The sequence below is a fragment of the Rhizobium brockwellii genome (assembly GCF_000769405.2).
Lineage (GTDB): Bacteria > Pseudomonadota > Alphaproteobacteria > Rhizobiales > Rhizobiaceae > Rhizobium > Rhizobium brockwellii.
Map to the genome: position 1 here is coordinate 4,628,487 of NZ_CP053439.1, position 206,634 is coordinate 4,835,120.

The window sequence follows — 206,634 nt, forward strand, 5'->3', positions numbered from 1 at the left end:
CCTGGCGTATCGCGCACTGAGGCCGTAAAGCCGAGCGTCCCGAGATAGGCGACGAGCCATTCCGCAGCCTTTCGGCATTCGGCTTTGTAAGCGGGATCGGTGGATATCGACTGGATGCGCAGAAGCTCGAACAGCTTGTCGAGGCTCGATGGAAGGTTCTGGTCCGCGCGCGCAAGCACCTGGCTTACATCGGTCATTTTCGACTCCTTTTTGAAATTCGGCCGGACGATAGACCAAACCAGAAGGGCAGGCGAGGCGGAAAAACGAAAAATCGGCGCCGCGAAAGACCGGCAGGGCATAGACGAACATCAAGAAGATTTGCTGGATAATATAGAAGAGAATTCTAATTCAATTTACCGTTATTTAGCATAACCTAAATAACCTGACCGAATTCAGCTGTGGGAGGGGCAGATGTTTTCGGTCATTACATGTATTCGGGACAACCACGATTGGCGGCTGGTGCTTGCGGCGGCCGCGGTCTGCCTGGTCGGCGCTATGGCGGCCATGTTACTGCTGTCCCGCGCCCAGGAATGCGATGCCGGGCGGCGCAAGCTCTGGATCGGCGCCTCGGCATTTGCTTTCGGCACCGGCGTATGGGCAACGCACTTCATCGCGATGCTGGCCTATGACGGCGGCATGCCGATCGGCTACCAACTGGGCCTGACGGCGCTTTCTTTCCTCCTGTCGGTTGTCGGTTCGTGGGCGGCGATCCTCGTCGCTTCGGAAAGCCGCGGCAGGTTTTCTCGCATCCGCGGGGGCGTCCTGATGGCGCTCGGCATTGCCTCCATGCACCTGACCGGCATGCAGGCGATCGAAACGCAGGCGACAATCCTTTATGATCCCTTGATGACGCTGAGTGCGGTTCTCGCAGGAGCGCTGTTGTCGAGCGCCGCCTTCCACGCCTTTTTTCAATTGAAGGGACAGCGACGGCTCCTCGCCTCGTCAATTACTTTCGTCCTCGCGATCTGCGCTCTCCATTTCATCTCGATGGCCAGCATCACACTCCTGCCGGATCCCGGCAAGCAAGTTCCAGCAGCGGTGCTCGACGCCAGCCTGCTTGCTGCGATCGTCGTGGTGGCGGCGACCACGCTCATTCTGATTGCGCTCGCGGCGGTCTTTATCGAAAGCCATCTGACGGATCTGAGGGGGCTCGCGAATGCTTCGCAGGAAGGGCTCCTGATCCTGCGCCAAGGCCGGATCATCGATGCCAATGAACGCTTCCAGGGGCTTTCCGGCTGGAAGCTTGCCGGTCTCGCCGGCAAGTCGCCCTCGGCAGTTTTGACCACTATTCAGGGGGCTGGGCAGAACAAACCCAGCGAGACGCTGCTCAACACCAGGAACGGCAGGGAGATCGCCGTCGACGTGACCGCGAGCAGGATCGTCTATCGCGGGCACAATTGCGAGGTGCTGGCGGTGCGTGATCTCACCGAGCGCAGGCAGGCCGAAGAGATGATCGAGCATCTCGCTCACCACGACGTGCTCACCGATCTGCCGAACAGGTCGCTGTTCGATACCCGCATCCGCCAGGCGCTGCAGATGGCCGAACGAAAGAACAGCGAGGTTGCCCTCTTCTATCTCGACCTCGATCGCTTCAAGGCCGTCAACGATATCTTCGGCCATGCCGAAGGCGACCGCATTCTCCGCAAGGTCGCCTCGATCCTGCGCCGCGTGGCCGATGAAAGCGATACGGTCGCCCGCCTCGGCGGCGATGAATTCGCCATCATTCAGCTCGCCGGGCAGCAGCCGGCGGCGGCCCAAAAGCTTGCGGCTGACATCCTCGACGAATTCGCCGCCGAGATGGACACGGCGCGTGACCCGACCGCCGTCGGCGTCAGCGTCGGCATCGCACTCTATCCCGCGGATGGGGCTGCTGCTGAAGAACTCTGCAACAATGCCGATACTGCCCTCTACCGCGTCAAGCATAACGGTCGCGGCAAGGTCTGTTTCTTCGACGCGGAAATGGATAAGGCGGCACGGAACCGCCGCCAGATCGAAAGCGAACTGCGCCATGCGATCATCCGCAACCAGATCCATGTCAGCTATCAGCCGATCCTCGATGCGCAGAGCGGCGAGATCGGCGGCTATGAGGCCCTGATGCGCTGGAACCGACCAGGTCACGGCTTGACCGAGCCCGATATCTTCATCCCGATCGCCGAGGAAAGCGGCTCGATCGTCCAACTTGGCGAATGGGTGTTGCAGCAGGCCTGCAGCGAGGCTGTGCGCTGGCCGCTGCCGTTGATGATCGCCGTCAATCTCTCGCCTGTTCAATTCATGCTGCCGAACCTCTGCGAGCGGATCGAGGCGATCCTCGCTGAAACCGGGCTTGCGCCCAGCCGGCTGGAGCTCGAGATCACCGAGGCGGCCCTCATTCGCGATCGCGACCGGGTGATGACGACGCTGCTGCGGCTGCACAAGCTCGGCGTGCACATCGTCATGGATGATTTCGGCACCGGTTTTTCCTCGCTTTCCAACCTGCGTTCATTCCCTTTCGACAAGATCAAGGTTGACCGCAGTTTCACCGGCGTGCTGGAACATGATGCGGCGGCGCGCTCGATCGTGCGCGCCATCATCGGCCTTGGCCATAGCCTCGGCATGCCTGTTGTGACGGAGGGCGTGGAAACCGAGATTCAGCGCCGGATCGTCGTCGAGGAAGGCTGCGCGCAAGTGCAAGGCCTTTTACTCGGCAAGCCGGATATCGAGCCGAGCATCAAGCTTGCCGCTCGCGAAAACGTCCTGACCGCGCAGATCGAAACCGGCGTGTCCTCATTGCGACGCGCATATGGTGCGGGCGAGTGATCTTACAGCGCCGCGCGTCTTTTCAGACGCGCAAAGGACGCTGCAACACTTTTGGACTGCTGCGTAATTTTATCCTCAAATCGATTCCGATTTAAGGAATTACGCAGTGGTCAGAGCGCCTTGGCGTTTTCCAGAAGCCGGCGGATATATTCGAGTGTCAGCTCACGCTCGAAAACTCGAAAACCTTTAAACAGCGCCAGGTCGGCCTCACGCGCGGTCTCGATCGCTTCGGCCTCCATGGCGCGCGCTCTCGGCGTCAGGAAGAGCAGTTGCGCCCGCTTGTCGGACGGATGCGGCCGGCGTTCGATCAGCCCGTCGCGCACCATGCGCGAAAGCGTATTGGCCATGGTCGCCTGCTCGATATCGACCCGCACGAGAAGCTGTTTCTGGGTCAGTCCGTCCTCGGCCCAAAGTTCGAGCAGAATGGGGAACTGGCCCGGAGAAAAACCGAGCCCGACCGCGCGCTGGTGCAGCGAGCGGGCAAAACCCTTCGCCAGCTGGCTGGCAAGGTAAGCTCCCGAATCCATGCGGTTAAATCCCATGATTGCAAGTTAGGCTCAAAACCATGCCGGAGACAATGCAGCAAATCGCATACGATGCTCCTAAACATGCAAGCCGTGATGATAATTTCGAGTGCCTGGAAAAAACAAAAATCGCCATGGCCTGGAGGTTGGCCATGGCGACTTTAAAGTGGGGACAAAGGCCCGGAGAGGGGGATAAGGCCTTTGTCCAAGCCTGACGCGGCGGGGGACAAGCCGGTAATCAGACCCGCGACGCGATCAAGCGCCGGTGACATGGATTTGTGGCTCAGAATGTGGTTTTTCAAGGGAGGGCCATCGTTACAAATCGGTAACAGTTTGGTGAGCCGGAATCCCTGCCGCACAATTCCGGGGATCGGAATCGATGGAAGGATAAAATTATGCAGCAACGCCAAGTGCTCAGCGTCCTTTACACGTCCGAAAAGACGCGCGGCGCCGTGTGACGCTCCGAGCGGCATAATCCTTTTCGCGCGCCGAACTTTATGCCGAACTCCATATGGACCTCGTCCCATGCCCGCGCTATCCATGCACGCATGAAAAAAGGCGATCACCTCTTCCTAGTCGATGGTTCCGGATTCATCTTCCGGGCGTTTCATGCATTGCCGCCGCTGACCCGCAAGACCGACGGCCTGCCGATCGGTGCCGTGTCCGGTTTCTGCAACATGCTGTGGAAACTGCTGAGGGATGCGCGCAATACTGATGTCGGCGTCACGCCGACACATCTTGCCGTCATTTTCGACTATTCCGCCAAGACGTTTCGCAAGGATCTCTACGACGCCTACAAGGCGAACCGCTCCGCCCCGCCGGAAGAGCTCATCCCGCAATTCGGCCTTATAAGAGAGGCGACCCGCGCCTTTAATCTGCCCTGCATCGAGACCGAAGGCTTCGAGGCCGACGACATCATCGCCACTTATGCCCGCCAAGCCGAAGCGACCGGCGCCGATGTCACCGTCGTCTCCTCCGACAAGGATCTGATGCAGCTCGTCAGCCCCAATGTCCACATGTATGACAGCATGAAAGACAAGCAGATCGGCATTCCCGATGTCATCGAGAAATGGGGCGTGCCGCCGGAAAAGATGATCGACCTGCAGGCGATGACCGGTGATTCCGTCGACAATGTTCCCGGCATTCCTGGCATCGGCCCGAAAACCGCCGCCCAGCTGCTCGAGGAATACGGCGATCTCGACACCCTGCTCGAACGCGCCACCGAGATCAAGCAGGTCAAGCGCCGCGAGACGATCCTCGCCAATATCGACATGGCCAGGCTCTCGCGCGACCTCGTGCGGCTGCGCACCGATGTGCCGCTCGATCTTGATCTAGACGCGCTGGTGCTGGAACCGCAGAACGGCCCGAAGCTGATCGGCTTCCTGAAGACGATGGAATTCACCACGCTGACGCGCCGCGTCGCCGAGGCCTGCGATTGCGATGCGAGTGCCATCGAACCGGCGATCGTCCGCATCGAATGGGGTGAGGCTGCCCGCGGCCCGGATCTCGATGCGGCCGAGACCGAGCCTGTTGCCGGCGGCATCCCCGACGTCTCGGGCGAATCCGTGCCGGTGCCGCCGCGCACGAAGGCGAAGACCGCTGTCGAGGGCGCCTTTTCGCCCGCCGATCTTGCCAAGGCGCGGGCCGAGGCCTTTGCGGCGCTGCCCTTCGATCATTCGGCCTATGTGACGATCCGCGATCTGGCGACGCTCGACCGCTGGATTGCCGATGCGCGCGCCACCGGCCTCGTTGCTTTCGATACCGAGACCACCTCGCTGGATGCGATGCAGGCCGAGCTCGTCGGCTTCTCGCTGGCGATCGCCGACAATACCGCCGATCCCACCGGTACGAAGATCCGTGCCGCCTATGTGCCGCTCGTCCATAAGAACGGCGTAGGCGATCTGCTCGGCGGCGGCCTTGCCGAAAACCAGATCCCGATGGGCGATGCCCTGCCACGGCTGAAGGCATTGCTGGAGGACGAAGCGGTTCTCAAGGTCGCCCAGAACCTGAAATACGATTACCTGCTGATGAAGCGCTACGGCATCGAGACCAGGAGTTTCGACGACACGATGCTGATCTCCTACGTGCTCGACGCCGGCACCGGCGCGCATGGCATGGACCCGCTCTCGGAAAAATTCCTCGGCCATACGCCGATCCCCTACAAGGACGTGGCGGGCAGCGGCAAGGCGAACGTCACCTTCGATCTGGTCGATATCGACCGCGCCACCCACTATGCCGCTGAAGACGCCGACGTCACGCTGCGCCTCTGGCTGGTGCTGAAGCCACGGCTGGCGGCGGCAGGGCTGACCAGCGTCTATGAACGGCTGGAGCGGCCGCTATTGCCCGTACTGGCACGCATGGAAGCGCGCGGCATCACCGTTGACCGGCAGATCCTGTCGCGGCTTTCCGGTGAGCTGGCCCAGAGTGCAGCAAGGCTGGAGGATGAGATCTACGTGCTGGCCGGCGAACGTTTCAACATCGGCTCGCCGAAGCAGCTGGGCGATATCCTGTTCGGCAAGATGGGCCTTTCCGGCGGCAGCAAGACGAAGACGGGCCAATGGTCTACCTCCGCGCAGGTGCTCGAGGATCTGGCCGCCGCCGGTTTCGAATTGCCGCGCAAGATCGTCGACTGGCGCCAGGTCACCAAGCTGAAATCCACCTATACCGACGCGCTTCCGGGTTACGTTCACCCCGAGACGAAGCGGGTCCACACCTCCTACTCGCTGGCATCGACGACCACGGGGCGCCTGTCCTCGTCCGAGCCGAACCTGCAGAACATTCCGGTGCGCACCGCAGAAGGCCGCAAGATCCGCACCGCCTTCATCTCGACGCCCGGCCACAAGCTGATCTCCGCCGACTACAGCCAGATCGAACTGCGCGTGCTTGCCCATGTGGCCGAGATCCCGCAGCTGACCAAGGCCTTCGAAGATGGCGTCGACATCCACGCCATGACGGCGTCGGAAATGTTCGGCGTGCCGGTGGAAGGCATGCCGGGCGAGGTGCGCCGCCGCGCCAAGGCGATCAATTTCGGCATCATCTACGGCATCTCGGCCTTCGGCCTTGCCAATCAGCTTTCGATCGAGCGTTCGGAAGCCGGCGACTACATCAAGAAGTATTTCGAGCGTTTCCCCGGCATCCGCGATTATATGGAAAGCCGAAAGGCGATGGCGCGCGACAAGGGTTATGTCGAAACGATCTTCGGTCGCCGCATCAACTATCCCGAAATCCGCTCGTCCAACCCATCCGTGCGTGCCTTTAACGAGCGTGCGGCGATCAACGCGCCGATCCAGGGCTCGGCTGCTGACGTCATTCGCCGGGCAATGATCAAGATAGAGCCGGCGCTTGTTGAAGTCGGCCTTGCCGATCGCGTCCGCATGCTGCTGCAGGTGCACGACGAACTCATCTTCGAAGTCGAGGACGAGGATGTCGAAAAGGCGATGCCAACAATCGTCTCTGTCATGGAAAACGCCACCATGCCGGCGCTGGAAATGCGTGTGCCGCTGAGGGTCGATGCACGCGCCGCCACCAATTGGGACGAGGCGCACTAAAGCCTGTCGCGCAAAACTGTGCAGCGGTTTTGCGACAACGACATGCGTGGAAATAAAGCCTAAAGCGCCAGGAGCGATCTAAAAGATTGCGACGCGCTTTAGAGCGCTTCCCCAAAAATCGCAAAGATTTTTCTCGCCGTCAGAACTCATTGAAAGTGCAGCGATTTACCCAAAGGGGCCGCATCGGAACGATACGGCAGGAAGGAACTTATTAACCTTCCTTTTCTATCCCGGTAGGGTCGTAATTTGCAAAGCATGAGTGAGTAGCGGACGCATGCGTTTTCCCAGAACCAATTTGACGGATGCCGGAGATTTTTCCAGCGAGATTGAAACGGACCTTCCGGAGGAAAACCCAGGGGAGAAGCCGGCGGCACCCATCTGGCAGAGCAACTTTTCCCTCGCGCCGAATGTCCGCTTCACCCGCACGCCGGAAACGCTGATCAGCAGGCGGCGCGCGCCGAATGAGCCGGTTCGCGATGATTCGCAGATTGGACAGCAGGCGATACGGATAGAGCCGGTTGCCGTCGACGTGCCGTTCGATATTTATCTGCCGGAGCCGGACGAAATTTCCGCAGCACCGCAGAGGATTGAACTGCAGCAGTCACCTTTGCTTGATGAGGCAGGCGCGCCGGCTTTCCGCGCCAGCGCCGAGCTTTCCTCCATTTCGGATTTCGCCTTCTGGGAAGTCATGGCCTTCGAAGAGGCAGAGCCTGTTCGCGCGCCGCCGTTGATATCGTTCCCGAAGACTGAGACCTCACCCGAATCGATCACGTCGCTGTTCCGGATCATGGAATGGCGCCCCGGCCGGCCGGCCCCCGCTCCCGTCGTCTCCCGCCCGTCGCAGCCCGCCGCGGTCTCCACGAAGGTTGCCGCGCGCCCTGCGGCCGCCCCGTCCCTGGAAAAGCCCAGGCGCCTTATTGTCGAGGCACCGGTCATGCTGGCACCTCAGGCTGCGCCAGCCGCTCAGGTCACGCCAACCCCTCAAATTGCGTCAGCCCCTCAGACAGCACCAGCGCCGCAGCGCACGCCGCCCGTCGCCGCGGTTCTGCCTTCGCCGCGCCTGGCCGCGAGGCCTGAAAGGATCCACGCATCCGGCTATGAATTCCCGCCGCGCGCGCTGCTGCAGGAACCGCCGGAACGCCTCGGCGAGATCATGTCGCAGGAGACGCTGGAGCAGAATGCCGGGCTTCTGGAGAGCGTGCTTGAGGATTTCGGCATCAAGGGCGAGATCATCCATGTCCGTCCCGGTCCTGTCGTCACGCTCTACGAATTCGAGCCGGCGCCGGGCGTGAAATCGTCGCGCGTCATCGGCCTTGCCGATGATATCGCCCGCTCGATGTCGGCGCTTTCGGCCCGTGTTGCCGTGGTCCCCGGTCGCAACGTCATCGGCATCGAACTGCCGAATGTCACGCGTGAAACCGTTTATTTCCGTGAGATGATCGAGAGCCAGGATTTCGAGAAGAGCGGCTACAAGCTGGCGCTCGGCCTCGGCAAGACCATCGGCGGCGAGCCTGTCATCGCCGAGCTCGCCAAGATGCCGCATCTGCTCGTCGCCGGCACCACCGGTTCCGGCAAGTCGGTCGCCATCAATACGATGATCCTGTCGCTGCTCTATCGCATGACGCCGGAACAGTGCCGGCTGATCATGGTCGACCCGAAGATGCTCGAACTGTCCGTCTATGACGGCATTCCGCATCTGCTGACGCCCGTCGTCACCGATCCGAAGAAGGCGGTCATGGCGCTGAAATGGGCCGTGCGCGAAATGGAGGAGCGCTATCGCAAGATGTCGCGCCTTGGTGTCCGCAACATCGACGGCTACAACGACCGCGTCGCCCAGGCCCGCGAAAAGGGCGAGACCATCCATGTCATGGTCCAGGTCGGCTTCGACAAGGGCACCGGCACTCCGATCGAGGAAAGCCAGGCGCTGGACCTGACACCGATGCCTTATATCGTCGTCATCGTCGACGAGATGGCCGATCTGATGATGGTCGCCGGCAAGGACATCGAGGGGGCAATCCAACGCCTCGCCCAGATGGCGCGCGCCGCCGGCATCCATCTGATCATGGCGACACAGCGACCGTCGGTCGACGTCATCACCGGCACGATCAAGGCGAACTTCCCGACCCGCATCTCCTTCCAGGTGACCTCGAAGATCGACAGCCGCACCATTCTCGGTGAACAGGGCGCCGAACAGCTGCTCGGTCAGGGGGATATGCTGCATATGCAAGGTGGCGGGCGGATTTCCCGTGTCCACGGCCCCTTCGTCTCGGATGTCGAGGTCGAAAAGGTCGTTGCCCATCTGAAGACCCAGGGCCGCCCGGAATATCTCGATACCGTCACCGCCGACGAGGAGGAAGAGACGGAAGAGGAAGAGGCCGGCGCCGTCTTCGACAAGAGCGCTATGGCCTCCGAGGATGGCAATGAGCTTTACGAACAGGCGGTGAAGGTCGTCATGCGCGACAAGAAATGCTCGACCTCCTATATCCAGCGCCGCCTCGGCATCGGCTACAATCGCGCCGCCTCATTGGTGGAACGCATGGAAAAGGAAGGCCTCGTCGGCCCGGCCAATCATGTCGGCAAGCGCGAGATCGTCTCGGGACGGGGCGACGGCGAGTAATCGCCGCCGGCCAGGGCGTCTGACGGATTCCTGTTTTACGTCTTCAAGGCAGCCAGCCGAACCGTCTCGCTGACAAAATCGGTCTTTCCGCCGGTATAAAAATCCCAATCGCCGTCTGCCTCCGCAGCCAGCCGGCCCTTCAGATCGGCATAGGCCTTGGCCCTCTCGGGGTGATCCCTGATATAATCGCGAAACAGAATGCGGTCCCGATGCGCGCGATTATTAGGCCCGCAAAGATAGAGCCTGAACCCATAACCTTCATGATCTCGGGTGAAGGCCCATCGTTGCTCTCCGGTATCGCCGTGGAAGACGAAATCGGCAGCGCGCACGATCTCGATCGCCGCCGGCAGGAAGGCGTCGGATATCATCACGGCAGCAAGGTCGATCTTCGGCTTGGCCGGCAGGCCAGGCACCGATGTACTGCCGATATGATCGATGGAAAGCAGGCGGTCACCGAGCAGGATCGAGACCTCGGTGCTGATCTCGGCAAACAGCCGCGGCCAGCAAGGATCGTAGTCGACCACCTTGATGGCGCGCATGCCCTTCCTCTCGATCTGTTCAGTGCGTCTTGGGCAGTAATCCGTTGAGGATCCCGATCATCTTCTGCTCGGCCTCTTCGAGCGAGCCGCTATTGTCGAGCTCCACCACGTCATATTCGCCGCGCACCGTCAGCGGTCCGCGGGCGAGCCGGGCCATGATATCCTCATGCGTTTCGCGTCCGCGTGCCTCCAGCCGGCCGGCGAGCACCTCGGGGCGGGCGGTGACATTGATGACCTTCAGGTGCGGGAAGGCGGCCTGGAACCGGTGAAGCGCCGAGCGTGAACCGTTGGCGACGACAATGTGACCTCGCGACAGCGCCACCGAAACCTCGGCCGGAATGCCGTATTTCAGGCCGTGCGCTTCCCACCAGACGGCGAAGGAGCCTGATTGCTCCATGGCGGCAAAACCTTCGAGGGAGACGGAAAGATGGTCTTCGCCGCCGGCGTCACGGTGACGGGTGATGACGCGGCGGACGAAATGCACATCGTCGCGGCCCTTGAAACGCCGGGCCGCGAGGTTCATCAGCGTGTCCTTGCCAGCACCGCTCGGTCCGACGACGACGACCATGATGCCGCGCTCGGCTCCGGCTCCGGGGTGGGGTTCGTGCGGCATCATGCGACACGGCGTCCTTGGCGCCAAACCGAGCGTGTCACCGGCACGCCATGCGAACGGTGGACGCGCACGAGATCGGCGCGCAGCCCCGTCGCGATCCGGCCGCGATCATCGAGGCTGACGGTACGGGCGGGCGTCGACGTCACCATGGCGATCGCCTTCGGCAGGCTGATGCTCTCTACCTCATCGGCGAGGATGAAGGGCGCATGCAGCAGGCTGAGCGGCACGTAGTCGGAGGAAAGCACGTCGAGCACGCCCATTTCGGCAAGGTCGCGGGCGGCTATGTTGCCGGAGTGGGATTTGCCGCGCACGATGTTCGGCGCGCCCATCAGCACGCTCATGCCATGTCCGTGCGACGCCCGGGCGGCGTCGAAGCTGGTCGGGAATTCGGCCAGGCGCACACCGTTGTCGATCGCCTCGTCGACATGGGAGAGCGTCGCGTCGTCATGGCTTGCCACGGTGATGCCGCGCTCGGCGCAGACCTTGGCGATGGCGTTGCGGTGCGGCGTCGAATTGCGCGCCGATTCTGCCTGGCGCTTGGCGACGAAACGGGCGAAGGCCTCGTCGCTCAGGCCCCGCTTCTTCTGGTAGTAGAAAATGTATTGATCCATCGTCTGGAACTGACGCTGGCCAGGCGCATGATCCATCAGCGAGACGAGCCGCACATGCCGGTCGTTTTCGAAATCGGCGAAATGTTCGAGCACGTTGTCGGCCGACACCTCGCAGCGCAAATGAAGCAGGTGCTCGGCACGCAGCCTGCCTTCCGTCTCTGCCGACTGGATGGCATCGGCCATCTCGCGCATCTCGCCATGTTCGAAGCCGCCGTCCTCGTCTGCCCCCATGCGCAGGCAGTCGAACACCGTGGTGATGCCTGAGGTGACGATCTGGGCGTCATGCGCCTGGATGGCGGCGGTCTTGTTCCAGCGAATGCCGGGGCGCGGCTGATAATGGCCTTCGAGATGATCGGTGTGCAGCTCAACGAGGCCGGGAATGACGTAGTCGCCTTCGAAATCTTCGCCGGCTACCGAGTTGCCCCCGGAGATGTCGGCGATCTTCCCGTCGCGGATGAGGATCGAGCCCGAGAGGATGTCGTCCTCGAGAACGATGCGGGCGTTGGAAAACACGGTCTCTTTGCTCATGTCGTCAGGTCTTTCAGCTTTTGGCGCCGGCAAGCGGTAGCCAGGAATGAACTTTGAATGGCGCGCCGCGCGTCTCCTCGATGAAGACGGCAAGGCCGGAAATCAAAAGCGGCCGGCCGGTGAAATCGGCAAAATGCTCGGTCAGGATCGCTTTCATCACCGCGGCGCGTGTCTCGGGCACCTGGCCGCTCAGCGTCATGTGAAAGCCGAAATCCTCCATGACGTAAGGATAACCCCAGCGCAGCAGATGAGCGCGCTGGCTGTCGCTGAGCTTCTCCGGATTGCGCCGCTCCATATCGGCCTCGGAAAGCGCTGCGCGGAACGGTTCGAACGACCTTACCACCTTCGCGGCGAAATCCTGAAGAGGTTGATGCAGTGAACCGGGAACGAGGGCAAAAAAACGGCCGAGCTGGCCGAGCACAAGCTCAGGAATCTCGAAGGCTTGGGTGCGCTGGGCAAAATCCTCGGCAACGGTCATGAGATCCTTCTCGGTGACCGAGGAGGCGAGCGAAAAGGGCGCCTTGATCGTGGCGTGAAAGCCGTAGCGGCGCGGGTCGGCGGTCAGCTCGAACTGCTCTGCCGCACCCAGTTGCGCATATTCCGGTGCCGGATAGGTCTCGCCGGTGAAAGCATTGCGGCCGAGCCAGAGCGAGGCCGCGCCGGTCAGGGGATCATCCTTCGGCGGCGAGAAATAGAGAGCGTAGCGCAAGGCTTTTATCCTGGAGATCGTCCAAACGGGGAGAGCACTGTGCAGTGATTTGGCGGCGAACCGCAAGCAGGCTCCCGGCTAAAAGATTTCCGTGACAGAATGATGATGGCGGCCGGGCCGCCGCGGCTTTGAGGGATCGATCAGTGGGCTTTCGTGCCCATCAGCCGGTGGCGCAACGCGTTCGAGGCGGTGTCGAAAATGAAGACGACGATCAGAATCAGGATGACCATGTAGGCGACGTTTTCCCAGTTGGCGTTGGTGCGCATGGCCTCCCACAGTTTCAGGCCAATGCCGCCGGCGCCGACGGCGCCGATAATGGTCGCGCCGCGTACGTTTGATTCCCATTGGTAGAGCGTCTGGCTGACGAAGATGGGAACGATCTGCGGCATAATGCCGTAACGATGCACGAGCACGGTCTGAGCGCCGGTTGATTTGATGCCTTCGCGCGGCTTGTTGTCGATATTCTCGAGGCCTTCGGAATAGAGTTTGCCGAGCGTGCCGGTCTCGGTGAGGAAGATCGCGCCGCTGCCGGCAAGCGGGCCGGGACCGAAAGCGCGCGTCAGGAATAGTGCCCAGATCAGCATATCGACCGAGCGCAGGAAATCGAAGAAGCGCTTCAGGATCTGGTTCAGCAGGCGATTCGGCGTGATGTTGCGCGCTGCCAGGAAGGCGAGCGGGAAGGCGGTAAGCGAACCGAGCAGTGTTCCGAGGAACGCCATGACGATCGTCTGGAAAAGCTTGGTCCAGACGTCGCCGTGCTGCCATTCGCTGTTGTTCCAGATGTCGTCGAAGGCGAGCGACAGGTTGGACTGGTCGGGCTTGATGCGCGGTCCGGAGACGATGAGGCTGACAACCTCGCCGACCGGCTTGTCGAAGAAGGACGATTGCGTGTCGAAGATGAAATTCGCCCAGCCGATGAAACGCTTGCGGATCTTCACCCGGTCGACGGATATGCTGACATTGCCGGCAAAGCCAAGATCGGCCAGCACGTTGTCGTCATAAACAGTCATCCAGCCGGGCACCGGTCCGACGACTTTGGGCGCACCGCTCGAAACGTCTACCGGGACGCTGATGCCATGCGCGGTGACGATCGTCTCGCTCTTCGAGACGGTGACGTTGCGGCTGGTGCCGCTGATCGAAACGGTGATGCTGCCATCCGGGTTGTTGACCAGCCAGTCCGGATGCGGATTGTCGCCGAGCGGCGAGAAGCGCGGATAACGGATGTCGATCGAGCCGTCACCCTCGATGCGGAATTCCGGCTGAACGTCGTAGCTCACCCATTGGCTGAGATAGATGCCGACGCGCTCCCAATGGGCCTCAGTGAAAAGTTTGGGCAGGTCGAAGAACCAGACGGCATAGAGGCTGTAGAGCAGCGTTGCGATGAGGATCATCAGTCCGCCGAAACGCTGGCGGAACGACCGGTGGAAATATTCCGGATAGCGCGTTTCTATCTCGTGCATGCGGTTTGCGTCGATCACCGTCATGGCGGCCTCAATGTTGCAGGAGGAAGGCGTGCTCGCCGACAAGGCGGCGGCGCAGCCATGCGGAGAACTGGTCGACGGCGACGATGGTCACGAACAGCAGCAGAACGAGCGCCACCGTCTTGGCGCCGAAGCCGCGCGAAATCGAAAGCTTCAGCTCCTCGCCGATGCCGCCGCCGCCGACGGCGCCGATGATGGTCGAGGCGCGCACGTTGATCTCAAGGCGCAGCAGCGCATAGGAGGTGAAATTCGGCAGCACCTGCGGCAGGGCGGCAAAACGGATGCGCTCCCACCAGTTGGCGCCGACGGCTTTCATGCCCTCATGCGGCTTCATGTCGATATTTTCGGCCACTTCGTAGAAGAGTTTGCCGAGCGCGCCGATCGTGTGCAGGGTGATGGCGATGATGGCGGCGACCGGCCCGATCGACAGGATCGCCGAAAACAGACCGGCAATGACGATTTCAGGGAAGGCGCGCAGGAATTCCATCAGCCGCTTGGTGACGATGCGCAGCGACCATGAATTCGTCAGGTTGCGCGCGGCAAAGAAGCTCAAAGGGACGGCAAAAACGAAGGCGATGATCGTCGAAATCAGCGCCACGTTTATGGTGACGATCATCAGCTCGAAATATTCGGGAATGTAGAAGGCGCCCCAGACGTAGACGCGGCCCTTGTCGAAATTGAATTCCTCGCCGCCCTTGTCGTTGACGCTCGCTATGTCGAACAGTGCGCGCCAGACGTCGTTCCACTCCTTGGGGATGAGCCAGCTCAGGAAGTCGAAGAGATGCGGCAGGCGGTCGAAGAAATGGCCGGCATTGCTCTCGTCGGCGAAGCGGACGGAGCTGACGAAAGCCGCAATCAGGATAACCAGGCCGAGGACGGTATAGAGGCGGCGCTTGGCGACCATCCGGTCCCAGGCGGTGCCGATCTCCTTGGTGCTCTGCATATGCGGCTGTGTATCGGCAATAGTCATCAACGCCTCGCCTACTGCATCATTCAAAGTGCTTCAGCGTCCTTTGCGGCTCTCGAAAAGACGTGCACCATTGTCGTCGCAAGATAAAGGGCGGCCGTTGCCGGCCGCCCTGTATTCAAAAAACCGATCAGCCGCCGATGGCTGCCTTACGGACGTCGACAACGGCGTTGTAGAAGTCGTGCTTGACCGGGGCGTAACCCTTGTAGTCGCCGCCTTCGATAGCTGCGAAGCACTTGTGATCCTTTTCCGGCAGAGCCGTGAAGAAGGCTGCAAGCTTCGTCTGCCACTCTTCGCCGAGAGCGTTGCGAACGACGAGCGGGCCGTTCGGGATCAGCGGCGAACGCCATACTTCGACCAGCTTGTTCGGATCGACGGCGCCCTTGTCGACTTCCTTGCGGAAGGTGCCGGAGGTGTAACCGTCCTTGAAGTCGCCGATGCCCGAGCTATCGTCGACGGCGATATCCACCTTGCCGTCATAGGCAGCGAGAAGGTTGTTCTCGTGGCCGCCGTTGAACTGGGTCGAGGCGAAGAACTTGTCGTTCGGTGCGCCGGTGTCCTTCGGGATCTGCGTCAGCGGAACGAGGTAGCCCGAGGTGGAATCCGGATCGGCGTAGCCGAGCTTCTTGCCCTTGGCGTCCTTGATGTTCTTGATGCCGGAGGACTTCAGGGCGAGGCCGATCGAATAATAACCCGTCGAGCCGTCCTTCTGCTGCGTCGTCAGGATCGGCGTGACAGCCTTCGGCTCCTTGATGTAGACGGCGGCGTAGCCGGAGGCGCCGAGTTCGGCGAAGTCGAGCGTGCCACCGAGCAGACCCTGGATCACGCCGTCATAGTCGGCGGCTGGGAAGAGCGAAACCTTCTCGAAGCCGAATTCCTGCTTCAGGTGGTCGGCAAGGCAGGCATAGTTGCGCAGGCGGTCGGTTTCGTTTTCACCACCAAGGATGCCGATGCGGAATTCCTTGAGGTCTGCAGCATGGGCAGCGCCGGCGAGCGCGAAGAGCGCCGTTGCCGCAAAGAGTGCTTTCTTCAACATGTTCTCTCCTATTGACCGGTGTCCCCGGCCTTCCCGTTACGAAGAAGTGTGCCCTTGACGCGGGCGCTCGATCGCAGCCGTCTCTCTCAGAGACCGGCCAGCGCCAGCGGTTGGGTGCCGGCGGATTGATTGTCTGCCCGCTCGGGGGCGATATTGATCGCGGTCGACGTCACCGTTTCGTCGATGCCGGCGCCATCCTTGTCCGTCCCGTAGATTTCCTTCACTGCTTCGGCGGTCAGCTCCGAGGGCTTGCCGTCGAAGACGACGCGGCCGCCGGCCATGCCGACGATGCGCTCACAATAGTTGCGGGCGGTGTCGAGCGTGTGAAGGTTGGTGATGACGGTGATGCCCTCGCGCTCGTTGATATCGCGCAGCGCATCCATGACGATCTTGGCGTTCAGCGGATCGAGCGAGGCGATCGGCTCGTCGGCGAGAACCATCTTCGGGTTCTGCATCAGCGCGCGGGCGATCGCCACGCGCTGCTGCTGGCCGCCGGAAAGCGTGCCGGCTGCCTGCAGCGCCGTCTGCTCGATGCCGAGGCGTTCGAGTGCCGCGATGGCATGCACGCGTTCCTCGCGGGTGAAGATGTTGAGCAGGCTCATAAGCGTCGAGCGATGATTGAGGCGGCCGAGCATGACATTGGTGAGAACGTCGAGGCGCGGCACCAGGTTGAACTGCTGGAAGATCATCGCGCAGTCGCGCTGCCAGTTGCGCAACGCCTGGCCGCGAAGCCCGGAGACCTCGACGCCGGCGAAATGAACGGAGCCGGAGCTCGGCTCCTGAAGGCGGTTGATCATGCGCAGCAGCGTCGACTTGCCGGCGCCGGAGCGGCCGATGACGCCGACCATCTGGCCCTGGGGAATGGCGAGCGTGACGGAATCGACGGCGAGCTTTTTTCCGAAACGACGTGTGACATTCTTCAGCTCGAACATCATGCTCTTCCCTTGCGATCCAGGCCTTGGTCAGCATCGCATTAGTCCCGCTTGATGAACCTCGCATGTCATATTTGTGTAAGTCCTGTCACAATTCTCCGCCCCTATATCGGGGGTTTAACCCCCGTAACGGGACAGGAAATCTTCCGCGCTCAGGTTGCGGAAATCCTGGAGCGCCTGGCGCAGCCGGTCGTGCTCCCAGTCCCACCAGGAAAGCCTGTCCATCCGTTCGCCGACCTCTCTTGGAAAGCGCTCGCGGATGAGCTTGGCCGGTACGCCGCCGACGATCGCGTAAGGCGCGACGTCTTTCGAGACGACGGCTCCGGCTCCGATCACCGCGCCGTTGCCGACACTGACGCCTGGCAGGATCGTCGCCCCGTGGCCGATCCAGACATCGTTGCCGATCGTCACGCGGTTTGCCCGCCGCCAGGCGAAGAAGTCCGTCTCCATGTCGCCGTCCGGCCAGTAGTCGGCGGCGCGATAGGTGAAATGATGCAGTGTCGCGCGCCAGGTCGGATGGTTGGTGGCGTTGATACGCACGGCGGCGGCGATATTGACGAACTTGCCGATCGTCGCACACCAGACGGAACCGTCCTGCATGATGTAGGAATAGTCGCCGAACGTGGCCTCGCTGATGCGGCAGCGTTCCGAGACCTCGGTATAGCGCCCGAAGGTGGAATCGCTGACGGATGCCGTTTCATGAAAGTAGGGCTCGATACCCAGCTTGCGGCTCATGCAGCGATCTTTCTGGGTGAGAACTGCTGGACGTCGAGGATGCGGTCGGCGACGGCTTCGCGCACTTCCTCGTCGTGGAAGATGCCGAGAAGGGCCACACCCGCCTTCTTCTTTTCCGCGATCATGCCGACGACGACGGCACGGTTCCTGGCATCGAGCGAGGCTGTGGGTTCGTCGAGAAGCAGGATCGTATGCTCGGTGATGAAACCGCGCGCGATGTTGACGCGTTGCTGCTCGCCGCCGGAGAAGGTGGCGGGCGGAAGCTGCCAGAGCGTTTCCGGCAGATTGAGCCTGGCAAGCAGGGCGCCCGCCTTTTCCCGGGCCTTGGCGGTATCCTCGCCGCGTGCCACCAGCGGTTCGGCAACCACGTCGATCGCCGCGACCCGTGGCACGGTACGCAGGAACTGGCTGACATAACCGAGCGTACTGCGGCGGACGTTGAGCACGGTGCGCGGATCGGTGGAGGCGAGATCGACGATGCGTCCGTCGTGGCGAATGAGGATCTGGCCGGTGTCGACGGCATAATTGCCGTAGATCATCTTGAGTAGCGAGCTCTTGCCGATGCCCGATGGGCCACCGAGCACGACGCATTCGCCCGATGCGACGGAGAAGGCGACATCGGAGACGACGGGTAGCTTGATGCCGTCGCGCAGATGCATGGTGAAGCTCTTCGAGACTTCGGAAACGACGAGGGGCGTTGCCATGATTACTTCTTTCTAGAGCGATTCCAGGAAAAGTGTGAAGCGTTTTCCGTCCGGAATTTCGTAAAAACAAAAGGTTGGCGCGGTTCTGCGCTTCCCTCAGACCTGCAGGATCGAGGAGACGAGCAGCTGCGTATAGGGTTCGCGCGGGTCGTCGAGCACGCGGTCGGTGAGCCCGTGTTCGATGACGTAGCCGTCCTTCATCACCATCATCCGGTGCGAGAGCAGGCGGGCGACTGCGAGATCGTGGGTGACGATGATGGCCGAGAGGCCGAGATCGTTGACGAGGCCGCACACGAGATCGAGCAGGCGCGCCTGAACCGAGACGTCGAGGCCGCCGGTCGGCTCGTCCATGAAGACGAGGCGCGGGCCGGTGACGAGGTTGCGGGCGATCTGCAATCGCTGGCGCATGCCGCCGGAAAAGGCGCGCGGCTGGTCGTCGATGCGGTCGGCGTCGATCTCGACGCGTTCGAGCCAGTCGATCGCCGACGCGCGGATCTTGCCGTAGTGCCGGTCGCCGATCGCCATCAGCCGTTCGCCGACATTGGCGCCGGCCGACACCGTCATGCGCAGACCATCGGCCGGGTTCTGGTGCACGAAGCCCCAGTCGGTGCGCATCAGGAAGCGCCGCTCAGCCTCGTTCATGCGGTAGAGATCGCGGTAGCTGCCATCGCGCATATGATATTCAACGCTGCCGGTACTCGGCAGCAGCCGGGTGGAGAGGCAGTTGAGCAGCGTCGTCTTGCCGGAGCCGGACTCGCCGACGATGGCGAGCACCTCGCCGGGCCAGAGCTCGAAGGAGACGTCGCGGCAGCCGATGCGGTTGCCGTAGAATTTTGAAACGTCGTGAACCTTGAGAAGCGGGGTATCACTCATTCTGCAGCCTCCCGGGCCAGCATCTCGCCGGCATGTCCGTGCGCGCGGCGGTCTTCGCAATGATCGGTGTCGGAGCAGACGAACATCCGCCCGCCCTTGTCGTCGAGAACCACCTCGTCGAGATAGACTTCTTCCGCGCCGCAAAGGGCGCAGGGCTTGTCGAAGCGCTGGATATCGAAGGGGTAATCCTCGAAATCCAGGCTGACGACGTCGGTATAGGGCGGAACCGCATAAATGCGTTTCTCGCGCCCGGCTCCGAAGAGCTGCAGCGCGTCCGACATATGCATCTTCGGATTGTCGAATTTCGGCGTCGGCGACGGGTCCATGACATAGCGGCCGTGGACCTTCACCGGATAGGCGTAAGTCCGTGAGATGCGGCCGTTATGGGCGATATCCTCGTAGAGCTTCACATGCATGAGGCCGTATTCTTCGAGAGCGTGCATCTTGCGCGTCTCGGTTTCGCGCGGCTCGAGGAAGCGCAGCGGCTCGGGGATCGGCACCTGGTAGACGAGCACCTGCCCGACCCCGAGCTTTTCTTCGGGAATGCGGTGGCGTGTCTGGATGATCGTCGCATCCTTGGTGTGCGTCGTCACCGCGACATTGGCGACCTTCTGGAAGAAGGCGCGGATGGAAACGGCGTTGGTCGTGTCGTCGGCGCCCTGGTCGATGACCTTCAGCACGTCGTCCGGTCCGATGATCGAGGCCGTCACCTGCACGCCGCCGGTGCCCCAGCCATAGGGCATCGGCATTTCGCGCGAGGCGAAGGGCACCTGGTAACCCGGAATGGCGATCGCCTTCAGGATGGCGCGGCGGATCATCCGCTTGGTCTGTTCGTCGAGATAGGCGAAGTTGTAGCTGGCCAGATCGGTCATTCGGCGGCTTCCTTCATGTCTTCGCCACCGTTGCGGGCGGCTTCGAATTCGCGGCGCATGCGGCGGACGAGATCGAGTTCGGCCTGGAAATCCACATAATGCGGAAGCTTCAGGTGCTCGACGAAGCCCGTCGCCTGGACGTTGTCGGAATGCGAGATGACGAATTCCTCATCCTGTGCCGGTGCGGTAATATCCTCGCCGAGCTCTTCGGCGCGAAGCGCCCGGTCGACCAGCGACATCGCCATCGCCTTGCGCTCGCTCTGGCCGAAGACCAGGCCGTAGCCGCGTGTGAATTGCGGCGGCGCCTTGGCCGAACCCTTGAATTGGTTGACCATCTGGCATTCGGTGATCTGGATCGTGCCGAGCGAGACGGCGAAACCGAGTTCCGGCACGTCGAATTCTACCTCGACGTCGCCGATGCGGATTTCACCTGTGAAGGGGTGGTTGCGGCCGTAGCCGCGCTGGGTGGAATAACCGAGCGCCAGCAGGAAGCCCTCGTCGCCGCGGGCAAGCGCCTGCAGGCGCAGATCCCGGGTCATCGGGAATTCCATGGGCTCGCGGGTCAGGTCGCCGATCTCGTGATCTTCCGGCATGTCGCCGTCGGCCTCGATCAGGCCTTCCTCGCCGAGGATTTCCGAGACGCGCATGACGCGGCCGGTCTCGGCGGCGCGCTGAGCGGGCGTCTCGACCGCCTCGTCCGAAAGCAGCGAGGGATCGAGCAGGCGGTGGGTATAGTCGAAGGTGGGCCCAAGAAGCTGGCCGCCCGGCAGATCCTTGTAGGTCGCCGAGATGCGGCGTTCGATCGTCATATCAGCCGTGTCGAGCGGCTTCGAATAGCCGAAACGCGGCAGCGTCGTGCGGTAGGCGCGCAGCAGGAAGATCGCCTCGATCATGTCGCCGCGCGATTGGCGGATGGCGAGGGCTGCGAGCGTGCGGTCGAAAAGCGAGGCCTCGGCCATGACGCGGTCGACGGCGAGCGCCAGCTGCGCCACGATCTGTTCGATGCCGATCGCCGGCAGCGAACGGTCGCCGCGGCGGCGGTCGGCGAGCAGGCGGTGGGCATTGGCGATGGCAGTCTCGCCACCCTTGACGGCAACATACATGAGCTCAGATCTCCGTTGCTGTGATCTTGGTGGTGCGCGGCAGGCAGAGGAAACGTTTGCCCGCCGTCAGCGCGATGTCGACGCCGCGCGGAAAGAGCGCACGGTTCTCGGTCCAGAGCCGCATGAAGGTTTCCGGCAGGCCGATAGGCGCCATCTCCGTCACGCTCTGGATGCCTGGGCCCATCAGCGCCAGCCTGCGGCCGCCCTCGAGTTCGGCAAGTTCGATGATGAGCGTCGTCGAGCGGTCGGGATATTCCTGCGTGCCTGATGCAAAGAGGCCGAAGGAGGAAAGTGCGGTGCCGGCCTCGGTGAAGGCAAAACGCGCCTCGGCCTTTTCGCTGGTCAACGGCGCGCCGGTGTGGAAGCCGAGCCACTCCGGCACAGCGGATTTCGCCAGTCCCTGGGAAAGCCATACGGGTGTGTCGTGGTCGCAAAGCGTCAGCGCGATCGTGCCGGCGGCGATGCCAAGCGGTGCTGGCGGAGCGACATCGGGCTGAACGGTCTGGATCGTGCCGGGGCGGGCCATGCCGTCCATCAGCATCTTGAAGACGCTTTGGGCATGAAAGACGGGCTCGGCAAAACCGCCGGTCAGAGCTTCTGTCTTCAGGCCCATCAGTTGTCTCCCCGTACCATGGTGAAGAAATCGACGCGGGTTGCCGCCGTCTCGTCCGCTTTGCGGCGTTCGGCATCGGCGATCCGCTCAGCGATCGGTGAAAGCAGGGCCTGTTCGACGAAGTCCTTCGTCGCCTCCTCCTGCCAGAGCGCGTCGAAGATCGCCGCAAGCCTGGCCTTCTCGCGGTCGGTGCCGAGCGCCTGTGCATGGCCGACCGAGCCGGTGTCGAGCCGGACCGTCGCCCGCGTCACGGTCACTTCACCGAGATTGAAGGGAGCGCCGCCGCCGCCGATGCGTCCGCGCACCATCACCAGCCCGGTCTCCGGTCCGCGCACCTGATGGGCCACAGGCTTTTGCGGCAGCGCATCGAAGACTGCCGAGAGTTCGCTGCGCTCCGCACGCGCCAGCAGATCGGCGGCGCGTTTGCGCCCGGATGCCGTCTGTGACGCGGCGTCTTTGCTGTCCGCTGATATCATCGCCGCTTCCCTTTAAATGTCTATTGATATAGACAACCATACAAGATACACTTAGCTCTAAATCGATGTCGTGACAAGCGTGTGACATCCTACAGCGCCGCGCGTCTTTTCAGACGCGCAAAGGACGCTGTAGCACTTTGAATTGCTGCATAATTCGATCCATAAATCGGAATCGATTTATGGATCGAATTATGCAGAAGGCGTGAAATAGCGGGCAGGGGTGGAATGGCGGGATTGAAGCAGGTGCAAAGGCAAACCGGCGTGGCGCTCTGGCGCCAGATCGCTGATCGGATTCGCGAGGCGATCAGCAGCGGAACCTATGACGAAACGGGAATGGTACCACCGGAAACCGTGCTGGCGCTGCAATTCGGCGTCAACCGGCATACGGTGCGCAGTGCGCTGGCGGCGCTGGCGCAGGAGGGTATCGTCCGTGCGGTACAAGGTCGCGGCACGCTGATCGAGCGCAAGGAGCGGCTGAATTTCCCGATCACGCGGCGCACGCGATTCACCGCCGGCATTGGCGATCAGGCGCGTGAAATGCGCGGCCTTCTGCTCGATGAGGCGAGGGAGGAAGCGAGTGCCGAGATCGCCCGCTGGCTGGGTCTGAAGCCGGGAGAACACGTGATCCGCCTGGAAACATTGCGCCAGGCAGACAAGCGCCCGGTTTCAAGGGCGACGAGCTGGTTTCCCGCCAAGCGCTTTGCCGGTATCGGTGAGGCCTACCGGACGGCGGAATCGATCACCAAGGCTTTTGCCGAACTCGGCCTGTCGGATTATGTCCGCGCCACGACCGAGGTGACAGCCGCCCATGCGAGTGCTGCCGATATGGCCGACCTCGAACTCACCCCTGGCGCCATCCTTCTGATCGCCAAGGCGATGAATACCGATCTTGAGGGTGTGCCGGTGCAATATTCGATCAGCCGCTTCGCGGCCGACCGGGTGCAGTTCACCATCGAGAACTGAATGCCTTCCCCGCCGAAGCGGGGAAAGATCAGCTGAGATCAATGTGCGCTGGACATGTCGCCGAGCACTTCCTTGGAAGCGACGGTGGAATCCGCCTTCAGCGTGTAGACCATGGGCACGCCGGTGGCGAGATTGAGGGCGAGCACGCCTTCTTTGCTCAGCTTGTCGAGCACCATCACCAGCGAGCGCAGCGAATTGCCGTGTGCGGCAACCAGCACCTTTTCGCCTCTGAGCACGCGCGGCAGGATTTCGGTGAGGTAGTAGGGCCAGACGCGGGCGCCGGTGTCGCGCAGGCTTTCACCGCCGGGAGGCGGCACGTCATAGGAACGGCGCCAGATATGCACCTGTTCCTCGCCCCACTTGGCGCGTGCATCATCCTTGTTGAGGCCGGAGAGGTCGCCGTAGTCGCGCTCGTTCAGCGCCTGGTCTCGGATCGTCTGGAGATCGGGCTGGCCGACCTTGTCGAGGATGAGCTTCAGCGTGTGCTGCGCGCGCACCAGCACCGAGGTATAGGCGACGTCGAATTTAATCCCGTATTCGGCGAGCGCAGCCCCGCCTGCATTAGCTTCCTGGACGCCGAGCTCGGTCAGATCGGGATCCTTCCAGCCGGTGAAGAGATTCTTCAGGTTCCAGTCACTCTGGCCGTGGCGAACGAGGACGAGGGTACCGCTCATGAATATGCCTCCGTAGTATCGTTATGAGGAAGAAAGCCCGAGCACGTCGAGCATGGAATAGAGACCCGGCTTCTTGTCGCGTGCCCAAAGGGCCGCTTTGATGGCGCCGCGCGCGAAGATCGAGCGGTCGGCCGCACTGTGCGATAGGGTGACAATTTCACCTTCGCCGGCAAAAAGCACGGAATGCTCGCCGATGACGGAGCCGCCGCGCAGCGTCGCAAAGCCGATCGTGCCCGCTTCGCGGGCGCCGGTATGGCCGTCGCGCACCCGGACCGACTTCGAGGCCAGATCGATGCTGCGCCCCTTTGCCGCGGCCTCACCGAAGAGAAGGGCGGTGCCGGAAGGCGCATCTACCTTGTGCTTGTGGTGCATTTCCAGGATCTCGATATCCCAGTCATCAGGATCGAGCGCACGCGCTGCCTGCTCTGCGAGCACGCTGAGCAGATTGACCCCGAGGCTCATATTGCCCGACTTGACGATGCGGGCATGGCGGGCCGCCGCGGCGATCTTGGCATTGTCGTCGGGTAAACAGCCCGTCGTGCCGATGACATGGACGATGCGGGCCTGCGCGGCGAGGCCTGAGAATTCTACTGTTGCAGCGGGCGAGGTGAAGTCGAGCACGCCTTCGGCATCGAGAAAAGCGTTGAGCGGATCGTCGACGATAACGACACCGATCGGGCCGAGACCGGCGATCTCGCCGGCATCCTTGCCGACGAAGGGCGAGCCGGCACGCTCGACCGCGGCATGCAGCGTCACGCCATCGATCGAATGGATGAGCCGGATCAGCGTCTGCCCCATGCGTCCTGCTGCGCCAACCACCACCAGTTTCATCGCAGCATCGCTCATGTCAGTCTCGCCAGGTCAGTTTGAATCGGAGGCCGAAGGCCTCTGCAGGTTGTTGAGGCGAGCGTAAAGACCGTCGCTGACCTTCGCAAGCGTCTCGTGGTTGCCTTCCTCGACGACGCGACCCTGCTGCATGACGACGATCTTGTCGGCGCGCACCACGGTCGACAGCCGATGGGCGATGACGACGACGGTGCGTCCGCTCATCGCTTCGTCGAGCGCCTTCTGCACGGCTGCTTCGGATTCGGTGTCGAGGGCCGAGGTCGCCTCGTCGAGAAGCAGGATCGGCGCATTGCGCACCAGGGCGCGTGCGATCGACAGCCGCTGGCGCTGGCCGCCGGAAAGCGTCACGCCGTTTTCGCCGACCGCCGTCTCGTAACCCTGCGGCTGTGCTGAGATGAAGTCATGCGCGTAGGCAAGCCGCGCCGCTTCTTCCACCTCGGCATCGGTCGCTTCCGGCCGGCCATAGCGGATATTGTCGCGGATCGTGCCCTCGAACAGATAGGGCTGCTGCGATACATAGGCGAGCTGCTGGCGCAGCGACTTCTTGGTGATGTGGGCGATGTCCTGCCCGTCGATCAGGATTTCGCCTTCGCGCGGGTCGTAGAAGCGCGGAATGAGGCTGATGACGGTGGATTTGCCGGCGCCCGACGGGCCGACCAGCGCCGTCGTCGCGCCGCCCTCGGCGGTGAAACTGACGCCGCTGAGCACGCTCTCATTGCCGTAGGCGAAGGAAACATTGCGGAATTCGATCCTTGCCTGCGTCACCGTCAGCGGCCGGGCATCCGGCAGGTCCCGCTGGCGCGGTTCCATGTCGAGCAACTCGTAGATCATCCGCGCATTGACGACGGCACGCTCCATCTGCACCTGCAGGCGGGCAAGCCGTCGGGCCGGGTCATAGGCAAGCAGCAGCGCGGTGACGAAGGAGAAGAAGGCGCCGGGCGGCACATTGTAGTAGATCGAGCGGTAGGCGGCATAGGCAAGCACGCTGGCGACGGCAAAGCCCGCGAAACTCTCCGTCAGAGGAGAGGTGCGTTCGGAAAGCCGGGCAATCCGGTTCGCCCGGCTTTCGGCGCCCTTGATGAGCTTGTTGACCTTGCCTTCCAGTTCTTCTTCCATCGTGAAGGCTTTCACGATGGCGATACCCTGGATCGTTTCCTGCATGGCGCCGAGAACGTGGCTGTTCAGATGCACGGCCTCGCGCGTCGCCGAGCGCAGCCGCTTGGAAACATAACGCAGCGCATAAAGCAGCGGCGGGGCCATGATGAACACGGCAAGGCTGAGCAGCGGATCCTGGAGGATCATCACGGCGAGCAGAGAAACGAAGGTCAGCAGGTCGCGCACTGTCGAGGTGATCGTCAGGTTGAGCACGTCGCGGATGCCGCTGACATTCTGGCTCACCTGCGCGGCGATATGTGCAGAGCGCGCCTCGCTGAAGAAGCCGACCGAAAGCGTCATCAGATGCGCATAGAGCCGGCGCTGGTAGCGGGCGACGATATCGTTGCCGACCTTGGACAGCGCCACCGCCTGACCGTAGCTCGCAAAACCGCGCAGCACGAAGGCGATGAAGATCGAAAGACAGATGATCCAGACGACGTCGGCACGCCGATTGGCGAAGGCCTCGTCGATGATCGCTCGCATGATCCAGGCGGTGAACGCCGTCGAAAGCGCCACCACGATGAGGCAGGCGATCGCAAAGACATAGCCCCACAGATGGTCGCGGCCGTTTTCAGCGATGATGCGCTTCAGGATGCCGGTTACGGTATCGCTGCTGACGCTCTGCGTTCTGCTTTCCGCCGCTTCCAAAAATGAGGTTTCCTGTCTCGGACCAAGCGCCCCGCGAAGGCGACGCGCACATTTGCCGGGGTCTATAAAGAGTTGGGACCGGTTTGGCTAGAGCGCCGCGCGCCCGGATAGGACGCGCCAAGGACGCTCTATTTGCTTTGCGTGCCGGGCCTAACGGCGCCAGCGGCGGCCCTCGGTCGAGACGCCGAAATTCGCCGGCATGCGCGCATAGGAGGAAAGCCCAGCGAGCGCTGCCAGCGGATGCGTCACCACATAGGTCGGGATGGTGCGAAGCAGCGCCGTATGCGGTGCCTTGTCCTCGAAGGCGATGCGGAATTCCGGTCTCTTTAGCGCCGGGATGATCTTCTGCGAGATGCCGCCGGACAGATAGACGCCGCCGCGCGCCATGAACACCATCGCCATGTCGCCCGCCACGCGGCCGAGATAGGTGGCAAACAGCGAGACGGTCTCTACGGCCGCCTTGTCGCTGCCGGCAAGCGCGTGCGAGGTGATGTCGGCCGGATCCTTCATCGTCGGCGTGATGCCGTCGACAATGCAGATGGCATGGTAGAGGTTGACGAGGCCGCGCCCGCAGAGGATCTGCTCGGCCGAAACGCGGCCTTCGATCATCTCGATATGCGGGAAGATGTCATAATCGCGCTTGCTGCGCGGCCCGAGATCGATATGGCCGCCTTCGCCGGGAACCGGGATCCAGCTGTGCTGGGCATGCACGAGCCCGCCGACGCCGAGGCCGGTGCCCGGTCCGAGCACGACGCGGGAGGCGATCATGTCGCCGGTGGCGTCGCCGATGCGCTCGCGGTTTTCATCCGAAAGCGCGGCGATCGCCAGCGCCTGCGCCTCGAAATCGTTAACGACGAGCACATCCTCTATGCCGAGGCCCTCGATCATGGTCTTCGGCCGCACCACCCAGTCGCAATTGGTCAGCGGGATCTCGTCGTCGCTGATCGGGCCGGCGACGGCGAGGATCGCCGAGCGCGGCTGCACGGCGGTCTTGTCGAGAACGCCTTGCTGGATCGCTTCGTCGATCGTGGCGAAATCCGCCGTGCGCACGTTCGGAAACTGCTTCGGCTCGGCATAGGCATCGCTCAGGATGGAGAAGCGGGCATTTGTGCCGCCGATATCGCCGATCAGGATCGGGAAAGGCATCGGAGCGGTGCTGTTGTTCAGTTTTGGCATGGCCGGTTCCGTGCTGATCAGGCTTCGAGTGTGGGAAGAAGTTTTATAGCGGTCGCGTGGTTGAGCGCCATCGGAATATCATAGACGATCGCCAGCCGCATTAGCGCCTTCACGTCGACATCGTGCGGCATCGGCGTCAAAGGGTCGACGAAGAAGATCAGGGCGTCGACCTCGCCGGTCGAAATCAAGGCGCCGATCTGCTGGTCGCCGCCGAGCGGCCCGCTTTTCAGCCTGGTGACGTTGAGGTCGGGGGCAGCGTCGAGCACGCGCCCGCCGGTGGTGCCGGTGGCGACGATCTTCCAACGGGAGAGAACGTCCCTGTGGGCGCGGGCGAAATCCGCCATATCGTCTTTCTTCTGGTCATGCGCAATCAATGCAAGGCATTTGCCGCCGGCCATCAACCTCTCCGCCCGAACAATTCAATCGATTTGACCGCTTTATACCAAGAATTTGCGATTTGAAAGACAGCACACCCCGGGCCTCGGCCCCCGGGGTTCTGTCCCAAGGTTGGGTCTCAGGGTTCGGTCCCAGGACCTCGATCATTGTATCGCCGGCTTGTCGTTGGGAACCGGGCCGACATCGGGCAAAGCGCCGTCGGCGTCAGCGGCAGGCGCCGCGGCCGGAGCGGCGGTGAGCGCGCTTGCGGCGGAAGGGCCGCCATAGGTGGCGGCCTGCATCGAGGCGACGGAAGCAGCATCGAGCACGGCGGCGCAGGCCTTGGGCAGGTCGGAGACCATCATCTCGCGCGGCGGCTTCGGCGGCTTGGCGCCGGGCTTCGGCGGTTTCGGCGGCGCCCAGGGCGCCGGAGTGAACCACCAGGCGAGCGACTTGTCGCAGCCGTCGCCGGCAACGACGGGGGCCTGCGGCGTGCATCCCGCAGCACCTGGCGGGCACTTGATCCGGATGTGAAAATGCGAGTCATGGCCGTATTCCGGCCGGAGCTTGCCGAGATTGGTGCGGTCGCCCGTCCAGGTATCACACATCTTTTTCTTGATCGCCGGATTGACGAAGATGCGCTCCACCTCGGGATAGCTTGCCGCCAGCATCAGCAGCCGCGCGCGCGATTGCGTCCAGACCTTGGGGTCGACGGTCAGGAACTTGTCCTTTTGCAGCATGGTGGTGAAGGGCAGATCCTCGCGCTCCTGAGCCGTCATGCGGCGCGCGGGCATCGGCGTAAACCAGATGTCGGCATCGAGGCCGATCTGGTGCGAGGCATGGCCGTTCAGCATCGGCCCGCCGCGCGGCTGCGCAATGTCGCCGACGAGAATTCCAGGCCAGCCGGCATATTTGACCCCGTCCTCAGAAAGACGTTCGAGCAGCGCGATCATCGCCGGATTGCCCCAGCGGCGATTGCGCGAAAGCCGCATCGCCTCCCAGGTCGGCCCGTCGGTCGGCAGCGCCACCGCACCCGTCATGCAGCCCTTCGCGTAAAAGCCGATCGGTTGCGCCGGTCCCTGCGTCGGCAGGCCGACGGCGCCGAACTGCCCCTTGGCGCTACCCGGGCTCGGCGTCTTTTGTTGGGCGCCGACGTCGCCGGCGGCAAGGCTTGCACCGATTGCGCCGGCAAGCGTCAGTTTGCCGAATGTTCTGAAAGCCTGAGCGAAGCCGAAAGCCATACTGTTCCCTTGAACCGCTGCCGAAGTGATTTGCGATCGAATCTATCGTGAAAAGCGATTTTGGTGAATCAATGTTTTTGGCTGGCGATGCGGGCAAGCGGCGGTGACGGATCGCCGCAGCGGCTCAGGCGGCTCGAAGACGCCACGCCTTGACACAGGCCCGATGCCTCAAAATTTCGCGCGCCCGGCAAAAACCAAACTCTCTCCTGTTTTTCGCCGGTATTTTTCGTATTGTCGGACCCATCAATAATCAGGGGAAAGCGTGAATGGCGGCTCTGTGGTCGAAGATCGGTTTGTTTCTATCGCTTGCGGGTGCTCTGGCGCCAATGCCGGCAGCGGGTCAGGACCAGCCCTTTCAGATCGGAAGCTCGGTCATCAGCGAGATGAAGTACAAGCCGGGCTTTGCGCATTTCGACTACGTCAATCCCGATGCACCGAAAGGCGGAGACCTGCGCCTCTCCGCAAGCGGCGCTTTCGACACCTTCAACCCGCTGCTCGCCAAAGGCCAGGCGGCAGTGGGCCTGACGCTCGTTTACGACACGTTGATGAAGCCCGCCGACGACGAGCTGCTCGTCTCCTACGGTCTGCTTGCCGAGGGATTGTCTTTTCCCGCCGACGTCTCGAGCGCGACCTTCCGCCTGCGCAAGGAAGCGAAATGGGCGGATGGTCAGCCGGTCACGCCGGAAGACGTCATTTTCAGTCTGGACAAGACCAAGGAATTAAATCCCCTCGCCTCGAACTATTACCACCACGTTGTCAAAGCGGAAAAGACCGGCGAGCGTGACGTCACCTTCACCTTCGATGAGAAGAACAACCGCGAACTGCCGAACATTCTCGGTCAGTTGATGGTCGTGCCGAAGCATTGGTGGGAAGCGCCCGGACCGGATGGCAAGCCGCGCGACATTTCTAAAACGACGCTGGAGCCCGTGATGGGTTCGGGGCCGTACAAGATCGCTTCCTTCTCGCCCGGCGCAACGATCCGTTATGAATTGCGTGACGACTATTGGGGCAAGGACCTCAATGTAAATGTCGGCCAGAACAATTTCCGCAACGTCAACTACACCTATTTCGGCGATCGGGATGTCGAGTTCGAGGCCTTTCGCGCTGGCAACAGCGACTACTGGCAGGAAACCACGGCTGCCCGTTGGGCGACGGGATATGATTTTCCCGCGGTGAAGGAAGGACGTGTCAAAAAAGAGGAGGTTGCAAACCCGCTGCGCGCCACCGGCATCATGCAGGCTCTCGTGCCCAACATGCGACGTGACCTCTTCAAGGACATCAGGGTCCGCGAGGCGCTGAACTATGGTCTGGATTTTGAGGAGCTGAACCGCACTGTGGCCTTTAACAGTTACAAACGCATCGACAGCTATTTCTGGAACACCGAACTCGCCTCCTCCGGCCTGCCACAGGGCAGAGAGCTGGAAATTCTGCAGGGCATGAAGGATAAGGTGCCGGCAGAAATCTTCACCACCCCCTATATCAATCCCGTCGGCGGCGATCCGCAGAAAAGCCGCGATAACCTCCGCAAGGCGATTGCGCTTTTCAAAGAAGCCGGCTGGGAGCTGAAGGGCAATCGCATGGTCAATACCAAGACGGGCCAGCCGATGAGTTTCGAGATCCTGTTGTCGAGCCCCATGTTGGAGCGCTGGGCGGTGCCTTATGCCAACAATCTCAGGAAAATCGGCATCGATGCGCGGATCCGAACAGTCGATGCCTCGCAATCTGTCAACCGTGAACGCAGCTTCGACTACGATATGATCTGGAATGTCTGGGCGGAGACCATGAATCCGGGCAACGAACAAGCCGACTATTGGGGATCCGGTTCGGTCAACCAACAGGGTTCCCGCAATTATGCGGGCATTGCCAACCCCGCCGTTGATGAGCTCATTCGCATGATTATCTTCGCGCCGAACCGCGACGAGCAGATCGCAGCGATCAAGGCCATGGATCGGGTCTTGCTTGCAAATCACTACGTCATCCCGCTGTTCTACCGCGATACTTATAACATCGCCTATTGGAACACGCTCACGCATCCGGCCGAGTTTCCGGCCTACAGCCTTGGCTTCCCCGATGCTTGGTGGTCGACCTCGGTAAAATGAGCGGGCTTGCAATGCAGGGGCCCTCGGCTCCAAATGGCACGAGCGAATCACGACAAGCCGGCAGGGCCGGCAAGGGAAGGCTGGCGGATTGAGCGGCATGAGACTGGACGGCAGGCAGACAGGAAAAACATTCCCGGAGGCTGAAGGCTGATGGGCGCCTATATTCTTCGCCGCCTGCTTCTGATGATCCCGACCATCGTCGGCATCATGGCGATTTCCTTCATCGTCATCCAGTTCGCGCCCGGCGGCCCCGTCGAGCAGGTGATCGCCCAATTGACCGGTCAGGCCGATAGTGCCGACCAGCGCCTGTCCGGCGGTGGCGATCTTCTCAGCGGCGGCGGCAGCGATGAAGGCTCGAAATATCGCGGTGCCCAGGGGCTCGACCCGGAACTGATCGCCAAGCTCGAAAAGCAGTTCGGCTTCGACAAGCCGCCGCTGACCCGTTTTGGCGAGATGATGTGGAACTACATCCGCTTCGATTTCGGCGAGAGTTTCTTCCGCAACACCTCCGTGCTCGAACTCATCAAGGAGAAGCTGCCGGTGTCGATCTCGCTCGGCATCTGGATCCTGATCTTCTCCTATGCCATCTCCATCCCGCTCGGTATCCGCAAGGCGATCAAGGATGGATCGACCTTCGATGTCTGGACGTCGGGCGTCATCGTCGTCGGTTACGCGGTGCCGAGCTTCCTCTTCGGCATTCTCCTGATCGTGCTTTTTGCCGGTGGGTCCTTCTATGACTGGTTTCCGCTGCGCGGCCTGGTCTCCGATAATTTCGACCAACTGGCCTGGTGGCAGAAGCCGCTTGACTATTTCTGGCACCTCACCTTGCCGCTGATCTCGCTCTCCCTGTCGGCCTTCGCAACGACGACGCTTTTGACCAAGAATTCCTTCATCGAGGAGATCAAGAAGCAATATGTCGTCACCGCCCGCGCCAAGGGCCTGAACCAGCGGCAGGTGCTCTACGGTCATGTCTTTCGCAACGCCATGCTGATCATCATTGCCGGTTTTCCCGGCGCCTTCATTTCCGCTTTCTTCACCGGCTCGCTGTTGATCGAAAATATCTTCTCGCTGGATGGTCTCGGCCGTCTCGGCTATCTCTCGGTCGTCAACCGGGATTACCCGATCGTCTTCGCCACCCTCTACATCTTCTCGCTGCTCGGCCTCGTCGTCAGCCTGGTTTCCGACCTGATCTACACCTGGATCGATCCGCGTATCGATTTCGAGCGGAGGGATGTCTGATGGACGCCGCCGCAAATCCTGCAGTCACAACACCCGTCAAGCCGCCGCGCAAGGGCCTGCTGTCGCCGACCAACATCCGCCGCTGGCAGAATTTCAAGGCGAACGGTCGCGGTTACTGGTCGCTGTGGCTGTTCCTGGTGTTGTTCGTGCTCAGCCTGTTCGCCGAGTTCCTCGCCAACGACCGGCCGATCATCGCCTCCTACAAGGGCGAGATCCTCTTTCCTGTTCTCATCGACTATCCCGAGGAGAAGTTCGGCGGCTTTCTGGCCGAAACCGACTACCGTTCCTCGGTTATAACCGACGAGATCAATGCCAATGGCTGGATGATCTGGCCACCGATCCGCTATTCCTACCGCTCGGTCAATTCCAATATTCCGCATTCGGCCCCCACCGCCCCCTTCTGGCTGATGACGAAGGAGCAGCGTTGCGCCGGTTATCCGCAAGGGGCGAACGATCCGGACTGCACCCCCGGCAATCTCAACTGGCTCGGCACTGACGACCAGGCGCGCGACGTGTTGGCGCGCGTCATCTACGGCTTCCGCATATCGGTGCTCTTCGGCCTGGTGCTGACCATCTGCTCGGCGATCCTCGGCGTGACGGCGGGTGCGGTGCAGGGCTATTTCGGCGGCTGGACCGATCTGCTGTTGCAGCGCTTCATCGAGATCTGGTCGTCGATGCCGGTGCTCTACATCCTGCTGATCATCGCCGCACTCCTGCCGCCCGGCTTCTTCGTGCTGCTCGGCATCATGCTGCTCTTCTCCTGGGTCGGCTTCGTCGGCATCGTGCGCGCCGAATTCCTGCGCGCCCGCAATTTCGAATATGTCCGCGCCGCCCGCGCGCTCGGCGTCAACAATCGCACCATCATGTGGCGCCATCTGCTGCCGAACGCCATGGTCGCGACGCTGACCTTCCTGCCCTTCATCCTCTCCGGCTCGATCACGACGCTGACCTCGCTCGATTTCCTTGGCTTCGGCATGCCGCCGGGCTCCCCCTCGCTCGGCGAGATGATCGCGCAGGGCAAGACCAATCTGCAGGCGCCATGGCTCGGGCTGACGGCCTTCTTTGCCATGTCGATCATGCTTTCCCTGCTGATCTTCATCGGCGAAGCCGTGCGCGATGCCTTCGATCCGAGGAAGACGTTTCAATGAGTGACATGACAGAACCGCTGCTTTCCGTTCGCGATCTCTCGGTTGCCTTTCATCAGGGCGGAGAGACCTCGCTTGCCGTCGATCACATCTCCTTCGATATCGCCAAAGGCGAGGTCGTGGCGCTCGTCGGCGAATCCGGCTCCGGCAAATCGGTTTCGGCCAACTCGATCCTGCGGCTTTTGCCTTATCCTTCCGCAAGCCATCCCTCCGGCGAAATCCTCTTCAAGGGCAAGGACCTCTTGAAGGCGTCGGAGCGGGACCTGCGTGAAGTGCGCGGCAACGACATCACCATGATCTTCCAGGAGCCGATGACCTCGCTCAATCCGCTTCATTCGATCGAGAAGCAGATCGCCGAGATCCTCGCCCTCCACCAAGGCCTCACCGGTCAGTCGGCGCGTGGGCGCGTACTGGAATTGCTGAACCAGGTCGGCATCCGCGAACCCGAAAAACGGTTGAAAGCCTATCCACACGAACTGTCAGGTGGCCAGCGCCAGCGCGTCATGATCGCCATGGCGCTCGCCAACCGTCCGGAGCTGCTGATCGCCGACGAGCCGACCACCGCGCTCGACGTCACCGTACAGGCGCAGATCCTCGAATTGCTCCGGCAGTTAAAAGCCGTCCACGGCATGTCGATGCTGTTCATCACTCATGATCTCGGCATTGTGCGCAAATTCGCCGATCGCGTCTGCGTCATGACCAAGGGCAGGATCGTCGAAACCGGCACCGTCGAGGACGTCTTCGCCAATCCGAAGCATGAATATACCCGGCACCTTCTCGCCTCCGAACCGCGCGGCGAGCCGCCGCTGGCCGATCCGTCGAAACCGATGGTGATGGAAGGTTCGGATATCCGCGTCTGGTTCCCGATCAAGGCTGGGCTGATGCGTCGCGTCGTCGATCACGTCAAGGCGGTCGACGGCATCGATCTTTCGCTGCGCGCCGGCCAGACGCTCGGCGTCGTCGGCGAGTCCGGTTCCGGCAAGACCACGCTCGGCCTGGCGCTCACCCGGCTGATCTCCTCGCAAGGTCGGATTGCCTTTGTCGGCAGGGATATAGCCGGCTATTCGTTCAACGAGATGCGGCCGCTTCGCAACCAGCTGCAGGTCGTCTTCCAGGATCCTTACGGCTCGCTCAGCCCGCGCATGTCGGTCGGCGATATCGTCGCCGAGGGGCTGAAGGTGCATGAGCTCTCCCTGACCGCTGAAGAACGCGACCAGCGCGTCTGCTGGGCGCTGGAGGAGGTGGGCCTCGATCCGCTCACCCGCTGGCGTTATCCGCATGAATTCTCCGGCGGCCAGCGCCAGCGCATTGCCATTGCCCGGGCCATGGTGCTGAAGCCGCGCTTCGTCATGCTCGACGAGCCGACCTCCGCGCTCGACATGAGCGTGCAGGCGCAGGTCGTCGATCTGCTGCGCGATCTGCAGAAGAAGCATGATCTCGCCTATCTCTTCATCAGCCACGACCTGAAGGTGGTGAAGGCGCTCGCCAATGACGTCATCGTCATGCGGTTCGGCAAGGTGGTGGAGCAGGGCCCGTCAGCGGAAATCTTCCGCGCGCCGAAGGACGATTACACCCGGGCACTGATGGCCGCTGCTTTCAACATCGAGGCGGTGCCGACACCCGCCGTACAGCAATAAAGAAGATCATGTCCGCAACTCCTCCCGTTCTCGTCGACATCAAGTTCAATCCCGAAGGCGTCGCCCGCGTGCTGAAGACGGCGTTTGCCGACCGCGGCAGCATCAATCTCGCCAATCCGGCCGATCGGGCACGCGATCTCCGTGAGGTCGAATACGCGCTTCTCTGGAAACCGGATGCCGACCTTTTCGCGCGGGCGCCGAACCTGAAAGTGATCTTCTCCGGCGGCGCCGGCGTCGACCACATCATCGGCATGGCCGGCCTGCCCGAGATCCCGATCGTTCGCTTCGTCGACCGCAGCCTGACGACGCGCATGAGCGAATGGGTGGTCATGCAATGCCTGATGCATCTGCGCGGGCAATACGCCCATGACAACCACCAGCGGCAACGGGAATGGGCCAAACTGATCGCGCCGGAGGCGGCTGAGGTGACGGTCGGCGTCATGGGCCTCGGCATTCTCGGACAGGACGCGGTCGCCAAGCTGAGGGTGATGGGTTTTAACGTCATCGGCTGGTCGCGCACCCGCAAGCAGATCGACGGCGTCGAAACCTTTGACGCCAGCGAATTGGACAGCTTCCTCGCAAGCACCGACATCCTCGTCGGCCTGCTGCCGCTGACGCCTGAAACAGCAGGATTCTATGACGCCGGGCTGTTTGCGAAGCTGCGCCGCAACGGTGCGCTCGGGCAACCGGTCTTCATCAATGCCGGCCGCGGCAAGAGCCAGGTCGAGGGCGATATCCTTTCCGCCATCCGTGACGGCACCCTCGGCGGCGCTTCCCTCGATGTCTTCGAGGTGGAGCCGCTTGCATCAGACAACCCATTGTGGGACTTGCAGAACGTCTTCCTCACGCCGCACGACGCGGCCGTTTCCGAAGAAAACGCGCTGTTCCGTCATGTCGAGACACAGATCGCCCGTTTCGAGCGTGGCGAGCCGCTGCAATTCGTGGTCGACCGCGCCGCCGGCTATTGAGCTTTCGGAACCTTCCAGACGGCCACCCGTTTCTTCTGCGGAAATTCTTGCCGGCGAGGCCGGTTAAGACAGCGGAAGGAAACGATGATGGCGCATCAGACGGAAACACGCTGGGAAAAGTCCGATGGCAAGCTTCACAAGGAAGAGCTGATCCCGCCGGTGAAGGCAAGGCAGGGACGCACGGGTTATCGCATCCTGACGGTGCTGATCGTCGCGCTGGTGCTTGCCTTCGTGGTCTGGATACCGGTCGAGATTTGGGGCAACCGCGAGGCAAACGAGGTGGCGCCGCAGCAGCCAGGCCAGCAGCTTCAGTCACAGCAGCCTGCTCCGGCCGCCGCGCCGGCGCTACAGAACGGTACTGCCGTTCCAACCGAAACGCCGAACACCACGCCGGCCGCCCCGAATGTGGCGCCCGCAACGCCGCCCCAATAATCGTGAGTAAAACCATGTTCACGTCCCGTAGCCGTGCTGCTGCGGGACGTTTATTGTTTTGTCTGGACTTTAGCCGCCGATTTTTCGATAAGAAGGCGCACGAGCCGGTTCGTGCGCCGGCCCGGAACTTGGTAATACCCGGGAATTTGGCAGCACCTGACCGGAGTGGACAGGGGCGGGAGTTTCATGGCCAGGACCGATATCGCAAGACGCGTCTACAATCACGCCTGGAAACTCGATCCGATCATCCGCAGCCTGATCGATACCGACTTCTACAAGCTTTTGATGCTGCAGATGATCTGGAAGCTCTATCCTGATGTGAACGCGTCCTTTACCCTCATTAACCGCACCAAACGGGTGCGTCTGGCCGAGGAACTTGACGAAGGCGAATTGCGCGAGCAGCTCGATCATGCCCGCACGCTGAGGCTCTCCAAGAAGGAGATGATCTGGCTTGCGGGTAACAGCTTCTACGGCCGGGCCCAGATCTTCGAGCCGGAATTCCTCGCCTGGCTTTCCAATTTCCAGCTGCCCGAATACGAGCTGTCGAAGAAGGACGGGCAATATGTGCTGGATTTCCACGGATCGTGGAAGGAAACCACCATGTGGGAAATCCCGGCGCTTGCCATCGTCAATGAGCTGCGGTCGCGCTCGGCGATGAAGGCGCTCGGTCCCTTCACACTCGATGTGCTCTATGCCCGCGCCAAGGCGAAGATGTGGTCGAAGGTCGAACGGCTGAAGGAACTGCCGGGCTTGCGTATCTCCGATTTCGGCACCCGCCGCCGCCATAGTTTCCTCTGGCAGCGCTGGTGCGTCGAGGCACTGAAGGAAGGCATCGGCCCGGCCTTTGCCGGTACCAGCAATGTATTGCTGGCGATGGATTCCGATCTCGAGGCCGTCGGCACCAATGCCCACGAGCTGCCGATGGTGGCCGCCGCCCTTGCCGAAACCGATGAGCAGTTGCGCAACGCGCCCTACAAGATCCTGCGCGACTGGAACAAGCTCTATGGCGGCAACCTTCTGATCGTCCTGCCGGACGCCTTCGGCACCGCCGCTTTTCTGCGCGACGCGCCGGAATGGGTCGCCGACTGGACCGGCTTCCGCCCGGACAGTGCCCCGCCGATCGAAGGCGGCGAAAAGATTATCGACTGGTGGAAGAAGATGGGCCGCGATCCGCGCCAGAAGCTGCTGATCTTCTCCGACGGCCTCGATGTCGACGCCATCATCGATACCTACCGGCATTTCGAAGGCCGCGTGCGCATGAGCTTCGGCTGGGGCACCAACCTGACGAACGATTTTTCCGGCTGCGCGCCGATCGAGATCTCCGGCCTCAACCCGATCTCCGTTGTCTGCAAGGTCAGCGACGCCAACGGCCGTCCGGCGGTGAAGCTCTCCGACAACCCGCAGAAAGCGACCGGCGACCCGGCCGAGGTCGAACGCTACCTGAAATTCTTCGGCGCCGAGGACAGGGTCGATCAGACCGTTCTGGTGTAGGTCTGGGACAAGGCGCCGCCATCCCGGGGCATATTGATGTGCCCCGCCATTGCATCCTCGATCGACCAACCGAAGCGCCAGGCATCGAACATCGAGTACCATTCCTGGAAGTCGGTGATCGGCAGGATATCCGGCTTCGACATCGGATTGTCGGCTAGGCTGCGGCCACGGGCACGGTCCCGTGCGCCACGCTCCTGCATCTCAAGCAGATTCTCGAACATCATTACCCCCGTCTTTATCCCGATTTATGCAATCATCCTAATAAAGCGTTGTCGAGTCCGGATGCGGCAATTCGGGTTTTTCACAGGATTAGCCCCAATTCGCTAGTTGAGGGGATGATGAGGTCGCAGCCGCTCCGGGTCATTTCATCAGACAAGCAGAGCATGCCGGCGTCCGAGAGCCGCCCATGCCTTTCACCATCACGGTCCACTAGCACCCGTGACGGGGAGGCTCGGCTTCCTGGCTGGGGTCCGCCGCCGAGCCTCCCGGCTGGCCGACCTTGAACAGGCCGGCAGCGCCGACAAGTTGCCGCTTTCCGGCAGGGGCGATCCAACCCAGATGATATCGAGGGCTAACAACCGGTTAATATCCACCGGCCTCGTCCCGATCTCGTACAACGCTATGCGCTCGGGTTTTTCAGGCTGCCAGTCTGCGAAACCGGGTTCTGATCCGGTCGAGATAATAATGGCCGGGAGACGGCGCCGCCGTCATTGCATGGGCTTCCGAGGATGGAACGCCTTCGAACAGACGTTCCTCGCCATTCTTGAAACAAATCCTGAGCCGTCCGTCGTCCTGGCTGAAATAGACGGATTTGATGATCTTCGACTTCACCGAAAGTTCTTCCACCTGTTTTACCTCTGTTCTTGATTTTGGCAGACGGTAAACCCAAACGTGCAAAGACGCGGTGAAGCTGCATGGTAAAAAATCAGGAATCTTTCGACGCTTCAAACCTCGCCGCGCCGCCGGCGCGACGGGATTCGATCAGCCTCGACGCACGCTTGCGAACTGGGCATTTCGTTGCACCGTCTCGACGCGTCCAGCACAGGCAAAGACCTGTTTCGACCAATTGATCGTGAACTCGAAAACAGGATCAAGCCCGATCAGATTTTGCCAATCCGGCGGAGAACGCCGTCAGCAAATCTGTTCCCTGGGGCCAGTCCTCAAGGCCGCTTTGCCCATTGATATGGCCGAAAGGACCGATCGCAACAAGACCGCTGCCCCACAGATCCGCCCGCGCATGGGCATGGTCGAGCGTGCCGAAAGGATCATCGGCGCTTGCGATAATCAGAGTGGGGAAGCGCATCTTTTGCGATGGCGGATTTGCGAATCCGGCCGCCTCCTTTGGGAATGAAGCGGACTGTGGATCCGGGACCGCCACAAGAAACGCTCCGGCAACGGCAAGCGAAGAAACCTGCTGCCAATGAGCGACCAGCAGACAAGCAAGGCTGTGGGCGACCAGCAGGGGAGGGGTCGCCAATGCGCCGACGGCGCGCTCCAGGGCTGAAATCCAGTCCGCCAGGTCGGGGTTTTCCCAATCGGCTGGTTGAAAACGTCGCATTTCCGGGTTCGACCTTTCCCAGCGTGTTTGCCAATGAGCCTCGCCCGAACCGCCGATCCCCGGCAATATGATGATGTCCTTCATGTGTTTTCCTCTGATCATCCGCGCTGGTGAAAATGATGCATTTTCATTTGCTTCGGAATGAATGATCATCGGAAAACCGCGTCCCTCTCCGATGATTTCAAGGTGATCCCATGGCTTTTCAGGAAAACAATCGGGTGCTGCTCGATCCAACCGATATCTCAATCATCGAGGCAATGCAGGAAAATGGACGCATTGCGATTTCCGAACTCGGTCGACGGGTCGGGCTCTCCCAGCCGGCAGCATCAGAACGGGTCAAGCGGCTGGAAGACCGCGGCATCATTGTCGGTTACTCCGCCCGGATAGACCCCACCGCTTTGGGAATTGGAATGACGGCTGTGCTTCGCCTGCGCACGACGCATGAGCATATCAAGGCCTGTTTGAAACAGTTCGCGGAGATGCCGCAGGTCATGGAAGTACTGCGCCTCACCGGAGAGGACTGTTTTCTTTTGAAGGTGCTAGTTCCGTCGCCGGGAGAACTGGAAACGATCGTTGACACGATCGCGCGTTTTGGGGCCGTGACGACATCTCTGGTGTTGCGCAGCGAGAATCCGAAGCCGATTGGACGCGCCCTGCTTCAGCGCCCCTGAGAATATGCCTATCGAAGCGTGCCGCCAAAAATGCTTCCGCGTCCCGCTCTCGATAAGGTTTGAATCAATATTGAAAATCAGGGTATGGCGGACAGGGTGGGATTCGAACCCACGGTACGCTTTCACGTACACACGCGTTCCAGGCGTGCGCCTTAAACCACTCGGCCACCTGTCCTTTTTTGGCGTTCGCGCCCGGATAGGAGCAAATCGTCGGAACGGCGCGATATATACCGATGAATTTTTGCCGATCAACCGAAATCTAACAGTTTTTTGACTTCTTCAGATAAAACTCGCCTCGGCTACTCCATTGTGCTTCACCTCATCGACGACTATGTAATTCTTCAAGGTGGAGAATGGCGCGGCCGGCCGGAATTGTCCGGCATATCGAGCGTCGGAGGAATTGATGCGTTTCCTGTTGCGTCTGGCGAGTCTTGTCGCGCTTGCGGCGGCCGTTATTGCCGGGACCATCGATTCGATCCAATCGGTTGCGGCGTCCTCGGTGGTGATGACGCCGATCTCCGATGCCTGGCAGGATGTGAGCCCGACAACCCTGACGTCGCTGCAATCCTCCCTTTCCTATTATATCCACCCGCGTTTCTACACCGTCATCTTCCAGTGGCTGATGCTCCAGCCGGCCTTTGCCGTTTTCCTGGTGATCGCGCTGCTTCTGTGGATGATCGGCTATAAGAAGCCGCCGGTGGCCGGTCGCTTCACCGCATAAAAAACGCAGTTAATCCGGTTGGCTCTCACCCCTCTGCAGGGTCGGCATTTGCCGCCGGATTGGCTAGAAAATCCGCATTCTGATGGAGAGAATGTCCAAAAATCAGCTCCGAAGAGCTGATTTTCGGCAATCGCTGCAAATCTTTACCAGCTGAAAAATTTCTGGTGAATTTTTCCGTGAGCCATGCAAGGATGCGCGCAGCCAGGCCTCCGGGGGGAGGTCGGTGGTTCCGCAGACACGCCCGAAAAGGGCTTGCGGGAGGACCCCTAACGAATAGCAACAACAGGGCTGCACAATGAAAAAATCCCTTCTCACTCTCTTTGCCGTGGCTGCCATGTCGACGACGGCGCTTGCTGCCGATGTCAAGCCGGCGCTGGTTTACGGCACCGGCGGGAAGTTCGATAAGTCCTTCAACGAGGCGGCCTATAACGGCGCCGAGAAGTTCAAGGCCGAGACCGGCATTGCCTATCGCGACTTCGAGCCGACGGGCGACACCCAGGGCGAACAGGCCATCCGCAACTTCGCCAGCCGCGGTTTCAATCCGGTGGTTGCCGTTTCCTTCGCCTGGACTTCGGCCATCGAGAAGGTCGCAGCAGAATTCCCCGATACCAAGTTCATCATCGTTGACTCCGTCGTCGACAAGCCGAACGTCCGCTCGGTTGTCTACAAGGAAGAAGAAGGCTCCTACCTCGTCGGCGTTCTCGCCGGCATGGCGTCGAAGTCAGGCAAGGTCGGCTTCGTCGGCGGCATGGATATTCCGCTGATCCGCAAGTTCGAATGCGGCTACGAACAGGGCGCACGTTCCGTCAAGGCCGATATCGAAGTCTTTCAGAACATGACCGGCACGACGGGCGCTGCCTGGAATGACCCGGTCCGCGGCGGCGAGCTCACCAAGAACCAGATCGACCAGGGCGCTGACGTCGTTTATGCGGCAGCCGGTGCCACCGGTCTCGGCGTTCTGCAGACCGCTGCCGACAACAAGAAGCTGTCGATCGGCGTCGATTCCAACCAGAACTATCTGCATCCGGGCTCGGTCCTGACCTCGATGGTCAAGCGCGTCGACCTCGCCGTCTACAATGCCTACAACGACACCAAGAACGACAAGTTCACCGGTGGCGTCCAGGCGCTCGGCGTCAAGGAAGACGGTGTCGGCGCTGCGATCGATGAGCACAACAAGTCACTGATCACGCCGGAAATGCAGGCTGCCGTCGACAAGGCCAAGGCCGACATCATCGCGGGAACCATCAAGGTTCACGATTACACCTCGGACAACGCTTGCCCGAAGTGATCCGCGCCCGAATGTGATCGACGATTGAGATCGGGCGTATGGCGGAGGGGATTTTCGCCATACGCCCTTTTCTTATTTGGAGTCTGCAGTGACAGATAAGCCCGCTATCGAGCTTGTCGGCATCGACAAGAAATTCGGTGCCGTCCACGCCAACAAGGACATCAACCTTACCGTTGCCAAGGGGACGATCCACGGCATCATCGGCGAAAACGGCGCCGGCAAATCGACCCTGATGTCGATCATCTATGGTTTCTACCATGCCGACAGCGGCGAGATCCGCGTCAACGGCAATCCCGTCACCATCCGTGACAGCCAGGCGGCGATCGCCACCGGCATCGGCATGGTGCACCAGCATTTCATGCTGGTCGACAATTTCACGGTGCTTGAAAACATCATGCTTGGCGCCGAAGGCGGCATGCTGCTGGCCAGGGGCGTTGCATCGGCCCGCGCCGAGCTCAAGCGGCTGGAAACGGAATATGGTCTGGAGGTCGATCCCGACGCGCTAATTGAAGAGCTGCCGGTCGGCCTGCAGCAGCGTGTCGAGATCCTGAAAGCCATGTATCGCGGCGCCGAGATCCTGATCCTCGACGAGCCCACCGGCGTGCTGACGCCGGCAGAGGCCGATCACCTCTTCCGCATCCTCAAGGTGCTGCGCGACCAGGGCAAGACGATCATCCTCATCACCCACAAGCTGCGCGAGATCATGGCGATCACCGATACGGTCTCGGTCATGCGCCGCGGCGAGATGGTCGCGACCCGCAAGACGTCGGAAACGACGGTGGAGGAACTCGCCGAACTGATGGTCGGCCGCCGCGTGCTGCTGCGCGTGCAGAAGGGCGAGGCGAACCCTGGGGCCGCGATGCTGTCCGTCCGCAACCTCACGGTCAAGGACAATCGCGGCGTCACCATGGTCGACAATGTCTCCTTCGACGTGCGCGCCGGTGAGATCGTCGGCATCGCCGGTGTCGCCGGCAATGGCCAGTCCGAATTGCTGGAGGCGATTGCCGGCATCCGCAAGCCGACCTCCGGCGAAATCCTGCTCGACGGTCAGACGATCGACAAGGCTGATCCCGCCCGCCTGCGTGATCTCGGCCTCGCGCATATTCCCGAGGATCGCCACCATATGGGCTTGGTGCTGAAATTCGAGGAATATGAAAATTCGGTGCTCGGCTATCATCGCCGCCCGGCCTACAGCAAAGGCCCGCTGCTCGATCTCGAAGCGATCCGCAAGGATGCGATGGAGAAGATCGAGAAATACGATATCCGCCCGCCGAACCCGCGGCTGAAGACGGCGAATTTTTCCGGCGGCAACCAGCAGAAGATCGTCGTCGCCCGCGAGATCGAACGCGATCCGAAGATGCTGATCATCGGCCAGCCGACACGTGGCGTCGATATCGGCGCCATCGAATTCATCCACCGCCGGATCATCGAAATGCGTGACGCGGGCAAGGCAATCCTGCTCGTCTCCGTCGAACTCGATGAAATCCGCTCCCTTTCAGACCGTATCCTTGTCATGTTTGCCGGCCATATCGTCGGCGAGAAGACGCCCGATGCCGGTGAACAGACCCTCGGCCTGATGATGGCCGGCATTGCCGCGTGAGGCCTTTATGAGCACTGCTTCCGTTCCGCTACCAAATTGGATCAACTACGGCCTCATCCCGATTTTGAACCTCATCGTCGCCTTCCTGATCTCCGGCTTCGTCGTCTGGCTGATCGGCGAGAGCCCGCTCGATGCGCTGTCGCTGCTGATTCAGGGCGCGCTCGGCAATGGCGAAGGCATCGGCTTCACGCTGTATTATGCGACGAGTTTCATCTTCACCGGGCTCTCCGTCGCGGTGGCGATCCATGCCGGCCTGTTCAACATCGGCTCCGAAGGTCAGGCCTATGTCGGCGGCCTCGGCTGCGCGCTGGTGGCGCTGGCGCTCGATCGTTATGTGCCGTGGTATGTGACGATGCCGATCGCCGTCGCCGGCGCCGGCCTGTTCGGTGCAGCCTGGGCATTCATCCCGGCCTTCCTGCAGGCAAAACGCGGCAGCCACATCGTCATCACGACGATCATGTTCAATTATATCGGCGCAGCACTGATGGTGTACCTCCTGGTGCATGTGCTGATCGTGCCGGGCAAAATGGCGCCGGAAACCCGAACGTTCCTCGAAGGCGGCCAATTGCCGAAGCTCGGTTGGGTCATGCAGCTGTTCGGCGCCAAGCTGGGGGCTGCCCCGTTCAACGTCTCCTTCATCATTGCGCTCGTCGTCAGCTACCTCGTCTGGCTGCTCGTCTGGCGCACCAAGCTCGGTTTCGAGATGCGCACGCTGGGCGTCAGCCCGACGGCGGCGGCCTATGCCGGTATTCCCTATGCCCGCACCGTGATCATCGCCATGCTGCTCTCCGGCGCGCTCGCCGGCATGATGGCGCTGAACCCGGTCATGGGTTCGTCGGCCCGTCTGCAGGTGGAATTCGTCGGTGGTGCCGGCTTCGTCGGCATCGCCGTCTCGCTGATGGGCCGCAACCACCCGCTTGGCATCATCATGGCCGCGATCCTCTTCGGTATCCTCTACCAGGGCGGCGACTGGATTTCCTTCGAAATGCCGAACATCACCCGCGAGATGATCCTCGTCATCCAGGGTCTGGTAATCCTCTTTGCCGGTGCGCTGGAATACATGTTCCGACCGGCGATGGTGCGTCTCTACCAACAGTTCAAGCGCGGTTAAGGAGCGGGCGATGGATTATTATGACATCTTCATCAGCGTTCTGAGTTCGACCATCCGCTTGTCGATCCCGCTGATCTTCACCGCCCTTGCCGGTCTGTTTTCGGAACGCGCCGGTATCTTCGATATCGGCCTCGAGGGTAAGATGTTGGGCTCGGCCTTCGCCGCCGCCTGCGTTGCCTATCTCACCGATTCGGCCTGGCTCGGACTCGGTGCCGGCATCCTCTGCTCGGTGGCGCTGAGCCTGGTGCACGGTTTCGCCTCGATCACCAACCGCGGCAACCAGATTGTGTCCGGCGTCGCGATCAACTTCTTCATCGCCGGCATCACCATCGTGCTCGGTCAGGCCTGGTTCGGCCAGGGCGGACGCACGCCGCAGCTGGCGCCGGAGTCGCGCTTTGCGCCGATCATCCTGCCGGGCGCCGATGGCGCCCGCGACATACCGATCATCGGCCCGATCTATGCCAATGTCATATCGGGCAACAATGTCCTCACCTATCTCGCCTTTCTCGCCGTGCCATTTTCCTGGTGGGTGCTTTACCGCACACGTTTCGGCCTGCGGCTCCGCGCCGTCGGCGAAAACCCGGGCGCGGTCGATACGGCCGGCATCTCGGTCGCCTGGCTGCGTTACCGCGCCGTCATGTGTGCCGGCATTCTCTGCGGCTTTGCCGGCACCTATCTGGCAATTGCTCAGTCCGCCGCCTTCATCAAGGACATGTCGGCCGGCAAGGGCTACATCGCGCTTGCAGCTCTCGTCTTCGCCAAGTGGAAGCCGGTACCTGTCATGTTTGCCTGCCTGCTCTTCGGCTTCCTCGATGCGCTGGCAAATTTCATGCAGGGAAAGCAGGTGCCGCTGATCGGCGAAGTGCCGGTTCAGGTTTTCCAGGCGCTGCCCTATGTCCTGACCTGCGTCCTGCTTGCCGGCTTCATCGGCGTCGCGACCCCGCCGAAAGCCGGTGGCGTGCCCTATACGAAGGAGCGTTGATATGACTCACGATCTGTTCGAAGCCGCCCGCGGCGCCATGGCCTTTGCCCATGCGCCCTATTCGAAATTTCCGGTCGGCGCGGCGATCCGCGCCGAGGACGGCAAGGTCTATACCGGCGCCAACATCGAAAACCTCTCCTTTCCGCAAGGATGGTGCGCCGAGCCCACGGCGATCAGCGCCATGATCATGGGTGGCGCGAAGAAGATCGTCGAGATGGCCGTCATTGCCGAGAAGCTGCCGCTCTGCCCGCCCTGCGGCGGCTGCCGTCAGAAGATCTCCGAATTCGCCTCCAAGGAGACGAAGATCTACCTCTGCGATGAGGCGGGCGTGAAGAAGACCATGACGATGGAAGAGCTTCTTCCCTTCGGCTTCGAGACCGAACTCGGATGAAGGCGACGGTCAGCCTGCTCGCCGCATTGCTCGGGGGCATCAAGCCGCGCCACGGCATCGTGCTCGGCTCCGGCCTCGGCTCCCTCGTCGGTGAGCTGGACGGCGCCGTCCGTGTCCCCTATCGCGACCTGCCGGGCTTTCCCGTCAGCGCCGTATCTGGCCATGCAGGCGAAGTCGTCGCCGGCCGCCTCGGCGGCGTGCCTGTCGTCATGCTCTCCGGCCGTGTGCATTATTACGAAAAGGGCGATGCCAACGCCATGCGCCTGCCGATCGAGGTGCTGAAGGCGCTCGGCGTCGAAGCGCTGATCCTGACCAATTCGGCCGGATCGCTGCGCGATGACATGCCGCCCGGTTCGGTGATGCAGATCACCGATCACATCAACTATTCCGGCATGAACCCGCTGATCGGCGAGGAAAGCGATCACCGTTTCGTCGGCATGACCAATGCCTATGATGCGGGCCTTGCGGCGGCGATGCAAAGGGCAGCGACAAAGCTTGAAATCGAGCTGGCGCAAGGTGTCTATATGTGGTTCTCCGGTCCAAGCTTCGAAACGCCGGCGGAAATCCGCATGGCGCGCATCCTTGGCGCCGATGCCGTCGGCATGTCGACGGTGCCCGAGGTCATCATCGCAAGAATGCTGGGCCTGAGGGTTGCAGCCGCCTCCGTTATCACCAACTATGGGGCAGGTATGACCGGCAATGAGCTCAGCCATGAAGAAACCAAGGACATGGCGCCCATCGGCGGCGCCCGTCTCGCCGCCATATTGAAAGACATGATTTCGGCTGGAACAGGATGATTTTAGGCCGGGTCGGCCTAAAATCTGAATCCTGTTCTACATTAAGGAGTTAGAGCATGATGCCGAAAACCGCTCACACTTTTCGGCATCGTGCTCTAGAGGAAGCGAAGATGAATAGCCATTCCAACCGGGAAACGGCGGCTGTCGCCCTTTCTCTTCTCGATCTCACCAATTTGAAGGATGATTGCACCGAGGCGCAGATCGACGCGCTCTGCGCCCGCGCGCAGACGCCCTACGGCAACAGTGCTGCGATCTGCATCTGGCCGCGGTTCGTCGCTCAGGCCCGCAATAACCTTGGCACCGGGCATGCCGTGCGTATCGCGACCGTCGTCAATCTCCCCTCTGGCGAGTTGGAAGTGGCCGATGTCGCTGCCGAAGCACGCGAGGCGATTGCCGATGGCGCCGATGAGATCGATCTGGTCATCCCCTACCGCAAGCTGCTCGCCGGCAACGAGAAGGCGGTGATCGACATGGTCAAGGCCGTGCGCGCCGAATGCGCCGGCCCCGTTCTTCTCAAGGTCATCATCGAGACTGGCGAGCTGAAGGATGCGGCATTGATCCGCCATGCCTCCGAACTCGCCATCGAAGCCGGCGCCGATTTCATCAAGACCTCTACCGGCAAGGTCGCCGTCAACGCGACGCTCGAAGCCGCTGACATCATGATCCGCGCTATCCGCGAAAGCGGCCGCAAGGTCGGCTTCAAGCCGGCAGGCGGTATCGGCTCGGTGGCCGATGCCGCACTCTATCTGAGCCTTGCCGAAACCATCATGACACCGGACTGGGCGATGCCGTCGACGTTCCGCTTCGGCGCTTCCGACCTGCTCGACGATATCCTGGCGGTTCTAAGTGGAACACAGTCGGCACCGGCCGCAGCGTCGAGCTACTGAAATGATTCCGCAGGAGATCATTCGGCGTAAGCGCGATGGCGACGAACTTGCCGCCGCCGATATCCGATCCTTCATCGCGGCACTCGCTGCCGGTCGATTGTCGGAAGGCCAGATCGGCGCATTCGCCATGGCCGTCTGGTTCAAGGGCATGTCGCGAGCCGAAATCGTGGCCTTGACGCTGGCGATGGCCGATTCCGGTGACAGGCTGCAATGGGCCGATATCGATCGCCCGATCGCCGACAAACATTCGACCGGCGGCGTCGGCGACAATGTTTCGCTGATGCTGGCGCCGATCGCCGCCGCCTGCGGCCTCGCCGTTCCGATGATCTCCGGGCGTGGTCTCGGCCATACCGGCGGCACGCTGGATAAGCTCGAATCCATTCCCGGCTATCTGATCACCCCAGACGCGGACCTGTTCCACAAGGTCGTGAAGGAGGCGGGATGCGCCATCATCGGCCAGACCGGCACCTTGGCGCCCGCCGACGGCAGGCTGTATGCCGTGCGCGATGTGACCGCCACCGTCGATTCCATTCCCCTCATCACCGCCTCTATCCTCTCGAAGAAACTTGCGGCCGGGCTCGAGACGCTGGTGCTCGACGTCAAGGTCGGCAACGGCGCTTTCATGGCTGACCGCGGCCAGGCGGAGATCCTGGCGCAGTCGCTGGTCGAGGTGGCCAATGGCGCCGGCGTGAAGACCTCGGCCCTGATCACCGACATGAACCAGCCGCTCGCCGATAGTGCCGGCAATGCCGTCGAGATGCGCAACTGCCTGGATTTTCTCGCGGGCAGGAAAAGGGACACGCGGCTTGATATCGTCGTTTTCGCCTTCGCCGCCGAGATGCTGGTGAAATCGGGCGTCGCCGCTTCGCCTGATGAAGCTGAGGGAATGGCGCGCCAGGCCCTGTCGTCGGGAAAGGCGGCTGAAGTCTTCGCGCGTATGGTATCGATGCTCGGCGGCCCGGCCGATCTCATCGAAAATCCCGACCGATACCTGGCCAGGGCGCCTGTGGAAAAACCTGTCCCGGCCGCCCGGTCCGGCTGGCTCTCCGCTTGTGATGCGCGCGGTATCGGCGTCAGCGTCATCGATCTCGGCGGCGGAAGACGCCATCCGGCGGACAGGATCGACCATCGCGTCGGCTTTTCCGAACTCCTGCCGCTTGGCACCCGCGTAAACGCGGGCGAACCAATCGCGCTCGTTCATGCCGCTGACGAAGCCGCGGCGGAGCGGGCGGCTGCGGCACTTGCCCTGCATTATCGCATCACCGAGGACAGGCCGGGGCTGACACCGGTGATTGCGGGCCTGATCTGACGCAGTTTATTGCTTGAGGCTGAGCGAACCGTCGGCGACGGAATAGGAGGCGAGCTTCTGCAGGAAACTCATGCCGACCAGCGTCGTCGTCAGCGCATTGTCCCTCAGGACGAAGGCTTCGACATCGCGCACGCGAATGCCGCCGATTTCGACCCGGCCGAGTGTCACATGCGCGGCCTTCGTCTGGCCGTTCGCGGTGTTCACCCCGTAACGGAAATCCAGTTGGTTGGCGGTGAAGCCCAGCCGGTGGGCGAGCGTCTCGTTGAGCGCCACATAGGTGGCGCCGGTATCGATCAGGCCCTGCACCGGCTTGCCGTTGATCTTGAAGCTGCCGGTATAGTGGCCCTGCGCATCGGCCTGCAGACGGATCGCATTGCTACCGGAGACGGGCGCGGGTACAGTGGGCTCATCGCTTTCGGTCGATACGTAATTGGCGGAGAGGGTGTCAGCAGGCTGCTGGCTGGTGCTTCCGAAGAAGGAAGGCACCTGTGTGGCGAGCACCGCGGCGATGCTGGCGAATAGGACGGTACGCACGAGCATGAAACAGAAATCCTTCCTGTATAAACCCCGCTTCATGCAGGGCCTCATGCTTCAGGCTTCCTAAACCTCAAGTGCTGATAAGTTGCTAAGATCGACAACAAAAGGCCCGGATTGAACCACCGGGCCGTAAAGTCTTTCGATTTGGTAAAGGAAGGCTGAAATTACTTGGTGCCGTACATGCGGTCGCCGGCATCGCCGAGGCCGGGCATGATGTAGCCCTTCTCGTTGAGATGGCTGTCGATCGATGCGGTGAAAACCGGAACATCGGGATGCGCGGCGCGGAAATTGCGGATGCCTTCCGGGGCGGCGAGCAGGCAGAGGAAGCGGATATTGTGAGCGCCGCGTTCCTTGAGCTTGTCGATCGCCGCGATCGAGGAATTGCCGGTCGCAAGCATCGGGTCGACGACGATGATCAGCCGTTCGGCCACGTCCTCCGGCGCCTTGAAGTAATATTCGACCGGCTGCAGCGTCTCGTGGTCGCGGTAGACGCCGATATGCGAGACGCGGGCGGACGGCACAAGATCGAGCATGCCTTCGAGCAGCCCGTTGCCGGCGCGCAGGATCGAGGCGAAGACCAGCTTCTTGCCCTCTAGGATCGGCGATTCCATCGTTTGCAGCGGCGTCTCGATCGTTTCCATCGTCAGTTCGAGATCGCGGGTCACCTCGTAGCAGAGCAGCGTCGAGATTTCGCGCAGCAAGCGCCGGAAACTTCCCGTCGATGTCTCCTTGCGCCGCATGATGGTGAGCTTGTGCTGCACAAGCGGATGATCGATGACTGTGACGCCGTCCATGGGGAAGCCTTTCATTCTTTCTATCGAATGTTTCTTTCACGGAAATCGGCCCGACCGCAAGAGTGGCGGTCAATTTGTGCCGATCATCCCCAATCTCCGGAGTCTTTTAAAGCCGGGCGAGCAAAGTCTTTCGTGTCTCATCGTCGACGAAGGCGGCCTCGATCGCAGTGCGTGTCATGGCATTAATCTCGGCGTCGCCGAAGCCGAAGGTCCCGGCCGCAAGTTCGTATTCCCGCTTGAGCGAAGTCTGAAAGAAAGGCGGATCGTCCGAGCTGATCGTCACCCTGACACCTGCCTCCTTCAGCCGGCGCAGCGGATGGGACGCGAAATCGGGAAAGACCCCGAGCGCGATATTGGAGCCCGGGCAAATCTCGAGCACGGTGCCGAGATCGGCAAGCCGCTTCACCAGATCGGGATCCTCGACGGCGCGCACGCCATGGCCGATGCGCGAGGGACGCACCGCATCGAGCGCGTCGGCGACGCTGAAGGCGCCGCAGACCTCGCCGGCATGGATGGTGAGCCCGAGGCCGGCATCGCGGGCGATATCGAAGGCGCGGGCATAGTCGGCCACACGGCCCATGCGCTCTTCGCCGGCAAGGTTGAACCCGGTAATCAGAGGATTGCCGGCCTTTGCTGCATATTCGGCAGCACCAATCACGCTCTCCGGACCGAAATGCCGCTCGCCGGTGACGATCAGCCGGGCCTCGATGCCGCTCTTTTCCTTGGCCCGCCGGATGCCTTCGCAGATACCCGATATATAGGCATCGGCGCCTAGCCCGATGCGCTTGCCGTGGTCGGGCGAAACGATGAGCTCGCTGTAGATAGTATCGATGCCGGCGAGTTCGTCGAGGTAGGTTTCGGTCAGAAGTGCATAGTCCTCCTCGGTTTTGTAGACTTCGGAAACCTTGTCGTAACATTCGAGGAAGCTTGCGAAATCATGCCAGACATAGGCGCCGTCGCGAAGCTGTGCGCTGATGTCGACGCCGTATTTCCGTGCCTGCGCCTCGGTCAGCGCCGGCGGTGCCGCACCCTCCAGATGGCAGTGAAGTTCGATCTTCTTCAAATGCGATGTCACAGAAAACTCCTTCCGTGCGGTCCAACAGGGATGCCGAGATGCCGGGCGATGCTCTCGCCGATATCGGCATAGCTGCGGCGCACGCCGATCGAACGCGACCGGATGCCGGGGCCATAGGCGATGACAGGCACGCGCTCGCGCGTATGGTCCGTGCCGCGCCAGGTCGGATCGCAGCCATGATCGGCGGTGAGCACGACGAGATCGCCGGGCTTCAGTTTCTTGTGGACTTCGGGCAAGCGCGCATCGAAGGCTTCGAGTGCCGCGGCATAACCCGGCACGTCGCGGCGGTGGCCATAGATCATGTCGAAATCGACGAAATTGGTGAAGACGAGATCGCCGTCCTCAGCCTCATCGATCGCCGCGAGCGACGCATCCATCAGCGCCTCGTTGCCGTTCGCCTTGACGACCCTGGAAATGCCCTGATGCGCGAATATATCGCCGATCTTTCCCACAGCATGCACATGTCGGCCGTGCTCGATCAGCCGGTCGAGCAGCGTCGGCTCCGGCGGCAGCACGGAGAAGTCACGCCGGTTTCCGGTGCGCTGGAAAGTAGAGGCGGACTGGCCAATAAAGGGCCGGGCGATGACACGGCCGATATTGTAGGGATCGAGCAGCCCCCGGGCCAAACGGCAGAAGGCGAGTAGACGATCGAGGCCGAAATGTACCTCGTGCGCCGCGACCTGGAAGACGGAATCCGAGGAGGTGTAGCAGATCGGCTTGCCGGTGCGGATATGGTCTTCGCCGAGCCGGGCGATGATCTCCGTTCCCGAAGCATGGCAGTTGCCGAGGATGCCGGGCACGTCAGCCTCCCTGCATAGCGCCTCGATGAATTCGGCAGGAAAGGCGTCGCCCTCTATCGGGAAATAACCCCAATCGAAACTGACCGGTGTTCCCGCGATTTCCCAATGGCCTGATGGCGTATCCTTGCCGCGGGAGATTTCGGTGGCGGCGCCATAAATGCCGTAGACCTTCTCTGGGACGAGCATGCCGGCCGGAAACCGACCGGAGGCGGACCGCGCGATCTGCATCAGCCCGAGTTCCGACATGTTGGGCAGGGAAAGCGGCCCTTCGCGCAACTCGGCGCGGTCTCCGGCTCCGGCTGCGCAGAACTCGGCGATATGGCCAAGCGTATCGGCGCCCTCGTCGCCATAGGCCGCCGCATCCGGCGCTCCGCCAACGCCGAAGGAATCCAGAACGAAAAGAAAGGCACGCGCCATTTTACACCCGAGAGAACCGATCGCGGCCTCTGCAATATCGGAGGCGGCTGAGATCCAGCCATATAATGCTGCGGCCGGCTTGGCAAATTGCAGCGCCGCGCGTCTTTTTCAGACGCGCAAAGGACACTGTAACACTTTGAATTGCTGCATAGCTCCCAATCGATTTCGATTAGGGAGCTATGCAGCAGAGAGGAGCAGGAGGCGGTCGTCAGCAGTCGCCGCAGGGGATCGAGTCGCCTTGCCGCTGGCGGTAGAAATAACTGCGGCTGATAGTGATCGTACGCATGCCATCCGGCATGAAGTTTGGGGCGAACAGGAACATCCTATAGGGGATGCTGAGCTCAGTCCGGACCAGGAAACTGTTCGCCGTCTTCATATCGGACGGCACGTTGCTCACCGTGGCGTACTTGGCATAGGGCACCGTCCCGTCTTGCGCCCAGGACCAGAGCACCTTCGCATTGGCGCCGGCATCGATGCTAATGCCGGTGATCTTCAGCGTCAGCGATGTGGAGTTGTAGGGCACGAAGATCGCGGTTGCGACCGACGGCATCTGCGCGAGCGCGCTCTTCGTGACGGATTGCTGCTGGGTGACGAGGTCGGCCACCGTTGCTGCGGCGCGTGTCACGCGCTTGCTGACGCTGAGGCCGACCGTGATCTCGAAAGCGCCGATATAGAGCATGATCAGCACGGGAAAGAGGATCGCGAATTCGATCGCGCCGGCGCCCTTGCGGTCGCGGGCCAGCCGCCGCATCGTCAGGACCAGTCTGGTGAACGGGTTGCGCAACGCCATTACGGATACTGCTCGTTCTGGAAAGCCGCGGTTGCGACGATCAGATATTGACTCGGCATCGAACCGTCGGAGGGACGTATCGTGGTGATATAGGGCCGAACCAGATCCGTGATGATTTCCCAGCGGTAATAGGCGCGGACCATGTTGATCGTGCCGGCGCCGCCCGGCGCATATTTGAAGGCCGCCGTGTTGATATCGGCATATTTGTCGGTAGAAAGCTTGGGGATCGTCGTCGGAATGGCCGAAAACGTGCTGAACGTCTGCACATCCACGTAGAGCTTGCTCGGCGTGGCGACTTCGCTCGCCGAGCAGCGGACCAGGATCGAGATCTCATCGCAGAAAGCCTGGCGGAATTGCGCCTGGTTCATATCGGTCGTGCGGCCGAGATTATAGGTGATCTGCCCGGTTCGCATCCGGCGGCTCATCGTATCGACGGCATTGGAGACGAGTTCTTCGGCGGCGAAGGCGACGAAAGTTTCGAGGATTGCGAAAATCACCAGGAAATAGGGAATGGCGAGCAAGGCGAATTCGATCGCCGCTGCGCCGTCGCGCGAGCGGGCGAGAGCGCGAAACCGTAAGAAACGGAACGGCGCAAAAGCGCACCCCTTATCCGTCTGCTGATCGATTGTCATCATTGCCTGGACCCGAGCGACATTCTCAGTCGTCAGACTAAGGTCCGTTCGTTGATTTTCCGTTTCAACCTGACACGACGATTTTAACGAATCGACGAACAAGCTGAAGGAAAGTCACTCAGGGGGAGGCGGTCGCGGTGGCCGCTTGCTGCGCATGCTGCTCGCAGTTCGGCGTGCAGGACAGCACGGAGCGCTGGGTCTGACGGTAGACACGCACCGTATTGCCCTCGTCGATCGACACCAGGATGCGTTCGTCGAGGATCGCGTTGCCGTCGGCATCGAGAAGGACCAGATTGGTGGTGCCGAAGCTACGTCCCGTCAGAACGATGGTCTTGGCGTCGGCGACCGTCGCATCGGCGACTGCGGCATTGCCGACAATCACCTTGCTGACGGGGCGGTCGAGCTTCAATACGCGCGCGTGATCCATGTAGACGCGCAGCATGTCATCGTCTGCGGCCGCGGACACTCCCGAAACACCGAAAACGGCGATCATGCCGGCAAAGAAAATGGTTTTGCCGCTCGATGACATTGGGTCCTCTTTCATGATCACAGCACAAGATGCACATAGAATGGAAAAAAATGGTAAACGAAGCCTTAAGTCTACCGCTCTGTTCCAGGATGAAGCGTAATGCTCCGATTTGGGACGGCCTCATGGCGGCGCACGCCTCGGTTGGAAGCGGAATTTGTGCTATTTCCGGATGAATGCAGCAGTTATTTCAGGAATATTGTTAAATATTGAGGTAAGTGCGTAAGAAAATACTGACTATACAAAGGCCTGTTGTCTCGTTCACATGTCGTTAACTCTTTTCCTTAAGCCGATGGAAACGGCCATTCGCTAGGTTGCAGTCATCCGATCAACGGCAAACAGTTGGCGGACGTGCTGAACATCAACTGGAGTTAGGAGTTACCATGACCAAGCTTTTTAGCCGTTTTCTGAAGGACGAATCCGGCGCGACCGCAATCGAATACGGCCTGATCGCCGCCCTCATTTCCGTAGCGCTCATCACTGGCGCAACGAGCCTCGGCGGCAAGATCGGCAACACGTTCAACGGCTTGAGCACCAAGATGGACACCTCTGTCACCGCAAGCGGCGGCTGAGCTGGCTGCCGCCTTGCGGCGTCCGCGCAATACCGGCCGGATTTGCTCCGGCCGAACTATCCGAGCGGGCTCACAGGCTGAACGGCCGTGAGCCTTTTCGCATCTCGTTACGATCGGGTATACGCATGATCGCAGCTTCAGTCTTCGTGATACTGCCACTCTGCCTCGCCATGGCTGCTTTCTCGGATCTGTTCACCATGACGATCCCGAACCGCATTTCCGTGATCCTGATCGCCTCTTTCCTCGTTCTTGCGCCGTTCTCCGGCTTGGGACTGGAAGTGATCGGCATGCATCTTGCCGGCGCCGCCATCGTATTCAGCGCCTGCTTTGCTCTCTTTGCATTCAATGTGATGGGCGGCGGAGATGCCAAGCTGTTGAGCGCTACCGCGCTCTGGTTCGGTCTGAATGAATCGCTGCTTTTCCTGATGACCGATGTGGCCGCGATCGGCGGTCTCATCACCTTGCTCATCCTGCTGGTGAGAACGCAGTCCAATACCATCCTCGCCATGGGCCTGCCGGTGCCAAGCTCGGTTCTGCTGGCCAAGAAGATCCCCTATGGCATCGCGATCGCGATCGGCGGCTTCATGGCCTTTCCTTCTTCGCCGCTGTTCCTCACCGCGCTGGAAAGCCTGAAATAACGGCATTTTAAATGCCCGTTAACTTAAAATGTAAGCGTTCCATTAACCATAATTATACCAATTGCAGAGCATTCTACAGGGCGAACATGTCGTGCCCTGAGGAATGATCGATGAAACCGGCTCGCCTTATAATCCTAGCTGTCGCCGTGGTGGCAGCCGGCCTCGCCGGCCTCCTGGCAATGCAAATGGCCGGCAGTGGCGGTGTCGTTACCCAGGTCCGCTCGGTCGTCGAGAAGGAACCGACCGTCAACATCCTCGTCTCGAGCGGCAATCTGGCGGTCGGCGCAAGGCTGGACGATCAGTCGGTGCATTGGATGGCCTGGCCGCAGGGCGGCGTCGTTCCCGGCCTCATCACCGAAGCCGACAAGCCGGATGCGATCAAGGATCTGCAAGGCGCCGTCGTGCGTCTGCCGATCTTCGAAGGCGAACCGATCCGGCCGGAAAAGATCGCCGATTCCAGCAGCCGTATCCTCTCCTCGCTGTTGCCGGCCGGCAAGCGCGCCGTCGCGACCGAGATATCGGTGGCAACGGGCGCCGGCGGTTTCATCCTGCCGAATGATCGCGTCGACGTCATCATGGTCCGCAAGGGCGCGGAGGCCGACAAGCTCATCACCGAAACCGTGCTGAGCAATGTCCGCGTCCTCGCCATCGACCAGCAGATCCAGGAAAAGGACGACGGCTCGAAATCGGTGGTCGGCACGACCGCGACGCTCGAGCTCACGCCCGATCAAACGAAGGTTCTTGCCGTCGCCCAGCAGATGGCGGACCGGCTGTCGCTCGCGCTGCGCTCGGTCGCCGATGCGCAGGAGCAGGATACCAGCGCCGCCGACTATCTGCTGAGCGGCGACAACGGCAGTGCGATCATCCAGGTCATCAAATCGGGCGCCATCGTCACGGATGCCAGCGCAGCACCGAAGGCGGAGTAAGGGACGTGCAAATGGGCAATTCAACGCGGCGCGCCGGACCTCTCCTGACAGGTTGCCTTTCGCTGGCAATCGGCGTCTCCGGTATGGTGCCGGCTTCTTTCTCCCCGCTTTTCGGTGCAAGCGAGGCGCATGCCGATTCCGATAGCCTGGTCCGGATCTCGCAGACCGGCTCCAACGCTCATCGCCGGCTGAAGCTCGGGCTCAACAAGGCCGTCGTCGTCGATCTGCCGGAGGATGCGCATGATATCCTCGTCTCCGATCCGACCATGGCCGATGCCGTGACCCGCACCTCGCGGCGCATCTACCTGTTCGGCAAGAAGGTCGGCCAGACGAATATCTTCGTCTTCGGCGCCGGTGGACAGGAGATCGTCAATCTCGACATCGAGATCGAGCGCGACGTCTCCGGCCTCGAAGTCAATCTCCGCCGCTTCATTCCTGACTCCAACATCAACGTCGAAATCGTCTCCGACAACATCGTGCTGACCGGCACCGTGCGCACGCCGCAGGATGCCACACAGGCGGCCGATCTGGCGCAGGTCTTCCTGAAGGGCGGCGAGGCGACGACCAGAACCGAAACGGCATCCGGCACCGGTGGCGACAGCTCGGTGGCGCTCTTTGCCGAAGGTCGCCAGAGCTCGCAGGTCGTCAACCTTCTGCAGATCGAGGGCGAGGATCAGGTCACCCTCAAGGTGACGATCGCCGAGGTCCGCCGCGAGGTGCTGAAGCAGCTCGGCTTCGATAATCTGGTTTCCAATTCTTCCGGCATGACGGTCGCCCAGCTCGGCAGCCCAAGCGCCGACAGCGCCACATCGACAGTCGGTGGCGGCCTGGCGGCTCTTTTCAAGAGCTCGATCGGCAAATACGACATTTCGACCTACCTCAACGCACTGGAACAGGCCAAGGTCGTCAAGACGCTCGCAGAACCGACGCTGACGGCGATATCGGGCCAGGCCGCGACCTTCAATTCCGGTGGCCAGCAGCTTTATTCGACGACCGACAGCGACGGCAACGTCACCGTCACGCCGTTTAACTACGGTATCAGCCTCGCCTTCAAACCGGTCGTGCTGTCATCGGGCCGCATCAGCCTGCAGATCAAGACCAACGTCTCCGAACCGGTGGCCGGAAGCGGCAACGCCACCTATCAGCGCCGCTCGGCGGAAACCTCGGTGGAGCTGCCTTCGGGCGGCTCGATCGCGCTCGCCGGCCTTATCCGCGACAATGTTTCCCAGACGATGGGCGGCACGCCCGGTGTCTCGAAGATCCCGCTACTCGGGACGCTCTTCCGCCAGAAGGGTTTCGAGCGTCAGGAAACCGAGCTCGTCATCATCGCCACGCCCTATCTGGTGCGCCCGGTGGCGCGCAACCAGCTCAACCGGCCGGACGACAATTTCAGCCCTGAGAATGACGGTGCGACCTTCTTCCTCAACCGTGTCAACAAGGTCTATGGCCGCCGCGAGGCGCCCGTTGCAGACGCGCAGTTCCACGGCTCGATCGGGTTCATCTACAAATGAGCGGGGCACGATCGGCAGCAATGGCAGAAAACAGAGATCAGGCGATGGCCCATATGATTGCGACGACACCCCGCTTCGGAATCTCGAAGGCGTTTTTTGCGATGGCCGCCATGTCGATGGCGATCCTTTCCGGATGCGCTGGCCCGCATGACCAACTGACGACCGGTGGCATTCCGGACGATTACCGCGCCCGCCACCCGATCATCGTCACGGAGGCGGAGCAGACGGTGGATATACCCGTCGCCTCCACCGATCGCCGCCTGACCATCGCCCAGCGCGACCTCATCCGCGGCTTTGCCGCAAACTACATCTCGCGCGCCTCGGGGCCGGTTTACGTGCTGTCGCCGCAAGGCTCGCCGAATTCGGCGGCAGCCTATCAGCTGCGCAATCAGGTCCGTGCCGAGCTGACATCGAGGGGGATCGCAAGCTCGAAAATCGTCAACACCTCCTATGCCGCCGCCGGTCCCGGCGATGCGGCGCCGATCCGGCTGAGCTTTACCGGCACCACCGCGGTCACCACGCAATGCGGTCAGTGGCCGAAGGACATCTCAAACGATTTGACCAACCAGAATTATTATAATTTCGGCTGCGCCTCACAGAACAACCTTGCCGCCCAGATTGCCAATCCGGAGGATCTGGTGGCACCCCGCGGCATGACCCCGATCGACGCACAGCGGCGTAACAATGCCATCCAGGAATACCGTACGACGACATCGACGATCGAAGATGTCGGCAGCGACAGCAGCTTCTGAGGCGGAACGGGACGATGAGCGCGATCGAATACGAAATTAAAAACCCCAGCGAGCTTCGTAACGCCGAGGAGGCGGTGCGCATGGCGGATCTGGAAAACATGCGGCCGTTGCCGCGCATCTCCGTCCACGCCTTCTGCGAGAGCGAGGCCCTGCAGCATGTCATGGAACGCTGCGCCAATGATCGGCGCGTCGCGAAAGTCAGCATGCGCATCACCAGCGGCGGCATCGCCGCTGCCGCCAATATGTTTTCCGGCGCCCCGACGCCGAACCTCATCATCCTCGAGACCAAGGCGAATGCCGCGAACCTGCTCGGCGAGCTCGCGCCTCTCGCCGCCGTCTGCGATCCGACGACCAAGGTCGTCATTATCGGCTATTACAACGATATCGGGCTCTATCGCGAACTCATCCGCAACGGCATTTCCGAATATATGGTCCAGCCCGTCGCCATGCCCGATATCCTTGCGGCGATGGCCTCGATCTTCGTCGATCCGGAAGCTGAGCCGCTCGGCCGCAGCATCGCCTTCATCGGCTCGAAGGGCGGCACCGGCGCTTCGACCATCGCGCATAATTGCGCCTTCGGCATTTCCAATCTCTTCTCCACCGAGACGATCCTCGCCGATCTCGACCTGCCCTATGGCACGGCGAACATCGACTTCGATCAGGATCCGGCCCAGGGCATCGCCGAAGCGGTCTTCGCACCCGATCGTCTCGACGAGGTCTTCCTCGACCGCCTGCTGACGAAATGCTCGGAGCATCTGTCGCTGCTTGCCGCACCCTCGCTGCTCGACCGTGCCTATGATTTCGACGGCCAGGCCTTCCAGCCGGTGCTCGACGTCCTGCAGCGCAGCGCGCCCGTCACCGTGCTCGATGTTCCCCATGCTTGGTCGGAATGGACACGCTCGGTGCTGTCGAGCGTCGACGAGGTGGTCATCGCAGCGGTTCCCGATCTCGCCAATCTGCGCAACGCCAAGAATATGCTGGACGCGCTGCGCAAGATGCGGCCGAACGACCGGCCGCCGCACCTCATCCTCAATCAGGTCGGCATGCCGAAACGGCCGGAAATTTCGCCGTCGGATTTTTGTGAGCCGCTGGAGATCGATCCGATCGCGATCATCCCCTTCGACATTAATCTCTTCGGTAATGCCGCCAACAGTGGCCGGATGATTTCCGAAGTCGACCCGAAGTCGCCGACGGCGGAAACCTTTTCGCAGATATCGCACATCGTCACCGGCCGTGTCGCGATCAGGAAGGCGAAGAAGGGCGGCCTGCTGGGCCTCCTGAAGCGCAAGTAGACGATGAGCAATTCCAGCAAAAGCGGGCAGCGGTTTTGCATCCGGAATTGCGTGAAAACAAAAAGATAGAGCATTTCCGTGACTCGGAGAGATCGGGAAATGCTTTAGAACGAGCAGATTGGATCGAGTGGCATGTTTGGAAAACGCGGAAACGAAGGTTCCGGAAAGGTCGGGGGGGCGATTGCTCCTCCGCCGCCGGCTCCGGCCGCCGCCCCTGCGGCCTCTTCCCCCTCCATTCTGGTCGAACCCTCGCGCGAGTCCGCACGCCAGCAGGTGACGCCACCGCCGATGCAGACGCCGCAGCGCAAGCGCCCGGCCCGTACCGATGAATATTACGACACCAAGGCGCAGGTCTTTTCCGCGCTGATCGACACGATCGATCTCTCGCAGCTTTCCAAGCTCGACGGCGAAAGCGCCCGCGAGGAAATCCGCGACATCGTCAACGACATTATCACCATCAAGAACTTTGCGATGTCGATCTCCGAGCAGGAAGAACTGCTCGAGGATATCTGCAACGACGTCCTCGGCTACGGCCCGCTGGAGCCGTTGCTGGCGCGCGACGACATCGCCGACATCATGGTCAACGGCGCCGGCCAGACTTTCATCGAAGTCGGCGGCAAGACGATCGAATCCGAGATTCGCTTCCGCGACAATGCGCAGCTTCTCTCGATCTGCCAGCGCATCGTCAGCCAGGTCGGCCGCCGCGTCGACGAATCGAGCCCGATCTGCGACGCCCGCCTGCCGGACGGTTCGCGCGTCAACGTCATCGCGCCGCCGCTGTCGATCGACGGGCCGGCCCTCACCATCCGCAAGTTCAAGAAGGACAAGCTGACGCTCGATCAGCTCGTCCGTTTCGGCGCGATCACGCCGGAAGGCGCAACCGTGCTGCAGATCATCGGGCGCGTGCGCTGCAATGTCGTCATTTCAGGCGGCACCGGCTCGGGTAAAACCACGCTTCTGAACTGCCTCACCAACTATATCGACAGGGACGAACGCGTCATCACCTGCGAGGATACGGCCGAACTGCAGCTGCAGCAGCCGCATGTTGTCCGTCTCGAAACGCGCCCGCCGAATATCGAAGGCGAGGGCGAGATCACCATGCGCGATCTGGTCAAGAACTGCCTGCGTATGCGTCCCGAGCGCATCATCGTCGGCGAAGTGCGCGGGCCTGAAGTTTTCGACCTGCTGCAGGCGATGAACACCGGTCACGACGGCTCGATGGGCACCATCCACGCCAACACGCCGCGCGAATGCCTGAGCCGTATCGAATCGATGATCGCCATGGGTGGCTTCACCCTGCCGGCAAAGACGGTGCGCGAGATCATTTCCAGCTCGGTTGACGTCGTCATTCAGGCGGCGCGCCTTCGCGACGGTTCGCGCCGCATCACCCAGATCACCGAGGTGATCGGCATGGAAGGCGACGTCATCATCACCCAGGACCTGATGCGCTACGAGATCGAAGGCGAGGATGCGAACGGTCGCCTGGTCGGCCGGCACATGTCGACCGGCGTCGGCAAGCCGCATTTCTGGGATCGCGCCCGCTACTTCAACGAGGAAAAGCGCCTTGCCGCTGCCCTCGACGCGATGGAAGCGAAAACCAAGGAATAGGCGAGATGTTCGGGTTCGACCCCATAGTGCTGGCAATCGTCGTCCTCGCCGCCGTCTCCGCGGCGGCGGTCGCCTATGCCCTGTTGTTTTCGAAGATCGAGGCCGACAAGAAATCGGCAAGCCGCATCAATCGCGTCAAATCGGCCGAAAGCGACCGGGTCAAGGTCAAGGCTGCCCGTGACCGGGTGCAAGAACTGTCGAAGCGCCGCAAATCCGTGCAGGACAATCTGAAGGATCTGGAAAAACGCCAGCACGAAAAGACCAAGAAGACTTTGTCGATGAAATCCCGGCTGGTGCAGGCCGGCCTGACGATCACGGTGGCGAAATTCTATCTCATCAGCGCCGTCTTCGCCTCTGTGCTGTTGCTCGTGGCCTTGGTCGTCGGCGCGTCGTGGATGGTCATGGTCGGTATCGCCGTCGTCGCCGGTCTCGGCCTGCCGCGTTGGATCGTCGGCTTCCTGATCAAGCGCCGCCAGACCAAGTTTTTGAACGAACTCCCCAACGCGCTTGACGTCATCACGCGCTCGATCAAATCAGGCCTGCCGCTCAACGATGCGATCCGCCTTATCGCCACCGAAGGCACCGAGCCCGTCAAGAGCGAGTTCCTGCGGGTGATCGAGGCGCAGCAGGTGGGCCTCAGTATCCCCGACGCCTGCGCCCGCATGACGATCCACATGCCGCTCCAGGAAGTCAACTTCTTCGCCATCGTCATCGCCATCCAGTCACAGGCCGGCGGCAATCTGTCGGAAGCGATCGGCAACCTCTCCAAGGTGCTGCGCGAGCGCAGGAAGATGAAGGCCAAGGTCCAGGCGCTCTCGATGGAAGCCAAGGCGTCGGCCGTCATCATCGGGGCTCTGCCCTTCATCGTCGCGACCCTCGTCTACATGACGTCGCCGAACTACATGATGATCCTTTTCACCGATCCACGCGGCCATTTCATTATGGGTGTCTCGGCGATCTGGATGTCGATCGGCATCTTCGTCATGCGCAACATGGTCAATTTTGACATCTAGCCGGAAGGACGCACCATGTCGCAGGATCTTGCCGCAACGCTGACCAATCCGAGCATGCTGATCGCCCTCTTCGTCGCGATCGCCGTCTTCGCCACTTTTTACACGATCGCCATCCCGTTCTTCGAGCGCGGCGATCTGAACAAGCGCATGAAGGCTGTTTCCACGGAGCGCGAGCAGATTCGTGCCCGCGAACGCGCCCGCATGAACACGGAAACCGGTGCCGGCAAGGCCTCGCTCAGAAACCAGAACAACCGCTCGGTCCGTCAGATCGTCGAGCGCTTCAACCTGCGCAAGGCGCTGGTCGACGAAAACACGGTCAACAAGCTGCGTGCCGCCGGCTTCCGATCGGAGAATGCGCTGAATACCTTCCTGGTGGCGCGTTTCCTGCTGCCTTTCCTGTTCCTGGCGCTTGCTGCCTTCTGGGTCTTCGGCCTCGGCAATCTCGCCGAAAGGGGCACGCCGATCCGCCTCTTCGCCGTCATCGGCGTTGGTTATCTCGGCTTCTACGCGCCGAATATCTTCATCTCGAACCGCATGGGCAAGCGACAACACTCGATCAAGCGCGCCTGGCCGGATGCGCTGGACCTGATGCTGATCTGCGTTGAATCCGGCATCTCGATCGAGGCCGCGATGCGCCGTGTGTCGGAAGAGCTCGGCGAGCAGTCGCCGGCGCTTGCCGAGGAGATGGTGCTGACCACGGCCGAGCTTTCCTTCCTGCCGGATCGCCGCGCGGCGCTCGAAAATCTTGCCACGCGCACCCAGATCGAGCTGGTGCGTTCGGTGACTCAGGCGCTGATCCAGGCCGATCGCTACGGCACGCCGGTTGCACAGGCGCTGCGCGTTCTCGCCCAGGAAGGACGCGACGAGCGCATGAACGAGGCGGAAAAAAAGGCTGCCGCACTGCCGCCGAAGCTGACGGTGCCGATGATCCTGTTCTTCCTGCCGGTGCTGATCGCCGTCATTCTCGGTCCGGCCGGCATTCAGGTGGCAGACAAGTTCTGACGGTTGCGCCGGCGCCGGAAAGCGGGTGCGGCTTTCGGCAGAAGACGATGTTGCCTCAAAGACCGTCGGCCGATCTGCGGCCTTCAACCACGCGTGACCGCCACCGGCATAGCTGGTAAACGGGACGGACGACCATCGGCAAGCGCGGATGCAGCCGCAGTGCCCCTGGCGCACGTTCAAATCCAAAAGAGAGGTCTCCGATGTCTTCTGCCGGCGTTTTCATCAGTATCATGGCAGCTTTGGCGGTCGGCGCGATGAGCCCTGGGCCGAGCTTCGTCGTCGTCTCCAGGATCGCCATCTCGCGTTCCAGGCTGGATGGTCTTGCGGCCGCACTCGGCATGGGCGCCGGCGGTGTCGTTTTTGCCATGCTGGCGCTTGCCGGGCTGACGGCGCTGCTGTCTCAGTTCGAATGGCTCTATGTCCTGCTAAAGGTCGCAGGCGGCGCCTATCTCGTCTATATCGCCGTCAATATCTGGAGGAGTGCCGGTCAGCCGCTCGAAGTCTCTGACGCCGTCAACGGCAACCGCGCGCTGAGATTGAGCTTCACGACTGCGCTGCTGACCCAGCTCAGCAATCCGAAGACCATCATTGTCTATGCCAGCCTCTTTGCGGCACTTCTGCCGAGGACGGTGCCGCTCGATCTCATTGTCGCGCTGCCGCTCGGCGTCTTTGCCGTGGAGGCGGGGTGGTATTCGATCGTGGCCTTTGCCTTTTCGGCCCGCCATCCGCGGCGCCTCTATCTTGCAGCCAAGGGCTGGATCGACCGGGCCGCCGGTGCCGTCATGGGCGGCCTTGGTTTGCGTCTCATTCTTTCGGGCCTGAGCGCCCGCTAGAGCATGATGCCGAAAAGTGCGCGGTTTTCGGACGACATCATGCTCTAACTCTTTAGATACATCATGATCTGTCTGAAGGCGTAAGCCTTTCGACGACATGATTCGGTCAGTTGGTGTTGCTGTCGCCTGCTGCTTGCGGCGTCTTGTCCTTGGCGGCGAGTTTCTGCCAGGAATTCTGCTGCGAGAGCATGCCTCTGAGATAGGCGACATTGGCATCGGCCTGCTGCGGCGAAAGTTCGCGCCGGGCGATCTGCTCGGCTTCCGGGAAACGCCCCTGCAGACCGACGACCAGGGCAAGGTTCTGCCTGACGCGGCTGTCGGCGGTCGGCTGGCTGGCGGCGGACCGCAGGTAGGTTTCGGCCGTGCGCAGATCGCCGGTCAGCACGTAGGACATGCCGAGGTTGGAAAGGATGGACGGCTCGTTCGGCTGGATGTCGAGCGCGTCGCGGTAGCGCTGCCGGGCATCGCTTGCCCGGCCCATCTGGTCGAGGATCGCGCCTTGGGCGGAGATCAGCTTCCAGTCGGGACGGTCGGGCGTCTGGGCGCGGCCGATCGTGTCGAGCGCCTGTTGAAACTGGCCGGCCGCCGCCTGCGCCTTGCCGTAGGCGGCCAGCACGTTGCGGTCGGCGGGATTGGCGATCGCCACCTGCTGCATGACGGCGAGCGCCTGCGTGTCGCGACCGTTCATGCGCAGCAGATTGGCGTAGTTGACGCCGGTGACGGGATCGCGCGGGTTCTTTTCATAGGCCTGGCCGAGCCGGTCTGTCGCCGAGCGCAGCTCGGTCGCGTCCATCTCTTCGACCGGCTTGGTGAGTTTCGGTACCGAGCCCGTTGTCATCCGGTCCTTGGTCGTCGAGCAACCGGCAAGTGCCAGGACGAGCAGCGATGCCGCAGCGCCCTGCAGGATACGATTCGTGAATGTGGTGGTGAGCGAGGCAGGCATGGCGCGTTCCTGAATTCCGAAATCGGCGCCTGACCTCGAAGCGGAACAGGGAAAGGTTTGACGCGTAATCTTCGCTCCAGCAATAGTCTGTTAACCCTAACAGACCGTTAAGGAACGATTCCTTGCGACCGCCGAAGGACAATCATGGCCCCCTATCAGTTTATCGAGAGACCGACTCCTTTCAACACGAAGGGCGGTTCGACGCTGCCGATCTTTGCCGTCACGCCTGCCCATATCGAAACCGGTACGATCGATCCGATCGCGCTCAATTGGGCGCGCAGGGCAGGCTACAAGGCCGAAAGCGGGTCGCTGCTGCTGATCCCCACGGCCGAAGGCCATCTCGGCGGGGCGCTTTACGGCCTCGGTACCAATCCATCCGAGCAGCCTTACATCACCGGCAGGCTCGCCCGTGCGCTGCCGGCCGGCGACTGGCACATCGAGACCGCGCCGCTGACGGCAAATCGCCTGGCCCTCGGCTTTGGGCTCGGCAGCTACCGTTTCGACCGTTACAAATCCGAAAAATCGCCGGCGGCGACGCTGATGATCCCCCGCGATGCCGACGCCGCCGACATCAAGCGCCAGCTTGCTGGCGTCTTTCTCGCTCGCGACCTGATCAATACACCGACGAACGACATGGGGCCGAACCAGCTCGAGGCCGTTTTCCGTGGCCTGGCCGAACATTACAAGGCAGAGATATCGGTTATATCGGGCGACGACCTGCTCACGCAGAACTTTCCGCTCGTCCATACCGTCGGCCGCGCCAGCGCCGATGCGCCGCGTCTTCTTGAGCTGCGCTGGGGCAAGAAGGGTCATCGCAAAGTGACGCTCGTCGGCAAGGGTGTCTGCTTCGATACCGGCGGTCTCGACATCAAGCCTGCCGCCTCGATGCTGCTGATGAAGAAAGACATGGGCGGGGCGGCGAATGTCATGGGGCTTGCCTTGATGATCATGGACGCCAAGCTGAAGGTCGACCTGCGCGTTATCTTGCCCGTCGTCGAAAACGCGATCTCGTCCAATGCCTTCCGGCCCGGCGACATCTACCGGAGCCGCAAGGGCCTGACCGTCCAGATCGACAATACCGACGCCGAAGGCCGGCTGATCCTTGCCGATGCGCTCGCCTATGCCGACGAGGAAGAGCCCGAGCTCTTGATCGACATGGCGACGCTGACCGGTGCCGCCCGCGTTGCCCTCGGTCCGGATCTCCCGCCCTTCTTCACCGATGACGCTAATCTGGCGCATGACCTGACCGAAGCGAGCCTGGAAACGGACGATCCGCTGTGGCGCCTGCCGCTCTATTCCGGCTACGAAAAGGATATCCGCACCAAATTCGCCGATCTCACCAACGCGCCGGCCGGCGGCATGGCGGGTGCGATCACTGCGGCCCTCTTCCTCAAGCGTTTCGTCAGCAAGGCGAAGAGCTGGGTGCATTTCGACATTTACGGCTGGGCTCCGTCCGAACGGCCACATTCGCCGGGCGGCGGCGAGGCACAGGCGATCCGCGCACTCTTTCACCATATCCGCGAGAGCCTGCGCTGAGTCCATCCGAAAAAAAGCGTTGAGGCGCGCCGCGTGTTCACGCGTTGCGCCCCGCCGTCGATCGTTAAAATTTTATTCACCTTGCCGGGCAGCAATTTCCGGCGCCTCTTGCATGTGTATGGCAACTACCGGAAAATGGAACGTTAGCGTAACGATCTTCCGGAGGGGCCGTGCCGATCGAACTGACCGCCTCGCAGGCGCTGGGGCTCTGGCATGGCGCGGCGCTCGATCAGGTCCGCCACGACGACCGTGATTTGACGTTGCGCCAGATGGCGATCCTGCTGCATATTTATCTGGTGCCGCCGCCGCACACGGTGCGCGGGCTTGCCGCCACGCTTGATGTCACCAAGCCGGTCATTACCCGTGCCCTGGATACGATGGGCGAGATGGGCCTGGTCGACCGCGTGCGCGACGATGCCGACCGGCGCAACGTGATCATCAAGCGCACCGTCGGCGGTGCGCTCTACCTGGAAAAGCTCGGCGATCTCATCCGAGATCAGGCCCGCCGGCTGCCGATCTGAAAGGAATGCGAATGACGATGCTCGACCGCCGCCTGCATGCCTACCGGCCCGATCTCGCGGAAGCCGGCCTCGAAGGCAAGGTCGAGGCGTCGCGCTTTGTGAAAGGCGCGCCGGCGCGTGTCGCCGTTCCAGTCCTGGCCGTGCGCCCTGAACCGGACCTTGCCCGCGGCATCGATACGGAACTGCTTCTCGGCGAGGATGTGACGGTTTTCGATCGCGCCGGCGGCTGGTGCTGGGTGAAAGCCGCCGCGGACGGCTATGTCGGTTATGTCGCGGCGGACGCGCTCTTGGAAGGCCGGCCGGCGCCGACCCATATCGTCACCGTGCAGCGCACCTTCGTCTATCCCGAACCGGAACTGCGCAAGCCCCACCAGGCCATCCTGTCGATGGGAAGCCGCGTCTACGTCGCCGGCGAGGCGGAAGCGCGGGGCAATCGCTACGTCGTGCTCGAGGACGGAACGGCGATCTTTGGCAAGCATGTCCAACCGATCGGCGCGCTCGATGGCGCCGATTACGTGGAGATCGTCGGCCGTTTCCTGGAGACGCCCTATCTCTGGGGCGGACGTTCCGGCCTCGGCATCGATTGCTCCGGCCTCGTCCAGCTGGCGATGCTGATGACGGGCAGAGCTGCGCCACGCGATACCGATATGCAGGCGGCCGGCCTCGGCCAGCCGATCGACCGATCCGAAATCCGCCGTGGCGACCTGGTATTCTGGAAGGGTCATGTCGCCGTCTTCGAAGATCCGGAAACCATTCTGCACGCCAACGGTCATAGCATGACGGTGGCGCGCGAGAATTTCGAGGCCGCGGTCGAGCGCATCGGCTGGCTCTACCAGCAACCGACCGGCTATCGCCGCCCGATCAGCTGATCAGCCGATCGGAGGCTGCGGCCAGGATCTCACTCCGCCCGTCCAGTCCTCGAAGGCTTTCGACAGTCTCAGCACCCGCATGTCGTCGAAGCGCGGTCCGACGATCTGCAAGCCGATCGGTATGCCCGAGCGGGAGAAACCGCAATTGATCGAGGCGGCCGGCTGCTCCGACATGTTCCACGGCACCGTGAAACCGATATGTTCGAACGGCAGGGCCGGATCATTGGTCGGAGATGCCCATTCGGCCGGATAGGAGATGATCGGATTGGTCGGCGAAAGCAGGGCGTCGACCGCGGTGAACAGCCGTCCGCAACTCTTGCGCATCTCGATCGTCTGATTGAAGCCCTTGACCGCATCGACACCGCTGATGTCGGCGCCACCCATCGCCCAATCCCTGATATAGGGCAGGATGCTGTCGCGCCTGTTGTCGTCGAGATCGGCGATATCGCCCCAGAACCGGGACCGCCAGAAATTGTCGAGGCCATCCAGCATCGCGCGCGTCAGCACCGGCTGGACTGATACAATGGTCGCGCCGGCCGCCTCGAATTGTTTCGCCGCCGCTTCGACCGCGGCCCTGATCTCGTCCTCCACCGCAAGCCCGCAGCCGGCATCGAGCATCAGCCCGATCTTCATGCTCGACAGGTCGATGTCGAGATCCATCCAGTTGAAATCGTTTGGCGGCAGGCTGGTGCCGTCGCGCCAGTCAGGGCGCGACAGCGTCGCCATCGAAAAGGCCGCATCTTCGACGGTGCGCGCCATCGGCCCGACGCAGCGCCCGACATAATAGGGATCGGCCGGAATGCGCCCATGGCTCGGCTTGAAGCCGAAGATGCCGGTCCAGCCGGCGGGAAGGCGCACCGAACCGCCGATGTCGGTGCCGATATGCAGCGGTCCGTAGCCGGCCGCAGCCGCTGCGGAAGCCCCGGCACTCGATCCGCCGGGATTCTGCGTGGTGTTCCAGGGATTGCGGCTGAGAGGATGGAAGCTCGAAAGCCCGGAGGAAAGCATGCCGTAATCGGGGCAGGTGGTCTTGGCGAAGATCACCGCGCCATCCTCCCGCAGCCGGGCGGCGGCCGGTGCATCGGCGTCTGCGGGTTTTAGTTCCACTGCCCTCGTGCCTGATGGCACCGGCTGGCCCTTCGTGGCGATCAGCTCTTTCAGCGTCACCGGGATGCCGTCGAGCATGCCCAGCATTTCTCCCTTCGCCCAGCGTTCCGTCGACGCTTTCGCTTGCGCGCGCGCCGATTCCGAATCGTAGAGGTAGAGTGCCGAAATCGACGGCTCCCAGGCTGCTATATGATCCTCGAGAGACAGCCAGTATTCGAGAGGGGAGAGGCTCTTATCGGCGAAGCGCCGCCTGAGTTCGCGAATGGTAAGGTCGGTTTCGGTCATGGCATGGTCTTTCGGGCTTTTCGTCTTGGGAGGACATCAGCGGCTCGCCTCGCGTGGGTCGAGCAGATCGCGCAAACCGTCGCCGAGCATGTTGAAGCCGAAGACGGTGAGCGCGATGGCAAGGCCGGGCAGGATCGCCAGCCAGGGGGCGAGCGCCAGGTAGGTTTGCGCGTCGGCAAGCATCCGGCCCCAGGTCGGCGCCGGCGGCGCCATGCCAAGCCCGAGGAAGCTGAGTCCCGCTTCGGTGAGGATCGCCAGCCCCAGCTGGATCGCACCATGCACGATGATCTGGCTCATGATATTCGGCAGCACGTGGCGCAGCGAAATGGTCAAGCGCGTATTGCCGATGGCGCGCGCCGCCGTCACATAGTCGCGGCTCCAGGCCTGCAGCGAGGTCGCGAGTGTGACGCGGGCAAAGACCGGGATCATGAAGACGGCAATGGCGGTGATTGCGGTGAACCGCCCTGGCCCGAGAAAGGCGCCGAGCACCATAGCGGACAGGATCGGCGGAAGCGCGAAGATGACGTCGCAGATGCGCATCAACAGCGCCTCGAAAGGGCCGCGGATCGCCGCCCCCGAAATGCCCGCGATCGAGCCGAGCGTCCCGCCGATTGTTACCGCGGTAATGGCGATCGACAGTGAATTCCAGCAGCCCGCCATCAGCATCGAAAGCACATCGCGGCCGAACTGGTCCGTGCCGAGCAGGCCGAAGGCAAGCGGTGGCTGTAATTTGTGGATGATCTGCATTTTCGCCGGCGGCAGCGGCGTCCAAACGAGCGACAGCAGCGCAACGGCGGTGAGCAGCCCGATGATCACGGCCCCTGTAATCAGGTTCATTCGCCGGCTAAGTCTAAAGGCCCGGCGGCGGCTGATGATGGCGGTGGATGCGATCGGTGCCATGCGTCAAGCCGCCTTTCTCATCCTGGGATCGATCGCCAGATAGGAGAGATCGACAATGAAATTCATCACGATGACCAGGCCCGCGAAGAACAGCACGACATCCTGCATGACGATGATGTCGCGCTGGGAGAGCGCCTGAAGGGCGAGCCGTCCGAGGCCGGGCAGGTTGAAGACGTTTTCCACCAGCACCGCGCCGGCGACGAGAAAGGTGAATTGCAGCCCGATCATGGTGAGGATCGGGATCAGTGCATTCGGCAGGATATGGCGCCACAGCACCGCACTGCGTGACAGCCCCTTGGCAACGGCGGTGCGGGCAAAATCCTCATGCATCATGTCGAGCACTGCCGAGCGCGCCACGCGCGTCAACACGCCCGCCTGCGGCATCGCCAGCGCGACGGCGGGCATAACCAGCGCCTGCAATGCCGGCAGCAGGCCGGCGCCCCAGCCTGGGAAACCGCCGGCTGGCATCAGTCCGAGCACCGTCGAAAACAGGATGATCAACAGCAGCGCCACCCAGAAGGCGGGAACGGCGATGCTGATCTGCGAAAACAGCGTCGCGATGACGTCGAAGACACCGCCGCGGCGCGAGGCGGCCAGCACGCCGAGCGGCAGGGCGATCGCCACCGAAAGCACGATCGCCATCAGCGCCAGCGGCAGTGTTACCGCCAGCCGCTCGACGATCAACCCCGCGACCGGTACGCCATAGGTCAGGGAATTGCCGAGATCGCCGGAGAGCACGCCGGTCAACCATTGCCCGTAACGCAGCAGCAGCGGCTGATCGAGCCCGAGATTGTGACGGAGCGCTGCAAGTGTTTCCGGTGTTGCCGAGGTGCCGAGCATGATCGAGGCTGGATCGCCGGGCAGAAGGTCCATCACGGCGAAGATCAGCAGCGAGACGACGACGAGCGTGACGATGAGACCGGCGAAGCGGCGAGCGAGGAGTGGGATCATATGATACGTCCGCTCGCCGTTCTGGCGGCGAGTTTAGCTAGAACGCCATTTCCACTCTCCGTCATCCCAGGCCTTGAGCCTGGGATCCATGCCACTGCTGCTGATGGATGCGGTGTGGATGCTCGGCTCAAGGCCGAGGATGACGGAGGGTGGGGCGGGCGGAAGGAGCTATTCATGACGCAGGCGCCCGCACCATGAATGCCATCCGCAGTGAAACCAAACAATGTCGGTCCGAGCTGAACTGACCTGTGAGGAAGGGAGAGGGCTGTGCGTCATATCGGCCAAATGCATGTCGGATTTCTCCAATGCCATCACCACATCGCGTTCTGCCCCGGTCCGCCACCCTCACTCGTCCCAGGAAACACCGGACAGCACGTTGGAAGGGATCGGCTCGTTCTCCCACAGCCCTTTCAGCTTTTTGTCCCAGACGCCGAGTTTCGGCATGACGAAAAGGTAGAGCGCCGGCACGTCGTCGGCGAGGATCTTCTGCGCTTCGCCATAGATCGCATTCTGCGCGGCGGGGTCGGCCGTCTCCTGGACCTTCTTCATCAGCGCGTTGAAAGCAGGGTTCTTGTAATTGAAATAATAGGGATCGCGGGCATAGATGTCGATGTCGAGCGGTTCGGCATGGGCAACGATCGTCATGTCGAAGTTGCGGTCCTTCATGATGTCCTGGACCCATTTCGCCGGAAATTCCGTCGGCTCGATAGTCATCGTCACGCCGATCTCGGCAAACATCGCCTGCATCACCTGGGCACTGCGCGGCGCATAGGCCATTTGCGGCGATTTGATCGTGAAGGTGAAACCGTTGGGGTAGCCGGCTTCGGCAAGCAGCGCCTTCGCCTTCTCGACGTCATAGGGCAGCACATTGGTCATGTCCTGATAGCCCGGATCGTTCGGCGTATAGTGGCTGCCGATCGGTGTGCCGAGGCCGGACCATGCGCCGTCGATTATCGTCTTGCGGTCGATCGCCATCATCAGCGCCTGGCGGACGCGTTTGTCGTCGAACGGCTTCTTGGCAGTGTTCATGCCGGCAACGACCTTGAGCTCGGTATTGCCGATCCTGGTGACGAGCCTCGCATCGCCGTCGAAAGAACTCATCAGCTCAGGTGCGGCAAATTCCGGAAAGGCATCGAGATCGCCGGATTTCAGCGCTGCCGCCTGCGCCTGCGGATCGGCGATAAAGCGGAAGGTCACCGTGTCGAGCCTAGCGGCAGCATCCTTGTTCCAATAATCGGCATTCCTGGTGAGTTCGACCTTGTCGCCCTTCGCCCAGCTGGCGAATTTGAACGGACCGGTGCCCACTGGCGTCGTCTTGTCGTCGGCAGCCGTCTTCGGTGCGACCATCACCGAGGCTGGCCAGCCGAGCCAGTAGATCAGGCTGCCGGTCGGTGCCGAGAGATGCAGCACCAGCGTTTCGGCATCGGGCGTATCGATCGAGGCGATCGAGGCGAAGAAGCGCTTCTGCGGATTAACGGAATCGGCACCGCGGGCGCGGTCGAGCGAAAACTTGGCGGCAGTGGCATCGAAGGCCTCGCCGTCATGGAATTTGACGCCGGTCTGCAGCTTGAACGTATAGGTCAGGCCATCGGGAGAGATCTCCCAGCTTTTTGCCAGCTGCGGCTGGATCTTGCCGGCCTGGTCGATCGTCACCAGCCCCTCGAACACGTTCTGCCAGGTCACCTGGCCGATTGCGACCGGTGCCGCGATCGTCGGGTCGAGACCGGTCGGCTCGACGCTCATGCCGAGATTGAGCGTGGTCTTCGCCGCCTCGGCCGGCGTCATCGCCGTCATCACCAGGCCGGCCGAGAGCGCGGCACCGAGCGAAAGCCGCCGGGCGAAACGCGCTGAAGGCGCAAACGAAAGCTTGATCATCATGTTCCCTTGTCTGGCCGCGCGTCGCTGACGAAGACCTTTTGCGAGGAGAGTGACACTATGCCGGTGCACACACAATGACGATTTTGTGTGCTCAGTGTAGCCGAAAAAGCTACACCTGATATCCGCGGGCAATGCAAGCTCGAAGCGTCAGTCTTTCGTCCCGGCCGGGCGGTTGGTGCGCTCGCGCATGAACCTCTCGATGAAGTCGAGCAGCTTCGTCGCGGCAAAGGACAGCTGCCGGTCTGGCGCGACGCAGAGATCGACATGGGTGCGGATGCCGGTCTTGCCGGCCAGCGGAATGGCAAGGAGCTGACCCGCCTCGATCTCGCGGCGGACGGTGAGCGCCGGCAGCAGCGTGACCGCAGCCCCGCTGAGCACGAGTTCCTTCAGCATTTCGAGCGAGCTGGTGACAAAGACGGGATCGAGGCTCAACCCCTCTTTCTCAAACAGCGCGTCGAAGGCCTGGCGGAAGCCGAAGGATTGATCGGGCAGCGCCAATGCGTAGTCGGCAAGCGTCCTCAGCGGGATCTCGGCATGCGCGGCGGCCGGGTGCTGCGGCGTGGCGATCAGATCATAGGCGATCTCGGAGCGCAGCCGCACCTTGGTGCCGGACATCGGTGGCGCAAACAGCGTCACCGCAATATCCGCCTCGGCGCTGTTGACGGCGTCGACCGCCTGACGCGCGCTGGTGATCGTCACGGTAAAACGCAGCTTCGGATATTTCAGGCTGAATTCGGCAAGCGCCGGCGCTAGCAGATTGGCGACGGTCGCCCCATTGGCATAGATGCTGACGCGGCCGCGCTGCAGGCCCTTGAGGTCTTCGATCAGCTGCTGCACGTGATCGAGCTCGCGCAGCGTCCGGCCGGCGCGGGCGGCAAGCAGTTCGCCGGCAGCCGTCAGCTTGACACCGCGGGCGCTGCGTTCGACCAGCGGTGCGCCGAAATGATATTCGAGGTTCTCGATCTGCCGGCTGATCGCCGTCGGCGCGACATTGAGGTTCTCGGCCGCCTGGCGCATCGAATTGGTCCTGACCAGTTCGTCGAAATACATCAGCGCCCGGATCTGCATTCACGTCTCTCCGCCATTCGGCACGTTATGGGTTCCGGTTCCGACCCTAATGCATGTCGCCCAAAAGTGCGCAGCGGTTTTGGGACAACGACATGCATAAAAACAAAGATCTAAAATCAACGACCATTCGGGTAGCAGTCGCGCCAGGCCTTTTGCGCGCCCTCGACCGGAAGGGCGGTCGCGGCATAGACGCCACGGGCGATCGCCCGCGCCATGACAATGGTGGCGAGGTGGCACAGCTCCATCAGGCTCGCCATGTCGTCTCTTCGATGCTTGCCCGTCGAAGCGGCAAAGACGGTGTCGCCGTCGAGCGGCAGGTGCGCCGGCAGCAGTGCCCGGGCAAGGCCGTCATGGCCGGCAAGCGATAGCCGGTGCGCCTCGGCCTTCGTCAGCTGCGCGTCGGTCACGACAGCGCCGATCGTCGTTGCCGGCGTGTTCATGCCCTTGAGCCGCATCCGGTGGTCGGCCACATCAGGCATGCCGAGCCCACCGAATTCCGCATCTTTTTCAAAAGGCGCCGCCCAGAAATGCGGCCCGTCGCCGATCGTTGCCGAACCGAGCGCATTGACGGCGACGATCGCCGCGACGCGATGCCCGGTGCTGCTGACGGCGCTGGCCGAGCCGAGCCCGCCCTTGACGGTGGCCGTCGTCGCCCCCGTGCCGGCACCTGTCGTGCCGAGCGCGAATGTGCCCTTGGCCGCAGCCTTCAATGCCGTATAGCCCATGTCGCGGTAGGGCGAGTGAAGGCCCCAATCCTTGTCGCCGCCGTTCAGCAGGTCCATCAGGATCGCCTGCGGCACGATCGGGATGCGCACCGGCCCGACCACAAAGCCGCGGCCGAGTTCGCGCAGGCCCGCCTGCACGCCGCCGGCGGCATCCAGCCCGAAGGCCGAGCCGCCGGAGAGCACGAAGGCATCCACGGCATGGACGGTCATCGACGGATCGAGCAGGCCGGTGTCGCGCCCGCCCGGCGCGCCGCCGAGCACCGTGCCGGATGCGACGGCCGGTTCGTCGAAGACGATCACCGTGACACCGGAACCGAGCGCAAGGTCGGTTGCATGGCCGACGGAAACGCCTTCGATGTCGGTGATGAGGTTGAGAAGATCGGGCAAGGGCGGATCCTTAGAGCAATTCCAGCAAAAGTGTGCAGCGGTTTGCGTTCGGAATTGCGTGAAAACAAAGAGATAGAGCGTTTTCGTGATTCGAGGAAAAACGGAAATACTCTAGACGGAAAGGCCGCCGATAGGACTGCAATTGCCCTCAAAAAACAAGACCGGCCCCATGTGACGGGACCGGTCGGATATCGGGAAAAGCCGCGAATGCTAATCGCGTCCTCATGCCCTCAGGCATGAAGCGGCTTCGGATGACGGCGGGTCATCAGGTCATGGATGGCCAGGCGCACCTCGTCGGGCGAGCCGAAACGCTGCTCGTCGAGGTCGTGAACATGAAATTTCACGGCGATGAACTTCAGCCGGTCTTCATCGGGAATGACGATCCCGACGGGAACGCCTGCATATTCGATAACTTGCTTCTTCATAGATAGAACTCCTGCCGCGCGAGATGCGCAGCCATGGCGAATTGACTTGTCTGGTACCGTTGAAAGGAGGACGAACGTCACATTCGACAGTTCGGGCGGGAGAGGGCGCCCGGACGGTCATTGCCAAGCACAGATCGCCCAAGGAGATCGGCGAGAATATCGATGTCTATCATGCTCGTTCCTTGTGTTGGCGTTGCACTTGAGGGGTCCCGGTAGAGCCCGGGGCCGGTGATGGCTGTCTTCAATAATCTACTATCTTGGTAGAGATTACCCGATAGCCTATCGGAAACATATTCCGAAACATGTCAAAATATCGACGATCTGAAAAAATTCATTCCGTCGTAGCCCGAACTTGCAGAAAGAAACATATCAGCTCTTCGTTAAATTCGCATGACAGAATCGGAAGGTCGATCGATCACCGCGGCAGACATAGGAAGCCTTGTTGTATCAGGCAATGGCCCGTTTCATTAAAAGTCGACATGCCTCGAAATGACCGATTTGGTTAATGCCCGAACCCTCTGGGTCACCAGCCTTCTTCGAGCACCTTCTCCAGCATGTCCGCGAAAAAATCCGCGCTGTCGATGCTGAGGCAGAGCGGCGGCTTGATCTTCAGCACATTTTGGTGATCGCCGGTCGGCTGCATGATGACGCCGAGTTCGAGAAGCCGGTCGCAGATTGCAGCCGTCTCTTCCGTCGCCGGCTCCAGCGTCGTTCTGTCGCGGACGAATTCGAGGCCGAGATAGAGGCCCATGCCGTGCACGGCGCCTGCAATCGGATGGCGGTCGATCAGCGCGGCGAGCCGCGCCTTCAGATGATCGCCGACTATCCGGGCATTTTCCTGCAGCTTTTCCTCGGCCATGATGTCGAGCACCGTCATGCCGGCGATGCAACTGACCGGGCTGCCGCCGGTGGAGGAAAAGAAGGTGCCCTCCTTCTCCAGCGATTGCGCAATCTCCCGCGTGGTGATGACGGCGCCGAGCGGATGGCCGTTGCCCATGCTCTTGGCGACGGTGATGATATCAGGCACGACCCCTTGCTGCTCGAAGCCCCAGAAATAGTGCCCGAGCCTGGCATAGCCGACCTGCACTTCGTCGGCGATGCAGAGGCCGCCGCGAGCGCGTACCTGCGCATAGAGCTCTTTGAGATAGCCTTCCGGCAATGGAATGCCGCCGGCATTGCCGTAGACCGACTCGGCGATGAAGCCCGCAAGGCCTTCGCCCGCAGCATCAATTGCCTCCAGCACCGGCGTCGCCATGCCGAGATAATCCGCTGCCGTATCGGGACCACGGAAGTCGCCGCGATAGGTGTTCGGCGACACGACGGTATGCACCCAGTCCGGCCGGGTTGTCAGCGCCTGTGGATTGTCGGCGATCGAGGTGGAGACGGCATCGCTGGCCGCCGACCAGCCATGATAGGCTTCGAGCAGGCAGAGCATGTTGCGCGCGCCGCTATGGGCCTGCGCCAGCCGAAGCGCCAGATCATTCGCCTCCGAGCCGCTGTTGACCAGGAAGACCGCGTCGAGCCCGTCCGGCGACAGGGCGGCGAGGCGTTCGGAAAATTCCGTGATCGCCGCATAGTGGAAGCGCGAATTCGTGTTGAGCCGCAGCCATTGGGCGTGGATCGCTGCGGCAAACCTGGGATGGCCGTGGCCGAGAATGGTGACGTTGTTGACCATGTCGAGATAGGCGCGGCCCTCGACATCGAACAGATGCTCCCGCCAGCCGCGCTCGATCTGCGGCGCCGCCGCGTAATAGTTCTTCTGCGGCCTTGCGAGATGCGCCCGCCGCCTGGCGAGCAGTTCGGCGGTATCAGATTTCGGCGCATCGGCTTCCGGGCTGAGAAGCAGCGAGGGTGAGGGGCAGAGCGCCGACCAGGCCGCGGCCGTGCGCGGCGTGGCAAAAAGCGGCGGTTCGAGACCTGCGACGCTGCAAAGCTGGACGCGCAGCCCGCCAAGCGACGCAGCCTCTCCGAAAACCGTCCCGAGCGGATCGCCGGCGGCCACCTCGGCTCCATCCTCGACCGAGAGATCGAGCCCATCGAGATGCAGGGTCATGCTGTCGCTGGCAAGCGTCAGATGCTGGTCCTTCCAGCCAATGCGGCCGGCAAAGGGTGCAGCAATCGCGTTGCCTGCCGCGAGGCATATGTCGATATGCAGGGCGCAGGTCGCCTGTCCTGTCGCATTTCCCAAGCTCGCGCGGGAAAGCCGATATTCGCCATAGCGCGTCGCTGCGATGCCGTTTTCGGTTGCCACGCGGGCAAGCAGCCGCCAGTCCATGTCGGTATTCAGCCAGTTGCCGGCGGAAAAATGCGGGCTCCGCACACCAAGATCGACATAGGCGATCCCGGCGGGATCGATGTCGGGCAGCAATGGCAGCCATCCTGATGCTTCCGGGGCGGCGACATTTGCGCCGGCCGCCTTGAGGATCGCGGCTTCCATGAGTTCGAAGGGAACGGACATCGCCGTATCGAAGATCGCCCGCTCGTGCTCGAGATTGCCGCGGACATAGTCATTATCGGGATCGACCGAAATCTGCTGCTCGCTGCTGGCAACGAGAATGACCGCGCGCGCGACGGTCAACGGCCAGAGCGCCTTCAGCTCCTCCCTGGTCAGTGGATATATCGCCTGATAGGCGGTGACGGCTGGTAGGATATGAAATGGGTCGCCATCTGCCTGATGCAGCAGCGAAGCGCAGGTGACGGCGAGGTCGCCGACCAGCCAGCCGCGGATGATGTCGCCGAAATCGATCACCCCGTCGGGGATCGTATGGCCACGGGCGTCGCGGTGGCCGACGACGTTGTCGCCGGTGACGTCATGATGCACGGCCTGCAGCCGAAGCGCCGGCGCCAACGGCTGGATGCGGCGGACCGCCATCACCATGGTCTTGGCGATCCGGTCGCGTGCCGCACTGTCGGTGATGGCCGAAAGCAGCTGCACGGCAACGGGACCTGCCCGTCTGAGATCCCATTGCAGGCTGCGGTCGAGACCGGGATGGTCGAAATCGGCAAGCGCCTGCGCAAGCCTGGCGCAGAGCGCGCCCAGCGCCGCCACGGAAGCCGGCGCCAGATAGGTCAGCGCCGTCAGCCCCTGGCCTTCCAGATATTCCAGCAGCCGGACCTGATAGCCCCGCCCGCGCACGGTCAGGACGACGATCTCCCGCCCGTCATTGGTGGTGACCAATTGCGGAACGCGCGGCGCACTTTGCCTGCTTTTGAGGTGACGGATCGCCGCATTCTGCGCTTCGAGCTCGCGGGTCTCGTAGGCTGCATGGCAGATCTTCAGGACGTAACGACCCTTGTCGCTATCGACGCGATAGTTTCGATCCTGCTGGCTGCCGAGTTCGGCAAGCGTGCCGGATAGGCTGTAATGAGCAAGGAGGATCTCTTCTGCATCAGTGGCGGTCACATCGGGGCGCGGCAGCGCCATGCGATCAACAAGCGCCTCGTCGGTCATGACACCCCTCCCGCTGCATGATTCGATTACCTATGAAGGAGATAATCGAGTACTTGCCGCTGGCAGGCAACGGGAGATTGTCATTCGCCGGCAAAAGAGATGCAGGGTCTAGGCGGCGCTCAACCCATGCGTTCGGAGGCGTAACCGCCGGGGCTTGCCGGAAAGACCACGGTGCGGTTGCCGTTCAGGAAGGTGCGGTGATGGATATGGGCGTGGATGGCACGCGCCAGCACCTGGCTTTCGACGTCGCGGCCGATCGAGACATAGTCGTCGGGCGACTGCGCATGGGTGATGCGCGCCGTGTCCTGCTCGATGATCGGGCCTTCATCGAGATCGGCGGTGACGTAATGCGCCGTCGCGCCGATCAGCTTCACGCCGCGTTGATAGGCTTGTTTGTAAGGGTTGGCGCCCTTGAAGCTCGGCAGGAAGGAATGGTGGATATTGATGATCTTCCCGGACATTTTCTGGCACATCGCATCCGAAAGCACCTGCATGTAGCGGGCCAGTACGATCAGCTCCGTGCCTGTCTGTTCGACGATATCCATGATCTGGCCTTCGGCCTGCAGCTTGTTTTCCTTCGTCACCTTGATGTGGTGGAAGGGAATGTCGTGGTTGACCACGACCTTCTGGTAATCGAAATGGTTGGAGACGACGCCGACGATATCGATCGGCAGCGCGCCGATCTTCCAGCGGTAAAGCAGGTCGTTGAGGCAATGGCCGAAGCGCGACACCATCAACAGCACCTTCATGCGGGCGTTGCCGTCATGGATCTCGGCATCCATGGCGAACCGCTTGGAGATCGGCTCGAAGCCTTCCTTGAGTTCGGCAAGGGGCACGCCTTCCTCGGAGATGAAGCTCACTCGCGTGAAGAACTTGCCGGTATCGAGATCGTCGAACTGGGAACTATCGACGATGTTGCAGCCCTTGTCGGCCAGATAGCTCGAAATCGCCGCGACGATGCCGCGCGTCGATTTGCAGGATACCGTCAATACGTAACTTGTCATGTCTTACCCTCTTCCCTCTCCAAGGCCGCCGCCGTGCTTAAAACAAAGCCCGGGCCGCGAATAGGCCAGCGCACTTTCATTCATGCGACAAATTGCAAGAGAAACCATCACGTTTCTGCAAGCTCTCTCATCGCCCAGTCTGAAGCTTAGGAGAAGTTGCGCGAAAAACTGTACCGTCAGCGCCGCTTGGATGCGTATTCTCGCCCTTCGACGCGCTTTAGGTCGACGGGCGGCTCGCCACGGCCGCTTTCCGGCGCGGCGTGGTGATCTCATGGATAATGGCACCGCCGATCGACGAGAGCACCAGCGAGAGGATCACGAAGAGCACCGGTTGCTGCAGGATGCCGATCGGCAGCCGATCGGCGGCGACCCTGAGAAAAGCCAGCGTGAAGGCATGGGTGATATAGATGCTGTAGGAGCAGTCGCCGAGATAGTTTAGCCATCTCACAACCGGCAGCCTGGAAAAATCGATGGAGATCGCGCCGTAGACGATGAAGATCGCCGGGATTCCCCAGGCGTAGAACCGGCTTTCCGGCGGCATCAGCGCCTCGTTGATGAACAGAAACGCAAAGCCCATGGCAAGAGCCGCCCAAGCCCAGCGGTTCGGCAGAAGCACCTTCTGTCCGTAGAGCCAGCCGAGCACGACACCGGCGAGAAACTCCAGCATGATCGGTTCGCGGTAGAACCGGGTCGCCGTCGTTTCCGGCAGCAGCCGACAGGCGATCAGGATGACGGCAAAGACGGCAAACATCGCCGGGATGCGGCGAGCTTCCTGTAGCGGCAGCAGAAGCGCAAAGACGAAGTAGAAGAACATTTCGTAATTCAGTGTCCAGCCGGGAACGACCACCGGTGTGATCGTGCTGGGATCGGCGGGATTGGCCCATGGCAGGAAGAACAGCGAGGCGATGAGATGCGGCAGGTCGAACACCGTCGATTTCAGCAATGACGGGGCGACCAGCGCCACAGTCGCCGAAAACAGCGTCGCCAGCCAGTAGAGCGGCACGATCCTTTTGATGCGCCGCCGGGCGAAATCGACCGGGCTCATCGCTCGTCCGCTCGTCGTCAGCCACATCACGAAGCCGCTCAGGACGAAGAAGATGTCGACGCCGGTTTCGCCATAGACGAAGGCGGTGGCGTCGACCGCGGGATTGACCTTGGCAAGCTGCAATACCGCGTGGAAATAGACGACCATCAGCGCCGCGATGGCGCGCAGATATTGAAGCTGGACAAGCATCGAGCGTGTGCTCCCTCGGGCTCGCGCGGACAGGCGCCGCTGCGGTCAACTCAATACATCTGCCGGACGACCCTGCCGGATGCGCGGGCTGTCGTGGAAACGCATATATCCGACGACGAACCAGAGGAGACCGGCGATCTTCATCGAGAAGACCGCGGTTCCCCCGATCATCATATTCAGAAAAATGAAAAGAGAAAGTGAATGGGCGCAGCGCCGCTGCGCCGCCGTGCGCCCGGCGGGAAAGAGGCAGACGAACAGCCATAAGGCGATGACGCCGAAGATCGTCGCCGCGTAGATCAGGTAGACATAGCCGCTGTCGGCGAATTCGGCGACCCGGTCGACCGAAAGCCCGAGGATGGCAAGCGGATCGAGCTCCATGATCTTCTTCATCGTCAGATTGATGCGGCCGGTGAAATTGTCGCCCGTCGCATTGGGTTTCATCACGTAGACGAGGAAGCCGGCGGCGACGATCAGAGGCATCAGCGCCAGATTGAAATTCTTCGGGATCTTCGGAAAGACGAAATAGCCGACGATGCAGGCAAAGCAGAAGATCAGCATCGTGCGCGTGTCGTTCGTCACCAGGATCAGCACGGCCGTGCCGATCATCAGCAACCGGTCCCAGCGGCCAAGCCTCTCCCACATCGAAATCAGGTAGACCGCGATCACGCCGCAGAAATTGGCCAGCGATACCTGTTCGAGGAAGATCGAGGAGGAACGGTGGTCGATGATGCCGAAGGAGAAGCGCTCGGGAAAGCCGAGCGCGTTCTGAAAGAGGCCCGTCGTGTTGTAGCTCAGTGGCAGCAGCCCACGCGTATTGGCGAAATAGTCGGACGGGTGGACGATGCTGACATAGAACGGCACGCTGATGATCTCGAAGATCAGGAAGATCATCACGGCAAGACTTGCCCAGCGAAAGGCGAGTTTCATCGTTTTCTCGTTGCTCCAGCCGCCGAGCCCGGTAAAGCAGAAGATGATCAGCACGTTGCGGAAATGATCGATGAACAGCATGCGGTTGAGCACGCTGACATAGATGGTCACGATGAGCGTGAACAGCAGGAACAGAAAGGCCGGCAGGTCGGTCTCGTAGATCCCCTTGTGCAGGATGTAGATGATGGCGCTCGCCATGATCAGCCCTTCGCTGGCGGCGACATGCGTCATCGAAAGCGGCACGATGTTGTGGTTGATGAAGGCCAGAATGCCGTTATAGAGCACGGAGAGCAGGCCGAGCCAGAGCACTGTATGATCGGTGCGTGATGCCCCGCGGGCAGCATCGAGCCGGTTGCCGGCGACAGTGCCGGCTACAGTGAATGTCGCTGTCCTCTGATCGACGACTGCCATGCTCATTTCCCCGCAGGCTTGACGGCGGAGCAAGTGCCGGCATCGGCTTTTGCCGCCTCGGCAAGAAGCCGCATCTGCGGCCGCTCAGGCTCCTTGCGCGGCTGGACGTTGAAGGGCTCGTCCGCCGGCCACCATTCGCCGGCCGCCCAGTAGGACCAGCCGAGCCACACGTCGCTATTGCCGGACATGGTAGCGTAGATTTGGGTCAACCCGCTCATGCAGTCCTTGTCGGTGGAGGCGCCGAATTCGCCGAGAAAGCCGCGCTTGTGGTTCTGCTTCAGCCAGGCGGTAACGCCGTTGATCGCCGCGACTGCGGCGCCTGCACCTTCGCAGGTCGGATGGGTCCCGGAGGAATCGGCGTCGAGATACTGGTGGACCTCATAGGCGTAGAAGTTGAGCGGGTCCCGCACGCCGAGCATCACCGTGCCGTTGGCGCCGCCGATCACATCCTTTTCCCAACTGCCAGCGCCGCTCCATGCCGTGCCCGGCACCAGGATGAGGTTGCGCGCGCCGACGGCGCGGATGCTGCGGATCGCCGCATTGGCGGCATCCAGCCAGTCCGTCGCCTTGATGTCGTGCGGTTCGTTCATCAGGCCGAAGAGAACGCCGTCCTGATTGGCGAATTCGACAGCGAGTCTTGCCCAGAAATCCCCGAAGGCGGCATCCGTCGCCGGCGCCGTGCCGACTTGGGTCTTGTCGTAATAGCCGAAATTATGCGGGTCGAGCAGAACCGCCATGCCGTGCTTGCGGATCAGGCCGATCGTATCCTTGATCCGCTTGAGCTCATCCTCGTCGAGCCGCCCGCCAAGCGCGGGCTGCAGCCGTTCCCAGCGGAAGGGCAGCCGGATGATCGTCATACCTTTTTCGGCGAAATAGCTGATCGTGTCTTCGCTCGGATAGGTGTAGTTGGTACCGTAGATGCCGCCACGCTCGCCATATTCGCCGCCGGACAGATTGACGCCGCGGTAGCAGGGGGCCTCAGCCGCAAGGGCCGGCGACGGGATCAGAGCGGCCGCAAACAGCAGCGCTGTCAGATGTTGTGTCGTCCTCATGGCATCCTCGTTATCGCGGCAATCGCAACCTCGGCGTCGCTAAAGTTATTTTAACGGTCCGTTAGCTAAGAATTTCTAAAGTATCGGCACCTCGGCTTCAGTCTTTCACGCTGGGCGGGACACGAGTGCGCGTATGAACCAGTATGACAGGAACAGGGTAAGCCGGCTCCCTGGCTGGCGCAGTTTTGAGCCATCTCAGACTGCACCGGAAGGCGTGCGCGTGCGCAGTCCCGTCGTCCGCCCGGATGATTTCGTCCGGCCATCGGTCGAACCCGCCCCGCCCCCCTTCGTGCCGCCGGCAAGCATTGCGGAAACCCGCCAATATGAGCGTCCGGCACCTCCGGCGCCGCTTCCAAAGCAACCTGTCGTCGACGCACCGCCGAATGCAGAGTCCGCGCCGGCCGCACCGCTTCTCGACCTCCGCTCGAGTATCGCCGCGATCTGGAGCCGGCGGCTGATCGTGTTGGGCCTGGCGCTTCTCGGAGCCCTGGCCGGCGGGGCGGTGGCGCCGCGCATCGCCCAGAAATTCACCGCCATCAGCAGCCTTTATTTCGACCCGCGCCAGATCGGCCTTGCCGATGCCGGCGCGCAATCTTCGGGTCCCTCGCCGGAAATGATCTCGGCGCTGATCGACAGCCAGGTGCAGATCCTGACCTCGGGCAATGTGCTGCGGCGCGTCGCCGAAGCCATGAAGCTCGACCAGGATCCCGAATTCACCGGTGGCCGCACGGATGGCGCTGCCGTGATCGGCACTCTGCAGAAGGCGCTGGTCATCACCCGTGAGGCCAGCACCTATGTCGTCTCGCTTGCCGCCACGACCAATGATCCCGAAAAATCCGCGAGGCTTGCCAACCAGGTGGTCACCTCCTTCACCGAGGAGGAGAACAGCGCTTCGAACGGCATCTACGAAAATACCTCGTCGACGCTCGACGGACGCCTCAACGACCTGCGCCAGAAGGTGCTGGAGGCCGAGCAGGCTGTCGAAACCTTCCGCGCCGACAACGACATGGCCGCGACCGAGGGCAACCTGATTTCCGATCAGCGGCTCGTTTCGCTGAATACGATGCTGGTGACGGCACAGGAAAAGACCATCCAGGCAAAGGCGCGCGCCGATGCCGTCGCCAACCTCCGCGTCGAGGACATCGTCGCCGGCAACCAGGCGGAGGGCGGCGTCACCTCGCCGCTCGTCAGCCTGCGTCAGCAATATGCCACTCAGGCCGCCGCCGTCGGCAGCCTCGAAAGCCAGATGGGCACGCGTCATCCGCGCCTGCAGGCGGCCCGTTCCTCGCTGCTGAGCATTGGCGGCGAAATCAAGGGCGAATTGCAGCGTCTCGCCACCTCGGCAAGGGGCGAATACGAGCAGGCAAAGTCCGCTGAGGACAGCATCGCCAAGGAACTTGCCGTGCAGAAGGCGTTGCAGGCGAGTTCGTCGGACAAGCAGGTGGAATTGAACGAATTGCAGCGCAAGGCGACGGCGGCCCGCGATATTTACGAGACGGTGCTGAAACGCTCCAGCCAGACGAGCGAGGAGCAGAACTTCAACCAGAGTAACATTCGCGTCATTTCGCCGGCCGAGCCGCCGGTCAAGGGAGACGGTCCCGGAAAGACGATTCTATTGGTTGCCGGCGTCATCGGCGGTTTTCTCGCCGGTTTCGTCGTCGGCGCGGGCTTTGCGATCCTCGCCGGCCTCTTCAGCCATCCCGTGATCAGAAGTTATTTCAGGAAGTCTCCCGCTGCGGCGGCTTGATGACGGTCGTCGCTTTTCCTACATCGGAAGAGCGGCCTATTGCCGGTAGGAGAGTTCCCATGCGGCTGTTGATGATGCTTCTGATATCGCTCGTTGCCGTGTCGAGCCTCGCACCGGCGTCCGCCTTTGCCGTCGACTGGACGAAATCCGTCGATACGGGCGTTCAACCCCTCTATCCCTATAAGGGTCTTCCCGGCGTCAAGGCGCAACCGGACAAGAAAGAGGAGGAATCCTACAATTGCCGCACCGAGACCGTGCAGATCCGCCGCCGTTATGACGAGATCTTCCGCTCCGGCGGCATGCCGACGCTGATGTATGTCTGCGAACGCGACGGCTTCGTCTCGATGGACGACAAGGTTCCCCTGCGCGGCCATTATCAGCCGGTGCGCTGAGGCGCCAGCCTCACGCCGACTGCGGCAATGCCGTGCCGTGGTGGTAGACTCCAGCGGCCGACAGCACAGACAGCGGCTGATCTGGACAGGTCGGCGCCGGATCCCATTCCGCCGGCCGATTGCTGCGGACAAAGGCGGGCGCATCGGCAGTAAGAAAAAATCCCACTTCGGAATCCCGAAATTCCCCCGCTTCGGGATTCCGAAATTCGACGCCGTTCGCGTACTATCGTCGCGGAGAAACGTTCAATGATTTCAATCCCGCAGCCAATTTCGGGATTCCGAAGTGCTATATAGATTATGGTGGGAGTTCCCAGGCGCTGCCAACATTGGCCGGATCGTTGCGGCTAAGCCTCCAGATTAAGCTGGAGTGGAGCGTCGTCTGCCTCGGCGACCTTAGGCTTACGTTTTGTTGCCGCACGGCGTGCTGGCTTGGTGGTTTTCGGGAGAGTGTCGGAGCCGAGCTCGTCTGCATTGGCGCTGGGCAGCAGCGGGTAGGCAGCATGCAACGGATCGGCAGAGGCTACTTCAATGACCGGCTTGGTAGGAGACATTTCCATTGCCGGCGTGGCGGCCGACATCTGGCGGGCCTTGGGAGGCTCGGTGTTGCTAGCTGCGGATATGGCGTATCGAATCATTGCAGGACTCCGTTATGTTCTCTTTATGTTCGCACTTGGAGGGTGGAGGAGTCAATGCAGGCCAGCTATCAAGAGCGGCGGGAATAAGCGTCTAAAGACGAGGATTTCGGAGAGTTCTTGGGAGCTATCGAGTGAACAAGCCTCAAGCGCATCGTGGCCGGCCTTTGCTACAAGGCACCAATGCACAACTTGGTTGAAAAGGCTTAACTCCTTGATCTTGGTAGCGATCAAGAATGGAATGGTGCCCAGAAGAGGACTCGAACCTCCACACCCTTTCGGGTACCAGCACCTGAAGCTGGCGCGTCTACCAATTCCGCCATCTGGGCGACGGAGAGCGATGTAAGGGGGTGGCCCCTGACTGTCAACTGGGTTTTTGAAGTTTTTCTGACAGTTGGCGAAAAAGCAGCCGATCACATGCGAGGGAGCGCCGAAGGGTGGGCATAGCGCTCCGGTTGGCACGCCCTATATAGAGGAAATATCGAAAGGAATGCATCATGCCCGCTGCCCGCACGCTTCTGTTCGCCGGTCTCTTGGCCGTTTTGGCACCCGCCATCGCAGGGGCCGATTCGCTGAAGCTGGGCAAGCCGGGGGTCGGGCCGCTCAATACGGGATCGACGCTCTGCGATTTTCGTGGCTGCTTCGGTTTCGGGCCGCAGCAATGGCATCGCCCAGCCTATGTTCAGCCGAACTATCGTCCGCGCGGCGCGGGGCCAACCTATTACCGGCCGGGCGCTGCCGGGCCGCCGCAGCTGACCTATGATCCGCCGCCGGTGCAAAGGGTGCAGCCGAAAGCGCGCGACATGAACAGCCATGCCGCCTGGTGCAGCAACGAGTACCGCTCCTACAATCCGAGGACGGATCGTTTCCTCACCTATGAGGGCATCTACAAGACCTGCCGCTCGCCCTACCGCTGACTGTCGTGATCAGCTTTCGAGCGAGGCGCGGTCGACGTGGCCGAGATCGCGGCCGGGCTCGACGATGTCGCGGACCCGCTGTTTCAGCTCCTTCGGCCCGGGAAAGCCGCCGTCGCGCTTGCGCTCCCAGATGAGATCGCCATTGACGCGGATCTCGAAATTGCCGCCGGTGGCAGGAATTAGCGCCACTTCGCCGAGGCTGTCGGAAAAGGTATGCAACAGTTCCTGCGCCATCCAGCTGGCGCGCAGCAGCCAGTTGCACTGGGTGCAGTAGAGGATCGTGACGCGGGCTTTTTCGGTCATGGCGATGTCCTTTCGTTTGTTGAGATTTAGGCCCTGTGGCGCGTGCGCGCAATCGCCCTCGCTAGAGCATGATGCCGAAAAGTGTGAGCGGTTTTCGGGCGACATCATGCTCTAACTGTTTAATTAAGAACAGGATTCAGATTTTGGGCCGAACCGGCCTAAAGCCTCGATCCTGTTCTGGCGTCTTGCGCGCCGCCCTCCGCCATGGTCTCTTCCCGTGATCGGCCATACCAGGAAGAGCCCATGCGCGTCGCAGTCATCGAAAACATGCGGAATACTGGCCTCGGCGCGCTTGCCGCAGCCCTCGACGAGGCGGGCGCGGAGATCGAATGGTTTCGGGTGTGGCAGGACGGTATCCTGCCGAAGGATATTTCCGGCCATGACGCGCTGGTCGTTCTCGGCGGCGAGCAGAGCGCGCTGGATGACGAAACCCACCCCTATCTGCCGGAGCTCGTCCGGCTCGCACGCCGCTTCGGTGATGCCGGCAAGGCGGTGCTCGGCATCTGCCTCGGCAGCCAGATCCTCGCCCGCGCCTATGGCGCCGACAATCATTTAGGGATCGCCCGCGAATTCGGCTGGCACGGGATCGGCGTCACCGCCGAGGGCCGGGCCGATCCGCTGCTGTCGGCGCTTGGCGGCGAATTCACCATCTTCGAATGGCATGCCGACACGTTTTCCCTGCCTGAGGGCGCGGTGCGTCTCGCCTCGAGCCCCGTTGCCGAGAACCAGGCCTTCCGCATCGGCCGCGCCGTCTATGGCACCCAGTTCCATTTCGAGGCCAATGCAGCGGTCGTCGCGCAATGGAAGGCCGAATTTCCCGATACGATCGCGCGCATTGCGCCGGGCTGGCTGGAGAACCATGCCGAACTGGCGGCAAGACATGGAGGAGCAGCCGATGCCGCAGGCCTTGCCATTGCGCGTGCCTGGGTCAGCCTGATCGAGAGGGAAGAGGTCGAGTTGCTGTCGCAGGCCTCGGCGTGAGGGGCGATGCGATGCCGGCCAGCGAACGCGAAAAGATGGCGGCAGGCGAATGGTATTGCTGCCTCGATGACGAGCTCGATCTCTTGCGCCGGCAGGCGCGCTTAGCCGTCCACGCGCACAATACGCTGCCGCCGGACGAGCGCGGCGCCATGGCACCTGCCCTGAGGGCACTCTTTGCGCAAGCAGCACTCAATGTCTTCATCGAGGCGCCGTTTCACTGCTCCTACGGCATCAATATCACTCTCGGCGAACGCGTCTATTTCAATGCCGGCTGCACCATTCTCGATTCCGGCCGCGTGACGATCGGCGATCGCAGCATGTTCGGCCCCGGCGTGCAGATTTATTGCGCCGAGCATCACAAGGAGCCGGCGCTTCGCAGCACGGGCATCGAGATCGCCAGGCCTGTCACCATCGGCAGCGATGTCTGGATCGGCGGCAGCGCTATCATCCTCGGCGGCATCACCATCGGCGACGGTGCGATTGTCGGGGCCGGTTCGGTGGTGACCAGGGATGTGCCGGCCGGCGCAACCGTGGTCGGCAATCCGGCCCGCATCCGCTAGGAGCAATTCCAGCAAAAGTGCGTAGCGGTTTTGCGTCCGGAATTGCGTGAAAACAAAGAGATAGAGCATTTCCGTAATTCGGAGAAAACGGAAATGCTCTAACGCCGGCAACGCCGCCCACTCCGCACTGACCTCGACAGCGAGGAAAGCTCCGCTAGATCAGAAGGCAAAACGGGAGGGAAGTATGAGCGAACTGAATTTACCAATGGAGGGCGGCTGCCGTTGCGGCCGGGTGCGATTGAAGATCAGCGCCCCGCCGCTGCTCACCATGGCCTGCCATTGCACGGGGTGCCAGAAGATGACATCAAGCGCCTATTCGCTGAGTGCGGCCATCCCGAGCGAAGGCTTCGAGGTGACGCAAGGCGAGCCGGTCATCGGCGGTCTGCATGGCGTCACGAAGCATTATTTCTGCCCGCATTGCATGAGCTGGATGTTCACTCGGCCGGAAGGCATGGACTGGTTCGTCAATCTGCGCGCGACCATGCTCGACGACCCGAGCTGGTTCACGCCCTTCATCGAGACATGGACGAGCGAGAAACTGTCATTTGCCGAGACAGGTGCGGTATACAGCTACGAGGCGCTGCCTGAGATGGACGCCTATGAGGGGCTGGTGAAGGAGTATATGGGCAGGGGATGAGTCAAAACTGCCTGTATTTCGCAAATGGCAAGCCATGCTTTGCGACATACTCATTTTGCTCCGCGATCGCCTCGGCGTTTTCAATTCGCCAAAGTCTTTCGCGTTCTTCGCGAGGCAGCGTTTCATCGTCGCTTGTTTTTTGATCGAAGGTCGGAGCTTTGCAGCCCCTTTCGATCTTGGAATGAGTGTTTGCACCCATCACCGATCCCGGTTTGCCAGTCGTTCGGCTTTCATCGTTCATCGCAGAATCCCCTCGGAGATAACTGTTGACGGAGCCTAACCACGTCTCTTTCGTCATGCTCGGGCCTGTCCCGAGCATCTGCAGCCGTTTGATATGTAGCAGATCCTCGGCACAAGGCCGAGGATGACGGCGAACAAAGAGCGAGACTTGTCAATAAGCAAGGGAGAGACCTATGTCCTCCCCGTCAAAAGAAGCTCTGCGGTGGTGTTATTCGTCGCCCATCTTCAGCGCGGCGATGAAGGCTTCCTGGGGGATCTCCACCTTGCCGAACTGGCGCATGCGCTTCTTGCCGGCCTTCTGCTTGTCAAGCAGCTTGCGCTTGCGGGTGGCGTCGCCGCCGTAGCATTTGGCGGTCACGTCCTTGCGCAGCGCCGAGATCGTCTCGCGGGCAATGACATTGCCGCCGATCGCCGCCTGGATCGGGATCTTGAACATGTGCTTCGGGATCAGCTCCTTGAGCTTCTCACACATGTCGCGGCCGCGCTTTTCGGCAGCCGTCCGGTGCACCATCATCGACAGCGCGTCGACCGGTTCGCCGTTGACGAGGATCGACATCTTCACGAGGTTGCCCTCGCGGTGGTCGGTCAGCGTATAGTCGAAGGAGGCATAGCCCTTCGAGATCGACTTCAGCCGGTCGTAGAAATCGAACACGACTTCGTTGAGCGGCAGATCGTAGGTCAGCATCGCGCGCGTGCCGACATAGGTGAGTTCGATCTGGATGCCGCGCCGGTCCTGGCAGAGCTTCAGGATGCCGCCGAGATAATCGTCGGGCGTCAGGATCGTCGCGCGAATCCACGGCTCGTGGATTTCCGAGATCTTGACGACATCGGGCATGTCGGCCGGATTGTGCAGCTCGCGCTCCGTGCCGTCGGTCATAAACATCTTGTAGACGACCGAGGGTGCCGTGGCGATCAGGTCGAGGTCGAACTCGCGCTCCAGCCGTTCCTGGATGATTTCGAGATGCAGCAGGCCGAGGAAGCCGCAGCGGAAACCGAAGCCGAGTGCCGCCGATGATTCCATTTCGAAGGAGAAGGAAGCGTCGTTGAGGCGAAGCTTGCCCATGGCGGCGCGCAGATCCTCGAAATCGGCGGCATCGACCGGGAAGAGGCCGCAGAACACCACCGGCTGCGCCGGCTTGAAGCCCGGCAGCGCCTGAGCCGTCGGCCGCTTGTCCTCGGTGATCGTGTCGCCGACGCGGGTATCGGCCACTTCCTTGATCGAGGCAGTGATGAAGCCGATCTCGCCGGGGCCGAGGCGGTCGATATTGACCATCTTCGGCGTCAGCACGCCGACGCGCTCCACCTGGTATTTCGCATCGGTGCCCATCATCCGCACCGTCTGGCCCTTGGTCAGCACGCCGTCGATGACGCGGACCAGAACCATGACGCCGAGATAGGCGTCGTACCAGCTGTCGACGAGCAACGCCTTCAGCGGCGCCTTATCGCCGCCCGGGCTCTTCGGCGCTGGCAGCCTGTGGACGATCGCTTCCAGCACATCGGGAATGCCGAGGCCGGTCTTTGCCGAAATCAGCACCGCCTCCGAAGCGTCGATGCCGATCACTTCCTCGATCTGTTCCTTGATGCGGTCGGGTTCGGCGGCCGGCAGGTCGATCTTGTTGAGGACGGTGACGATCTCGTGATTGTTGTCGATCGCCTGGTAGACGTTGGCGAGCGTCTGCGCCTCGACGCCCTGGCTGGCGTCGACGACAAGCAGCGAGCCCTCGCAGGCCGACAGCGACCGCGAGACTTCATAGGCGAAGTCGACGTGGCCGGGCGTGTCGATCAGGTTGAGAATGTATTTCTCGCCGTTGTTCGCCTGGTAATGCAGGCGCACGGTCTGCGCCTTGATGGTGATGCCGCGCTCGCGCTCGATATCCATATTGTCGAGCACCTGCTCGGACATTTCGCGCTCGGCAAGGCCGCCCGTCGTCTGGATCAGGCGGTCGGCCAGCGTCGATTTGCCATGGTCGATATGGGCCACGATCGAAAAGTTGCGGATGTGGGACAGCGGAGTGGTGGAATTGGTGCTCATGCGCGCCATATAGCAGCGCCGCCCCCTGCCGCAAAGCGGTAATTATCCTGCTGTTTACGCTATTTCGTCCTGTGCCGGGCGCCTATCAGACCGGCCACGTCTCCAGCCGCCAGGCCGAATCCCAGAACATCCATTCATATTGCGAGGCGCGCACGAAGACATCGGTCATCTGCGCCCGCTCCACTGGCGATGCGGCGCGGGCGGCGATGTCGGTCAGCGCGATCACTTCGCGGGCGCCGGCGGCAAATTGGGGATCGCCATAGGTGTTGATCCAGGCCTGGAAGGCATTGCCTTCGATAACAGGCCGGTTCTTGATCGCTTCGCCGACATGCCAGTAGATCCAGAAGCAGGGAAGGATGGAGGACAGCGCCACCGCGTAGGAGCTGTGATAGGCGGTGGCAAGCAGGAAGTTCGTATAGGCAAAGCCGGCAGGCGAGGGCTCGGCTGACGTAACATCGGCGGAACTGATGCCGAACTGTGTGAGGAAGCCGGCATGCAGGCCCTGCTCGACGGTGATCGCCTTCTGCGCCGAACCGAGGAAGCGCAGGACCTGCGCATTGTCGGGTGCCTTGGCCGCGACGATCGCCAGGCATCGCGCATAATGCTTCAGATAAAGCGCATCCTGCAGGATGTAATGTTGGAAAACCTCGGGCGGCAAGGTGCCGTCCGAAAGCCGTTGCAGCAGCGGCAAAGCCTCGATTTCAGCCATGATCGGCGCGATCCTTTCCCAGGCGGCAGCCGTGAAGCTTCCCGTCAGTTCCGTGCTCTGCGTGCTGGCGTCCATCACTCTCTCCTCGGATTACGCCGCCATATATGGACGGCGCAGCGGCGAAAGCAAGGCGCGTTTGGCCGCTTTTCGTAGGTACTTGATTCCATCATCAGATAATGTATTTCTCCTATAGTAGAATCATTGGATTGGAAAATTGGACGGGAAATGGAACCGGAACTCGAACAGGCAATCGGCATCCGCGTCCGCAAGCTGCGGCTGGAAAAGGGTCTGACATTGGATGATCTTGCCGCGGCTTCCGGCGTCAGCCGAGCGATGATCTCGCGCATCGAGCGGGCGGAGGCGAGCCCGACCGCCTCGCTGCTGGCAAGGATCTGCGCAGCCCTCGGCCTGTCGCTCTCGGCCTTCTTCGCGGACGAGGGACAGGCTTCGCCGCTCGCCCGCCGGCAGGATCAGCAGGTCTGGCGCGATCCGGAGACCGGTTATCTCAGACGGTCTGTTTCACCGCCGGGCACGGCATCCGATATCGATATCGTCGAGGTCGAATTTCCCTCTGGCGCCCGCGTCAGCTTCCCCCCGCATGCGGCATCCCATGGGATGACACAGCACATCTGGCTGTTCGACGGCGAGCTGGAGATGACGGCGGGTGAGACGGTCCACCGGCTGCGCCCCGGCGATTGCCTCTTCATGCCTGTTGGAGAGGGTCACGTCTTCCACAATCCCGGCAATGCACCGGCACGCTATTGCGTCGTGCTCGATCGCGGCGGCTGATAACAGCTTTCATTTCAGGAGAACAGCATGCCTGCCATTCGTACCCTTTCCGCCGAGGAGGCTCGCGCCGCCATTCCGGCCCTTTCGGAGGTGCTTGTCGATTGCGTCGCGGGCGGCGCCTCCGTCGGCTTCATGCAGCCCTATGGGCCTGAAGATGCCGAGCCCTACTGGCGCGATGTCGCCGATGCGGTCGCCACCGGCGCCAATCTGCTGCTGGTCGCCGAACTCGACGGCAGGATCGTCGGCACGGTGCAGGTGGGGGCCGCGCAGATGCCGAACCAGCCGCATCGCGGCGATCTGAAGAAGCTGCTGGTGCATCGCTCCGCCCGCGGCAAGGGGCTCGCCCGGCTGCTGATGGATGCCGCCGAACGTGAGGCGGCAAGCCGCGGCAAGACCCTGCTCGTGCTCGACACGGCAACCGGCAGCGATGCCGAGGCGATCTATCCGCGCCTGGGCTGGCAGCGCGTCGGCGTCATTCCGGATTATGCCCTGTGGCCGCAAGGCGGCTTCTGCGCCACCACGCTGTTCTACAAGCGGCTCGCCTGATTGCGCCGGCCCCGCTCAAGCCGGCCTGGCGAAGACAGGAAGCGCGCCGATGAGCTTCGTGCCCGCCGTCCATTGCGCGGCATTCCAGCCGAACTGCCGCGCCGCTTCGATATTTTCGGCCATATCGTCGATGAAGGCGATTTCGCCGGGCAGCACGCCGGCGCGCTCGGTCGCCAGCCGGAAGAAGTCGGGGGAAGGCTTTCTGTGTCCGAGTGCGGCGGAATAGATGATGTCGTCGAAATGTGCGTTAAGGCCGATCTGCTCCATCAGGTAGCGCGCCCGCCTATGCTCCTGGTTGGTCGCCAGCAAGAGAGTGATGCCGCTTTGCCTGAGAGCGGCGAGCTCTTCGAGCAGATTGTGGTCGAGGCGGGAATCGTTTTCGAACCAGTAGTCGATCAGTGTTTCGGCGCTGAGATGGGGCGCGATCTTTGCGAGAACGTCGGCGAGCCTCGGCTCCAGCGCCTCGCGGCCGATGATGATATCGCCCCAGTGGGTCTGGAAGAATTCCCGCTGAAGCAGGTCGACACGCAGGCCGAGGTCGCGCTCGAGGTAGGTGAAGAGAGGCAGGCCGTCGGCGGGACGACCATGAATGAGCACGCCGTCGACATCGACCATCAGCACTTTCATGCGGAAAATTTCCTCGTTCTCAAAACACCGGCGAAGGTGGCGTCATCCGCCTGGACGTTCAAGACGGCGCGCCACTTTTTTGTCGCGGCCGAGCCGTGTAAATCTCCATTGTCAATCAAGGGCAGGATCTGAAATGCGTGTCATCTATTCCGAAGACCACAAGCTGCGCGATGCCAGGACGGAGCTGCACGCCGGCCAGTTGGTGACGCCCTTCGAGGCGCCGTTTCGCGCCGAATGGATCCTGGCGGCGGTCAAGGAGGCGGGCTTTACCGACGTGGTGGCGCCCGATGCGCACGGGTTGGAAACGGCTCGAAAAGTCCATGATCCCGCCTATCTGGATTTTCTTGCCAGCGTCTGGGACCGTTGGGTAGCGGCCGGTTTCACCGGCGAGGCGATCGCCAATTCCTTCGCCGTTCGCCGCACCAGCCAGCGTGTGCCCGACAATATCGTCGGCGCGATCGGCCACTACGCCAATGCTGCCGATACCTCTATCACCAAGGGCTCCTACGAGGCGGCGATCGCCTCCATGCGCTGCGCGATCACAGGCGCCGACTGGCTGAATGCCGGCAATCGCTTCGCCTTCGCGCTCTGCCGCCCGCCCGGCCACCATGCCGGCATCGATCTCTTCGGCGGCTATTGCTTCATCAACAATTCGGGCGTCGCCGCGCAGCGGCTGCTAGATCATGGTGCGGGGAAAGTCGCGGTCCTGGATGTCGATTTCCACCATGGCAACGGCACGCAGGATCTCTTCTATCACAGAGGCGATGTCTTCACCGCCTCGCTGCATGGCGATCCCATGCACGCCTTTCCCTATTTCCTCGGCCATGCCGACGAGGAAGGCGAGGGGGAGGGCGTAGGTGCCAACCGCAACTATCCGATGCAGCCTGGCACGCCTTGGAATGTCTGGTCTTCGGCCCTTGCCGATGCGCTCACCCGCATCAAGGCCTTCGGCGCCGAGGCGATCGTCGTGGCGCTCGGCGTCGACACTTTCGAGCGCGACCCGATCTCCTTCTTCGGCCTCACCTCCGACGATTTCACCCGCATGGGCGCGATGATCGCTTCCGCCGGCTTGCCGGTGCTCGCCTGCATGGAGGGCGGGTACGGCGTGCCGGAGATCGGCCTTAACGTCGCCAACGTCCTCAAGGGTCTGGAAGCCTGATCGCCGCCGATGACCGACGAGACCGTTCCATCCGATATCCCGACATCACGCATGCTGAGCTGGGCGCGCAATTCCGCTATCTATCGCCTGGAGCGGCGGATGATGACGGAAAAGCAACTCTTTGACGCCATCACCCGCAAGGCGAAGGAGAAATTCGAGGATATCAGCGCGGCACAACTGAAGGCCGTTGCCGATTTCGCGGTCAAATTTGCCTATGACAACAAGGTGCTCGACGACAGCGCCTATGCGGAGATCAGCACGCGTTCGGCCGTGCGCGGCGGTAAATCGAAGCGCGCGATCGCCCAGAAGCTTGCCGCCAAGGGCGTCTCCAGCGACAAGGTCGAGGCGGCACTTGAGGAGGCTGACGATCTCTATGCCGCAGCGATCTTCGCCCGCAAGCGCGCCTTCGGCCCCTTCCGCCGGGTCGAGCTCGACGAAAAGCGAAAGGCCAAAGAGCTGTCGGCTTTCGCCCGCAATGGCTTCAGCTTCGATATCGGCAGGAAGATCTTCGACATGAGCTTCGAAGACGCCGAAGAGGTCATCCTTGCTGGCCGATCTTTGACGCCTCAGCATCAGCGCTCTTGATCCCGGCATGAAAAGTTTGAATTTGGCTCTCCCCCGTCTTCGGCCTAAAACCGCGCCAGGATCGGGGGCCACATGGACATCAAGAATATCGAGACCGGGACGGATGGCGCAGCCTTGATTGCGCAGCCGGGCGTATCGCCGACTTCTGGCGGTTTGGCGGCCGGTGTCGCCATGTGCCTGATGTCGATGTCGTCGATCCAGTTCGGCGCGGCACTGTCTTCGTCAGCCATTGCGACCTATGGCGTTGCCGGCGCCACCTGGCTGCGGCTTGCTTTCGCGGCGATCATCCTTGCCGTCGTCGTCAGGCCTTCGGTGCTGCGTTATAGCGGCGCCCAATGGCGGGCGACATTGCTGCTCGGCACGACGACGGCTGCCATGACGCTCTGCTTCTTCGCGGCGATCCAGCGGCTGCCGCTCGGTCTGGCGATCGCCATCGATTTTCTTGGGCCGCTCTCGGTTGCCGTCTTCGGCTATGGCCTGACCTGGCGGCTCACCTGGCCGTTGATCGCTGCGGCCGGCATTCTCTTCCTCGCCCATGATGGCGAAGGCTGGGTCGGCAATCCCTCAGGCGTCCTCTTCGCCCTCGGCTCGGCTGTGGGATGGGCGGTCTATATTCTGCTGACGAAGAAGGTCGGCGCCGCCTTCAAGGGGCTGGAAGGTCTCTCGATGTCACTGCTCGTTGCCGGCCTCGTCGCAACTCCTTTCGGTCTTGCCGAGACAGGGGGCGCTTTCACGCTGAAGGGACTGGTCGAGGTTCTCGGCCTTGCCATTCTTGTGCCGCTCTTGCCCTATGCGCTGGAGATGGTGGCGCTGCGGCGCATGCCGTCGGCATCATTCGGCATCCTGATGAGCCTCGAACCGGCGCTCGGCGCGCTCGCCGGCTTTCTGATCCTGGCCCAGCCGATGACCGCGCTGCAGATGCTGGGTACGGCGCTCGTGGTGGCGGCCAGCGCCGGCGCCACCGCCTCGGCGGCGAAGACCTAGAGCATGATGCCGAAAAGTGTGCGCGGTTTTCGGACGACATCATGCTCTAACTATATAAATGTAGAACAGGATTCAGATTTTAGGCCGACCCGGCCTAAAATCATCCTGTTCTAGAAAAGTGTCAGCGTTTTCGAAGAACGCCGCCTCTATAAGATAGATCAGGCGGGTTTGCGTGCGGGATCGTCGAGCGCCGGATTGTAGAACAGCGACAGCACCAGGCTCTTGGCGATCCGTTCCGCCGTCGCCATGAACCAGGCCTTGGCCTCCGGCGACGGGGCGATGTCGTCGAGCGTTGCGGCAAACAGCGACAGCCACTTCGGAAAGAGATCAGTCGTCAGATTCTGGACACTGGTATGCGCCTGCACCGGCTTGCCGCCATAGGCGCCGCTGCGGAAGGCGACGGCCGACCAGAAGCTCTTCATCTTCGCCATATGCTCCGGCCAGCGGCCGGACAGCTTGGCGTCGAACACCGGGCCGAGATCGGGATGCGTTAGCACGCGCCCGTAGAAGGTCTCGACCAGCCTGTCGATGAAGGCCGCGTCGACGCCCATCTCTCGCATCTCGGCCTCCGCCCTTTCGCGGATCGCCGCGATATGGGCAGGGCGGCCCTGAATCTCATTGTCCATTCCAAAACCCCGGCGCCGCGTGGTGCGGCGCCCTCTCATATAGGTATTTATGGCAGCGCGCCAAAGTCGTCCGTGCCGCTTGCGGCAATCTGTCAGCGCTGTAGCACTTTGAATTGCCTCACGCACTTGACCGTAATCGCCGCGTTCTTTAGATTTAGAATAATTCTAAAAAATGGAGAAGATCATGCTGGCGCGGTTTTTCAGATCCTCGAAACGATCTTTCGACTCGCTGTCCGAGCAGGAGATCCTTGCCCTTGGGATCGCCTCCGAGGAAGACGATGCCCGCATCTATCTTGCCTATGCTGACAGGCTGCGCCGCGAATTTCCGGCCTCGGCCAAGATCTTCGAGGATATGGCCGAGGTCGAAGATACGCATCGCAAGTCTTTGATCGAGATCCATCGTCAGCGTTTCGGTGAGCGCATTCCGTTGATCCGGCGCGAGCACGTGGAGGGCTTCTACGAGCGCAAGCCGGACTGGCTGAGGGCAAACCTTTCGCTGGATGCGATGCGCCGGGAAACCGAGGCGATGGAGGAGCAGGCCTATCGTTTCTATGTCGAGGCGGTAAAGCGGACCTCGGACGCCTCGACGCGCCAGCTTCTCGGCGATCTCGCCCTCGCCGAACAGGGACATGAGGATATCGCCCGCATGCTGGGCGACAAACATACGCCAGAAGACGTCAAGCACGACGAAGACGCGACGGTGCATCGGCAATTCGTGCTGACCTATGTGCAGCCGGGTCTTGCCGGGCTGATGGACGGCTCGGTCTCGACGCTGGCGCCGATCTTCGCCGCCGCCTTCGCCACGCAGGATACCTGGCAGACCTTCCTCGTCGGCCTTTCAGCCTCAGTCGGTGCCGGCATTTCGATGGGCTTCACCGAAGCCGCCCATGACGACGGCAAGATCTCCGGCAGAGGCTCGCCGATCAAGCGCGGCCTCGCCTGCGGCATCATGACGGCGCTCGGCGGCCTCGGCCACGCACTGCCTTATCTGATCCCGCATTTCTGGACAGCAACGATCACCGCCGCCGTCGTCGTCTTCTTCGAACTCTGGGCAATCGCCTTCATCCAGAACCGTTACATGGAAACCCCCTTCCTGCGCGCCGCCTTCCAGGTGGTGCTCGGTGGCGGCCTGGTGCTCGGCGCCGGTATCCTGATCGGGAATGGGTGAGGAGCGGTCGGGCGCAGCCCGAGCAATCGATCCGGTGAATCGATTGCAGCGACGAACGCCCTGAGCCAAAGCGAAGGGCCGGGAGACGGTGCGGCATCTCAGACCAAAACAAAAGGCCGGCAAATCGCCGGCCTTTTCCACATTCTCTATTGGAACCCTTACCGCAGAGCACCCACCAGGACGTCGCGGCCGTTCTCGATGGTGACCCAGCGGCCGGCATTGTAGCTCGACTGGCGCTTAACGAAGGAATAGGGCGTCGCAAACCACGGCTTGACGTCGGCGGCGAGGTTGTCGAGCACGAAATCGCCCTCGGCGGTGCGCAGCGTCAGAACCGCATGGCCTTCGCCATCCGGCTTGCGCACGACGGTCATCAGCAGATCGGCGGCCGAAAAGCCGCGCTGGATCAGCATGCGGCGCTTCAGCAGCGCGAAATCCTCGCAGTCGCCGGCGGTGGTCGGATAGGCCCAGACCTCATCCTTGCCGTAGATTTCCTTGTCGGTCATCGGTGTGATCGTGCGATTGACGGTGGCGTTGACCGAACGCACGAGCGACCAGCTTGCGGCGGTCATGGCGACCGGGCCTGAATTGCGGTTTGCACCGCATTCACTGCGGTGGATATGACAGAAATCGTAGTGGCCGATCGGCTGTGAGGTGGCATTGCCCGTTACCATGGAAGCATTTCTGCTGGGGGCCGGTATGGCGGCCGTTGCCATCGCAAACATGGCCATCATGGCCACAAAGATACCCTTGATCCGCACGCCCGCTCTTCCTTGCATCGCCCCTTATTTATTAACAAAGTGTTAATGGAGAGGGCCGGAAAGAGTCAATCGTTACTTCTTGGGAGCACCTTGCAACCCGCTGACATGGTTAAAATGCAACAAGCCCGGGACCTTACTTCCGGCCGATGCTATTCAAGCGGGCATCTGCCTATTTGTTGATGAACGGATGATGCCTTTGACGGCGCTCAACAGAAGCGCGATGTCGCCGGGGCGAGAAAGGCGGTGGTCGCCGTCGCGGATGAAGGTCAGCACCACGTCGTCGGCGGGAAGATGTTCGACCAGTTTCATCGCATGCGCATGCGGCACGTCGGCGTCTTTCATGCCCTGGAGGATATGCACCGGGCAGCCGGTTTCGATGATGCCGTCGAGCACCCGGTTCTCGCGGCCGTCCTCGATCAGCGCCCGTGTATAGATGTTCGGTTCCGGACTATATTGCGAACGCTCTTCGAAATAGCCGCGCTCGGCCAGCGATTTGCGCTCCTTGGCCTTCAGGTTCGGCTCGATCAGCTCCGAGGTGAAATCGGGTGCCGGCGCGATCAGCACCATCCCTGCGAGCTTTGGGCCTTCGCCGCCCCGCCGCGCAAGTTCTTGCGCCAGCCTGAGCGCGATCCAGCCGCCCATCGACGAGCCGACGAGGATGATCCGATCGGGCGCGACATGGCGGATGACGGCAAACGCCTCCTCCAGCCAGCGCGAGATCGTGCCGTCGCCGAAGCTACCGCCGGAAAGTCCGTGGCCGGAATAGTCGAGGCGGATGCAGGCGAGCCCAAGTTCCGCCGCCAGCCCGTCGAGTTCCACCGCCTTGGTGCCGCTCATGTCGGAGCGGTAGCCGGACAGCCAGACGAGCGCCGGTGCGTCATTGCCGGCCTGCGCGGGGCGGACGAGCATGGCGATCTCACGCGCCGCCTCACCCTCGCCGACCGTCAGGAACTGCGGCGCGGAATCGGGCATCTGATCGGACATCGGCGAAACTCCTGTTGTTTTGGCCTATAAAACAGATTCTTGGCAGGCTGACAGCAGGTGATTTTTCCGCTAAAGGATGATATTGACTCCGTTGCAGCGATGACGCGACACGTTTGTGCACCCCTGATTGGGAGCGCGATGCTGCAACGTTCCGAAAACAACGCGAGGAGAATACGACCATTCGCAGACCTTTTAAAACCGATGCGCCCGTGAAGGACGGACCGCGCTCGAACCGTGAAATCCGCATTCCAAAAGTTCAGCTGATCGGAGCTGATGGACAGAATGTCGGCATCGTGCCCACCGACCAGGCTTTGAAAATGGCGGAAGAAGCCGGCCTCGATCTCGTCGAAATTTCCCCCAATGTTGAACCGCCGGTGTGCAAGATCCTCGATCTGGGCAAGCTGAAATATGCCAACCAGAAGAAGGCTGCCGAGGCGCGCAAGAAGCAGAAGATCGTCGAAGTCAAAGAAATCAAGATGCGCCCGAACATCGACACCCATGATTATGAGGTGAAGATGAAGGCGATGGGTCGCTTCTTCGACGAAGGCGACAAGGTCAAGGTGACGCTGAAGTTCCGCGGCCGCGAAATGGCCCACCAGGAACTCGGCATGAAGCTTCTGCAGCAGGTCAAGGCCGATACGATCGAGTTCGCCAAAGTCGAAGCCGAACCCAAGCTTGAAGGCCGCCAGATGATGATGGTGCTGGCGCCGAAATAAGCGCCAGGCAATTTTTCGCCCAAGGCCGTCCGCAAGGGCGGCTTTTGTGCTTTCTGCCATTCTGACTTGGGCCGGCGTATTTTGGGATGCGCGAAGATTCCTCCGCGGCCCCGTTGCACTTTCATGACGCTGCGGTTATAAGCGCGCGTCCGAACTGACCGGCAGGGCATGCCGTGGCAGTTTCGAATGCTTGCGGAACGGTTCGTCGCCGATGCCGCAGATCAACAACAAACGCTCCCGCACCTTGTTGCGACGGCCGGAGAACCGGACTTCGCGAGAAGGGCTTTTTTGATGAAGCGCGCAGGGAGGACAGAAGGAGTAGCAAAATGCCCAAGATGAAGACGAAGTCCTCTGCCAAGAAGCGGTTCAAGATCACCGCAACCGGCAAGGTCAAGGCTGCCGCTGCCGGCAAGCGCCATGGCATGATCAAGCGTTCCAACAAGTTCATTCGCGATGCACGTGGCACCATGGTTCTCGCAGAACCGGATGGCCGCAAGGTTATCAAGAATTACCTGCCGAACGGTCTCTGAGACTCGTCCGCGAACGCTAGATTTAAGGAGATCATGATATGGCACGTGTAAAAAGAGGCGTCACCTCTCACGCCAAGCACAAGAAGGTTCTGAAGGCCGCAAAGGGCTTTTACGGCCGCCGCAAGAACACCATCCGTACCGCCAAGGCTGCTGTCGATCGTTCGAAGCAGTACGCCTACCGCGACCGCAAGGTCAACAAGCGCAACTTCCGTGCGCTTTGGATCCAGCGCATCAATGCCGCTGTGCGTGAATTCGGCCTGACTTATGGCCGCTTCATCGACGGCCTGACCAAGGCTGGCATCGAAGTCGACCGCAAGGTTCTCTCCGACATGGCGATCCACGAGCCGGAAGCATTCGGCGCGCTGGTCAGCGCTGCCAAGAAGGCTCTTGAATACCTCAAGGAAGCCGGCACGGCGAACGAGTTTGAAGGCGCGGTCAAGTAACCAGCGCTTCCCAAGCTTTTGAATTTATGATTTTGGGAAACCCGCGCTGGTTTGGGCTAGCGCGGGTTTTTCTTTCTTTATATTCCTGGCGCCGGCCGGCGCCGCCTGCCTCCCGATCGCCCGCCTGATACTGGACGGAAAGAAGTGACAATGTCAGATATCGACCAGCTCAACACATCGCTGCTCGCCGAAATCGCCGCCGCCGATGACGAGACGGCGCTCGAAGCCGTGCGCGTATCCGCCCTCGGCAAGAAGGGCTCCGTCTCCGAACTGTTGAAGACGCTCGGCGCCATGACGCCGGAAGAGCGCCAAAGCAAGGGCGCGGCGATCAACGTTCTGAAGAACGCGGTGACCGAGGCGCTCACCACCCGCAAGACGACGCTGCGGCAAGCGGCGATCGATGCGCGGCTGAAGGCCGAGACGGTCGACGTCAGCCTGCCGGTGCGCTCTTCGCCGGCCGAGCGCGGCCGTATCCATCCGATCAGCCAGATCGTCGATGAGATCACCGCGATCTTCGCCGACATGGGCTTCTCGATTGCCGAAGGTCCCGACATCGAGACCGATTATTACAATTTCACCGCGCTGAATTTCCCCGAGGGCCATCCGGCCCGCGAGATGCACGACACCTTCTTCTTCAACCCGGATGAGAATGGTGAGCGCAAGGTCCTGCGCACCCACACCTCGCCGGTGCAGGTGCGCACCATGGAGGCGCAGACGCCGCCGATCCGCATCATCATTCCCGGCAAGACCTACCGCCAGGACTCGGACGCCACCCATTCGCCGATGTTCCATCAGGTCGAGGGCCTGGTCGTCGACAAGAAGGCCAATGTCGCCAACCTCCGCTGGGTGCTGGAAGAATTCTGCAAGACCTTCTTCGAGGTCGACAGCGTGACGATGCGTTTTCGCCCGTCCTTCTTCCCCTTCACCGAGCCCTCTTTCGAGGTCGATATCCAGTGCGACCGCTCCGGCCCGATCGTCAAGTTCGGCGAGGGTACCGACTGGATGGAAATCCTCGGCTGCGGCATGGTCCACCCGAACGTGCTGCGTTACGGCGGGCTCGATCCGGACGAATATCAGGGTTTTGCCTGGGGCATGGGCCTCGATCGCATCGCCATGCTGAAATACGGCATGCCCGACCTGCGCGACTTCTTCAACGCCGACGTCCGCTGGATGACGCATTACGGCTTCCGCCCGCTCGACATGCCGACGCTGTTCGGCGGCCTCAGCGCTTGAACGGAGAATTGGGACGATGAAATTCACGCTCTCCTGGCTGAAAGAGCATCTGGAAACGGATGCCGGCCTCGAAGAAATCTGCACGCGCCTCACAGAGATCGGACTGGAGGTCGAGGATGTCGACGACAAGGCGGCATTCAAGCCCTTCGTCATCGCCAGGGTCGTCTCGGCCGAAAAACATCCGCAGGCCGATCGCTTGAAGGTGCTGATGGTCGATACCGGTTCCGGCGCACCGGTCCAGGTCGTCTGCGGCGCCCCGAATGCGCGCGCCGGCCTCGTCGGTGCCTTTGCAGCGCCCGGAACCTATGTGCCCGGTATCGATGTGACGCTCGCCGTCGGCAATATCCGCGGCGTCGAGAGCCATGGCATGATGTGCTCCGAAAAGGAGCTGCAGATCTCCGACAGCCACGACGGCATCATCGATCTGCCCGAGGATGCGCCGGTCGGTCAGAGTTATGCCGCCTATGCGCATCTCGACGATCCCCTCATCGAGATTAACCTGACGCCCAACCGGCCGGACTGCACCTCGATCCACGGCATTGCCCGCGATCTCGCCGCCTCCGGCCTCGGCACGCTGAAGACGCGGCCCGCCCCGTCCTTCGCCACCGAAGGCGAGACGCCGGTGAAGCTGACGCTTGATCTCGACGATCCGAAGCTCTGCCCGGGCTTTGCGCTCCGCCTCGTGCGCGGCGTCAGGAACGGCCCGAGCCCGCGCTGGATGCAGCAGCGGCTGATCGCCATCGGCCTGCGCCCCATCAACGCGCTTGTTGATATCACCAACTACATGACCTTCGATCAGGGCCGGCCGATGCACGTCTTCGACGCTGCAAAGGTCAAGGGCAACCTGACCGTCCGCCGCGCCGCCGAAGGCGAGACGGTGCTGGCGCTTGACCAGCGCGAATACAAGCTGTCGCCGAACAACGTCGTCATCTCCGATGACAATGGCATCGAATCGATCGGCGGCATCATGGGCGGCGAACATTCCGGCTGCGACGAGAATACCGTCGACGTGCTGATCGAATCCGCCCTCTGGGACCCAATGAACATCGCCAAGTCAGGCCGCAGCCTCGGCATCATCACCGATGCCCGCTACCGCTTCGAACGCGGCGTTGATCCGGAATATATGGTCCCCGGTCTTGAACGCACGACGGAACTGGTGCTGGAACTTTGCGGCGGCAACGCCGCCAAGGCCGAGATCGTCGGCTACCAGGGTTACGAACCGAAGATCGTCGATTTCCCCTATTCGGAGGTCAAGCGCCTGACGGGTCTCGAAGTCTCGAATGAGGAAAGCAACACGATTCTGACGCGCCTCGGCTTCAAGGTCTCCGGTTCCGGCGAGCGCGTCTCCGTCGCCGTTCCCTCGTGGCGCCCCGATGTCGATGGCAAGGCCGACCTCGTCGAAGAGGTCATGCGTATCCACGGCGTCGACAATATCAAGCCGGCGCCGCTCGAACGCCATGCTGCCGTCAACGGCAAGATTCTGACGACGCTGCAGATCCGCACCCGCCTCGCCAAGCGGGCGCTCGCCGCGCGCGGCATGCTCGAAGCCGTCACCTGGTCCTTCATTCCCGAAGACCAGGCAAAGCTCTTCGGCGGCGGCTCGGCGACGCTCAAGCTTGCCAACCCGATCGCCGCCGAAATGTCGGATATGCGCCCCTCGCTGCTGCCGGGCCTGCTGTCAGCCGCCCAGCGCAATGCCGACAAGGGTTACGGCGACGTCGCCCTCTTCGAGGTCTCCGGCACTTATGAGAACGACAGGCCGGAGGGTCAGCGCCGCGTTGCCGGCGGCATCCGCCGCGGCACGGCCTCGCTTGCTGGCGCCGGTCGCGCCTGGTCGAACACCGCCAAGGGCGGCGGCAAGCCGGTCGACGTCTTCGACGCCAAGGCCGACGCGCTCGCCGTCATCGAAGCCTGCGGTCTGCCGATGGGCAATATCCAGATCGAGCAGGGCGGGCCGGCATGGTATCATCCCGGCCGCTCCGGCACGATCAAGATGGGGCCGAAAGTCGTGCTCGGCTATTTCGGCGAATTCCACCCGCTGACGCTGGAAGCGCTCGATGTCTCCGGCGCGCTGTGCGGCTTCGAAGTCTATGTCGACGCCATGCCGGACGCCAAGCGCAAGGCGACGCGCACCAAGCCGGCGCTCGAACTGTCACCCTTCCAGGTGGTCCGGCGCGACTTCGCCTTCGTCGTCGACAAGACGGTGGAAGCAGGCGCCATCGTCAAGGCTGCCACAGGCGCCGACCGCAAGCTGGTGACCGGCGTCAACGTCTTCGACATCTTCGAGGGCGCATCGGTTGGCGACGGCAAGAAGTCGGTGGCGATCGAGGTTCAGATCCAGCCGGTCGAGCGCACGCTGACGGACGAGGATTTCGAGGCGCTGACGCAGAAGATTGTCGCCAGCGTTGCGAAATTCACCGGCGGTGTCCTCAGAAGCTGAGCTTCACCCAACGTCGTCAAATCATGGACCGGTCGCGAACAGCGGCCGGTCTTTTCACCGATGCAGATGGAAGAGTTTGCCGACGATCGTCCAGCGGCCGTCGATCTTCAGCAGCGAGAGATAATCGGTAAAGCGCATGCCGGCGAAATCGTCGGTGACCTTGACGCTTGCCGCATCGCCTTCGACATCGACGCTCTGGATGTCCATGTAGGGCTGCGTGCCGGGCGGCGCCGGCTCCTCCGCCAGGATCGCGGCGATGAATTCGTCCCGCGTCAGCCATTCGACGGCATTTTCGTAATGGCCGATGATCGAGCTTTTCGGATGAAAGGCCTTTTTCAAGGCTGCCTCATTGGCGAAGGCCATGCCTTCGACATAGAGATGAACCGTCTGTTCGACTGCCTGTCTGTCCGACATATTCTCATCCCGTTCTCAGAGATGGCGTTAGATAGTTTCGCCAGGCCCGAAGGCAAGCCCGGCCGGTTGTGGACGACCGGGCTTTCGCTCTCTGTTTCGGTATGGGTTCAGATGTTCGTCATGGCAAGCGAGGCGTCCGAATAGCGCTTGCCGGCGACCTGCCCGGCCGGGATGATCTCTTCAAGCCTCGCAAGTTCCGCCGGGCTCAGCACGATATCGGCGGCCGCGGCGTTCTGTTCGAGATGATGAAGCTTACGGGCGCCGGGGATCGGCACGATGTCGTCGCCCTGGTTCAACACCCAGGCCAGCGCCAGCTGTGCTGCCGTCACGCCTTTCTCAGCGGCAAGCCGCTCGAGCGTCGCGACGAGGGCGGCATTGGCGTCGAAATTTTCCGCCTGGAAACGTGGCACCTGCCGGCGGAAATCGTCCGCGTCGAGATCCTCCGCCTTGCGGATCGCCCCGGTCAGGAAGCCGCGCCCAAGCGGGCTGTAGGGCACGAAGCCGATGCCGAGTTCGCGGCATGTCTCAAGCACTTCCTCTTCGGGATCGCGCGTCCAGAGCGAATATTCGCTCTGCAGGGCAGCGATCGGATGGACCGCATGGGCGCGGCGAATGGTGGCGCTGCCGGCTTCCGAAAGCCCGAGCGCCCGGACCTTGCCTTCCTTCACTAGTTCAGCCATGACGCCGACCGTCTCCTCGATCGGTACGTCAGGATCGACCCGGTGCTGGTAGAAGAGGTCGATGGTTTCGATGCCGAGGCGTTTCAGCGAGGCCTCGGCCACCACCCGCACATGCTCGGGGCGGCTGTCGACGCCGGCGATGGCGGCAGTACCCGGCTTGCTGGCGTCGATCTTGAAGCCGAATTTGGTGGCGATCACCACGCGGTCGCGGAATGGCTTCAGCGCTTTGCCAAGAAGAACCTCGTTGGTAAAGGGACCATAGACTTCGGCGGTGTCGAAGAAGGTCACGCCGAGATCGATGGCGCGATGCAGTGTCCTGATCGATTCCGCATCGTCGCTGGCGCCATAGGCAAAGCTCATGCCCATGCAGCCAAGACCGACGGCAGAGACGGTCAGATCGTTTCCGAGTTTCCGGGTTTTCATGATGCGCTCCTTGAGCTGATTTTGAACCGCTAACGGATCGTTGCGGTACCGGCAGACCATATCGCTGCCACATCAATCAGAAAATACATGCAGTTTCTAACGGGTTGTTCTATTATTTCGATCAATGAACAGAACCCAGCTTTCGCAACTCGCCGTTCTCGCCGCCGTCTCGGAGCATCGCAGCTTCCGGTCGGCGGCGAAGGAACTCCTCGTCGCGCCTTCGGCCATCAGCCATGCGATATCGAGCCTCGAAGACAGTCTGGGGGTGCGGCTTCTGGCGCGGACCACCCGCAGCGTTGCGCCGACGGAAGAGGGCCGCCTGCTGCTTGAAAGACTTCGTCCAGCACTCGAGGAGATCGATATTGCCTTGGAGGCCGTCCGCGATACGCGCGCCAAGCCGGCCGGAAACCTGCGCATCACCGCGCCGCGCTTCGCCTCCGATCTGCTGCTCGCTCCGCGGCTCGGCGACTTTCTCAACCTCTATCCGGATATCGCCCTGGAGATCGCCAATGAGGATGGCTTCACCGATATCGTCAAGGAGGGCTTCGACGCCGGTATTCGGCTGGAGGAGAGCCTGGAGGCCGACATGATCGCGGTCAGGATCTCGCCTAATCTGACGACGGTGATCGCCGCTTCGTCCGAATATTTCGAGCATCATCCAAAGCCCGAGCATCCGCGTGATCTCGTCCATCACCGCTGCATTAAGCGGCGCTTTACCAACGGCTCGATCTATCGCTGGGAATTCGAAAAGGACGGGCAGGAACTTGTCGTTTCGGTCGACGGGCCGCTGATCGTCAGTGATGACCGGCTGGCCCTGCTTGCGGCGCTGAACGGCGCCGGCCTTGCCTATCTCTTCGACATGCGGGTCTATGACGAACTGGCGAGCGGCAAACTTGTGCGGGTGCTGGAAGATTGGTGCGCGCCCTATGCCGGGCCGTTTCTCTATTACCCCTCCCGGCGGCAGATGCGGCCGGCGCTGCGCGCCTTCATCGATTTCTTCAGATACAGTGAACAGGATACGGGCGGCCGGTAAGGAATGGAAACCGGGCCGCCCGTTCTCATTAGGACGCCGTTTGCATCAGGCAGCCTTTGCCTTCTGGTTTGCGGCCGTGGTGGCAAGCTGGGAGAGGGTTTTGTCGGTGGCCGTTTCCTGCTGCAGCGTCTGGTCGAGCAGGCCGACGACCTCCTTCAGACCGAGGGTCGCGGCCCAGGTCTTCAGCGTGCCGTAACGGGCGATTTCATAATGCTCGACGGCTTGAGCCGCAGAGATCAGGCCGGCATCGAGAGCTGATGTGCCCTTGAATTCCTCCATGATTTCCTCGCCCTCGGCGATGATGCCCTGGATCGCCTCGCAGGTCTTGCCCTGGGCGCGTTTGCCGATCAGCTCGAAAACCTGCTGCAGGCGTTCGACCTGGCCTTCGGTTTCTTCGCGATGTTTTTCAAAGCCCTTCTTCAGTTCGGCGGACTGGGCGGCACGTGCCATCTTCGGCAGGGCGCGCAATATCTGCCGTTCGGCGAAGTAGATGTCCTTCAGCGTGTCGTAGAAGAGATCTTCCAACGTCTTTTCCTTGGCCATTTTCTCGATCCTTGTTCTGGGGAAAACCGCGAATGCGGCGACACATTAAGAAGAGAAGATCGCGCTAATTGTTCCCAATCGATTTCGGGTGGACTGGAAATCGGTGCCGGGCGATGATTCCTCCCGTCGATGCGCAGGAGAATGACGTCATGCGAAAGCCGAATTCGATGAAGGGTCTGGAGGATCTCGGCCGTGTGCGGCTGTCGCAAAACTTCTTTCTCCGCGATTTCCTGCACTCCGAAATCGCCGATTTCTACCGCATCCCTAATATCCCCGAGGATCCCGATCTGGCGATCGAGACAGGCAAGAGGCTCTGCGAGGAATTGCTGGAGCCGCTAGAGGCGACGTTCGGGCGCCTGCACATCCGTTCCGGCTATCGTTCGCCTGCGGTCAACAGGTTCGGCAATGAGAACAAGCTGAACTGCTCGACCAATGCCGCCACATCAGCGCATCACATCTGGGATATGAGAGATTTTGACGGCTGCATGGGTGCAGCCGTCTGCATTGCCGTGCCGTGGATGATCGACCATTACCACGATGAAAGCGACTGGCAGCGGCTCGCCTGGTGGATTCACGACCACCTGCCTTATGCCTCGCTCTGCTTCTTCCCGAAGCTCTGGGCCTTCAATATCCAGTGGCACGAACGGCCGAAGCGGGTGATCCAGAGTTATGTCAGCCCGCGCGGCATCCTGACCAAACCCGGCATGGCCAATTGGGAAGGCGATCATGCCGCCTTTTACGAAGGCTTTCCCCCGCTCAGAAACTGATGCGGTGCTCAGAAGGTGATGCGATAGCGGATATGGCCGTCGCTCTCGACATAGCTGTCGTAGAGTGCCCGCGCCGTTCTGTTCTGCTCGCTCGTATGCCAATAGAGCCGCGACCAGCCCTTGGCTTTGCAGGTTGAAACGAGATCGTCCATCAGTGCCCGCCCGACCCCTTTGCCGCGCGCTTCGGCATCGACGAACAGGTCTTCGAGATAGCAGTCCCTGCCGCGGATCCACGTGCCCTCATGGGTGAGATAAAGCGCAAATCCCATGATCCGGCCGTCGATTTCGGCGACGCGCATTGCGATCGCCGACGCCGGATCGAAGACCCGGCGCCATGTGGAATCGGTGATATCGGCATCGACCGTGACGTCGTAAAAGACGAGATAGGCCGCCCAGAGCTCGCGCCAGCGGGCTTCGTCCTCGGGGCGGGCCTCACGTATCGTCACGGTCATGGAGTCTCTTTCTTTCAGGCACCGGCTTCGTCGAGCAGCGCCATCGCATCATCGGAAAGCGCAAGTGTCGCCGATTTCGCCAGGCTTTCAAGCTGCGAAAGGCTGGTCGCGCTGGCGATCGGCGCCGTCACGCCCTTCTTGCGCAACAACCAGGCGAGCGATATTTCCGCCGGCTTGGCGCCGGTTTCGGCCGAAACCTTGTCGAGCGCGGCCAGAATGCGCAGGCCCTTGTCGTCGAAATATTTCGAAACCCGGCCCTCGCGTGCGCGGCCTTCAGTATCTGCCTTGCTGCGGTATTTGCCGGTGAGGAAGCCGGCGGCAAGGCTGAAATAGGTGATGACGCCGATGTCTTCCTTGACGCAGAGGTCGGCAAGCGGCCCCTCGAAGCTCGAACGTTCATAGAGATTATATTCCGGTTGCAGTACATCGTAACGCGGCAGGCCGGCCTTTTCGGCCGCCTCGAACGAGGCCTGAAGCAGCGTCGCATCATAGTTCGAGCAGCCGATGGCGCGGATCTTGCCCTGCTGCTTCAGCTTGGCATAGGCACCGAGCGTTTCCTCGTGCGGCGTATCTGCATCCGGCCAGTGCGATAGATAAAGGTCGATATAGTCGGTCTGCAGCCGGCGCAGCGAATCCTCGACCGCCTTAAGGATATAGGTCTCCTTCAGCGTCTTTCCCTGTCCCATGTCGGAGCCGACCTTGGTGACGATGACGGCCTTGTCGCGGGAGACCTTGGTTTGGCTTAGCCAGCGCCCGATGATCTCCTCGGAATCGCCGCCCTTGTTGCCCGGAACCCACGAGGAATAGACATCGGCCGTATCGATCGTATTCAGGCCCGCGTCGAAGAAGGCATCGAGAATGGCGAAGGATGTTTTTTCGTCGGCCGTCCAGCCGAAGACATTGCCGCCGATGACGATCGGCGCAACCGAAAGACCTGTTTTTCCAAGCCGGCGCATTTCCATGACGCTCTCCAGAAGTGTGAAGGAATTGAAATTGCGGATACGGCAGAACGCCGCCCCGACAGAACCTAGCGCATTCCGGGCATCCGGGAAGGCAAACTTCCGTGATTTCCGACCGCGCCATTGCGCCGCAGCGAAGGCCTGAATATGGTTCGCCGAACTCAATTTCGGGAGGCTTCGATCATGCTGCGTTTCGGTATCATTTCAACGGCGAAGATCGGCCGCGACAATGTCGTTCCGGCGATCCAGGATGCGGAAAATTGTGTCGTCACGGCCATTGCCAGCCGTGATCTCAAGCGCGCAAGGGAGATGGCCGACCGCTTCTCAGTGCCGCATGCCTTCGGCTCCTACGAGGAGATGCTGGCCTCAGACCTCATCGACGCCGTCTACATCCCGCTGCCGACCTCGCAGCATATCGAATGGTCGATCAAGGCGGCGGATGCCGGCAAGCACGTGCTCTGCGAAAAGCCGTTGGCGCTGAAGGCAGACGATATCGACGACGTGATCGCCGCCCGCGACCGCAACCGGGTGGTGGTCAGCGAAGCCTACATGATCACCTATTCGCCGGTCTGGCAGAAGGTGCGCTCGTTGATCGACGAGGGCGCCATCGGGTCGCTCCGGCATGTGCAGGGCGCCTTCACCTATTTCAACCGCGATCCCGCCAACATGCGCAACGTTCCCGAGCTCGGCGGCGGCGGCCTTCCCGATATCGGCGTCTATCCCGTCATGGGCACGCGTTTTTCCACCGGCAAGGAGCCGCTGTGGATCCAGGCGATCACCGAGCGCGATGCGGATTTCGGCACGGATATCTATTCGAGCGTCAAGGCCGATTTCGGCGATTTCGAGCTGAGCTTCTATATCTCGACGCAAATGGCCAACCGCCAGGTCATGGTCTTCCACGGCACCGAAGGCTACATCGAAGTCAAGTCGCCGTTCAACGCCAATCGCTGGGGACCGGAAGAGATCGAGCTTGCCGACCGCAGTCACAATGAATCGCGCATCTTCCGCTTTCAGGACAGCCGCCAGTACAAGCGGCAGGTCGAGGCCTTCGCCCGGGCGGTGACGAACGGCAAGGAAGAGATCGTCACGCTCGAAAATTCGAAGCTGAACCAGAAGGTGATCGACGCGATCTATCGCGCCAGCGAGAAGGACGGCTGGGAGGCGGTCTAGCGCATAACCCCGAAAATCGGAATCGATTTTCGGAAAGGATTATACGCCACTTCATAGGGTTAGACCGTCCTTAGCGCGTCCTGTTGGACACGCGGCGCTCTAGTCACTCGGCGCGGAAGACGAAGCGCGAATAGCCGAAGAAGCTGAAGATCATCGAGGCGATGCTGGCGATCACCATGGCCGCCAGTGGCTGAAGTGCCGGCAGCGACAGCAGCAGCGCGGAATAGAGCCCGTAATTGACGAGCGCTGCCGTCACCCCGACGGAGCCATAGCGGAAGCCCTCGGCGGCAAGCGAACGGCCGGAGCGATCGAAGGTGAAGCTCCGGTTGAAAGCCCAGGTCGAGGCCATCGCCAAGGCGATCGCCACGAGCCGGGCCAGAAACGGTCCGAGCGGCGTCAGAGCGAGCAGCACCGACAGGATGCCGGCATCGACGAGGAAGCCGATGCCGCCGGCGATGGTGAATCGGATGAGCTTTTTCATGCCGCATCCGCCTTGCCGGGACGCGCGCGCGATACCGGCCCTGCGTCGCTGAGCGGCGCCTTCAACGCGCTCGGCCTCTCCAGGCCCATATAATGGATACGGAGCTGTTCCGCGCGGGCGCGCGCAACGGAATCCAGGATGACGCCGGCGGTGAACAGCATGAAGGAGATCATCATCAGCGCCGTCGACAGCACCCAGGTCGGCATGCGGCTGACAAGACCCGTTTCGAAATATTCCGCCAGCACCGGCGCCATGAAGCCGAGGCTCGCCAGCATGAAGGTGGCGCTGATCGCGCTGAAGAAGGCGAAGGGCCGGGTTTCCTTCATCAGCATCGCGAACATCCAGAGGATCTTGGCGCCGTCGCGGAACGTCGAAAGCTTGGAGTGCGAGCCTTCCGGCCGGCGGCCGTAGTCGAGCTCCAGTTCGCTGACCGGCAGCTTCAGCCGGGAGGCATGCACGGACATTTCGGTTTCGATCTCGAAGCCGCCTGATACCGCCGGGAAGCTCTTGACGAAGCGGCGCGAAAACGCGCGGTAGCCGGAGAAGATATCGGTGAAATCAGGGCCGAAGATCATCCGGTAGAGCAGGTTGAAAAGCCGGTTGCCGAACGCATGGCCTTGACGGCCGGCATCGGCGTGTACGCCGCGCCTAGTGCCGACCACCATGTCGGCGCGCTCCGTCAGCAGCGTGCGCACCAGTTCTTCGGCATCCTCGGGCGCATAGGTGCCGTCGCCGTCGGCGATGATGTAGATGTCGGCGTCGATATCGGCGAACATGCGGCGCACGACATGGCCCTTGCCTTGCCGCCGCTCGCGCACGACATGCGCGCCGGCAAGCATTGCCTGCAGCGCGGTGCCGTCGGTGGAATTGTTGTCGTAGACATGGATCGCAGCATCGGGCAGCGTCGCCCGGAAGCCCTGGACGACTGGGCCGATCGTCGCCGCTTCATTATAGCAGGGAAGCAGGACGGCAATATTCAGATTGTCGGTACGCGATCGGGCCATGACTCTACTCGTTACACTGAAAGCCGCGCTCAGCCTAAATCACGCGCCGTTAATAAGACCCTATGACGCAGGCAAAATCAGCGGCTGCCACAAACGGCTTTACACTTTCTTGATCGGCGGCGGCTAAGCTTCGCTATCCGGAAACGAAGCGCTAACCACAATGAACGCTGTGCAGCCGATCCCCCATGCATCCTCCGCGATCGACGCTCCCAGGGGCGGGTTGCCCGCTCCCAGGGGCGGGCTACGCGACCTGCTAAGGCGTCTCTGGCCAACCGTCATCGCCTATAGCGTCATCCTTGCCGCCGCCATCCTCATCACCAAGCTTTCCGGTGCCACCGATTACGTCGGCCCCGACAATGACGACGGAATGCGTCTCGTCGAAGTTCGCGATTTTCTGGCCGGGCAGGGCTGGTTCGATCTGATGCAATATCGTCTCGGCCTCGATGGCGGCACGCTGATGCACTGGTCGCGGCTGATCGACCTGCCGATCGCCTCGCTGATCTGGTTCTTCGGTCTGCTTGTACCCCATGAGACGGCAGAGGCGCTGGCGCTCGGCGTGTGGCCGGTATCGCTCATCCTGCCCGCCATGCTCGCCATGGCGGTTGCCGGTCGGCGCATCGGCGGCGTTGCCGCCATGCACATCAGTCTCGGCTTGACCGGTCTTGCGATCTACACCGGAAACCGTTTCGCCCCGGGCGCCATCGATCATCACAATGCACAGCTGGCGTTGGTCGCGACGATGATCGCGATGCTGCTGGATCCCGAGCGTCGCGCCTGGAGCTATGCGGTCGCCGGCATCGCGGCAGCCGTTGCCATCGCCATCGGCGCCGAGACGACCCCCTTCGTCGCCGCCGTCTGCCTGGCCATCGCCCTGCTCTGGGCATGGGAGGGCGAAGATTTCGCCGCCGCCGCCAAGGCCTTCGGGCTGGCGCTGGCGATTGCGATCAGCATTCTCTTCTTTGCAACGGTGCCGCCCCGGCTTTATTCGACGGTCACCTGCGACAATCTCTCGCTCGGCTACTACAGCCTGGCGGCGATCGGCGGCGGGTTGCTGTTGTTTTCGGCGGTTTTTGCCAGCCACCTGCGCCGGCCCTTGCGCTTTGCCGCACTCGCCGTCGTCGGCGCCGGCGTTCTCGGTTCGGCGATCGTGATCGCACCGCAATGCCTGAGCGATCCGCTGGCCGGTCTCGACCCGATGCTGGTTGAACTCTGGCTGAGAAATGTTTCGGAAGCGCAGTCGATTTTCGCTCTCGGGCGCACCGATCCCTTCTCGATCGGTGGCTTCTATGCGGCCGGCCTGTTCGGCATCGCCGTCTGCATCTTCCGCGTTGTTCAGCGTGACCGCGTGCAGATCCACCTGATCCTGCTCTTCCTGCTGATGACGAGCTGGGCAATCGCACTGATCCAGGTGCGCGGCTCGACGTTCTCGAACCTGATCTCCATCCTGCCGCTTGCCCTGTTGATTATAGATGTCCGCCGCATCTCCAACGGCGACAGCGAGAATGTCGCAGCCGCCTTCGTCTACATCGTCACCGTGCTCGCCAGTGCTCCGGCTGCCTGGGCGGTCGGCGGCGGGTTTATCTCGCTGCAGATGGAGAATGCTGCGCAGAAGAAGGCGGCAGAGCCGGCCAAGAAGATTTCCTGCACATCGCAAGCGGCGCTGGCGCCGCTCGCCGGGCTACCGGCCGGACTGGTCTCGGCGCCGTCGGAAATGGGCGTGCCGATCCTCCGCTTCACCGCGAACCGGGTTCTCTCCGCGCCCTATCATCGCAATCAGGGCGGCATGCTGACGGAATTGCATATCGGTATGGCGGAGCCGCAGGAGGCGGAAGCCTTCCTCAAGGGGACCGGCGTGACGGTGCTTGCCTTCTGCCCCGGCGACCTGCAGACGCGCGAGATCGCAGAACTGAAGCCAGATGGGCTCTACTCCCAGCTCGGCAAGGGCAATATCCCGCCCTATCTGGAACCGCTTCCGAAGGCGGCGGACGTGGGCGTTCAGTTCTTTCGCTATCGGCCGGCGACGAACTGACGCCGGCAATCTTCAGGACGGGGTAGGAATGTCGCGATAACGACATGCGTAAAACAGCGTAAGCGCGGGAAGCCAATCTGACAGATCGCGACGCGCTGTTAGTGCGAAACGCGCATGGCGCGGCGAAGGCGCTGATTGGCATAAAGCCCGAGTACGAAGAGCATGAGGCCGCCATTATAGCCGAGCACGGCATAGACGAATGCCAGAATGGACACCGGCCCCGGCGAGGTTATCGCCGCCAGCGCGAATGTGATTCCGATCAGCGCGGCGACCAGCGCGATCACGCCAGCCGAACGCGTCTGCCCGGCGCTGACGCCCAATGCTGCTGCTGTGAGAATAATCATTTCAGCACATTCCCAGAGATAACGAGGGGAAGCATAGGAAGCGCCAACTAACAAAGATTTACCGGCAGGCTTTGCCGAAAAGCCTTTGTATTACAGTGGTTAGCAATCCCTTTCGGGTAAAACGCATATTCTAACTATCCGTTCCGCGACAAAACATATTTACTCGATTTTGTTGTTAGTTCGTCCGGCTGCAACGAGTGCATGTGCAGGATGCCAGGAGACTAACACGCTTGATGCAATTGCGACGAACCCCTTCGACAACGATTTCAACGGCTGGGAAAACCGATCCCAAGGCCCGTGCCACCCTTCCTGTTTCCAGCGGATGGACATAGAAAGAGGGGATGAGCAACGTCTTCGACGGCGATTCGCCGACCAACCTTGCCGAATATTCGGTTTCGGAACTTTCCGGCTCGATCAAGCGCACCGTCGAAACCGCCTTCGACCAGGTTCGCGTGCGTGGCGAGATCTCCGGCTATCGTGGGCCGCACTCCTCGGGCCATGCCTATTTTGCGCTGAAGGACGATCGCGCCCGCATCGACGCCGTCATCTGGAAGGGCACCTTCTCGCGGCTGAAGTTCCGCCCGGAAGAGGGCATGGAAGTCATCGCCACCGGCAAGGTCACCACCTTTCCGGGTTCCTCGAAATATCAGATCGTCATCGAGACGCTGGAGCCGGCCGGCGCCGGCGCTCTGATGGCGCTGATCGAGGAGCGCAAGCGCAAGCTCGGTGCCGAAGGCCTGTTCGATGCTGCCCGCAAGAAGCGGCTGCCCTTCATGCCGAGCGTCATCGGCGTCGTCACCTCGCCGACCGGCGCCGTCATCCGCGATATTCTTCACCGCATCTCCGATCGTTTTCCCGTGCACGTCCTCGTCTGGCCGGTGAAGGTTCAGGGCGAGGGATCCGGCGAGGAGGTGGCGAACGCCATCCGCGGCTTCAACGCGCTGGAACATTCAGGCGCCATCCCGCGCCCGGATGTGCTGATCGTCGCGCGCGGTGGCGGCAGCCTGGAAGATCTCTGGAGCTTCAACGACGAAATCGTCGTGCGTGCCGCGGCCGAAAGCCGGATACCGCTGATCTCGGCCGTCGGGCATGAGACCGACTGGACGCTGATCGACTATGCCGCCGATGTCCGTGCGCCGACGCCGACGGGGGCCGCCGAAATGGCAGTGCCGGTCAAGGCGGAGCTCGAGGCGCAGGCCGCCGCTCTTGCCGCGCGCCTGCAGGGCTGCATGAACCGGCAGATGGATCAGCGCCGCCAGTCGGTGCGTGCCCTGATGCGGGCATTGCCGTCGCTCGATCAGCTTCTCGCCTTGCCGCGCCGCCGTTTCGACGAGGCGGCAACCGGTCTCGGCCGCGGGCTGGAGCTCAACACCATCAACAAGCGCCGCGGCTTCGAGCGCGTCGGCGCGCATCTGCGCCCCGAGCTGCTCGCCGGCCGCATCGCCGAGCGTCGCCAGACGTTGAACGAGCGCATGGCCCGGGCCGAGCGCATGGTCGAGCGGCTGATCGACCGCTCGAAATCGCGCGTCGATCGTGCCGAAGCCATCCTCGCCTCACTGCCGGCCCGGCTGAAGACCCAGACCGACCGCGGTCGCGAACGCCTCGGCAATCTTTCTCGCCATGCCGATACGGCGATCCGCCACCAGCTGACCCGCGCGCGCGCCGAGCTTTCTTCGCAGGACCGCGTGCTGCAGTCGCTCTCCTATAAGAATGTGCTGAAGCGCGGCTACGCCGTCATTCGCGATGAGGATAACAGGCCAGTCTCGCAGGCTGCCCAACTCTCCGCCGGCATGGGAATCGCCATCGAATTCGCCGACGGTCGTGTCGGCGCCATGACCACGGAAGGCGGCGCACCGCCGGCCGGTGCCAAGAAGCGCAGCGTAAAACCCGCAGAACCGCCGAAGCAGGGAAGCCTGTTCTGACAATGCGTATCCTGCTGGTACTTGCCCATCCACTGGAGGACAGTTTCGCCGCTGCCGTGGCGAGGACCGCGCGCGAAGCACTGGAAGCCTCCGGCCATGTTGTCGATCTGCTCGATCTCTATGCTGAGAATTTCGATCCTCGTCTTTCGAAGGCTGAGCGCGGCGGCTATTTCGACCAGCCCTACGACACCTCAGCCTTAGCCGACATCGTTGCCCGCCTGAATGCTGCCGATGGCCTCATTCTCGTCTTTCCGCAATGGTGGTTCAATTTCCCCGCCATCCTGAAGGGTTTCTTCGACCGTGTCTTCGCCCCCGGGGTCGCCTTCAGCCATGACGCCGCCGGCGGCCGTATCGTGCCGCAGCTTACCAATATCAGGCTGCTCTATGCGCTGACGACGACGGGCTCGCCGTGGTGGCTGGTGCGTCTCTATATGGGCGATCCGGTGCGCCGGCTCTTGAAGCGCGGCATCGCCGCCTTCTGCTCGAAGCGGCTGCATTTCAAGATGCTCAGCCTGCACGACATGGACCGCGCCACCGATGCAAAGCGGAAGCTGCATCTCGATCGCGTGCGCAAGCTGCTATCGACGATCCGCTAGCATGCTGCCGGGGCTGGACGGTCTCCTCCTGAAGTGTGATCCACATCGCCTCGAAGGATCACCTGAGGCACAGGCGTTCTCCAGCCTCATACTCAGCACCCCGCAGGGCCTCGAAGGACGAGGCTGGCCGCCGCGCCGGCTCCAGCAAGGCCATGATGCTTGCCAGCGTCTGGCTCAGTCAGCGCACGATGATGCCGCTCAGGCCCATTCGCCCTGCCGCATCACCGGAACCCGTGAACCATCCGGCTTGATGCCGTCGATATCGACCTTGTCGGAGCCGATCATCCAGTCGATATGGATCAGGCTGGAATTGCCGCCCTGTGCCTTGATCTGCTCCTGGCTAAGGTTCGCTCCATCGAGGAAACATTTGGAATAGCACTGGCCGAGCGCGATGTGGCACGAGGCGTTTTCGTCAAACAGCGTGTTGTAGAACAGGATGCCGCTGGCCGAGATCGGTGAGGAATGCGGCACGAGTGCCACTTCGCCGAGCCGGCGCGCGCCCTCGTCGGTATCGAGCACCTTGTTCAAGACCTCTTCGCCGCGCGAGGCCTTGGCCTCGACAATGCGCCCGCCCTCGAAACGCACCTGGATATTGTCGATCAGCGTGCCCTGGTGCGAGAGCGGCTTGGTGCTCGACACATGGCCTTCGACGCGCAGCGCATGCGGCGTGGTGAAGACCTCCTCGGTCGGGATGTTCGGATTGCAGGTAATGCCGTTCTTGGCGGTGGAAGCGCCGCCGTGCCATTCATGTCCGTCGGCAAGGCCGATCGTCAGGTCGGTGCCCGGTCCCCGGAAATGCAGCGAGGCGAAGCGCTCGCCGTTCAGCCAGGCGGAGCGCTTGCCAAGATTGGCATTGTGCTCGGCCCAGGCGGCGACGGGATCGCTGACATCGACGCGCGAGGCGGCAAAGATCGCCTTGGCAAGCTTGGCAATCGCGATCGGTTCCGGATCGTCGGGGAAGACCACCTTGGCCCAGGATGGGTTGGGATAGGAGACGATGTTCCAGTTGATGTCGAAATTCGAGATCTTCTCCAGCGCCGGCTTGTAGGCGGTGGAGTTGGCGCGATTGGCGCGGCCGACCTTGCCGGCATCCTGTTCGGACAGCAGCATCGGATTATCGCCGGCAACCGCGAGACGGGCCGCCCCGTTGGCATAGGCCTTGGCCATGCCCTCGTAGAGCCAGCCGGAGGCGCGGTCGAAGCTCTCGTCGCTGCCATATTGATAGCGCGCCAGCGTCGTTTCCTCGTCGGAATAGAAGGCGGAGACCAGTCCGGCGCCGGCCTGATAGGCGTGTTTGGTGATCAGGCGGACGAGCGGCAGCGCCACGACAGGCGCGGTAATCACCAGGTCCTGACCCTTCTGCAGCTGCAGGCCGACCTTGACGGCGACTTTCGCAAGCTTTTCCAGCTTGACGGGATCAACGGTGTTCTGGCTCTGGGGCATGAAAGTCATGGTTCAACCTGCCTTCTGTCATCGACGGTGGGAGGCCGGAAGACTTAGACCCGTTTGCGGCGAAAATGAAGCGCGCCGCTGCCGAATTGCAGCGGCCGGATTTATATGTCCGGCCGCTCGCGGGGCTTTAAGCTGCGGCAGGCAGCCTGAGCAGGATCGAGTTATGTTTTTCGAGGAATTCCATCAGCCGCTGCGGGTAATCCTCACCAACGGCGGCCTTGACGCTCGCCCGTTCGGAGAGCGCCTTGCGCCAACGCTTTACACGCTCAAGCCCTTCGAAGATGTCGCCGTCGCCGAGCGTCTCGAAGAGATCGAAATACCGAAAGACCGGCGCGAAGACGGCATCGACGAGGCTGAAGTCGTTGCCGGCGAAATAGGGGCCGTCCGTCAACACCTTCTCGAGCGTTGCGAATTTGGAGATGAGCGCCGTGCGCTTGGCCTCCAACTGCGCGGCATCCTCAGCCGTCTCGTAACCCCAGAGATCGGAAAGCACGGAGGAACCGAATTCCATCCAGCCGCGATGGCGGGCACGCGTCAGCGCGTCTTTCGGATGCAGCGCGACGCCCGGCTGTGTTTCCTCCAGATATTCGCAAATGACGCTGCTTTCGAAGAGTACCGCCTGGCTGCCGTCTTCCTCCTCGATCCGCAGCAACGGCACCTTGCCGAGCGGCGAGATCTTCAGGAACCAGTCCGGCTTGTTGGCAAGATCGATATTGATGCGCTCGAAGGGCACGCCCTTTTCGAGCAGCGCGATCGCGGCGCGCTGTACATAGGGGCAGAGATGATGGCTGACGAGGGTAAGCTTGCTCATGGGGGCCTCCTTGGCAATGATGATAGATGTAAATGCATCTAATATCGCTTGCAGCGGAATTCAAGATAGATGTAATTGCATTTATGTCCGAAAAAACGTCGAATCCAAGCGAAGCAGTCACCTCTGCCTGGACGAGCATCATGCGCGCCCGCGAGCGGCTGCTCGCTGCCATCGAAGCTGACCTAAAGGCAGCCGCCATGCCGCCGCTTGCCTGGTATGACGTGCTTTGGGAGTTGGCGCGCTCGCAAGACGGCATGCTGCGCCCCTACGAGATCGAAGAGCGGACATTGCTGGCCCAGTATAATCTTTCGCGGCTGCTCGACCGGCTGGAACGGGAGGGCCTGGTCCGGCGCGAAAACTTCGCTGAGGATGGGCGCGGCCGCTGGGTGGTGATCACAGATGCCGGCCGAAAACTTCGCGAGCGCATCTGGACGGTCTATGCCAGATCGATCGAGACCCACATCGGCTGCAAGCTTGCCGAAAACGAGGCGAAGGCGATCGCCGGCTTACTCGACCGCTTCCTCTAGATTCAACAGTAAGAACATGATGTTGTCCGAAAACCGCCTACACTTTTCGGCATCATGCTCCGATCAGGCAATCAACGGCGCTGCGACTGCCTTCAGCGCCTTCAACGCAGCCTTCGGATCGAGCCGCACCTGCAGCCCGCGCTGCCCGCCATTGATATAGACGAGCGGCTCGCCAAGCGCGGCCTCCTCGATCGCCGTCGGCACGGTCTTCTTCTGGCCGAACGGGCTGATGCCGCCGACATGATAACCCGTCAGCCGCTCGGCATCGGCAGGCTTCATCATATTGGCCGATTTGCCGTGAAAGGCGCTGGCAAGCTTCTTCATGCTGACCTCGCGATCCGACGGCACGACGACGCAGACCGGCTTGCCGTCCACCTCCGCCATCAGCGTCTTCAGCACCCGGTGCGGCGCCTCGCCGAGTGCTTCCGCCGCCTGCAGCCCGACGCGCTCGGCATTGGGGTCGTAGTCATAGGCATGAACGGTGAAGGGGACGCCTGCTTGCGAAAGAAGCTGTGTCGCGCGCGTGGTCTTGGACATCTCTTTCCCTCGTGAGCTCAGCGGGGCGCCTGTCAGCCTCCGAACGTACCGGCGTAAATCTCCGGCTTGAAGCCGACCAGCAATTTCCCCTTCGCCTCCAGCACCGGCCGCTTGATCATCGACGGTTGGTCGAGCATCAGCTGGATCGCCTTCTCCCGGGTCAGGTTCTCGCGCTCGGCATCGGGCAATTTGCGGAAGGTGGTGCCGGCGCGGTTGAGCACGGTATCGAGGCCGGCTTCGTCGATCCAGGCTTCGAGATGGGCGCGGTCGATACCGAGCGCCTTGTAGTCGTGAAACTCATAGGCGACGCTATGTTCTTCCAGCCAGCTGCGGGCCTTCTTCATCGTGTCGCAATTCTTGATGCCATAGATGGTGACGGCCATGCCCGATCGATCTCCCTGTGATGACAGCGAGATAACATGCACGAAGGCCGGCGCAAACGCCGTGCGACCTTTTATCCCCGAGCGCGTCGACAATCGCAGCAGGACAAAACCGGCCCGGCTCAATTCTCCAGCGTGCCGGCCTTGCGGGAGGCCTTGCTGGGTTCGTCACAGGCGATCTTCATCAGGTCGCTGCGCCGCCGCACCAGCCGGTCGGAGGTCCGGGTCAGGATCAGTCCGTCCTGCGGCGCGGTGAGCTCGATGCTGCCGCCCGGCTGCCCCGGCCGGGTGACGATCGTCGCCAGAAGCTCGCCTTCGGCAATCCTCTCGCCGATATCGCGATGGAAGAGTACGGCGCCGCCTTCTGGCGTGCGGATGATCTCCACATTGTCGAGCGGCACGGCCGGACCGGAAAATACCGTTGCCGCCGGTTTTTCGTCGCCAACGATGCCGCGTGCCGCAAGGAAGCGCCAGAGCCCGTCCGCATCCTTTTTCGCCAGCACCGGATCGACGTCGCGTTTGCCGCGCAGCTCGACGGTGACGGAGAGTTTGCCAGGCAGCCGGGAGCGGCGTTCGCCGGGAACTTCATATTTCCATGCGAAGCCGACGGCCTCCTCGAAGGCCGAGCTTTCGCCATCCGAAAGCAGCACGGCCTCCATGTCGAGCGCGGCGGCAAGATCGGCCGCCTCCGGCCAGAAGGCCTCGTCGATATAGGCATATTGCAGGGATTCGTCGTCGCAATGCAGGTCGAGCACGAGATCGGCGCCAAGCGCCAAATGCAGCAGCTGTCGCTTCAATCTATCGGTAGCCGGGTAATCATCAAGATCCTCGATCAGCGTCGCCCGATCGGTAATGGAGATCAGCGGAAAATCCCGGTTGAAATTGGTGCGTGAGCCCAGGTCGAAACGGCCCTGCAGCTCGCCGAAATGCGATTGCGCCGCACCGATCGGATTGGCCTGCGGCACGATGGTGATGTCGCCGGCGATCCCGCCTTGGTTTTCCGCCTGCCGCAGCCGCTCGCAGAGGAAATGCAGCAGCACCGTTCCCGGCAGCTCGCCGGCATGCAGTGCCGCCTGGATATAGATCTTCGGCGCCCTCGGATCGTGGCCTTTAAAGCGCAGCACCGGCAGCCGCCACTCCGTTCCCGGCGTATCTCCAGGGATGATGATCTCTGAAACGTCCATGCTGTCTTCGTTCCCGTTTGCAACCAGCGCCCGGTTAGGCATTCCGAGCTATATGAGCGGAAATAGGGCAAGCGCAAGCGTGGTCCGCAGACATCATTGCCTCAGCCGAGCAGTGGCCAGCGATCGATGATCCGATATTCGGTTTTTCCGAGAAGACTGTGGATGAGCAGGAATTCGGACGCCGTCCATGAAACGGGCGTGTCGAGCCTCGCCGGCGGCACGGTCTTGCAGTCGTAGAGCAGCGTCATATGCGGTGTGAAATCGCGGCTGATATTGTGCCGCAGTCCGGCATTGTGCATGCCGACACCGAGCTGGACATGCAGTCGGGTGAGCGGTTTCAGCCCGCCTTCGCCGTAAAGCACGAGCGGCCGCGCCTTACCTTCCCGCCTGAAGCTCATGATCCTGTCGAAAGTGATCGCAATCGGCGCGCTCTCCACCGTGGCGCCGGCCTGGCGCGCCGCAAAGACCGCGTCCTCGGGCAATTCTTCATAATCGTCGATGCCGATGATCGTCATATGCAGTGTCGTCAGCCGTGGCTTTGCCGAAAGAGAGAAAGTCTTCCCATAGTCATCGGCGATCGATGCCGCCTGCCGCTCAACCGCCGCAGGCGGACAGAGGGCGAAGAAAAGCCGGTGTCCGCCGTTATGGTTTTCGCCCGGTCGCCCGCGCCGACTTCGCCCATCCTCGAAGTCGAAGGAGATTTGGTTCATGGGCTCTCAGGGTCGTCATGACCCACCTCGTCGTTTCCAAAACGCGACGAAGGATACTCTGACGAGATTGAATATCAAGAACAAAAACAGAACATAATTTTCCGATACAATCTTCTCTGAATGGATGACGTGGATGTTCGATTGACATTGCGAGAGACGGATCGCGATATTTCCCGGAAGCCTTATGCGCGCAAGAAACGGGTTGAAACCGAGGCCGTCCCATACGATTTTGAGGGCAATCGAAAACGCGGAGGCTGTGTCATGGCTGAGACAACGCACCACTATCTCATCTTCGAAACCGCGGGCGGTTTCTGTGGTATCGCCTGGAGCGACGCCGGCATCACCCGCTTCCAGCTGCCGACCAAATCAGCAGAGGCGACCGAACGGCTCCTGCTGCGCCGCCTGCCGGATGCCGAAGCCGGCGCGCCGACGCCTGCTGTGCTGGAGACGGTCGCGGCCGTGAAGCGCTACTTCCAGGGCGAGGAGACGGATTTTTCCGGCGTCGAACTCGACCTTGCCGGCCAGGATACCTTCTTCCGGGATATTTATGCGGCGGCAAGGCGTGTCGGCTGGGGCCGCACCACCACTTACGGCGCGCTGGCCAAGGAGCTCGGCGTCGGGCCGGAAGCCGCCCGCGATGTCGGCCAGGCGATGGCGAAGAACCCCGTCGCTCTGATCATTCCCTGCCACCGGGTGCTTGCAGCCGGCGGCAAGATCGGCGGCTTCTCCGCTCCCGGCGGTTCGTCGTCGAAGGCCCGCATGCTGGAGCTCGAAGGCGTCAACCTTGCACCGCCGCCGCCTGCCCAGCAGTCGCTGGGTTTTTAGGCGGCGGAGGCTTTTCGTTTTCCGCAATTCCCGGCAAAATCGCTTCGCGCTTTGCCTGGCAAAACCGCTCTACACTTTTGCTGGAATTGCTTTGGCGGCAATCTCAGCCGCTCAATGCGGGCTGGCTGTCGGCCGGATGATGATCTCGCTGACATCGACATCATCAGGCTGGCTGACGGCGTAGAGGATCGAATTGGCAATCGCCTCGGGGCTGATCGTGATCGCCCTGAAAGCCTTCATGGCATCGCGCGCCGTCGGATCGGTGATCGTGTCGGCCAGTTCCGATGTCGTCGTGCCGGGAGATATGACAGTCACGCGGATCCGATCGGTCTCCTGCCGCAATCCGTCCGAGATCGCCCGCACCGCAAATTTCGTCGCGCAATAGACGGCCGCCGTCGGCGAGACGCTGTGGCCGCCGATCGAAGACAGGTTGATGATCTGCCCTGATCCCTGCGCCTTCATGATCGGAAGCGCTGCTGCGATGCCGTAGAGAACGCCCTTGATATTGACGTCGACCATCCGGTCCCATTCGTCGACCTTGAGGGCGTCGAGCGGCGAGAGCGGCATGACGCCGGCATTGTTGACGATGACATCCAACCGGCCAAATTCGGAGCGGGCAAAGCCTGCAAAGGCCTCCACCTGGGAACGGTCGGTGACATCAAGCTGTCGCAGGCGCACCGTCCCGCCCGTTGCGGCGATTTCGCCGGCGAGTTCCTCCAGGCGCTCGGTGCGGCGGGCACCGATCACGACATGGGCGCCTGCGGCAGCCAGCACCTTTGCCGCCGCCTCTCCGATGCCGCTGCTGGCCCCGGTGATGGCAATGACTTTTCCTTTGATATCAGACATCTCAAGCTCCATTTGCACGCCGCTCGCCTGGCGATGCGGCTGAGGGTTTTCTTGGCGGTTAGCTTGGGAAGTCGGCGCTGAGCGTCGTCTCCGCCCAGGCGTCGAAGTTTGCGCGCAACGCATCGAGCCGTTCGCGGGCGATCTTCAAGGCGGGTGTGCCGAGCAGCAGGCGTAGCGGCGGTTCATCCGCCTCGAACGCCGATATGATCGCGGTTGCCGCGCGCGCGGGATCGCCCGGCTGGTTGCCGGAGACCGAGCGGGTGGCCTGGCGGCGCTTGCCTGACGTTTCGGCATAGTCTTCGATGATCGTGCGGGATTCGACCATCGACCGGCCGGCCCAATCCGTGCGGAAGGCGCCGGGTTCGAGGATCGTCACATCTATGCCAAGCGGCCTGACCTCATGGGAAAGCGATTCCGATAGGGCTTCGACCGCGAACTTGGTGGCATGGTAATAGCCGGTTGCAGCAAAAGCGACGAGCCCGCCGAGCGACGAGACGTTGAAGATATGCCCTTGCCGGCGTCGGCGCATGCCCGGCAGAACCTGCTTTGTGATGGCGATCAGTCCGAAGACATTGGTCTCGAACTGGGCGCGTATCTCGGCATCATCGCCCTCTTCGATCGCCGAGAGGTAGCCGTAGCCGGCATTGTTGACGAGGACGTCGATCGCACCGAAATGCGTTTCGGCGTCACGGACTGCGCCGACGATGGAGTTGCTGTCCGTCACATCGAGTGCAAGGGCAAGCGCGCGGTCCCCGTGTTGTGCCTTGATATCTGCCAGTGTCTCGGGTCTGCGCGCCGTCATGGCGGCGCGCCAGCCACGGGCCAGCACGGCTTCGGCGAGTGCCCTGCCGAGGCCGGATGATGCGCCGGTGATGAACCAGATGGGTGTTGGGGAAGACATGATCGTCATCCTTTCCGGCCGGCAAACGCGGCCTTCTCCTGTGTGGTGTTGCCTTTCAGGCGGCACATCATTTGCGCCGAAGCACCATGCCGCCATGATGGAGGGTATCGCCGTCGACGAAATCGCCGTCGGCCGTGAAGCCCGTGTCATCCGAATATTCGATGTGGCTTCCGCTGACTTCGTAACGTCCTCGATAGGCGCTTTCGCGGTTGCCGCGGGCTTCGTCGTAACGGCCATTCGGCAGAAGTTCGTGGCGGACGCGGCCATCATCCGTCATCCACATGCCGATATAGGGATGTTGCTGCATTCTGTTCTCGCTTGTTTGTTGCTGCTGATCTCGGCGGTTCACGCCATCGGTGGCGGACGAACTGGTCGCCGCGCCAGCCAGGGTGACCGCCGTGAAAAGCTGAAGGACCGGGCTTCTGAAAATCTTTCGCATTGCCTTGCCTTTCGAAGAAGATCTGCCGATGAGTGCGTCTTGGCGTTGATCTCGACTTGAAAGATAGCGTGCCGATCCGCGGCGATTAAGTTGCCAATCCAGGATGCCTTGGTTAGAAATACTAACCAATGGTCGATGATCTCGAAGGCATTTCAGTTTTTCTCGCGGTGGCCGAAGCGCGGAACTTCCGGCTTGCCGGCGAGCGGCTTGGCGTCACCCGCTCCGCCGTCAGCCAGGCCCTGCAGCGCCTCGAGGATCGGGTCGGCGTTGCCCTGGTCCAGCGCACGACGCGCAGCGTCAGCCTGACCGAAGCCGGTGAAGTGTTCTTCGACGCGGTTCGTCCATCGGTCCGGCAGGTCAAGGATGCAATGCAGACTGTGCGAGAAATGCAGGCGCGCCCGAGCGGTCTGCTGCGGATCACCGTTTCCTCGATCGCCGAGAACTTCCTCTCCGGCACCTTGCTGGCCGGTTTCATGGAAGCCTGCCCTGAAATCAAACTCGATATCACCATCACCGATGACGAATTCGATATCGTCGAAGCCGGCTTCGACGCGGGCGTTCGGCTCGGCGAAGTAATCGAAAAGGACATGATCGCAATTTCAGTCTCCGAAGAGCAGCGACAATGCGCCGCCGCATCCCCCGGCTATCTCGAGCGCCGCGGCCATCCCCGCCACCCCGGCGAGTTGCAGAACCACGCCTGCATCGGATGGCGACCACGCCCGGATACGGCGCCCTATCGCTGGGAATTCACCGAAAACGATCGCGACTTCGACGTCTCCGTCGATCCCACCATTACGACCAACGACATGGGAATGATGATCCGCATGGCCTGCGCCGGGGCCGGGATCACCTTCGGTATGGTGGAGACCTTCCAGCCCTATATCGAACGCGGCGAACTCGTGCCGCTGCTGGAGGACTTCTGTCCACCCTTCCCGGGTTTCTATCTCTACTACCCCAGGCGCCAGCGGCAGCCGCTGAAGCTGCGCGCCTTGGTCGATTATGTGCGCAGATTTGACGGGCGGTAATGCGGTCTGGGCTCACGCTGCCGCTGGTAAGTCTCGACGGCGATTTCAGGCCAGTCGCACGGGCTCAAATCCTGCGGCTTGGGCTGAATGTTGCCGCTGGCATCCGGCTTTGATATTCCCGATGAAAGAGGCCAGCGAGGCGGCGCGCGCTCTATAGAGGCCACCGCTCGCCGCGCTTCCATCCTTTTGCGGAGAACTTATGCTCGACGACGTCTTTCCCGTTCCGGCCAGGGCTTTGATCCGTCAGGGTGGGCGGGCTTGTTTTTATCGTCTCGTCAATACGAGCCCCTTGTTGATACAGGTGCAATCGGGAACGAAGATCGTCATGGCCGATGACAAGGCTTTGCGCCTCGAAGCCGGCGCCTATGGCTTGCTGCCAGACTACAGACCGCTGACGATGGAGAACATTCCCAAGGCGCCGCAGAAGTACCAGACCCTGGCGCTTCCTGTTCCGCGACAGCTGTTCGAGGAAGCCTATATCAGGATGGGATCGATCGCCGTTCCATCAAGGCCTGTCCCGGCAGGCACCTCGGACCTGCCGGAGGAAGCCGCGGCATTGTTTGACTATTGCTGTCAGCCCGGCAATTTGACGAGGCTTCCCGGCGCGATTGCCAAGGCGCGTTTGATCGAACTCATCACCTGGTTTGCACTCGGCGGAGCGGTGTTGGGCCAAAGCCAAAGTCCTCGGCTCGAGGACCGGCTGCGGGAGATAGTCGAAAGCGATACGGCCTTCGATTGGACGCTGGGCCATGCGGCGCGCTCGTTCAACATGAGCGAAGCGACGCTGAGGCGTAAGCTGGCCGCCGAAAATACCGGCTTTACTGAGATCCTGAGCGATACAAGGATGAACCGCGCCTTGGGGCTCATCCAGACGACAACCCTGCCGATGGCGCAGATTGCGCTTGAGGTCGGTTACGACTCCCCTTCTCAATTCGCGGCGCGGTTCAAGGAGCGGTTCGGCGTCAATCCGCGCCATGTGCGTGGCGGCTCCAAGCGTTTTGAGCGGATCGGGGCAGAAGTTGAGCATAGCGGGGCAGATGCGCTTGCGCGGTAACGATAGTTTTCCTGCATTATCAACCGCAGGAAAACAGCATGCGTTTCATCACAGCAGTACTTCTCGCCGCGTCCGTCTTCGGCGCCACGGCCGCACAGGCCGAAATGAAGCTCACCTCGAAGGATTTGATCGCCGGCAAGTCGATGGCCGATGCGCAGGTCTTCAACAGCTTCGGCTGCGCCGGCAAGAACATCTCGCCGGAACTGACCTGGTCGGGCGCGCCTGAGGCGACCAAGAGCTTCGCCATTATGACTTACGATCCGGATGCTCCCACAGGCTCGGGCTGGTGGCATTGGTCGGTGTTCAACATTCCCGCAAATGCCTCGGAGATTGCCACCGGCGCCAGCGGGGACAAAAAGCTTCCGGGAGGCGCCGTCGAAGGTCACACGGATTTCGGTATGTCCGGATATGGCGGCGCGTGCCCCCCAGCCGGCGATCAGCCGCACCACTACCAGTTCACCGTCTACGCGCTCTCGGTGGACAAGCTCCCGCTTCCCGAGACCGCGCCGGCCGCCATGGTTGGCTTCTATGTCAGGGCAAACACGCTCGACAAGGCATCCGTCGAGGTCACCTACGGCCGCTGAGGCCGGCTTCGGATCGCGGTTGTCATTCCCTTCGTGACAACGGTCGGCCGAGGCAACTGAACCTCGGCCGGCCTCTTCCTGTGAGGGCTACTCCAGCCGGTAAAACCTAAACGGTTGCGGCTTCCCAGCAGATCAATGGACCATCTTCGGCATCGATACGCTCGCCGATACGGACAAATCCATTGCGTTCAAGGACACGCTGTGAAGCTACGTTCTCAAACCCGGTTTCTGCAGAGATCAAAGCCACGCGAGGGTCGTCCCGCGCCCACTCGAGCAACTGCCCTATGGCCCGCGTGGTGCATCCACGGCTTTGGCGGGTGGGCGCAACCCCATAGCCGATATGGATCTTTCCGTCCTGGGGAACCTTGATGACAGAGCAAAGGCCGACGATCTCGTCATCCTCCACGATCATCCAGGCCGACGGCAAAAATTCCACGCCGATATCAGCCGCGAGGCGGCTCAACATCGCCAATATCTCAGGAGGCGCAATGGCGCTGTCTTGGACAAGGCGCAGCTGACCAGGTGCGACGCCCTTCAGCAGTGCTTCAAAATCATGAGACATTAGTTCGATAATCATCGTTTTCTCGACATTAGACATGCGCCAGCATTGGCGCGCGAAAGGCCGAGCGATAGAGCGAGGATCAGCTCTCGGTCACGATGCCGAGCGCCTTCATCCCTACCGCCGCAGCCGGTGAGTTCTGGATCGTTACGACGGCAAACAAAGGCGTTCTCCTCTAAGACGGAAATGCGAATAACAGTGCCGGGCGAGGATCGCAAGATGCTCCGATCGGGCGGCACGCCGGCTGATCCATACCAAACCGCAAGATCGGTCGAGCGCTGCGTTGCCGAAGGAATCTAGTTTGAGCTGCCACGGAGACCAAGACGAATGACCGCAGCGCTTCGGAACTATCATGAGCGGATGCAGCGAGTGCTGGATTATGTCGACCAGTACCTCGATGACGATCTCGATCTTGACCTTCTGAGCGGCGTCGCGGCCTTCTCGAAGTTTCATTTCCACCGGCAGTTCACGGCGACCTTCGGATTGTCCGTGCATCGCTATATCCAGCTTGCCCGCATGAAGCGCGCTTCATACCGGCTGGCTTACCGGGACGAAGAACGCGTCACCGATATAGCGATGGATGCCGGCTACGATGCACCGGATGCCTTCGCCCGCGCCTTTCGGCAACGGTTCGGACAATCGCCTTCGTCGTTTCGGAAGTCTCCCGACTGGGAGCCGTGGCTTGCCGCCTTCGGGCCTCTCGACAATGCAAGGAGCAAGCTCATGCAGAAGACTTTTACCACTGACGACGTGATAATTCGCAATGTGCCCACCACGCCGGTGGCGATCATGGAGCATCGGGGCGATCCGGCGTCGCTCGGCGCCACCATCCAGCGGTTCATCGCCTGGCGCAAGGCCGCTGGCCTGCACCCCAGGACAAGTCCGACCTTCAACGTCTGGCGTTCCGAGCGGCGTCCTCAGTCGCCTGCCGATTATAGCGTCGATCTTTGTGTCGGGACCGACCAACCGATCGGGGCGAACGGCGAAGAGATCAAGGCCGGCGAGATCCCTGGCGGACGCTGCGCGGTGCTGCGCGTCGTCGGCAACACCGACAATCTGGAGCCCGCCGCGCTCTACCTTTATCGCGAATGGCTTCCGGCCAGCGGCGAGGAAGCACGCAACTTCCCAATCTATTGCCAACGGCTGAGCTTCTTCCCGGAAGTGGCGGAGCATGAGGCGGTGGCGGAGTTGTTTCTGCCGCTGAAATAGCGCCCTGTGATGACGGCTTGTCCATTCTGATCGCTGGAAGCGGACAGGCCGTTGTCCACCCAGGCCGGCCGGTTGGCGACCATCAGGTCGCGGATTTATGCGCACTCAAAACCAATTGCAATAACAAATCAGTTGAGCCAATTTGCAACTGATTGCATAATGCAATCAGGCCTGCGCGGATGCCGTTTGAGGAAAGGAAGTGAAGATGGCTAAGCTTGTGTTCGGAATGAACCAGTCCCTGGACGGCTACGTCGATCATACGGCGTTTGGGCCAAGCCCCACGCTCTTCCGCCACTTCATCGAGGAGGCTCAGCGGCAGACGGGCAGCGTGTATGGTCGCCAGATGTATGAGGTCATGCGTTACTGGGACGACGAACATCCTGAATGGGACGCAGAGCGACAGGCCTTCGCGGCGGCGTGGCGGAGCCAGCCGAAATGGGTCGTCTCGCGCTCGTTGAAGTCGGTCGGTCCCAACGCCAGGCTTGTTGGGGAAGATCTTGAGGCCGCGATCCGCAAGCTGAAGGCGGAACGCGACGGGGAGATCGAAGTTGCCGGCCCCAATTTGGCGCAAAGCCTCACCGAACTTGGCCTGATCGACGAGTATCGAATCTACCTGCACCCCGTCGTGATCGGTCACGGCAAGCCATATTTCGCCGGACCTCGGCCGCCGCTCCGCCTGATGGCTCATGACCGGATTGGCGAGGATGTGATCAGGTTGATCTACGTTCCGGCTTGATCTCGCGACGCGCCGGATGAAAATCCCAGCGCGGCTTCCGGCCGGATGACGGCAAGCGTCGCCGGCGACCTGCCGGGCGTCAGTCGCGCGATATGGACAGCCCCGTGAGAAGCGGAGCGTAGGCGGCGAGCCTGCCGGATACGAACTCCGTGAAGAGCCGGACGCGCTTCGTCTTGCGTGTCTCCCCCTGTGTGAGAAGCCAGAGCGTTCCGTACATGTGCAGGTCGGTGCCCGGCACCCTCACCAGGTGGGGATCGGCATCTCCGACGAAGCACGGCAGCGTGGTGATCCCGAGCCCTTGCCGTACAGCAACGATCTGCGCCTCGCCGTCCGTGGTCCTGAACGGAACCCCCGTGGTGCGAACCTCGCCGTCGCGCACCCAGTCCGGGATGCCATGCATGCTTATGACGATCCACCGGATGGGATCCGGCGCGCCCGCACGCCACGCTGCCAGCAGATCGCGGGACATGTAGATACCGCCGAATATATCCGATCCCTTCAGGCCGTGAAGATTGAGCGGCAGGGTCTTGCGGTCATAGACGACGCGGATCGCCACATCGGCCTCTCGGTTGGTCAGATTCGCCAGCTCGCCGGACGACACGATTTCCATCTCGATATCAGGATGCAGACGCGCGAAATCGGCGAAGTCCGGCATCAGCAGGTGTGTCGCAAGGGTCGGTGCCAACGTCACCCGCAAAAGACCGCGCACGCTCTGGTCGCGGCCGAAGACGCGCGTCTCCAGCTGGTGCGACGAGGCTTCCATCTGCTCCGCGAGCTGGAGGACCTCCTCGCCCGCAGCCGTCAAGCGGTAGCCCGAAGGCAGCTTTTCGAACATCTGCGCCCCGAGGCCGTTCCTCGAGCTGGGCGATGCGTCGCAGCACCGTCGCGTGGTTCACCCCGAGGCGCTTGGCGGCAGCCCGCAATGAGCCTCCGCGCGCGGCGGCAAGAAAGTAGCGAACGTCGTCCCAGTCGATCATGGTGCATTCCCGCACCGAACGGTGCACGACCGCCAAGGGAGTCGGGCAGTCGCACTTGGCGTCGCAGACAGTCGGCAAACCGCACTCTACCGAGATGACCTCTCCAAAATTTTTCCAACGCCGCGATCCGTTTCCACCCGCCGTTTCGTCCTTGGTGTGTAAGTAACAGAAGAGGACCTACCATGTCCGACGAACCCGTCGTTCTGATCAATCTGCTGAAGGTCGAACCGACGAAACAGGAGGCGCTGATCGCTCTCTTGAAACAGAACACCGACACCGTGGTCAGCACGCTTGCCGGCTGGAAGTCGACCCGGCTGATCGCCGCCAGGGACGGCACCAACATCGTCATATACTCCGAGTGGGAGACTCCCGACGCTGTCGTGACGATGCGCGATGACCCGCGCATGAAAGCCTTTTTCCCGAAGATCCTCGCGCTGGCGAGTGTCGACTCGTTCCTGGGCGCAGCAGTGTTGAGCAAGAGTCGGTGAAGACCAACGCGAGAATAAGCCTTCGTCACGAAATTCGCAAAAGGAGAAGCGCAATGGCTAAAATGGTCGTTGTTTACAAGAAGCCCGTTGACGTGAAAGCGTTCGAAAAGCACTATTTCGAGACGCACATACCTCTAGCTAAGAAGATTCCGGGTCTCAGAAAATACGAGATCAGCAACGGACCGATCACGGTGATAGCCGGACCGCCTGATGTTCACCTGATTGGGACGGTCTATTTTGACGATATTAACGCGATGAAAAAGGGGTTTGCAAGCTCGGAGGGGCAAGCGGCTGGGGCGGATCGCCGACTTTATGCACCTGATGACTCGGGCGTTCAAATGTTCGTTTTCGACACCAGGGAAGTTTGAACCGATCTATTGCGGCCGCGGGTCGCGAAGAGCGTAAATCGAACGAAAAAGGATCGTCGATGTCGATGTCCAAAGCAGCTTTTGTCCTTGTTCATGGCGGTTGGCACAACCATTCGGCGTGGAACAAGGTTACACCAATACTTGAAGCCCAGGGCTTCGCGGCGTTGACCCTCGACCTTCCCGGCGCCGGGGTAAATGCTATAGCGCCAACATCGCTCGGTCGTCGTCCGTTCGACCCCGCTGCGTTCGCCGCCGAGCAATCGCCTATCGCCGGCCTCACGCAGCGGGAACGGACGCAAGCGGTAGTCGCGTTGATAAAAGAAGCTGCATCATTCAGCGACGGCAAGGTCATCCTGGTCGGGCACTCAGCCGGCGGGATGACGATTTCGGGGGTCGCCGAGCAGGTTCCGAACCTGATTCTCGCGGTCGTATATATTGCGGGGTTCATGGCGCCGAACGGCATGCCGCTGCTGGCGATGCTCCAGCATGAAACCATGTCTTCGGCTCTGTCGCCTCGGCTGTTCGTGGGCGACCCCGCCTCCATCGGTGCGACAAGGATCAATGCTGGGTCGACCGACGAAGCCTATAGATCGCTGCTCAAAGCTTCGTTTTATGGCGACGTGTCGGAGTCCGAATTCGAGCATGCGGCGTCGCAACTTCATTGCGACGAATCGAACGCTGGCGCACTGGCCCCATCGGAAATTACCCCTGAAAGATTTGGCACGGTGCCGCGCCATTACATCCGCTGCACACGGGATTGCGCGGTTCCGTTGCCCGGCCAGGATCACATGATTGCGATGGTTGACGGTGCCATCGGCGGCAAGACAATTACCCACACATTGGAAAGCAGCCACTCGCCATTCCTGTCACAACCGGCCAACCTGTCGAGGATTCTTATCGACATTGCTGTCCAATCCTTGGCGGAACAGAGCGCGGACGCGCCGCAGGTGGTCTCGATACATGAACACGGATGAATTCGAGGCTCGTCTCAGCGCGCTGCGGCCACGCCTTCATCGCTACTGCGCGCGGATGACGGGATCGGCGGTCGATGGCGAGGACGTATTGCAAGATACCCTCGTCAAGGCCCTTCACGCGCGAGCCGAGGGCGCCGGGGTGGACAATCTCGAGGGCTGGCTGTTTCGCATCGCCCACAATACGAGCCTCGACTTCCTGCGTCGAGGGACCCGGAATACCGTCGTTCCGCTCACCGAAGACGTGGAAGCGGCGCCGATGCCCGAGGCGGACATCGTTGCGGTCGGCTTCCAGACGTTTCTGCAACTGCCTGAACTTCAGCGCTGCGCGGTGATCCTAAAGGATGTGCTCGGCCATTCGGTCGAGGAGATCGCGAGCATAGCCGCGTGTACGCCGGCAGCCGCCAAATCGGCGCTTCAACGCGGCCGCGTGGCGCTGCGGCGACTCGCGCAGATGCCCACGGACACCCGGCTGCCTCTGATGCCCGATGCGGCCCGCCAGAAGATGGCTACCTTTGTCGATCTGTTCCGCACAGGAGATTTCGATGCGATCCGCGCCATGCTCGCCAACGACGTGAAACTCGAACTGGTGAACCGGCTCAAATGGGAAGGGCGCGACAAGATCGCCCCCTATTTCACGCGCTATGCCGAAGAAACGAAATGGCGGTTCGCCTTCGGCGCCGTCGAGGGCCGCCCAGCCATGCTGGTCTTCGAAAGCGGTAGACCGATGGAGAAACCCGCGCATTTCGTGCTGGTCGATTGGCGGAATGACCGGATCGTGGCGATCCGCGATTTTCTGTTCGCTCCCTATGCACTCGAATTCGTGGACTGGGCTCGATTGGACTAACCGACTGGACATGCACCATCGTCCACCGAGCGCAACGCCCGCAAGTGGCTTGCCTCATTTGGCTCTCCAAGAACATCTCAGGCGCCCAGATATCGAACACGAGCACGGGGACCGCCAGTCGCGACCCTCGCTCTTGACGAGGTGCGGTCCGATGCCCCCCGCCTGAACGGACAGCAGCTTTCGGGATCAACGCGATTGCGCGGATGCGAGCGGATGTGGGTGGAAGCAGACCCGCCCATGTGCACACTGCTCTATGCCACAGCTCTCTCACTCCCTGAAGCTGCATTACATCGTCCGAGCATTGGACGCAGATCGGGTTTGCGAATTTCGACAGGATATCAATGGCGCTCAGCGCGAGTGAGGAATAGACGTTTGGCGGCAGCACGGCAGCGCACATCGCCGCCTAAACTACGCTATTGCCGCCGACTGCCCCCTACTCCCACTCGATTGTGCCCGGCGGCTTGCTCGTCACATCATAAACGACGCGGTTGATGCCGCGCACCTCGTTGATGATGCGGGTCGCGGCGCGGCCGAGGAATTCCATGTCGTAGTGGTAGAAGTCCGCCGTCATGCCGTCGACGGAGGTGACGGCACGCAGCGCGCAGACGAATTCGTAGGTGCGGCCGTCGCCCATGACGCCGACGGTCTGGACTGGAAGCAGCACGGCGAAGGCCTGCCAGATGGCGTCGTAGAGACCCGCCTTGCGGATTTCGTCGAGATAGATCGCATCGGCTTCGCGGAGGATCTCCAGCTTTTCGCGGGTGATGCCGCCGGGGCAGCGGATGGCAAGGCCGGGGCCGGGGAAGGGGTGGCGGCCGATGAAGCTGTCGGGCAGGCCGAGTTCGCGGCCGAGCGCGCGCACCTCGTCCTTGAAGAGCTCGCGCAAGGGTTCCACGAGCTGCATCTTCATGCGCTCCGGCAGACCACCGACATTGTGGTGCGATTTGATCGTCACCGACGGGCCGCCGGTGAAGGAAACGCTTTCGATCACGTCGGGATAGAGCGTGCCCTGGCCGAGGAAGTCGGCGCCGCCGAGCTTCTTTGCCTCTTCCTCAAAGGTCTCGATGAACAGCCTGCCGATGATCTTGCGCTTGGTTTCCGGGTCGCTGACGCCTTCGAGCTCACCGATGAAACGATCGGCGGCATCGACGTGCAGCAGGTGCAGATTGTAGTGCTCGCGGAACATGGCGACGACGCCGGCCGCCTCGTCCTTGCGCATCAAGCCGTGGTCGACGAGGATGCAGGTCAGCTGGTCGCCGACGGCCTCGTGGATCAACAGGGCTGCGACGGAGCTGTCGACGCCGCCCGAAAGCGCGCAGATGACACGCTTGTCGCCCACCTGCGCGCGGATCTGCTCGACCGCCTTCTGCCGGTAGGCCGACATCGACCAGTCGCCCTTGATGCCGGCAATGTTGTGAATGAAATTACCGATCAGCTTGGCGCCATCAGGCGTATGCACGACCTCGGGATGGAACTGCACGCCGTAATATTTCCGCTTCTCGTCGGCGATGAAGGCGTAGGGCGCGTTGGAGGAGGTGGCGACCACCTCGAAACCATCCGGCAGCGCGGTGACGCGGTCGCCATGGCTCATCCAGACCTGATGGCGCGAGCCGGAGGACCAGAGGCCCTCGAACAGCTGGCAGTCCCTGTCGACCTCGAGGAAGGCGCGGCCGAATTCGCGGTGATGACCGCTTTCGACCTTGCCGCCGAGCTGCATGCACATCGTCTGCTGGCCGTAGCAGATGCCGAAGACCGGCAGGCCGCTGTCGAAGATGATCTGGGGCGCTCGCGGCGACCCCTCGTCCACCGTGGAAGCCGGGCTGCCGGACAGGATCACGGCCTTCGGCTGCAGGCGTTTGAAAGCCTCTTCGGCCGATTGGAAGGGAACGATCTCGCAATAGACGCCGGCCTCGCGCACGCGCCGTGCGATGAGCTGGGTCACCTGGCTGCCGAAATCGACGATGAGAACGGAGTCGGGATGTGCTGTCTGGGTCATGGCGAGGCTTTAATGAAAAGCGCTTCGCCTTGCAATCCGGGAAATCGGCGGCATCGGGTTTTTATTGTTCCAATTGTCCCGCATTCGGCGGCTCAGAACCAGAAAACCCCATCCTCCAGCGCCGTGAACAGGCTGTCGACGCCATAGGAGAGCTTGCGGTCGACGATGTGCAGATATTCGGTCCAGCCCGAAATATGCTGCAGCTCGACGGCGCCGTCTGAAATGCCGCGAAGGCCGATCAACGGCAGCTTGTAGCCCTGGCAGGCGCGCAGCACCGCATAGGTCTCCATGTCGACCATGTCGGCGTCGATATTGGTATAGGCGGCGCCCGAGATGATGTTGCCGCCGGTGGAAAGACTTGCTTCGGCAATGCCGGGAATGCGCAGCGGCAGTTCGAGCGTTGCCGGCAGGTCGAGAAAGGGTGTCTTGCCCTTTTCGAAGCCGAGCGGCGAGGCGTCCATGTCGCGGTAGGAAACCGAGGTCACCTGATAGATTTCGGTCTGCTCCAGTTTCGCGGAGCCGGCCGAGCCGAGGGACACGACGAGATCGGGCAGCTCGTCGACGGCATCCAGCCGCGCCAATGTCTTGCTCAGCGCTATGGCGGCCTCGACCGGGCCGACGCCGGTCATCAGAGGTTCGATGCGCGAGCGCAGGAAGGGACCATATTCGGCCTCCGCCGCCATGACGAAAAGGATGGATTTCCCCGCGACCGATTTCAGTTCGAACTTCATCCCGTAATGCCCTCTCTACCGCGGATCACCATCATCGTCCCGGTCATGGAGGCGATGAGTTTCGCCGGTCCGTCGCTGATCGCGTAGCCTCGTCCGTCGGCGACGATAATGGTGGAGCCGGGTTTGGTGATTTCCCCGCGAAACAGGAAGCGATCGCCGCGCCCCGGCGACATGAGATTGACCTTGAACTCGATCGTCAGGATCGAGGCTTCCGGGTCGATGACGCTATAGGCGGCAAAGCCACAGGCCGAATCGAGCGCTGCGGAAATGATGCCCGCATGCAGGATGCCGTGCTGCTGTGTCAGTTTGACGTCGAAGGGCAACTCGATCTCGACGACGCCGTGCTCGACACGCGTCAGCTCCGCGCCGATCGTTTCCATCGCCGCCTGCCGCGCAAAATTGCGGCGGATTCGCGCGCGGAAATCGCCCCTGTCAGTCTCGCTCATGTCTGCCCCTCTTGCAGCCGCGAAATTGGCATGGCGCGCCGCATTCGACAAGCTGGACATTGCTGAAATCGGTCCGGGCGGCGATGGAAACCGGGGACCGTGTCGCCGGGGCAACCTTTCACCTTTGCGTCGCCGTGCAAGCCGGCCCAGCTGGCCGGTACCGCTGGCCAAATACCGCTGGATCGTGGCGATCCGATGCGAAGACGATTGCAGCTTCGCGCGGCACGCGTATTCTCCGCACGGGTCGTGAAATGATGGAGTGCCGGCGGCATGACGACGATATCGCAATCGGTGCGGAATTTCGAGACCTGGCTGGCCGGTGAACTCGGCGACGATCTCGTCAAGGACGATCTCCGGGAGAAGCACGAGAAGATGCGAAGCGGCGATTTCGTCTTCCTGCGCGCCACCTATTGGCGCTGGTGCGAGATCATCCTCGATATCTGCCCCGAACTGACAGTCGCCCCTGAGGTGCTGGCGATCGGCGACACGCATCTGGAGAATTTCGGCACCTGGCGCGATGTCGAGGGCCGGCTCGTCTGGGGTATCAATGATTTCGACGACGCGGCGGTGATGCCCTATGCGTTGGATCTCGTTCGTATTGCGGCAAGCGCCGTCCTGGCGCGCGGCGACGACGGTCCCTCGGTTCGCATGATCGGCGAATTGATCTTGAGCGGCTATCGCAGGGGCCTCGAAAATCCATTGCCCGTCATCCTCGAGCGCGACCACAAATGGCTGCGCAAGGCGCTGCTGCTGCCGAATTCCGAACGGCGGGAATTCTGGGAGAAATACGAAATGTTGCTTCCCGGCAGCAAGCCGCCACCACTAGCCTATGTCAAGGCGCTCGCCGACGCGTTGCCGTCCGGGGCAGGATCCTTCGTGCCGAAGCCACGCAGCGGCGGCACCGGCAGCCTCGGCCGGCCGCGTTTCGTCGCCTATGCCGAATGGCAGGGTGGGCCGGTGCTACGCGAGGCGAAGGCGCTGCTGCCGTCCGCCTGGTCGCTTCGCCACAACCCGCAGGACGTGGCGATCCATGCCGAAGAGATCGCCAATGGGCGGGCGCGCTCAGCCGATCCGCACTACCGGGTCTCCGGCCGCATCCTCGTGCGCCGGCTCTCGCCGAACAGCTGCAAGATCGAAATCGACCGGAATCCGGAGATCCTGCTTTCGCCGACGATGCTGGAACTGATGGGCTTCGAGATCGCCAATTGCCATTCCGACGATGCGGCGGCGGTTGCGGCGATCCTGAAGGACTTGGCGGTGCGGGGAAACGACTGGCTGCACGAGGCGGCAAGGGCCGCGGCATCGAGCGTCAGCGCTGAGCAGAAAGCCTATTCCCGCGCCGGCTAAGACTCTGCTTCCGTGATTAGATCCGCACGATGTGCTGATCCCAGGCGACCTCACTGCGGGTCGACAGGAAATCGCCATCGTAGGAGGAAACGGCAAAGCCGCTTCTTGCCGGGGCGATGCCCGCCGCATCGGGAACGACGGTCTCGGCCAGTACCTTGCCGGTCCTTGCGTCGATGGTCACCGAGGCGCCGCCCTTCGGCGAGGTGATGCCGACGAGACCTTCGCTGCGATTGACGGCGATCGCCCCGACGTAATTGGCGAGCCGGCGCGTCGTCTCCTCCGGCAGGTCGATGAAGGAAAGATCTTCGCCTTTGGCGAAATGGCCGACAAGCGGCGGCAAATCCTTGCGGTGGCCTTCATACTGGCAGGCGAACCAAATGCGGCCCGCGCCGTCGAGATCGACGTGGCGGGTGGAGAGTTCTGCCCATTCCGCCGGCAGCACATGTTTTTCGACCAGCGCCCCGGTCGCCGCATCGATCAGCGCCAGCGACGGCTGCATCTCGCCAAGATTGAGCTTGGTGCGGCCGAAATCCGGATGCGTCTCGATGCCGCCATTGGCGACGATGAGCAGGCGCCCGTCATCGGACACCGTCATGTCGTGCGGACCGATGCCGTAGGTCTCGAATTCGCCGATGCGGGTGAAGCGGTCGGTGGCGTCGTAGAGGCCGATCATGCCGCGATTGCCGTCGAAGTCGTTCTCGCTGGCGTAGAGCAAACGACCGTCAGGAGAGAAGGCGCCGTGGCCGTAGAAATGCCGGTCCTCCCTGGAGCTGATGACGATCGGTTCGCTTTTGTTCCAGGGATCGAAGATCATTGCATAGGTGCCGGGCCGCCGTGCAAAGGCGACAGTCTTGCCGGTGGCAGCGCTGAAGGCCATGCCGTGGGCGCGGGCGGGAAGCGTTACCTGATCGACGATCTCGCCGCGCTCGGTCACGGTCGCGACGGCAAAGGAGCCGTCGGCTGCCCGAATGCCCGAGGCATAGACCGCATCGGTCCGCTCCACCGCCATCAGCGACCTTGGCGCCAAGGTTGCAAGGAAGCCAAGGCCGGCCGCCTTGACGAAGTTGCGTCGGTCGATCGCGGCACTTCGCATCATCGTCTCAGTCTCCGTCCGAAAAGGAAAAGCCGGCCGAAAGGCCGATCGCCGCGCCATATTCGTCGCTGATCCTGGTGATCAGGTCGCGGCTGTCGGCAAGCAGCGTATCGAGCTTGGCCTTCTCCGCATCGCTTGTGGCGACATCGATGTCGGGATTGAGCTTCGGCACGCTGTCGAGCAGCGATTTGAAGTCCTCGTCGATCGAGGCGGCAATCGGCTGCTTGTCCGCTGGCAGAAGCTCGGCCATGCCGGCCTTCTGCCAGAGCGTGCGCAGGCCCTCCAGATTGGCGGCCATCGATTTCCAGGTATTTTTGGAGCGCCAGTAGATCGCCATGCGCGGCCGTGGCGCGGTGTCTTTGCCCTTGTAGAACTGCTCCAGCCGCTGGTCGCGGACATTCTCCGCACCATGGACCAGAATGCCGAGCAGCGCCGTCACCGCTTCCTTGTTGTCCATGAAATCATTGCTCTGCGGGCCTGGGTGTTTCCAGCTCGCCTGCACGCCATCCGGCTTTTCCCAGGCGGCGACGACTTCGCCGGCCTCACGCTGGATATTACCGGCGACCGCCTCGCCGTAAAGGCAGCGGAAACTGCCCTTCTGCCCGACGAGATCGTCGGAGCCATTGCCATAAAGGACGTATTCCAGCGCCGTCAGGCCTTGCAACGCAACACTCTTGCCGGCGATCGCATCAACAGTCGCATCCTTCGGGTCGGCCTTGGCGATCAGCGCCTGCACCTGCTTGAGGCCAACGCCCTTGCGGTCGGGATAAAACAGGATGTGCTCGAAGAGATTGTCCTGAATAACAGGTCCGGTCTGGACGATCTCGATGATCGACCAATAGCGGATCGTATCGTCGAAGGTGGACTTCGCCTTGTCGAGGGTCTGCTGCGTGCCGTCGGCGCAAAGATCCTTCATCGCCGTCGTCAGCCGGGCGGCCGATTGCTGCATGTTGCGATAGCCGGGACGGATCACCTCGTCGACGGCGCGCTGCATGACGGCGGGAACGGCATCCTCGTTCAACCCTGCCGGGGGAGTGGCCGTCTGGGCGGCCGCTGATGTCGCGAGGCCGATCAGAGTGAGGCAGAGCAGGGGGTGCCAAAGGCGCATCAAAGTGACTCCAGGAATGTAATCAGGGCCGCCCTGTCGTCTTTCGGCAGGGAGGAGAAAGCGTTGCGGGCCTTTTCAGCTTCGCCGCCATGCCAGAGGATCGCTTCGGTGAGATCACGCGCACGGCCGTCATGCAGGAAAAAGCTGTGTCCGCTGACAGTTCGGGTCAGTCCTATACCCCATAGCGGCGGCGTGCGCCATTCACGTCCGCTTGCAAGACCAACCTGCTGCCCGTCGGCGAGCCCGTCGCCCATGTCGTGCAGAAGAAAGTCGGAATAGGGCCAGATCAGCTGGAAGGACTGCGCCTTGTCCGGCGTATCCCTCCGGGTGACGAATTTCGGCACATGGCAGGAAATGCAGCGGCTTTCGTAGAAGATCCGCTTGCCCTGCAGGGTCTCGGCGAAGCTCGCCTTGCGCCGTGCGGGAACGGCGAGATTTTCGGAATAGAAGGTGACGAGGTCGAGAATGGGACCCGGCGCTTCTTCTGCGCCCAGGCGTTTCTGCACCCCGGTCGGCATAGCAAGGCATTTCTCTTCCGCCTTGGTGCAATCGCCCTGTGCGTCCGGGTGATCGGGCGTCGAGATGCCGATATCGTTGGCAAAGGCGTCGGCACTCTGGTCGCGCACCGTGGCGTTCTGTGCCTTCCAGCCGAATCGTCCAAGCGCGATATTGCCGCTGCGATGGTCGCGCACGATTGCCGCCTTGCCGGAGATGCCGTCGCCGTCGGCATCATCAGGATCGGCGTGGGCCAGGATATCGGCCTCGGGAATGGCCTCGATCAGTCCGAGGCCGATCATCGCCGAGGCGACACGCGGCGAAATCGTCGTCGCGGGGTCGAGTGGTCCATAGCCAAGGTTCGTCACCGCATAACTCGGCCGGCGCAGCGATACTGTCTCGCCGTCGCCGAGCGTCACCCTCTCTTCGTGGTAGCTGATCGCCATCTTTCCTTCGGCAGCAAGGCCGGGAACGGCGAGGTCCTGCAGCTGATGGCCGTAGACCGGATCGGGAAAATTGACGACATCGGCCCTCGCGACCGCCGTTTCTTCCTCCGGCGTCGTGGCGGCGCGGGAAAGCCGCAGGAACATCGAGGTGGCGCTTGGCCCCCCTTCCGGCGGTTTGCCGCGGCCGTCATTGACATGGCAGCTCATGCAGGAGCGGGCGTTGAACAGCGGCCCGAGACCATCGGAAGCCTGCGTCGAGGAAGGAGCGGACACCCAGAGCTTGCGGAAGAGCGCGTTGCCGAGCTTGAAATTCTGCTCTTCCTCGAAGGGGATGTTGGCCGAAATATGCGAGAAGCTGTCCTCGGTGACAGGGTCGATCGAGGTCGTAGCCCCTGCCTGCATGGCTTCGTATTGTTCGGCCTTGGAAAAATCCGCTGTCGGCCTCGTTACATCGGCGACACGTTTCAGATCGGCCTCGGAGAGGTCGGTGCGTTTCCGCGGCAGATCGAAACCGGCGGCGATGCTGACGGAAAAACCGGCAATCGTGGCGCAGAGCGCTGCGCTGGCGAGAAATCGGCGGGCCGGGGCATGCGACATTTCAGGGTCCGGGCCGCTCCGGCTTTCGAAGCGGCCCGCCTTTTTGCTTATTTGAAGACGGCGTTAGGATTATCCAAGCTGTCGGAACCTTCAAGCTGAACCGTGCCGAGATCGAGTGCGGCAATAACGCGCTGCACCGATTTCGTTTGGTCGATCAGCCCATCGATGGCGGCCTGAACGACGGCGTTGCCTTCCTTGTTGCCTTCGCCGATCATCTGATCGTACTTTTCGACGGTCTCGCCGCGCGTTGCCATGGCATTCATCGCATCGAGCGTCTTGTTGAGCTTGCCTTCCACTTCGGCATCGAGCGCCTTGTCCTTGGCGGCCACGAGATCATGCAGCGACGGGCCGCTGAGCTTGGTGCCGTCGACGCGGGTATAGTTGCCGGTATAGGCGGCGGCGATGCCGATCGCGTCGTTGAGATGCGAGTTGTAGGTATTGTCCGAGAAGCAATCATGCTCTTCTTCCGGATCGTGCAGCAACAGGCCGAGCTTCATGCGCTCGCCGGCGAGCTCGCCGTAGGAAAGCGAACCCATGCCCGTCAGGATCGCGACGAGGCCGGCCTTCGGATCGGCTTCGACGTTCTTCGTCGCAGCGCCGTCCGGCGTCCAGTTGTCGGTCATTTCCTGCAGGTCGGAAACCAGCAGGAAGGAGGCGGACTTCAGATATTCGGCGCGGCGGTCGCAATTGCCGTGCGTGCAGTTCTTGAGGTCGTAATCGGTTGCCGGACGATCGCCGGCGCCGGGACCCGTGCCGTTCAGATCCTGACCCCAGAGCAGGAATTCGATGGCGTGATAGCCGGTCGCGACATTGGCTTCGATGCCGCCGGCCTCAGCCAGCGTGCCGGAGAGGAATTCCGGCGTCAGCTTGGAGGCGTCGACATCCTTGCCGTCGATCTTGATCGTCTTGTTGGCGATGACATTTGCCACATAGAGAGAATTTTCGTCGCTCTCGGTGCCGTAGGAAGCATCGACATAGTCGATCAGGCCTTCATCGAGCGGCCACGCATTGACCTTGCCTTCCCAGTCGTCGACGATCGGATTGCCGAAGCGATAGACTTCCGTCTGCTGGTAGGGGACGCGCGCCTTGATCCAGGCCTCCCTGGCGGCCTTGAGCGTCGCGTCGGTCGGCGCCTTCAGGAAGGCGTCGATCGCGGCGTCGAGCGCCTTGGCCGTCGTCAGCGAGTCTTCGTATTTTGCATGCGCCACGTCGGCATAGTGTTTCACCACGCTAGCAGCATCGGTCGCGGCATGCGCAGGAAGGGCGAGCAGGGCGGCGGGGGCAATCGCCAGCACGGCTGCGCGGAATGTGTTGAGCTTCATGATCCTCTCCTGTGACGGGATTTTCCGTCTAATCGGGCTCCGTCTCTTCGCGCAAAAGCAAACTGGTGTCAAACACTCTAGTTTGGAATGATTTTAAGAATGGACAGGCGTGGCTAACCGGTCATTTTTGAACGGCATTTGCTTGAAAAACCGGCAGTTGCGGAGGCCTCCGCTAAGTCGCGTCAGCCCTTCCGCTGCATGCGGCAGAAGAAGAAGCCGTCTGTATCGGTGGAGGCGGGGGTCAGAGTCACCGACAGGCCGTCGGAAGAGTGCGGACGCGGGGCGTGCTTTCCAAAGAGCTGATCCCAGGCAGGCAGGGCACTGACGATCTGAAAGCCGGGATTGTCAGCCGTGAAGCGGCGCGCCTGTTCCTCGTTCTCCTGGGGCAGGACCGAGCAGGTCACATAGATCAGATCGCCGCCTGGCTTGACGAAGCCGCTCGCCTGCGCCAGCGCGTCCTGCTGCTGGGCGGTGCGTTCGTCGAGGTTCTTCGCCGTCAGCCGCCATTTCGTATCGGGGCGCCGCCGCCATGTGCCGGTGCCGGTGCAGGGCGCGTCGACCAGCACCTTGTCGCAGCGTCCGGCAAGGCCGGAGAGCTGTCTGGCGTCGTCATGCACCTGGACATTGCGCGTGCCCGCCCGCTTCAGCCGCTCGATAATCGGCGCCAGCCGCTTGCGATCGGCGTCATAGGCGTGAACCTGTCCCTTATTCTGCATGGCCGCCGCCATGGCGAGCGTCTTGCCGCCGCCGCCGGCGCAATAGTCGAGAACCTGTTCGCCATCATGGGCGAGCACCAGGTCGGCGACGATCTGCGATCCCTCGTCCTGAACTTCGAACCAGCCTTTTTGGAACGAAAGCTCGGCTGTCACGTTGGGAAGACGCGAGGCGCCTTCGCCGGCGGCAATCCGGATACCGTGGCGGGCGATCTTCGCAGCATGCGCGTTGGCTCTTTCGAGCGCCTTGACGACCTTGTCGCGGGAGGCTTTGAGCAGGTTGGCGCGCAGATCGAGCGTCGGTCGGGCGGCAAGTGCCTGTGCCTCGGCAAGCCATCCGGCGCCGAAGGCCTGTTCGAAGGAGGGTTGGACCCATTCGGGAATATCGCCGCGGATATGCGGTGGCGCATCGTCGAGCGAGCGGGTTTGAAAGGCCGCAACAGCGTCGGCCGAAAGCGGTGCCGGCGCGAACTTGTCATCCGCCAGCTCAGTGGCAAGGCTGTCTGATGTGAAACCCCATTGGCGGAACATGACGGCATGGGCAATGGCAGCAGGACTGTCGTCATCCATCAGCCAGGCATGGGAAAGCCGCATGCGCAGTGCGTCATAGACGATGTTGCCGATCGCAGCACGATCGCCCGAGCCGGCGAAGCGGTGCGCAAGGCCCCAGTCCTTCAGCGCGTCGGCGACAGGCCGCTTGCGGGCATCGATGTCCGCGAGCACAGAAATCGCCCCTTCGAGGCGGCCGCCCAGACGCATTCACATGTCTCCTATTGCCGTGGCGTGTGAACGATCAGCGCAAACGCGAGTGTTACGCAGTCGTTTGTTCACAAGTCTCAACCGGGTGGTAACCGCGATTGACGGCAAGAGCAAGCGCCGCTTCCGGCGCAGTCAGTGATGGCCTCAGCTGACGACCTGGTAGCAGACCTTCGCAGTGCCGGAGCTTACCATGCCGATATTCTGCGCGGCGGCGCGCGACAGGTCGATCACGCGACCACGGATGAACGGACCACGATCGTTGATACGAACGACGACGGTGCGGCCATTGTTGCGGTTGGTGACCTTCACCTTGGTGCCGAAAGCAAGCGAACGATGTGCGGCAGTCAAGATGGCAGGGTTCATACGTTCCCCGGAAGCAGTTTTGGAGCGAAGTGCGTACCATGAAGCACCGCCACAACCATTGCCAGCAAAACCCTCCGCCGGAAGCATGGAAGAACAGGCTGCAATAGTTACAGCGGCGATAATAGAACGACGTATGTTCTTCAAAACAGAGTATCCCTCAACTATTGAACTCACGCCCTTGCAGGCGGCGGGGCTTAAATCTGTGAAAAAGTGGCGAAAAAGTGCCGCTGCTGTTCACGGAATATTACAATCGGTAACATTCGTGAGTGTGATGTCGGGATTCCAGGAATGTGCGCGACGCCGAAGCGTGGAAAAAACCTAATAAAATCAGTTAAAATCCGAACGAATTTTCCGAAGGGATAGTTAACGCCATGGCGTTCACGAAAATCGCGAAAATATTTTTCCGATTTCGCCATATTTACTGCCACATTTGGGCAAATTCAAAGGCCGTTAACCATAAGATATGGCGAAAATTGTCCGCCCAAAGCGGGAAAGTAGGAATTTCCTACTCATTTTGGGTGAGCGTATCCGTCGCAAACAGGACTGAGTTCTACTCCCCACGCCAGCGTCCATCCCGCCATAATTGCGCAAGCGACATGGGATAGTTCGGGAAGGAGAATTCGAAGCCGGCGGCCTTCAGTTTCGCGTTCGAAACCCGTTTGTTCTCGCCGTAGAAAGTGCGCGCCATCGGCGTCAGTTCGGCGGTCTCGAACGCCTGCTCCGGCGGCGGTTCGACGCCCATCAGGCGGGCTGCCTCGACGATCACATCCTGCGGCGGGCCGGGCCGGTCGTCGGTGACATTATAGATGCCGCCGAGGCTGTGCTCCGACAGAAAGCGTGTCGCAGCACCAATATCCTCGACGCGGATGCGGTTGAACACCTGGTCATTCTTGATCAGCCGTCGCGCCGTGCCCTTGTCCAGATTGCAGAAGGCGTTGCGGCCCGGCCCATAGATGCCGGAAAGGCGAAGCACCGCCGCCGGCGCGTCGCGCTCCCGGCCCATCGCCAGCCAACCCTCTTCCGCCTCGAGCCGCTCCGTCGATCGCCCGGAAACCGGCAGGCACGGCGTTTCCTCGCTCACCCAGGCGCCCTGGTGATCGCCATAGACGCCGACGGTGGAGAGATAACCGATCCACTCGAGCTTCGGCAGCAGGCATGCGCCGTCTTTATCAAGTAGCCGCAGCAGCGGGTCGGCTTTTCCAGGGGCAATCGACTGGACCAGATGGGTGACGCCTTCCAAAGCCTGGCGAAGCCCCTCTTCCAAGCTCTCGCCGTCGAAAAGGAATGCTTCAATGCCGTTCCGGCGGAGCGCTTCGACTTTGTCTGGCGAACGCGTGGTGCCGGAAACCCGCACGCCGTCGCCGGCAAAGGCCTTGGCGATTGCTGTGCCGGAATAACCGCAGCCAAAGATCATCACATGCATCAACCCACTCCCGCCAATCGCCATTCGTTCAGGACGTCGTCATCTCTCTCATTCGCCCTTTGTGCGGCAAAGGCCGCAAATTCGCCAGCCTCCATCAGCCGGGAAAGCGCCCAGACCGCCATGCCGCGCACCACGGGCGAGGGATCGACCGAAAGCGCGCGACATTGCCCGATGAGCGCCGTCTCGCCGGAATTGCCGGCGGCGATCAGCACATTGCGGACGAAGCGGTCGCGGCCGATCCGCTTCACCGGCGAGCCGCTGAAGAAGCCACGGAAGGCGACATCGTCGAGTGTCAGCAGAAAGGCGATCGACGGCTCCTTCAGATCTTCCCGCGCCTGCAGCTTCATCTCGGAGGCGGAGCTTGCGAACTTGTTCCAGGGACAGGCGGCAAGACAGTCGTCGCAGCCATAGATTCGATTGCCGATCAGCACGCGCAAATCGGCGTCGATCGGTCCCTTGTGCTCAATGGTGAGGTAGGAGATGCAGCGCCGCGCGTCGATCTGGTAAGGCGCCGGAAAGGCAGCCGTCGGACAGATGTCGAGACAGGCGCGGCAGGAGCCGCAATGATCGGTTTCTGGCGCGTCGACGGCAAGATCGGCGGTGGTGAACATCGTGCCGAGGAACAGCCAGGAGCCATGAACGCGGCTGACGAGATTGGTGTGTTTGCCTTGCCAGCCAAGCCCGGCTGCCTCTGCCAGTGGTTTCTCCATGACAGGCGCCGTATCGACGAAGACCTTCACATCGGCGCCTGCCCGCGCCGCAAAGCGCGTGGCGATTTCCTTCAGCCGGCCCTTGATGACGTCGTGATAGTCGCGGTTGCGGGCATAGACCGATATCGCTGCCTTGTCCGGCTTGTCGAGGATAGCGCGGGGATCTTCTTCCGGGGCGTAATTCAGGCCGAAGACGACGACGGAGCGCACCTCGCTCCAGAGTGTGCGGGGATCGCCGCGCCGGTCGCGCGTCTCCGCCATCCAGTCCATCGTCCCGTGGCGCCCGGCATCGATGAACTGGCCGAGACGCTCTTTGGCTTGCGGGATCGCGTCCGGGCGGGTGATGCGGCAGAGATCGAAGCCCTTGGCGGCAGATTCCGCCCGGACGAACTCGGTCAAATTGTCGCGGCGGCGGCGCTCTTTGTCGTCATTGTCAGGTTCGGGCATGAAGAGCCCTCGTCAGAAATCCAGATCGGCATAGTGTGAAACTGGCGTCAGGCCGCGCACGCGCTCGGTCAGCATCGGCCGGAAGGAGGGACGCGACTTCAGCCGCTGGTACCAGTCCTTGACGACGGGCGAATCCGCCCACTCGATCTCGCCGAGATAATCGAGGATCGAGATCGAGGCGGCGGCGGCAAGGTCGGCATAGCTCATCCGCTCGCCAGCCAGCCACTGACGCGAGCCGGCAAGCCAGGTGAGATAACGCATATGCTGGCGGATATTTGCGCGGGCCGTGCGTAAAACCTTCGAATCCGGCGCTCCGCCGCCCTGATCGGCGGTCATCTGCAACTTGTAGACACGCTCGCGGGCGAGCGGCTTGGTCACGTCGTTTTCCATCTTCTGCATGAACCATTCGGTCAGCCGGCGGATTTCCGCCCGCTGGAAAGGGTCTTCGGCGAGCAGCCGCCGGTCGCGCTTCAAGACGCCGTGCGTCTCGTCCAGATATTCGGAAATGACGCTCGCGCCACAGAGCGCGCGCATGCTGTCGTCGACATAGACCGGCAGCGTGCCGGCCGGATTGAGCGCCAGGAAATCCCGGCGCTTCTCCCATGTCTGCTCCTCGATCAGATCCGCCTGATAGCCGTATTCTGCCAAGATCAACCGGACGAAGCGAGATGCGGATGACATGGGATGATGATAAAGCGTGGGCATCGATACTCGGGCTTTGTGATTGCTGTTACAGGACTGTGTGGCAGCTCGATTATAGCGCCCTAGTCATGACTCGTTGGTTGAAGCTATAGGAGTTTGGCCCCGCCAATACAAGCGAATCGGATTTTTCAGGCCATCTGATAGTGGCGAAACACGCTCTAACGAACGAATGGAAGCGGCAGCCTGATCGACCCAAGCGCTCAGGCCCGACCGAACTTTAAACCGGAGACAATGTATGGATTATATAAATGCTGCAATTCTCGGTGTCATAGAGGGGATCACCGAATTTCTGCCGATCTCGAGCACCGGCCACCTGATCATTGCCGAGCAATGGCTCGGACATCGGTCGGATATGTTCAACATCGTTATTCAGGCGGGCGCCATCCTCGCCGTCACCATCATCTACTGGCGCCGTCTGCTGGATCTGGTGCTCGGCTGGCGCGATCCGGTCAATCGCGATTATGCCGCCAAGCTGATCGTCGCCTTTCTCATCACCGCAATTCTCGGACTTATCGTCAAGAAGCTCGGCTTTGAACTGCCGGAGACCGCAACACCGATCGCCTGGGCGCTCATCATCGGCGGTATCTGGATGATCTTTGCCGAATGGGCCGCCGCTCGCCGCCCGCCTCATAAAGAGATCACCTGGCTTGTCGCCATCCTGGTCGGTATCGCCCAGATCGTTGCCGGCGTCTTCCCAGGAACGTCGCGCTCCGGCGCCACGATCTTCGTCGCCATGCTGGCAGGCACGGGCAACCGCGCAGCGGCAACGGAATTTGCCTTTCTCGTCGGCATACCCACAATGTACGCCGCCAGCGGCTATGAATTGCTGAAGACGTTTAAGGATGGCGGAGCGGCAGGCGAAGACTGGACGGCGCTCGGCATCGCCTTCGTCGTCTCCACGGTCGTCGCTTTCATCGCCGTCAAATGGCTGCTTGCCTATATCCGAAGCAACCGGTTTACGCTGTTTGCCATCTACCGCATCATTCTCGGTGTCTTGCTGCTCGGCATGGCCGCCACCGGCTTGATTGCCTGAAACATCCGTCCCGCATTGCATTCGCGCAACTCCCGGCGCGAATGCACATGCTCCGTCGGACTTCGCGAACAAGCATCGATTACCAGCAAGGCGCCGATCTTTCAGATATGCAATATTGAGAGGATACGCCGCCGCGGTTTTTGATGCAGGCGAGACTGAACGTTCATTGTGGAGCGCCCTGTTTCAGGCGATCCGATCGACTGCTTGTTTGGAGCAGGATGCCGGCGCAGGGCCGGGCTTTCGTCAATGGATGATCGAAGCCGTAGAGCAAGGATCGACGCCGTAGGCCGGCGAGCAATCGCCCTTTACCGCCGCGACCGAACCGGGCGCAACGAAAGAGCCTGCAAGAATAACCAGCGCCGCACACGCAAACAGGAGCGCGATTGACTTGCCCATCGAGAATTGCCTTTCACAGTGATTGCCGCGCGCGACCGCAGGCGTTGAGTCCGTTGGAAGACGCGCGGGTTTGGTAGTCAGTGGAATGGCAAATAGCAATAAACGTTCCTGCTAAATTTCGCGTTAATTCCACAAAAATTCCGATGCGTCTTTTATGCAACGCAACTCAATGTGGTGGACAGCAAAACACCTCAGGCTTGCGCCGGGCTTTGCAGGACACGGCAACGCCAAAAGGCCGCCTACGGGGATCCGCAGACGGCCAAATCTCATCGGTTGGAAAAGATGGTCAGGCGGCCTTGCCGGTGCCGGTGTATTGGCCGTGCGGACGGTAGTGCACCAGATAGGAGCCGAGCACCGATGCCACCATCGTGGGCGCAATGCCGAGGCCCTTCAGCGTGCGGCCTTCCGCCTCGGCTTCCTTGGAGACGACATTGTCGCGCTTCAGCATGCGCACCTGATCCGGCGTGATCGGCGGCGTTATGAAGGGGATCAGCGAGGCGATGCTGCCGATCATCGAAGCGATGCCGAAGGGCAGGGATACCAGCGGGTTCTTGCGACACGTTACCCTCAGCATCGTCTCGAGACATTCGCGGAAGCTCAGCACCTCAGGCCCGCCAAGCTCATAGACCTTGCCGCCGGCAACCTTGCCGTCGACGGCGCGGGCGACGGCCTCGGCGACATCCTCGACATAGACAGGCTGGAATTTCGTCTTACCGCCGCCAACAAGCGGCAGGATCGGCGACATGCGCGCCATCTCGGCGAACTTGTTGAAGAAACTGTCCTCCGGTCCGAAGACGATCGACGGACGGAAGATCACGGCATCGGGCTTGACCGAGAGGATGGCCGTTTCGGCGCGGCCCTTGGTGCGGCCATAGTCGGAATCGGATTTCGCGTCGGCGCCGATCGCCGAAATATGCGTCAGCGTCGCACCTGCGCCGCGCGCCGCCTCGGCAATCGCACGAGCGCCGAATTCCTGCACGGCGTCGAATGTGTTGCGGCCGGTCTCGTGCAGAATGCCGACGCAGTTGACGACATGGCTTGCCCCGTCGACGGCGCGGTCGATCGAGCTTCGGTAGCGCAGGTTCGCCTGCACGAAGGAGATCTGGCCGACATTGCCGAGCGGCTGCAGGAAGCCGGCGAGATCGGGACGGCGCACGGCGACGCGGATGTTGTAGCCGCGCTTGGCGAGCGCCCGAACCACGTGCCTGCCCACGAAACCGGAGCCTCCGAACACGGTAACGAGCGGCGGCAGGTTGGCAAGGGTCATGGCAGGCTCCTCGAAAGGCTTTGCGGGATGCTGAATTGGCTCTCGTCTTAGCCGAATCCCGGCGCGACGGGAAGGCCCATCACGCCGTCAGTTTTTTGCGAATGCGAGGGCGCTCAGACGCCTTCGACGACGACCATTTCCGCATCCGCGACTTCCTGGCGGATTTTCGCGGCTATCTGGTATTCCGGCGAATTATAGCAGTCGACCGCATGCTGCATCGACGGGAATTCGATCACCACGTTGCGCACACGCGCCTTGCCCTCCAGTTCGGTAAAGGCGCCGCCGCGCGCCAGGAAATTCGCGCCATATTTTTCGAAGGCCGGCTTGGCCGCCGCGACGTAATCCTTGTAGCGCTCGGCATCGCGAACGTCGACGCGGGCGATCCAATATCCCTTGGCCATGGTCTTCTCCCTTTTGTCGTTGAAACTATTAGCGGTTTGCCGGCCAGAGTGCGCTCACCATCTCGCTGAGGATCGCACGGGCGGCATCTCGGGGATCCGGCGCCCTGACGACAGGCCGGCCGACAACGAGATGCGTCGCTCCCGCCTTCAGCGCGTCGAAAGGCGTCATCACCCGCTTCTGGTCGCCCTTGTCGCTACCATCAGGGCGAATGCCGGGGGTGACGATCGCCATGTCGGGTCCGACGATCTCGCGCACCGCTGTCGCTTCCTCCGCCGAGCAGACGATACCGCCCATGCCGGCCGCGCGCGCCTGTTCGGCGCGGCGCAGCACCAGGCTGTGCGGATCCTGGCTATAGCCGGCATCGGCAAGGTCGTCCGCATCCATCGAGGTCAGCACGGTCACGCCGAGCAGGCAGAGGCCGGAGCCGGCCGCGGCCTCGACCGCCGCCTTCATTGCTTTCGGATAGGCATGCAGCGTCAGCATCGACATGCCCATCTTGGCGATGTTCTCGACGCCGGAGGCCACGGTGTTGTCGATGTCGAGCAGCTTCATGTCGAGAAAGATCTTCTTGCCGCTAGCGGCAAGATCGCGGGCGAATTCCAGGCCGCCGGCAAAGACCAGCTGATAGCCGATCTTATAGAAGAGAATGTCGTCGCCGAGCGTGGAAACCAGTCTTTCCGCCTCCCCGATCGTTGGAACATCCAGGCCGACGATCAACCGCTCGCGTGCGTCCATCTGAAGTCACCCCTGCCAGTCTTCGATGGGTGTCCAGTCGCATGATAAGCGGTGATCCGCAAGACCGAAAGCATAGAGATTGCCGCCGCCGCCCGGCTGGTCGCGGTCGCGCGCGATCGGGCTGCCCGCCAGATGGCATTTGAGCAGCGTGCCGACGCCGCCATGGCCGACAAAGGCGATCGGCGCCGTCGCATCATGCGTGGCAAGAACGGCGTTCACGGCCTCGACGATGCGGGCCTGCGCATCGACGGCGCGCTCCCAGCCTTTGAAGCTCTGCTCCGGATGGGCGAAGAACCAGTTGGCCGCCTCTTCGAATTGCGGCGGCGGCAGGAAGCCGGTGGCCGAGCGGTCGTTCTCGTGCATGGCGTGGACGATCTCCACGGTCACACCGGAAGCTTTTGCCAAAATTTCGGCCGTCTCGATCGCCTTCGTCTCGTCGCTGGAGACGATGCGCCGCAACTGCCTCGCCCAGCCGCTCTCTGCCGCTTTGCGCGCGCGCGCCGCACCAACATCCGAAAGCCCCCATTTCGGCACGGGCACGTTGGCGTCGATCCTGACCTGCGGATGAGTGATATAGAGCCCGAACATCTCAGCCGCGCTTATAGATCCAGAGTTGCGCCGGCGGAATGTTGCGCATGACGAAGTCGAAATGCTGGATATGGTAGCGGTCGGGATTGGCGGCGATCGGCGAGATCGCACCATAGGAAATCTGCACCATTGGCCGGCCGGCCGGCAGGCGATCGAGCAGGCTTTCGAGCAGCGAGATGCGCTTCGCCATCGGGAAATTCAGCAGCGGAATGCCCGAGACGACGGAATCGAAGGTGAGACCGCTGAAATTGCCAAGGGTGGCCTGAAGATCGAAGGCATCGCCGTTGATGAACTGCACGCCGGGATAGGTCCGCTGCAGATGTTTATGAAAATCCGTCGAATATTCGATTGCGACGAGATTTTCCGGACGGACGCCGCGGCCGAGAATGGCCTTGGTGATAGCGCCCGTGCCCGGTCCGAGTTCAAGCACCGGCAGCCCGGAATGGATATCGACGACGCTTGCCATGCGCTTGGCCGTGATCGAGGAGGTCGGCACGATCGAGCCCACCGTCTTCGGCCCCTGCATCATGCCCCGGAAGAAGCGGATCTCGTCGTCGAACCTCTTGCCCAACCGTTCCTTCACTTTGACCCGTAAGCTCATTCTCCACCCATCCGCATGTTGATCGAATGCCTTAATATGCCGCTTGTCGCTTAAGGGACAAGGATTTTCGCAACAAGGACATCGGCATCAACAGTTCATGCAGCTTCGGGGGCTGAACGAGGCATGAGATCGGCGAGCCTTTGGCTCAGGTGATCGGCATCGACAGGCGCGCGCAGCTTCACATCGGTATTGTCGAAATAGAGATAGACATCGCGGCCCTTGTTGCGCACCGGCACGGGCGCCAGCACTCGCGTCGCATTCTCAGCTTCCCCACCCGTGGCCCAGGCGCGGATGCGTTGCGCCCATATGTCGAGCGCTTCGTCCTCGTAGCCGCTGACATAGAGCTTTTCCGAGCCATGCAGTCGGCAGTAGACGAAATCGGTGGTGACATCCATCAGCAGCGGCCATTTCACCGTATCGGCGCAGACGAGCGCGACCTTGTGCCGCCTGAGCATCTCGATGAAGGCGGGTGAGCGGAAGCTCTCGTGGCGAATCTCCAGCGCATGCCGGATCGGCTGGTGCCCGTCGCATTTAAGCCAGGCCGGTCCCTTGATATGCCAGTCGTGACGCTTCGCAAGCGCTATCGCTGCGTCGCGGTCGTGCGGCAGCAGCGACAAAAAGCTCTCGAAAAGGGATGGGTCGAAGACCATGTTCGGCGGGAATTGCCAGAGGATCGGTCCGAGCTTGGGGCCAAGCCGCAGCAGGCCCGAGGCGAGAAAATTGGCGAGCGCCGTCTGGATATTCTGCAGCCGCAGCATATGGGTGATGAAGCGCGGCCCCTTGACGGCAAAGATGAAATCACCCGGTGTCTCATCGCGCCAGCGGCCGAAGCTTTCGGGCCGCTGCAATCCGTAGAAGGTGCCGTTGATCTCGATTGACCGGAAGTGCCGGGCGGCGAAGGAAAGCTCCTGCTTCTGCGGCAGGTCCTTCGGATAGAATTGGCCGCGCCAGGGCGCATAGGTCCAGCCGGATATGCCGATGCGCACCGTTCCCGCCTTTTTGGTCATGGGATCCTCCGTTTTGACAGGAGGAAAAACGGCAAGCGGTCGCCTTCGTTCCCGTCAGACGCGCATCGGCATCAGCACGTAGAGCGCATCGTCGCCCGCCGTGTCGCGGATCAGTGTCGGCGAGCCGGCATCGGCAAGCAGGAAGATCGCTTCCTCGCCGGAAAGCTGGGCGGTGATGTCGAGCAAGTATTTGGCGTTGAAGCCGATTTCCATCGCATCCGTGTCGTAGCCGACGGCAACTTCTTCCGTCGCGCTGCCGGAATCGGGATTGTTGACGGTCAGCATCAACTGCCCCTCGGAAAGCGCCAGCTTGACGGCGCGGCCGCGCTCGGAGGAGATCGTCGAGACGCGGTCGACGGCCTGTGCGAAACTCGTGCAGTCGACCCGCATTTCCTTGTCGTTGCCTGTCGGGATGACGCGCTGATAATCCGGGAAGGTGCCGTCGATCAGTTTCGAGGTCATGACGATCGAGCCGATGGTCAGCCGGATCTTGGCGTCGGAGACCTCGACGGTCACCGTCGTTTCGGGATTGTCGACCAGCTTCTGCAACTCGCCGACCGTCTTGCGAGGAATTATGATGCCGGGCATGCCCTCGGAGCCGGAGGGCGCATCGACATCGGCGCGCGCCAGCCGGTGGCCGTCGGTCGCAACCGCCCTGAGCTTCAGCTGGCCATTGCTCTCGATCGTGTGAAAGAAGATGCCGTTGAGATAATAACGCGTCTCTTCCGTCGAGATCGCGAACTGCGTGCGGTCGATCAGCATCTTGAGATCGGTCGCCTTCAGCTTGAAGGAGTGCGTGAAGGTGCCGGCTGTGAGATCAGGGAAGTCCGATTCCGGCAGGCACTGCAGCGAGAATTTCGAGCGGCCGGACTGCACGGTCATCGCGCCGCCATCGGGGCTGGTGGCAAGCAGCACCTCCGAGCCGTCGGAAAGCTTGCGTACGATATCGTAGAGAAGATGCGCGGGAACGGTGGTGGCGCCGGGCTGCTCGACGCTAGCCGGTGTCGCCTCGGTGATTTCGAGGTCGAGGTCGGTCGCCTTCATGTCGAGCTTCTGGCCGTCGGCCTTGAGCAATACGTTGGACAGGATCGGGATCGTGTTGCGACGTTCGACCACGCGGTGGACGTGGTTCAGCGATTTCAACAGGTTTGACCGCTCAATAGTAATACGCATGGGATGCTACCGCTTTCGACCGTGACTGTCCGGGCGCGTCGAGCACCCGAAGAATGCTGTCCCGGCTTGAGGCCGGGGGAGTGGACGGGCAAAATGGCAGACTTCAGCATTGCTTTGCAAGAGGCATGGACGCCGGCACCCCCGCAATTGAGGTTTTCCAGAGCAATGCTCACAGAAATCCGAACCCTTGCCGAAGCGGTGCGGCTCGCCCATAAGGGTTCGATGCTGGCGACGAGCCGGCGGGACGAAAGCAAATGGCATGAATGAGGAAACGACAGCGGACGCCGCCAGCCGGCGAAGCTTCCGCCTGCACAATGCAACGGTGCCGGCGCGGCCGGTGGAGCCGGCGCTCTATCTCGTCGCCACTCCCATCGGCAATCTCGGCGACATCACGCTGCGGGCGCTCGAAACGCTGGCCGGCGCCGATGTGCTTGCCTGCGAGGATACGCGCGTCACCCGCGTGCTGCTCGACCGCTACGGCATCCAGAACCGCCCCTTTGCCTATCACGAGCACAATGCCGACGAGGCCGGTCCAAGGCTGTTGCAGGCGCTCGAAGCCGGGCGCTCGGTGGCGCTGGTTTCCGATGCCGGCACGCCGCTGGTCTCCGATCCCGGCTATCGGCTGGCGCAGCAGGCGATAGCGGCAGGTTACCGCGTCATTCCCATTCCCGGCGCCTCCGCGCCGCTCGCAGCCCTTGTCGGCTCCGGCCTGCCGAACGATGCCTTCCTTTTCGCCGGTTTCCTGCCGGCCAAGGACAAGGCCCGCCGCGATCGTCTGGGTGAGCTTGCCGCGGCACCCGCGACGTTGATCTTCTTTGAATCGCCGCATCGCATCGGCGCAACGCTTCTCGCTGCCGCCGATGTGCTGGGCGGCGCTCGGCCCGCCTCCGTCTGCCGCGAACTGACCAAGACCTATGAGGAGTTCCGCCGCGGCACGCTTGCCGACCTTGCGGCGCATTATCAGCAGGTGGAAAACGTCAAGGGCGAGATCGTCCTTGTTATCGGCCCGCCGGAGCCGGTCGAGACCGATGAGGCCGATGTCGAAGCCATGCTGGCCGACCTGTCGAAGTCGATGCCGACGGCAGGCGCCGCGACCGAGGCCGCCCGCCTCACCGGCCTGCCGCGCAAGGTGCTCTACCAGCGCCTGCTGGAGATCAAGAACGCCGATGGGCGATAATGATCTCACCGCCATCAGGAGGAAGGCGCTGCGCCGGGGCCGTATGTCGGAATATGTCGCGGCTGCCTTCCTGATGCTGAAGGGCTATCGCATCCTGGCGCTGCGCCACCGCACCCGGCTCGGCGAGATCGATATCATCGCCCGCAAGGGCGATCTCGCCGTCTTCGTCGAGGTCAAGGCTCGCCATGGCGAGGCCGCGGCGGTCGATGCCGTCTCTGTCGCCGCGCAGAAGCGGATACGGGCGGCAAGCGATCTCTGGCTCGCCCGCCAGGCGGATCAGGCTCGCCTTTCCCAGCGCTATGATATCGTGGCGATCATGCCGGGCCGACTGCCGCGGCACTTTATTGATGCCTTCTGACCCATCGGATTTCCGGATCGTTAAACTTTTAGTCCCCGCGTGAACGAGGTTCTTACGACTCTCTGCTACGTCAAATCTCGGTAGGGATAACAATTGGGGATTGTTTCATGGCCTGGAAGCTGATGCTTGCAAGTGCGGTCGCCATGGCCGCGCGCTCGGTGCCTTATGCCGTGGCGAAGCCGGCCGGAAAATCCTTCGTCGCGCATGCGAGCGGTCTGCTGCCGCTGAAATCCTCGCCGATCAATCCGGACTGGATTATCAGCGGCAATCCGCAGGCCCGCACCGCCGAACATTCGCGCGGTCATGACGAAGCATCGCTGACGGCGATCTGGGATTGCACGGCGGGCGAATTCCGCTGGCGCTTCGGCTGGGACGAGACGGTGATGATCCTCGAAGGCGAGGTCCATATCACCGCCGAGGACGGCACCGAACGAACCCTGCGCGCCGGCGACGTCGCCTTTTTCGCCGGTGGAACCTGGGCAAGCTGGCGGGTCGACAATTACGTCCGCAAGGTCGCCTTCCTGCGCAAACCCTTCCCGAAGCCCTTGGCGATCGCCTACCGTCTCCGCAACATGCTGCGCAACAGCGGCAACCAGGGCATCGCCGCCTGACGACTTCGATGTTCGGGCCTATGGGCTAATCGGGCTGAGGCGGAGCGGTTGTTTCGCCCTTCAAGATCTCGCAGGCAAATAGGATCGGATTGTCGAGGTCAGGCGCGGTTTGCTTGTTCAACAGAACGGCCACCGCTGCTGCGGCTATGTCTTGAATCGGCTGTTTCACGGTCGTCAGGCGTGGCGTTGTCATGCTTGCGAGCGGGATGCCGTCGAAGCCGAGGATCGAAAGGGCTGCAGGTATCGGAATTCCCAGATCATGCGCTGCCCGCATGCAGCCGATGGCCTGCTGGTCCGAACTTGCAAAGATCGCCGTCGGCCGCTCGTTTCGTGCGCGTGCCAGCAGATAATTTCCCGCGGAACGGCCGCTCTCGTAGTCGAAGGCCGCTTCGGCGATCAGTGGGGGTCCCGCCGTTCGCGTGTCGCCCGCCTGCTCCCCCGCCTGCTCGATTGCATCGAGATAACCTCTGAGGCGATCGTTGGCGGGGACGGAGTGCCCAGGCCCCGAGATGAAGCCGATGCGGCGATGACCGAGCTGCAAAAGATGTTCGACGCCAAGACGAACGCCATCGCGGTGATCGGCGGCAATGCCGGAATATCCCGGCATCAGACGGTCGACGACGACGATCGGCAATCCCTTCGGCAGCTTGAGTGTGTGGAAATCATTGCTGGGAACCAGCATGATGCCGTCGACCTTTCGGCTTGTCAGCTGTTTGATGCGGTCAGCCTCCTTGGCCGCATGATCGAACGACGTCATCACGATGATATTATAGCCGTGATTTGCCGCCGCTTGTTCCGCCGATTGGACAAGTTCCGCGAAGAAGGGATTGGTCAGATCCGGAATGACGATGCCGATGAGCCGGCTGACCTTGCCGCGCATGCTTCGCGCCGACGGGTCGGGTGTATAGCCGAGGTCTTTGATGATCGCTGCGACGCGCGCCCGCAATTCCTTCGTCACGGAGGGATGATCATTCAAAACCCGCGAAACGGTCCCGGTGGAAACTCCCGCAAGCTTGGCAACCTCTCGAATCCCGACCTTTGACATAACGGAAACAGTGGCCCTTTCTCTGCGCCCTCGGAAGACACCGAAGGGCGCCTGATCGAAGCTTCCAGCTAATGGTCTTTACCGCCCTCGTCAAAGGGCTGCATCTCAATTTTGACCGCCAGTCTGCATAGCACGAGCGCGGGCCAACGCTCAATGGAAACGGTTCACTGCATGTGCACAGATACGAGCCAAAAGGAGGAATCGAAGCTGACGTTTGGTGCTATTTCGGCGGCTTGACAATTTTTAAGGGCGTGATACCCAGATGCCGTTGGAAACGGTTCATTGCCGCAGGCAACTCAGGTGGAGCTGAGCCCAGGGCCGTTCGGGAGGAAAAAATGTCCAATTCTATGAAGCGTGAATCCGTCTTGATCAATGCGCCGCGCCGTGCGGCATTGAAGCTTGGACTTGCCGGCACCTTGGTGCTTGCGCTGTCCTGCGGCGTGTCGCCCGCCTTTGCGGCCGGCAAGCCGAAGGTCGGCCTGATCATGAAATCCTTGTCCAATGAGTTCTTCAAGCAGATGAAGGCCGGCGCCGACAAATATGCGGCCGAGAACAAGGATAAGTTCGACTTCAAGGCCGTCGGCATGAAGGACGAGCGTGATTTCGCGTCCCAGGTCGATGCCGTCGAAAACTTCGTCACGCAGAAATACGATATCATCGTTGTCGCGCCGGCCGATTCAAAGGCCATGGCAACCCCGCTGGCAAAGGCAGTCAAGGCTGGCGTCAAGGTCATCAACATCGACGTGCCGCTCGATGCCGATGCGAAGAAGAAAGCCGGTATCGATCTCGCTTTCTTCGGGCCTGACAATAAGGGCGGGGCGACGCTTGCGGGCGACGCGCTTGCCAAGGATCTGGGACCTGGCGCCAAGGTCGTCATCCTCGAGGGTAACCCCGAGGCCGACAATGCCAAGGAGCGCAAGGAAGGCTTCATGGACTCCGTCAAGTCTGGCAAGCTTGAGCTTCTCGACAGCAAGACGGCCCATTGGGAGACGGAAGAAGCCAATACCGTCATGACGAATTTCCTGACGAAGTATAAGGATATTCAGGGCGTGATGGCAGCCAATGACTCGATGGCCCTCGGCGTTGTCAAGGCGCTCGATGCGGCCGGCCAGAGCGGCAAGATCAAGGTTGTCGGCTTCGACAATATTCCGCCGGTTCAGCCGCTGATCAAGGATGGCAAGATGCTTGCCACCGTCGAACAGTATGGCGCGCAGATGGCGGTCCTCGGCATCCAGTATGGCATGCGTGAACTTGCCGGCGAGACATTCACCGGCTGGGTCAAGACCGACATCAAGCTGGTCACCGCAGCGGATCTCAAATAGTCGGGATCGCCCGCATCGCGCGTCTGAAAAGACGCGCGGCAGTGTGCAGGAAGCGTCGGCTGCGGCCGGCGCTCACCGCTACCAACCGATTGACGCGTTGATCGCTTCAGGGGAGGCTCGTTTCCGAGTTCCTGGGATGCGTGCTGCGTGGAGTTCGAACAGAGCGTGCATGAGGTCGCCATGTCAGACGCAGCAGACGACGACATTTTGAGGCTGGATGGGATCGGCAAGCGCTTCCCGGGCGTCGTGGCGCTCAAGGATGTCTCCATGCGGATCGGCCGCGGCAAGGGGCACGTTCTTCTCGGCGAAAACGGTGCTGGAAAGTCGACCCTGATCAACCTGCTCGGCGGTGTCTTCAGGCCGGATGACGGTCACATCCTGTTTGACGGCAAGCAATACCATCCGTCCTCGCCGCTGGAGGCATTCAAGGCGGGCATCCGGGTCATTCACCAGGAGCTGCACCCCCTTTCCAACCTCACGGTGGCGGAAAACCTGCTGTTTGAGCATCTGCCGCGCCGATACGGCCTGGTGAACTACAAGGAAATGAACAGCAGAGCGGCGGAACTCCTGGAAGAGGTCGGCCTCGACGTCGCCCCGACGACACTGGCGAGCCGCCTCAGCGTCGCCCAACTTCAGCTGGTCGAGATCGCCAAGGCGCTTTGCTACGAAAGCAAGCTTCTCGTTCTCGACGAACCGACGGCAACCTTGACCTCCAAGGAGGTCGATCGCCTTTTTGAAATTCTCAAGCGGTTGAAGCGGCGTGGCGTGACCACGCTCTACATATCGCACAGGCTGGAAGAGATCTTTGACGTCGGCGACGATGTGACGGTGCTGCGCGATGGCCAGCATGTGATCACGCGTCCGCTGGCCGGACTTGCTATTCCTGACATCGTCGAACTCATGGTTGGGCGGAAGCTTTCGGATCATGGCATTTTTCGCAGCGACAGCACCGTCTCCGGCGAGGCGCTCGGCGTGTCCGGCCTGAAGGTGACGCGCAATAGCCCGGAACTGTCATTTTCCGTGGCAAAGGGGGAAATCGTCGGCATTGCCGGCCTTGTCGGCAGCGGCCGGACGGAGGCGGTTCGCGCCATATTCGGCGCCGATGCCAAAGCGGCCGGCGAAATTCGGGTGAATGGCGAGCCGGTTGAGATCCATTCGCCGAAAGAAGCCGTGGCTGCCGGCCTCTGCCTGGCAACCGAAGACCGCAAGATGCAGGGCTTGATGCTCGACATGAGTTGCGCTGAAAATGCCACCATAACCGATCTCGCCAAGATCTCCCGCAACGGCTTGATCATGCGAAGGGCACAGGACGATCATTCGCGGCGCCTCGTGCGCGAACTGCGCATCAAGACCCCGTCGATCCATCAGGCGGTCAGGACCTTTTCCGGCGGCAATCAGCAAAAAGTCGTCATTGCAAAATGGCTGTTCCGCGGCCCCAAGGTGCTGATTTTCGATGAGCCGACCCGTGGAATCGACGTCGGTGCGAAGGCCGAGATTTACGAGCTTCTGTGGAAGTTTGCGGCCGAAGGAAAAGGCGTTCTGGTCGTATCGTCGGATCTGCCGGAGCTCATGGGCATTTGCCATCGCATCATCGTCTTCTCCGACGGCAAGATATCGGGCGAAATAGTTCGGGAACAGTTTGACGAGAGCAGGATCCTTTCGCTCGCCTACAAGGAGTACAGTCGTGTCCGCCAACATTGAAAAACAGACCGAGGCGAAAGAGGTGAGCGTCTGGGACAAGCTTGTCCGGATCTCGCTGAAGGAGGCAGGCGTCGCCATTGCCCTCATTCTGATCCTGGCGTTTTTCTCGGCGACGGCGCCTTATTTCGCAACGCCGGAGAACTTCCTGAAGATCTTCGTGCAGATTGCCATCAACACCGTGCTTGCTGCCGGCATGACCTTCGTCATCCTCGTTGGCGGCATCGATCTCTCGGTCGGGTCGCTGCTTGCCCTTTGCACGGTGATCGGTGCGACGATCATGATCAATCCGGCGTTTTCGCCATGGCAGGCGATTGTTCTCGCATGTCTTGCGTCGATGGGCACGGGTGCCATCCTTGGCGCCGTCAACGGGTGGATTTGCGAGAAGTGGAAGCTTCCGTCCTTCATCGTCACCCTTGGCATGCTGAACGTCGCCAGCGGCCTGGCGCGCGTGGTCAGCGACAATTCCACCATCACCGGCCTGCCTCAGCCTTTCGTCGATTTCGGCAACCTGATCTTCTGGGGCATATTTCCGTCTATCTTTCTGATTGCGATCGTCGTCGTCCTCATCGGCTGGTTCGTGCTGCGCTACACCGTCTTCGGGCGCTTCGTCTTCGCGATCGGCACCAATGAAGAGGCTGTCCGGCTGTCGGGGCACGAGCCGAAACGGTACAAGATTGCGGTCTTCACGATCTCAGGGCTGACGGCCGGCATTGCAGCCATGGTCTATCTGCTCCGTCTCAATGTCGGCAGCCCGGTTGCCGGCATCGGCTATGAGTTGAATGCGATCGCCGCCGTCATTATCGGCGGAACCAGCCTTTCGGGCGGCAAAGGCTCGATTGTCGGCACGCTGGTCGGCGCCTGCATTCTGCAGGTGCTGTCGACGGGATTGCAGCTCTTGGGCGCTGACGACAATATCAAGCCGATCGTTATCGGCGCCGTTATCGTGCTCGCCGTCATTCTCGACAGCTATCGCGGCCGGTTGATGCGGAAACTCGAAACGCGGTGAAAAGCAATTCCAGCAAATGTGTGCAGCGGTTTTGCGTCTGGAATTGCGCAAAAGCAAAAATGCTCCAGTGCCGGAAGCCCTTGATTGACCGTTGCGTTTGATATCTGGCCGACCTACATCTGTCCGGCATTCAGCGAGGGATGGAAATGGCCAAGATCACCAATGTAGCGGTCCAGATGGACCATGTCGCAGGCATCAATATCGCAGGTGATTCCACCTTCGCCATGAGCCTGGAAGCCCAGGCGCGCGGCTACAAGCTCTTCCATTATACCCCCGACCGCCTGAGCTTCCGTGACGGCAAGCTCTATGCCAGCGTCGAGCCGATGGTGCTGCGCGACCTCAAGGGCGATCACTACGAGCTTGGCGCGCCGGAGCGCGTCGATCTCGCGACCATGGATGTCGTGCTGCTGCGCCAGGACCCGCCCTTCGACATGGCCTATATCACCTCGACGCATCTGCTCGAGCGCATCCATCCGAAGACGCTCGTCGTCAACGATCCGGCCTGGGTGCGCAATTCGCCGGAGAAGATCTTCGTCACCGAATTCTCCGATCTGATGCCGAAGACGCTGATCACCAAGGATGCCGCCGAGATCCGCCGTTTCCGCGACGAGATGGGCGACATCATCCTCAAGCCGCTTTACGGCAATGGCGGCGCCGGTGTCTTCCATTCGACCCGCGACGACCGCAATCTCTCTTCGCTGCTCGAAATGTTCGGCCAGCTGTTCCGCGAGCCCTTCATTGCCCAGCAATATCTGCCCGACGTGCGCAAGGGTGACAAACGCATTATCCTGGTCGACGGCGAATTCGCCGGCGCCATCAACCGCGTGCCGGCCGAACACGACAGCCGCTCCAACATGCATGTCGGCGGCCGCGCCGAGGCGACCGAGCTGACGGCGCGTGAACAGGAAATCTGCGCCCGCATCGGCCCGGCGCTGCGGGAGCGCGGCTTCCTGCTCGTCGGCATCGATGTGATCGGCGATTACATGACCGAGATCAACGTCACGTCGCCCACCGGCATCCGCGAGGTCAAGAAATTCGGCGGCGCCGATATAGCAAGCCTGCTTTGGGATGCGATCGAGCGCAAGCGCGGCTGAGCCAGCCGGCCATGACCGTTCTGGTCCCGCGACCGAGCACAACCAAGGTCACAGCGGATACCTGACTCCGTTCTTTGATTGTTCTTGTTTTATTCCTGCGTCCATGCCAGATTGCAACCGCTGGCCTTAATGCATGTCGCCCAAAAGTGTGCAGCGGTTTTGGGAACACGACATGCCTCGAATAAAGGCAGCAGGGCGGTATGGTAGAGTTTGCGGGACAAGGGATGGGCATATGGTCGCGCGTGTCAGTACGGTTGCATTTCAGGGTATCGAAGGTGTGCCGGTCGAGGTCCAGGTCATGGTCGCTCCCGGCAAGGTCGGGATGCAGATCGTCGGCCTGCCTGACAAGGCGGTTGCCGAAAGCCGCGAGCGCGTGCAGGCTGCCCTCCACGCCTCCGGCCTGGCGCTGCCGGCCAAGCGCGTGACCGTCAATCTGGCGCCTGCCGACCTGCCGAAAGAGGGCTCGCATTTCGATCTGCCGATCGCCCTTGCGCTGATGGCCGCCCTCGGCGCCATTCCCGCCGATGCGCTGTCGGATTTTGTCGTCGTCGGCGAGCTCAATCTCGACGGGACGATCGCCGCCATCTCAGGCGCGCTGCCGGCCGCGATCGGCGCCAATGCGCTCGGCAAGGGGCTGATCTGCCCGGCCGAAAGCGGCGCCGAAGCCGCCTGGGCGGGTTCGGACGTCGATATCCTCGCACCCCGTAGCCTGATTGCCCTCGCCAATCATTTCCGCGGCACGCAGGTCCTGTCGCGGCCGGAGGCGTCGATCCGCGCCAATGCCGCAAACCTGCCGGATCTTGCCGAAATCAAGGGCCAGGAAAGCGCCAAGCGGGCGCTCGAGGTGGCAGCCGCCGGCGGTCATAACCTCTTGATGGTCGGCCCTCCGGGCTCCGGCAAGTCGATGCTGGCGGCCAGGCTGCCATCGATCCTGCCGCCGCTTTCGGCCGCCGAGCTGCTTGAGGTGTCGATGGTCCATTCGATCGCCGGCCAGCTCTCCGGCGGCAAGCTTTCCGATCGAAGGCCCTTCCGCACCCCGCATCATTCCGCCACCATGGCGGCCCTCGTCGGCGGCGGCCTGCGCGCCCGTCCGGGCGAAGCCTCGCTTGCCCATCACGGCGTGCTCTTTCTCGACGAGTTTCCCGAATTCACGCCGCAGGCGCTCGATGCGTTGCGCCAACCGCTCGAAGGCGGCGAATGCGTCATTGCGCGTGCCAATCACCGCGTCTCCTATCCGGCCAAATTCCAGCTGATCGCGGCGATGAACCCCTGCCGCTGCGGCATGGCGGGAGAGCCCGGCCATACCTGCGCCCGCGGCCCGCGCTGCATGAGCGATTACCAGGCCCGCATCTCCGGCCCGCTGATGGACCGCATCGATATCCGCATCGATGTGCCGGCCGTCTCCGCTGCCGATCTCATCCGGCCGATGGCGGCCGAAACCAGCGCCGACGTCGCCCGCCGCGTCGCCCGCGCCCGCGATATCCAGCAGGAGCGCTTCGAAAGCACCGGCGCAAAGGGCATCGGCACCAATGCCCGCTGCTCCACCGCGATGATCGAGAAACTGGCCGAGCCCGATGCTCCTGGCCTGCAGCTGCTGCGCGATGCCGCCGAAAAGATGAAATTCTCCGCCCGCGGTTACCACCGCGTCCTGAAGGTCGCCCGCACGCTGGCCGATCTCGACGGCAAGCCCACGGTCGGCCGCATCCATCTCGCCGAAGCGATCTCCTACAGGATCGCGGGTGAGAGGTTGACGGCGGCGGCGTAAGAAAAGGGGCAATTGTCGGACTGTTTGACAAGGCGGTTGCCGAAAGCCGCGAGCGCGTGCAGGCCGCCCTCCACGCCTCCGGCCTGGCGCTGCCGGCGAAGCGGGTGACGGTCAATCTGGCGCCTGCCGACCTGCCGAAGAAAGGCTCGCATTTCGACCTGCCGATCGCCCTTGCCCTGATGGCTGCCCTCGGCGCTATTCCCGCCGATGCACTGTCGGATTTTGTCGTCGTCGGCGAGCTCAACCTCGACGGAAGGATCGCCGCCATATGAGGCCCACTGCCAGGCTACGATCGGCGCCAATGCGCTCGTGGTTAGTTAGCCCATGACGTGCAGGTCGCCGATCTATCAATTTGAGCGTTCAGAATTTATGGATGTGGGTCGCCGTCACCGGTCGTTTCGCGGCGAGATAATTTGTATGCGGAGATTCAGTGTGGAACCCGAGGAATATGAACTGCTCAAAGCGGCATGCGAAGCCACGGCAGCCAGTCACCCTGATTTACAAAGGAGCCAACGAGAATCCCCAGACGAGAGTGCAAAATCAATTGAAGATGAGATATCGGGTTTCCTCGGAGCGATATGGCAGGATCGTAAAACCGTCTATGATTCCGCTGAACAAGCGCTACAGCCCCTGTGCCTCCTATATGATTTGGCGCTGTTGCAGGTCTGCGACCTGTCACACTTTGGGCTGAAGAATGCACATCATCGAAGCCGAGTGATATGGCCAGAAGCCCAATTACCAGTCCAGCCATCTCCTAATGCCGTTTTCTATGTTTTGGCCTCCAACCTAGCCCAATCCATGCAGGCCTTTCGTCTACTGGTTCTTCATGGATTCGAATGGCAGGCCCGAGCAGCCTTCAGAGGAGTGATCGAGACTGCGGACTTGCTGATTATGGTCTTGGCAAGTGAAGCGACGTATCGAGAATTCATAAAGTCCTTTGAAGACCCTAACGAGAGCTACAAACACTGGAGAAGCCATCTATCTCCATCGAAAATTAGGGCTGCCGTTTCGCTGCTGGAAGACGACGATCCGCTTTCCATCCCAATCGATCAGACGCCGAACGAAGTCAGAAAGGATATGTATCAGTGGCTTTCCAACTTCGTTCATGTGAATTTTGTTGCTCACATTGTTGCCGCTCATCCAGAAGATTTTGCTGGAAACTCTCGACCGCTCGCGATGCTCGGAGACGTAGGTGAGGCGTCGAGGGCGACACTTGCCCACGGCCTGCTATACCTTTGGATTACCTTGCTGAGGATTGAGAAATTGCTTTGGGAACAGCATTGCTGGAAAGGTTTCCGGGGAAAGCGCTCCCGAAAATGGTTCAAATATCGCTGCCGTGCATTGGACGAACTGTTCCTGTCCTATCTGCCGACGTATTGGGAAAAGAACCCTGTAGCTGGCACGCAGTCCATATAGGCGGCCCGGGACGATTTCATCGAGAACCCTCCGGTGGACCCCTCCATGATCGGGGAGGCCAAAACGCGGATGAGCAGGCCGAGATTTGCCAAGCGGCGAGCGATGCGAGGTATGCAATCAAGGCTATCATCTACTTCACCGCGTCCGAGCTGGTGAGGGTGAAGGCCATCCTCAACAGGCTTGGTTTGGAGGATAATACGGATGTGGTTTTGCTCGATGCACGACGTGACAATAAGCCATCCGTCTCCAAGGCCGCATGACAGAAGCGGTCACCTACCGCATCGCCGGCGATACAGACTGACGGCTGTGGCGTAGCAAATAGGCGCGCCAAAGCGCCCCTAGACTCTGCGAAGATGAACGTCCGGGACCCCCGGTCAAAGCCCTGCCTCAGCTCCCAAGCCCTTCAAACAGCGCCGTCGACAGGTAACGCTCGGCGAAGGAGGGGATGATGATGACGATGTTTTTGCCGGCGTTCTCGGGACGGATGCCGACCTTGATTGCCGCCGTCAGCGCCGCACCCGAGGAGATGCCGACTGGCACGCCTTCGAGCCTGGCGACCAGGCGCGCCTGTTCGAAGGCCTCGTCATTGGTCACGGTGACGACCTCGTCATAGATGCCGGTATCGAGGATCTTCGGCGCGAAGCCGGCGCCGATGCCCTGGATCTTGTGCGGGCCGGGATTGCCGCCGGAGAGGATCGGCGAATCGGCCGGTTCGACGGCGATGATCTTGATCTCGGGCTTGCGGCTCTTCAGCACCTGTCCGACACCGGTGATCGTGCCGCCGGTGCCGATGCCGGAGACGACCATGTCGACCGTGCCGTCGGTATCGTTCCAGATTTCCTCGGCCGTCGTCTTGCGGTGGATCTCCGGATTATCAGGATTTTCGAACTGCTGCGGAATGACGGCATCGGGAAGGGAGGACGCCAGTTCCTCCGCCTTGGCGATGGCGCCCTTCATGCCCTTTGGTCCCTCGGTCAGCACCAGCTCGGCGCCGAGCAGCGCCAGCATCTTGCGGCGCTCGACCGACATCGTCTCCGGCATGGTGAGGATCAGCCGATAACCTTTGGCGGCGGCGGCAAAGGCGAGCGCGATGCCTGTGTTGCCGGAGGTCGGCTCGATCAGCACCGTCTTGCCGGGGGTGATCTTGCCTTGCGCCTCGAGGCCTTCGATCATCGCGACGCCGATGCGGTCCTTCACGGAGGCGATCGGGTTGAAGAATTCGAGCTTGCCGATCAGGTTCGCCACGACGCCTTTTTCCCGCGCCAGCTTGTCGAAGCGCACGAGCGGCGTGTCGCCGATGGTCTCGGTGATCGAGGAATAGATGCGGCCGCGGCCGGGCTTGTGCGACATGGGTGCTCTCCCTTTGAAATCCTGCTCCTGAAATCGAGGGGGAGAATAGGGTCAAAGGCCCGTCTAGGCCAGACCGCGTTCGACCTGGAGGAGCGATCAAGAGAGAAAAAAACCTTTGAAAACCGTTTCTTGCCGAATGTTTATTTCAGGCCGCCCGCGTGGCGATGAAGGCGGCCGTGCCGGCGAGGATGCCTGATGCAACCCGGTTCAGCGCCTGCAAGGCCCGCGGCTGCTTCAGCATCGTGCGGGCCCGCGAGGCAAGCAGCATATAGGGCACGAGCACGACGATCAGCACCACGAAGGTGGTGGTGAGCAGGAGCGCATAGTCTCGCAGGCCGATATTGCCGATATCGATCAGCGTCGGCACCAGGGCGACATAGAAGAGCATCGTCTTCGGATTGCCGAGCGTCACCAGCAGGCCGGAGAGGAAGGATAGGCCGATATTGGTGGATTTCCGCGCCGCGATATCCTGCGGCAACAGCCCCGCCGTCCAGAGTTTCCAGGCGATGTAACCGAGATAGAGGACGCCGGCGATCTTGATGGCGATGAACACCTCGGTAAAGGTCTGCGCCACGAAGGCAAGGCCGAGAATGACCGACGTGAGATAGGTCATGTCGCCGAGCACCAGGCCGAGACCCATGAAGAAGGTCTCGCGGAAATTCGAGCCGAGCGCCCGTGCGACGATCGCGGTAATCCCGGGTCCCGGAATGGCCGCGGCGATGAACAGCGCTCCGGCATAGGTCAGCAAGGCGGCAAGGCTCATCTTCTTAACCCTCAGGGGTTCCACCGCCCATCTATAGGCAAGCGCCGCTTCCTCATCAATGCTTTGGCGCTGATCGGTCCATAACCACAAGGAATAGGTCTGCTAGACCATGATCCACTTGGAAAGCGACCCGGCCTTGCTATTTCTCTTTGTGCAAATGCGCGATCAGCGCGGCCCGCCGCGTTTTCCCGGCCGGTGGCGCTAGAGATTTTCATCACCAAGGAGAGATTAAATGTCCCATACGCCAGCCGAAACCCGCAGGCTTTCGCCACTCAAGACGCCGTCCAGCCTGTCGACCAACGCCACTACCGATATTTCGGCGGCGCTGACCGCGCTGCTCGCCGATGTCTTTACGCTTTATGTGAAGACCAAGAATTTCCATTGGCACATGTCCGGCCCGCATTTTCGCGATTATCATCTGCTGCTCGACGAACAGGCGGAGCAGATCTTCGCGATGACCGACGACATTGCCGAGCGTGCCCGCAAGATCGGCGGCACGACGCTGCGCTCCATCGGCCAGATCGCTCGTCAGCAGCGCCTTTTGGACAATGACGCGGATTTCGTCACGCCCGAGGACATGTTGTCGGAACTGCGCGAGGATAACGTTCAGCTCGTTTCGCTGCTGCGCGAGGTGCATGGCCTTTGCGACGAGCATAATGACGTCGCAACCGCCAGCCTGATCGAGAACTGGATCGACGAGGGCGAGCGCCGCACCTGGTTCCTGTTCGAAACGACGCGCCCGCAGAAATAACATCGGCAGACCGGGCATGTCCGTCATGCCCGGTTCTTAGCTCTCCAGCGCCCGCGGCCGCAGCCAGCGCGGCGTCCAGCCGAGATTCATGCCGGCGGCGGCAAGGAGAATGATCGCCGCGCCGGCGATCTGCATCGGCTGCAGTGCGTGGCCGAAGGCCAGCCGGTCGACGAGGATTGCCGCGATCGGATAGATGAACGACAGGGCGCCTGTGAGATGCGTCGGCAGCCTCTGGATCGCGCCGTAGAGCAGCACATACATCAGTCCGGTATGGACGACGCCGACGGTCACCAGGATCGCCCAGGACCTGACATCGCCGGGCGGATGCGAAAAGTCCGTCATCGGCGCCAGCATCAGCATGCCGGTTGCGACCTGGATGAGCGCGATCAGATGCGGCGGCGTGCCTTTCAGCCATTTCGCGGCAAGGGCTGCGAGCGCATAGAAGAAGGCCGCACCGAGCGCCATCAGGATGCCGAGGCCGTATCCGTCAGATGTCGCCCCGCCTGTCTCCGGTTTTGCCTCGACGATGGCAATCATGCCGGCGAAGGCGAGTGTCAGCCAGAACAGCTTGGTGGCGGTGATCTTCTCGCCGAGGAAGAGCGCGCCGAGCACGAGCAGCATGAAAGGCTGGGTGTTATAGACAGTGGTCGCGATCGAGATCGTCGCATGCGAATAGGAGGCAAACAGCAGCAGCCAGTTCAAGACGATGGCGATGCCGCCGAAAATGGCGATGCCGAAGGCGCGCAGCGTGATGATGCCGGGCCGCAGCAGACCGAGAGCGCCGCAGATGACGAGCAAAGTGAGCGCGCCGAACACGCAGCGCCAGAAGACCACGCCGCTGACGGGTTGGCCCGACATGACGACGAACCAGCCGATCGTCCCCGAGATCAGCATCGCTGCCGTCATTTCCGCCGTGCCTCTTTTGATGTCGCTGCCCATGATTGCCTCCATTTCGGTGACATAAGAATATTGCGTCCAGAGGCGATTTTATATAAGGATAAGAAGGAAGATGATGGGTACGGCCTAATCATAAGAGGAGAATGTCTCGCTGTGGCTAATGATGTGCAATCGCTCGACGAAATCGATCAGGCCATTCTGGAGGCGCTGGCCGGCAATGCGCGGATCTCGCTGAAGGAACTGGCCCAGCAGGTCGGCCTGTCCTCGCCGAGTGCCGCCGAGCGCCTGCGCCGGCTGGAGGAGCGCGGCGTTATCAAGGCCTTCACCATCGACCTCGATCCCGCCGCCGTCGGTTATCCTCTGCAGGCCATCGTGCGCGTGCGTCCGCTGCCGGGACAGCTGCACATCGTCGAGCGGATCATCCAGGAAATTCCCGAAATCATCGAATGCGACAAGGTGACGGGTGATGATTGCTTCATCGCCCGCCTGGTCATCCGCTCCATGGCCGACCTCGACGGCATCCTCGACCGGGTTGCCGAAAGGGCGGAGACCAACACCGCGATGATCAAAGCCTCGCCCGTCAAGCGCCGCCTGCCGCCGCTTTCCCGCCGGAAATAGGGGGGTCTAGAATTCCGCCATCGGCGACAACATCGCCGGAAAATCCGGGGTGGCATCGCTGAGCCCGCGCAGCATCAGCCTCGTGCCGCTTTCCAACTGATGTGGAACACCCTCCCAGCTGAGCTTGTCGGGACGGAACAGCACCTCGACGGAGGCGGGCACGATCTCCAGTCCGCCAAGGATCGCGGCAAGCGAGGGCATCTCCGCCGCCACGACGTCGAGAAGGCTGAAGCGGCCCGCCTCATCGATCTTCCAGGCAATCACCGCCTGTTTGTCTTCCAGGAAGCTGATGCGGACATCGGGATCGAGTTGGGTGTTGATCAGAAACATCGCTGCATTGTCCGTGACCGCCAGCGACGTCGAAACCGGGCTTCTTGCCTTCAGCAGCGATTGCAGCAAGGCAAGGTCATCCGCGTTTGTCGGCAAAAGCGGCCGGGCCGGTGCGGCGGAAGCTGAAGGGGCGGGTGCTGCTCCCTCGTATCGGTGCAGCGGTATCGCGTGGAAACCATAGGGCTCGTAGAGCGACGGCTTGTCGGTATAGAGGATGACGGCTTCAAAATCTTGCTGCTCGCACCAGTCGAGCGCTTTTACCGTCACGTCGCGATAGAGCCCGCGGCCGCGCCATGGTGGCCGGACAGCACCCGATTGCAGCCCGGCGGCATGGACGATCCTGCCATTGAGGACGAAGGGCAGTGCAAAGGCCGAAATATTGGCCGTAAGCCCACCTTCGGCATCAAACCAGCCGAACGGCATGCTGGTGGGGTCGGGTCCGCCGAGTTGTTGCAGCGGTCCGATATCGATGCCGAAAATATCCTTGAGCAGGCAGACCAGTGCCGCCCAGCCGGCGGGGTCGCCGAAATAGTCCTGCCGGAAGGTCAGGCCAGCGCTGTCGAGGCGCTCTGCCATCAGACGCCGGTGGAGCCGAAGCCGCCTGCGCCGCGCATCGTTTCGCTTGCCGCGGTGATCTCCGCCACCCGCGCCTGGGTCACCGGCGCGATCACCATCTGGGCGATGCGCATGCCGCGCGAAATGACGAAGGCTTCGTCGCCGAGATTGGCGAGCAGCACCTTCACTTCACCGCGATAGTCGCTGTCGACGGTGCCCGGCGAATTCAGGCAGGTGATGCCGTTTTTGAAGGCCAGGCCGGAGCGCGGCCGCACTTGTCCCTCGAAACCTTCGGGGATCTCGAAGATGAAGCCGGTCGGCACCAGCGCCCGTTTGCCGGGCAGAAGCGTCAGCGGTGCTGTCTCGTCGACGGCAGCGCGCAGGTCCATGCCGGCCGCTCCCTTGCTTTCATAGGCGGGTAGGTCGAGGCCTTCGCCATTGGCTAAGCGGATGAGGTTCAGCGTCGGGCGCGTATCGTGATGAATGGTCATGGCCCATTACTTTGCGCCGGAAGGCCCGAGGTCAATTGCAATGCCGGGCTTTAATCGCTAGATACGCGGCAATTCCACAGGATTCACAAGCATGGCCGAAAGTCTCGCCGAGGCGGTCTCCCGCCGCCGCACATTCGCTATTATCGCCCACCCGGACGCGGGTAAGACGACGCTCACCGAAAAGCTGCTGCTGTTCGGCGGCGCCATTCAGCTTGCCGGCGAAGTCAAGGCGAAGAAGGATCGCATGCAGACGCGCTCCGACTGGATGAAGATCGAGCGCGAACGCGGCATCTCCGTCGTCACCTCGGTGATGACCTTCGAATATAACGACAATGTCTTCAACATCCTCGACACGCCGGGTCACGAGGATTTCGCCGACGACACCTATCGCACGCTGACCGCCGTCGACGCCGCCGTCATGGTCATCGATGCCGCCAAGGGCATCGAGCCGCGCACGCTGAAGCTCTTCGAAGTCTGCCGCATGCGCGATATCCCGATCATCACCTTCATCAACAAGATGGATCGCGAAAGCCGCGATCCCTTCGAGATCCTCGACGAGGTGGAAGAGAAGCTGGCGCTGGATACCGCGCCGATCACCTGGCCGATCGGCCGTTCCAAGACCTTCTGCGGTTCCTACAATATCGCCGCCAACACGGTGCGCGGTTCGGATACCGAAATCGAGGGAACGCCGGTCAACGGCCCGCAAAGCGTGGCCGGCAGGCTGCCGGAAAACGAGCGCCAAGTCTTCGTCGAGGAGACGGAGCTGGCGATCGAGGCCTGCCGTCCGTTCAACCGCGAATCCTTCCTGGAGGGCCATATGACGCCTGTCTTTTTCGGCTCGGCGCTACGCAATTACGGCGTTCGCGACCTCATCAACGCGCTCGGCGATTTTGCGCCGCCGCCGCGTGACCAGGTCGCCGATACCAGGATCGTGCACGCGACCGACGACAAGATGACGGCGTTCGTCTTCAAGATCCAGGCCAACATGGATCCCAACCACCGCGACCGCATCGCCTTTGCCCGCATCTGCTCCGGCAAGCTCGAGCGCGGCATGAAGGCAAGGCTTGCCCGCACCGGCAAGCAGCTCGGCCTGACGGCGCCGCAATTCTTCTTCGCCTCGCAGCGCCAGCTCGCCGACACCGCCTATGCCGGCGACGTCGTCGGCATTCCCAACCACGGGACGCTCCGGATCGGCGATACGCTGACCGAAGGTGAATCGCTGGTCTTCCAAGGCGTGCCGAACTTCTCGCCGGAGATCCTGCGGCGCGTGCGCCTGGAAGACGCGATGAAGGCGAAGAAGCTCAAGGAAGCCCTGCAGCAGATGGCCGAAGAAGGCGTCGTCCAGCTGTTTTCGCCGGAAGACGGCTCGCCGGCGATCGTCGGCGTCGTCGGCGCCCTGCAGCTCGACGTCTTGAAGGAGCGGCTGATGGCCGAATACGGCCTGCCGGTCTCCTTCGAAATGTCGCGTTTCTCCGTCTGCCGCTGGATCTCGGCCGATCAGCCGGCCGATCTGGAAAAATTCCTCACCGTCAAGCGCGGCGATATCGCCCGCGATCTCGACGGCGATCCGGTCTTCCTCGCCCAGGATGGTTTCTCGCTGCGTTACGAGTCCGAGCGCCATCCGGCGATCAAGATGGTCGCCATCAAGGAATATCACGCCGCCAAGGCGGCGTGATACCGAGGCAATTATCCGCTAAGGGATTGCAAAAGCGGCCTGAATAGCATGGTTATCGCGCCCCTGCGGCGCGGCGGCCGATCTGCCGTCAGCCGGCGGCGATGATCTCGATCTCGACCAGCCAGTCATCGCGCAGCGTTTCGACGATGATGGCCGTGGTCGGCACGGCGCGGCCGCCAAGCGCCCGAAGGCGGGCATTCTGGTTCGCTTCCACAAAGGCGCCGTCGCTGAGATAGCTCGTCAGCCGCACGATATTGTCCACCGTCATATCGGCGGACGTGAGGATGGCCCGCAGATTGGACCAGATGAGTGCCAGCTGTCCTTCCAGATCGGTCGCCGCCATTCCATCTGGATCGAGTCCCATCGTACCGCTGACGAAGAGCAGCCGGGACGGATGCCTGACCTCCAGTGCATGGATGTAATCAGGGCTGGCCGCATAGATCCCGTTTGCTGGATTGTGCGCGATCATCTCCATGAAACACTCCTCTTCCGAATATTCTATTGAATAATGGCAGTATCGGCGATTATTCTTCGGCAGAAAGGGGATTTTGCGGAATGGCGAAAAATACAGAGGATCTTCGGCAAAGGCGCCCACAGCAGCCGGTCATCGATGCATTCGACCGAAGAATATTAGCCGCCCTCGCCGCCGACAGCAGCCAGAGTTATGCCAGGCTTGGCGAAGCGGTCGGCCTCTCGGCGCCGGCCGTGCATGAGCGTGTGCGCCGCCTGAGACAATCCGGCGCCATCAAGGGCGTGCATGCCGCGCTGGATGGCGCAGCGCTCGGCAAGCCGCTGCTTGCCTTCGTGCATGTGGAGGCGGCGGGCTGGGGCAAGAGCGAGCGGCTGATGCAGGTCCTGCAGTTTCCCGAGGTCGAGGAGATGCATTCGGTCGCCGGCGACGCCAGCGTTCTCTTCAAGGTCCGCACCGCCAGCCCGCAGGCCTTGGAGGCTTTTCTGGCGCAGATCCACGCCGTTCCCGGTGTCACCGGCAGCCGCAGCTATATTGCGCTTTCCACCTATCTGGAGCGTCCGGTACAGGCCGGCGTCACCGATAGTTGGCCGGACATGCCTCTGCCGGAATAAAGGCGGGATGTTAAGCCGGCGTCAGCCTAATCCTCGCCCTCGAAGCGTGGCAGCGTTTCGATATTCTCCACCCCGGGCAAAGCCGAGCGGCACCATATCTGCTTTTTCGGCGTCAGTTCCCGCCGCTGGTCGATGCCGCCGACGCGGATGCCGATCGCGCCGCCTTCGCCGTCCGTGCGGTAGAGCGGCGATCCGCAATTCGGGCAGAAAAACTGACGGCTGAGACCGCCGCTGTCGCCATATTTTGCATAGCCTCTCGGCTCGCCTGATAGGAGTGTGAAACTTCCCGGTCGCGCCGGTGCGGTGACGCGATAGGCCGAGCCCGTCAACCGCTGGCAATCGGTGCAATGGCAGATCGAGATCCGCTCCGGATCGATCTCCGCCTGATAGCGGATCGCGCCGCAATGGCATCCCCCAGTGATATGCATCGGCGATTCCTCAGTCCGCCGGCTGAGCGGCCGGGTGTGTGGCGTAAAACGCCTTCGCATCCGCCGTGAAGGCGGCCCGCTGATCGGCTTTCGTATAGAACATATGGCCGCCGCGATAAAGCTTTAGCCCGACGCGGCCGCCGGCGAGCGAGGGCGGCAGGTGGTCGACGACGTAGCGGCTGACGCTGTAAGGCGTCACCAGATCGCTGTAGCCATGCGCGATCAGCAGATGGAATGCCGGGTTCGAGGCGAGCAACTGCCTGACGTCGTCGGTGGCGCTGGCCTGGAATCGCGATCCGCCGCCGCGCCCGCCGCCCCATTCCCAGCGTCGGCTGATATCGCCGTCGAGCAGCGAATAGGTCATCTCGGTCTTGAAGCCGAGCTCGTTGCGGGCGTAGTCGGCAAAGGCGCCGCCATAGGCGCGGGTGAAGCCGTCGAGGATTGCGTCGTCGCCGCGGTCGTAATCCGATTCCGGATAGGGATCGGGTGCTGCAAAGGAGGCGTCGTATGAGCTCATCACCTCGCCGCTGCCCGCGTCCGAATGTTTGACGAAGGAACTGCCGAGGAAGCCGCGGTTGCGGGTGACGATATCCTCGGGAATGCCGGTCAATGCGGCGATCCTTCCATAGAAGGCGGCGGCGTCGGCACCCGTCGGCGGCGGCCCGGCCAGCGTCGTCAGATAGTCCCCGAGCGCGAAGCTCTCGGCCGCCTTCTGCTTCTCTTCGTCAAAGGCCTTGTGCCGGTCGAGTTCGGCGGCGGCGAGCGACGGCAGCTCCAGCGCGGCGCCGAGCGGGAACTGATCGGCATTGAACATCAGCTGGCCCTCGAGCAGCGGTGAGAGCATGACAGCGCCGGCGACGATGATGCCCTGGCTTTCCTGCAGCGCCGAGGCGACCTTGGCGGCGCGGAAGCCGCCATAACTTTCGCCGAGAAGATATTTCGGCGAGTTGGAGCGGTTGTTATGCGCGACATAGAGCGCGATCGCCTTGGCGATGCTCTCAGCATCGGCACTGACGTTATAATAATTGGAGGCGTCGTCGGCCTTCGCCGTCCGGCTCCAGCCGGTGCCGATCGGATCGATCAGCACGAGGTCGGTGAAATCGAGCCAGCTCTGTGGGTTGTCGACGAGTTTCGCATTGGCGCCGTCGCGTCCGTCCGGCCCGAAATCGAGCACCTTCGGCCCGACCAGCCCGAGATGCAGGAAGGCGGAAGCAGCACCCGGCCCGCCGTTGAACGCAAAGGTCAGAGGCCGGTTCGCCCCGCTATCCCTTGCGACATAGGCGGTGTAGAAGATCGCGCCGGTCTGCGCCCCGTCCTGGCCGAAAAGATCCAGCGTGCCGGCAGTCGCGGTATAGGCAATCTTCCGGCCGCCGATCGTCGAGGCGTGCTCGGTGACGGAATCGGCCGGCAGAAGCTTCAGCACGCCGTCGCGTGCGCCGCTCTGGACATTCGCCCTCGGTGGATCGCTTTCCTGCGCATGGGAAAGGGCAGGTGCCAGCGACGCCATAATCGTAGCGAGCAGAAACAGGGTTCGTATGCGCAAGATATCTCCTCCGGCGGTCGGGATGAGAGGCTGAGATAGCGTAGCATCCGCGGCCGACGACCGGCATCAAGAGATGGTGATGGATAGGTGAGCGAACGGCTCAGCCGTCTTTTTCGACCGCATGGACATTGATCTCCACCGCCCGGCCGGCCTTCCAGCCGTTGATCGCCGCGCCCAGCCCGAGCGCGACGAAGAGGGCCGCGCACCAGGAAAAACTTCCGGTCCAGCCGCGGATGAGGCCGACGATGAGCGGGCCGATGGCGGCGAGCAGGTAACCGACACATTGCGCCATGCCGGAAAGATGGGCGGCGACATCGGGATCGCGCGAGCGCAGTACGATCGTCGTCATAGCCGCCGCGATCAGTCCCCCCTGGCCGATGCCCTGCAGCACCGCCCACAGCCAGACCGTCGAAAGCGGCGCGAAGAGCAGGCCGAGCAGGGCAATGACGGCGACGCCGCAGAGGCTCGCATTGATCAGCCGCTGGTCCCGTCCGCGCACGGCGATATGCGGCACGATCAGGCAGGATGCCGCCTGCACCATCACCGACAGGGAAACGATCGCCCCTGATGTGACGCCGTCGAGCCCGCGTTCGCGCAAGATCGGAACCAGCCAGCCGAAGACGCAATAGGCAAGTGCCGATTGCAGCCCCATGAACAGCGTCACCTGCCAAGCGAGCCGGTCGCGCCAGAGGCCTTTGACGTGGAAGCCGTTTCGTCTTGCCTGGCTGCCGCTGCGAAGAACCTCAGGCAGCCAGAGCAGGCTGACGGCGAGCGCCGGCAGCGCCCAGACGGCGAGGGCGCCCTCGAGAGAGCCGCCGAGCCCATGCTCGATCGGCAGCGTCAGCCCGGCGGCACTTGCCGCCCCGGCGCAGAGCGCCATCGTATAGAAGCCGGTCATCAGCGCCGCGCGCCCGGCGAAATCCCGCTTCACCAGCCCCGGCAGCAGCACGTTGCCGACGGCGATGCAGGCGCCCGCAAGGGCAGTGCCGATGAAGAGCAGCGGCACGGAAGAAAGCCCGCGCAATGCGGTGCCGAGGGCCAGAAGCAGGAGAACGCCGAGCAGCGTGCGTTCGGTGCCGAAGCGCTGGGCAAGACGAGGCGCAAGCGGCGAGAAGGCGCCGAGGCAGACAACCGGCAGCGTCGTCAGCAGGCTGGCGCCAAGCGCACTGAGGCCGAGCTCCGAGCGGATTTCCGGCAGCAGCGCCGAGGCGCTGGAGAAGACCGGGCGCAGGTTGAAGGCGATCAGCACCAGGCTTGCACCCAGCAGAAAACGATCCGCAACTCCCCGCACCGGCGTTGCCTGCGGCGGCGGAAGGCTGCCGGCCTCGGCGTCTACAAGCAGTTCGTCGGCCGCCTCCAGCGTGCTGGCGGCATTGTTGGACGGCGTGTTCATGACAGGATCATCCGGTCGAGCGCGGCAAGAACGGGCGCCATGAAGCGGCGCACCGCCGCATCCGCCTTGTCGGGATCGCCGGTTTCGATGGCGTCGACGATATCGGCATGCGCCTGCATATCTGGCTCCGGAATGTCCTTGCCGAGCGTCGCGGCAATGGTGTCGGCGATCGACGCCGAGAAGAAATCGTAGATCTCGATCATCGCCCGGTTGCCCGAAGCGGCGATGATGGCCTTGTGAAAGGCAAGGTCGCGTTCGATGAAGGCGGCCTGGTTGCCGCCGTCGTAATTGCCGCGCTCGGCAAGCAGCCTGCGAAGCCCGGCAACCGTTTCCGGCGTCTTGCGGATCGCCGTCAGCCGGGCTGCCTCGACGTCGAGCGCCAGGCGCGCCTCGAACTGGTCGCGCAGGCTGGCGCGCCGCGCCATCGTCAGCGGCCGGCCGGCATCGCTGGTGGCGCGGACATAGGTTCCCGAACCCTGCCTTGTTTCGAGATAACCCTGGGAGGCGAGAACGCGCACCGCCTCGCGCACCGTGCCCCGGCTGACGGACAGCATGGCCGACAGCGAGGCTTCATTCGGCAATTTCTCGCCGACCGCCCAGCGTTTGCCGAGAATGTCGCCGCGGATCGCCTCGATCGCCTCATCGGCGAGATTGGTCTTGCTGAGCGCTCGCATCCCATTACGCATAAAGTCATCTGATGACTTTATGCGTAATGGGATTTCGATCTTTCGTCAACGCCTGACATCAAGACAATAAAGACATCAAGACAATAAAAAAGGGCCGCCTCAGCGACCCTTTCCATGAGTTTGGCCTCAAACTGGCCTGGACTGTCTATGCAGCCCTAGGAAGGTGGGGATTAGAGCGAGGGCTGCCTCGCCTTCATCACCTCTTCCATGCCCGTTACGAGGTCCGAAATCTCATTAGACATTGGATCACCTTCCTTTCGTTCTGTTGCTGATGACTTAAAGTTAGGCCGATTCTTCGCAGATGCAAGAGAGAAATGCGTTCAGTGCGCAGCTTTGATGAAGGTGCCGTTCTGCAGTTCGCGCATCGCCTGCATGATTTCCTCGCGCGAATTCATCACGATCGGGCCGTGCCAGGCAACCGGCTCCTCGATCGGCTTGCCGGAGACAAGCAGGAAACGGATGCCCTGGTCGCCTGCCTGCACCGTCACTTCGTCGCCGCTGTCGAAGACCACGAGCGTGCGGTTGCCGGACATGTCGCGGATATTCAATTCCTCGCCGTCGACTTCCTTCTCGACGCGCACGCCGAAGGGTTTCGATGCATCGCGGAAGGTGCCGGAGCCGGCGAAGATATAGGCGAAGGCATTGCGGTAGGTATCGACCGGCAGGCGCTTCTTCCGGCCGGGCGGCACCGAAACGTCGAGATAGATCGGCTCGGCGGCGACGCCATCGACCGGACCGGCCTTGCCCCAGAAATCGCCGCAGATCACCCGCACCGCCGTGCCGTCATCATCGACGACGACAGGAATATCGGTGGATTTGACGTCCTGGTAGCGCGGCGCCGTCATCTTCAGCGAGGAGGGCAGGTTCGCCCAGAGCTGGAAGCCGTGCATACGGCCGGCAAAATCGCCCTTCGGCATTTCCTGGTGCATGATGCCGCTGCCGGCTGTCATCCACTGGATGTCGCCGGCGCCGAGCAGGCCGCTATTGCCCAAGCTGTCGCCGTGCTCGACGGTGCCGGCGAGCACATAGGTGATCGTCTCGATGCCGCGATGCGGATGCCAGGGAAAACCGCGGATATATTCCGCCGGATTGTTGTTGCGGAAATCATCCATCATCAGGAAGGGATCGGTCATCGCGGGATCGCCGAAGCCGAAGACGCGGTGCAGCTTGACGCCGGCGCCTTCCATGGTCGGTGTGGCAGTACTTTCGTGCTTGACGGGGCGGATCGACATGGCGTCCTCCTAGAGGTTCAACTTGGCGGCGACTATAGCCGCCCGGCTGCCGGGCGCGAAGTCTGCGGGGCAGACAACGCAGTGTTCACAAAAGAACACAGCGTTTCGCCGAATTTGAAGAGGTCAGGCGTCAAGAAATCGTCATGTTTCACTTGCAAACCGGCCGGGCGTTAAGCTGTTATTAGCGACGACATTCGACAATTCAGTTGCGTTTCAGCATTTCCCGCCGATGCGGCGGGTTCCGGAGCAAAGAGCCATGTGTCGCTGGGCAGCCTATCGCGGAGACCCCCTCTATCTCGAGGAGTTGGTATCCTCGCCCGCCCATTCCCTGATCGAGCAGTCGCATTGCGCCACCCGCGCCAAGACCGCGACGAATGGCGATGGCTTCGGCATTGCCTGGTATGGTGATCGGCCAGAGCCCGGCCGCTACCGCGATATCCTACCCGCCTGGTCGGATTGCAATCTGAAGAGCCTGGCGCGGCAGATCCGTTCGCCCCTCTTCCTCGCCCATGTCCGCGCTGCCACAGGCGGCGGCACGCGCCGCGACAACTGCCACCCCTTCACCCATGGCATCTGGTCCTTCATGCATAACGGCCAGATCTCCGGCTTCGAGCGCCTGCGCCGGCCGATGGAGGCGATGCTCGACGACGAGTTGTTCAATGCCCGCGGCGGCACGACCGATTCCGAGCTGATGTTCCTGCTGGCGCTGCAGTTCGGTCTGCGCGAGGCGCCGGTCGCTGCGATGGCGGAAATGATCGGCTTCATCGAGGACCTCGCGGAAAACACCATCGGCTCGGTGCTGCTGCGCTTTACCGCTGCCTTCTCCGACGGCAAGGCGCTTTATGCCATCCGCTATGCGACCGATCGCAAGGCGCCGACGCTTTATGCCTCGCCGGTCGGCAAGGGCTATTGTCTTGTGTCGGAGCCGCTGAACGACGATGGCGATGCCTGGGCGGAGATCCCGAACGGCAGCGCCGTCACGGTCGGCGTGGGAGGAATCGACGTCGCGGATTTTCGACCGGGCAAACGGGCGGCCGTCAAACCGCAGCGCGTCGTCGTTCCAGCCTGATCCCTCGGCTTTAGCTGAACTGCTTGGCGATCAGCGCTGCCAGCCGTTCCGCCACCTCTTCCTTCGCCAGGTCAGGCCATTGCTCGACGCCGTCGCGGCGAATGAGTTTGACGCTGTTGCGGCTGCCCCCCATGATGCCGGTCGCGGGAGAAACGTCATTGGCGACGATCATGTCGGCGCCTTTCCTTTCGAGTTTCGCCTTCGCATTGCTTTCGACGTCCTGCGTCTCGGCGGCAAAGCCGATCACCAGCTTCGGCCGCATCGTATGATGGCCGACGGTTTTCAGGATGTCCGGATTCTCGGTCAGCGCCAGCGTCGGAATGGATTCGCCGGGATGTTTCTTCAGCTTCTGGTCGGCCGCCGAGGCGACGCGCCAGTCCGCCACGGCTGCGACCATCACGGCGATGTCGGCCGGCAGCGCCGCAAGCACGGCATCACGCATTTCCTCCGCCCGCTCGACATGGACGACATTGACGCCGACAGGGTCGGCGATCGTCACCGGCCCCGATACCAGCGTCACCTCCGCCCCGAGCTTCGCCAGGGCTGCGGCAATCGCATGCCCCTGCCGGCCGGAGGAGCGGTTGGCGATATAGCGCACCGGATCGATCGGCTCATGCGTCGGTCCTGACGTCACGATCGCCTTGCGTCCCCTCAGCGGCTTTTCTCCATCGTCGAGCATGGTTTCGGCAGCAGTGACGATCTCCAGCGGTTCCGCCATCCGGCCAAGCCCGGCCTCCCGGCTTTCCGCCATCTCGCCGGCCATCGGCCCGATGAAGCGGATGCCGTCGGCTCGGAGCATCGCGGCATTCCGCCGGGTCGCCGGATGCGCCCACATGGCGGGGTTCATCGCCGGTGCGGCAAGCACCGGCCTGTTCGTCGCCAGAAGCACGGTCGAGGCGAGATCGTCGGCAAGCCCGTTCGCCATCTTCGCCATCAGATCTGCGGTGGCAGGAGCGATCAGCACGAGGTCGCAGTCGCGCGCCAGGCGGATATGGCCGATATCCTGTTCGTCCTGGCGCGAAAACAGATCGAGATAGACATGGTCCGCCGCGAGTGCACCGACGGCAAGCGGCGTGACGAATTCCTGGGCGCCTTTGGTCATCACAGGGCGCACGCTCGCGCCGCGCTCGCGCAGCCGGCGGATCAGATCCAGGCTCTTATAGGCCGCGATGCCGCCCGAGATGATGAGGAGGATGCGTTTGCCGCTGAGAGCCATGGCCTTCTACCCGTTGCCTTTTCTGACCGCCCTCGACCCTAAGCCTTTGGCGGAGAACATGCAATCGCGCCGACGCCATGCCGAAGCCGGCAAGCAGCGCGGCAGCTGGTCTCCGCCGCGCTCGTGGGTTCAGAGGTTACTCATCCCGCCGTCGATGATGAGTTCGCTGCCGACGATATAGGCGGCCTCATCGGAGGCGAGAAAGACGATCGTCTTGGCGACTTCGCTGGGATTTCCGAAGCGTCCGACCGGGATCTGAGCCTGGATCTGCTCGGTCATCGCCTTCGATTGGGCTTCCGAAGCGCCGAGCTTGCTGTAAAGCGGCGTGGCGATCGGGCCCGGGCTGACGGCGTTGACGCGGATGCCGCGGCCGATGAGTTCGCCCGACAGGGTCTTGGCAAGCGTCAGCAGCGCGCCCTTCGTCAGCGAATAGACGCTGGAGTTCGGCATGCCGATATGGGCGTTGATCGAGGTGTTGAGCACGATCGCGGCCTGCTTCGAAAAAATCGGCAACAGTGACTGAATCAGGAAGAACGGTCCTTTGACGTTGATATCAATCGACTTGTCGAAGGCGGCTTCGCTCCACTGTTCCAGCGGCCCGAATTCGGCGACCCCGGCGTTGACGAAAAGGATGTCGAGCGTGCCGAAAGCCTCTCTCACGCTATCGGCGACGGCCTTCTGGCCGGCCGCATTGCCGGCATCGGCCTGGATGACGGTGGCTTTGCCGCCAAGTTCGGCCCGGGCCGCCTCGACGCTTGCCGCGCTGCTGCCGGTAACGACGACGCGGGCGCCCTCGGCGATGAACTGGCGGGCGGTTTCGAGACCGATGCCGCTGGTGCCGCCGGTGATGAGGGCTGTCTTGTTCTGCAGGCGTGACATGATGACGTTCCTTTGATCGAATGCTAGGCCGCGACCCGTTGTTGTTCGATGGGAGAATGCTCTGAAAAAAGCGGCGCGATAAGCCGGCGCGTTGAAGGATGATCAACCCGCAGCGGATAATCGTGCCGCGCCATTTCAGGTGCGGGTGATCGAAGCGCCACCGTCGACCAGCGAGGCCGTGCCGGTGACGAAGCTCGCATCGTCGGAGGCGAGATAGAGAACCGAGCGGGCGAGTTCTTCGGGCGTCGCGACACGCTTCAGCGCATGCAGATTGGTGACGAAGGCCTGCTTCTCAGGCGTGTCGTTCATGTCCCGATACATGTCGGTATCGACAGCACCCGGCAGGATGGCATTGACGCGCACGCCCTGCTGGCCGAATTCGGCGGCAAGCGCCTGCGTCAGGCCGATCAGCCCGGATTTGCTTGCGGCATAGGCGGCAACACCCGGAAAGGCGAAGCTGTAGCCGACGAAGGTCGAGGTGAAGATCACCGAGCCGCCGCCACTTTCCACCATCGCCCCGATCTGGTGCTTGGCGGCGAGGAAGGAGGCCGTCAGATTGATCGCCAGCGCCTCGCTGAAGCCTGCTTCCGAAACGGCGGTGCTCGGACCGGCTTCGCCGAGCGTGCCGGCATTGTTGAAGGCGATGTCGAGCTTGCCGTAATTCGTCACGGCGGCCGCGACCAGCGCCTTGTGATAATCTTCCGAGCGCACGTCGCCGGCAATGGCGATGGCGTCGCCGCCCTCTGCCTTGATCTCGGCGACGAGACTGTCGAGTTCGCTCTGGCGGCGGGCGCCGACGACGACCTTGGCGCCTTCGGCGGCAAAGAGCTTTGCCGTGGCGCGGCCGATGCCGGAGCTTGCGCCGGTGACGATCGCGACCCTGTTGTTCAAGCGGTTCATGGTTCCATCTCCTGCGTTTAAGGTGAGGCGGCCCCTGCCGTCCCTTTCGATGAGTGGAAGATGGCATTTTCCATTCGTTCGGATTAGTCTTCAGATCGGGGAACTCGAATTCGGAAAAGCCGAACAATGATCAGGATCGAAGGTATTGCGGCTTTCGTCGCCGTGGTTGAGGCGGGCTCGGTCAGCGAGGCGGCCCGGCGGCTGCGGCTGTCCAAATCCGTCGTCAGCGAAAGGCTGGCGGAATTGGAAAAGTCGCTGGGCGGCATGCTGCTGCATCGAACGACCCGCAAGCTCACTTTGACGGAGGATGGCACGGTCTTCCTCGAGCGTGCCGCGCGCATCGTGCGCGAGATCGAGGAAGCCGCTGCCGATATGGCGGAGCGGCGCGGAACGCTGTCCGGCCCGATCCGCATCGCCGCCCCCGTCACCTTCGGCCGCATGCATCTCGGTCCGGCGCTTTATCCGTTTCTTGCCGAACATCCCGAGATCGAATTGACCCTCGACATCGATGACCGGCGCGTCGATGCCGCCTCGGACGGCTACGATGCCATTATCCGCAACGGCCCGATCGCCGATAGCCGGCTGGTCGCCTGGAAACTCACGCGCAGCCGCCGTCTTCTCTGCGCGTCGCCGGATTATCTCGCGCGCCAGGGAATTCCGTCGTCGCTGGCTGATCTCAACAGCCATCGCGGCATCTTCTACACCAATCGAGGCGTTGCCGACTGGCGCTTCCAGACGCCCGACGGGGCGATCGTCGTCCGCGCGAAACTGGCGCTCGGCATCAACAATGGTGACATGCTCCGCGACGCCGCGATTGCCGGGCTCGGCATCGCGCTGCTGCCTGCCTTCATCGCCGGCCCGGCCATCCGCGAGGGCCGGCTTGCCGAAATCGATGTCGGCCACAGGCCGGAGGCCGAATTCATCTATATGGCCCATCCCGAAGGCCGAAATCCCTCCGCCAAGCTCCGTGCCATCGCCGACCACCTGAAGAAGAGTTTTGGTGATCCGCCCTATTGGGATCCGGTGGGCTAATTCATCAGTTCAGCAAGCTGATCAGGTTCTCGGTGACCGGCGAGCGATGTGTTTTCAGGATTGCCAGCGCCAGGCGCGCGACGGCCGGCGGCCCCTCGATCGGCCGGTAGGCCACACCTTCGAGCTTGATCTGCGAAATTGAAGCCGGCACGATCGAGACGCCGAGATCGGCCGCCACCAGATTGACGACCGAGGAAATCTGCGGTGCCTCCTGTGCCACGGTCAGCTCGAATCCGGCCTTGCGGCAGGCAAGCACGACATCGTCGTAGAGGCTCAAGCCCACGAGCCGCGGAAAGAGGATGAAGGGTTCTTCCGCCAGCGCCGCAAGCGGCACGCTACTGCGCCGTGCCAAGGGATGGCTGGCGGGTAGGGCGATCACCATCGGCTCATCCGGCAGCCGCCGCAGTCTTATGCCCGTGGGATCGTCGAGGCTGGGGCGCATGAAGGTGGCGTCGAGTTCTCCACGTTCCAGCTTCTGCATCAGCGCCAGCGTATTCATTTCCGTCAGCGATAGTTGCACCTCCGGCCAGCGCGCGCGAAACCGGCGGATCGACGTGCTGACCACGGGGTTGAAGGCGGAGGAGGCGGTGAAGCCGAGCGACAGCCGGCCGGTCTCGCCGCGATTGGCGCTTTGCGCCGCAAGTTTTGCCTTTTCCGCAGCCGCCAGCGAAGCCTTTGCCTCGCCGAGGAAGGCCGCGCCCGCTGCCGTCAATTCGGCCCCATGCGGCACGCGGTGAAACAGCGCCGCGCCCACTTCCCTTTCCAGGTCGCGGATCTGCTGGCTGAGCGGCGGCTGCCCGATGCCGAGCTTGCCGGCGGCACGGGTGAAATTGCCTTCTTCCGCCACCGCGAGAAAATATCTCAAATGCCGCAGCTCCATCGCCATCTCCAAAACCTATCGAAATCGCCAGTGTCATATATTGGACAAATGGAGCGGCGTTGACTAGATCGGAGGTTGGAAGGATGAAAATATGCCGACGTCAGTGCATGCCGTGAAGACCGCCGAGACAACCACGATCCCAGGGCAAAAACACTACCTGACCCGTGGCACCGGCGCCTATCGCCGCGCCAGCCTGGCGCTCTTCCTGTCCGGCTTCTCCACCTTCTCGCTGCTCTATTGCGTCCAGCCGCTGCTGCCGATCTTCTCGCAGCAATTCTCCGTCAGTCCGGCCGAAAGCTCTCTATCCCTGTCGCTCTCCACCGGTTTCCTGGCGGTCGCCATCGTCTGCGCCGCCGCCGTCTCGGAAGGCCTTGGCCGTCGCAGCCTGATGTCGATATCGCTGGTCGGGGCGGCATTGTTGACCATCGCCACCGCCTTTGCCCCGAATTGGCACCTGCTGCTCGTCATCCGCGCCCTGCAGGGCCTCGTTCTCGGCGGCGTGCCGGCCGTCGCCATGGCCTATCTCGCCGAGGAAATCGATCCGCGCGGCCTTGGCGCCACCATGGGCCTCTATGTCGGCGGCACGGCCTTCGGCGGCATGTCCGGACGCGTGTTGACCGGCATCTTCGCCGAATATCTCACCTGGCGTCCGGCGCTTTTTCTCATCGGCGCCATCGGCCTTGCCGCCGCAATCGGCTTCATCGCCCTCCTGCCGCCATCACGCAATTTCGTCCGCCGGCCGGGCTTCGATCCGCACTTTCATCTCAAGGCTTGGTTCGGCCATCTCAGCAATCCGGCGTTGCCCTTCATCTTCGCCATCGCCTTCCTGGCGATGGGCTCCTTCGTGACGATCTACAATTATGCCGGTTTCCGCCTTGTGGCGCCGCCCTACGACCTCAACCAGACCGAACTCGGGCTGATCTTCACCGTCTATCTCTTCGGCATCGGCGCCTCTTCGATCGGCGGCCTGCTGGGAGACCGGATCGGGCACTTTTCCGTGCTTCTCTTCGGTCTGGTACTCACCGCCGCCGGCAGCGCGCTGACGCTCTTTGCCTCTCTCCCGACCATCATCCTCGGCATCATCGTGCTGACGACCGGCTTCTTCATGAGCCATTCCATCGCCAGTGGCCTTGTCGGCAAGCTCGCACATGGCACTAAGGGCCACGCCTCGTCGCTCTATATGCTCGCCTATTATGTCGGCTCCAGCCTCATGGGTTCGGCGGGCGGCTGGTTCTTCGCGGTTGAAGGCTGGGTCGCGGTCGTTATCTTCACGCTTGCCATGCTGGCGCTGGCCTTCGCTTCGGCCTGTCTTGCCCAGCAGCTCGCGAGGAGAAAAGCATGATCCGCATAGACCGTCTCGATCATCTCGTGCTGACCGTCGCCGATATCGCCATCAGCTGCGATTTCTATTCCCGCATCCTCGGCATGTCGGTCGAAACCTTTGCAGAGGGCCGCAAGGCGTTGAAATTCGGCGGGCAGAAGATCAACCTGCACCAGGCCGGCCACGAATTCGATCCCAAGGCGAGACATCCCACACCCGGCTCCGGCGACCTCTGCTTCATCGCCGAAACGCCGATTGCCGATGTCATCGCCCATCTGGAGGCCTTAGGTGTTGCGATCGAAGAGGGTCCGGTTGAACGCACCGGTGCGACCGGACGTCTGCGCTCGATCTATTTCAGGGACCCCGACGGCAATCTCATCGAAGTCTCCAATCTGATCGCCTGAGGTGGCGAAGCCAAAGTGTGGCGCATCGAATTGGATCTAAGCCGCACGCTTATCTTTTATCTGATGGCTGTCGCGGTCCCAAAACTGCTGCGCATTTTTGGATGTCTGGATCACTCCTGCCCAGCAGGCTGTTCTTCCACCGCTGTTGCAAAATCGGGATCGACCGGACCGGCCACGTCGACAAGCCAGTCCCAATCATCGGAAATCGGCTCAAGAATGATCGCACGCCCCTGCCGTCGAATGGCGACGCTGTCGCCGTCGAAACGGAATTCCTTGGGCAGCAGGACGGCTTGAGAGCGCCCCGACCAGAAGATCTTCGTTGTTTCCATGCCACGGCTCCCGATGAGATGTGACGAGGATATACAGCAAATTTTGATCAACCAAGCCGGATATAGGGCACGTCCTTCTTCGCCACCTCGTCCAGCGCCTCCTCGTAACCGGCGTCGGCGTAGCGCATGACGCCAAGCGCCGTATCGTTGGTCAGCGCATGGTCGAGCCGTTCGTCGGCGGCATCCGTGCCGTCGGCGACGACGGTGACACCACAGCTGGTCATGTAGCCGGCATAGCCGCCGCCGCCGGAATGGACGACGACCAGATCGGCCATCGACGAGCAGAGCATCATCGCATCGATCAGCGGCCAGTCGGCGATCGCATCGGAGCCGTCCTTCATCCCCTCGGTCATGATATTCGGATGCGCCATGGCGCCGGCGTCGAGATGGTCACGGGAGAAGGCAACCGGACCTTTCAGTTCGCGGCTTGCCACCAGCGTGTTGACGCGCCTTGCGAGTGCCGTGCGTTCGCCATGGCCGAGCCAGGCGATGCGCGCCGGCAGCCCTTCGAAGGGCACATGCTCGCGCGCCAGCCGGATCCAGTTGGTGATGATCTTGTTGTCAGGGAACATTTCGAGCAGCAGATCGTCGATCCGGGCGATATCGCTCTCCTCGCCTGACAGAGCCATCCAGCGGAAGGGGCCGATCGCCCGCGCAAACAGCGGCCGGAGATAGGCTTCGGTGAAGATCGGAATGTCGAAGGCATTGGCGATACCGCCCTCTTTGGCCTGCGTGCGGATCAGATTGCCGTTGTCGAAGACTTCCGAGCCACGCTTCTGGAATTCCAGCATCGCCGTCACATGGTCGACGATCGAGGCCCGGCTTGCCGCCATCAATTGCCCCTGGCCGTCGTCGCGCAGGCCCTTGACCTGCTCGAGGCTCATGCCCTTCGGCACGTAACCGTAGACGAGGTCATGCGCCGAGGTCTGGTCAGTGACGATGTCGGGCACGATGCCGCGCCGGGCGATCTCGGGATAGACCTCCGCCGCATTGCCGACGAGGCCGACGGAAAGCGCCCGCTTGTCCTTCACCGCCGCATCGATCATCTGAAGGGCGGTGTCGAGATCGGGCGCGATTTCCTGGAGGTAACCAATCTGCTGGCGCTTGCGGGCGCGCTCCGGATCGATGTCGATGCAGAGGATCGCAGCGCCTGCCATGCGGCCGGCGAGTGGCTGCGCCCCGCCCATGCCGCCGAGGCCGGCCGTCAGCACGAACCGGCCGAGGAGATCGCCGCCGAAGCGCCGCTCGGCAATGCGCATGAAGATCTCGTAGGTACCCTGGATGACGCCCTGGCTGCCGATATATTGCCAGGCGCCGGCCGTCAGCCCGCCCCAGCAGATCAGTCCCTTGCGCTGCAGCTCGTAGAACACTTCGGCCTTTGCCCATTGCCCGACGATATTGCAGTTCGCCATGATGACCAGCGGCGCCTTGGCATGCGTTCGAACGAGCCCGATCGGCTTGCCGGACTGGATGAGTAGCGTCTGGTCCTCCTCCATCTCGGTCAGCGCCTTGACGATGCCCCCGTGCGCCGCCCAGTTGCGGGCCGCCTTGCCGAGAGCAGCATAGACGATCAGATTGTCGGGATCTTCGCCGACGGAGAGCACGTTTTCGAGCAGCCGCAGCAGCGCCTCCTGCCGCCAGCCCTTGGCCCGCAGTTCCGGCCCGCCCGGAATCGGAAATTTCGGATGACGTGGATTGGCCTTCGGCATCGTGGGTTCCTCGTTTTGCTCTCTGCTTTCCCTTCTCCCCGCTGGGGAGAAGGGGGAATGGCATCGTTCGTTATTTGCTGGGCAGCGATTCCACATAGGCGAGCGCCGCATCGAGCAAACGTCGTCTCAGGGCATCGTCGCCGTAAACCTCGGCACCACCTCGCACCCAGCCATGCATCACCCGCTCGCCCGACAGCATCTGGATCACGCCCGGCAGTGCCAGCGCCCAGCCGTCATTGCCCTTGCCGAGACGGATCAGCATGCCGTCATGGCGCGCGCAGCAGAGAAGATTGCCGTTCAGCATGAAGGCCCAGCCGCCGAACATGGATTTTTCGGCAAGGCCCGGCCGATCGCCGAGTTCCTCACGCATCAGTTCTTCGAGACCGGGATCGCGCGCCATGGTTCAGGCCTTCGTCGCCAGTGCATAGCGTGCGATCTCGATCCCCATCGCCTTTTCGACGACGGGATAGACGGTCGGATCGAGCACGCTTGCCGACAGCGGAATGATATCCATCGGCACATGCAGGATGAAGACATGCATGCCCTCCTTGAGCTGGCCGACGCTGAGCGGCTCACCCTCCGGTGAAAGCGTGGTGATGACGGCGGGAAAGGTCGCTAGCCGCCCGCCATCCGCGTCGTCCACCGCCATATATTCGTTCATCACATGCAGCGTCACCGATGTTCCGCCCGAGCCGACGGTGATCGTGCCGATGTCGAAGGCTTCCTTGGTGTAGACGACGTCCTTGCGGGTAATGATGCCCTCGGCAAGGATATGTCCGCCCGTCGTCTTGCAGATCGCGTCGATGACAGCAGATCCGCCGCGCTTCTCCGCCGCGATGATTGCCTCGCCGAGCGCAAGCGCCATCGAGATGCCGCCGAGTGCTGCATGGCTGCGGACATAGGAGGCTCGGAGCGGATTGCGGCAACTGGCGATGAAGCCGCCGGATTGATCGGCGGCAGCCCGCAGCACCGGTGAGATCTTCGCCGTCGCCCCCTTCACCACCAGTTCGATATAACGATTCTCGGAGCGATTGCCGCCGACGGCGGTCTGGATCATCTGCTCGGGCGATCCGGCCATGCCGATCGAGCCCATGTCGCCTGTGGGATGCGCGCGGATATCGCCGACCGCGTCGACCACCTTGGTGCCGAGGATCGCCGAGGGCAGCCAGCCGTTCAGCGTTGAGGATTTGCCGTTCTGGCCGATGATCAGCCCGGAAAGCTTTTCGCCCAGCGCCTCCTGCAACAGTTGCACTGATTTCACATAGTCGATGCCCTGCATTTCCCAGGGGGTGGTGGAGGCCGGCGCGCCGATCGCGGCCGCAGTCGCAATCCAATCCTCGTCCTTCAGCTCGTCGATCGAGACCAGCTCGGGCTTGCCGACATTGACGGCGGCTAGCCCAAGCATCCGTCCGTGATCGGCCCAGCCGCCGCCGCCGGCGGCATAGACGGAGCCGCCCCTGACGGCAGCTTCCACGTCCTTCTCAACGAGTATGCGTCCCATTCGCCTTCTCCTGATTCAAGCTCTTGTCCATTTCGCGCACCGCTTCGAAAAGAACGGCGGCGCCGAGCGCGATATCGTCGTTCTCAGCCCACTCGTCGGCCGAATGGCTGCGGCCTTCCCGGCAGGGCACGAAAATCATCGCCGCCGGCGCCATCTTGGCGATCCAGGCCGTGTCGTGCCCGGCGCCGGAGGCCATGCGCCGGTGTTTCGCGCCGACCCGCTCGCAGGCAGCCTCCAAGGTCGACAGCAGCCCGGCATCAGCAGGCGTCGGCTGATTGTCGGAAACCCGGTTCGGCGTCTTGATCGTCACGCCATAGGCCCCCGCCAGCTTTTCGACATGGCCGTCGAGCCAGCGGCAGAATGCCTCCATGTCGGCACGGATTTCGGCACGGCCATCGATCAGCAGCACCACCTTCGACGGCACGACATTGGCGGCATTCGGCTCGATCCTGAATTCGCCGACCGTCGCTGCAAAATGGCCCGGCGTTTTGGCAAGTTCGGCGGCGGCGTTGCGGATGTCGAGCACCAGCTGCGATGCCGCCACCAACGCATCCGCCCGCCGGTCCATCGGCGTCGTGCCGGCATGGTCGGCCCGCCCTTCGACGGTGATCTCGATCCGGGTGATGCCCGAGATTGCGGTGACGACGCCGATATCCTCCTTTTCGGCTTCGAGCACCGGCCCTTGTTCGATATGAAGCTCCAGAAAGCCTGCTATATCGGGCCTGTTCTGCCGCATCAGCACATCGGGTCGGCCACCAATCTGCGCGATGCCCTCGGCCAGGTCGCGCCCGTCGCTGACGCGCGAAAGCCAGGCCGCCGGCAGTTGGCCGGTCATGCCGCGGCTGCCGATGCAGGACACGCCGAAGATGCTCACCTCCTCGGCAAGGAAATCGACGATTTCGAGATCGTGATCGAGTTCGATATCCTGATCGCGTAGCGCGCGCGCCACCTCCAGCGCCGCGATTACCCCGGCAATGCCGTCGAAGCGGCCGCCGTCCGGCACCGTGTCGGAATGCGAGCCGACCATGATCGTGCCGAGCCAAGGCTTCCGGCCTGTCCGCCGGCCGACCAGATTGCCGGCGGCATCGATCCGCGTTTCCAGTCCCGCCGCCTTCATCCGCGCTTCGATATAGGCCCGGCCCTCGAGAAATAGCGGCGAGAAGGCTCGCCGCGTCCAGGGATGCCCCGGCTCGGTAATCCCGGCCAGCGCCTCGATATCTCCAGCGATCCGGCCGGCATTGACGGGAAGATTGCGGCTCATGCTTCAGCTCCCGCAATGACCTGGCGCGGCAGCGGCCGCACGAACCGGCCGGTGCCGGGCTCGGCCAGCACCTTCGCGCCCTCGGCGATCTTTTCACCGCGCAGATAGGTGGCCGAGACGGTCCAGGGCAGGCGGATGCCATTATAGGGGCTCCAGCCGATGACGTTGTTGCCGCTTGCCGATGCATCATAGACGCTGTCGCGCGGCTCGAGCACGACGATATCGGCATCCTTGCCCGGGGTCAGCGCCCCCTTGATATGGTCGAGTCGGAAATGCTTCGCCGGGTTCTCCGCCATCAGCCTGGCTGCCCAGGTCAGCGGAATGCCGCGTTCGATGGCACCTTTGACGAAAAGCGGCACCATCACTTCGAGACCGGGAACGCCGGAGGCGTTGGCGAGCATGTCGGGATTGGTCTTGCGGTTTTCCGACCAGCTGACGTGATCGGTCGAGACCAGCCAGACATCGCCCTCCGCCACCTTCCGCCAGAGCCTCTCCACCTCGGCGCGCGGCCGCACCGGCGGATTGATCTTCGCCTTGCCGCCGAGCCGCTTCACGTCGTTTTCCTCGTCGAGCGTCAGGTAGTGGATGCAGCATTCCACCGTCGCCGCAAAGCCATCGCGGCGATAGGCGCGCGCGATATCGTAGCCGCGCCCGAGCGAGCAGTGCACTACATGCGCCGGGCAACCGGTATGAGCACCGGTCTCGAAGATCGTGTGCATCGCCAGCAGTTCGGTGATCGGCGGCCGCGACAGGCCGTGCGCCCGCCAATCGGTGATGCCGCTTGCCTTCACTTGCTCCATATAGGTGCGCACCGCCTCGTCGTCTTCATTGTGCACGCCCGCCGTCAGTCCTGTCGGCGCGATCTCCGCAAAGCAGGCATCGAGCAGGGCCGGCGGAATGCGCGGAAAGCGCTTGGGATCGGTGCCGAAGGTCGAGAATTTGAAGGCGGCGACACCTGCCTCCACCATTTCGCGGATCCGTGCCGGGCCTTCTTCCGGATCGACGGTGCCGTAAAGCGCAAAGTCGACGCGCGCCTGCGGACCGGCATGATCGACTTTCCGCTTCACCGCCGCTGCCGAGCAGACGAGATTGCCTTCGTCATAGGGCATGTCGACAATGGCAGTCACGCCGCCGGCCGCTGCCGATCGTGTCGACCAGAGGAAATCCTCCTGGTCTTTTTGGGAAAGCGAATGCACCTGCGCGTCGATCGCACCGGGCAGGATCAGCGCTTTTCCGAGCAAATGCCGTTCGCGGCCCGCAGGCGGTACGCCGAGGCCGACCTCGGCGATTTTGCCGTCGCGCACGGCGACATAACCTTCGTCGAGAATGCGGTCCGGCAGCACCACCGTGCCCTGCAGAACGAGATCGAAATCCATGGCGCTTCCTTCCTAAGCTGAAATCAGACTGCCGCTCGAGCATGATGCCGAAAAGTGTGAGCGGTTTCCGGACGACATCATGCTCTAACTCTTATTTAGGACAGGATTCACATTTTGAGCCGACGGGGCCTAAACTCATCCTGTTCTAGGGGCTGGTTAGCCGCTCCTCGATACGCTCCAGCGAGCCGAGGGCGAAGAAATCGTCGAAGGAGGCGATCGGAACCTGCTCGGTCAGCTTCGTAACAAAGTCGTCCGAACCAAGTTCCTCCTCGATCGCCTCAACCTCCGCCGAAAGCGGCCGGTCGACCGTATAAAAATCCGCATGTTTGCGCACGACCTCGTAGAGCATGGCAGCGACACCCTTCGGTTCATCGCCGAGAATGTCGATCGCCTGGGCCGACAGCAGCGCCTCGAGTGCTGCGAGGCGCTTCAGCGCCCGCATCTGCCGGTCGAAGCGCTCGATGACGAGCGGCAGGAAGGCCGCCTCGTCCTCCAGCCCGGCCGCAACCACCAGCGACTGCGCCGACACGGGATTGGACATCGACAGCACGCGCGAGAAGATCTCGCCGGCAAGTTTGATGATCGGCCCGAAACCGGTGGCAATCCGCCCCGGCGGCACAAGATTGACCGGCAGGTCGCGCCGCTGGCCGTTGCCGAGAATGACGCAGCGGTTGAAGGCGTTGCGCGCCGCATGCGCCATGCAGAGTGCCGCCGATTCGAGCAGGATCGTCACATCGAGCGGCAGCGACCCGCCTGACGTCATCACCCGGCCTTCGACCACGACGGGATTGTCGTCCGAGCGCCCCGTGGCGGCAAGGATCTTGTGGCCGGTCGATAAGAGGTTTTCGATCACCGCGCCGAACACCTGCGCGATCATCCGCAGGCTCAGCGGATCCTGCACATGCGTTGCGACGGGCCAGTTCCACTCGTCGGAGGCATTGCAGAGCCAGGCGCCGATCAGCGCCTCACGCGCCGTTCCGACATGCCGGACCGCTTTCCAGGGATCGCGGGAAGCGCCGAGCGCGCCGGCCGCCATCATCGCCGTTGCCAGCAGGACGCGGATCGAGGCTGCGGCGTTGCGGGTCGTTTCCGCCGCTGAGGCAAAGCTCACCGCATTGACGCTGAGCGAGGCGAGGCTGTCGCGCGGCGCCATCCGCATCGGTTCCAGCCCGGCCGCCTGGAAAGCCTCGGCCGCCTGCATGCGGTTGCCGCGATAGATTGCTTCGCCGACGCCGGTCAGCACAGCGCCGATCTGTCCCATCAGGCCGATATCCGCACAGCCGATCGAGCCGGTACGACGCACGACCGGGATGAGATCAGCCTCGAGCATCCTGATATAGGCCTGGATCAGCTCCGGCGTGCAGCCGACCTGGCCGGTCAGCGCCGTGTTGATACGGATCGCCATGGCATTGCGCACGATATTGCAGGAAAAGGGGGTGCCGGTGCCGAAATGATGGGCGCGCACCAGGCCGAGATTGAAGGTGTCGAGTTCGTCGGCCGACCACTCCACATCCTTCATGGCGCCGACGCCTGTCGTCGAGCCGTAGACGGGCATGCCGGAGGCAATGGCATCCTCGACAATCTCGCGGGCGATCGCTATGCGGGCCATGCCTGTCGCCGAGGCCGAAATCTTAGCCTTGCCCGCACCAATCGTCACCATCTCGGCAAAACCGAGCGGTCGTCCGGAAAGTTCGATGCCAAGGCGTTCGTGCTTCATGTGCCTATCTCCCCAGGACAGGATGATTTTGGGCCGGATCGGCCTAAAATCTGAATCCCGTTCTGAATTAAAGAGTCAGAGCATGATGTCGAAAACTGCTCACACTTTTCGACATCATGCTTTGAAGACGAGACTAAGCGAGCCCTCCGTCACATGGGATATCCCAAATGCCGAACACAGCATGTTTTTGGCAGGCGGTCAGCTCAGCATCCAGGCAATATAGACAAGCGTCAATGCGATGATCCACAGCGCAATCTTGGCCGAACGGTTGTGCCGCGCTTCGGCCTTGCCGATCGCCTCCGCCGTTTCAGCGTCGAAACGTAAGCCGTGCTCGCTCATATGCAGCAGCTGATGGTGGAATTTTTCGGTCTTCGCCGCGATTTCCGGCACGGCTTCGGCGAGCTTGACCGCCGCTTTCAGCCCGTCCTTGAGATCGGTGGCTATCCGCTTCGGACCGAGATTGGTGCGGATCCAGTCGCCGACGACAGGCTCGGATGCCTTCCACATGTTGAAGCGCGGATTGAGCATGCGCGACACGCCCTCGACCACGACCATGGTCTTCTGCAGCATCACCAGCTCCGGCCGCGTCGCCATGTCGAAGAGTTCGGTCACTTCGAACAGCAGCGTCAGCAGCTTGCCCATCGAGATCGTCTCGGCCGGCTGCCCGTGGATCGGCTCGCCGATCGCCCGGATCGCCTGGGCGAAGCTCTCGACATTGTGGTGGCCGGGCACATAGCCGGCCTCGAAATGCACCTCGGCAACCCGGATATAGTCGCGGGTGATGAAGCCATAGAGGATTTCGGCGAGGAACCGCCGCTCCTTCTTGCCCAGCCGCCCGACGATGCCCATGTCGACAGCGACGATCATGCCATCAGCATCGACGAAGAGATTGCCCGGATGCATATCGGCATGGAAGAAGCCGTCGCGCAGCGTGTGGCGCAGGAACGACTGGATCAGCGTATCGGCAAGCAGGTTGAGATCATGGCCCGCCGCGCGCAGACCCTCGACATCGGACATTCTCGTGCCGTCGATCCACTCCATGGTGATGACGTCGCGCCCGGTGCGTTCCCAGTCGACCTTCGGCACGCGAAAGCCCGGGTCCTTTTCGGTATTCTCGGCGATCTCGGAAAGGGCTGCCGCCTCCAGGCGAAGATCCATCTCCACCTTCGTCGTCTGCTCCAGCGTCTTCGTCACCTCGACCGGCCGCAGCCGCCGGCTGGACGCCAGGAAACGCTCCTGCATATGGGCAACGAGATACATCGCCTCGATGTCATGGGCAAAGCGCTGGCGCACGCCGGGCCGCACGATCTTGACGGCGACCTTCTTCCGGCCCTCGGCGCTATCGACCTCGGCCGGATGCACCTGCGCGATCGAGGCGGCGGCGATCGGATCGCCGAAGCTCGCATAGAGCTCGCCGATCGGCCGTCCGAGCGAGCCTTCGATATTGGCCTTGGCGGCTGCCGAGGGAAAGAAGGCCATCCGGTCCTGAAGCTGCGACAGGTCGTTGGCGAATTCGACGCCGACGACATCCGGCCGCGTCGCCAGGAATTGGCCGATCTTCACATAGGAGGGACCGAGCCGCTCGACAGCCTGGGCCAGCCGGTCGCTGCGCTTCTGATGCCGCGCCTTGCTTCGCTCGAAAATCGTGACGAAGGATTTGGCGAGTGCGACCGGAGGCGGCAGCCCTTCGGAAGGAAGAGCTGACACGACACCCTCACGCACGAGCACCCAGCCGACACGCCAAAGACGGAAATATGCGCCGAAAGTACTCATGTTCTGCTTGATTCTCGCACGACGCTATTCGAAAACCGCTCTACATTTTTCGGCGTCATGCGTCAGAGCTTCCAGCCGGAATGAAGTGCGGCAATGCCGCCGGTATAATTGGTGAAGGTGACGCGCGAAAAACCGGCCTGGCGGATCATTGCCGCGAAATTCTCCTGGTTCGGGAACTTGCGGATCGATTCCACCAGATATTGGTAGGGTTCGGCTTCGCCGGTGATTGCCTTGCCGAATTGTGGAATGGCATTGAACGACCAGGCGTCGTAGATCTTGTCGAGAAGCGGCATATCGACTTCGGAAAATTCCAGCACCAGCAGCCGTCCGCCGCGCTTCAACACGCGATAGGCCTCAGACAGCGCCGCATCGATCCTCGGCACGTTGCGGATGCCGAAGGCGATCGTATAGGCGTCGAAGCTGCCCGCCTCGAAAGGCAGTTCCTCGGCATTCGCCTCGACGAAGGTGAGATTGCCGGAAAGCTTTTTCTTTTCCGCCCGCTCGGCGCCGACGCCGAGCATCGAGCCGTTGATGTCGAGCACGGTGGCATGCGCCTGTCTGCCTGACGCCTCGACGATGCGGAAGGCGATATCACCCGTGCCGCCGGCAACGTCGAGCACCTTGTAGCCCGGCTCCTTGCGCGGGTTCAGCGCCGAGATCATCGCATCTTTCCAGGCGCGGTGCATTCCCATCGACATGACGTCGTTCATGATGTCGTAGCGCTTGGCGACCTTGTGGAACACCTGGTTGACCAGGCCCTGCTTCTGGCCATCAGGCACCTCGCGGAAGCCGTAGGAGGTCTCCATACCGCCGTCGGCGGAAGTGCGGCTTTCTGACATCAGACTGCTCCGTTCCTGAAGATTCGGACGCGGCGGCCATAGCGAAAGACCGCGCGCGACGTTATCTATGGGCCGCATTCTCCGCGGCACACTGGCGCTATAGCGCACATCGTCGCCGGTTGAAACACGTTAGAGATAGATGGGTTAAGATGCCGGAATTGCCAGAAGTCGAAACGGTGAAACGCGGCCTGACGCCGGCGATGGAGGGCACGCGCGTCACCAGGCTGGAGCTGCGTCGCGGCGATCTGCGCTTCCCCTTTCCCGACGCTTTCGCCGACAGGGTTTCCGGCCGCACCATCCTTGGCCTTGGCCGCCGCGCCAAATATCTGCTGGTCGATCTCGACGACGGCAATACGTTGATTTCGCATCTCGGCATGTCCGGCTCGTTTCGCATCGAGGAGGGTGCGGCCTCCGGCGTGCCGGGCGAATTCCACCATGCCCGCTCGAAAGACGAGAAGCACGATCACGTCGTCTTCCATCTGGAGGGCACGAGCGGCCCGCGCCGTGTCGTCTACAACGATCCGCGCCGTTTCGGCTTCATGGATATGGTGGGGCGTGCCGATCTCGCCGCGCATCCCTTCTTCCGCGATCTCGGCCCGGAGCCGACAGGAAACGAGCTTGGCGCCGCCTATCTGGCCGAACGTTTCCGCGACAAGGCGCAGCCGCTGAAGAGCGCGCTGCTTGACCAGAAGAACATTGCCGGCCTCGGCAATATATATGTCTGCGAGGCACTGTGGCGCGCGCATCTTTCGCCGATCCGTGCCGCCGGCACGCTGGTGACGGCAGGCGGCCGGCCGAAGGCGCAGCTCGACCTGCTCGTCGCCTCGATCCGCGACGTCATCGCCGATGCGATCGCCGCCGGCGGATCGTCGCTGCGCGATCATATCCAGACCGACGGATCGCTCGGTTATTTCCAGCATTCCTTCTCCGTCTATGATCGCGAAAGTCAGGCTTGCCGCACGCCCGGCTGCGGCGGTACGGTCGCCCGCATCGTCCAGGCGGGTCGCTCCACCTTCTATTGTGCCACCTGCCAGAAGTGAGTCCACCAGAAGTAAGAGTGAGAAACCGGGAGAACAGCATGGCCTATGAGACCCTGATCGTCGAAACCCGAGGCAATGTCGGCCTCGTCACGCTGAACCGCCCGCAGGCGCTGAACGCGCTGAACTCCACCGTCCTGAAGGAACTCAAAGAGGCCTATGCCGCTTTCCACGCCGACGAGACGGTCGGGGCGATCGTGCTGACCGGTTCCGAGCGCGCCTTTGCCGCCGGCGCCGATATCAAGGAGATGCAGCCGCTTGAGTTCGCCGATATCTATAAGAGTGATTTCATCAGCGGCTGGGATGAAGTCGCCAAGGCGCGCAAGCCGGTGATCGCTGCGGTCGGCGGTTTTGCCCTCGGCGGCGGCTGTGAGCTCGCCATGATGTGCGATTTCATTATCGCCTCGGAGACGGCGAAGTTCGGCCAGCCGGAAATCACCCTTGGCGTCATTCCGGGCATGGGCGGCTCGCAACGGCTGACGCGCGCCGTCGGCAAGGCGAAGGCGATGGATCTCATCCTGACCGGCCGCATGATGGATGCGGCGGAAGCCGAACGGTCGGGACTCGTTTCGCGCGTGGTGGCGCCCGAGCGTCTGCTCGACGAGGCTTTTGCCGCGGCCGAAAAGATCGCTTCGCTTTCACGTCCCTCGGTGATGATGGCCAAGGAGGCGGTCAGTCGCGCATTCGAGACGACGCTGGAGGAGGGCTTGCGTTTCGAGCGCCGCCTGTTTCACAGTCTCTTTGCCACGGAAGACCAGAAAGAAGGCATGGCGGCCTTCGTCGAGAAACGCAAACCGGCTTTTACGCACCGTTGAATGCTTTTCGGCGCTTGCCGGTGGCAAAGCTTGAAAATCCGCGTTGACGTGGGCCGGCTTTAGAGTTATATGCCCGCCCACGGTTCGGAAAGCCGGTTTGGTTTTCCGCGATTGCTCCCGCATTGCTGGATTTTGTGGCCGCAGGGCCCGCGGTAATGGCGGAGTTTGTTCGAATTCTTGAGAGAGGCATCCATGGCCAATACAACTTCGGCGAAAAAAGCGACCCGCAAGATCGCCCGCCGTACCGACGTCAATAAGGCTCGTCGCTCGCGCGTTCGTACTTTCGTTCGCCAGGTCGAAGAGGCCATCGCATCCGGTGACGCCGCCAAGGCGAAGGAAGCTTTCCTGGCTGCTCAGCCCGAGCTTGCCCGCGCTGCCAGCAAGGGCGTGCTGCATGCCAACACGGCATCGCGTAAGGTCTCGCGTCTGGCCGCTCGTGTGAAGGCTCTTTCGGTCACCACGACCGCGTAATCTTCCGTTAACGACTTCTTCTTTATGATTAGCCCGGTAATTTTACCGGGCTTTTTCGATTCCGCCGATCAGCCCCTGCATGGTTAATCTCACGACCGTTTCGTGTCAGCGCAATGACAGGAAAAATTGTTTAAAAACAATTGTTTGCGCAAGGATGCTTTCACGCCGCGCGACTCTGCCCCACGCTTCCGGGACCACAGGCGAGTCAAGAGGATTTTATTTTTTTTTCTTTCAATGCGTGTCAAAATAGCCCGAACGGGGAATCTCTTTGATTCAACTGCGATTCTTTTTTGACGCTGGTGTGACGCCCGAAAACGGCAGGCGGAGTCAATGGCCGCTTGTTAATTTTGCGTAAAATTCATCGTTGATATTGCCGTTTGATCCTGCCTAAATGGCTTTCAACAAAGGGCGCGGACATCACCTGCAGAGGCTCGGTTTTAACTGCCACGTCGGCAGGGCGATGAGTTTGTGCCTTTTGCTACGGAGCCTTGGGCTTCCGTTTTTTCAAGCACTCGACGGATTTGAGCCGTAACGTGGCTGTTACGGAGCGGGGATGTTTTGTGCCTTCATTGGTCACACGTTTAAGGCGAGGCCAAGGGAGAAGGTTAAAGTAATATTGCGTTCGGGCTGGTCGGCCGAAAACGAGGATCGACCGCCAGCCTGGCACGGAAAGCCGATGAAGGTTGCCGCATGAACGCGGCACCTGCAACGGAGTTTTGCGCCGGTCCCGTGAGGGGCAGTGTTTTGAGTGAACCGGCAGGCGAGCGGCTCATGAGGATCCGTCAGCCCGCCAAAGCGGGGAATGATCGGGCGGCCGTTTTAGCGGATGCCGCCCGGTGGAATTGAAAGGCGGCATT

209 protein-coding genes, 2 tRNA genes and 2 pseudogenes (1 of these 213 cut by a window edge) are annotated in these 206,634 nt (G+C 61.9%); 92 read left to right on the forward strand and 121 right to left on the reverse strand.

Annotated features, from left to right (window positions below; genetic code table 11):
* Positions 1 to 197: the start of a dipeptidase gene (locus RLCC275e_RS22545; protein WP_033181749.1), read on the reverse strand. It extends 1,192 nt beyond the left edge of the window; the window shows 197 of its 1,389 coding nt (coding positions 1-197); the start codon lies at positions 195 to 197; the stop codon falls past the left edge of the window.
* Between the two features lie 214 nt (positions 198 to 411).
* Between RLCC275e_RS22545 and RLCC275e_RS22550 the strand changes: the two genes are divergently transcribed.
* The gene (locus RLCC275e_RS22550; protein ID WP_033181101.1) at positions 412 to 2,796 is read left to right on the forward strand and encodes a bifunctional diguanylate cyclase/phosphodiesterase; all 2,385 of its coding nucleotides are present in this window, start codon (positions 412 to 414) and stop codon (positions 2,794 to 2,796) included.
* Positions 2,797 to 2,906: 110 nt separating this feature from the next.
* Here RLCC275e_RS22550 and RLCC275e_RS22555 read toward each other — a convergent pair whose 3' ends face one another.
* A complete protein-coding gene (locus tag RLCC275e_RS22555; protein ID WP_033181102.1) occupies positions 2,907 to 3,323 on the reverse strand; it encodes a MarR family winged helix-turn-helix transcriptional regulator in 417 nt (138 codons plus the stop codon).
* Between the two features lie 545 nt (positions 3,324 to 3,868).
* On the opposite strand from RLCC275e_RS22555, the gene polA reads away from it, so the two are divergent.
* Both polA and RLCC275e_RS22565 read left to right on the forward strand, forming a co-directional pair.
* A complete protein-coding gene (gene polA, locus RLCC275e_RS22560; RefSeq protein ID WP_033181750.1) occupies positions 3,869 to 6,868 on the forward strand; it encodes a DNA polymerase I in 3,000 nt (999 codons plus the stop codon).
* Between the two features lie 274 nt (positions 6,869 to 7,142).
* Positions 7,143 to 9,485, forward strand: a complete 2,343-nt coding sequence (locus RLCC275e_RS22565) for a DNA translocase FtsK (protein ID WP_033181103.1) — start codon at positions 7,143 to 7,145, stop codon at positions 9,483 to 9,485.
* A 35-nt stretch (positions 9,486 to 9,520) separates the two neighbouring features.
* Here RLCC275e_RS22565 and RLCC275e_RS22570 read toward each other — a convergent pair whose 3' ends face one another.
* The 15 genes from RLCC275e_RS22570 to phnG all read right to left on the reverse strand — a co-directional run bounded on the left by RLCC275e_RS22570 (position 9,521) and on the right by phnG (position 22,277).
* Positions 9,521 to 10,024, reverse strand: coding sequence for a GrpB family protein (locus RLCC275e_RS22570; RefSeq protein ID WP_033181104.1), 504 nt, complete (start codon positions 10,022 to 10,024; stop codon positions 9,521 to 9,523).
* Between the two features lie 19 nt (positions 10,025 to 10,043).
* The gene (phnN, locus tag RLCC275e_RS22575; protein ID WP_033181105.1) at positions 10,044 to 10,640 is read right to left on the reverse strand and encodes a phosphonate metabolism protein/1,5-bisphosphokinase (PRPP-forming) PhnN; all 597 of its coding nucleotides are present in this window, start codon (positions 10,638 to 10,640) and stop codon (positions 10,044 to 10,046) included.
* Positions 10,637 to 11,776, reverse strand: a complete 1,140-nt coding sequence (locus RLCC275e_RS22580; protein ID WP_033181106.1) for an alpha-D-ribose 1-methylphosphonate 5-triphosphate diphosphatase — start codon at positions 11,774 to 11,776, stop codon at positions 10,637 to 10,639. The genes phnN and RLCC275e_RS22580 overlap by 4 nt, the downstream gene beginning before the upstream one ends.
* 13 nt (positions 11,777 to 11,789) lie before the next feature.
* Complete coding sequence (locus tag RLCC275e_RS22585; RefSeq protein WP_033181107.1) at positions 11,790 to 12,485, reverse strand: DUF1045 domain-containing protein; 696 nt, start codon at positions 12,483 to 12,485, stop codon at positions 11,790 to 11,792.
* Between the two features lie 140 nt (positions 12,486 to 12,625).
* Entirely contained in the window at positions 12,626 to 13,969 is a 1,344-nt protein-coding gene (phnE, locus tag RLCC275e_RS22590; protein WP_033181108.1) for a phosphonate ABC transporter, permease protein PhnE, read from the reverse strand.
* A gap of 7 nt (positions 13,970 to 13,976) precedes the next feature.
* Positions 13,977 to 14,936, reverse strand: coding sequence for a phosphonate ABC transporter, permease protein PhnE (gene phnE / locus RLCC275e_RS22595; protein WP_033181109.1), 960 nt, complete (start codon positions 14,934 to 14,936; stop codon positions 13,977 to 13,979).
* 127 nt (positions 14,937 to 15,063) lie between these two features.
* A complete protein-coding gene (gene phnD, locus RLCC275e_RS22600; RefSeq protein WP_033181110.1) occupies positions 15,064 to 15,969 on the reverse strand; it encodes a phosphonate ABC transporter substrate-binding protein in 906 nt (301 codons plus the stop codon).
* Positions 15,970 to 16,055: 86 nt separating this feature from the next.
* On the reverse strand, positions 16,056 to 16,901 hold the full coding sequence (phnC, locus tag RLCC275e_RS22605; protein ID WP_033181111.1) for a phosphonate ABC transporter ATP-binding protein: 846 nt from the start codon (positions 16,899 to 16,901) through the stop codon (positions 16,056 to 16,058).
* A 117-nt stretch (positions 16,902 to 17,018) separates the two neighbouring features.
* On the reverse strand, positions 17,019 to 17,636 hold the full coding sequence (locus tag RLCC275e_RS22610) for a DapH/DapD/GlmU-related protein (RefSeq protein ID WP_033181112.1): 618 nt from the start codon (positions 17,634 to 17,636) through the stop codon (positions 17,019 to 17,021).
* Positions 17,633 to 18,340 (reverse strand): phosphonate C-P lyase system protein PhnL, encoded by a 708-nt coding sequence (gene phnL / locus RLCC275e_RS22615; RefSeq protein ID WP_033181113.1) that lies wholly within the window; start codon positions 18,338 to 18,340, stop codon positions 17,633 to 17,635. The genes RLCC275e_RS22610 and phnL overlap by 4 nt, the downstream gene beginning before the upstream one ends.
* A gap of 96 nt (positions 18,341 to 18,436) precedes the next feature.
* Entirely contained in the window at positions 18,437 to 19,213 is a 777-nt protein-coding gene (gene phnK / locus RLCC275e_RS22620; protein ID WP_033181114.1) for a phosphonate C-P lyase system protein PhnK, read from the reverse strand.
* Positions 19,210 to 20,085 carry an alpha-D-ribose 1-methylphosphonate 5-phosphate C-P-lyase PhnJ gene (locus RLCC275e_RS22625; protein ID WP_012759691.1) on the reverse strand — a complete coding sequence of 292 codons (876 nt, stop codon included), beginning with the start codon at positions 20,083 to 20,085 and terminating at the stop codon, positions 19,210 to 19,212. The genes phnK and RLCC275e_RS22625 overlap by 4 nt, the downstream gene beginning before the upstream one ends.
* Entirely contained in the window at positions 20,082 to 21,188 is a 1,107-nt protein-coding gene (locus tag RLCC275e_RS22630) for a carbon-phosphorus lyase complex subunit (RefSeq protein ID WP_018495759.1), read from the reverse strand. Before RLCC275e_RS22630 ends, RLCC275e_RS22625 begins: the two co-directional genes overlap by 4 nt.
* A gap of 4 nt (positions 21,189 to 21,192) precedes the next feature.
* Entirely contained in the window at positions 21,193 to 21,801 is a 609-nt protein-coding gene (gene phnH, locus RLCC275e_RS22635; protein ID WP_033181115.1) for a phosphonate C-P lyase system protein PhnH, read from the reverse strand.
* Positions 21,801 to 22,277, reverse strand: coding sequence for a phosphonate C-P lyase system protein PhnG (phnG, locus tag RLCC275e_RS22640; protein WP_033181116.1), 477 nt, complete (start codon positions 22,275 to 22,277; stop codon positions 21,801 to 21,803). Before phnG ends, phnH begins: the two co-directional genes overlap by 1 nt.
* Before the next feature lie 225 nt (positions 22,278 to 22,502).
* On the opposite strand from phnG, the gene phnF reads away from it, so the two are divergent.
* Positions 22,503 to 23,240, forward strand: a complete 738-nt coding sequence (gene phnF, locus RLCC275e_RS22645; protein WP_033181117.1) for a phosphonate metabolism transcriptional regulator PhnF — start codon at positions 22,503 to 22,505, stop codon at positions 23,238 to 23,240.
* 38 nt (positions 23,241 to 23,278) lie between these two features.
* On the opposite strand, the gene RLCC275e_RS22650 is transcribed toward phnF, so the two are convergent.
* The 6 genes from RLCC275e_RS22650 to mepA all read right to left on the reverse strand — a co-directional run bounded on the left by RLCC275e_RS22650 (position 23,279) and on the right by mepA (position 29,355).
* Positions 23,279 to 23,914, reverse strand: a complete 636-nt coding sequence (locus RLCC275e_RS22650) for a 2,3-bisphosphoglycerate-dependent phosphoglycerate mutase (RefSeq protein WP_033181118.1) — start codon at positions 23,912 to 23,914, stop codon at positions 23,279 to 23,281.
* Positions 23,915 to 23,935: 21 nt separating this feature from the next.
* Complete coding sequence (gene dapB, locus RLCC275e_RS22655) at positions 23,936 to 24,760, reverse strand: 4-hydroxy-tetrahydrodipicolinate reductase (RefSeq protein ID WP_033181119.1); 825 nt, start codon at positions 24,758 to 24,760, stop codon at positions 23,936 to 23,938.
* A 15-nt stretch (positions 24,761 to 24,775) separates the two neighbouring features.
* Positions 24,776 to 26,563: an ABC transporter ATP-binding protein gene (locus RLCC275e_RS22660; protein WP_003555842.1), complete on the reverse strand. Its 1,788-nt coding sequence runs from the start codon at positions 26,561 to 26,563 to the stop codon at positions 24,776 to 24,778.
* Positions 26,564 to 26,713: 150 nt separating this feature from the next.
* The gene (locus tag RLCC275e_RS22665) at positions 26,714 to 27,739 is read right to left on the reverse strand and encodes a glucokinase (RefSeq protein ID WP_033181120.1); all 1,026 of its coding nucleotides are present in this window, start codon (positions 27,737 to 27,739) and stop codon (positions 26,714 to 26,716) included.
* A gap of 17 nt (positions 27,740 to 27,756) precedes the next feature.
* On the reverse strand, positions 27,757 to 28,137 hold the full coding sequence (locus tag RLCC275e_RS22670; protein WP_033181121.1) for a methylglyoxal synthase: 381 nt from the start codon (positions 28,135 to 28,137) through the stop codon (positions 27,757 to 27,759).
* Positions 28,138 to 28,278: 141 nt separating this feature from the next.
* Positions 28,279 to 29,355 (reverse strand): penicillin-insensitive murein endopeptidase, encoded by a 1,077-nt coding sequence (gene mepA, locus RLCC275e_RS22675; RefSeq protein WP_033181122.1) that lies wholly within the window; start codon positions 29,353 to 29,355, stop codon positions 28,279 to 28,281.
* Between the two features lie 266 nt (positions 29,356 to 29,621).
* Here mepA and RLCC275e_RS22680 point away from each other — a divergent pair, with 266 nt between their 5' ends.
* The 7 genes from RLCC275e_RS22680 (at position 29,622) to pncB (ending at position 38,366) form a co-directional block, all read left to right on the forward strand.
* The gene (locus tag RLCC275e_RS22680) at positions 29,622 to 31,454 is read left to right on the forward strand and encodes an extracellular solute-binding protein (protein ID WP_033181123.1); all 1,833 of its coding nucleotides are present in this window, start codon (positions 29,622 to 29,624) and stop codon (positions 31,452 to 31,454) included.
* A gap of 150 nt (positions 31,455 to 31,604) precedes the next feature.
* The gene (locus tag RLCC275e_RS22685) at positions 31,605 to 32,693 is read left to right on the forward strand and encodes a microcin C ABC transporter permease YejB (protein WP_130707914.1); all 1,089 of its coding nucleotides are present in this window, start codon (positions 31,605 to 31,607) and stop codon (positions 32,691 to 32,693) included.
* Positions 32,693 to 33,841 carry an ABC transporter permease gene (locus tag RLCC275e_RS22690; RefSeq protein WP_033181125.1) on the forward strand — a complete coding sequence of 383 codons (1,149 nt, stop codon included), beginning with the start codon at positions 32,693 to 32,695 and terminating at the stop codon, positions 33,839 to 33,841. The genes RLCC275e_RS22685 and RLCC275e_RS22690 overlap by 1 nt, the downstream gene beginning before the upstream one ends.
* Positions 33,838 to 35,475 carry an ABC transporter ATP-binding protein gene (locus tag RLCC275e_RS22695; protein WP_033181126.1) on the forward strand — a complete coding sequence of 546 codons (1,638 nt, stop codon included), beginning with the start codon at positions 33,838 to 33,840 and terminating at the stop codon, positions 35,473 to 35,475. The genes RLCC275e_RS22690 and RLCC275e_RS22695 overlap by 4 nt, the downstream gene beginning before the upstream one ends.
* Positions 35,476 to 35,483: 8 nt before the next feature.
* On the forward strand, positions 35,484 to 36,443 hold the full coding sequence (locus RLCC275e_RS22700) for a 2-hydroxyacid dehydrogenase (protein ID WP_033181127.1): 960 nt from the start codon (positions 35,484 to 35,486) through the stop codon (positions 36,441 to 36,443).
* Between the two features lie 84 nt (positions 36,444 to 36,527).
* Entirely contained in the window at positions 36,528 to 36,875 is a 348-nt protein-coding gene (locus RLCC275e_RS22705) for a hypothetical protein (RefSeq protein WP_082229748.1), read from the forward strand.
* 186 nt (positions 36,876 to 37,061) lie between these two features.
* Positions 37,062 to 38,366, forward strand: coding sequence for a nicotinate phosphoribosyltransferase (gene pncB / locus RLCC275e_RS22710; RefSeq protein ID WP_003555854.1), 1,305 nt, complete (start codon positions 37,062 to 37,064; stop codon positions 38,364 to 38,366).
* Here the strand turns inward: pncB and RLCC275e_RS22715 are convergent.
* The 3 genes from RLCC275e_RS22715 to RLCC275e_RS22725 all read right to left on the reverse strand — a co-directional run bounded on the left by RLCC275e_RS22715 (position 38,348) and on the right by RLCC275e_RS22725 (position 40,077).
* Positions 38,348 to 38,587, reverse strand: a complete 240-nt coding sequence (locus RLCC275e_RS22715) for a CrpP-related protein (RefSeq protein ID WP_003555856.1) — start codon at positions 38,585 to 38,587, stop codon at positions 38,348 to 38,350. The genes pncB and RLCC275e_RS22715 overlap by 19 nt on opposite strands.
* 415 nt (positions 38,588 to 39,002) lie before the next feature.
* A complete protein-coding gene (locus tag RLCC275e_RS22720) occupies positions 39,003 to 39,212 on the reverse strand; it encodes a KTSC domain-containing protein (RefSeq protein WP_028758181.1) in 210 nt (69 codons plus the stop codon).
* 244 nt (positions 39,213 to 39,456) lie between these two features.
* Entirely contained in the window at positions 39,457 to 40,077 is a 621-nt protein-coding gene (locus tag RLCC275e_RS22725; RefSeq protein ID WP_033181128.1) for an RBBP9/YdeN family alpha/beta hydrolase, read from the reverse strand.
* 41 nt (positions 40,078 to 40,118) lie between these two features.
* Here RLCC275e_RS22725 and RLCC275e_RS22730 point away from each other — a divergent pair, with 41 nt between their 5' ends.
* A complete protein-coding gene (locus RLCC275e_RS22730) occupies positions 40,119 to 40,595 on the forward strand; it encodes an Lrp/AsnC family transcriptional regulator (protein WP_033181129.1) in 477 nt (158 codons plus the stop codon).
* An 85-nt stretch (positions 40,596 to 40,680) separates the two neighbouring features.
* Here the strand turns inward: RLCC275e_RS22730 and RLCC275e_RS22735 are convergent.
* A tRNA-Ser gene (locus tag RLCC275e_RS22735) sits at positions 40,681 to 40,770 on the reverse strand.
* A 228-nt stretch (positions 40,771 to 40,998) separates the two neighbouring features.
* Here RLCC275e_RS22735 and RLCC275e_RS22740 point away from each other — a divergent pair.
* The 9 genes from RLCC275e_RS22740 to deoA all read left to right on the forward strand — a co-directional run bounded on the left by RLCC275e_RS22740 (position 40,999) and on the right by deoA (position 49,681).
* Positions 40,999 to 41,316: a hypothetical protein gene (locus RLCC275e_RS22740; protein WP_003555860.1), complete on the forward strand. Its 318-nt coding sequence runs from the start codon at positions 40,999 to 41,001 to the stop codon at positions 41,314 to 41,316.
* Positions 41,317 to 41,611: 295 nt separating this feature from the next.
* Positions 41,612 to 42,604 (forward strand): BMP family lipoprotein, encoded by a 993-nt coding sequence (locus RLCC275e_RS22745; RefSeq protein ID WP_018070332.1) that lies wholly within the window; start codon positions 41,612 to 41,614, stop codon positions 42,602 to 42,604.
* An 88-nt stretch (positions 42,605 to 42,692) separates the two neighbouring features.
* Positions 42,693 to 44,204 (forward strand): ABC transporter ATP-binding protein, encoded by a 1,512-nt coding sequence (locus tag RLCC275e_RS22750; protein ID WP_033181130.1) that lies wholly within the window; start codon positions 42,693 to 42,695, stop codon positions 44,202 to 44,204.
* A gap of 7 nt (positions 44,205 to 44,211) precedes the next feature.
* Positions 44,212 to 45,315, forward strand: a complete 1,104-nt coding sequence (locus RLCC275e_RS22755; RefSeq protein WP_033181131.1) for an ABC transporter permease — start codon at positions 44,212 to 44,214, stop codon at positions 45,313 to 45,315.
* A gap of 10 nt (positions 45,316 to 45,325) precedes the next feature.
* Positions 45,326 to 46,297, forward strand: coding sequence for an ABC transporter permease (locus tag RLCC275e_RS22760; RefSeq protein ID WP_003555863.1), 972 nt, complete (start codon positions 45,326 to 45,328; stop codon positions 46,295 to 46,297).
* A 1-nt stretch (position 46,298) separates the two neighbouring features.
* Positions 46,299 to 46,688, forward strand: coding sequence for a cytidine deaminase (locus RLCC275e_RS22765; protein WP_033181132.1), 390 nt, complete (start codon positions 46,299 to 46,301; stop codon positions 46,686 to 46,688).
* Positions 46,685 to 47,485, forward strand: a complete 801-nt coding sequence (locus tag RLCC275e_RS22770) for a purine-nucleoside phosphorylase (RefSeq protein ID WP_033181133.1) — start codon at positions 46,685 to 46,687, stop codon at positions 47,483 to 47,485. The genes RLCC275e_RS22765 and RLCC275e_RS22770 overlap by 4 nt, the downstream gene beginning before the upstream one ends.
* Positions 47,486 to 47,595: 110 nt before the next feature.
* Positions 47,596 to 48,372, forward strand: coding sequence for a deoxyribose-phosphate aldolase (gene deoC, locus RLCC275e_RS22775; RefSeq protein ID WP_033181134.1), 777 nt, complete (start codon positions 47,596 to 47,598; stop codon positions 48,370 to 48,372).
* A 1-nt stretch (position 48,373) separates the two neighbouring features.
* Positions 48,374 to 49,681 carry a thymidine phosphorylase gene (gene deoA, locus RLCC275e_RS22780; RefSeq protein ID WP_033181135.1) on the forward strand — a complete coding sequence of 436 codons (1,308 nt, stop codon included), beginning with the start codon at positions 48,374 to 48,376 and terminating at the stop codon, positions 49,679 to 49,681.
* A 6-nt stretch (positions 49,682 to 49,687) separates the two neighbouring features.
* On the opposite strand, the gene RLCC275e_RS22785 is transcribed toward deoA, so the two are convergent.
* The 7 genes from RLCC275e_RS22785 to RLCC275e_RS22815 all read right to left on the reverse strand — a co-directional run bounded on the left by RLCC275e_RS22785 (position 49,688) and on the right by RLCC275e_RS22815 (position 55,255).
* A complete protein-coding gene (locus RLCC275e_RS22785; RefSeq protein WP_033181136.1) occupies positions 49,688 to 50,257 on the reverse strand; it encodes a TIGR02281 family clan AA aspartic protease in 570 nt (189 codons plus the stop codon).
* Positions 50,258 to 50,382: 125 nt separating this feature from the next.
* Positions 50,383 to 51,012 carry a uracil phosphoribosyltransferase gene (gene upp, locus RLCC275e_RS22790; RefSeq protein WP_003544477.1) on the reverse strand — a complete coding sequence of 210 codons (630 nt, stop codon included), beginning with the start codon at positions 51,010 to 51,012 and terminating at the stop codon, positions 50,383 to 50,385.
* 106 nt (positions 51,013 to 51,118) lie between these two features.
* On the reverse strand, positions 51,119 to 52,087 hold the full coding sequence (locus RLCC275e_RS22795; protein WP_033181137.1) for an adenosine deaminase: 969 nt from the start codon (positions 52,085 to 52,087) through the stop codon (positions 51,119 to 51,121).
* Complete coding sequence (locus RLCC275e_RS22800; RefSeq protein ID WP_033181138.1) at positions 52,084 to 53,304, reverse strand: phosphopentomutase; 1,221 nt, start codon at positions 53,302 to 53,304, stop codon at positions 52,084 to 52,086. Before RLCC275e_RS22800 ends, RLCC275e_RS22795 begins: the two co-directional genes overlap by 4 nt.
* 208 nt (positions 53,305 to 53,512) lie before the next feature.
* A complete protein-coding gene (locus tag RLCC275e_RS22805; RefSeq protein WP_033181139.1) occupies positions 53,513 to 54,094 on the reverse strand; it encodes a TadE/TadG family type IV pilus assembly protein in 582 nt (193 codons plus the stop codon).
* Positions 54,094 to 54,729 (reverse strand): TadE/TadG family type IV pilus assembly protein, encoded by a 636-nt coding sequence (locus tag RLCC275e_RS22810; protein WP_033181140.1) that lies wholly within the window; start codon positions 54,727 to 54,729, stop codon positions 54,094 to 54,096. Before RLCC275e_RS22810 ends, RLCC275e_RS22805 begins: the two co-directional genes overlap by 1 nt.
* Positions 54,730 to 54,844: 115 nt before the next feature.
* Positions 54,845 to 55,255, reverse strand: a complete 411-nt coding sequence (locus RLCC275e_RS22815; protein ID WP_033181141.1) for a pilus assembly protein N-terminal domain-containing protein — start codon at positions 55,253 to 55,255, stop codon at positions 54,845 to 54,847.
* Positions 55,256 to 55,635: 380 nt separating this feature from the next.
* Between RLCC275e_RS22815 and RLCC275e_RS22820 the strand changes: the two genes are divergently transcribed.
* The 10 genes from RLCC275e_RS22820 to RLCC275e_RS22865 all read left to right on the forward strand — a co-directional run bounded on the left by RLCC275e_RS22820 (position 55,636) and on the right by RLCC275e_RS22865 (position 65,399).
* Positions 55,636 to 55,824, forward strand: coding sequence for a Flp family type IVb pilin (locus RLCC275e_RS22820; RefSeq protein WP_010067423.1), 189 nt, complete (start codon positions 55,636 to 55,638; stop codon positions 55,822 to 55,824).
* Positions 55,825 to 55,949: 125 nt separating this feature from the next.
* A complete protein-coding gene (locus tag RLCC275e_RS22825; protein WP_033181142.1) occupies positions 55,950 to 56,462 on the forward strand; it encodes an A24 family peptidase in 513 nt (170 codons plus the stop codon).
* A gap of 110 nt (positions 56,463 to 56,572) precedes the next feature.
* Positions 56,573 to 57,388, forward strand: coding sequence for a Flp pilus assembly protein CpaB (gene cpaB / locus RLCC275e_RS22830; protein WP_033181143.1), 816 nt, complete (start codon positions 56,573 to 56,575; stop codon positions 57,386 to 57,388).
* An 11-nt stretch (positions 57,389 to 57,399) separates the two neighbouring features.
* On the forward strand, positions 57,400 to 58,899 hold the full coding sequence (locus tag RLCC275e_RS22835) for a type II and III secretion system protein family protein (protein ID WP_033181144.1): 1,500 nt from the start codon (positions 57,400 to 57,402) through the stop codon (positions 58,897 to 58,899).
* Positions 58,896 to 59,651, forward strand: coding sequence for a CpaD family pilus assembly protein (locus tag RLCC275e_RS22840; protein ID WP_017995713.1), 756 nt, complete (start codon positions 58,896 to 58,898; stop codon positions 59,649 to 59,651). The genes RLCC275e_RS22835 and RLCC275e_RS22840 overlap by 4 nt, the downstream gene beginning before the upstream one ends.
* 14 nt (positions 59,652 to 59,665) lie before the next feature.
* The gene (locus RLCC275e_RS22845; protein WP_033181146.1) at positions 59,666 to 60,943 is read left to right on the forward strand and encodes a CpaE/TadZ family protein; all 1,278 of its coding nucleotides are present in this window, start codon (positions 59,666 to 59,668) and stop codon (positions 60,941 to 60,943) included.
* Positions 60,944 to 61,075: 132 nt separating this feature from the next.
* The gene (locus RLCC275e_RS22850) at positions 61,076 to 62,551 is read left to right on the forward strand and encodes a TadA family conjugal transfer-associated ATPase (protein ID WP_017989964.1); all 1,476 of its coding nucleotides are present in this window, start codon (positions 61,076 to 61,078) and stop codon (positions 62,549 to 62,551) included.
* 5 nt (positions 62,552 to 62,556) lie between these two features.
* The gene (locus RLCC275e_RS22855) at positions 62,557 to 63,564 is read left to right on the forward strand and encodes a type II secretion system F family protein (RefSeq protein ID WP_033181147.1); all 1,008 of its coding nucleotides are present in this window, start codon (positions 62,557 to 62,559) and stop codon (positions 63,562 to 63,564) included.
* 15 nt (positions 63,565 to 63,579) lie between these two features.
* Positions 63,580 to 64,566 carry a type II secretion system F family protein gene (locus RLCC275e_RS22860; protein ID WP_033181148.1) on the forward strand — a complete coding sequence of 329 codons (987 nt, stop codon included), beginning with the start codon at positions 63,580 to 63,582 and terminating at the stop codon, positions 64,564 to 64,566.
* 200 nt (positions 64,567 to 64,766) lie between these two features.
* Positions 64,767 to 65,399: a LysE family translocator gene (locus RLCC275e_RS22865; protein ID WP_003555884.1), complete on the forward strand. Its 633-nt coding sequence runs from the start codon at positions 64,767 to 64,769 to the stop codon at positions 65,397 to 65,399.
* Positions 65,400 to 65,505: 106 nt separating this feature from the next.
* Here RLCC275e_RS22865 and RLCC275e_RS22870 read toward each other — a convergent pair whose 3' ends face one another.
* Positions 65,506 to 66,342 carry a tetratricopeptide repeat protein gene (locus RLCC275e_RS22870; RefSeq protein WP_003555886.1) on the reverse strand — a complete coding sequence of 279 codons (837 nt, stop codon included), beginning with the start codon at positions 66,340 to 66,342 and terminating at the stop codon, positions 65,506 to 65,508.
* Positions 66,343 to 66,486: 144 nt separating this feature from the next.
* Here RLCC275e_RS22870 and RLCC275e_RS22875 point away from each other — a divergent pair, with 144 nt between their 5' ends.
* The 3 genes from RLCC275e_RS22875 to RLCC275e_RS22885 all read left to right on the forward strand — a co-directional run bounded on the left by RLCC275e_RS22875 (position 66,487) and on the right by RLCC275e_RS22885 (position 69,268).
* Complete coding sequence (locus RLCC275e_RS22875; protein ID WP_033181149.1) at positions 66,487 to 67,878, forward strand: leucyl aminopeptidase family protein; 1,392 nt, start codon at positions 66,487 to 66,489, stop codon at positions 67,876 to 67,878.
* Between the two features lie 170 nt (positions 67,879 to 68,048).
* A complete protein-coding gene (locus tag RLCC275e_RS22880) occupies positions 68,049 to 68,399 on the forward strand; it encodes a MarR family transcriptional regulator (RefSeq protein ID WP_003544522.1) in 351 nt (116 codons plus the stop codon).
* A gap of 11 nt (positions 68,400 to 68,410) precedes the next feature.
* Complete coding sequence (locus tag RLCC275e_RS22885) at positions 68,411 to 69,268, forward strand: C40 family peptidase (RefSeq protein WP_033181150.1); 858 nt, start codon at positions 68,411 to 68,413, stop codon at positions 69,266 to 69,268.
* On the opposite strand, the gene RLCC275e_RS22890 is transcribed toward RLCC275e_RS22885, so the two are convergent.
* From RLCC275e_RS22890 to RLCC275e_RS22945, 12 genes are all read right to left on the reverse strand, one after another.
* The gene (locus RLCC275e_RS22890) at positions 69,269 to 70,660 is read right to left on the reverse strand and encodes an amidase (RefSeq protein ID WP_003555889.1); all 1,392 of its coding nucleotides are present in this window, start codon (positions 70,658 to 70,660) and stop codon (positions 69,269 to 69,271) included.
* Positions 70,661 to 70,696: 36 nt separating this feature from the next.
* Positions 70,697 to 71,560: an ABC transporter permease gene (locus RLCC275e_RS22895; RefSeq protein WP_003555890.1), complete on the reverse strand. Its 864-nt coding sequence runs from the start codon at positions 71,558 to 71,560 to the stop codon at positions 70,697 to 70,699.
* Positions 71,561 to 71,563: 3 nt separating this feature from the next.
* Positions 71,564 to 72,511 (reverse strand): ABC transporter permease, encoded by a 948-nt coding sequence (locus tag RLCC275e_RS22900; protein WP_033181151.1) that lies wholly within the window; start codon positions 72,509 to 72,511, stop codon positions 71,564 to 71,566.
* 345 nt (positions 72,512 to 72,856) lie between these two features.
* The gene (locus RLCC275e_RS22905; RefSeq protein WP_171816919.1) at positions 72,857 to 74,386 is read right to left on the reverse strand and encodes an ABC transporter substrate-binding protein; all 1,530 of its coding nucleotides are present in this window, start codon (positions 74,384 to 74,386) and stop codon (positions 72,857 to 72,859) included.
* A gap of 150 nt (positions 74,387 to 74,536) precedes the next feature.
* Entirely contained in the window at positions 74,537 to 75,457 is a 921-nt protein-coding gene (locus RLCC275e_RS22910) for a LysR family transcriptional regulator (protein WP_003555893.1), read from the reverse strand.
* A gap of 116 nt (positions 75,458 to 75,573) precedes the next feature.
* Entirely contained in the window at positions 75,574 to 76,569 is a 996-nt protein-coding gene (locus RLCC275e_RS22915; RefSeq protein WP_003555895.1) for a P1 family peptidase, read from the reverse strand.
* Positions 76,570 to 76,799: 230 nt separating this feature from the next.
* On the reverse strand, positions 76,800 to 76,994 hold the full coding sequence (locus RLCC275e_RS22920) for a hypothetical protein (protein WP_003544544.1): 195 nt from the start codon (positions 76,992 to 76,994) through the stop codon (positions 76,800 to 76,802).
* A gap of 523 nt (positions 76,995 to 77,517) precedes the next feature.
* Positions 77,518 to 80,445 carry an aminotransferase gene (locus RLCC275e_RS22925; RefSeq protein WP_033181153.1) on the reverse strand — a complete coding sequence of 976 codons (2,928 nt, stop codon included), beginning with the start codon at positions 80,443 to 80,445 and terminating at the stop codon, positions 77,518 to 77,520.
* Positions 80,446 to 80,564: 119 nt separating this feature from the next.
* On the reverse strand, positions 80,565 to 81,449 hold the full coding sequence (gene purU / locus RLCC275e_RS22930) for a formyltetrahydrofolate deformylase (protein ID WP_003555898.1): 885 nt from the start codon (positions 81,447 to 81,449) through the stop codon (positions 80,565 to 80,567).
* Between the two features lie 217 nt (positions 81,450 to 81,666).
* Positions 81,667 to 82,683, reverse strand: a complete 1,017-nt coding sequence (locus tag RLCC275e_RS22935) for an acyltransferase family protein (RefSeq protein WP_033181155.1) — start codon at positions 82,681 to 82,683, stop codon at positions 81,667 to 81,669.
* A gap of 45 nt (positions 82,684 to 82,728) precedes the next feature.
* Positions 82,729 to 84,021, reverse strand: a complete 1,293-nt coding sequence (locus tag RLCC275e_RS22940) for a hypothetical protein (protein ID WP_033181156.1) — start codon at positions 84,019 to 84,021, stop codon at positions 82,729 to 82,731.
* A gap of 2 nt (positions 84,022 to 84,023) precedes the next feature.
* Complete coding sequence (locus RLCC275e_RS22945; RefSeq protein ID WP_033181157.1) at positions 84,024 to 85,073, reverse strand: glycoside hydrolase family 5 protein; 1,050 nt, start codon at positions 85,071 to 85,073, stop codon at positions 84,024 to 84,026.
* A gap of 133 nt (positions 85,074 to 85,206) precedes the next feature.
* Between RLCC275e_RS22945 and RLCC275e_RS22950 the strand changes: the two genes are divergently transcribed.
* Entirely contained in the window at positions 85,207 to 86,820 is a 1,614-nt protein-coding gene (locus RLCC275e_RS22950) for a GumC family protein (protein WP_033181158.1), read from the forward strand.
* A 59-nt stretch (positions 86,821 to 86,879) separates the two neighbouring features.
* Complete coding sequence (locus tag RLCC275e_RS22955) at positions 86,880 to 87,212, forward strand: hypothetical protein (RefSeq protein WP_003555903.1); 333 nt, start codon at positions 86,880 to 86,882, stop codon at positions 87,210 to 87,212.
* A 344-nt stretch (positions 87,213 to 87,556) separates the two neighbouring features.
* On the opposite strand, the gene RLCC275e_RS22960 is transcribed toward RLCC275e_RS22955, so the two are convergent.
* Both RLCC275e_RS22960 and RLCC275e_RS22965 read right to left on the reverse strand, forming a co-directional pair.
* Positions 87,557 to 87,847: a hypothetical protein gene (locus RLCC275e_RS22960; protein ID WP_003555904.1), complete on the reverse strand. Its 291-nt coding sequence runs from the start codon at positions 87,845 to 87,847 to the stop codon at positions 87,557 to 87,559.
* A 239-nt stretch (positions 87,848 to 88,086) separates the two neighbouring features.
* Positions 88,087 to 88,173: transfer RNA gene (locus RLCC275e_RS22965), tRNA-Leu, on the reverse strand.
* 168 nt (positions 88,174 to 88,341) lie between these two features.
* Between RLCC275e_RS22965 and RLCC275e_RS22970 the strand changes: the two genes are divergently transcribed.
* Positions 88,342 to 88,761 carry a BA14K family protein gene (locus RLCC275e_RS22970; protein ID WP_003555906.1) on the forward strand — a complete coding sequence of 140 codons (420 nt, stop codon included), beginning with the start codon at positions 88,342 to 88,344 and terminating at the stop codon, positions 88,759 to 88,761.
* 9 nt (positions 88,762 to 88,770) lie between these two features.
* On the opposite strand, the gene RLCC275e_RS22975 is transcribed toward RLCC275e_RS22970, so the two are convergent.
* Positions 88,771 to 89,064 carry an Rdx family protein gene (locus RLCC275e_RS22975; protein WP_003544579.1) on the reverse strand — a complete coding sequence of 98 codons (294 nt, stop codon included), beginning with the start codon at positions 89,062 to 89,064 and terminating at the stop codon, positions 88,771 to 88,773.
* A gap of 204 nt (positions 89,065 to 89,268) precedes the next feature.
* Between RLCC275e_RS22975 and RLCC275e_RS22980 the strand changes: the two genes are divergently transcribed.
* The 3 genes from RLCC275e_RS22980 (at position 89,269) to RLCC275e_RS22990 (ending at position 91,242) form a co-directional block, all read left to right on the forward strand.
* Positions 89,269 to 90,045 (forward strand): type 1 glutamine amidotransferase, encoded by a 777-nt coding sequence (locus RLCC275e_RS22980; protein ID WP_171816920.1) that lies wholly within the window; start codon positions 89,269 to 89,271, stop codon positions 90,043 to 90,045.
* 11 nt (positions 90,046 to 90,056) lie between these two features.
* Complete coding sequence (locus tag RLCC275e_RS22985) at positions 90,057 to 90,605, forward strand: sugar O-acetyltransferase (protein ID WP_003555908.1); 549 nt, start codon at positions 90,057 to 90,059, stop codon at positions 90,603 to 90,605.
* A 184-nt stretch (positions 90,606 to 90,789) separates the two neighbouring features.
* Entirely contained in the window at positions 90,790 to 91,242 is a 453-nt protein-coding gene (locus RLCC275e_RS22990; RefSeq protein WP_003555909.1) for a GFA family protein, read from the forward strand.
* Between the two features lies 1 nt (position 91,243).
* Here the strand turns inward: RLCC275e_RS22990 and RLCC275e_RS22995 are convergent, their stop codons facing one another.
* From RLCC275e_RS22995 to tenA, 3 genes are all read right to left on the reverse strand, one after another.
* Positions 91,244 to 91,483, reverse strand: a complete 240-nt coding sequence (locus RLCC275e_RS22995) for a type II toxin-antitoxin system CcdA family antitoxin (RefSeq protein WP_245483510.1) — start codon at positions 91,481 to 91,483, stop codon at positions 91,244 to 91,246.
* A 207-nt stretch (positions 91,484 to 91,690) separates the two neighbouring features.
* Positions 91,691 to 93,523: a translation elongation factor 4 gene (gene lepA / locus RLCC275e_RS23000; RefSeq protein WP_003555911.1), complete on the reverse strand. Its 1,833-nt coding sequence runs from the start codon at positions 93,521 to 93,523 to the stop codon at positions 91,691 to 91,693.
* 76 nt (positions 93,524 to 93,599) lie between these two features.
* The gene (gene tenA, locus RLCC275e_RS23005) at positions 93,600 to 94,298 is read right to left on the reverse strand and encodes a thiaminase II (protein ID WP_003555912.1); all 699 of its coding nucleotides are present in this window, start codon (positions 94,296 to 94,298) and stop codon (positions 93,600 to 93,602) included.
* A gap of 150 nt (positions 94,299 to 94,448) precedes the next feature.
* Between tenA and RLCC275e_RS23010 the strand changes: the two genes are divergently transcribed.
* Complete coding sequence (locus RLCC275e_RS23010) at positions 94,449 to 95,012, forward strand: helix-turn-helix domain-containing protein (protein ID WP_033181161.1); 564 nt, start codon at positions 94,449 to 94,451, stop codon at positions 95,010 to 95,012.
* Between the two features lie 27 nt (positions 95,013 to 95,039).
* On the forward strand, positions 95,040 to 95,558 hold the full coding sequence (locus tag RLCC275e_RS23015; protein ID WP_003555914.1) for a GNAT family N-acetyltransferase: 519 nt from the start codon (positions 95,040 to 95,042) through the stop codon (positions 95,556 to 95,558).
* A 15-nt stretch (positions 95,559 to 95,573) separates the two neighbouring features.
* Here RLCC275e_RS23015 and RLCC275e_RS23020 read toward each other — a convergent pair whose 3' ends face one another.
* Entirely contained in the window at positions 95,574 to 96,185 is a 612-nt protein-coding gene (locus RLCC275e_RS23020) for an HAD-IA family hydrolase (protein ID WP_033181162.1), read from the reverse strand.
* Between the two features lie 133 nt (positions 96,186 to 96,318).
* Here RLCC275e_RS23020 and RLCC275e_RS23025 point away from each other — a divergent pair, with 133 nt between their 5' ends.
* The 3 genes from RLCC275e_RS23025 to RLCC275e_RS23035 all read left to right on the forward strand — a co-directional run bounded on the left by RLCC275e_RS23025 (position 96,319) and on the right by RLCC275e_RS23035 (position 98,913).
* Entirely contained in the window at positions 96,319 to 97,344 is a 1,026-nt protein-coding gene (locus RLCC275e_RS23025; protein ID WP_033181163.1) for a histone deacetylase family protein, read from the forward strand.
* A gap of 9 nt (positions 97,345 to 97,353) precedes the next feature.
* On the forward strand, positions 97,354 to 97,929 hold the full coding sequence (gene recX / locus RLCC275e_RS23030) for a recombination regulator RecX (RefSeq protein ID WP_033181164.1): 576 nt from the start codon (positions 97,354 to 97,356) through the stop codon (positions 97,927 to 97,929).
* Positions 97,930 to 98,001: 72 nt separating this feature from the next.
* Complete coding sequence (locus RLCC275e_RS23035) at positions 98,002 to 98,913, forward strand: EamA family transporter (RefSeq protein WP_130707917.1); 912 nt, start codon at positions 98,002 to 98,004, stop codon at positions 98,911 to 98,913.
* Positions 98,914 to 99,071: 158 nt separating this feature from the next.
* Here the strand turns inward: RLCC275e_RS23035 and RLCC275e_RS23040 are convergent, their stop codons facing one another.
* Positions 99,072 to 99,539 (reverse strand): group III truncated hemoglobin, encoded by a 468-nt coding sequence (locus tag RLCC275e_RS23040; protein ID WP_033181165.1) that lies wholly within the window; start codon positions 99,537 to 99,539, stop codon positions 99,072 to 99,074.
* 184 nt (positions 99,540 to 99,723) lie between these two features.
* On the opposite strand from RLCC275e_RS23040, the gene mbfA reads away from it, so the two are divergent.
* The gene (gene mbfA / locus RLCC275e_RS23045; protein WP_033181166.1) at positions 99,724 to 100,707 is read left to right on the forward strand and encodes an iron exporter MbfA; all 984 of its coding nucleotides are present in this window, start codon (positions 99,724 to 99,726) and stop codon (positions 100,705 to 100,707) included.
* A 158-nt stretch (positions 100,708 to 100,865) separates the two neighbouring features.
* On the opposite strand, the gene RLCC275e_RS23050 is transcribed toward mbfA, so the two are convergent.
* Entirely contained in the window at positions 100,866 to 101,465 is a 600-nt protein-coding gene (locus RLCC275e_RS23050; RefSeq protein ID WP_033181167.1) for a transglutaminase-like cysteine peptidase, read from the reverse strand.
* Between the two features lie 153 nt (positions 101,466 to 101,618).
* Entirely contained in the window at positions 101,619 to 102,449 is an 831-nt protein-coding gene (locus tag RLCC275e_RS23055; protein ID WP_033181168.1) for an alpha/beta hydrolase, read from the reverse strand.
* A gap of 179 nt (positions 102,450 to 102,628) precedes the next feature.
* Here RLCC275e_RS23055 and infC point away from each other — a divergent pair, with 179 nt between their 5' ends.
* From infC to pheT, 5 genes are all read left to right on the forward strand, one after another.
* Complete coding sequence (gene infC, locus RLCC275e_RS23060; protein ID WP_072640862.1) at positions 102,629 to 103,165, forward strand: translation initiation factor IF-3; 537 nt, start codon at positions 102,629 to 102,631, stop codon at positions 103,163 to 103,165.
* A 326-nt stretch (positions 103,166 to 103,491) separates the two neighbouring features.
* Complete coding sequence (gene rpmI, locus RLCC275e_RS23065; RefSeq protein ID WP_003544621.1) at positions 103,492 to 103,695, forward strand: 50S ribosomal protein L35; 204 nt, start codon at positions 103,492 to 103,494, stop codon at positions 103,693 to 103,695.
* A 38-nt stretch (positions 103,696 to 103,733) separates the two neighbouring features.
* On the forward strand, positions 103,734 to 104,138 hold the full coding sequence (rplT, locus tag RLCC275e_RS23070; protein WP_003555927.1) for a 50S ribosomal protein L20: 405 nt from the start codon (positions 103,734 to 103,736) through the stop codon (positions 104,136 to 104,138).
* A gap of 150 nt (positions 104,139 to 104,288) precedes the next feature.
* The gene (pheS, locus tag RLCC275e_RS23075) at positions 104,289 to 105,371 is read left to right on the forward strand and encodes a phenylalanine--tRNA ligase subunit alpha (RefSeq protein ID WP_033181170.1); all 1,083 of its coding nucleotides are present in this window, start codon (positions 104,289 to 104,291) and stop codon (positions 105,369 to 105,371) included.
* Between the two features lie 16 nt (positions 105,372 to 105,387).
* The gene (gene pheT / locus RLCC275e_RS23080; RefSeq protein WP_033181171.1) at positions 105,388 to 107,811 is read left to right on the forward strand and encodes a phenylalanine--tRNA ligase subunit beta; all 2,424 of its coding nucleotides are present in this window, start codon (positions 105,388 to 105,390) and stop codon (positions 107,809 to 107,811) included.
* Between the two features lie 54 nt (positions 107,812 to 107,865).
* On the opposite strand, the gene RLCC275e_RS23085 is transcribed toward pheT, so the two are convergent.
* Positions 107,866 to 108,225, reverse strand: a complete 360-nt coding sequence (locus tag RLCC275e_RS23085) for a nuclear transport factor 2 family protein (RefSeq protein ID WP_003555930.1) — start codon at positions 108,223 to 108,225, stop codon at positions 107,866 to 107,868.
* Between the two features lie 107 nt (positions 108,226 to 108,332).
* Positions 108,333 to 109,328 (reverse strand): aldo/keto reductase, encoded by a 996-nt coding sequence (locus tag RLCC275e_RS23090; RefSeq protein WP_033181752.1) that lies wholly within the window; start codon positions 109,326 to 109,328, stop codon positions 108,333 to 108,335.
* Positions 109,329 to 109,452: 124 nt separating this feature from the next.
* On the opposite strand from RLCC275e_RS23090, the gene RLCC275e_RS23095 reads away from it, so the two are divergent.
* On the forward strand, positions 109,453 to 110,361 hold the full coding sequence (locus RLCC275e_RS23095) for a LysR family transcriptional regulator (RefSeq protein ID WP_033181172.1): 909 nt from the start codon (positions 109,453 to 109,455) through the stop codon (positions 110,359 to 110,361).
* Positions 110,362 to 110,406: 45 nt separating this feature from the next.
* Here RLCC275e_RS23095 and RLCC275e_RS23100 read toward each other — a convergent pair whose 3' ends face one another.
* On the reverse strand, positions 110,407 to 110,904 hold the full coding sequence (locus tag RLCC275e_RS23100; RefSeq protein ID WP_033181173.1) for a YciE/YciF ferroxidase family protein: 498 nt from the start codon (positions 110,902 to 110,904) through the stop codon (positions 110,407 to 110,409).
* A 113-nt stretch (positions 110,905 to 111,017) separates the two neighbouring features.
* Here RLCC275e_RS23100 and RLCC275e_RS23105 point away from each other — a divergent pair, with 113 nt between their 5' ends.
* Entirely contained in the window at positions 111,018 to 111,671 is a 654-nt protein-coding gene (locus RLCC275e_RS23105; RefSeq protein ID WP_033181174.1) for a hypothetical protein, read from the forward strand.
* An 8-nt stretch (positions 111,672 to 111,679) separates the two neighbouring features.
* Here the strand turns inward: RLCC275e_RS23105 and RLCC275e_RS23110 are convergent, their stop codons facing one another.
* Complete coding sequence (locus RLCC275e_RS23110) at positions 111,680 to 112,123, reverse strand: GNAT family N-acetyltransferase (protein WP_033181175.1); 444 nt, start codon at positions 112,121 to 112,123, stop codon at positions 111,680 to 111,682.
* 14 nt (positions 112,124 to 112,137) lie between these two features.
* Positions 112,138 to 113,085, reverse strand: a complete 948-nt coding sequence (locus tag RLCC275e_RS23115) for an aldo/keto reductase (RefSeq protein WP_033181753.1) — start codon at positions 113,083 to 113,085, stop codon at positions 112,138 to 112,140.
* Between the two features lie 180 nt (positions 113,086 to 113,265).
* Between RLCC275e_RS23115 and RLCC275e_RS23120 the strand changes: the two genes are divergently transcribed.
* Positions 113,266 to 114,252, forward strand: coding sequence for a Gfo/Idh/MocA family protein (locus RLCC275e_RS23120; protein WP_033181176.1), 987 nt, complete (start codon positions 113,266 to 113,268; stop codon positions 114,250 to 114,252).
* 103 nt (positions 114,253 to 114,355) lie between these two features.
* Here RLCC275e_RS23120 and RLCC275e_RS23125 read toward each other — a convergent pair whose 3' ends face one another.
* On the reverse strand, positions 114,356 to 114,733 hold the full coding sequence (locus RLCC275e_RS23125; protein WP_003555938.1) for a GtrA family protein: 378 nt from the start codon (positions 114,731 to 114,733) through the stop codon (positions 114,356 to 114,358).
* Positions 114,730 to 115,737 (reverse strand): glycosyltransferase, encoded by a 1,008-nt coding sequence (locus RLCC275e_RS23130; protein ID WP_033181177.1) that lies wholly within the window; start codon positions 115,735 to 115,737, stop codon positions 114,730 to 114,732. Before RLCC275e_RS23130 ends, RLCC275e_RS23125 begins: the two co-directional genes overlap by 4 nt.
* A 160-nt stretch (positions 115,738 to 115,897) precedes the next feature.
* On the opposite strand from RLCC275e_RS23130, the gene RLCC275e_RS23135 reads away from it, so the two are divergent.
* On the forward strand, positions 115,898 to 117,766 hold the full coding sequence (locus RLCC275e_RS23135; protein ID WP_033181178.1) for a hypothetical protein: 1,869 nt from the start codon (positions 115,898 to 115,900) through the stop codon (positions 117,764 to 117,766).
* A gap of 98 nt (positions 117,767 to 117,864) precedes the next feature.
* On the opposite strand, the gene RLCC275e_RS23140 is transcribed toward RLCC275e_RS23135, so the two are convergent.
* Positions 117,865 to 118,110 (reverse strand): hypothetical protein, encoded by a 246-nt coding sequence (locus RLCC275e_RS23140; protein ID WP_029875611.1) that lies wholly within the window; start codon positions 118,108 to 118,110, stop codon positions 117,865 to 117,867.
* A 341-nt stretch (positions 118,111 to 118,451) separates the two neighbouring features.
* On the opposite strand from RLCC275e_RS23140, the gene xseA reads away from it, so the two are divergent.
* Positions 118,452 to 120,032: an exodeoxyribonuclease VII large subunit gene (gene xseA / locus RLCC275e_RS23145; RefSeq protein ID WP_033181179.1), complete on the forward strand. Its 1,581-nt coding sequence runs from the start codon at positions 118,452 to 118,454 to the stop codon at positions 120,030 to 120,032.
* Positions 120,033 to 120,034: 2 nt separating this feature from the next.
* Positions 120,035 to 120,628: an NAD(P)H-dependent oxidoreductase gene (locus RLCC275e_RS23150; RefSeq protein ID WP_033181180.1), complete on the forward strand. Its 594-nt coding sequence runs from the start codon at positions 120,035 to 120,037 to the stop codon at positions 120,626 to 120,628.
* 198 nt (positions 120,629 to 120,826) lie between these two features.
* On the opposite strand, the gene RLCC275e_RS23155 is transcribed toward RLCC275e_RS23150, so the two are convergent.
* Together RLCC275e_RS23155 and RLCC275e_RS23160 are read right to left on the reverse strand one after the other, a co-directional pair.
* A complete protein-coding gene (locus RLCC275e_RS23155; protein ID WP_029875615.1) occupies positions 120,827 to 122,080 on the reverse strand; it encodes an aminopeptidase in 1,254 nt (417 codons plus the stop codon).
* 127 nt (positions 122,081 to 122,207) lie between these two features.
* Complete coding sequence (locus RLCC275e_RS23160; protein ID WP_029875616.1) at positions 122,208 to 122,891, reverse strand: glutathione S-transferase family protein; 684 nt, start codon at positions 122,889 to 122,891, stop codon at positions 122,208 to 122,210.
* 83 nt (positions 122,892 to 122,974) lie between these two features.
* On the opposite strand from RLCC275e_RS23160, the gene RLCC275e_RS23165 reads away from it, so the two are divergent.
* Positions 122,975 to 123,418, forward strand: a complete 444-nt coding sequence (locus tag RLCC275e_RS23165; RefSeq protein WP_033181754.1) for a MarR family winged helix-turn-helix transcriptional regulator — start codon at positions 122,975 to 122,977, stop codon at positions 123,416 to 123,418.
* 63 nt (positions 123,419 to 123,481) lie between these two features.
* On the opposite strand, the gene ybaK is transcribed toward RLCC275e_RS23165, so the two are convergent.
* From ybaK to RLCC275e_RS23185, 4 genes are all read right to left on the reverse strand, one after another.
* Positions 123,482 to 123,955 carry a Cys-tRNA(Pro) deacylase gene (gene ybaK, locus RLCC275e_RS23170; RefSeq protein ID WP_029875617.1) on the reverse strand — a complete coding sequence of 158 codons (474 nt, stop codon included), beginning with the start codon at positions 123,953 to 123,955 and terminating at the stop codon, positions 123,482 to 123,484.
* A gap of 32 nt (positions 123,956 to 123,987) precedes the next feature.
* Positions 123,988 to 124,338 carry an ArsC family reductase gene (locus RLCC275e_RS23175; protein WP_029875618.1) on the reverse strand — a complete coding sequence of 117 codons (351 nt, stop codon included), beginning with the start codon at positions 124,336 to 124,338 and terminating at the stop codon, positions 123,988 to 123,990.
* Positions 124,339 to 124,457: 119 nt separating this feature from the next.
* Positions 124,458 to 125,519 (reverse strand): M14 family metallopeptidase, encoded by a 1,062-nt coding sequence (locus RLCC275e_RS23180; RefSeq protein ID WP_029875619.1) that lies wholly within the window; start codon positions 125,517 to 125,519, stop codon positions 124,458 to 124,460.
* A gap of 101 nt (positions 125,520 to 125,620) precedes the next feature.
* Positions 125,621 to 126,229, reverse strand: coding sequence for a 2'-5' RNA ligase family protein (locus RLCC275e_RS23185; protein ID WP_033181181.1), 609 nt, complete (start codon positions 126,227 to 126,229; stop codon positions 125,621 to 125,623).
* Positions 126,230 to 126,490: 261 nt separating this feature from the next.
* Here RLCC275e_RS23185 and RLCC275e_RS23190 point away from each other — a divergent pair, with 261 nt between their 5' ends.
* The gene (locus tag RLCC275e_RS23190; protein ID WP_017962885.1) at positions 126,491 to 127,054 is read left to right on the forward strand and encodes a methylated-DNA--[protein]-cysteine S-methyltransferase; all 564 of its coding nucleotides are present in this window, start codon (positions 126,491 to 126,493) and stop codon (positions 127,052 to 127,054) included.
* A 111-nt stretch (positions 127,055 to 127,165) separates the two neighbouring features.
* Here the strand turns inward: RLCC275e_RS23190 and RLCC275e_RS23195 are convergent, their stop codons facing one another.
* Genes RLCC275e_RS23195 through RLCC275e_RS23205 form a run of 3 tightly spaced genes read right to left on the reverse strand, consistent with a single transcriptional unit; the run spans position 127,166 to position 129,240 of the window.
* Complete coding sequence (locus tag RLCC275e_RS23195) at positions 127,166 to 127,900, reverse strand: SDR family oxidoreductase (protein ID WP_033181755.1); 735 nt, start codon at positions 127,898 to 127,900, stop codon at positions 127,166 to 127,168.
* A gap of 58 nt (positions 127,901 to 127,958) precedes the next feature.
* Positions 127,959 to 128,810 (reverse strand): oxidoreductase, encoded by an 852-nt coding sequence (locus tag RLCC275e_RS23200; protein WP_171816921.1) that lies wholly within the window; start codon positions 128,808 to 128,810, stop codon positions 127,959 to 127,961.
* Between the two features lie 58 nt (positions 128,811 to 128,868).
* Positions 128,869 to 129,240, reverse strand: a complete 372-nt coding sequence (locus RLCC275e_RS23205; protein WP_082229750.1) for an Atu4866 domain-containing protein — start codon at positions 129,238 to 129,240, stop codon at positions 128,869 to 128,871.
* A gap of 128 nt (positions 129,241 to 129,368) precedes the next feature.
* Here RLCC275e_RS23205 and RLCC275e_RS23210 point away from each other — a divergent pair, with 128 nt between their 5' ends.
* The 3 genes from RLCC275e_RS23210 to RLCC275e_RS23220 all read left to right on the forward strand — a co-directional run bounded on the left by RLCC275e_RS23210 (position 129,369) and on the right by RLCC275e_RS23220 (position 131,903).
* Positions 129,369 to 130,265 (forward strand): LysR family transcriptional regulator, encoded by an 897-nt coding sequence (locus tag RLCC275e_RS23210; protein WP_033181182.1) that lies wholly within the window; start codon positions 129,369 to 129,371, stop codon positions 130,263 to 130,265.
* 199 nt (positions 130,266 to 130,464) lie between these two features.
* A complete protein-coding gene (locus RLCC275e_RS23215) occupies positions 130,465 to 131,319 on the forward strand; it encodes a helix-turn-helix domain-containing protein (RefSeq protein ID WP_033181183.1) in 855 nt (284 codons plus the stop codon).
* Positions 131,320 to 131,357: 38 nt separating this feature from the next.
* Positions 131,358 to 131,903 carry a YbhB/YbcL family Raf kinase inhibitor-like protein gene (locus tag RLCC275e_RS23220; RefSeq protein WP_033181184.1) on the forward strand — a complete coding sequence of 182 codons (546 nt, stop codon included), beginning with the start codon at positions 131,358 to 131,360 and terminating at the stop codon, positions 131,901 to 131,903.
* 106 nt (positions 131,904 to 132,009) lie between these two features.
* Here RLCC275e_RS23220 and RLCC275e_RS23225 read toward each other — a convergent pair whose 3' ends face one another.
* Positions 132,010 to 132,501 (reverse strand): GNAT family N-acetyltransferase, encoded by a 492-nt coding sequence (locus RLCC275e_RS23225; RefSeq protein ID WP_033181185.1) that lies wholly within the window; start codon positions 132,499 to 132,501, stop codon positions 132,010 to 132,012.
* Positions 132,502 to 132,789: 288 nt separating this feature from the next.
* Between RLCC275e_RS23225 and RLCC275e_RS23230 the strand changes: the two genes are divergently transcribed.
* Both RLCC275e_RS23230 and RLCC275e_RS23235 read left to right on the forward strand, forming a co-directional pair.
* Complete coding sequence (locus RLCC275e_RS23230; RefSeq protein WP_033181186.1) at positions 132,790 to 133,671, forward strand: AraC family transcriptional regulator; 882 nt, start codon at positions 132,790 to 132,792, stop codon at positions 133,669 to 133,671.
* A 205-nt stretch (positions 133,672 to 133,876) separates the two neighbouring features.
* Complete coding sequence (locus tag RLCC275e_RS23235; protein ID WP_033181187.1) at positions 133,877 to 134,407, forward strand: dihydrofolate reductase family protein; 531 nt, start codon at positions 133,877 to 133,879, stop codon at positions 134,405 to 134,407.
* 79 nt (positions 134,408 to 134,486) lie between these two features.
* Here RLCC275e_RS23235 and RLCC275e_RS23240 read toward each other — a convergent pair.
* A pseudogene (locus RLCC275e_RS23240) lies at positions 134,487 to 135,384 on the reverse strand (LysR family transcriptional regulator).
* 182 nt (positions 135,385 to 135,566) lie between these two features.
* Between RLCC275e_RS23240 and RLCC275e_RS23245 the strand changes: the two are divergent.
* The 4 genes from RLCC275e_RS23245 to RLCC275e_RS23260 are packed head-to-tail and all read left to right on the forward strand — an operon-like array spanning position 135,567 to position 138,058.
* Entirely contained in the window at positions 135,567 to 135,872 is a 306-nt protein-coding gene (locus tag RLCC275e_RS23245) for an antibiotic biosynthesis monooxygenase (RefSeq protein WP_050516811.1), read from the forward strand.
* Positions 135,873 to 135,925: 53 nt separating this feature from the next.
* A complete protein-coding gene (locus RLCC275e_RS23250; RefSeq protein ID WP_033181233.1) occupies positions 135,926 to 136,240 on the forward strand; it encodes an EthD family reductase in 315 nt (104 codons plus the stop codon).
* Between the two features lie 59 nt (positions 136,241 to 136,299).
* The gene (locus RLCC275e_RS23255) at positions 136,300 to 137,214 is read left to right on the forward strand and encodes an alpha/beta fold hydrolase (RefSeq protein ID WP_050516812.1); all 915 of its coding nucleotides are present in this window, start codon (positions 136,300 to 136,302) and stop codon (positions 137,212 to 137,214) included.
* Positions 137,201 to 138,058 (forward strand): sigma-70 family RNA polymerase sigma factor, encoded by an 858-nt coding sequence (locus tag RLCC275e_RS23260; protein ID WP_033181234.1) that lies wholly within the window; start codon positions 137,201 to 137,203, stop codon positions 138,056 to 138,058. The genes RLCC275e_RS23255 and RLCC275e_RS23260 overlap by 14 nt, the downstream gene beginning before the upstream one ends.
* A 433-nt stretch (positions 138,059 to 138,491) precedes the next feature.
* Here the strand turns inward: RLCC275e_RS23260 and guaA are convergent, their stop codons facing one another.
* The 3 genes from guaA to RLCC275e_RS23275 all read right to left on the reverse strand — a co-directional run bounded on the left by guaA (position 138,492) and on the right by RLCC275e_RS23275 (position 141,231).
* Positions 138,492 to 140,054 (reverse strand): glutamine-hydrolyzing GMP synthase, encoded by a 1,563-nt coding sequence (gene guaA / locus RLCC275e_RS23265; protein ID WP_033181235.1) that lies wholly within the window; start codon positions 140,052 to 140,054, stop codon positions 138,492 to 138,494.
* A 92-nt stretch (positions 140,055 to 140,146) separates the two neighbouring features.
* A complete protein-coding gene (locus RLCC275e_RS23270; RefSeq protein ID WP_130670151.1) occupies positions 140,147 to 140,785 on the reverse strand; it encodes a 5'-methylthioadenosine/S-adenosylhomocysteine nucleosidase in 639 nt (212 codons plus the stop codon).
* Positions 140,782 to 141,231, reverse strand: coding sequence for a PaaI family thioesterase (locus RLCC275e_RS23275; protein ID WP_003544704.1), 450 nt, complete (start codon positions 141,229 to 141,231; stop codon positions 140,782 to 140,784). Before RLCC275e_RS23275 ends, RLCC275e_RS23270 begins: the two co-directional genes overlap by 4 nt.
* Positions 141,232 to 141,501: 270 nt before the next feature.
* Here RLCC275e_RS23275 and RLCC275e_RS23280 point away from each other — a divergent pair, with 270 nt between their 5' ends.
* Complete coding sequence (locus RLCC275e_RS23280) at positions 141,502 to 142,578, forward strand: DUF2252 family protein (protein ID WP_033181236.1); 1,077 nt, start codon at positions 141,502 to 141,504, stop codon at positions 142,576 to 142,578.
* 16 nt (positions 142,579 to 142,594) lie between these two features.
* On the opposite strand, the gene RLCC275e_RS23285 is transcribed toward RLCC275e_RS23280, so the two are convergent.
* From RLCC275e_RS23285 to RLCC275e_RS23325, 9 genes are all read right to left on the reverse strand, one after another.
* On the reverse strand, positions 142,595 to 143,674 hold the full coding sequence (locus RLCC275e_RS23285) for a DUF1513 domain-containing protein (RefSeq protein ID WP_033181237.1): 1,080 nt from the start codon (positions 143,672 to 143,674) through the stop codon (positions 142,595 to 142,597).
* A 4-nt stretch (positions 143,675 to 143,678) separates the two neighbouring features.
* Positions 143,679 to 144,779, reverse strand: a complete 1,101-nt coding sequence (locus RLCC275e_RS23290) for an imelysin family protein (protein ID WP_033181238.1) — start codon at positions 144,777 to 144,779, stop codon at positions 143,679 to 143,681.
* Positions 144,779 to 146,317, reverse strand: coding sequence for a di-heme oxidoreductase family protein (locus tag RLCC275e_RS23295; protein ID WP_033181239.1), 1,539 nt, complete (start codon positions 146,315 to 146,317; stop codon positions 144,779 to 144,781). The genes RLCC275e_RS23290 and RLCC275e_RS23295 overlap by 1 nt, the downstream gene beginning before the upstream one ends.
* Positions 146,318 to 146,364: 47 nt before the next feature.
* The gene (locus RLCC275e_RS23300; protein WP_033181240.1) at positions 146,365 to 147,639 is read right to left on the reverse strand and encodes an imelysin family protein; all 1,275 of its coding nucleotides are present in this window, start codon (positions 147,637 to 147,639) and stop codon (positions 146,365 to 146,367) included.
* 182 nt (positions 147,640 to 147,821) lie between these two features.
* A complete protein-coding gene (locus RLCC275e_RS23305) occupies positions 147,822 to 149,111 on the reverse strand; it encodes an RsmB/NOP family class I SAM-dependent RNA methyltransferase (protein ID WP_033181241.1) in 1,290 nt (429 codons plus the stop codon).
* A 144-nt stretch (positions 149,112 to 149,255) separates the two neighbouring features.
* On the reverse strand, positions 149,256 to 149,618 hold the full coding sequence (locus RLCC275e_RS23310) for a septal ring lytic transglycosylase RlpA family protein (RefSeq protein WP_011650128.1): 363 nt from the start codon (positions 149,616 to 149,618) through the stop codon (positions 149,256 to 149,258).
* 406 nt (positions 149,619 to 150,024) lie between these two features.
* Positions 150,025 to 150,897 carry an SDR family oxidoreductase gene (locus tag RLCC275e_RS23315; RefSeq protein WP_033181242.1) on the reverse strand — a complete coding sequence of 291 codons (873 nt, stop codon included), beginning with the start codon at positions 150,895 to 150,897 and terminating at the stop codon, positions 150,025 to 150,027.
* Entirely contained in the window at positions 150,897 to 152,054 is a 1,158-nt protein-coding gene (gene queG, locus RLCC275e_RS23320; protein WP_033181243.1) for a tRNA epoxyqueuosine(34) reductase QueG, read from the reverse strand. The genes RLCC275e_RS23315 and queG overlap by 1 nt, the downstream gene beginning before the upstream one ends.
* Before the next feature lie 12 nt (positions 152,055 to 152,066).
* Positions 152,067 to 152,759, reverse strand: coding sequence for a glutathione S-transferase family protein (locus RLCC275e_RS23325; RefSeq protein WP_003544722.1), 693 nt, complete (start codon positions 152,757 to 152,759; stop codon positions 152,067 to 152,069).
* Between the two features lie 232 nt (positions 152,760 to 152,991).
* Here RLCC275e_RS23325 and RLCC275e_RS23330 point away from each other — a divergent pair, with 232 nt between their 5' ends.
* Positions 152,992 to 153,789, forward strand: a complete 798-nt coding sequence (locus RLCC275e_RS23330) for an undecaprenyl-diphosphate phosphatase (protein ID WP_033181245.1) — start codon at positions 152,992 to 152,994, stop codon at positions 153,787 to 153,789.
* A 243-nt stretch (positions 153,790 to 154,032) separates the two neighbouring features.
* On the opposite strand, the gene RLCC275e_RS23335 is transcribed toward RLCC275e_RS23330, so the two are convergent.
* The 8 genes from RLCC275e_RS23335 to dnaN form a co-directional block, all read right to left on the reverse strand.
* The gene (locus RLCC275e_RS23335) at positions 154,033 to 154,185 is read right to left on the reverse strand and encodes a hypothetical protein (protein ID WP_003544729.1); all 153 of its coding nucleotides are present in this window, start codon (positions 154,183 to 154,185) and stop codon (positions 154,033 to 154,035) included.
* Between the two features lie 286 nt (positions 154,186 to 154,471).
* A complete protein-coding gene (locus RLCC275e_RS23340) occupies positions 154,472 to 155,452 on the reverse strand; it encodes a complex I NDUFA9 subunit family protein (RefSeq protein ID WP_033181246.1) in 981 nt (326 codons plus the stop codon).
* A gap of 113 nt (positions 155,453 to 155,565) precedes the next feature.
* The gene (locus tag RLCC275e_RS23345) at positions 155,566 to 155,853 is read right to left on the reverse strand and encodes a DUF1330 domain-containing protein (RefSeq protein WP_003544731.1); all 288 of its coding nucleotides are present in this window, start codon (positions 155,851 to 155,853) and stop codon (positions 155,566 to 155,568) included.
* Between the two features lie 28 nt (positions 155,854 to 155,881).
* Positions 155,882 to 156,589, reverse strand: coding sequence for an orotidine-5'-phosphate decarboxylase (gene pyrF, locus RLCC275e_RS23350; protein ID WP_033181247.1), 708 nt, complete (start codon positions 156,587 to 156,589; stop codon positions 155,882 to 155,884).
* A 6-nt stretch (positions 156,590 to 156,595) separates the two neighbouring features.
* A complete protein-coding gene (locus tag RLCC275e_RS23355) occupies positions 156,596 to 157,177 on the reverse strand; it encodes a histidine phosphatase family protein (RefSeq protein WP_033181248.1) in 582 nt (193 codons plus the stop codon).
* Between the two features lies 1 nt (position 157,178).
* Positions 157,179 to 157,778 carry a phospholipid N-methyltransferase PmtA gene (gene pmtA / locus RLCC275e_RS23360; protein WP_033181249.1) on the reverse strand — a complete coding sequence of 200 codons (600 nt, stop codon included), beginning with the start codon at positions 157,776 to 157,778 and terminating at the stop codon, positions 157,179 to 157,181.
* Positions 157,779 to 157,873: 95 nt separating this feature from the next.
* Positions 157,874 to 158,785: a DUF72 domain-containing protein gene (locus RLCC275e_RS23365; protein WP_033181250.1), complete on the reverse strand. Its 912-nt coding sequence runs from the start codon at positions 158,783 to 158,785 to the stop codon at positions 157,874 to 157,876.
* Positions 158,786 to 158,839: 54 nt separating this feature from the next.
* Complete coding sequence (dnaN, locus tag RLCC275e_RS23370; protein WP_003555981.1) at positions 158,840 to 159,958, reverse strand: DNA polymerase III subunit beta; 1,119 nt, start codon at positions 159,956 to 159,958, stop codon at positions 158,840 to 158,842.
* A 93-nt stretch (positions 159,959 to 160,051) separates the two neighbouring features.
* Between dnaN and RLCC275e_RS23375 the strand changes: the two genes are divergently transcribed.
* The 4 genes from RLCC275e_RS23375 (at position 160,052) to RLCC275e_RS23390 (ending at position 162,104) form a co-directional block, all read left to right on the forward strand.
* The gene (locus RLCC275e_RS23375; RefSeq protein WP_026237111.1) at positions 160,052 to 160,225 is read left to right on the forward strand and encodes a methyltransferase; all 174 of its coding nucleotides are present in this window, start codon (positions 160,052 to 160,054) and stop codon (positions 160,223 to 160,225) included.
* Positions 160,218 to 161,135, forward strand: coding sequence for a 16S rRNA (cytidine(1402)-2'-O)-methyltransferase (rsmI, locus tag RLCC275e_RS23380; protein WP_018485281.1), 918 nt, complete (start codon positions 160,218 to 160,220; stop codon positions 161,133 to 161,135). The genes RLCC275e_RS23375 and rsmI overlap by 8 nt, the downstream gene beginning before the upstream one ends.
* The gene (locus tag RLCC275e_RS23385) at positions 161,125 to 161,493 is read left to right on the forward strand and encodes a YraN family protein (RefSeq protein WP_033181251.1); all 369 of its coding nucleotides are present in this window, start codon (positions 161,125 to 161,127) and stop codon (positions 161,491 to 161,493) included. The genes rsmI and RLCC275e_RS23385 overlap by 11 nt, the downstream gene beginning before the upstream one ends.
* A gap of 107 nt (positions 161,494 to 161,600) precedes the next feature.
* Entirely contained in the window at positions 161,601 to 162,104 is a 504-nt protein-coding gene (locus RLCC275e_RS23390; protein ID WP_003555984.1) for a cupin domain-containing protein, read from the forward strand.
* A 25-nt stretch (positions 162,105 to 162,129) separates the two neighbouring features.
* Here the strand turns inward: RLCC275e_RS23390 and RLCC275e_RS23395 are convergent, their stop codons facing one another.
* Positions 162,130 to 163,149, reverse strand: a complete 1,020-nt coding sequence (locus RLCC275e_RS23395; RefSeq protein ID WP_033181252.1) for a LacI family DNA-binding transcriptional regulator — start codon at positions 163,147 to 163,149, stop codon at positions 162,130 to 162,132.
* Positions 163,150 to 163,484: 335 nt separating this feature from the next.
* On the opposite strand from RLCC275e_RS23395, the gene RLCC275e_RS23400 reads away from it, so the two are divergent.
* From RLCC275e_RS23400 to RLCC275e_RS23430, 7 genes and pseudogenes are all read left to right on the forward strand, one after another.
* Complete coding sequence (locus RLCC275e_RS23400) at positions 163,485 to 164,471, forward strand: sugar ABC transporter substrate-binding protein (RefSeq protein ID WP_033181253.1); 987 nt, start codon at positions 163,485 to 163,487, stop codon at positions 164,469 to 164,471.
* Between the two features lie 180 nt (positions 164,472 to 164,651).
* On the forward strand, positions 164,652 to 166,172 hold the full coding sequence (locus RLCC275e_RS23405) for a sugar ABC transporter ATP-binding protein (protein WP_033181768.1): 1,521 nt from the start codon (positions 164,652 to 164,654) through the stop codon (positions 166,170 to 166,172).
* The gene (locus RLCC275e_RS23410) at positions 166,156 to 167,178 is read left to right on the forward strand and encodes an ABC transporter permease (protein WP_003555988.1); all 1,023 of its coding nucleotides are present in this window, start codon (positions 166,156 to 166,158) and stop codon (positions 167,176 to 167,178) included. Before RLCC275e_RS23405 ends, RLCC275e_RS23410 begins: the two co-directional genes overlap by 17 nt.
* 146 nt (positions 167,179 to 167,324) lie before the next feature.
* Positions 167,325 to 168,272, forward strand: a complete 948-nt coding sequence (gene gshB, locus RLCC275e_RS23415; RefSeq protein WP_033181254.1) for a glutathione synthase — start codon at positions 167,325 to 167,327, stop codon at positions 168,270 to 168,272.
* A 232-nt stretch (positions 168,273 to 168,504) separates the two neighbouring features.
* A complete protein-coding gene (locus RLCC275e_RS23420) occupies positions 168,505 to 170,037 on the forward strand; it encodes a YifB family Mg chelatase-like AAA ATPase (RefSeq protein WP_033181255.1) in 1,533 nt (510 codons plus the stop codon).
* An 11-nt stretch (positions 170,038 to 170,048) separates the two neighbouring features.
* Positions 170,049 to 170,346 (forward strand): annotated as a pseudogene (locus RLCC275e_RS23425) (magnesium chelatase domain-containing protein); the annotation flags it as partial.
* Positions 170,347 to 170,469: 123 nt separating this feature from the next.
* The gene (locus RLCC275e_RS23430) at positions 170,470 to 171,453 is read left to right on the forward strand and encodes a hypothetical protein (RefSeq protein ID WP_245485057.1); all 984 of its coding nucleotides are present in this window, start codon (positions 170,470 to 170,472) and stop codon (positions 171,451 to 171,453) included.
* Between the two features lie 387 nt (positions 171,454 to 171,840).
* Here RLCC275e_RS23430 and cysK read toward each other — a convergent pair whose 3' ends face one another.
* On the reverse strand, positions 171,841 to 172,803 hold the full coding sequence (cysK, locus tag RLCC275e_RS23435; RefSeq protein WP_033181258.1) for a cysteine synthase A: 963 nt from the start codon (positions 172,801 to 172,803) through the stop codon (positions 171,841 to 171,843).
* Positions 172,804 to 172,948: 145 nt separating this feature from the next.
* On the reverse strand, positions 172,949 to 173,566 hold the full coding sequence (locus tag RLCC275e_RS23440) for a LysE family translocator (RefSeq protein WP_033181259.1): 618 nt from the start codon (positions 173,564 to 173,566) through the stop codon (positions 172,949 to 172,951).
* A 232-nt stretch (positions 173,567 to 173,798) separates the two neighbouring features.
* Here RLCC275e_RS23440 and RLCC275e_RS23445 point away from each other — a divergent pair, with 232 nt between their 5' ends.
* A complete protein-coding gene (locus RLCC275e_RS23445; protein ID WP_033181260.1) occupies positions 173,799 to 174,317 on the forward strand; it encodes a Dps family protein in 519 nt (172 codons plus the stop codon).
* A 36-nt stretch (positions 174,318 to 174,353) separates the two neighbouring features.
* On the opposite strand, the gene RLCC275e_RS23450 is transcribed toward RLCC275e_RS23445, so the two are convergent.
* A complete protein-coding gene (locus RLCC275e_RS23450; RefSeq protein WP_171816922.1) occupies positions 174,354 to 175,268 on the reverse strand; it encodes a DMT family transporter in 915 nt (304 codons plus the stop codon).
* 99 nt (positions 175,269 to 175,367) lie between these two features.
* On the opposite strand from RLCC275e_RS23450, the gene RLCC275e_RS23455 reads away from it, so the two are divergent.
* Entirely contained in the window at positions 175,368 to 175,832 is a 465-nt protein-coding gene (locus RLCC275e_RS23455; protein ID WP_012759850.1) for an Lrp/AsnC family transcriptional regulator, read from the forward strand.
* A gap of 6 nt (positions 175,833 to 175,838) precedes the next feature.
* Here the strand turns inward: RLCC275e_RS23455 and RLCC275e_RS23460 are convergent, their stop codons facing one another.
* Positions 175,839 to 176,738: a GNAT family N-acetyltransferase gene (locus RLCC275e_RS23460; protein ID WP_033181262.1), complete on the reverse strand. Its 900-nt coding sequence runs from the start codon at positions 176,736 to 176,738 to the stop codon at positions 175,839 to 175,841.
* Positions 176,738 to 177,208 (reverse strand): dUTP diphosphatase, encoded by a 471-nt coding sequence (gene dut, locus RLCC275e_RS23465; RefSeq protein ID WP_033181263.1) that lies wholly within the window; start codon positions 177,206 to 177,208, stop codon positions 176,738 to 176,740. Before dut ends, RLCC275e_RS23460 begins: the two co-directional genes overlap by 1 nt.
* 91 nt (positions 177,209 to 177,299) lie before the next feature.
* Here dut and RLCC275e_RS23470 point away from each other — a divergent pair, with 91 nt between their 5' ends.
* Complete coding sequence (locus RLCC275e_RS23470; RefSeq protein WP_033181264.1) at positions 177,300 to 178,883, forward strand: peptide chain release factor 3; 1,584 nt, start codon at positions 177,300 to 177,302, stop codon at positions 178,881 to 178,883.
* Positions 178,884 to 178,971: 88 nt separating this feature from the next.
* On the opposite strand, the gene RLCC275e_RS23475 is transcribed toward RLCC275e_RS23470, so the two are convergent.
* A complete protein-coding gene (locus tag RLCC275e_RS23475) occupies positions 178,972 to 179,358 on the reverse strand; it encodes a RidA family protein (protein ID WP_033181265.1) in 387 nt (128 codons plus the stop codon).
* 26 nt (positions 179,359 to 179,384) lie between these two features.
* On the opposite strand from RLCC275e_RS23475, the gene RLCC275e_RS23480 reads away from it, so the two are divergent.
* Complete coding sequence (locus RLCC275e_RS23480) at positions 179,385 to 179,966, forward strand: Lrp/AsnC family transcriptional regulator (protein WP_033181266.1); 582 nt, start codon at positions 179,385 to 179,387, stop codon at positions 179,964 to 179,966.
* A gap of 26 nt (positions 179,967 to 179,992) precedes the next feature.
* Here RLCC275e_RS23480 and RLCC275e_RS23485 read toward each other — a convergent pair whose 3' ends face one another.
* The 5 genes from RLCC275e_RS23485 to RLCC275e_RS23505 form a co-directional block, all read right to left on the reverse strand.
* Complete coding sequence (locus tag RLCC275e_RS23485) at positions 179,993 to 180,394, reverse strand: GFA family protein (protein ID WP_033181267.1); 402 nt, start codon at positions 180,392 to 180,394, stop codon at positions 179,993 to 179,995.
* A gap of 10 nt (positions 180,395 to 180,404) precedes the next feature.
* Complete coding sequence (locus RLCC275e_RS23490; protein WP_033181268.1) at positions 180,405 to 181,937, reverse strand: S10 family peptidase; 1,533 nt, start codon at positions 181,935 to 181,937, stop codon at positions 180,405 to 180,407.
* A 100-nt stretch (positions 181,938 to 182,037) separates the two neighbouring features.
* A complete protein-coding gene (locus RLCC275e_RS23495; protein WP_033181269.1) occupies positions 182,038 to 183,330 on the reverse strand; it encodes a CynX/NimT family MFS transporter in 1,293 nt (430 codons plus the stop codon).
* Positions 183,327 to 184,004, reverse strand: coding sequence for a FadR/GntR family transcriptional regulator (locus tag RLCC275e_RS23500; protein ID WP_033181270.1), 678 nt, complete (start codon positions 184,002 to 184,004; stop codon positions 183,327 to 183,329). The genes RLCC275e_RS23495 and RLCC275e_RS23500 overlap by 4 nt, the downstream gene beginning before the upstream one ends.
* 332 nt (positions 184,005 to 184,336) lie before the next feature.
* On the reverse strand, positions 184,337 to 185,248 hold the full coding sequence (locus RLCC275e_RS23505) for a pirin family protein (protein ID WP_033181271.1): 912 nt from the start codon (positions 185,246 to 185,248) through the stop codon (positions 184,337 to 184,339).
* A gap of 256 nt (positions 185,249 to 185,504) precedes the next feature.
* Between RLCC275e_RS23505 and RLCC275e_RS23510 the strand changes: the two genes are divergently transcribed.
* Positions 185,505 to 186,317 carry a class II glutamine amidotransferase gene (locus tag RLCC275e_RS23510; protein WP_033181272.1) on the forward strand — a complete coding sequence of 271 codons (813 nt, stop codon included), beginning with the start codon at positions 185,505 to 185,507 and terminating at the stop codon, positions 186,315 to 186,317.
* A 10-nt stretch (positions 186,318 to 186,327) separates the two neighbouring features.
* Here RLCC275e_RS23510 and coaBC read toward each other — a convergent pair whose 3' ends face one another.
* The 3 genes from coaBC to RLCC275e_RS23525 form a co-directional block, all read right to left on the reverse strand.
* A complete protein-coding gene (gene coaBC / locus RLCC275e_RS23515) occupies positions 186,328 to 187,533 on the reverse strand; it encodes a bifunctional phosphopantothenoylcysteine decarboxylase/phosphopantothenate--cysteine ligase CoaBC (RefSeq protein WP_033181273.1) in 1,206 nt (401 codons plus the stop codon).
* Positions 187,534 to 187,662: 129 nt separating this feature from the next.
* Positions 187,663 to 188,412 carry an SDR family oxidoreductase gene (locus tag RLCC275e_RS23520; RefSeq protein WP_033181274.1) on the reverse strand — a complete coding sequence of 250 codons (750 nt, stop codon included), beginning with the start codon at positions 188,410 to 188,412 and terminating at the stop codon, positions 187,663 to 187,665.
* Positions 188,413 to 188,547: 135 nt separating this feature from the next.
* Complete coding sequence (locus RLCC275e_RS23525) at positions 188,548 to 189,312, reverse strand: SDR family oxidoreductase (protein ID WP_033181275.1); 765 nt, start codon at positions 189,310 to 189,312, stop codon at positions 188,548 to 188,550.
* Between the two features lie 126 nt (positions 189,313 to 189,438).
* Here RLCC275e_RS23525 and RLCC275e_RS23530 point away from each other — a divergent pair, with 126 nt between their 5' ends.
* Positions 189,439 to 190,344 carry a LysR family transcriptional regulator gene (locus RLCC275e_RS23530; protein WP_033181276.1) on the forward strand — a complete coding sequence of 302 codons (906 nt, stop codon included), beginning with the start codon at positions 189,439 to 189,441 and terminating at the stop codon, positions 190,342 to 190,344.
* Between the two features lie 4 nt (positions 190,345 to 190,348).
* Here the strand turns inward: RLCC275e_RS23530 and RLCC275e_RS23535 are convergent, their stop codons facing one another.
* Positions 190,349 to 191,224 (reverse strand): LysR family transcriptional regulator, encoded by an 876-nt coding sequence (locus RLCC275e_RS23535; protein WP_033181277.1) that lies wholly within the window; start codon positions 191,222 to 191,224, stop codon positions 190,349 to 190,351.
* Between the two features lie 91 nt (positions 191,225 to 191,315).
* Here RLCC275e_RS23535 and RLCC275e_RS23540 point away from each other — a divergent pair, with 91 nt between their 5' ends.
* Both RLCC275e_RS23540 and RLCC275e_RS23545 read left to right on the forward strand, forming a co-directional pair.
* Positions 191,316 to 192,566, forward strand: a complete 1,251-nt coding sequence (locus RLCC275e_RS23540; protein ID WP_033181278.1) for an MFS transporter — start codon at positions 191,316 to 191,318, stop codon at positions 192,564 to 192,566.
* Positions 192,563 to 192,949 carry a VOC family protein gene (locus RLCC275e_RS23545; protein WP_033181279.1) on the forward strand — a complete coding sequence of 129 codons (387 nt, stop codon included), beginning with the start codon at positions 192,563 to 192,565 and terminating at the stop codon, positions 192,947 to 192,949. The genes RLCC275e_RS23540 and RLCC275e_RS23545 overlap by 4 nt, the downstream gene beginning before the upstream one ends.
* 110 nt (positions 192,950 to 193,059) lie before the next feature.
* On the opposite strand, the gene RLCC275e_RS23550 is transcribed toward RLCC275e_RS23545, so the two are convergent.
* From RLCC275e_RS23550 to ubiE, 9 genes are all read right to left on the reverse strand, one after another.
* Positions 193,060 to 193,278, reverse strand: a complete 219-nt coding sequence (locus tag RLCC275e_RS23550) for an AbrB/MazE/SpoVT family DNA-binding domain-containing protein (protein ID WP_033181280.1) — start codon at positions 193,276 to 193,278, stop codon at positions 193,060 to 193,062.
* A gap of 47 nt (positions 193,279 to 193,325) precedes the next feature.
* Positions 193,326 to 194,987: a thiourocanate hydratase gene (ertB, locus tag RLCC275e_RS23555; protein ID WP_033181281.1), complete on the reverse strand. Its 1,662-nt coding sequence runs from the start codon at positions 194,985 to 194,987 to the stop codon at positions 193,326 to 193,328.
* Positions 194,988 to 195,057: 70 nt separating this feature from the next.
* A complete protein-coding gene (locus RLCC275e_RS23560) occupies positions 195,058 to 195,387 on the reverse strand; it encodes a TfoX/Sxy family protein (RefSeq protein ID WP_020052607.1) in 330 nt (109 codons plus the stop codon).
* 3 nt (positions 195,388 to 195,390) lie between these two features.
* Entirely contained in the window at positions 195,391 to 196,488 is a 1,098-nt protein-coding gene (gene ertC, locus RLCC275e_RS23565) for a thiohydantoin desulfurase (RefSeq protein WP_033181282.1), read from the reverse strand.
* Positions 196,469 to 197,749, reverse strand: coding sequence for a Zn-dependent hydrolase (locus tag RLCC275e_RS23570; protein WP_033181283.1), 1,281 nt, complete (start codon positions 197,747 to 197,749; stop codon positions 196,469 to 196,471). Before RLCC275e_RS23570 ends, ertC begins: the two co-directional genes overlap by 20 nt.
* On the reverse strand, positions 197,746 to 199,125 hold the full coding sequence (gene ertD, locus RLCC275e_RS23575) for a hydantoin-5-propionate amidohydrolase (protein ID WP_033181284.1): 1,380 nt from the start codon (positions 199,123 to 199,125) through the stop codon (positions 197,746 to 197,748). The genes RLCC275e_RS23570 and ertD overlap by 4 nt, the downstream gene beginning before the upstream one ends.
* Positions 199,126 to 199,270: 145 nt before the next feature.
* On the reverse strand, positions 199,271 to 200,842 hold the full coding sequence (locus tag RLCC275e_RS23580; protein ID WP_003556022.1) for an aromatic amino acid lyase: 1,572 nt from the start codon (positions 200,840 to 200,842) through the stop codon (positions 199,271 to 199,273).
* Positions 200,843 to 201,040: 198 nt separating this feature from the next.
* Positions 201,041 to 202,615, reverse strand: a complete 1,575-nt coding sequence (ubiB, locus tag RLCC275e_RS23585; RefSeq protein ID WP_033181285.1) for a 2-polyprenylphenol 6-hydroxylase — start codon at positions 202,613 to 202,615, stop codon at positions 201,041 to 201,043.
* Positions 202,616 to 202,677: 62 nt separating this feature from the next.
* A complete protein-coding gene (gene ubiE / locus RLCC275e_RS23590; RefSeq protein ID WP_033181286.1) occupies positions 202,678 to 203,454 on the reverse strand; it encodes a bifunctional demethylmenaquinone methyltransferase/2-methoxy-6-polyprenyl-1,4-benzoquinol methylase UbiE in 777 nt (258 codons plus the stop codon).
* Between the two features lie 149 nt (positions 203,455 to 203,603).
* Between ubiE and mutM the strand changes: the two genes are divergently transcribed.
* The 3 genes from mutM (at position 203,604) to rpsT (ending at position 205,777) form a co-directional block, all read left to right on the forward strand.
* Positions 203,604 to 204,494, forward strand: a complete 891-nt coding sequence (gene mutM / locus RLCC275e_RS23595; RefSeq protein ID WP_033181287.1) for a bifunctional DNA-formamidopyrimidine glycosylase/DNA-(apurinic or apyrimidinic site) lyase — start codon at positions 203,604 to 203,606, stop codon at positions 204,492 to 204,494.
* A gap of 38 nt (positions 204,495 to 204,532) precedes the next feature.
* Positions 204,533 to 205,306 carry an enoyl-CoA hydratase gene (locus RLCC275e_RS23600; RefSeq protein ID WP_033181288.1) on the forward strand — a complete coding sequence of 258 codons (774 nt, stop codon included), beginning with the start codon at positions 204,533 to 204,535 and terminating at the stop codon, positions 205,304 to 205,306.
* 192 nt (positions 205,307 to 205,498) lie between these two features.
* The gene (gene rpsT / locus RLCC275e_RS23605; protein ID WP_003556028.1) at positions 205,499 to 205,777 is read left to right on the forward strand and encodes a 30S ribosomal protein S20; all 279 of its coding nucleotides are present in this window, start codon (positions 205,499 to 205,501) and stop codon (positions 205,775 to 205,777) included.
* The last annotated feature ends 857 nt before the right edge of the window (positions 205,778 to 206,634 follow it).

Bases quoted from the DNA above. Each gene is read 5' to 3' on its own strand.
- RLCC275e_RS22550 (WP_033181101.1), top strand. From the start codon at position 412: ATGTTTTCGGTCATTACATGTATTCGGGACAACCACGATTGGCGGCTG.
- RLCC275e_RS22555 (WP_033181102.1), bottom strand. From the start codon at position 3,323: ATGGATTCGGGAGCTTACCTTGCCAGCCAGCTGGCGAAGGGTTTTGCC.
- polA (WP_033181750.1), top strand. From the start codon at position 3,869: ATGAAAAAAGGCGATCACCTCTTCCTAGTCGATGGTTCCGGATTCATC.
- RLCC275e_RS22565 (WP_033181103.1), top strand. From the start codon at position 7,143: ATGCGTTTTCCCAGAACCAATTTGACGGATGCCGGAGATTTTTCCAGC.
- RLCC275e_RS22570 (WP_033181104.1), bottom strand. From the start codon at position 10,024: ATGCGCGCCATCAAGGTGGTCGACTACGATCCTTGCTGGCCGCGGCTG.
- phnN (WP_033181105.1), bottom strand. From the start codon at position 10,640: ATGATGCCGCACGAACCCCACCCCGGAGCCGGAGCCGAGCGCGGCATC.
- RLCC275e_RS22580 (WP_033181106.1), bottom strand. From the start codon at position 11,776: ATGAGCAAAGAGACCGTGTTTTCCAACGCCCGCATCGTTCTCGAGGAC.
- phnE (WP_033181108.1), bottom strand. From the start codon at position 13,969: ATGACGGTGATCGACGCAAACCGCATGCACGAGATAGAAACGCGCTAT.
- phnE (WP_033181109.1), bottom strand. From the start codon at position 14,936: ATGACTATTGCCGATACACAGCCGCATATGCAGAGCACCAAGGAGATC.
- phnD (WP_033181110.1), bottom strand. From the start codon at position 15,969: ATGTTGAAGAAAGCACTCTTTGCGGCAACGGCGCTCTTCGCGCTCGCC.
- phnC (WP_033181111.1), bottom strand. From the start codon at position 16,901: ATGTTCGAGCTGAAGAATGTCACACGTCGTTTCGGAAAAAAGCTCGCC.
- RLCC275e_RS22610 (WP_033181112.1), bottom strand. From the start codon at position 17,636: ATGAGCCGCAAGCTGGGTATCGAGCCCTACTTTCATGAAACGGCATCC.
- phnL (WP_033181113.1), bottom strand. From the start codon at position 18,340: ATGGCAACGCCCCTCGTCGTTTCCGAAGTCTCGAAGAGCTTCACCATG.
- phnK (WP_033181114.1), bottom strand. From the start codon at position 19,213: ATGAGTGATACCCCGCTTCTCAAGGTTCACGACGTTTCAAAATTCTAC.
- RLCC275e_RS22625 (WP_012759691.1), bottom strand. From the start codon at position 20,085: ATGACCGATCTGGCCAGCTACAACTTCGCCTATCTCGACGAACAGACC.
- RLCC275e_RS22630 (WP_018495759.1), bottom strand. From the start codon at position 21,188: ATGTATGTTGCCGTCAAGGGTGGCGAGACTGCCATCGCCAATGCCCAC.
- phnH (WP_033181115.1), bottom strand. From the start codon at position 21,801: ATGGGCCTGAAGACAGAAGCTCTGACCGGCGGTTTTGCCGAGCCCGTC.
- phnG (WP_033181116.1), bottom strand. From the start codon at position 22,277: ATGATATCAGCGGACAGCAAAGACGCCGCGTCACAGACGGCATCCGGG.
- phnF (WP_033181117.1), top strand. From the start codon at position 22,503: ATGGCGGGATTGAAGCAGGTGCAAAGGCAAACCGGCGTGGCGCTCTGG.
- RLCC275e_RS22650 (WP_033181118.1), bottom strand. From the start codon at position 23,914: ATGAGCGGTACCCTCGTCCTCGTTCGCCACGGCCAGAGTGACTGGAAC.
- dapB (WP_033181119.1), bottom strand. From the start codon at position 24,760: ATGAGCGATGCTGCGATGAAACTGGTGGTGGTTGGCGCAGCAGGACGC.
- RLCC275e_RS22665 (WP_033181120.1), bottom strand. From the start codon at position 27,739: ATGCCAAAACTGAACAACAGCACCGCTCCGATGCCTTTCCCGATCCTG.
- RLCC275e_RS22670 (WP_033181121.1), bottom strand. From the start codon at position 28,137: ATGGCCGGCGGCAAATGCCTTGCATTGATTGCGCATGACCAGAAGAAA.
- mepA (WP_033181122.1), bottom strand. From the start codon at position 29,355: ATGGCTTTCGGCTTCGCTCAGGCTTTCAGAACATTCGGCAAACTGACG.
- RLCC275e_RS22680 (WP_033181123.1), top strand. From the start codon at position 29,622: ATGGCGGCTCTGTGGTCGAAGATCGGTTTGTTTCTATCGCTTGCGGGT.
- RLCC275e_RS22685 (WP_130707914.1), top strand. From the start codon at position 31,605: ATGGGCGCCTATATTCTTCGCCGCCTGCTTCTGATGATCCCGACCATC.
- RLCC275e_RS22690 (WP_033181125.1), top strand. From the start codon at position 32,693: ATGGACGCCGCCGCAAATCCTGCAGTCACAACACCCGTCAAGCCGCCG.
- RLCC275e_RS22695 (WP_033181126.1), top strand. From the start codon at position 33,838: ATGAGTGACATGACAGAACCGCTGCTTTCCGTTCGCGATCTCTCGGTT.
- RLCC275e_RS22700 (WP_033181127.1), top strand. From the start codon at position 35,484: ATGTCCGCAACTCCTCCCGTTCTCGTCGACATCAAGTTCAATCCCGAA.
- RLCC275e_RS22705 (WP_082229748.1), top strand. From the start codon at position 36,528: ATGATGGCGCATCAGACGGAAACACGCTGGGAAAAGTCCGATGGCAAG.
- pncB (WP_003555854.1), top strand. From the start codon at position 37,062: ATGGCCAGGACCGATATCGCAAGACGCGTCTACAATCACGCCTGGAAA.
- RLCC275e_RS22715 (WP_003555856.1), bottom strand. From the start codon at position 38,587: ATGTTCGAGAATCTGCTTGAGATGCAGGAGCGTGGCGCACGGGACCGT.
- RLCC275e_RS22725 (WP_033181128.1), bottom strand. From the start codon at position 40,077: ATGATCATTCATTCCGAAGCAAATGAAAATGCATCATTTTCACCAGCG.
- RLCC275e_RS22730 (WP_033181129.1), top strand. From the start codon at position 40,119: ATGGCTTTTCAGGAAAACAATCGGGTGCTGCTCGATCCAACCGATATC.
- RLCC275e_RS22740 (WP_003555860.1), top strand. From the start codon at position 40,999: ATGCGTTTCCTGTTGCGTCTGGCGAGTCTTGTCGCGCTTGCGGCGGCC.
- RLCC275e_RS22745 (WP_018070332.1), top strand. From the start codon at position 41,612: ATGAAAAAATCCCTTCTCACTCTCTTTGCCGTGGCTGCCATGTCGACG.
- RLCC275e_RS22755 (WP_033181131.1), top strand. From the start codon at position 44,212: ATGAGCACTGCTTCCGTTCCGCTACCAAATTGGATCAACTACGGCCTC.
- RLCC275e_RS22760 (WP_003555863.1), top strand. From the start codon at position 45,326: ATGGATTATTATGACATCTTCATCAGCGTTCTGAGTTCGACCATCCGC.
- RLCC275e_RS22765 (WP_033181132.1), top strand. From the start codon at position 46,299: ATGACTCACGATCTGTTCGAAGCCGCCCGCGGCGCCATGGCCTTTGCC.
- RLCC275e_RS22770 (WP_033181133.1), top strand. From the start codon at position 46,685: ATGAAGGCGACGGTCAGCCTGCTCGCCGCATTGCTCGGGGGCATCAAG.
- deoC (WP_033181134.1), top strand. From the start codon at position 47,596: ATGAATAGCCATTCCAACCGGGAAACGGCGGCTGTCGCCCTTTCTCTT.
- deoA (WP_033181135.1), top strand. From the start codon at position 48,374: ATGATTCCGCAGGAGATCATTCGGCGTAAGCGCGATGGCGACGAACTT.
- RLCC275e_RS22785 (WP_033181136.1), bottom strand. From the start codon at position 50,257: ATGAAGCGGGGTTTATACAGGAAGGATTTCTGTTTCATGCTCGTGCGT.
- upp (WP_003544477.1), bottom strand. From the start codon at position 51,012: ATGGACGGCGTCACAGTCATCGATCATCCGCTTGTGCAGCACAAGCTC.
- RLCC275e_RS22800 (WP_033181138.1), bottom strand. From the start codon at position 53,304: ATGGCGCGTGCCTTTCTTTTCGTTCTGGATTCCTTCGGCGTTGGCGGA.
- RLCC275e_RS22805 (WP_033181139.1), bottom strand. From the start codon at position 54,094: ATGGCGTTGCGCAACCCGTTCACCAGACTGGTCCTGACGATGCGGCGG.
- RLCC275e_RS22810 (WP_033181140.1), bottom strand. From the start codon at position 54,729: ATGATGACAATCGATCAGCAGACGGATAAGGGGTGCGCTTTTGCGCCG.
- RLCC275e_RS22815 (WP_033181141.1), bottom strand. From the start codon at position 55,255: ATGTCATCGAGCGGCAAAACCATTTTCTTTGCCGGCATGATCGCCGTT.
- RLCC275e_RS22820 (WP_010067423.1), top strand. From the start codon at position 55,636: ATGACCAAGCTTTTTAGCCGTTTTCTGAAGGACGAATCCGGCGCGACC.
- RLCC275e_RS22825 (WP_033181142.1), top strand. From the start codon at position 55,950: ATGATCGCAGCTTCAGTCTTCGTGATACTGCCACTCTGCCTCGCCATG.
- cpaB (WP_033181143.1), top strand. From the start codon at position 56,573: ATGAAACCGGCTCGCCTTATAATCCTAGCTGTCGCCGTGGTGGCAGCC.
- RLCC275e_RS22835 (WP_033181144.1), top strand. From the start codon at position 57,400: ATGGGCAATTCAACGCGGCGCGCCGGACCTCTCCTGACAGGTTGCCTT.
- RLCC275e_RS22840 (WP_017995713.1), top strand. From the start codon at position 58,896: ATGAGCGGGGCACGATCGGCAGCAATGGCAGAAAACAGAGATCAGGCG.
- RLCC275e_RS22845 (WP_033181146.1), top strand. From the start codon at position 59,666: ATGAGCGCGATCGAATACGAAATTAAAAACCCCAGCGAGCTTCGTAAC.
- RLCC275e_RS22850 (WP_017989964.1), top strand. From the start codon at position 61,076: ATGTTTGGAAAACGCGGAAACGAAGGTTCCGGAAAGGTCGGGGGGGCG.
- RLCC275e_RS22855 (WP_033181147.1), top strand. From the start codon at position 62,557: ATGTTCGGGTTCGACCCCATAGTGCTGGCAATCGTCGTCCTCGCCGCC.
- RLCC275e_RS22860 (WP_033181148.1), top strand. From the start codon at position 63,580: ATGTCGCAGGATCTTGCCGCAACGCTGACCAATCCGAGCATGCTGATC.
- RLCC275e_RS22865 (WP_003555884.1), top strand. From the start codon at position 64,767: ATGTCTTCTGCCGGCGTTTTCATCAGTATCATGGCAGCTTTGGCGGTC.
- RLCC275e_RS22870 (WP_003555886.1), bottom strand. From the start codon at position 66,342: ATGCCTGCCTCGCTCACCACCACATTCACGAATCGTATCCTGCAGGGC.
- RLCC275e_RS22875 (WP_033181149.1), top strand. From the start codon at position 66,487: ATGGCCCCCTATCAGTTTATCGAGAGACCGACTCCTTTCAACACGAAG.
- RLCC275e_RS22885 (WP_033181150.1), top strand. From the start codon at position 68,411: ATGACGATGCTCGACCGCCGCCTGCATGCCTACCGGCCCGATCTCGCG.
- RLCC275e_RS22890 (WP_003555889.1), bottom strand. From the start codon at position 70,660: ATGACCGAAACCGACCTTACCATTCGCGAACTCAGGCGGCGCTTCGCC.
- RLCC275e_RS22895 (WP_003555890.1), bottom strand. From the start codon at position 71,560: ATGGCACCGATCGCATCCACCGCCATCATCAGCCGCCGCCGGGCCTTT.
- RLCC275e_RS22900 (WP_033181151.1), bottom strand. From the start codon at position 72,511: ATGATCCCACTCCTCGCTCGCCGCTTCGCCGGTCTCATCGTCACGCTC.
- RLCC275e_RS22905 (WP_171816919.1), bottom strand. From the start codon at position 74,386: ATGATCAAGCTTTCGTTTGCGCCTTCAGCGCGTTTCGCCCGGCGGCTT.
- RLCC275e_RS22910 (WP_003555893.1), bottom strand. From the start codon at position 75,457: ATGCAGATCCGGGCGCTGATGTATTTCGACGAACTGGTCAGGACCAAT.
- RLCC275e_RS22920 (WP_003544544.1), bottom strand. From the start codon at position 76,994: ATGAAGAAGCAAGTTATCGAATATGCAGGCGTTCCCGTCGGGATCGTC.
- RLCC275e_RS22925 (WP_033181153.1), bottom strand. From the start codon at position 80,445: ATGACCGACGAGGCGCTTGTTGATCGCATGGCGCTGCCGCGCCCCGAT.
- purU (WP_003555898.1), bottom strand. From the start codon at position 81,449: ATGACAAGTTACGTATTGACGGTATCCTGCAAATCGACGCGCGGCATC.
- RLCC275e_RS22935 (WP_033181155.1), bottom strand. From the start codon at position 82,683: ATGCTTGTCCAGCTTCAATATCTGCGCGCCATCGCGGCGCTGATGGTC.
- RLCC275e_RS22940 (WP_033181156.1), bottom strand. From the start codon at position 84,021: ATGGCAGTCGTCGATCAGAGGACAGCGACATTCACTGTAGCCGGCACT.
- RLCC275e_RS22945 (WP_033181157.1), bottom strand. From the start codon at position 85,073: ATGAGGACGACACAACATCTGACAGCGCTGCTGTTTGCGGCCGCTCTG.
- RLCC275e_RS22950 (WP_033181158.1), top strand. From the start codon at position 85,207: ATGAACCAGTATGACAGGAACAGGGTAAGCCGGCTCCCTGGCTGGCGC.
- RLCC275e_RS22955 (WP_003555903.1), top strand. From the start codon at position 86,880: ATGCGGCTGTTGATGATGCTTCTGATATCGCTCGTTGCCGTGTCGAGC.
- RLCC275e_RS22960 (WP_003555904.1), bottom strand. From the start codon at position 87,847: ATGATTCGATACGCCATATCCGCAGCTAGCAACACCGAGCCTCCCAAG.
- RLCC275e_RS22970 (WP_003555906.1), top strand. From the start codon at position 88,342: ATGCCCGCTGCCCGCACGCTTCTGTTCGCCGGTCTCTTGGCCGTTTTG.
- RLCC275e_RS22975 (WP_003544579.1), bottom strand. From the start codon at position 89,064: ATGACCGAAAAAGCCCGCGTCACGATCCTCTACTGCACCCAGTGCAAC.
- RLCC275e_RS22980 (WP_171816920.1), top strand. From the start codon at position 89,269: ATGGTCTCTTCCCGTGATCGGCCATACCAGGAAGAGCCCATGCGCGTC.
- RLCC275e_RS22985 (WP_003555908.1), top strand. From the start codon at position 90,057: ATGCCGGCCAGCGAACGCGAAAAGATGGCGGCAGGCGAATGGTATTGC.
- RLCC275e_RS22990 (WP_003555909.1), top strand. From the start codon at position 90,790: ATGAGCGAACTGAATTTACCAATGGAGGGCGGCTGCCGTTGCGGCCGG.
- RLCC275e_RS22995 (WP_245483510.1), bottom strand. From the start codon at position 91,483: ATGAACGATGAAAGCCGAACGACTGGCAAACCGGGATCGGTGATGGGT.
- lepA (WP_003555911.1), bottom strand. From the start codon at position 93,523: ATGGCGCGCATGAGCACCAATTCCACCACTCCGCTGTCCCACATCCGC.
- tenA (WP_003555912.1), bottom strand. From the start codon at position 94,298: ATGGACGCCAGCACGCAGAGCACGGAACTGACGGGAAGCTTCACGGCT.
- RLCC275e_RS23010 (WP_033181161.1), top strand. From the start codon at position 94,449: ATGGAACCGGAACTCGAACAGGCAATCGGCATCCGCGTCCGCAAGCTG.
- RLCC275e_RS23015 (WP_003555914.1), top strand. From the start codon at position 95,040: ATGCCTGCCATTCGTACCCTTTCCGCCGAGGAGGCTCGCGCCGCCATT.
- RLCC275e_RS23020 (WP_033181162.1), bottom strand. From the start codon at position 96,185: ATGAAAGTGCTGATGGTCGATGTCGACGGCGTGCTCATTCATGGTCGT.
- RLCC275e_RS23025 (WP_033181163.1), top strand. From the start codon at position 96,319: ATGCGTGTCATCTATTCCGAAGACCACAAGCTGCGCGATGCCAGGACG.
- recX (WP_033181164.1), top strand. From the start codon at position 97,354: ATGACCGACGAGACCGTTCCATCCGATATCCCGACATCACGCATGCTG.
- RLCC275e_RS23035 (WP_130707917.1), top strand. From the start codon at position 98,002: ATGGACATCAAGAATATCGAGACCGGGACGGATGGCGCAGCCTTGATT.
- RLCC275e_RS23040 (WP_033181165.1), bottom strand. From the start codon at position 99,539: ATGGACAATGAGATTCAGGGCCGCCCTGCCCATATCGCGGCGATCCGC.
- mbfA (WP_033181166.1), top strand. From the start codon at position 99,724: ATGCTGGCGCGGTTTTTCAGATCCTCGAAACGATCTTTCGACTCGCTG.
- RLCC275e_RS23055 (WP_033181168.1), bottom strand. From the start codon at position 102,449: ATGTCCGATCAGATGCCCGATTCCGCGCCGCAGTTCCTGACGGTCGGC.
- rpmI (WP_003544621.1), top strand. From the start codon at position 103,492: ATGCCCAAGATGAAGACGAAGTCCTCTGCCAAGAAGCGGTTCAAGATC.
- rplT (WP_003555927.1), top strand. From the start codon at position 103,734: ATGGCACGTGTAAAAAGAGGCGTCACCTCTCACGCCAAGCACAAGAAG.
- pheS (WP_033181170.1), top strand. From the start codon at position 104,289: ATGTCAGATATCGACCAGCTCAACACATCGCTGCTCGCCGAAATCGCC.
- pheT (WP_033181171.1), top strand. From the start codon at position 105,388: ATGAAATTCACGCTCTCCTGGCTGAAAGAGCATCTGGAAACGGATGCC.
- RLCC275e_RS23085 (WP_003555930.1), bottom strand. From the start codon at position 108,225: ATGTCGGACAGACAGGCAGTCGAACAGACGGTTCATCTCTATGTCGAA.
- RLCC275e_RS23090 (WP_033181752.1), bottom strand. From the start codon at position 109,328: ATGAAAACCCGGAAACTCGGAAACGATCTGACCGTCTCTGCCGTCGGT.
- RLCC275e_RS23095 (WP_033181172.1), top strand. From the start codon at position 109,453: ATGAACAGAACCCAGCTTTCGCAACTCGCCGTTCTCGCCGCCGTCTCG.
- RLCC275e_RS23100 (WP_033181173.1), bottom strand. From the start codon at position 110,904: ATGGCCAAGGAAAAGACGTTGGAAGATCTCTTCTACGACACGCTGAAG.
- RLCC275e_RS23105 (WP_033181174.1), top strand. From the start codon at position 111,018: ATGATTCCTCCCGTCGATGCGCAGGAGAATGACGTCATGCGAAAGCCG.
- RLCC275e_RS23110 (WP_033181175.1), bottom strand. From the start codon at position 112,123: ATGACCGTGACGATACGTGAGGCCCGCCCCGAGGACGAAGCCCGCTGG.
- RLCC275e_RS23115 (WP_033181753.1), bottom strand. From the start codon at position 113,085: ATGGAAATGCGCCGGCTTGGAAAAACAGGTCTTTCGGTTGCGCCGATC.
- RLCC275e_RS23120 (WP_033181176.1), top strand. From the start codon at position 113,266: ATGCTGCGTTTCGGTATCATTTCAACGGCGAAGATCGGCCGCGACAAT.
- RLCC275e_RS23125 (WP_003555938.1), bottom strand. From the start codon at position 114,733: ATGAAAAAGCTCATCCGATTCACCATCGCCGGCGGCATCGGCTTCCTC.
- RLCC275e_RS23130 (WP_033181177.1), bottom strand. From the start codon at position 115,737: ATGGCCCGATCGCGTACCGACAATCTGAATATTGCCGTCCTGCTTCCC.
- RLCC275e_RS23135 (WP_033181178.1), top strand. From the start codon at position 115,898: ATGAACGCTGTGCAGCCGATCCCCCATGCATCCTCCGCGATCGACGCT.
- RLCC275e_RS23140 (WP_029875611.1), bottom strand. From the start codon at position 118,110: ATGATTATTCTCACAGCAGCAGCATTGGGCGTCAGCGCCGGGCAGACG.
- xseA (WP_033181179.1), top strand. From the start codon at position 118,452: ATGAGCAACGTCTTCGACGGCGATTCGCCGACCAACCTTGCCGAATAT.
- RLCC275e_RS23150 (WP_033181180.1), top strand. From the start codon at position 120,035: ATGCGTATCCTGCTGGTACTTGCCCATCCACTGGAGGACAGTTTCGCC.
- RLCC275e_RS23155 (WP_029875615.1), bottom strand. From the start codon at position 122,080: ATGACTTTCATGCCCCAGAGCCAGAACACCGTTGATCCCGTCAAGCTG.
- RLCC275e_RS23160 (WP_029875616.1), bottom strand. From the start codon at position 122,891: ATGAGCAAGCTTACCCTCGTCAGCCATCATCTCTGCCCCTATGTACAG.
- RLCC275e_RS23165 (WP_033181754.1), top strand. From the start codon at position 122,975: ATGTCCGAAAAAACGTCGAATCCAAGCGAAGCAGTCACCTCTGCCTGG.
- ybaK (WP_029875617.1), bottom strand. From the start codon at position 123,955: ATGTCCAAGACCACGCGCGCGACACAGCTTCTTTCGCAAGCAGGCGTC.
- RLCC275e_RS23175 (WP_029875618.1), bottom strand. From the start codon at position 124,338: ATGGCCGTCACCATCTATGGCATCAAGAATTGCGACACGATGAAGAAG.
- RLCC275e_RS23180 (WP_029875619.1), bottom strand. From the start codon at position 125,519: ATGGACGTTTCAGAGATCATCATCCCTGGAGATACGCCGGGAACGGAG.
- RLCC275e_RS23185 (WP_033181181.1), bottom strand. From the start codon at position 126,229: ATGAACCAAATCTCCTTCGACTTCGAGGATGGGCGAAGTCGGCGCGGG.
- RLCC275e_RS23190 (WP_017962885.1), top strand. From the start codon at position 126,491: ATGGCTGAGACAACGCACCACTATCTCATCTTCGAAACCGCGGGCGGT.
- RLCC275e_RS23195 (WP_033181755.1), bottom strand. From the start codon at position 127,900: ATGTCTGATATCAAAGGAAAAGTCATTGCCATCACCGGGGCCAGCAGC.
- RLCC275e_RS23200 (WP_171816921.1), bottom strand. From the start codon at position 128,810: ATGACGATCATGTCTTCCCCAACACCCATCTGGTTCATCACCGGCGCA.
- RLCC275e_RS23205 (WP_082229750.1), bottom strand. From the start codon at position 129,240: ATGCGAAAGATTTTCAGAAGCCCGGTCCTTCAGCTTTTCACGGCGGTC.
- RLCC275e_RS23210 (WP_033181182.1), top strand. From the start codon at position 129,369: ATGGTCGATGATCTCGAAGGCATTTCAGTTTTTCTCGCGGTGGCCGAA.
- RLCC275e_RS23215 (WP_033181183.1), top strand. From the start codon at position 130,465: ATGCTCGACGACGTCTTTCCCGTTCCGGCCAGGGCTTTGATCCGTCAG.
- RLCC275e_RS23220 (WP_033181184.1), top strand. From the start codon at position 131,358: ATGCGTTTCATCACAGCAGTACTTCTCGCCGCGTCCGTCTTCGGCGCC.
- RLCC275e_RS23225 (WP_033181185.1), bottom strand. From the start codon at position 132,501: ATGTCTAATGTCGAGAAAACGATGATTATCGAACTAATGTCTCATGAT.
- RLCC275e_RS23230 (WP_033181186.1), top strand. From the start codon at position 132,790: ATGACCGCAGCGCTTCGGAACTATCATGAGCGGATGCAGCGAGTGCTG.
- RLCC275e_RS23235 (WP_033181187.1), top strand. From the start codon at position 133,877: ATGGCTAAGCTTGTGTTCGGAATGAACCAGTCCCTGGACGGCTACGTC.
- RLCC275e_RS23245 (WP_050516811.1), top strand. From the start codon at position 135,567: ATGTCCGACGAACCCGTCGTTCTGATCAATCTGCTGAAGGTCGAACCG.
- RLCC275e_RS23250 (WP_033181233.1), top strand. From the start codon at position 135,926: ATGGCTAAAATGGTCGTTGTTTACAAGAAGCCCGTTGACGTGAAAGCG.
- RLCC275e_RS23255 (WP_050516812.1), top strand. From the start codon at position 136,300: ATGTCGATGTCCAAAGCAGCTTTTGTCCTTGTTCATGGCGGTTGGCAC.
- RLCC275e_RS23260 (WP_033181234.1), top strand. From the start codon at position 137,201: ATGAACACGGATGAATTCGAGGCTCGTCTCAGCGCGCTGCGGCCACGC.
- guaA (WP_033181235.1), bottom strand. From the start codon at position 140,054: ATGACCCAGACAGCACATCCCGACTCCGTTCTCATCGTCGATTTCGGC.
- RLCC275e_RS23270 (WP_130670151.1), bottom strand. From the start codon at position 140,785: ATGAAGTTCGAACTGAAATCGGTCGCGGGGAAATCCATCCTTTTCGTC.
- RLCC275e_RS23275 (WP_003544704.1), bottom strand. From the start codon at position 141,231: ATGAGCGAGACTGACAGGGGCGATTTCCGCGCGCGAATCCGCCGCAAT.
- RLCC275e_RS23280 (WP_033181236.1), top strand. From the start codon at position 141,502: ATGACGACGATATCGCAATCGGTGCGGAATTTCGAGACCTGGCTGGCC.
- RLCC275e_RS23285 (WP_033181237.1), bottom strand. From the start codon at position 143,674: ATGATGCGAAGTGCCGCGATCGACCGACGCAACTTCGTCAAGGCGGCC.
- RLCC275e_RS23290 (WP_033181238.1), bottom strand. From the start codon at position 144,779: ATGCGCCTTTGGCACCCCCTGCTCTGCCTCACTCTGATCGGCCTCGCG.
- RLCC275e_RS23295 (WP_033181239.1), bottom strand. From the start codon at position 146,317: ATGTCGCATGCCCCGGCCCGCCGATTTCTCGCCAGCGCAGCGCTCTGC.
- RLCC275e_RS23300 (WP_033181240.1), bottom strand. From the start codon at position 147,639: ATGAAGCTCAACACATTCCGCGCAGCCGTGCTGGCGATTGCCCCCGCC.
- RLCC275e_RS23305 (WP_033181241.1), bottom strand. From the start codon at position 149,111: ATGCGTCTGGGCGGCCGCCTCGAAGGGGCGATTTCTGTGCTCGCGGAC.
- RLCC275e_RS23315 (WP_033181242.1), bottom strand. From the start codon at position 150,897: ATGCATGTGATGATCTTTGGCTGCGGTTATTCCGGCACAGCAATCGCC.
- queG (WP_033181243.1), bottom strand. From the start codon at position 152,054: ATGCCCGAACCTGACAATGACGACAAAGAGCGCCGCCGCCGCGACAAT.
- RLCC275e_RS23325 (WP_003544722.1), bottom strand. From the start codon at position 152,759: ATGCCCACGCTTTATCATCATCCCATGTCATCCGCATCTCGCTTCGTC.
- RLCC275e_RS23330 (WP_033181245.1), top strand. From the start codon at position 152,992: ATGGATTATATAAATGCTGCAATTCTCGGTGTCATAGAGGGGATCACC.
- RLCC275e_RS23335 (WP_003544729.1), bottom strand. From the start codon at position 154,185: ATGGGCAAGTCAATCGCGCTCCTGTTTGCGTGTGCGGCGCTGGTTATT.
- RLCC275e_RS23340 (WP_033181246.1), bottom strand. From the start codon at position 155,452: ATGACCCTTGCCAACCTGCCGCCGCTCGTTACCGTGTTCGGAGGCTCC.
- RLCC275e_RS23345 (WP_003544731.1), bottom strand. From the start codon at position 155,853: ATGGCCAAGGGATATTGGATCGCCCGCGTCGACGTTCGCGATGCCGAG.
- pyrF (WP_033181247.1), bottom strand. From the start codon at position 156,589: ATGGACGCACGCGAGCGGTTGATCGTCGGCCTGGATGTTCCAACGATC.
- RLCC275e_RS23355 (WP_033181248.1), bottom strand. From the start codon at position 157,177: ATGTTCGGGCTCTATATCACTCATCCGCAGGTCAGGATCGACGCCAAC.
- pmtA (WP_033181249.1), bottom strand. From the start codon at position 157,778: ATGAGCTTACGGGTCAAAGTGAAGGAACGGTTGGGCAAGAGGTTCGAC.
- RLCC275e_RS23365 (WP_033181250.1), bottom strand. From the start codon at position 158,785: ATGACCAAAAAGGCGGGAACGGTGCGCATCGGCATATCCGGCTGGACC.
- dnaN (WP_003555981.1), bottom strand. From the start codon at position 159,958: ATGCGTATTACTATTGAGCGGTCAAACCTGTTGAAATCGCTGAACCAC.
- RLCC275e_RS23375 (WP_026237111.1), top strand. From the start codon at position 160,052: ATGGCAGACTTCAGCATTGCTTTGCAAGAGGCATGGACGCCGGCACCC.
- rsmI (WP_018485281.1), top strand. From the start codon at position 160,218: ATGAATGAGGAAACGACAGCGGACGCCGCCAGCCGGCGAAGCTTCCGC.
- RLCC275e_RS23385 (WP_033181251.1), top strand. From the start codon at position 161,125: ATGGGCGATAATGATCTCACCGCCATCAGGAGGAAGGCGCTGCGCCGG.
- RLCC275e_RS23390 (WP_003555984.1), top strand. From the start codon at position 161,601: ATGGCCTGGAAGCTGATGCTTGCAAGTGCGGTCGCCATGGCCGCGCGC.
- RLCC275e_RS23395 (WP_033181252.1), bottom strand. From the start codon at position 163,149: ATGTCAAAGGTCGGGATTCGAGAGGTTGCCAAGCTTGCGGGAGTTTCC.
- RLCC275e_RS23400 (WP_033181253.1), top strand. From the start codon at position 163,485: ATGTCCAATTCTATGAAGCGTGAATCCGTCTTGATCAATGCGCCGCGC.
- RLCC275e_RS23405 (WP_033181768.1), top strand. From the start codon at position 164,652: ATGTCAGACGCAGCAGACGACGACATTTTGAGGCTGGATGGGATCGGC.
- gshB (WP_033181254.1), top strand. From the start codon at position 167,325: ATGGCCAAGATCACCAATGTAGCGGTCCAGATGGACCATGTCGCAGGC.
- RLCC275e_RS23420 (WP_033181255.1), top strand. From the start codon at position 168,505: ATGGTCGCGCGTGTCAGTACGGTTGCATTTCAGGGTATCGAAGGTGTG.
- cysK (WP_033181258.1), bottom strand. From the start codon at position 172,803: ATGTCGCACAAGCCCGGCCGCGGCCGCATCTATTCCTCGATCACCGAG.
- RLCC275e_RS23440 (WP_033181259.1), bottom strand. From the start codon at position 173,566: ATGAGCCTTGCCGCCTTGCTGACCTATGCCGGAGCGCTGTTCATCGCC.
- RLCC275e_RS23445 (WP_033181260.1), top strand. From the start codon at position 173,799: ATGTCCCATACGCCAGCCGAAACCCGCAGGCTTTCGCCACTCAAGACG.
- RLCC275e_RS23450 (WP_171816922.1), bottom strand. From the start codon at position 175,268: ATGGAGGCAATCATGGGCAGCGACATCAAAAGAGGCACGGCGGAAATG.
- RLCC275e_RS23460 (WP_033181262.1), bottom strand. From the start codon at position 176,738: ATGGCAGAGCGCCTCGACAGCGCTGGCCTGACCTTCCGGCAGGACTAT.
- dut (WP_033181263.1), bottom strand. From the start codon at position 177,208: ATGACCATTCATCACGATACGCGCCCGACGCTGAACCTCATCCGCTTA.
- RLCC275e_RS23470 (WP_033181264.1), top strand. From the start codon at position 177,300: ATGGCCGAAAGTCTCGCCGAGGCGGTCTCCCGCCGCCGCACATTCGCT.
- RLCC275e_RS23475 (WP_033181265.1), bottom strand. From the start codon at position 179,358: ATGGAGATGATCGCGCACAATCCAGCAAACGGGATCTATGCGGCCAGC.
- RLCC275e_RS23485 (WP_033181267.1), bottom strand. From the start codon at position 180,394: ATGCATATCACTGGGGGATGCCATTGCGGCGCGATCCGCTATCAGGCG.
- RLCC275e_RS23495 (WP_033181269.1), bottom strand. From the start codon at position 183,330: ATGAACACGCCGTCCAACAATGCCGCCAGCACGCTGGAGGCGGCCGAC.
- RLCC275e_RS23500 (WP_033181270.1), bottom strand. From the start codon at position 184,004: ATGCGAGCGCTCAGCAAGACCAATCTCGCCGATGAGGCGATCGAGGCG.
- RLCC275e_RS23505 (WP_033181271.1), bottom strand. From the start codon at position 185,248: ATGTCGATCCGCCCCGTCAAGCACGAAAGTACTGCCACACCGACCATG.
- RLCC275e_RS23510 (WP_033181272.1), top strand. From the start codon at position 185,505: ATGTGTCGCTGGGCAGCCTATCGCGGAGACCCCCTCTATCTCGAGGAG.
- coaBC (WP_033181273.1), bottom strand. From the start codon at position 187,533: ATGGCTCTCAGCGGCAAACGCATCCTCCTCATCATCTCGGGCGGCATC.
- RLCC275e_RS23520 (WP_033181274.1), bottom strand. From the start codon at position 188,412: ATGTCACGCCTGCAGAACAAGACAGCCCTCATCACCGGCGGCACCAGC.
- RLCC275e_RS23525 (WP_033181275.1), bottom strand. From the start codon at position 189,312: ATGAACCGCTTGAACAACAGGGTCGCGATCGTCACCGGCGCAAGCTCC.
- RLCC275e_RS23530 (WP_033181276.1), top strand. From the start codon at position 189,439: ATGATCAGGATCGAAGGTATTGCGGCTTTCGTCGCCGTGGTTGAGGCG.
- RLCC275e_RS23535 (WP_033181277.1), bottom strand. From the start codon at position 191,224: ATGGAGCTGCGGCATTTGAGATATTTTCTCGCGGTGGCGGAAGAAGGC.
- RLCC275e_RS23540 (WP_033181278.1), top strand. From the start codon at position 191,316: ATGCCGACGTCAGTGCATGCCGTGAAGACCGCCGAGACAACCACGATC.
- RLCC275e_RS23545 (WP_033181279.1), top strand. From the start codon at position 192,563: ATGATCCGCATAGACCGTCTCGATCATCTCGTGCTGACCGTCGCCGAT.
- RLCC275e_RS23550 (WP_033181280.1), bottom strand. From the start codon at position 193,278: ATGGAAACAACGAAGATCTTCTGGTCGGGGCGCTCTCAAGCCGTCCTG.
- ertB (WP_033181281.1), bottom strand. From the start codon at position 194,987: ATGCCGAAGGCCAATCCACGTCATCCGAAATTTCCGATTCCGGGCGGG.
- RLCC275e_RS23560 (WP_020052607.1), bottom strand. From the start codon at position 195,387: ATGGCGCGCGATCCCGGTCTCGAAGAACTGATGCGTGAGGAACTCGGC.
- ertC (WP_033181282.1), bottom strand. From the start codon at position 196,488: ATGGGACGCATACTCGTTGAGAAGGACGTGGAAGCTGCCGTCAGGGGC.
- RLCC275e_RS23570 (WP_033181283.1), bottom strand. From the start codon at position 197,749: ATGAGCCGCAATCTTCCCGTCAATGCCGGCCGGATCGCTGGAGATATC.
- ertD (WP_033181284.1), bottom strand. From the start codon at position 199,125: ATGGATTTCGATCTCGTTCTGCAGGGCACGGTGGTGCTGCCGGACCGC.
- RLCC275e_RS23580 (WP_003556022.1), bottom strand. From the start codon at position 200,842: ATGAAGCACGAACGCCTTGGCATCGAACTTTCCGGACGACCGCTCGGT.
- ubiB (WP_033181285.1), bottom strand. From the start codon at position 202,615: ATGAGTACTTTCGGCGCATATTTCCGTCTTTGGCGTGTCGGCTGGGTG.
- ubiE (WP_033181286.1), bottom strand. From the start codon at position 203,454: ATGTCAGAAAGCCGCACTTCCGCCGACGGCGGTATGGAGACCTCCTAC.
- mutM (WP_033181287.1), top strand. From the start codon at position 203,604: ATGCCGGAATTGCCAGAAGTCGAAACGGTGAAACGCGGCCTGACGCCG.
- RLCC275e_RS23600 (WP_033181288.1), top strand. From the start codon at position 204,533: ATGGCCTATGAGACCCTGATCGTCGAAACCCGAGGCAATGTCGGCCTC.
- rpsT (WP_003556028.1), top strand. From the start codon at position 205,499: ATGGCCAATACAACTTCGGCGAAAAAAGCGACCCGCAAGATCGCCCGC.